At 72.0% G+C, this 230,686-nt stretch carries 194 protein-coding genes, 1 tRNA gene, 3 pseudogenes and 2 riboswitches; of the genes and pseudogenes, 127 read left to right on the top strand and 71 right to left on the bottom strand.

Annotation, left to right across the window (positions count from 1 at the left end; translation table 11 throughout):
• Nucleotides 1-392: 392 nt before the first annotated feature.
• Nucleotides 393-701: a hypothetical protein gene (locus IPT68_RS10285; RefSeq protein ID WP_189696955.1), complete on the top strand. Its 309-nt coding sequence runs from the start codon at nt 393-395 to the stop codon at nt 699-701.
• 97 nt (nt 702-798) lie between these two features.
• Here IPT68_RS10285 and sucB read toward each other — a convergent pair.
• The 3 genes and pseudogenes from sucB to IPT68_RS10270 form a co-directional block, all read right to left on the bottom strand.
• Nucleotides 799-2,597: pseudogene (gene sucB, locus IPT68_RS10280) on the bottom strand (2-oxoglutarate dehydrogenase, E2 component, dihydrolipoamide succinyltransferase).
• Between the two features lie 62 nt (nt 2,598-2,659).
• On the bottom strand, nt 2,660-4,048 hold the full coding sequence (gene lpdA / locus IPT68_RS10275) for a dihydrolipoyl dehydrogenase (protein WP_189696957.1): 1,389 nt from the start codon (nt 4,046-4,048) through the stop codon (nt 2,660-2,662).
• A 413-nt stretch (nt 4,049-4,461) separates the two neighbouring features.
• The gene (locus tag IPT68_RS10270; RefSeq protein WP_189696958.1) at nt 4,462-5,991 is read right to left on the bottom strand and encodes a leucyl aminopeptidase; all 1,530 of its coding nucleotides are present in this window, start codon (nt 5,989-5,991) and stop codon (nt 4,462-4,464) included.
• A 350-nt stretch (nt 5,992-6,341) separates the two neighbouring features.
• On the opposite strand from IPT68_RS10270, the gene IPT68_RS10265 reads away from it, so the two are divergent.
• The 5 genes from IPT68_RS10265 (at nt 6,342) to IPT68_RS10245 (ending at nt 13,014) form a co-directional block, all read left to right on the top strand.
• Nucleotides 6,342-8,375, top strand: coding sequence for a hypothetical protein (locus tag IPT68_RS10265; RefSeq protein WP_189696959.1), 2,034 nt, complete (start codon nt 6,342-6,344; stop codon nt 8,373-8,375).
• A gap of 154 nt (nt 8,376-8,529) precedes the next feature.
• A complete protein-coding gene (pelF, locus tag IPT68_RS10260) occupies nt 8,530-10,077 on the top strand; it encodes a GT4 family glycosyltransferase PelF (RefSeq protein ID WP_189696960.1) in 1,548 nt (515 codons plus the stop codon).
• Nucleotides 10,071-11,588, top strand: a complete 1,518-nt coding sequence (locus tag IPT68_RS10255) for a hypothetical protein (RefSeq protein WP_228040348.1) — start codon at nt 10,071-10,073, stop codon at nt 11,586-11,588. Before pelF ends, IPT68_RS10255 begins: the two co-directional genes overlap by 7 nt.
• Complete coding sequence (locus tag IPT68_RS10250; RefSeq protein WP_189696961.1) at nt 11,585-12,232, top strand: spherulation-specific family 4 protein; 648 nt, start codon at nt 11,585-11,587, stop codon at nt 12,230-12,232. Before IPT68_RS10255 ends, IPT68_RS10250 begins: the two co-directional genes overlap by 4 nt.
• Nucleotides 12,193-13,014 (top strand): endo alpha-1,4 polygalactosaminidase, encoded by an 822-nt coding sequence (locus tag IPT68_RS10245; protein WP_189696962.1) that lies wholly within the window; start codon nt 12,193-12,195, stop codon nt 13,012-13,014. The genes IPT68_RS10250 and IPT68_RS10245 overlap by 40 nt, the downstream gene beginning before the upstream one ends.
• 6 nt (nt 13,015-13,020) lie before the next feature.
• Here IPT68_RS10245 and IPT68_RS10240 read toward each other — a convergent pair whose 3' ends face one another.
• Entirely contained in the window at nt 13,021-13,803 is a 783-nt protein-coding gene (locus tag IPT68_RS10240) for an adenosylcobinamide-GDP ribazoletransferase (protein ID WP_194074073.1), read from the bottom strand.
• A gap of 62 nt (nt 13,804-13,865) precedes the next feature.
• Here IPT68_RS10240 and IPT68_RS10235 point away from each other — a divergent pair, with 62 nt between their 5' ends.
• Nucleotides 13,866-14,630 carry a hypothetical protein gene (locus IPT68_RS10235; protein WP_189696964.1) on the top strand — a complete coding sequence of 255 codons (765 nt, stop codon included), beginning with the start codon at nt 13,866-13,868 and terminating at the stop codon, nt 14,628-14,630.
• Nucleotides 14,631-15,143: 513 nt separating this feature from the next.
• On the opposite strand, the gene cobT is transcribed toward IPT68_RS10235, so the two are convergent.
• Nucleotides 15,144-16,226: a nicotinate-nucleotide--dimethylbenzimidazole phosphoribosyltransferase gene (gene cobT, locus IPT68_RS10230; RefSeq protein WP_189696965.1), complete on the bottom strand. Its 1,083-nt coding sequence runs from the start codon at nt 16,224-16,226 to the stop codon at nt 15,144-15,146.
• A gap of 161 nt (nt 16,227-16,387) precedes the next feature.
• On the opposite strand from cobT, the gene IPT68_RS10225 reads away from it, so the two are divergent.
• Complete coding sequence (locus IPT68_RS10225) at nt 16,388-17,476, top strand: class I SAM-dependent methyltransferase (protein ID WP_189696966.1); 1,089 nt, start codon at nt 16,388-16,390, stop codon at nt 17,474-17,476.
• A gap of 119 nt (nt 17,477-17,595) precedes the next feature.
• Here the strand turns inward: IPT68_RS10225 and IPT68_RS10220 are convergent, their stop codons facing one another.
• Nucleotides 17,596-18,804: a bifunctional adenosylcobinamide kinase/adenosylcobinamide-phosphate guanylyltransferase gene (locus tag IPT68_RS10220; protein WP_189696967.1), complete on the bottom strand. Its 1,209-nt coding sequence runs from the start codon at nt 18,802-18,804 to the stop codon at nt 17,596-17,598.
• A 286-nt stretch (nt 18,805-19,090) separates the two neighbouring features.
• Here IPT68_RS10220 and IPT68_RS10215 point away from each other — a divergent pair, with 286 nt between their 5' ends.
• Nucleotides 19,091-19,303: a hypothetical protein gene (locus IPT68_RS10215; protein ID WP_189697081.1), complete on the top strand. Its 213-nt coding sequence runs from the start codon at nt 19,091-19,093 to the stop codon at nt 19,301-19,303.
• 160 nt (nt 19,304-19,463) lie between these two features.
• Here IPT68_RS10215 and IPT68_RS10210 read toward each other — a convergent pair whose 3' ends face one another.
• From IPT68_RS10210 to IPT68_RS10200, 3 genes are all read right to left on the bottom strand, one after another.
• The gene (locus tag IPT68_RS10210; RefSeq protein ID WP_189696968.1) at nt 19,464-20,531 is read right to left on the bottom strand and encodes a S1C family serine protease; all 1,068 of its coding nucleotides are present in this window, start codon (nt 20,529-20,531) and stop codon (nt 19,464-19,466) included.
• Nucleotides 20,532-20,588: 57 nt separating this feature from the next.
• Complete coding sequence (locus IPT68_RS10205) at nt 20,589-21,290, bottom strand: class I SAM-dependent methyltransferase (protein ID WP_189697082.1); 702 nt, start codon at nt 21,288-21,290, stop codon at nt 20,589-20,591.
• Nucleotides 21,291-21,373: 83 nt separating this feature from the next.
• A complete protein-coding gene (locus tag IPT68_RS10200; protein ID WP_189697083.1) occupies nt 21,374-22,051 on the bottom strand; it encodes a DUF3043 domain-containing protein in 678 nt (225 codons plus the stop codon).
• Between the two features lie 242 nt (nt 22,052-22,293).
• Between IPT68_RS10200 and IPT68_RS10195 the strand changes: the two genes are divergently transcribed.
• The 5 genes from IPT68_RS10195 (at nt 22,294) to IPT68_RS10175 (ending at nt 28,606) form a co-directional block, all read left to right on the top strand.
• On the top strand, nt 22,294-23,067 hold the full coding sequence (locus IPT68_RS10195; protein ID WP_229818349.1) for a PspA/IM30 family protein: 774 nt from the start codon (nt 22,294-22,296) through the stop codon (nt 23,065-23,067).
• Between the two features lie 19 nt (nt 23,068-23,086).
• Entirely contained in the window at nt 23,087-23,368 is a 282-nt protein-coding gene (pspAA, locus tag IPT68_RS10190) for a PspA-associated protein PspAA (RefSeq protein WP_189696970.1), read from the top strand.
• 65 nt (nt 23,369-23,433) lie between these two features.
• Nucleotides 23,434-24,654: a sensor histidine kinase gene (locus IPT68_RS10185; RefSeq protein ID WP_189696971.1), complete on the top strand. Its 1,221-nt coding sequence runs from the start codon at nt 23,434-23,436 to the stop codon at nt 24,652-24,654.
• Complete coding sequence (locus IPT68_RS10180; RefSeq protein ID WP_189696972.1) at nt 24,651-25,337, top strand: response regulator; 687 nt, start codon at nt 24,651-24,653, stop codon at nt 25,335-25,337. The genes IPT68_RS10185 and IPT68_RS10180 overlap by 4 nt, the downstream gene beginning before the upstream one ends.
• A gap of 155 nt (nt 25,338-25,492) precedes the next feature.
• Entirely contained in the window at nt 25,493-28,606 is a 3,114-nt protein-coding gene (locus IPT68_RS10175; protein ID WP_189696973.1) for an efflux RND transporter permease subunit, read from the top strand.
• A 63-nt stretch (nt 28,607-28,669) separates the two neighbouring features.
• On the opposite strand, the gene nadA is transcribed toward IPT68_RS10175, so the two are convergent.
• Nucleotides 28,670-29,854: a quinolinate synthase NadA gene (nadA, locus tag IPT68_RS10170; RefSeq protein ID WP_189696974.1), complete on the bottom strand. Its 1,185-nt coding sequence runs from the start codon at nt 29,852-29,854 to the stop codon at nt 28,670-28,672.
• Between the two features lie 342 nt (nt 29,855-30,196).
• Between nadA and IPT68_RS10165 the strand changes: the two genes are divergently transcribed.
• Nucleotides 30,197-30,553 carry a HesB/IscA family protein gene (locus IPT68_RS10165; protein ID WP_189696975.1) on the top strand — a complete coding sequence of 119 codons (357 nt, stop codon included), beginning with the start codon at nt 30,197-30,199 and terminating at the stop codon, nt 30,551-30,553.
• 72 nt (nt 30,554-30,625) lie between these two features.
• On the opposite strand, the gene IPT68_RS10160 is transcribed toward IPT68_RS10165, so the two are convergent.
• Nucleotides 30,626-32,584: a hypothetical protein gene (locus tag IPT68_RS10160; RefSeq protein WP_228040344.1), complete on the bottom strand. Its 1,959-nt coding sequence runs from the start codon at nt 32,582-32,584 to the stop codon at nt 30,626-30,628.
• A 116-nt stretch (nt 32,585-32,700) separates the two neighbouring features.
• Nucleotides 32,701-32,910: a hypothetical protein gene (locus IPT68_RS10155; protein ID WP_189696976.1), complete on the bottom strand. Its 210-nt coding sequence runs from the start codon at nt 32,908-32,910 to the stop codon at nt 32,701-32,703.
• Between the two features lie 680 nt (nt 32,911-33,590).
• On the opposite strand from IPT68_RS10155, the gene IPT68_RS10150 reads away from it, so the two are divergent.
• Nucleotides 33,591-34,565 carry a carbohydrate kinase family protein gene (locus IPT68_RS10150; RefSeq protein ID WP_189696977.1) on the top strand — a complete coding sequence of 325 codons (975 nt, stop codon included), beginning with the start codon at nt 33,591-33,593 and terminating at the stop codon, nt 34,563-34,565.
• On the opposite strand, the gene IPT68_RS10145 is transcribed toward IPT68_RS10150, so the two are convergent.
• On the bottom strand, nt 34,566-35,942 hold the full coding sequence (locus IPT68_RS10145) for a cysteine desulfurase/sulfurtransferase TusA family protein (protein WP_189696978.1): 1,377 nt from the start codon (nt 35,940-35,942) through the stop codon (nt 34,566-34,568).
• 315 nt (nt 35,943-36,257) lie between these two features.
• On the opposite strand from IPT68_RS10145, the gene ctaC reads away from it, so the two are divergent.
• From ctaC to IPT68_RS10125, 4 genes are all read left to right on the top strand, one after another.
• A complete protein-coding gene (gene ctaC / locus IPT68_RS10140; RefSeq protein WP_189696979.1) occupies nt 36,258-37,217 on the top strand; it encodes an aa3-type cytochrome oxidase subunit II in 960 nt (319 codons plus the stop codon).
• A complete protein-coding gene (gene ctaD, locus IPT68_RS10135) occupies nt 37,214-38,947 on the top strand; it encodes an aa3-type cytochrome oxidase subunit I (RefSeq protein ID WP_189696980.1) in 1,734 nt (577 codons plus the stop codon). Before ctaC ends, ctaD begins: the two co-directional genes overlap by 4 nt.
• The gene (locus tag IPT68_RS10130; RefSeq protein ID WP_189696981.1) at nt 38,944-39,342 is read left to right on the top strand and encodes a cytochrome c oxidase subunit 4; all 399 of its coding nucleotides are present in this window, start codon (nt 38,944-38,946) and stop codon (nt 39,340-39,342) included. The genes ctaD and IPT68_RS10130 overlap by 4 nt, the downstream gene beginning before the upstream one ends.
• 169 nt (nt 39,343-39,511) lie before the next feature.
• The gene (locus IPT68_RS10125; protein WP_189696982.1) at nt 39,512-40,774 is read left to right on the top strand and encodes a L,D-transpeptidase; all 1,263 of its coding nucleotides are present in this window, start codon (nt 39,512-39,514) and stop codon (nt 40,772-40,774) included.
• Nucleotides 40,775-40,849: 75 nt separating this feature from the next.
• Here the strand turns inward: IPT68_RS10125 and IPT68_RS10120 are convergent, their stop codons facing one another.
• On the bottom strand, nt 40,850-41,251 hold the full coding sequence (locus tag IPT68_RS10120) for a response regulator transcription factor (RefSeq protein ID WP_189696983.1): 402 nt from the start codon (nt 41,249-41,251) through the stop codon (nt 40,850-40,852).
• 191 nt (nt 41,252-41,442) lie between these two features.
• Between IPT68_RS10120 and ctaE the strand changes: the two genes are divergently transcribed.
• From ctaE to IPT68_RS10085, 7 genes are all read left to right on the top strand, one after another.
• Nucleotides 41,443-42,063 (top strand): aa3-type cytochrome oxidase subunit III, encoded by a 621-nt coding sequence (ctaE, locus tag IPT68_RS10115; RefSeq protein ID WP_189696984.1) that lies wholly within the window; start codon nt 41,443-41,445, stop codon nt 42,061-42,063.
• 64 nt (nt 42,064-42,127) lie between these two features.
• Complete coding sequence (gene qcrC / locus IPT68_RS10110) at nt 42,128-42,940, top strand: cytochrome bc1 complex diheme cytochrome c subunit (RefSeq protein ID WP_189696985.1); 813 nt, start codon at nt 42,128-42,130, stop codon at nt 42,938-42,940.
• Nucleotides 42,937-43,995, top strand: a complete 1,059-nt coding sequence (qcrA, locus tag IPT68_RS10105) for a cytochrome bc1 complex Rieske iron-sulfur subunit (protein WP_189696986.1) — start codon at nt 42,937-42,939, stop codon at nt 43,993-43,995. Before qcrC ends, qcrA begins: the two co-directional genes overlap by 4 nt.
• The gene (gene qcrB / locus IPT68_RS10100; protein ID WP_189696987.1) at nt 43,992-45,629 is read left to right on the top strand and encodes a cytochrome bc1 complex cytochrome b subunit; all 1,638 of its coding nucleotides are present in this window, start codon (nt 43,992-43,994) and stop codon (nt 45,627-45,629) included. The genes qcrA and qcrB (IPT68_RS10100) overlap by 4 nt, the downstream gene beginning before the upstream one ends.
• A 137-nt stretch (nt 45,630-45,766) precedes the next feature.
• Nucleotides 45,767-46,831 (top strand): anthranilate phosphoribosyltransferase, encoded by a 1,065-nt coding sequence (trpD, locus tag IPT68_RS10095; RefSeq protein WP_189696988.1) that lies wholly within the window; start codon nt 45,767-45,769, stop codon nt 46,829-46,831.
• 84 nt (nt 46,832-46,915) lie between these two features.
• Nucleotides 46,916-47,032: riboswitch (SAM riboswitch) on the top strand.
• A 161-nt stretch (nt 47,033-47,193) separates the two neighbouring features.
• Nucleotides 47,194-48,555 carry an aminotransferase class V-fold PLP-dependent enzyme gene (locus IPT68_RS10090; RefSeq protein ID WP_189696989.1) on the top strand — a complete coding sequence of 454 codons (1,362 nt, stop codon included), beginning with the start codon at nt 47,194-47,196 and terminating at the stop codon, nt 48,553-48,555.
• A gap of 65 nt (nt 48,556-48,620) precedes the next feature.
• A complete protein-coding gene (locus IPT68_RS10085; protein ID WP_189696990.1) occupies nt 48,621-50,843 on the top strand; it encodes a serine/threonine-protein kinase in 2,223 nt (740 codons plus the stop codon).
• A gap of 293 nt (nt 50,844-51,136) precedes the next feature.
• Here the strand turns inward: IPT68_RS10085 and IPT68_RS10080 are convergent, their stop codons facing one another.
• Complete coding sequence (locus IPT68_RS10080) at nt 51,137-51,418, bottom strand: Lrp/AsnC family transcriptional regulator (RefSeq protein ID WP_189696991.1); 282 nt, start codon at nt 51,416-51,418, stop codon at nt 51,137-51,139.
• The gene (locus tag IPT68_RS10075) at nt 51,415-52,149 is read right to left on the bottom strand and encodes a rhomboid family intramembrane serine protease (RefSeq protein WP_189696992.1); all 735 of its coding nucleotides are present in this window, start codon (nt 52,147-52,149) and stop codon (nt 51,415-51,417) included. Before IPT68_RS10075 ends, IPT68_RS10080 begins: the two co-directional genes overlap by 4 nt.
• A 173-nt stretch (nt 52,150-52,322) precedes the next feature.
• Here IPT68_RS10075 and IPT68_RS10070 point away from each other — a divergent pair, with 173 nt between their 5' ends.
• From IPT68_RS10070 to IPT68_RS10035, 8 genes are all read left to right on the top strand, one after another.
• Entirely contained in the window at nt 52,323-52,562 is a 240-nt protein-coding gene (locus IPT68_RS10070) for a hypothetical protein (RefSeq protein WP_189696993.1), read from the top strand.
• 35 nt (nt 52,563-52,597) lie between these two features.
• The gene (locus IPT68_RS10065) at nt 52,598-53,947 is read left to right on the top strand and encodes an NYN domain-containing protein (RefSeq protein WP_189696994.1); all 1,350 of its coding nucleotides are present in this window, start codon (nt 52,598-52,600) and stop codon (nt 53,945-53,947) included.
• A gap of 240 nt (nt 53,948-54,187) precedes the next feature.
• Nucleotides 54,188-55,228 carry a C40 family peptidase gene (locus tag IPT68_RS10060; protein WP_189696995.1) on the top strand — a complete coding sequence of 347 codons (1,041 nt, stop codon included), beginning with the start codon at nt 54,188-54,190 and terminating at the stop codon, nt 55,226-55,228.
• Nucleotides 55,229-55,460: 232 nt separating this feature from the next.
• On the top strand, nt 55,461-56,483 hold the full coding sequence (locus tag IPT68_RS10055; RefSeq protein WP_194074072.1) for a C40 family peptidase: 1,023 nt from the start codon (nt 55,461-55,463) through the stop codon (nt 56,481-56,483).
• Nucleotides 56,484-56,514: 31 nt separating this feature from the next.
• The gene (locus tag IPT68_RS10050) at nt 56,515-57,687 is read left to right on the top strand and encodes a hypothetical protein (protein ID WP_189696997.1); all 1,173 of its coding nucleotides are present in this window, start codon (nt 56,515-56,517) and stop codon (nt 57,685-57,687) included.
• A gap of 329 nt (nt 57,688-58,016) precedes the next feature.
• Nucleotides 58,017-60,410 (top strand): ATP-binding cassette domain-containing protein, encoded by a 2,394-nt coding sequence (locus IPT68_RS10045; RefSeq protein WP_189696998.1) that lies wholly within the window; start codon nt 58,017-58,019, stop codon nt 60,408-60,410.
• Between the two features lie 56 nt (nt 60,411-60,466).
• Complete coding sequence (locus IPT68_RS10040) at nt 60,467-60,895, top strand: helix-turn-helix transcriptional regulator (RefSeq protein WP_189696999.1); 429 nt, start codon at nt 60,467-60,469, stop codon at nt 60,893-60,895.
• Between the two features lie 9 nt (nt 60,896-60,904).
• Complete coding sequence (locus tag IPT68_RS10035; RefSeq protein ID WP_189697000.1) at nt 60,905-61,330, top strand: VOC family protein; 426 nt, start codon at nt 60,905-60,907, stop codon at nt 61,328-61,330.
• Here the strand turns inward: IPT68_RS10035 and IPT68_RS10030 are convergent.
• Entirely contained in the window at nt 61,299-62,657 is a 1,359-nt protein-coding gene (locus IPT68_RS10030; protein ID WP_189697001.1) for a glycosyltransferase 87 family protein, read from the bottom strand. The two genes, IPT68_RS10035 and IPT68_RS10030, sit on opposite strands and share 32 nt — an antisense overlap.
• Nucleotides 62,658-62,781: 124 nt before the next feature.
• Between IPT68_RS10030 and IPT68_RS10025 the strand changes: the two genes are divergently transcribed.
• Nucleotides 62,782-63,924 carry a glycosyltransferase family 4 protein gene (locus IPT68_RS10025; RefSeq protein WP_189697002.1) on the top strand — a complete coding sequence of 381 codons (1,143 nt, stop codon included), beginning with the start codon at nt 62,782-62,784 and terminating at the stop codon, nt 63,922-63,924.
• A gap of 119 nt (nt 63,925-64,043) precedes the next feature.
• Here the strand turns inward: IPT68_RS10025 and IPT68_RS10020 are convergent, their stop codons facing one another.
• Nucleotides 64,044-65,840 carry an AMP-dependent synthetase/ligase gene (locus IPT68_RS10020; RefSeq protein ID WP_189697003.1) on the bottom strand — a complete coding sequence of 599 codons (1,797 nt, stop codon included), beginning with the start codon at nt 65,838-65,840 and terminating at the stop codon, nt 64,044-64,046.
• A 337-nt stretch (nt 65,841-66,177) separates the two neighbouring features.
• Between IPT68_RS10020 and IPT68_RS10015 the strand changes: the two genes are divergently transcribed.
• The 6 genes from IPT68_RS10015 to IPT68_RS09990 all read left to right on the top strand — a co-directional run bounded on the left by IPT68_RS10015 (nt 66,178) and on the right by IPT68_RS09990 (nt 71,224).
• Nucleotides 66,178-66,975, top strand: a complete 798-nt coding sequence (locus IPT68_RS10015; RefSeq protein WP_189697004.1) for a metallophosphoesterase family protein — start codon at nt 66,178-66,180, stop codon at nt 66,973-66,975.
• Nucleotides 66,976-67,098: 123 nt separating this feature from the next.
• Nucleotides 67,099-67,539 carry an SRPBCC family protein gene (locus IPT68_RS10010; RefSeq protein ID WP_189697005.1) on the top strand — a complete coding sequence of 147 codons (441 nt, stop codon included), beginning with the start codon at nt 67,099-67,101 and terminating at the stop codon, nt 67,537-67,539.
• Nucleotides 67,540-67,615: 76 nt separating this feature from the next.
• The gene (locus IPT68_RS10005) at nt 67,616-68,785 is read left to right on the top strand and encodes an ArsA family ATPase (RefSeq protein WP_189697006.1); all 1,170 of its coding nucleotides are present in this window, start codon (nt 67,616-67,618) and stop codon (nt 68,783-68,785) included.
• A gap of 57 nt (nt 68,786-68,842) precedes the next feature.
• Nucleotides 68,843-69,361 carry a DUF5304 domain-containing protein gene (locus IPT68_RS10000; protein ID WP_189697007.1) on the top strand — a complete coding sequence of 173 codons (519 nt, stop codon included), beginning with the start codon at nt 68,843-68,845 and terminating at the stop codon, nt 69,359-69,361.
• 55 nt (nt 69,362-69,416) lie between these two features.
• Nucleotides 69,417-70,370: an ROK family glucokinase gene (locus IPT68_RS09995; protein ID WP_189697008.1), complete on the top strand. Its 954-nt coding sequence runs from the start codon at nt 69,417-69,419 to the stop codon at nt 70,368-70,370.
• A 101-nt stretch (nt 70,371-70,471) separates the two neighbouring features.
• Nucleotides 70,472-71,224: an endonuclease/exonuclease/phosphatase family protein gene (locus IPT68_RS09990; RefSeq protein ID WP_189697009.1), complete on the top strand. Its 753-nt coding sequence runs from the start codon at nt 70,472-70,474 to the stop codon at nt 71,222-71,224.
• Nucleotides 71,225-71,230: 6 nt separating this feature from the next.
• On the opposite strand, the gene IPT68_RS09985 is transcribed toward IPT68_RS09990, so the two are convergent.
• Both IPT68_RS09985 and IPT68_RS09980 read right to left on the bottom strand, forming a co-directional pair.
• Nucleotides 71,231-71,872, bottom strand: a complete 642-nt coding sequence (locus IPT68_RS09985) for a hypothetical protein (protein WP_189697010.1) — start codon at nt 71,870-71,872, stop codon at nt 71,231-71,233.
• On the bottom strand, nt 71,865-72,644 hold the full coding sequence (locus IPT68_RS09980; protein WP_189697011.1) for an alpha/beta hydrolase: 780 nt from the start codon (nt 72,642-72,644) through the stop codon (nt 71,865-71,867). Before IPT68_RS09980 ends, IPT68_RS09985 begins: the two co-directional genes overlap by 8 nt.
• 151 nt (nt 72,645-72,795) lie before the next feature.
• On the opposite strand from IPT68_RS09980, the gene IPT68_RS09975 reads away from it, so the two are divergent.
• The 5 genes from IPT68_RS09975 to IPT68_RS09955 all read left to right on the top strand — a co-directional run bounded on the left by IPT68_RS09975 (nt 72,796) and on the right by IPT68_RS09955 (nt 77,833).
• Nucleotides 72,796-73,578, top strand: a complete 783-nt coding sequence (locus tag IPT68_RS09975; RefSeq protein ID WP_228040342.1) for a lysophospholipid acyltransferase family protein — start codon at nt 72,796-72,798, stop codon at nt 73,576-73,578.
• A 165-nt stretch (nt 73,579-73,743) separates the two neighbouring features.
• Complete coding sequence (gene macS / locus IPT68_RS09970) at nt 73,744-74,931, top strand: MacS family sensor histidine kinase (RefSeq protein ID WP_373300512.1); 1,188 nt, start codon at nt 73,744-73,746, stop codon at nt 74,929-74,931.
• Complete coding sequence (locus tag IPT68_RS09965) at nt 74,931-75,614, top strand: response regulator (protein WP_189697012.1); 684 nt, start codon at nt 74,931-74,933, stop codon at nt 75,612-75,614. The genes macS and IPT68_RS09965 overlap by 1 nt, the downstream gene beginning before the upstream one ends.
• 124 nt (nt 75,615-75,738) lie before the next feature.
• On the top strand, nt 75,739-76,767 hold the full coding sequence (locus IPT68_RS09960; protein WP_189697013.1) for a 6-phosphofructokinase: 1,029 nt from the start codon (nt 75,739-75,741) through the stop codon (nt 76,765-76,767).
• Nucleotides 76,768-76,837: 70 nt separating this feature from the next.
• Entirely contained in the window at nt 76,838-77,833 is a 996-nt protein-coding gene (locus IPT68_RS09955; RefSeq protein ID WP_189697014.1) for a 2-hydroxyacid dehydrogenase, read from the top strand.
• Here the strand turns inward: IPT68_RS09955 and IPT68_RS09950 are convergent.
• The gene (locus tag IPT68_RS09950) at nt 77,785-79,665 is read right to left on the bottom strand and encodes an anthranilate synthase family protein (protein ID WP_189697015.1); all 1,881 of its coding nucleotides are present in this window, start codon (nt 79,663-79,665) and stop codon (nt 77,785-77,787) included. The genes IPT68_RS09955 and IPT68_RS09950 overlap by 49 nt on opposite strands.
• A 98-nt stretch (nt 79,666-79,763) precedes the next feature.
• Entirely contained in the window at nt 79,764-79,820 is a 57-nt protein-coding gene (locus tag IPT68_RS34965) for a trp operon leader peptide (RefSeq protein ID WP_189697087.1), read from the bottom strand.
• A gap of 96 nt (nt 79,821-79,916) precedes the next feature.
• Between IPT68_RS34965 and IPT68_RS09940 the strand changes: the two genes are divergently transcribed.
• Together IPT68_RS09940 and IPT68_RS09935 are read left to right on the top strand one after the other, a co-directional pair.
• Nucleotides 79,917-81,269, top strand: coding sequence for a class II 3-deoxy-7-phosphoheptulonate synthase (locus tag IPT68_RS09940; RefSeq protein WP_189697016.1), 1,353 nt, complete (start codon nt 79,917-79,919; stop codon nt 81,267-81,269).
• A 157-nt stretch (nt 81,270-81,426) separates the two neighbouring features.
• Nucleotides 81,427-81,678 (top strand): (2Fe-2S)-binding protein, encoded by a 252-nt coding sequence (locus IPT68_RS09935; RefSeq protein WP_189697017.1) that lies wholly within the window; start codon nt 81,427-81,429, stop codon nt 81,676-81,678.
• A gap of 5 nt (nt 81,679-81,683) precedes the next feature.
• On the opposite strand, the gene bfr is transcribed toward IPT68_RS09935, so the two are convergent.
• A complete protein-coding gene (bfr, locus tag IPT68_RS09930) occupies nt 81,684-82,193 on the bottom strand; it encodes a bacterioferritin (RefSeq protein WP_189697018.1) in 510 nt (169 codons plus the stop codon).
• A gap of 180 nt (nt 82,194-82,373) precedes the next feature.
• Here bfr and IPT68_RS09925 point away from each other — a divergent pair, with 180 nt between their 5' ends.
• The gene (locus IPT68_RS09925) at nt 82,374-83,006 is read left to right on the top strand and encodes a sulfite oxidase-like oxidoreductase (protein ID WP_189697019.1); all 633 of its coding nucleotides are present in this window, start codon (nt 82,374-82,376) and stop codon (nt 83,004-83,006) included.
• A 42-nt stretch (nt 83,007-83,048) separates the two neighbouring features.
• Here the strand turns inward: IPT68_RS09925 and IPT68_RS09920 are convergent, their stop codons facing one another.
• The 5 genes from IPT68_RS09920 to thiO all read right to left on the bottom strand — a co-directional run bounded on the left by IPT68_RS09920 (nt 83,049) and on the right by thiO (nt 88,273).
• Complete coding sequence (locus IPT68_RS09920) at nt 83,049-83,924, bottom strand: deoxyribonuclease IV (RefSeq protein ID WP_189697020.1); 876 nt, start codon at nt 83,922-83,924, stop codon at nt 83,049-83,051.
• A 34-nt stretch (nt 83,925-83,958) separates the two neighbouring features.
• Nucleotides 83,959-85,884: a Stk1 family PASTA domain-containing Ser/Thr kinase gene (pknB, locus tag IPT68_RS09915; protein ID WP_189697021.1), complete on the bottom strand. Its 1,926-nt coding sequence runs from the start codon at nt 85,882-85,884 to the stop codon at nt 83,959-83,961.
• A 221-nt stretch (nt 85,885-86,105) separates the two neighbouring features.
• Nucleotides 86,106-86,906, bottom strand: a complete 801-nt coding sequence (locus tag IPT68_RS09910; protein WP_189697022.1) for a thiazole synthase — start codon at nt 86,904-86,906, stop codon at nt 86,106-86,108.
• Nucleotides 86,907-86,909: 3 nt separating this feature from the next.
• Nucleotides 86,910-87,110: a sulfur carrier protein ThiS gene (gene thiS / locus IPT68_RS09905; RefSeq protein ID WP_189697023.1), complete on the bottom strand. Its 201-nt coding sequence runs from the start codon at nt 87,108-87,110 to the stop codon at nt 86,910-86,912.
• A complete protein-coding gene (gene thiO / locus IPT68_RS09900; RefSeq protein WP_189697024.1) occupies nt 87,107-88,273 on the bottom strand; it encodes a glycine oxidase ThiO in 1,167 nt (388 codons plus the stop codon). Before thiO ends, thiS begins: the two co-directional genes overlap by 4 nt.
• A riboswitch (TPP riboswitch) is annotated at nt 88,271-88,382 on the bottom strand. (Overlaps the previous gene by 3 nt.)
• Before the next feature lie 52 nt (nt 88,383-88,434).
• Between thiO and IPT68_RS09895 the strand changes: the two genes are divergently transcribed.
• The 6 genes from IPT68_RS09895 (at nt 88,435) to IPT68_RS09870 (ending at nt 93,431) form a co-directional block, all read left to right on the top strand.
• Nucleotides 88,435-88,806, top strand: a complete 372-nt coding sequence (locus tag IPT68_RS09895) for a hypothetical protein (RefSeq protein ID WP_189697025.1) — start codon at nt 88,435-88,437, stop codon at nt 88,804-88,806.
• Nucleotides 88,807-88,838: 32 nt separating this feature from the next.
• Nucleotides 88,839-90,056 (top strand): NAD(P)/FAD-dependent oxidoreductase, encoded by a 1,218-nt coding sequence (locus IPT68_RS09890; RefSeq protein WP_189697026.1) that lies wholly within the window; start codon nt 88,839-88,841, stop codon nt 90,054-90,056.
• Nucleotides 90,057-90,133: 77 nt separating this feature from the next.
• Entirely contained in the window at nt 90,134-90,499 is a 366-nt protein-coding gene (locus tag IPT68_RS09885) for an Rv2175c family DNA-binding protein (RefSeq protein ID WP_004001914.1), read from the top strand.
• 141 nt (nt 90,500-90,640) lie between these two features.
• Nucleotides 90,641-91,297 (top strand): thiamine phosphate synthase, encoded by a 657-nt coding sequence (gene thiE, locus IPT68_RS09880; protein ID WP_189697027.1) that lies wholly within the window; start codon nt 90,641-90,643, stop codon nt 91,295-91,297.
• Between the two features lie 215 nt (nt 91,298-91,512).
• Nucleotides 91,513-92,436 (top strand): methylenetetrahydrofolate reductase [NAD(P)H], encoded by a 924-nt coding sequence (gene metF, locus IPT68_RS09875; RefSeq protein WP_189697028.1) that lies wholly within the window; start codon nt 91,513-91,515, stop codon nt 92,434-92,436.
• Nucleotides 92,437-92,492: 56 nt separating this feature from the next.
• Nucleotides 92,493-93,431, top strand: coding sequence for an SCO2102 family sporulation regulator (locus IPT68_RS09870; protein WP_189697029.1), 939 nt, complete (start codon nt 92,493-92,495; stop codon nt 93,429-93,431).
• A gap of 43 nt (nt 93,432-93,474) precedes the next feature.
• Here the strand turns inward: IPT68_RS09870 and IPT68_RS09865 are convergent, their stop codons facing one another.
• From IPT68_RS09865 to IPT68_RS09850, 5 genes and pseudogenes are all read right to left on the bottom strand, one after another.
• Nucleotides 93,475-94,968 carry a phytoene desaturase family protein gene (locus IPT68_RS09865; RefSeq protein ID WP_228040519.1) on the bottom strand — a complete coding sequence of 498 codons (1,494 nt, stop codon included), beginning with the start codon at nt 94,966-94,968 and terminating at the stop codon, nt 93,475-93,477.
• A 159-nt stretch (nt 94,969-95,127) separates the two neighbouring features.
• Nucleotides 95,128-95,352: pseudogene (locus tag IPT68_RS34960) on the bottom strand (DUF4126 domain-containing protein); the annotation flags it as partial.
• A 568-nt stretch (nt 95,353-95,920) separates the two neighbouring features.
• Complete coding sequence (locus tag IPT68_RS09860) at nt 95,921-96,550, bottom strand: TetR/AcrR family transcriptional regulator (RefSeq protein WP_189697031.1); 630 nt, start codon at nt 96,548-96,550, stop codon at nt 95,921-95,923.
• Between the two features lie 50 nt (nt 96,551-96,600).
• The gene (locus tag IPT68_RS09855) at nt 96,601-98,685 is read right to left on the bottom strand and encodes a YhgE/Pip family protein (RefSeq protein WP_189697032.1); all 2,085 of its coding nucleotides are present in this window, start codon (nt 98,683-98,685) and stop codon (nt 96,601-96,603) included.
• Entirely contained in the window at nt 98,657-99,706 is a 1,050-nt protein-coding gene (locus IPT68_RS09850) for an ABC transporter ATP-binding protein (RefSeq protein WP_189697033.1), read from the bottom strand. Before IPT68_RS09850 ends, IPT68_RS09855 begins: the two co-directional genes overlap by 29 nt.
• A 208-nt stretch (nt 99,707-99,914) precedes the next feature.
• Between IPT68_RS09850 and IPT68_RS09845 the strand changes: the two genes are divergently transcribed.
• The 3 genes from IPT68_RS09845 (at nt 99,915) to IPT68_RS09835 (ending at nt 102,136) form a co-directional block, all read left to right on the top strand.
• Nucleotides 99,915-100,433: an SAV_6107 family HEPN domain-containing protein gene (locus tag IPT68_RS09845; protein WP_189697034.1), complete on the top strand. Its 519-nt coding sequence runs from the start codon at nt 99,915-99,917 to the stop codon at nt 100,431-100,433.
• Nucleotides 100,434-100,637: 204 nt separating this feature from the next.
• Nucleotides 100,638-101,465 (top strand): class I SAM-dependent methyltransferase, encoded by an 828-nt coding sequence (locus IPT68_RS09840; RefSeq protein ID WP_189697035.1) that lies wholly within the window; start codon nt 100,638-100,640, stop codon nt 101,463-101,465.
• A gap of 275 nt (nt 101,466-101,740) precedes the next feature.
• Nucleotides 101,741-102,136 carry a DUF3040 domain-containing protein gene (locus IPT68_RS09835; protein WP_189697036.1) on the top strand — a complete coding sequence of 132 codons (396 nt, stop codon included), beginning with the start codon at nt 101,741-101,743 and terminating at the stop codon, nt 102,134-102,136.
• Nucleotides 102,137-102,345: 209 nt separating this feature from the next.
• Here IPT68_RS09835 and IPT68_RS09830 read toward each other — a convergent pair whose 3' ends face one another.
• From IPT68_RS09830 to IPT68_RS09815, 4 genes are all read right to left on the bottom strand, one after another.
• A complete protein-coding gene (locus IPT68_RS09830; protein WP_189697037.1) occupies nt 102,346-104,844 on the bottom strand; it encodes a transglutaminase TgpA family protein in 2,499 nt (832 codons plus the stop codon).
• The gene (locus tag IPT68_RS09825) at nt 104,841-106,217 is read right to left on the bottom strand and encodes a DUF58 domain-containing protein (protein ID WP_189697038.1); all 1,377 of its coding nucleotides are present in this window, start codon (nt 106,215-106,217) and stop codon (nt 104,841-104,843) included. Before IPT68_RS09825 ends, IPT68_RS09830 begins: the two co-directional genes overlap by 4 nt.
• Nucleotides 106,217-107,254, bottom strand: a complete 1,038-nt coding sequence (locus tag IPT68_RS09820; RefSeq protein WP_189697039.1) for an AAA family ATPase — start codon at nt 107,252-107,254, stop codon at nt 106,217-106,219. The genes IPT68_RS09825 and IPT68_RS09820 overlap by 1 nt, the downstream gene beginning before the upstream one ends.
• Nucleotides 107,255-107,495: 241 nt before the next feature.
• Nucleotides 107,496-108,044, bottom strand: a complete 549-nt coding sequence (locus tag IPT68_RS09815; protein ID WP_373300513.1) for a beta-class carbonic anhydrase — start codon at nt 108,042-108,044, stop codon at nt 107,496-107,498.
• Nucleotides 108,045-108,461: 417 nt separating this feature from the next.
• Here IPT68_RS09815 and rsmH point away from each other — a divergent pair, with 417 nt between their 5' ends.
• From rsmH to IPT68_RS09735, 16 genes are all read left to right on the top strand, one after another.
• A complete protein-coding gene (rsmH, locus tag IPT68_RS09810) occupies nt 108,462-109,418 on the top strand; it encodes a 16S rRNA (cytosine(1402)-N(4))-methyltransferase RsmH (protein WP_189697041.1) in 957 nt (318 codons plus the stop codon).
• Nucleotides 109,419-109,484: 66 nt separating this feature from the next.
• Nucleotides 109,485-110,090, top strand: coding sequence for an FtsB family cell division protein (locus tag IPT68_RS09805; protein WP_189697042.1), 606 nt, complete (start codon nt 109,485-109,487; stop codon nt 110,088-110,090).
• 5 nt (nt 110,091-110,095) lie between these two features.
• Nucleotides 110,096-112,054: a peptidoglycan D,D-transpeptidase FtsI family protein gene (locus IPT68_RS09800; protein ID WP_373300515.1), complete on the top strand. Its 1,959-nt coding sequence runs from the start codon at nt 110,096-110,098 to the stop codon at nt 112,052-112,054.
• A gap of 205 nt (nt 112,055-112,259) precedes the next feature.
• Nucleotides 112,260-113,780, top strand: a complete 1,521-nt coding sequence (locus IPT68_RS09795) for a UDP-N-acetylmuramoyl-L-alanyl-D-glutamate--2,6-diaminopimelate ligase (RefSeq protein ID WP_189697044.1) — start codon at nt 112,260-112,262, stop codon at nt 113,778-113,780.
• A 28-nt stretch (nt 113,781-113,808) separates the two neighbouring features.
• Complete coding sequence (locus tag IPT68_RS09790) at nt 113,809-115,224, top strand: UDP-N-acetylmuramoyl-tripeptide--D-alanyl-D-alanine ligase (protein WP_189697045.1); 1,416 nt, start codon at nt 113,809-113,811, stop codon at nt 115,222-115,224.
• The gene (gene mraY, locus IPT68_RS09785; protein ID WP_189697088.1) at nt 115,224-116,315 is read left to right on the top strand and encodes a phospho-N-acetylmuramoyl-pentapeptide-transferase; all 1,092 of its coding nucleotides are present in this window, start codon (nt 115,224-115,226) and stop codon (nt 116,313-116,315) included. The genes IPT68_RS09790 and mraY overlap by 1 nt, the downstream gene beginning before the upstream one ends.
• On the top strand, nt 116,297-117,727 hold the full coding sequence (gene murD / locus IPT68_RS09780; protein ID WP_189697046.1) for a UDP-N-acetylmuramoyl-L-alanine--D-glutamate ligase: 1,431 nt from the start codon (nt 116,297-116,299) through the stop codon (nt 117,725-117,727). The genes mraY and murD overlap by 19 nt, the downstream gene beginning before the upstream one ends.
• Nucleotides 117,728-117,830: 103 nt before the next feature.
• A complete protein-coding gene (ftsW, locus tag IPT68_RS09775) occupies nt 117,831-119,189 on the top strand; it encodes a putative lipid II flippase FtsW (protein WP_189697047.1) in 1,359 nt (452 codons plus the stop codon).
• A 6-nt stretch (nt 119,190-119,195) separates the two neighbouring features.
• Complete coding sequence (gene murG / locus IPT68_RS09770) at nt 119,196-120,293, top strand: undecaprenyldiphospho-muramoylpentapeptide beta-N-acetylglucosaminyltransferase (RefSeq protein ID WP_189697048.1); 1,098 nt, start codon at nt 119,196-119,198, stop codon at nt 120,291-120,293.
• A 26-nt stretch (nt 120,294-120,319) separates the two neighbouring features.
• A complete protein-coding gene (locus IPT68_RS09765) occupies nt 120,320-121,114 on the top strand; it encodes a cell division protein FtsQ/DivIB (protein ID WP_189697049.1) in 795 nt (264 codons plus the stop codon).
• 278 nt (nt 121,115-121,392) lie between these two features.
• Nucleotides 121,393-122,583 carry a cell division protein FtsZ gene (gene ftsZ, locus IPT68_RS09760; protein ID WP_189697050.1) on the top strand — a complete coding sequence of 397 codons (1,191 nt, stop codon included), beginning with the start codon at nt 121,393-121,395 and terminating at the stop codon, nt 122,581-122,583.
• A complete protein-coding gene (gene pgeF, locus IPT68_RS09755; protein WP_189697051.1) occupies nt 122,580-123,311 on the top strand; it encodes a peptidoglycan editing factor PgeF in 732 nt (243 codons plus the stop codon). The genes ftsZ and pgeF overlap by 4 nt, the downstream gene beginning before the upstream one ends.
• Nucleotides 123,312-123,317: 6 nt before the next feature.
• Nucleotides 123,318-124,037 carry a YggS family pyridoxal phosphate-dependent enzyme gene (locus IPT68_RS09750; protein ID WP_189697052.1) on the top strand — a complete coding sequence of 240 codons (720 nt, stop codon included), beginning with the start codon at nt 123,318-123,320 and terminating at the stop codon, nt 124,035-124,037.
• A 129-nt stretch (nt 124,038-124,166) separates the two neighbouring features.
• Nucleotides 124,167-124,808, top strand: a complete 642-nt coding sequence (locus tag IPT68_RS09745) for a cell division protein SepF (protein WP_189697053.1) — start codon at nt 124,167-124,169, stop codon at nt 124,806-124,808.
• An 80-nt stretch (nt 124,809-124,888) separates the two neighbouring features.
• On the top strand, nt 124,889-125,173 hold the full coding sequence (locus IPT68_RS09740) for a YggT family protein (RefSeq protein ID WP_033318070.1): 285 nt from the start codon (nt 124,889-124,891) through the stop codon (nt 125,171-125,173).
• A 53-nt stretch (nt 125,174-125,226) separates the two neighbouring features.
• Complete coding sequence (locus tag IPT68_RS09735; RefSeq protein WP_189697054.1) at nt 125,227-126,360, top strand: DivIVA domain-containing protein; 1,134 nt, start codon at nt 125,227-125,229, stop codon at nt 126,358-126,360.
• Nucleotides 126,361-126,560: 200 nt separating this feature from the next.
• Here the strand turns inward: IPT68_RS09735 and ileS are convergent, their stop codons facing one another.
• Nucleotides 126,561-129,698, bottom strand: a complete 3,138-nt coding sequence (ileS, locus tag IPT68_RS09730) for an isoleucine--tRNA ligase (protein ID WP_189697055.1) — start codon at nt 129,696-129,698, stop codon at nt 126,561-126,563.
• 627 nt (nt 129,699-130,325) lie between these two features.
• Here ileS and IPT68_RS34605 point away from each other — a divergent pair.
• The 5 genes and pseudogenes from IPT68_RS34605 to IPT68_RS09705 all read left to right on the top strand — a co-directional run.
• On the top strand, nt 130,326-132,332 hold the full coding sequence (locus IPT68_RS34605; RefSeq protein ID WP_265583936.1) for a TraR/DksA family transcriptional regulator: 2,007 nt from the start codon (nt 130,326-130,328) through the stop codon (nt 132,330-132,332).
• A 132-nt stretch (nt 132,333-132,464) separates the two neighbouring features.
• Nucleotides 132,465-133,169, top strand: coding sequence for a signal peptidase II (gene lspA, locus IPT68_RS09720; protein ID WP_189697056.1), 705 nt, complete (start codon nt 132,465-132,467; stop codon nt 133,167-133,169).
• A 67-nt stretch (nt 133,170-133,236) separates the two neighbouring features.
• Nucleotides 133,237-134,181, top strand: coding sequence for an RluA family pseudouridine synthase (locus IPT68_RS09715; protein WP_189697057.1), 945 nt, complete (start codon nt 133,237-133,239; stop codon nt 134,179-134,181).
• On the top strand, nt 134,178-134,645 hold the full coding sequence (locus IPT68_RS09710) for a GNAT family N-acetyltransferase (RefSeq protein WP_189697058.1): 468 nt from the start codon (nt 134,178-134,180) through the stop codon (nt 134,643-134,645). Before IPT68_RS09715 ends, IPT68_RS09710 begins: the two co-directional genes overlap by 4 nt.
• A gap of 312 nt (nt 134,646-134,957) precedes the next feature.
• Nucleotides 134,958-135,422: pseudogene (locus IPT68_RS09705) on the top strand (cation:proton antiporter domain-containing protein); the annotation flags it as partial.
• A 406-nt stretch (nt 135,423-135,828) separates the two neighbouring features.
• Here IPT68_RS09705 and IPT68_RS09700 read toward each other — a convergent pair.
• On the bottom strand, nt 135,829-136,950 hold the full coding sequence (locus IPT68_RS09700) for a mechanosensitive ion channel family protein (protein WP_189697059.1): 1,122 nt from the start codon (nt 136,948-136,950) through the stop codon (nt 135,829-135,831).
• A 107-nt stretch (nt 136,951-137,057) separates the two neighbouring features.
• On the opposite strand from IPT68_RS09700, the gene IPT68_RS09695 reads away from it, so the two are divergent.
• Together IPT68_RS09695 and IPT68_RS09690 are read left to right on the top strand one after the other, a co-directional pair.
• Nucleotides 137,058-137,627 (top strand): dienelactone hydrolase family protein, encoded by a 570-nt coding sequence (locus IPT68_RS09695; protein ID WP_189697060.1) that lies wholly within the window; start codon nt 137,058-137,060, stop codon nt 137,625-137,627.
• Nucleotides 137,628-137,711: 84 nt separating this feature from the next.
• On the top strand, nt 137,712-138,833 hold the full coding sequence (locus tag IPT68_RS09690) for an IS630 family transposase (RefSeq protein WP_308438856.1): 1,122 nt from the start codon (nt 137,712-137,714) through the stop codon (nt 138,831-138,833).
• Between the two features lie 29 nt (nt 138,834-138,862).
• On the opposite strand, the gene IPT68_RS09685 is transcribed toward IPT68_RS09690, so the two are convergent.
• The 6 genes from IPT68_RS09685 to IPT68_RS09660 form a co-directional block, all read right to left on the bottom strand.
• The gene (locus tag IPT68_RS09685; protein ID WP_189702450.1) at nt 138,863-139,504 is read right to left on the bottom strand and encodes a hypothetical protein; all 642 of its coding nucleotides are present in this window, start codon (nt 139,502-139,504) and stop codon (nt 138,863-138,865) included.
• Nucleotides 139,505-139,599: 95 nt separating this feature from the next.
• Nucleotides 139,600-140,586, bottom strand: coding sequence for a zinc metalloprotease (locus IPT68_RS09680; protein WP_189698973.1), 987 nt, complete (start codon nt 140,584-140,586; stop codon nt 139,600-139,602).
• A gap of 318 nt (nt 140,587-140,904) precedes the next feature.
• Nucleotides 140,905-142,566 (bottom strand): alkaline phosphatase D family protein, encoded by a 1,662-nt coding sequence (locus IPT68_RS09675; RefSeq protein ID WP_189698972.1) that lies wholly within the window; start codon nt 142,564-142,566, stop codon nt 140,905-140,907.
• Nucleotides 142,567-142,692: 126 nt separating this feature from the next.
• On the bottom strand, nt 142,693-143,493 hold the full coding sequence (locus tag IPT68_RS09670; protein WP_189698971.1) for a DsbA family protein: 801 nt from the start codon (nt 143,491-143,493) through the stop codon (nt 142,693-142,695).
• Nucleotides 143,494-143,640: 147 nt separating this feature from the next.
• Complete coding sequence (locus IPT68_RS09665; protein WP_189698970.1) at nt 143,641-144,336, bottom strand: hypothetical protein; 696 nt, start codon at nt 144,334-144,336, stop codon at nt 143,641-143,643.
• Between the two features lie 79 nt (nt 144,337-144,415).
• Nucleotides 144,416-145,744 carry a DUF2252 domain-containing protein gene (locus tag IPT68_RS09660; RefSeq protein ID WP_189698969.1) on the bottom strand — a complete coding sequence of 443 codons (1,329 nt, stop codon included), beginning with the start codon at nt 145,742-145,744 and terminating at the stop codon, nt 144,416-144,418.
• 322 nt (nt 145,745-146,066) lie between these two features.
• Between IPT68_RS09660 and dnaE the strand changes: the two genes are divergently transcribed.
• Nucleotides 146,067-149,606, top strand: a complete 3,540-nt coding sequence (gene dnaE / locus IPT68_RS09655; protein WP_189698968.1) for a DNA polymerase III subunit alpha — start codon at nt 146,067-146,069, stop codon at nt 149,604-149,606.
• A gap of 92 nt (nt 149,607-149,698) precedes the next feature.
• Here the strand turns inward: dnaE and IPT68_RS09650 are convergent, their stop codons facing one another.
• On the bottom strand, nt 149,699-149,863 hold the full coding sequence (locus tag IPT68_RS09650; RefSeq protein ID WP_189698967.1) for a hypothetical protein: 165 nt from the start codon (nt 149,861-149,863) through the stop codon (nt 149,699-149,701).
• Nucleotides 149,864-150,094: 231 nt separating this feature from the next.
• Here IPT68_RS09650 and IPT68_RS09645 point away from each other — a divergent pair, with 231 nt between their 5' ends.
• The 4 genes from IPT68_RS09645 to IPT68_RS09630 all read left to right on the top strand — a co-directional run bounded on the left by IPT68_RS09645 (nt 150,095) and on the right by IPT68_RS09630 (nt 154,056).
• Nucleotides 150,095-151,312: an NYN domain-containing protein gene (locus IPT68_RS09645; protein WP_189698966.1), complete on the top strand. Its 1,218-nt coding sequence runs from the start codon at nt 150,095-150,097 to the stop codon at nt 151,310-151,312.
• 141 nt (nt 151,313-151,453) lie between these two features.
• Nucleotides 151,454-152,428, top strand: coding sequence for an ABC transporter ATP-binding protein (locus IPT68_RS09640; RefSeq protein ID WP_189698988.1), 975 nt, complete (start codon nt 151,454-151,456; stop codon nt 152,426-152,428).
• Nucleotides 152,429-152,507: 79 nt separating this feature from the next.
• Nucleotides 152,508-153,329, top strand: coding sequence for an ABC transporter permease (locus IPT68_RS09635; protein ID WP_189698965.1), 822 nt, complete (start codon nt 152,508-152,510; stop codon nt 153,327-153,329).
• A gap of 34 nt (nt 153,330-153,363) precedes the next feature.
• Complete coding sequence (locus IPT68_RS09630; protein ID WP_189698964.1) at nt 153,364-154,056, top strand: AAA family ATPase; 693 nt, start codon at nt 153,364-153,366, stop codon at nt 154,054-154,056.
• A 252-nt stretch (nt 154,057-154,308) separates the two neighbouring features.
• Here the strand turns inward: IPT68_RS09630 and ybaK are convergent, their stop codons facing one another.
• From ybaK to IPT68_RS09615, 3 genes are all read right to left on the bottom strand, one after another.
• Entirely contained in the window at nt 154,309-154,812 is a 504-nt protein-coding gene (gene ybaK / locus IPT68_RS09625) for a Cys-tRNA(Pro) deacylase (RefSeq protein ID WP_189698963.1), read from the bottom strand.
• A gap of 28 nt (nt 154,813-154,840) precedes the next feature.
• Nucleotides 154,841-155,581 (bottom strand): LON peptidase substrate-binding domain-containing protein, encoded by a 741-nt coding sequence (locus IPT68_RS09620; RefSeq protein WP_189698962.1) that lies wholly within the window; start codon nt 155,579-155,581, stop codon nt 154,841-154,843.
• A gap of 70 nt (nt 155,582-155,651) precedes the next feature.
• On the bottom strand, nt 155,652-157,232 hold the full coding sequence (locus tag IPT68_RS09615; RefSeq protein WP_189698961.1) for an oxidoreductase: 1,581 nt from the start codon (nt 157,230-157,232) through the stop codon (nt 155,652-155,654).
• Between the two features lie 186 nt (nt 157,233-157,418).
• Here IPT68_RS09615 and hisD point away from each other — a divergent pair, with 186 nt between their 5' ends.
• From hisD to hisF, 8 genes are read left to right on the top strand one after another with little or no spacing between them, the layout of a single operon-like run.
• A complete protein-coding gene (gene hisD / locus IPT68_RS09610) occupies nt 157,419-158,744 on the top strand; it encodes a histidinol dehydrogenase (RefSeq protein ID WP_189698960.1) in 1,326 nt (441 codons plus the stop codon).
• Nucleotides 158,741-159,847 (top strand): histidinol-phosphate transaminase, encoded by a 1,107-nt coding sequence (locus IPT68_RS09605; RefSeq protein ID WP_229818426.1) that lies wholly within the window; start codon nt 158,741-158,743, stop codon nt 159,845-159,847. Before hisD ends, IPT68_RS09605 begins: the two co-directional genes overlap by 4 nt.
• Complete coding sequence (gene hisB / locus IPT68_RS09600) at nt 159,844-160,437, top strand: imidazoleglycerol-phosphate dehydratase HisB (protein WP_189698958.1); 594 nt, start codon at nt 159,844-159,846, stop codon at nt 160,435-160,437. Before IPT68_RS09605 ends, hisB begins: the two co-directional genes overlap by 4 nt.
• Nucleotides 160,434-160,598 (top strand): hypothetical protein, encoded by a 165-nt coding sequence (locus tag IPT68_RS09595; RefSeq protein ID WP_189698957.1) that lies wholly within the window; start codon nt 160,434-160,436, stop codon nt 160,596-160,598. The genes hisB and IPT68_RS09595 overlap by 4 nt, the downstream gene beginning before the upstream one ends.
• Nucleotides 160,595-161,236, top strand: coding sequence for an imidazole glycerol phosphate synthase subunit HisH (hisH, locus tag IPT68_RS09590; protein WP_189698956.1), 642 nt, complete (start codon nt 160,595-160,597; stop codon nt 161,234-161,236). The genes IPT68_RS09595 and hisH overlap by 4 nt, the downstream gene beginning before the upstream one ends.
• Before the next feature lie 4 nt (nt 161,237-161,240).
• The gene (gene priA, locus IPT68_RS09585) at nt 161,241-161,963 is read left to right on the top strand and encodes a bifunctional 1-(5-phosphoribosyl)-5-((5-phosphoribosylamino)methylideneamino)imidazole-4-carboxamide isomerase/phosphoribosylanthranilate isomerase PriA (RefSeq protein WP_189698955.1); all 723 of its coding nucleotides are present in this window, start codon (nt 161,241-161,243) and stop codon (nt 161,961-161,963) included.
• 16 nt (nt 161,964-161,979) lie between these two features.
• Nucleotides 161,980-162,384, top strand: a complete 405-nt coding sequence (locus tag IPT68_RS09580) for a RidA family protein (RefSeq protein ID WP_189698954.1) — start codon at nt 161,980-161,982, stop codon at nt 162,382-162,384.
• Complete coding sequence (hisF, locus tag IPT68_RS09575) at nt 162,381-163,136, top strand: imidazole glycerol phosphate synthase subunit HisF (RefSeq protein WP_189698953.1); 756 nt, start codon at nt 162,381-162,383, stop codon at nt 163,134-163,136. Before IPT68_RS09580 ends, hisF begins: the two co-directional genes overlap by 4 nt.
• 22 nt (nt 163,137-163,158) lie before the next feature.
• Here the strand turns inward: hisF and IPT68_RS09570 are convergent, their stop codons facing one another.
• The gene (locus IPT68_RS09570; RefSeq protein ID WP_189698952.1) at nt 163,159-163,794 is read right to left on the bottom strand and encodes a TIGR03085 family metal-binding protein; all 636 of its coding nucleotides are present in this window, start codon (nt 163,792-163,794) and stop codon (nt 163,159-163,161) included.
• A gap of 82 nt (nt 163,795-163,876) precedes the next feature.
• On the opposite strand from IPT68_RS09570, the gene hisI reads away from it, so the two are divergent.
• The 11 genes from hisI (at nt 163,877) to lgt (ending at nt 172,821) form a co-directional block, all read left to right on the top strand.
• Nucleotides 163,877-164,242 carry a phosphoribosyl-AMP cyclohydrolase gene (hisI, locus tag IPT68_RS09565; RefSeq protein WP_189698951.1) on the top strand — a complete coding sequence of 122 codons (366 nt, stop codon included), beginning with the start codon at nt 163,877-163,879 and terminating at the stop codon, nt 164,240-164,242.
• A gap of 11 nt (nt 164,243-164,253) precedes the next feature.
• Nucleotides 164,254-165,756: an anthranilate synthase component I gene (locus tag IPT68_RS09560; protein ID WP_189698950.1), complete on the top strand. Its 1,503-nt coding sequence runs from the start codon at nt 164,254-164,256 to the stop codon at nt 165,754-165,756.
• A 51-nt stretch (nt 165,757-165,807) separates the two neighbouring features.
• Nucleotides 165,808-166,458: a TIGR02234 family membrane protein gene (locus IPT68_RS09555; protein WP_189698949.1), complete on the top strand. Its 651-nt coding sequence runs from the start codon at nt 165,808-165,810 to the stop codon at nt 166,456-166,458.
• A 250-nt stretch (nt 166,459-166,708) separates the two neighbouring features.
• Nucleotides 166,709-166,990: an HGxxPAAW family protein gene (locus IPT68_RS09550; RefSeq protein ID WP_189698948.1), complete on the top strand. Its 282-nt coding sequence runs from the start codon at nt 166,709-166,711 to the stop codon at nt 166,988-166,990.
• A 97-nt stretch (nt 166,991-167,087) separates the two neighbouring features.
• Nucleotides 167,088-167,513: a DUF2752 domain-containing protein gene (locus tag IPT68_RS09545; RefSeq protein WP_189698947.1), complete on the top strand. Its 426-nt coding sequence runs from the start codon at nt 167,088-167,090 to the stop codon at nt 167,511-167,513.
• Nucleotides 167,514-167,700: 187 nt separating this feature from the next.
• Nucleotides 167,701-168,510, top strand: coding sequence for an indole-3-glycerol phosphate synthase TrpC (gene trpC, locus IPT68_RS09540; protein WP_189698946.1), 810 nt, complete (start codon nt 167,701-167,703; stop codon nt 168,508-168,510).
• 22 nt (nt 168,511-168,532) lie between these two features.
• Nucleotides 168,533-168,748, top strand: coding sequence for a tryptophan biosynthesis modulator TrpM (gene trpM, locus IPT68_RS09535; RefSeq protein ID WP_194074071.1), 216 nt, complete (start codon nt 168,533-168,535; stop codon nt 168,746-168,748).
• A 58-nt stretch (nt 168,749-168,806) separates the two neighbouring features.
• On the top strand, nt 168,807-170,090 hold the full coding sequence (gene trpB / locus IPT68_RS09530; RefSeq protein WP_189698945.1) for a tryptophan synthase subunit beta: 1,284 nt from the start codon (nt 168,807-168,809) through the stop codon (nt 170,088-170,090).
• The gene (gene trpA / locus IPT68_RS09525) at nt 170,087-170,905 is read left to right on the top strand and encodes a tryptophan synthase subunit alpha (protein ID WP_189698944.1); all 819 of its coding nucleotides are present in this window, start codon (nt 170,087-170,089) and stop codon (nt 170,903-170,905) included. The genes trpB and trpA overlap by 4 nt, the downstream gene beginning before the upstream one ends.
• A 110-nt stretch (nt 170,906-171,015) precedes the next feature.
• The gene (locus IPT68_RS09520; protein WP_189698943.1) at nt 171,016-171,789 is read left to right on the top strand and encodes a DsbA family protein; all 774 of its coding nucleotides are present in this window, start codon (nt 171,016-171,018) and stop codon (nt 171,787-171,789) included.
• Nucleotides 171,790-171,870: 81 nt separating this feature from the next.
• Nucleotides 171,871-172,821, top strand: coding sequence for a prolipoprotein diacylglyceryl transferase (gene lgt / locus IPT68_RS09515; protein ID WP_189698942.1), 951 nt, complete (start codon nt 171,871-171,873; stop codon nt 172,819-172,821).
• 114 nt (nt 172,822-172,935) lie between these two features.
• On the opposite strand, the gene IPT68_RS09510 is transcribed toward lgt, so the two are convergent.
• From IPT68_RS09510 to IPT68_RS09485, 6 genes are all read right to left on the bottom strand, one after another.
• A complete protein-coding gene (locus tag IPT68_RS09510; RefSeq protein ID WP_189698941.1) occupies nt 172,936-173,763 on the bottom strand; it encodes an HpcH/HpaI aldolase/citrate lyase family protein in 828 nt (275 codons plus the stop codon).
• On the bottom strand, nt 173,760-174,980 hold the full coding sequence (locus IPT68_RS09505) for a CaiB/BaiF CoA transferase family protein (protein ID WP_189698940.1): 1,221 nt from the start codon (nt 174,978-174,980) through the stop codon (nt 173,760-173,762). Before IPT68_RS09505 ends, IPT68_RS09510 begins: the two co-directional genes overlap by 4 nt.
• Before the next feature lie 85 nt (nt 174,981-175,065).
• Entirely contained in the window at nt 175,066-176,433 is a 1,368-nt protein-coding gene (locus IPT68_RS09500; protein ID WP_189698939.1) for an ADP-ribosylglycohydrolase family protein, read from the bottom strand.
• Nucleotides 176,421-177,596 (bottom strand): ADP-ribosylglycohydrolase family protein, encoded by a 1,176-nt coding sequence (locus IPT68_RS09495; protein ID WP_189698938.1) that lies wholly within the window; start codon nt 177,594-177,596, stop codon nt 176,421-176,423. The genes IPT68_RS09500 and IPT68_RS09495 overlap by 13 nt, the downstream gene beginning before the upstream one ends.
• Nucleotides 177,597-177,604: 8 nt before the next feature.
• Nucleotides 177,605-178,936, bottom strand: coding sequence for an ADP-ribosylglycohydrolase family protein (locus IPT68_RS09490; RefSeq protein WP_189698937.1), 1,332 nt, complete (start codon nt 178,934-178,936; stop codon nt 177,605-177,607).
• Nucleotides 178,933-179,979, bottom strand: a complete 1,047-nt coding sequence (locus tag IPT68_RS09485; RefSeq protein ID WP_194074069.1) for an ADP-ribosylglycohydrolase family protein — start codon at nt 179,977-179,979, stop codon at nt 178,933-178,935. The genes IPT68_RS09490 and IPT68_RS09485 overlap by 4 nt, the downstream gene beginning before the upstream one ends.
• 295 nt (nt 179,980-180,274) lie before the next feature.
• On the opposite strand from IPT68_RS09485, the gene IPT68_RS09480 reads away from it, so the two are divergent.
• From IPT68_RS09480 to qcrB (IPT68_RS09460), 5 genes are all read left to right on the top strand, one after another.
• The gene (locus IPT68_RS09480; RefSeq protein WP_189698935.1) at nt 180,275-181,006 is read left to right on the top strand and encodes a VIT1/CCC1 transporter family protein; all 732 of its coding nucleotides are present in this window, start codon (nt 180,275-180,277) and stop codon (nt 181,004-181,006) included.
• A 375-nt stretch (nt 181,007-181,381) separates the two neighbouring features.
• Nucleotides 181,382-185,986 carry a glutamate synthase large subunit gene (gene gltB / locus IPT68_RS09475; RefSeq protein ID WP_189698934.1) on the top strand — a complete coding sequence of 1,535 codons (4,605 nt, stop codon included), beginning with the start codon at nt 181,382-181,384 and terminating at the stop codon, nt 185,984-185,986.
• Entirely contained in the window at nt 185,979-187,442 is a 1,464-nt protein-coding gene (locus IPT68_RS09470; RefSeq protein ID WP_189698933.1) for a glutamate synthase subunit beta, read from the top strand. Before gltB ends, IPT68_RS09470 begins: the two co-directional genes overlap by 8 nt.
• 189 nt (nt 187,443-187,631) lie before the next feature.
• The gene (locus IPT68_RS09465; RefSeq protein WP_189698932.1) at nt 187,632-188,357 is read left to right on the top strand and encodes a vWA domain-containing protein; all 726 of its coding nucleotides are present in this window, start codon (nt 187,632-187,634) and stop codon (nt 188,355-188,357) included.
• 76 nt (nt 188,358-188,433) lie between these two features.
• Entirely contained in the window at nt 188,434-190,068 is a 1,635-nt protein-coding gene (gene qcrB, locus IPT68_RS09460; protein WP_189698931.1) for a cytochrome bc1 complex cytochrome b subunit, read from the top strand.
• Nucleotides 190,069-190,585: 517 nt separating this feature from the next.
• On the opposite strand, the gene IPT68_RS09455 is transcribed toward qcrB (IPT68_RS09460), so the two are convergent.
• The gene (locus tag IPT68_RS09455) at nt 190,586-191,482 is read right to left on the bottom strand and encodes a hypothetical protein (RefSeq protein WP_189698930.1); all 897 of its coding nucleotides are present in this window, start codon (nt 191,480-191,482) and stop codon (nt 190,586-190,588) included.
• 221 nt (nt 191,483-191,703) lie between these two features.
• Between IPT68_RS09455 and IPT68_RS09450 the strand changes: the two genes are divergently transcribed.
• The 6 genes from IPT68_RS09450 to IPT68_RS09425 all read left to right on the top strand — a co-directional run bounded on the left by IPT68_RS09450 (nt 191,704) and on the right by IPT68_RS09425 (nt 198,889).
• Nucleotides 191,704-192,147: a GNAT family N-acetyltransferase gene (locus IPT68_RS09450; protein ID WP_189698929.1), complete on the top strand. Its 444-nt coding sequence runs from the start codon at nt 191,704-191,706 to the stop codon at nt 192,145-192,147.
• A 64-nt stretch (nt 192,148-192,211) separates the two neighbouring features.
• Complete coding sequence (locus tag IPT68_RS09445; protein WP_189698928.1) at nt 192,212-192,562, top strand: chorismate mutase; 351 nt, start codon at nt 192,212-192,214, stop codon at nt 192,560-192,562.
• 137 nt (nt 192,563-192,699) lie between these two features.
• The gene (locus IPT68_RS09440) at nt 192,700-193,218 is read left to right on the top strand and encodes a response regulator (protein ID WP_189698927.1); all 519 of its coding nucleotides are present in this window, start codon (nt 192,700-192,702) and stop codon (nt 193,216-193,218) included.
• Between the two features lie 58 nt (nt 193,219-193,276).
• Nucleotides 193,277-195,802, top strand: a complete 2,526-nt coding sequence (pepN, locus tag IPT68_RS09435; protein ID WP_189698926.1) for an aminopeptidase N — start codon at nt 193,277-193,279, stop codon at nt 195,800-195,802.
• Between the two features lie 256 nt (nt 195,803-196,058).
• Entirely contained in the window at nt 196,059-197,417 is a 1,359-nt protein-coding gene (locus IPT68_RS09430; RefSeq protein WP_189698925.1) for a pyridoxal phosphate-dependent decarboxylase family protein, read from the top strand.
• Nucleotides 197,414-198,889: a lysine N(6)-hydroxylase/L-ornithine N(5)-oxygenase family protein gene (locus IPT68_RS09425; RefSeq protein WP_189698924.1), complete on the top strand. Its 1,476-nt coding sequence runs from the start codon at nt 197,414-197,416 to the stop codon at nt 198,887-198,889. The genes IPT68_RS09430 and IPT68_RS09425 overlap by 4 nt, the downstream gene beginning before the upstream one ends.
• 204 nt (nt 198,890-199,093) lie before the next feature.
• Here IPT68_RS09425 and IPT68_RS09420 read toward each other — a convergent pair whose 3' ends face one another.
• The gene (locus IPT68_RS09420; protein ID WP_189698923.1) at nt 199,094-200,926 is read right to left on the bottom strand and encodes a bifunctional metallophosphatase/5'-nucleotidase; all 1,833 of its coding nucleotides are present in this window, start codon (nt 200,924-200,926) and stop codon (nt 199,094-199,096) included.
• A 152-nt stretch (nt 200,927-201,078) separates the two neighbouring features.
• On the opposite strand from IPT68_RS09420, the gene IPT68_RS09415 reads away from it, so the two are divergent.
• On the top strand, nt 201,079-201,798 hold the full coding sequence (locus IPT68_RS09415) for an SIMPL domain-containing protein (RefSeq protein ID WP_189698922.1): 720 nt from the start codon (nt 201,079-201,081) through the stop codon (nt 201,796-201,798).
• Between the two features lie 193 nt (nt 201,799-201,991).
• A complete protein-coding gene (pyk, locus tag IPT68_RS09410) occupies nt 201,992-203,419 on the top strand; it encodes a pyruvate kinase (RefSeq protein ID WP_189698921.1) in 1,428 nt (475 codons plus the stop codon).
• A gap of 16 nt (nt 203,420-203,435) precedes the next feature.
• Here the strand turns inward: pyk and IPT68_RS09405 are convergent, their stop codons facing one another.
• Together IPT68_RS09405 and IPT68_RS09400 are read right to left on the bottom strand one after the other, a co-directional pair.
• Entirely contained in the window at nt 203,436-204,209 is a 774-nt protein-coding gene (locus IPT68_RS09405) for a helix-turn-helix domain-containing protein (protein WP_189698920.1), read from the bottom strand.
• Nucleotides 204,210-204,315: 106 nt separating this feature from the next.
• A tRNA-Leu gene (locus tag IPT68_RS09400) sits at nt 204,316-204,390 on the bottom strand.
• A 101-nt stretch (nt 204,391-204,491) separates the two neighbouring features.
• Between IPT68_RS09400 and IPT68_RS09395 the strand changes: the two genes are divergently transcribed.
• On the top strand, nt 204,492-205,148 hold the full coding sequence (locus IPT68_RS09395) for an ANTAR domain-containing response regulator (protein ID WP_189698919.1): 657 nt from the start codon (nt 204,492-204,494) through the stop codon (nt 205,146-205,148).
• Nucleotides 205,149-205,224: 76 nt separating this feature from the next.
• On the opposite strand, the gene IPT68_RS09390 is transcribed toward IPT68_RS09395, so the two are convergent.
• The 8 genes from IPT68_RS09390 to IPT68_RS09355 form a co-directional block, all read right to left on the bottom strand.
• Nucleotides 205,225-205,941 carry an ABC transporter ATP-binding protein gene (locus IPT68_RS09390; protein ID WP_189698918.1) on the bottom strand — a complete coding sequence of 239 codons (717 nt, stop codon included), beginning with the start codon at nt 205,939-205,941 and terminating at the stop codon, nt 205,225-205,227.
• On the bottom strand, nt 205,938-206,813 hold the full coding sequence (locus tag IPT68_RS09385) for an ABC transporter ATP-binding protein (RefSeq protein WP_189698917.1): 876 nt from the start codon (nt 206,811-206,813) through the stop codon (nt 205,938-205,940). Before IPT68_RS09385 ends, IPT68_RS09390 begins: the two co-directional genes overlap by 4 nt.
• Before the next feature lie 3 nt (nt 206,814-206,816).
• Nucleotides 206,817-208,643 (bottom strand): branched-chain amino acid ABC transporter permease, encoded by a 1,827-nt coding sequence (locus IPT68_RS09380; protein WP_189698916.1) that lies wholly within the window; start codon nt 208,641-208,643, stop codon nt 206,817-206,819.
• A 7-nt stretch (nt 208,644-208,650) separates the two neighbouring features.
• The gene (locus IPT68_RS09375; RefSeq protein ID WP_189698915.1) at nt 208,651-209,583 is read right to left on the bottom strand and encodes a branched-chain amino acid ABC transporter permease; all 933 of its coding nucleotides are present in this window, start codon (nt 209,581-209,583) and stop codon (nt 208,651-208,653) included.
• Between the two features lie 113 nt (nt 209,584-209,696).
• A complete protein-coding gene (locus IPT68_RS09370; protein ID WP_189698914.1) occupies nt 209,697-210,926 on the bottom strand; it encodes a branched-chain amino acid ABC transporter substrate-binding protein in 1,230 nt (409 codons plus the stop codon).
• Between the two features lie 891 nt (nt 210,927-211,817).
• Entirely contained in the window at nt 211,818-212,261 is a 444-nt protein-coding gene (locus IPT68_RS09365; RefSeq protein ID WP_189698913.1) for a hypothetical protein, read from the bottom strand.
• 55 nt (nt 212,262-212,316) lie between these two features.
• A complete protein-coding gene (locus IPT68_RS09360; protein ID WP_189698912.1) occupies nt 212,317-212,805 on the bottom strand; it encodes a PaaI family thioesterase in 489 nt (162 codons plus the stop codon).
• Nucleotides 212,806-212,879: 74 nt separating this feature from the next.
• Nucleotides 212,880-215,159, bottom strand: coding sequence for an FdhF/YdeP family oxidoreductase (locus IPT68_RS09355; protein ID WP_189698911.1), 2,280 nt, complete (start codon nt 215,157-215,159; stop codon nt 212,880-212,882).
• Between the two features lie 262 nt (nt 215,160-215,421).
• On the opposite strand from IPT68_RS09355, the gene polA reads away from it, so the two are divergent.
• Together polA and IPT68_RS09345 are read left to right on the top strand one after the other, a co-directional pair.
• Nucleotides 215,422-218,148 carry a DNA polymerase I gene (gene polA / locus IPT68_RS09350; RefSeq protein WP_189698910.1) on the top strand — a complete coding sequence of 909 codons (2,727 nt, stop codon included), beginning with the start codon at nt 215,422-215,424 and terminating at the stop codon, nt 218,146-218,148.
• A 1,120-nt stretch (nt 218,149-219,268) separates the two neighbouring features.
• Nucleotides 219,269-219,652 carry a hypothetical protein gene (locus IPT68_RS09345; protein ID WP_228040339.1) on the top strand — a complete coding sequence of 128 codons (384 nt, stop codon included), beginning with the start codon at nt 219,269-219,271 and terminating at the stop codon, nt 219,650-219,652.
• Between the two features lie 47 nt (nt 219,653-219,699).
• Here the strand turns inward: IPT68_RS09345 and IPT68_RS09340 are convergent, their stop codons facing one another.
• Nucleotides 219,700-220,548, bottom strand: a complete 849-nt coding sequence (locus IPT68_RS09340) for a DUF4184 family protein (protein ID WP_189698909.1) — start codon at nt 220,546-220,548, stop codon at nt 219,700-219,702.
• Nucleotides 220,549-220,832: 284 nt separating this feature from the next.
• Here IPT68_RS09340 and IPT68_RS09335 point away from each other — a divergent pair, with 284 nt between their 5' ends.
• Nucleotides 220,833-222,575, top strand: a complete 1,743-nt coding sequence (locus IPT68_RS09335) for a lytic transglycosylase domain-containing protein (protein ID WP_194074067.1) — start codon at nt 220,833-220,835, stop codon at nt 222,573-222,575.
• Nucleotides 222,576-222,776: 201 nt separating this feature from the next.
• Here IPT68_RS09335 and hrpB read toward each other — a convergent pair whose 3' ends face one another.
• Both hrpB and IPT68_RS09325 read right to left on the bottom strand, forming a co-directional pair.
• Nucleotides 222,777-225,347, bottom strand: a complete 2,571-nt coding sequence (hrpB, locus tag IPT68_RS09330) for an ATP-dependent helicase HrpB (RefSeq protein ID WP_189698907.1) — start codon at nt 225,345-225,347, stop codon at nt 222,777-222,779.
• 82 nt (nt 225,348-225,429) lie between these two features.
• Nucleotides 225,430-226,239: a class I SAM-dependent methyltransferase gene (locus tag IPT68_RS09325; protein WP_373300614.1), complete on the bottom strand. Its 810-nt coding sequence runs from the start codon at nt 226,237-226,239 to the stop codon at nt 225,430-225,432.
• A 371-nt stretch (nt 226,240-226,610) separates the two neighbouring features.
• On the opposite strand from IPT68_RS09325, the gene rpsA reads away from it, so the two are divergent.
• The 4 genes from rpsA to IPT68_RS09305 all read left to right on the top strand — a co-directional run bounded on the left by rpsA (nt 226,611) and on the right by IPT68_RS09305 (nt 230,570).
• Nucleotides 226,611-228,107, top strand: a complete 1,497-nt coding sequence (gene rpsA, locus IPT68_RS09320; RefSeq protein WP_093504378.1) for a 30S ribosomal protein S1 — start codon at nt 226,611-226,613, stop codon at nt 228,105-228,107.
• Nucleotides 228,108-228,261: 154 nt separating this feature from the next.
• Entirely contained in the window at nt 228,262-229,200 is a 939-nt protein-coding gene (locus IPT68_RS09315) for a PAC2 family protein (RefSeq protein WP_189698905.1), read from the top strand.
• A 108-nt stretch (nt 229,201-229,308) separates the two neighbouring features.
• Nucleotides 229,309-229,935, top strand: a complete 627-nt coding sequence (gene coaE / locus IPT68_RS09310) for a dephospho-CoA kinase (protein ID WP_189698904.1) — start codon at nt 229,309-229,311, stop codon at nt 229,933-229,935.
• Between the two features lie 254 nt (nt 229,936-230,189).
• Entirely contained in the window at nt 230,190-230,570 is a 381-nt protein-coding gene (locus tag IPT68_RS09305) for a tetratricopeptide repeat protein (RefSeq protein ID WP_189698903.1), read from the top strand.
• The last annotated feature ends 116 nt before the right edge of the window (nt 230,571-230,686 follow it).

Genomic DNA, 230,686 nt, shown 5'->3' with positions numbered 1-230,686 from the left:
CAGGTGGTTCCCCGTAACCGTCCGCTGCGGTGCGTGTGTCGCGCGCCGTCGATGAAACGCTCGTATCAAAAATGATCGCGCCATTTCCCTTCGATCAGACGGGACACGAAACGCGCATGATGCGACTCGAACAACCACCCCCGCGGCCCCGGGCGTCCGCCCGGCGACGTGGTTCTCGGCTGGCGGGCACGATGCTCCTGGCCGCCGCCCTGGTCGGCATCTCGCCGTCCGGGGTTGCGGCGGCCCACAGCCTGGACGGGGCCGACCCGGTCCCGGGCAAGTGTGAACAGGGCAACTACGACTACTGCCGGGGCGAGCAGGGCCCTCCTGGTCCGCCCGGACCCCCTGGACCTCCCGGACCCCCTGGACCTCCCGGGCCTCCCGGGCCGTGCGTGAGCATCGACAGCTACAACCGCGGATCGCAGCAGTACACCGGGGTCATCGACGACGAGGGCGACATCTCGGTCGGCATGCGCACTCTCCAGCCGGACCCCGGCTCGTACACGTGGTCGAACCTCTCGGACAACGCGAACGCCCCCGACAACGCCTGCGACATCACGGTGTCCGAGCAGGGCAACACGCTGAACGTCCAGGTGATCACCACCACCGGCACGGTGGTGGAGACCTTCTGCAACGTTCCGGGGAACGAGCTCGAGTGCACGGCCCCGTGGACCGCGGTCACCCCGCAGCCCCCCGCGTGATCCCGCGCTGACCCACTCGGGCCCTGAGCCCTTCACGCAGGTGCCCCCACCCGGAGATTCCGGGTGGGGGCACCGACGCGCGTGCGTCGAAGGACGCCTACAGGCCGAGTTCGACCTCGAACTCGCCGGCCTCCAGGATGGCCTTGACCGCCGTCAGGTAACGCGCGGCGTCGGCGCCGTCGACCAGGCGGTGGTCGTAGGACAGGGTCAGGTACGTCATGTCGCGGACGCCGATGACCGTGCCCTCCTCCGTCTCGATCACGGCGGGGCGCTTGACCGTGGCGCCGATGCCGAGGATCGCGACCTGGCCCGGCGGCACGATGATCGTGTCGAACAGTGCGCCGCGCGAACCGGTGTTGGAGATGGTGAAGGTCGCGCCCGCGAGCTCGTCCGGCGTGATCTTGTTGCCGCGGACCTTGCCCGCCAGGTCGGCCGTGGCCTTGGCGATGCCGGCGAGGTTGAGGTCGCCGGCGTTCTTGATGACCGGGGTCATCAGGCCCTTCTCGGAGTCCACCGCGATACCGATGTGCTCGGTGTCGAAGTAGGTGATGGTCCCCTCGGCCTCGTTGATCTTGGCGTTGACGGCCGGGTGGGCCTTCAGCGCCTGCGCGGCGGCCTTGACGAAGAACGGCATCGGGGAGAGCTTGACGCCCTCACGGGCCGCGAACGCGTCCTTGGCCCGGGCGCGCAGCTTCATCAGGCGGGTGACGTCGACCTCGACGACCGACGACAGCTGGGCCTGCTCGTGCAGCGCCTTGACCATGTTGTCGCCGATGACCTTGCGGATGCGCGGCATCTTGACGGTCTGGCCGCGCAGCGGGGAGGCCTCCAGGACCGGCGTCTTCTTGGCGGCGGCGGCAGCCGGGGCGGCGGCCGGAGCCGGAGCCGCGGCGGCGGCCTTCGCGGCCTCGGCGGCGGCCAGGACGTCCTGCTTGCGGATCCGGCCACCGACGCCGGTGCCCTTGACGGTGGCCAGGTCGACGCCGTTCTCTGCGGCGAGTTTGCGCACCAGCGGGGTGACGTAGGCGCCCTCGTCGGTCGGCTGCGCGGCGGCGGGAACCGGAGCGGCCGGGGCGGCGGCGGGGGCAGGGGCGGCCGGGGCGGCCGGCTGGGCCGGAGCCGAGGGCTGGGCCGGGACGGCGGGAGCCGCGGGGCCGGAGCCTGGGCGGCGGGCTCCGCCGGAGCAGCCGGGGCGGCCGGAGCCTGCGGGGCCGGGGCGGCGGGCGCGGGCGCCGGGGCCGCCGGAGCCGGGGCAGCGGCCGGAGCAGCGCCCGGGGTGCCGATGACGGCCAGCTTGGCGCCGACCTCGGCCGTCTCGTCCTCGCCGACCGTGATCTCCAGCAGCACGCCGGAGGCGGGGGCCGGGATCTCGGTGTCGACCTTGTCGGTGGAGACCTCGAGCAGCGGCTCGTCGGCCTCGACGCTGTCGCCGACCGACTTCAGCCAGCGGGTGACGGTGCCCTCGGTGACGCTCTCGCCGAGCGCGGGCAGGACCACGTCCGTGCCCTCGGCGGTGCCGCCGCCGGCCGCGGCCTCGGCGGTGGGCGCCGGGGCGGGGGCGGCCTGCTCGGTGGACGGCTGGGCCTGCGGGGCCGGCTCCGGGGCCGGCGGGGCGACCTGCTCGGCGGCCGGGGCCGGAGCGGCGGCCGGCGCACCGGTGCCGTCGTCGATGACGGCCAGCTCGGCGCCGACCTCGACGGTCTCGTCCTCGGCGACCTTGATGGAGGCCAGGACACCGGCGGCCGGGGCCGGGATCTCGGTGTCGACCTTGTCGGTGGAGACCTCGAGCAGCGGCTCGTCGGCCTCGACGCGCTCACCCTCGGCCTTCAGCCAGCGGGTGACAGTGCCCTCGGTGACGCTCTCGCCGAGCGCCGGAAGGGTTACGGAAACCGCCATGGTTTCGGTTGCTCCTAACGAATTGCGGAAGTCTGTGTCGTCGCGCCCGATGACCGAGGGCGTCAGTCGTGGGAGTGCAGCGGCTTGCCGGCCAGGGCCAGGTGAGCCTCGCCGAGCGCCTCGTTCTGCGTCGGGTGGGCGTGGATGAGCTGGGCCACCTCGGCCGGCAGCGCCTCCCAGTTGTAGATCAGCTGGGCCTCGCCGACCTGCTCGCCCATACGGTCGCCGACCATGTGCACGCCGACCACCGCACCGTCCTTGACCTGGACGAGCTTGATCTCGCCGGCGGTCTTCAGGATCTTGCTCTTGCCGTTGCCCGCCAGGTTGTACTTCAGGGCGACGACCTTGTCCGCGCCGTAGACCTCCTTGGCCTTGGCCTCGGTGATGCCGACGGAGGCGACCTCGGGGTGGCAGTACGTCACCCGGGGCACGCCGTCGTAGTCGATCGGGACGGTCTTCAGACCGGCCAGCCGCTCCGCCACCAGGATGCCCTCGGCGAAGCCGACGTGCGCGAGCTGGAGCGTCGGGACCAGGTCGCCGACCGCCGAGATCGTCGGGACGTTGGTCCGCATGTACTCGTCGACGAGGACGTAGCCGCGGTCCATGGCGACCCCGGCCTCCTCATAGCCCAGGCCCTGCGAGACCGGGCCGCGGCCGACCGCGACCAGCAGGACCTCGGCCTCGAACTCCTTGCCGTCGGCGAGGGTGACCTTGACACCGTCGGCCGTGTACTCGGCCTTCTGGAAGAAGGTGCCCAGGTTGAACTTGATGCCGCGCTTGCGGAAGGCGCGCTCAAGAAGCTTCGAGCTGTTCTCGTCCTCGACCGGGACGAGGTGCTTCAGACCCTCGATGATCGTGACGTCGGTGCCGAAGGACTTCCAGGCGGAGGCGAACTCGACGCCGATGACACCGCCGCCGAGCACGATCGCCGACTTCGGCACGCGGTCCAGGACGAGGGCGTGGTCCGAGGAGATGATCCGGTCGCCGTCGATCTCCAGACCGGGCAGCGACTTCGGCACGGAACCGGTCGCCAGCAGGACGTGGCGGCCCTGGATGCGCTGGCCGTTCACGTCGACCGAGGTCGGGGAGGACAGCCGTCCCGCGCCCTCGATGTAGGTCACCTTCCGGGAGGCGATGAGGCCCTGCAGACCCTTGTACAGGCCCGAGATCACCTCGTCCTTGTACTTGTGGACCCCGGCGACGTCGATGCCCTCGAGAGTGGCCTTCACGCCGAACTGCTCGCTCTCGCGGGCCTGGTCGGCGATCTCGCCCGCGTGCAGCAGGGCCTTGGTGGGGATGCAACCCCGGTGCAGGCAGGTGCCGCCGACCTTGTCCTTCTCGATCAGGGCGACGTCCAGGCCCAGCTGAGCCCCGCGCAGGGCCGCGGCGTAACCACCGCTGCCACCGCCGAGGATCACTAGGTCGAAAACGGTGCTGGCGTCGTTCGCCACGTCACGTCCTCCATGCATGTGCGCCGTACGCCGGTCGACGATGACCGGCTGGCGGCTGGTGTCCGGCCGCTCTACTTCGGCCCTTCGGTGGGGCCCTGTCCTGCCGTGGCCCATCTTCGCACTTGTCGGCACACAACGAGACGCGGGGCCGGGGTGTGATACGTCGCACGCTCATGTGTAACGAACGGGGCGGCGGCCGACGTGAAGGGGCGCGGGGCTGTGGCTGATGTGCGGCTCTGCCGCGCGGGCGCGACGAACCGCAGTCCACCCGCACCCGCGCGACAGTGAGAACCGAGCCGGCGCCGCGACAGGCAACGTTCACCCCGTCGCGACGCCCGGCACGCCCTCTCGTCGCACCGGACGCCGCTCCTTGCCGGACACACGTTGCCTGCCGCGGCACTAGCGGGCGGACGTCACCCGAGATCACCCGCGGCCGTCAGCTCCGCCAGCCGCACCAGGGTCCGCACCCCGGACCCGGTCCCGCCCTTCGGCGTGTATCCGAACGGCCCCTGCTCGTTGAAGGCGGGCCCGGCGATGTCCAGGTGCGCCCAGGTGATGCCCTCGCCCACGAACTCCCGCAGGAAGAGCCCGGCGACCAGGCCGCCGCCCATCCGCTCGCCCATGTTCGCGATGTCGGCGGTCGGCGAGTCCATGCCCTTGCGCAGGTGCTCCGGCAGCGGCATCGGCCACGCCGCCTCGCCCACCTCCTCCGCGGCCTCGTGCACCGCGGAGCGGAACGCGTCGTCGTTGGCCATCACGCCGAACGTCCGGTTGCCCAGCGCCAGCATCATCGCCCCGGTCAGCGTCGCCACGTCCACGATCGCGTCCGGCTTCTCCTGCGACGCCGCCCACAGCGCGTCCGCCAGCACCAGCCGGCCCTCGGCGTCGGTGTTCAGCACCTCGACGGTCTTGCCGCTGTACATCCGCAGCACGTCACCCGGCCGCGTGGCCGACCCGGACGGCATGTTCTCGGCCAGCGCCAGCCACCCCGTGACGTTGACCTCCAGCCCGAGCCGGGCGGCGGCGACCACGGCCGCGAAGACCGCCGCCGCGCCGCTCATGTCGCACTTCATCGTCTCGTTGTGACCGGCCGGCTTCAGCGAGATGCCGCCCGAGTCGTAGGTGATGCCCTTGCCGACGAAGGCGAGGTGCTTCTTCGCCTTCGAGGAGGTGTACGACAGCTTCACCAGCCGCGGCGCCGACGCGGACCCGGAGCCGACGCCCAGGATGCCGCCGTAGCCGCCCTTGGCCAGCGCCTTCTCGTCGAGCACCTGCACCTTGATGCCGTGCTCCTTGGCCGCGGCCTGCGCGACCGCGGCGAACGCCTCGGGGTTGAGGTCGTTCGGCGGGGTGTTGATCAGGTCGCGGGCACGGTTCAGCTCCTCGGACACGGCCGTGGCGCGCTCGATCGCCGCCTTGTGCGCCTTGTCGCGGGGCTTGGCGCCGAGCACGGTGACCTCGGCGAGCGGGGCCTTGCCGTTCTTCTTGTTCTTGGTGTCGCCGCCGTTGTTCTTGTACGTGTCGAAGGAGTACGCGCCGAGCAGCGCGCCCTCGGCGACGGCGCCGACCGAGGCCGCGTCCGCGGCCGGCAGCGCGAAGGCGGCCTTCTTGGCGCCGGCCAGCGCACGGGCCGCGGCCCCGGCGGCGCGGCGCAGCGCCTCCGCGCCGTACTCCGCGTCCTTCTGCGGCCGGGCTCCCAGGCCCACCGCCACCACGAGCGGCGTCTTGAAACCGGCCGGGGCGGGCAGCTTCGTCACCTCGCCCTCGGCGCCGGAGGCGCCCAGGGTCTCCAGGACGCCGGCGAGCCCGCCGTCGTACGCCTTGTCCACGGCCTCGGCGCCCGGTGCGACGACCGGGCCCTTGTCGCCCTTGGCGACACCGATCACGATCGCGTCGGCCCGCAGGCCGGGCGCCGCGGCGGTGCTGAGAGTGAGAGCAGTCACGGTGGTGAAATCTCGCTTCCGATGTGAAGTTCCTGTGGCCGAAGGATGGGTCGGCCGGGCCCGACAGCCGACCCTAGATCCCCCGTGCAGAGGAGTCTGTACCTGGACAGGTGTTGACCTGGCGCGAGCCTACGCCCGGAATTCGTTCGATCATTCCTGCGGACGTTCACCTGTCAGTGGCGTCGTCGTCATTTACCGATCCTCGCACTCCATGAGCTGAGTCACACTCGTCGGGTTCGGGTGAGCCGGTGCTCACCGTTTCGCATGATTTCCACTGATCCCCCGTGGACCCGTCACACGCGCACACGGGCCGTCCGGGTCGCGCGGGATCTTCTGGGGGGAGGACCACCATGGCGCCACGCGTGCGCATACGGAGATCCGCGGCCGCCGTCCTGGCGACCGCGGGACTGCTGACGCTGGGGCTCGCCGCACCCGGCGCGTCCGCCGCCACCGAGCCGCGGATCGATCTGAGGGTGCTGGTCGTGGACAACGGGGACAGCCCCGTCCGGGCCATCACCGCCCAACTCGCTGGCACGGGCATCCCGTACACCACGGTCGAGCTCACCGACCCGGACCGTCCGACGATCACCGAGGCGTTCCTGAGCGACACCGTCAACGGCAGGCCCCGGGCCAGGTTCCAGGGTGTCGTACTGCCCAACGAGGCTCCGTTCGGGGCGGGTTCGGCCGAGCAGACCGCGCTGGAGACGTACGAGCGGACCTACGGCATCCCGCAGGTCGACGCCTACACCTGGGCGCACCCGGGGGTCGGCCTCGACTACACCAGCGAGGGCGGCTGGGCCGGCGGCCTCGACGGCAGCGAGGCCGCCGTCACCGCCGCCGGGAAGGCCGGCCCGTTCGACTACCTCGACGGCGCCCTCACCTTCGAGGACAACTCGCCCGTCGTGCAGGAGAGCTACGGCTACGCGGCCCGGCCCCGCAGCGGCTACACCAGCTACGTCGACGTCCCGGTGCCCGCCGGGACCGGCCGGGGCAGCCTGGTCGGGGAGTACGCCCACGACGGCCGCCGAGAGCTCGTCGTCACCTTCGCCTACAACCAGCACCAGCGGCAGTTCCGGGCGCTGGCCCGCGGCATCGTCGAGTGGCTGACCCAGGGCGTGCACCTGGGCCGCGACCGCAACTACTTCGCCGTCCACGTCGACGACGTCTTCGCCCCCGACAGCCGCTGGGACACCGAACGCGACTGCACGCCCGGCGACCTCGACTGCGCGGGCGGGGACGGCGAGGGGACCACGCCGATCCGCATGACCGCGGCCGACGCGCAGTACGCCGCCCAGTGGCAGCGCGAGCGGGGCTTCACGCTGGACATGGTCTACAACGCCGGCTCGGGCGAGGAGTGGAAGGCGGAGAACGGCGGCACGGATGCCCTCGCCGCGCAGCTGCTGGCCGACCGGAACCAGTACCGCTGGATCAACCACACGTACACGCACCCCTACCTGGGCTGCGTCCAGGACACCTCCACCGTGCCGTGGACCTGCGCGAAGCACGCCGACGGTACGACGCGGTGGATGAGCCGCGCCGAGATCACCGCGCAGATCCGCGACAACCACAACTGGGCGGTGCGCCAGGGCCTCCCCGTGGACCGCACCGAACTGGTCACCGGCGAGCACTCCGGCCTCAGGACGCTCCCGCAGCAGCCCCAGGACAACCCCAACCTCGCGGGCGCCCTCGCCGACACCGGCGTCAAGTGGATCGCGTCCGACAACTCCCGCGAGCCCGAGCAGCGGGCCGTCGGCGGCGCGCTGACCGTGCCCCGGCACCCGATGAACGTGTACTACAACGTCGGGACGGCCGAGGAGATGGTCGACGAGTACAACTTCGTCTACACCTCCGCAGCCGACGGCGGCAGCGGCGTCTGCGAGAACAACCCCACCTCGACCTGCCTGGACGACCCGCTGGACCCGCAGACCGGCTACGCGTCGTACATCGTGCCGCAGGAGGCCCGGATCGCCCTCGGGCACGCCCTGAACAACGACCCCCGCCCGCACTACGTGCACCAGTCCAACCTCGCCGAGGACCGGCTGCTGTACCCGGTGCTGGACAAGGTGCTCGCCGACTACCGGGCGCTGTTCGCCGACAACACCCCGGTGGAGAACCTGAGTCAGAAGGCCATCGGCACCGAGCTCCAGCGCCGCGCCGCCTGGCAGAACGCCGTCGCGAACGGCCGGGTCAGCGCGTACCGGATCGGCAGCACGGTCACGGTCACCGCCCCCGGCGGGACGCAGATCCCGGTGACCGTCCCGGAGGGCACCAAGCAGCAACTCCTGCTGGGCACCACCACCTTCGGCACTCCCTACGCCGGCAACCGCTCGGCCTGGGCGACGCCCGCCCTGCTGCAGTCGGCGCTCACCTTGAAGCTGCCGTAGCGCGCAACGCCGCACAGGGGCGCGGGGCCGTGTGCGACATGCGGCTCCGCCGCGGGGCGCGACCAGCCACGACGACACCCGCAGCCGGGGTCAGGGCAGCAGTTCCCCGCACATCCCCGCACGTCATCCGCACACAGGGGGGATTCGCGCAGCCATGCGCACCGGCCGTCACGTCACCATGCTCACCGAAGGCACCTATCCACATGTCCACGGCGGCGTCAGCACCTGGTGCGACCAGCTGGTGAAGGGCATGCCGGAGGTCGACTTCCACGTCGTCTCGCTCACCGGCAGCGGCCGCGAACCCGTCACCTGGGAGCTGCCGCCCAACGTCCGCCGGCACACCACGGTGCCGACCTGGGGCCCACGCCCGGGCCACCGGCGGGCGCCGTACGGCAGGGCCCGGCGCCGCTTCATCGACGCCTACGAACGTTTCCTGCTGTCGTTCCTCGACCCCGAGGCGCGCTGCGACTTCGGCGAGGCGCTCCACGAGTTCGCGCGACTGGCCCGCGACGGACGGCTGTCGGCGGCGCTGCGCACGGAGTCGGCGCTGCGGTCGCTGATGTGGATCTGGACGATGCCGCATCTGCCGACGGCAGCGGCCGGGCCGACGGTCCACGACGCCCTGACCGCGACGGACCTGCTGGAGCACGCGCTGCGCCCGCTGGGGGTGCGGATCGCCGAGCACAGCGTCGCCCACGCGGTGAGCAGCGGTCTGGCCACGCTCCCCGCCCTCGCCGCGCGCCGGCTGGACGGTGTGCCCTTTCTCCTCACCGAGCACGGCATCTACCTGCGCGAACGCTATCTCGGCCACCGCCGCGACGCCCAGCGCTGGCCGGTGAAGGCCTTCATGCTCGGCTTCTACCGTGCCCTGAACTCGCACGGCTATCGCGCGGCCGACCTGATCACCCCGTGCAACCAGTACAACCGCCGCTGGGAGGAGCGCGGCGGCGCCGAGGCCGACAGGATCCGCACGGTCTACAACGGCGTCGACCCGGCCGCCTTCCCGCACGCCGGCCCGGAACCCGACGTCCCCACCCTCACCTGGTGCGGCCGCGTCGACCCCATCAAGGACCTGGAGACCCTTCTGCGCGCCTACGCGATGGTCCGCGCCGAGCTCCCCGAGACCCGGCTGCGCCTGTTCGGCCCCGTCCCGCCCGGCGGCGAGGCCTACCGCACCCGCCTGGAGAAGCTCGCCGCCGAGCTCGGCGTCACCGACGGCCTCACCTTCGAGGGCCGTGTCAGCGAGGTCTGGCGCGCCTACGCCGCCGGTCACCTCGTGATGCTGTCGTCCATCTCGGAGGGCTTCCCGTTCTCCCTCATCGAGGCCATGTCCTGCGGCCGTACGACGATCTCGACGGACGTCGGGGGAGTGCGCGAGGCCGTCGGCGACACCGGGCTGGTCGTCCCGCCGCGCGAACCGGAGAAGATGGCGGCGGCGGCGCTGACGCTGCTGAAGGACGACGAACGGCGGCTGCGGCTGGCCGAGTCGTCCCGTCAGCGGGTCATCGACCGCTTCACGCTCCGCCGCTGCGTGGACAACTTCCGCACCATCTACCAGGAACTCGCCGGTCAGGCCGAGGTCTACGAGCCCACGCTCGAGACCGTCACCGACTGGACCGCCGAACTGCGCGACCCCTGGTACGCGTCCACCGCGCTATGGGGGTCCCCCCGGACGACGTCTGAGGGAGGAACCGGATGGTGAGCGAAGGCATCCGGCTGCCTCCGGCCGCCCGCCCCGAGGCCCTGCCCGCGGCCCCGCGCCTGCCCGCGGCCCCCGGCTGGGCGCGGCCCGACCCGGTCGACGAACTCGCCGAGCGCCTCGATGACTTCGTGGCAGCCGCCGTCCACCCCGACGAGATAGCCGCGCTGCTGGAGTCCGACGGCCTGTCCGACGCCCGGATACGCGAGCGGTACGGCGTGCAGAACTCCTTCGCCCTCGCCGAGGAGCTCTACGAACGCGTCGGCCGCCGCTACCCCGAACCCGACGGCCCCGTCCACGACCCCTGGCAGGCCGGGCTCCTCGGCTGCCTGCTGCGCGGCGTGGTCTTCGCCCTCCCGGGCCTCGCCTACGTCCTCGGCGCCCCGCTGCTCGCGGGCCCGAGCGGCGACGTCGGCCTCCCGGCCGGCGCGATCCCGCTGCTCGGGTGTGCCCTGACCGGCTGGGCCTGGAACCAGGCGCTCGCCCACCGCGCGTACTCCTGGCTGGGCCTCGGCGACCTCTCCGCCGCCCGCCGCTGCCTGCTCGTCGGCGCCCCGCTCGGCGCCCTGCTCGGCACCCTCACCGCCCTGGCCGTCGCGGGCGGCGCCGAGCCGGCCGTCGTGGCCTTCGCCGCCGGACAGTCCTGCTACCTGGGCGCTTCCACCGCGCTGCTGGTCCTCGGCCGTGAACGCGCCCTGCTCGGCGCGCTGCTGCCGATGGCGGCGGGCGCGGTGGCGGCCGCGCCGACGGACGCACCGGAAGCGGCCCGCGTCACCCTGCTGCTGGGCTCACTGGCGGCGGTCGTGGCCGTCGCCCTGCGGGAAGTGGCGCCCGCGGCGAAGGAGTTGGGCGAGGGCAGCTGGACGGCGGGGCTGACGGCGCTGCTGCCGTTCGGGGCGCTGGGCGCCCCGCCGCGCCGCACGAGCGGTCCCCGCCTCGCCGCCTCCCTCCCGTACGCCCTCTTCGGGCTGGCGGGCGGTGTCCTGGTGCTGCACGCCGCGCTCGGCGACGTGCTCACCGGACAGGAGCGGAGCGCGTTCGCCGCGCCCGCCGCCGTCGCGCTCACGCTCAGCATGGGCCCCGCCGAATGGCTGCTGCACCGTTTCCGCAGCGGCAGCCTGGCCGGGCTGCGCTCCACCAGCACGCCCCGCGCCTTCCGGCGGGCCACCGCCCGCACCGTCGTGCGGTGCCTCACCGGCTACCTCGCCGCCCTGCTCGCCCTCGCGTCGGCCACCGCCGCGCTGTGGCCGCACACCCCGTTCCCCGGCGGCGTCCGCCTGGCGGGGCTGCTGCTGCTCGGCGTGGTGCTGTGGACGGGCCTGCTCCTGCAGTCGTTCGGCGCGGTGCTCGGCGCCGCGGCGATCTGCGGCGCCGCCGCCCTCGCGCAGACGCTGGCCCTCGTCACCCACACCGGTGCCCCGCACCTGGCCGGCCCGACGGTGTACGGCTGCGCGGCGGCCGCCCAGGCCGCCCTCGTCTGCGGCCTGCTGGGAAGGGCCACCGCCCACCGATGAGCAGCCTGCTGGTCCCCTACTACGAGCACCCGGCCGTGCGCCCCGCCGAATGGGAGGCGATCGTCGCCGCCGCGCCCCGCCTCCACGGCGTCGTCCTCAACCCCGCCAGCGGCCCCGGCGACCGCCCCGACGAGGCCTTCGCCCAGGTCGCCGCCCGCCTCCGCGCGGCCGGCGTCCGGGTGCTCGGCTACGTCGACACCGCCTACGGCCACCGCCCCCACGCCGACGTGGTCCAGGACCTGACCCGGCACCGCGAGTGGTACGGCACGGACGGCGCGTTCCTCGACCAGGCCGCCGCGGAACCGGAGCGGTTCGGCCACTACCGGCGGCTGGCCACCGCCGCCCGGGGCGCCGGCTGCGACACCCTCGTCCTCAACCACGGCACCCCGCCGCACCCCTCGTACGCCCGAGTCGCCGACGTGCTGGTCACCTTCGAGGGCGACTGGACGACGTACCGAGACCTGCCCCCGCGTCCCTGGCGCGGCGCCGGCGCGTATCTGTGCCACCTGGTGTACGGCGTCCCGAACGGCGTCGATCCGGCGGCGCTGGCCCGCGCGCGGGGAGCGGCCGTGCACTGCGCGGTGCCCGGAACGGGAGATCATCCATGGGGAACGTTGCCGCACACGCTGGAGCCCGCCCGGTGAGACGCCCGACCCTGCTTCTCGTCCTGCTGTTGCTGCTCGCCGGGTGCACGGCGCAACCGGACCCGGATCGGAGGCCGTCGGACGGCAAGTGGCAGCCGCGACCGGGCATCGCGTGGCAGTGGCAGCTGCGCGGCCGCGTCGACACCTCCGTCGACGCCCCCGTCTACGACGTCGACGGCTTCGACACCTCCGCGGCGACGGTCGCGGAACTGCACGACAAGGGCCGCAAGGTCATCTGCTACCTGTCCACCGGCGCCTTCGAGGACTGGCGGCCGGACGCGGCCGGGTTCCCGGAGTCGGTCCTCGGCGAGGGCAACGGCTGGGAGGGCGAGCGCTGGCTCGACATCCGCCGGACCGACGTCCTTCAGCCGTTGATGGCGGCCCGCATGGACATGTGCCGCGACAAGGGCTTCGACGCGGTCGAGCCGGACAACATGGACGGCTACCGGAACCGCACCGGCTTCCCCCTGACGGCCGCCGACCAGCTCCGCTACAACCGCCTGATCGCCGCGCTGGCACACGAACGCGGCATGGCCGTCGGCCTGAAGAACGACCTCGACCAGATCCCCGAGCTGGTCGCCGACTTCGACTTCGCGGTCAACGAGCAGTGCGCCCAGTACGGCGAGTGCGCCGCGCTCACCCCCTTCGTGGCGGCGGGCAAGGCGGTCTTCCACGCCGAGTACGAGCTGCCCACCGGCCGCTTCTGCGCCGAGTCGCGCCGGCTCGGGCTGAGCTCGCTGCTGAAGAAGTACGACCTGGGGGTCTGGCGCCGGACCTGCTGAGGCGTCTCACCCCAGGGCGAGCACCAGCAGCACCGTCGTCGCCGCCGTCTCGGCGAGGGCGCCGAACACATCGCCGGTGACCCCGCCGAACCGGCGCACGCAGTGCCGCAGCAGCACCTCGGCGACGACGGCGCAGGCGGCCACCGCGAGGGCGGTGCGCAGCACGTCGTACGGCCCGAGGAGCGCCCCGCCGGCCGCGGTGGCCGCCGTCACCACGACGACGGCGGCCGCCGCTGCGCGGACCGGGACGACCCCCGCGACGGCCGCCCCCAGGCCTTCCGGCCGGGCGGCCGGCACCCCGGCGCGGGCGGCCAGCGTCAGCGCCAGCCGGGCGGCACCGGCCGCGACGACGGCGGCGAGCGCCCCGCGGGTCCAGGAGCCGTCGTACAGCTGCGTCAGGGCGGCCACCTGGGTCAGCAGCACGAAGACCAGGGTGAGCACGCCGAACGGGCCGATGTCGGACTGCTTCATGATGCGCAGCGCGTCCTCGGCGGGCTTGCCGCTGCCCAGCCCGTCCGCCGTGTCGGCCAGGCCGTCCAGGTGCAGGCCGCGCGTGAGGACGGCGGGGACGGCGGCGGTGCCGACGGCGGCGAGCAGGGGGCTCGCGCCGAGGAGGAGCAGCAGCAGACCGGCGCCGGCCGCGCAGAGGCCGACGACGAGTCCGGCGAGGGGAGCGCAGAGCATCCCGGCGCGCGCGGTCTCCCGGTCCCAGCGGGTCACCCGTACCGGCAGGACGGTGAGGGTGCCGAAGGCGAAACGGAGGCCGTGGGCGGACGGGATCAGGGGCATCCCGGCAGGGTACGCGACCGCTCACGGAGCGCTTCACCGCGATCCTGGGCACACTGGGACGCATGGGGAACTGGCTGGAACGCAACATCGTCGAGCCCGGCAAGCTTCCCCTGCTGCTCGCCCTCACCGCCTTCGTGCTGACCTTCCTGATCACCCGGCTGATCACCCGCACGATCCGGGCGGGCAGGGGCCCCTTCCGCAACGTCGAGACGGGCGGCGTGCACGTCCACCACGTGGTGCCCGGCGTCGTCCTCACCCTGATCGGGGGTTTTGGTGCGGTGGCCGGCGGCCGGTACGGCTTCGGGTCCTGCATCGCGGCCGTGGTCTTCGGGATCGGCGCGGGCCTGGTGCTGGACGAGTTCGCCCTGATCCTGCATCTGGCCGACGTGTACTGGACCGAGGCGGGCCGCAAGAGCGTGGAGGCGGTGGTGCTCACCGCCGCGCTGGTCGGCCTGTGGGTGGCCGGTTTCTCGCCGTTCGGCGTCAACGACCTCGACCGGGACGAGTTGCAGGGCCGGGGTTCGGTCATCTCCACGGTCGCCGTGAACTTCGTCCTGTCGCTCGTCGCCCTCGCCAAGGGCAAGGCCCGCGTGGCGATCCTCGGCGTGATCGTCCCGTTCATCGCCCTGTTCGGCGCGATCCGGCTGGCCCGCCCCGGCTCGCCGTGGGCGAAACGCCTCTACCGCCGCCGCCCCCGCGCCCGCGCGAAGGCGCGGCTGCGCGCCTACCACCACGACCGCCGCTGGCTGGGTCCCACCCGCCGGTTCCACGACTGGCTCGGCGGTGCCCCCGACGCGAACCCGCCCCGTGCCCTGCAGAGCCACTGACCCGCCCCGCACGCCGGAGACCTCCGACGACAGCCGGCCCCGCCCTCCGCCGCAACGGCGCGGGGCCATGAGGGCGTGGTCCGGCGGTGTCGCGGGGGCGGACGCGCTTGCCACCGCGCCGGCGCTCGACGGCGAGGGCGCGATGCCGGACCGGCCGCCCGCCCCTGCGTGCCCTTGCCGCCGCGTCCGCGCCCGGCGGTGAGGGCGTGGTCGGGCGGTGCCGTGGGGGCGGGTGTCCTTGCCGCCGTGACGGCGCTCGGCGGCGAAGGGTGGTCCGGCGGTGCGGTCCGTCCGGCTGTCCCCTGACACGCTTCCTCGCCGCGTCCGCGCCCGGCGGTGAGGGCGTGGTCGGGCGGTGTCGTGGGGTCGGGTGTCCTTGCCGCCGTGACGGCGCTCGGCGGCGAAGGGTGGTCCGGCGGTGCGGTCCGTCCGGCTGTCCCCTGACACGCTTCCTCGCCGCGTCCGCGCCCGGCGGCGAGGGCGTGGTCCGGCGGTGCCGACCGGTCGGCTGCTCTACTCGGCGTCCGGTTCCTCGGTCGGGTTCTTCTTCTCCGGGCGCTCCGGCAGTTCCGCCGCCAGGGCCGCCGCGGCCTGTACCAGGGGCAGCGCCAACAGGCCTCCCGCGCCCTCCCCGGTCGACAGCCCGTGGTCGAGCAGCGGCTCCAGCGCCATCCGGTCCAGCGCCTTGGCCTGCCCCGGCTCGCCGCTGTTGTGCCCGGCCAGCCACCAGTCCGGCGCCCGGAACGCGATCCGCTGCGCCACCAGCGCGCACGCGGCGCCCACCACGCCGTCCAGGATCACCGGGGTCTTGCGCACGGCGCATTGGAGCAGGAACCCGGTCATCGCCGCGACATCGGCCCCGCCGACGGCCGCCAGCAGCTGCAACTGGTCCCCGAGCACCGGCCGCGCCCGCCGCAACGCGTCCCGGATCGCCGCGCACTTGCGCATCCACACCAGGTCGTCGATCGCGAGCCCGCCCCGCCCGGTCACCACGGAGGCGTCGGTCCCGCACAGCGCCGCGACCAGCACCCCGGCCACCGTGGTCCCGCCGACGCTCACATCGCCGAGCACCACCAGGTCCGTACCGGCGTCGGCCTCCTCGTCGGCCACCGCGACGCCGGCCCGGAACGCCGCCTCGGCCTCCTCGGCCGTCAGCGCGTCCTCGATGTCGATCCGCCCGCTGCCGCGCCGTACCCGGTACTTGGAGACGTCCTCGGGCAGCGTCCGCGGATCGCAGTCCAGCGCCATGTCCACGACCCGCACCGGCACGCCGAGCCGCCGGGCGAGCACGGACACCGGCCGGCCGCCCTCCAGCACCTCCCGCACCAGCTCCACGGCGCTCCCCGCGGGCCGCGCCGACACCCCCAGCTCCGCCACACCGTGGTCACCGGCGAACAGCACCACCCGCGGCCGATCCACCGGCCGCACCGGCACGGCACCCTGCGCCGCCGCCAGCCACTCACCCAGGTCGTCGAGCCGCCCCAGCGTACCGGGCGGCACGATCTGACGCTCCCGGCGGGCCTCCGCGTCGCGGCGCACCCCGCCGTCGGGGCGCTCGATCAGATCGGTGAAGTCGTCGAGATTAAGCGAGCTCATTCGCCGAACAGTACCGGCCCCGATCGAACAGAACCGCGCCACATGGCCACCCCGACCCCCTCACGTCGTTGCACCCAAGATCGCGATCCCATACGTTCCGTTTTGCAGCGGATTGTCGTACGTCCCTCCCCGCCCTGTCCGTCGCGCCCCGGGAGCCGCCCATGTCGTCGTCCGCCCCCCTCTCCGCACCGGCGATCGACCTGCGCCGCGCCACGTACCTCGCCGAACTCGCCCAGGGCACCGAGCGTCTCCAGGCGTCCCGCCGGGAGAGCTGCCCCTGGTGCGGCGGGCAGCGCCTGCGCGTCCGCCTCACGGCGCCCGACGTCATCCAGCGCAAGCCGGGCACGTTCACCCTCGAGGAGTGCGAGGACTGCGCCCACGTCTTCCAGAACCCCGGCCTGACGCCCGAGGGCGCGGCGTTCTACCACCGGGACCGGGACCTGTACGAGCGCCCGCCGTCCCGGCGCCGCCACCGGGAGCGGATCCGGGCGATGCTGCACATCCCGGAACCGGAGAGCTGGCTCGACGTGGGCACGGGCGACGCCGACTTCCCGGCCACCGCGCGGGAGTTCTTCCCGTACACCTCCTTCGACGGCACCGACCCCACCCCCCGCGTCCTGCGCGCCCGCGCGACGGAACGCGTGGAGGAGGCGTACGTCGGGCACCTCATCACGCCCGGGCTGCCGGCCCGCCTGCGCGGCCGCTACGACGTGGTGAGCGTCTTCCACCAGTTCGAACTGTCCCCGTCCCCCCGCGAGGAGCTCCGGGCGGCGATCGCGGCCCTGCGCCCCGGCGGCCACCTCGTCCTCGAACTGACCGATCCGCGCAGCGCCTTCGCCGCGCTCCTGGGCAAGTGGTGGCCCGGCCAGGCACAACCGCGCCAGATCCACCTGCTGCCGCTGCCCAACGTCCACCAGGCCCTGGAGTCCCACAACTGCACGATCCTCACCACGGACGCGTGCGCCCCGCACACCCCCACCGACCTCGCCACGGCGACGACCAGAGCCCTCTCCCACGTCATCCCCGCCCCCGACACCCCCTGGCGGACCACCCGGCCCACCGTCCTGCAGCACACCACGCGCGCCGTCCTGACGGCGGCGACGGCCCCGCTCCGCCTGGCGGCGACAGCCGCGGACCACACCCTGGCCCCCCTGATCCGCCGCAGCTCCTTCTCCAACGCCTACCGGGTGATCGCCCGCAAGAACCCCCTGCGGCAGACGGGGGAACCGGGGCCGGCGGCTGTCCGGTGACGCGCACGCCGCGCCGGACTGGCCGCCGCCTGGGAGGTGACGGCCGCCTCAGCGGTCGGTGGAGACGCAGGCGTGCATGACCCTCGTCCGCGGCACTCGGCGCCCGGCGGCGGCCCGCCTCACCCCCGCAGCACCAGGGCCTGGCCCGCCACGACCAGCAGCACGTGCTCGCACTCGGCCGCGAACGCCGCGTTCAGACGCCCGAGTTCGTCCCGGTACCGGCGCCCGGACGCCGTGGCCGGGACGATGCCCGAGCCCACCTCGTTCGACACGGCGACCACCACCCGCCGCGTGCCGCGCACGGCCTCCGCCAGCGAGCGCACCCGCTCGCGCAGCGCCTTCTCACCGCCGTCGGCCCACTCCGCGTCGTCCCACGCGTCGACGGAGTCCATCGCGTCCGTCAGCCACAGCGACAGACAGTCGATCAGCAGCGGCGGCCCGTCCTCCCCGAGCAGCGGCACCAGGTCGCACGTCTCCACCGTGCGCCACGACCCCGGCCGCCGCTCCCGGTGCGCGGCCACCCGCTCGGCCCACTCGCCGTCCCCGTTGCGGGTGCCGCCCGTCGCGACGTACAGCACGTCGGGGAACGCCTGCAGCCGCCGCTCCGCCTCCACCGACTTGCCCGACCGCGCACCCCCCAGCACCAGCGTCCGCCGCGGCACGTCGGGCACCTCCTCGTACGCCCCGACCGCCAGGGTCGTTCCGTCCGGCACCGCCCGCGCCCCCGCCGCGGCGAGCCGCCGCCGCAACTCCGGTCCCGGCGGCACGTCGTGGTCCAGGTGGACGGCGAGAACGTCCGTCGTGGGCCCGACCGCCCCCACCGACCGCAGCCGCGCCAGCGCGTCCGGCCGCCCCACGACGTCCGCGAGCACCATGTCGTACGGCCCCGCCGCCACGCCCCCCTCCTCCAGCCCGGCCGGCGCACACCCCGGCGGCAGGTACAGCAACCGCTGCCCGTCCGGCCCGGTCATGGCGTACCCCGTGCCCGGCGAGTCCATCGCCAGCGCCCGCACCCGATGCCCCGTCAGCAGCGCCAACTCCCGTCCGTCGGGCACCCGCCCCGGCTGCGGCAGCCCGGCCGGCACCTCCAGCGGCGGCCCGTTGTGGGGGTGCGACAGCAGCACCTGGCGCACCCCCGCCAGGGACCGTCCCGCCCGTGCCGCCGCGAACGCCGCCCCGGGCGTCAGGTCGAGCAGCAGCGCGCCGTCCACCAGCACGGCCGTGGCCGCCCGGGCGTCCGCGCCCAGCGCGGTCGCGCACGCCGCGCACGGACAGTCGGAGCGGGGGAGTCCCGCGGGGGCGCCGGTGCCGAGCAGAGTCAGTTCCACGATCCGATTTTCGCCGGTCACTGCCCGCCATGCGCGTCCGGGCCACCCCGACAGGCGTGGCGAACCGCTCGTCCCGCGCGTCCGCGACGCCCTCACGGGCAGGGGCCGTGGCCGTACCCGGCCCGCCACCGGCCTCCGGGCCCGCGGGGCGAAACGAGCGGCACTCGGGGTCCGACCGATCACCCGCGGTCTGATGACGGCTCACCCGGCGGACCGCATAGGCTCGGCACGGGAACCGGACCTGGATCCGGTCCGCTCTGCAGGTGCCGACAGCTGGGAGGCGTACATGGTGGCATGGACGTGGCGGTTCGAGACGGCCGACGGGACGGAGGTCCAGCCGGCGGTGCAGCCCGAGGAGTTCACCACGCAGGGGGACGCCGAGTCCTGGCTCGGGGAGCACTGGAAGGAACTGCTCGCCGGCGGCGCGGACCAGGTACGGCTGTTCGAGGACACCACCGAGATCTACGGGCCGATGAGCCTGCACGCGGACCAGGGCTGAGGGGCGGGGCGGCCACGCCGGCCGCCCTTCTCACCGCTCGTCCGGCGGCCGTTGACGGGGTCCGCGGTCGTCCGGCGCCCCGTGGACGGGTGCGCCATCGCCGGTCGGGCGCCCCGTGGACGGGTCCGCCGCGGCCGGCCCGGTGCCCCGTCGGCGGTCTCTACTGCTCGCCCAGCGTCACGTCCACGGTCCGCTCCTTGCCGTCGCGCGTGAACGTCACCGTCGTCCGGTCGCCCGGCCCCAGCGCGGCCAGCGCCTCGGCGAGCGAGGTGATGGAGGTGATGTCCGTGTCACCCAACCCGGTGATGACGTCGCCGGGCTCGATCCCGGCCTCGGCCGCCGCCCCGCCGGCGCGCACCTCGGCGACGGCCACCCCGGCGGGCCGGTAGTCGTCGTCGACGACGGTGCGGCCCGTGATGCCGAGCGCCGCCCGCCCCGAGTCGGTGACCCGGCCGTCCCGCACGATCTGGTCGGCGATGGTCCGCACCGTCGACGCCGGGATCGCGAACCCGATGCCGGGCGCCGCGCCCTCCCCGAGGCCGGGGTCGGTCGCGCCCAGCGTCGGGATGCCGACGACCTGCCCGTCCAGGTCGACCAGCGCGCCCCCGCTGTTGCCGGGGTTGATCGCCGCCGACGTCTGCACCATGTTGGCGATCGTCGCCCCCGTACCGCCGTCCTCGCTGTCGCCGGACGACGTGACGGTCCGCCCGGTCGCCGACACGATCCCCTGCGTCACGCTCGACGACAGCCCGAGGGGCGATCCCATTGCCAGCACGATCTGCCCCACCTCGACCTTCGAGGAGTCCCCGAACGTCGCCGGCCGCAGCCCCTCGGGGGGCCGATCCAGCTGCAGCACGGCCAGGTCCTGCTCGGGGTAGGAGAAGACGAGCCGGGCGTCGATCTCCTCCTCGCTGTTGGCCGTCGTCACCTGCAACCGTCGCTGTTCACCGACGACGTGCGCGTTCGTGACGATGTGGCCCTTGTCGTCGTACACGACCCCGGAGCCGAGGGCGTTGCGGGCCTGGACCTGGACGACCGACGGCAGCACGTCCTTGATCACGCGCTGGTAGTCGTTCTGCAGGTCGTTCGCCGCCACCGGCACCCCGGCCTGTTCCGTCGTCCGCTCGGTCCGCTGCGCCGATCCGCCGGAGGTGCAGCCGCAGACGAGGACGAGGCAGCACGACAGACCCGCGACGAGGCGCGGCGCCCGAAGAGGGTGAGCTTCCATGACCCGAGTCTGGCTTCCGGGTCGTGTCCCGGGCCCGCGCTGTACGCCCGAACGGGCTCAGCCGCGCACCCCGCACAGGTGCAGCATCGCCGCGACCCCCCGGTACGGGTCCGTCCGCCCGGCCCGCTCCTCCACCGCCAGCAGCGTCTCCACGTCGGCCGGCACCTCGGCGCCGTCCGCCGCCGTGTCCGTGAAGACCCGCACCCCGTACCAGACGTGCAGCGGCGCCCCGATCCCGGCGAGGGTGGCCGTCAGCGCGCCGAGCCGGTCGGCCCGGACGTCGAGACCGAGCCGGTTGCGGTACGCGGTGGTGTCGAAGGCGGCGAGCGCCGTGTCCCAGTCGCCGGACAGCCCCGGCCGGATCGCCAGCGCGTCACCGTTGCGCACCAGCAGCGACAGCAGCCCGCCCGGCGCCAGCATCCGTGCCAGCCCCGCGAGCAGCGGATCGGGGTCGTCGACGTACATGAGCACGCCATGACAGAGCACGACGTCGAAGCCGCCGGGCAGGAAGTGGACCCCCGTGTCCCGGCCGTCCCCCTCGATGAGCCGCACCCGCTCCCGGATGCCCTCCGGCTCCACCGCCAGCGCCGACCGTGCCGCGGCGAGCATGGTGGCGTCCTTCTCTATGCCGGTCACCTGGTGCCCGGCGCGGGCCAGCCGCAGCGCCTGCGTGCCCTGGCCCATCCCCACGTCGAGCACCCGCAGCCGCTGCCCGACGGGGAACCGCCCGGCTATCTGCTCGTCGAGCTGCCGGGCCACCAGCTCCTGCCGCACGACGTCACGCAGCCCGCCGAGCCCGCTCAGCCAGGCGTCCGCCGCGTCCCCGGAGAACGACGTCGCGCTCAGGGCCGCTCTCCGCGCTTGACCTGCGGCTTGGGCAGCCGGAGTCGGCGCATCTGGAGGGAGCGCATCAGCGCGTAGGCGACCGCGCCGCGCCTGTTCTCGTCGGGGAAGCGCTCGGCCAGCCGCTTCTTCAGCCGGAACCCGGTGACGAACGAGTCCAGGACGATGAGCACGATCACCACCAGCCACAGCAGCAGCGCGATGCTCTGCAGCTGCGGCACCCGCACCATGCTCAGCACGAGGATGACCACGGCCATCGGCAGGAAGTACTCCGCGATGTTGAACCGCGAGTCGACGAAGTCGCGGGCGAACCGGCGCACCGGACCCTTGTCGCGTGCCGGCAGGTACCGCTCGTCACCGCCGGCCAGCGCCTGGCGCTGCCGCTCCATTGCGGCACGGCGCTCCTCACGCTGCCGCTTGGCGGCCTCCTTGCGCGTCATCGACGTGTTGGCGACGCTGCGGCGCTGGGACTGGGCCGCACTGCGCTTGGGCGTCGGACGGCCCTTGGGGGCCTGGGGGTCACGGGGCTGCTTGGAGTCGGTCAGCGACGCCTTGCCGGCGACGGCGGCCTTCTCTTCCTTGGCACGGCTACGGAACACAAAACCCAAGGGTACGGGGTCCAGGGGTATGGACCCCAGTCCCGCGGGGAACGATCCCGCAACACCGGTCGTCTGTATGGGGACAGAGGGGACGATGTGTACGCCCTCGGATCCTAGGTGGTCCCCGGGGCATCCCCGGGGACCACCTACTCCCTACGCCGGAGCAGGAGCGCACGCAGTCGTCCTTGGGGATGAGCGCATCCGTCCCCGAACAGTGCGGTAATGGAAGCAGGGCCCGTACTGTGGGTTCTGTCGCAGAGCTGGAGCTGGAGTCCGTCAGAAGGGGGCGCGCGAAGCCCATGAGCGGTGTCATGAAGCGTATGGGGATGATCTTCCGCGCGAAGGCGAACAAGGCCCTTGACCGGGCCGAGGACCCGCGCGAGACCCTCGATTACTCGTACCAGAAGCAGCTGGAGCTGCTCCAGAAGGTCCGCCGCGGCGTCGCCGACGTGGCCACCTCGCGCAAGCGCCTGGAACTCCAGTTGAACCAGCTGCAGACCCAGTCGACCAAGCTGGAGGACCAGGGCCGCAAGGCGCTCGCGCTGGGCCGTGAGGACCTGGCCCGCGAGGCGCTCTCGCGCCGGGCCGCCCTCCAGCAGCAGGTGACGGACCTGGAGACCCAGCACGCGACACTCCAGGGCGAGGAGGAGAAGCTCACCCTGGCCGCCCAGCGCCTCCAGGCCAAGGTCGACGCCTTCCGCACCAAGAAGGAGACGATCAAGGCGACGTACACGGCGGCCCAGGCGCAGACCCGCATCGGCGAGGCCTTCACCGGCATCTCCGAGGAGATGGGCGACGTCGGGCTGGCCATCCAGCGGGCCGAGGACAAGACGGCCCAGCTCCAGGCCCGGGCCGGCGCGATCGACGAACTGCTCGCCTCCGGCGCCCTCGACGACCCCACCGGCATGGCCAAGGACGACATCCAGGCCGAGCTGGACCGCCTCTCCGGCGGCACGGACGTGGAGCTGGAGCTGCAGCGGATGAAGGCGGAGCTGGCCGGAGGCACGAGCGGCCAGCAGGCCATCGAGGGCGGCAAGGAGCAGTCCCGCTCCGAGCAGCAGCCGCAGGACACCCCGCGCTTCGACAAGCAGTAGTCACCCACCGGAGGGCGACATGATCGTACGGATCATGGGGGAGGGCCAGGTGAGGCTGTCCGACAGCCGCCTCACCGAGCTGGACAAGCTGGACGACGAGCTCCTGGCGGAGATGGAGAACGGCGACGGTCCCGGCTTTCGCCGTACCCTCCACGCCCTCCTCACCAGGGTCCGCGAACTGGGCGAGCCGCTCCCCGACGACTCCCTGGAGCCCTCGGACCTGATCCTCCCGTCCCCGGACGCGACCCTGGAAGAGGTGCAGGCGCTGCTGAGCGACGACGGACTGATCTCCGGGGGCTGACGAACACCGGGGCGGACGGTCGGCCCCGTTCCGAGCCCCCCGAGGTACCCGTACCGTAAACAGCCGTGAGCACCCTCGAAAGGGCCCGGCGGCAGCTGAAGGCCCACCCCACGGCGCTGGACGCGGCGCTGGCGGCCGGCGTACTGGCCTGCATGGTGGCGGGTTCCTTTGTGGACCCGCACGGCAAACACGGCGTCAACTGGGCGCTGCGCACCCCGGACGTCCTCAGCCTCGTCCTGATGGTGCTCGGCGCCGCCGCCCTGGTGTTCCGCCGCCGCGCCCCCATGAGGGTCCTGGGCCTCACCGGCACCCTTTCCGTCGTCGAGTTCGTCACCGGCGACCCCAGGGCGCCGGTCGCCATGGCGGCCGTGGTCGCCCTCTACACCGTGGCCGCCACCACCGACCGCTCCACCACCTGGCGCGTCGGCCTGCTCACCATGACGCTGCTGACCGGCGCCGCCATGCTCGCCGGCCCACTGCCCTGGTACGCCCAGGAGAACCTCGCGGTCTTCGCCTGGAGCGGCATGGCCGCGGCCGGCGGCGACGCGGTCCGCAGCCGCCGGGACTTCGTGCAGGCCATCCGCGAACGCGCCGAGAAGGCCGAGCGGACCCGCGAGGAGGAGGCCCGCCGCCGGGTCGCCGAGGAACGCCTGCGCATCGCCCGCGACCTGCACGACGTGGTCGCCCACCACATCGCCCTGGTGAACGTGCAGGCCGGGGTGGCCGCGCACGTCATGGACAAGCGGCCCGACCAGGCCAAGGAGGCCCTCGCCCACGTGCGCGAGGCCAGCCGCTCCGCGCTCAACGAGCTGCGCGCCACCGTCGGGCTGCTGCGCCAGTCCGACGACCCCGAGGCCCCGACCGAACCCGCTCCGGGGCTGGAGCGCCTGGACGAACTCGTCGGCACCTTCCGCAACGCCGGCCTGCACGTCGAGGTCGCCCGCGCCGACCACGGCACCGTCCTCCCCGCCGCCGTCGACCTGGCCGGGTACCGGGTCATCCAGGAAGCCCTCACCAACGTCCAGAAGCACGCCGGTACGGCGGCGAAGGCCGAGGTCAGCGTCGTACGCGTGGGCCCGAACATCGAGATCACCGTCCTCGACAACGGCTCCGGCGAGGACGACGGCCCCTTCACCGGCGGCGGTCACGGACTGCTCGGCATGCGCGAACGCGTCACCGCCCTGCGCGGCACCCTCACCACCGGTCCCCGCTACGGCGGCGGCTTCCGCGTACATGCGATCCTGCCGGTCAAAACCCGCACCGCCCCAGCGAAGGACCCCGTATGACGATCCGTGTCCTGCTCGCCGACGACCAGGCGCTGCTGCGCAGCGCCTTCCGGGTGCTCGTCGACTCCGAGCCCGACATGGAGGTGGTGGGGGAGGCGTCCGACGGTGCGGAGGCGGTCCGGCTGGCGAAGGAGCAGCGCGCCGACGTGGTCCTCATGGACATCCGGATGCCCGGCACCGACGGCCTCGCCGCCACCCGCATGATCAGCTCCGACCCGGGCCTCGCCCACGTCCGGATCGTCATCCTGACCACCTTCGAGGTCGACGACTACGTGGTGCGGTCGCTGCGCGCGGGCGCCTCCGGTTTCCTCGGCAAGGGCTCCGAGCCGGAGGAGCTGCTCGCCGCCATCCGGGTCGCGGCCGGCGGCGAGGCACTGCTCTCCCCGGCCGCCACCAAGGGGCTGATCGCCCGCTTTCTCGCGCAGGGCGGCGACGTCCGCGACAGCGAGCACGACGCCGCCCGCTCCGAACGCCTGGACGCGCTCACCGGGCGGGAGCGCGAGGTGCTGGTGCAGGTGGCGGGCGGGCACTCCAACGACGAGATCGCCGAGCGTCTCGAGGTCAGTCCGCTGACGGTGAAGACGCACGTCAACCGGGCCATGGCCAAGCTGGGGGCGCGCGACCGGGCGCAACTGGTCGTGATCGCGTACGAGTCGGGGCTGGTACGTCCGAGGGTGGACTGACCCCGTCCCGCCGTACTGCGGCCGGAGTATGCGCCGGATAAGGAAATGGACCCAGGGGCGACGGATCGCCGGGCGGCGATGGCTCAGGGTGGAGGCAGGGGCGCTCACATGTGCCCCCCGCTCCTGCTCAGGCCACAGAAGAGAGACGCTGACCCATGTCCTGGCTGTCGAGATTCAGCCTCGCGCAACGGGCCCTGATAGGGCTGATGTCGATCGTCGCGCTCGCCTTCGGTGCGATCGCGATCCCACAGCTCAAGCAGCAACTGCTGCCCACCATCGAACTGCCCGTGGTGTCGGTGCTCGCGCCGTACCAGGGTGCGTCCCCGGACGTGGTCGAGAAGCAGGTCGTCGAGCCCCTCGAGGACAGCCTCGCAGCCGTCGACGGCATCACCGGCGTCACCTCCACGGCGAGCGAGGGCAACGCCGTGATCATGGCGTCCTTCGACTACGGCAACAACACCGACCAGCTCGTCGCCGACGTCCAGCAGGCCGTCAACCGGGCCCGCGTGCAGCTCCCGGACGACGTCGACCCGCAGGTCATCGCCGGCTCCACGGACGACATCCCGACCGTCGTGCTCGCCGTCACCTCCGACGAGGACCAGCAGGCGCTGGCCGACCGGCTGGACCGCACCGTGGTACCGGCCCTGGAGGACATCGACGGCGTCGGCCAGGTGACGGTCGACGGCGTGCGCGACCTCCAGGTCGCCGTCACCCCGGACGACCGCAGGATGGCCCGGGCCGGCCTCACCGTCCAGAGCCTCGTCCAGGCGCTCCAGGCGGGCGGTGCCACCGTCCCGGCCGGTTCCTTCGACGAGGACGGCAGCAACCGCACCGTGCAGGTCGGCGGCGCCCTCACCTCGCTGCAGCAGATCGAGGACCTGATGGTCACCGGCGAGGGCGCCGACAGGCCCGTGCGCCTGGGCACCGTCGCCGAGGTGACCGAGGCACAGGCCAAGACCGACTCCCTCACCCGCACCAACGGCAGGCCCAGCCTCGCCGTCGCCGTCACCATGGACCGTGACGGCAGCGCGGTCGCGATCTCCAAGGAGGTCGAGGACAAACTGCCCGGCATGCGCGCCGACCTCGGCTCCGGCGCCACCGTCACGGTCGTCAGCGACCAGGGCCCGGCGGTGTCCAAGTCCATCGACGGCCTGACCATGGAGGGCGCGCTGGGCCTGGTCTTCGCGGTCCTGGTGATCCTCGTCTTCCTCGCGTCGATCCGCTCCACGCTGGTCACCGCCGTGAGCATTCCGCTCTCCGTCGTGCTCGCCCTGATCGTGCTGTGGACGCGGGACCTGTCGCTGAACATGCTCACGCTGGGCGCCCTGACCATCGCCATCGGCCGCGTCGTCGACGACTCGATCGTGGTGCTCGAGAACATCAAGCGGCACCTCGGCTACGGCGAGGAGCGCCAACCGGCGATCCTCGACGCCGTCCGCGAGGTGGCCGGCGCGGTGACCTCCTCGACGCTCACCACGGTCGCGGTGTTCCTGCCGATCGGCCTGGTGGGCGGCATGGTGGGCGAGCTGTTCGGCGCGTTCTCGCTGACCGTCACCGCCGCCCTGCTGGCCTCGCTGCTCGTCTCGCTGACCGTCGTGCCGGTGCTGTCGTACTGGTTCCTGCGCGCCCCCAAGGGCACCCCCGAGGACGCCGAGGAGGCGCGCCGGCTGGCAGAGGAGAAGGAGGCCAGGAGCCGGCTCCAGCGGTTCTACGTGCCGGTCCTGCGCTTCGCCACCCGGCGCCGCCTGACGAGCGTGGCCATCGCGGTCGTCGTCCTGATCGGCACCTTCGGCATGGCGCCGCTGCTGAAGACCAACTTCTTCGACCCGGGCGAGCAGACCGTCCTCACCGTCAAGCAGGAGCTGAAGCCAGGAACGAGCCTCGCCGCGACCGACGTCCAGGCGAAGAAGGTCGAGAAGCTGCTCGCCGGCACCGAGGGCGTCAAGGACTACCAGGTGACGGTCGGCTCGTCCGGCTTCATGGCCGCCTTCGGCGGCGGCACCGACACCAACCAGGCCTCGTACTCGGTGATGCTGGAGGACTCGGCGTCGTCCGCGGACGTCCAGGACCGCATCGACGCGGGTCTGAAGAAGCTCGACGGCATCGGCACCACCACCGTCTCGGTCGGTGACGGCTTCGGCAGCCAGGACCTCAGCGTGGTCGTGAAGGCGGCCGACGCGGACGTGCTGCGCCGGTCCGCCGAGCAGGTCCGCAAGACGGTGGCGGGTCTGGACGACGTCACGGACGTCACCAGCGACCTGTCGCAGAGCGTCCCGCGGATCTCCGTGACGGCCAAGCCCTCGGCGGCCGCCGCCGGTTTCGACGAGCAGACGCTCGGCGCGGCCGTGGCCCAGGCGGTGCGCGGCACCACGGCGGGCAAGGCGACGCTGGACGACACCGAGCGCGACATCGTCATCACGTCCGCGGAGCCGGCCGACACCATCGCCGAGCTGCGCAGGCTCCCGCTGGGCCCGGTGCGGCTCGGTGACATCGCGACCGTGAAGGAGGTGGCCGGGCCGGTTTCCATGACCCGGATCGACGGTCAGCGCGCGGCGACCATCACCGCGAGGCCCACCGGCGACAACACGGGCGCCGTCAGCACCGAGCTCCAGTCGAAGATCGACGCCCTGGACCTCCCGGAGGGCGCCACCGCCCGGATCGGCGGCGTCTCCGAGGACCAGGACGAGGCCTTCGCCAACCTGGGCCTGGCGATGCTGGCGGCCATCGCGATCGTCTTCATGCTGCTGGTCGCGACCTTCCGCTCGCTGGTCCAGCCGCTGATCCTGCTGGTATCCATCCCGTTCGCCGCGACGGGCGCGATCGGCCTGCTGATCGCGACCGGCACCCCGATGGGCGTGCCCGCGATGATCGGCATGCTGATGCTGATCGGCATCGTGGTGACCAACGCGATCGTGCTGATCGACCTCATCAACCAGTACCGCAAGCAGGGTTACGGCGTCGTGGAGGCCGTGGTCGAGGGCGGCCGTCTCCGGCTCCGTCCGATCCTGATGACCGCCCTGGCGACCATCTTCGCCCTGCTGCCGATGGCGCTGGGCATCACCGGCGAGGGCGGCTTCATCGCCCAGCCGCTGGCGGTGGTCGTGATCGGCGGTCTGATCACCTCGACGCTGCTGACCCTGCTCCTGGTCCCGACGCTCTACGCCATGGTGGAGCTCCGCAAGGAGCGCCGGGCGACGAAGCGGGCGGCGAAGCGGCAGGCGAAGGCGGACACCCCGGCGGAGCCGAAGCCGGAGCCGGCGCAGGTCTGACCGCATGACGAAGGGGGCCGCACCTGTGAGGTGCGGCCCCCTTCACGCGTGTGCGCGCGGCGGCTACGGCAGCGCCAGCATCCGCTCCAGCGCCAGCTTCGCGAACGCCTCCGTCTCCTGGTCGACCTCGATGCGGTTGACCAGATTGCCCTCGGCCAGGGACTCCAGGGCCCAGACCAGGTGGGGGAGGTCGATGCGGTTCATGGTCGAGCAGAAGCAGACCGTGCGGTCCAGGAAGACGATCTCCTTGCCCTCGGGCGCGAAACGATTCGCCAGACGGCGGACCAGGTTCAGCTCCGTGCCGATGGCCCACTTGGAGCCGGCGGGGGCGGCCTCCAGGGTCTTGATGATGTACTCCGTCGAGCCGACATAGTCCGCGGCCGACACCACCTCGTGCTTGCACTCGGGGTGGACCAGCACATTGACGCCGGGGATGCGCTCGCGCACCTCGTTGACCGAGTCGAGGGTGAAACGGCCGTGCACCGAGCAGTGGCCGCGCCACAGGATCATCTTGGCGGCCCGCAGCTGGTCGGCGGTCAGGCCGCCGTTCGGTTTGTGCGGGTTGTAGACGACGCAGTCGTCCAGGGACATGCCCATGTCCCGCACCGCGGTGTTGCGGCCGAGGTGCTGGTCGGGCAGGAACAGCACCTTCTCGCCCTGCTCGAACGCCCACTCCAGGGCCCGCTTGGCGTTGGACGAGGTGCAGATGGTGCCGCCGTGCTTGCCGGTGAAGGCCTTGATGTCGGCGGAGGAGTTCATGTACGAGACGGGCACGACCTGCTCGGCGATCCCGGCCTCGGTCAGCACGTCCCAGCACTCGGCGACCTGCTCGGCGGTCGCCATGTCGGCCATCGAGCAGCCGGCGGCGAGGTCCGGCAGCACGACCTTCTGGTCGTCGGACGTCAGGATGTCCGCGGACTCCGCCATGAAGTGCACGCCGCAGAAGACGATGTACTCGGCCTCGGGCCGCGCGGCGGCGTCCCTGGCCAGTTTGAAGGAGTCGCCCGTGACGTCCGCGAACTGGATGACCTCGTCGCGCTGGTAGTGGTGGCCGAGCACGAACACCTTGTCGCCCAGCTTCTCCTTGGCCGCGCGGGCGCGCTCGACCAGGTCCGGGTCGGACGGCGAGGGCAGGTCGCCGGGACACTCGACGCCGCGCTCGCTCTTCGGGTCGGCCTCACGGCCGAGCAGCAGCAGGGCGAGGGGCGTCGGCTGTACGTCGAGCTCCTGGGTCTGGGCGGTGGTCACGACACGCACCCTTTCTGTTCTGCGGCTCGCCGACCCGGGGGACCGGATCGGCGGGACATGCGGGACACCTTTGCGACTTCTCGTCTAAATGACGCTATCTATCATAACCGCTTCACGTCAGTTTGACGATGGCCATAGTGTCGATGTGACGTGAATTCCGACACCTTCCCGTCCCATGGCGATGTCGGCTTGTCCACAGGCCGCTGTGCGCTCGCCGGGGCATGTGCGAGCATGAAGAGGACGCCAAGGAGAAAACAAACGGGCCCGCCCCGGAATGAATCCGCGGCCCCGCCGGTTGCAACCGTCGGCAAGCAGTCTCCGTACAACCCGGGAGAGATGTAGATGTCCGTATCGGACGAGACCACCACCGTCACCGACGGCATCATCCTGACCGACGCCGCCGCGTCCAAGGTCAAGGCGCTGCTCGACCAGGAAGGCCGTGACGACCTCGCGCTGCGCGTCGCCGTCCAGCCCGGCGGCTGCTCCGGCCTGCGCTACCAGCTGTTCTTCGACGAGCGCTCCCTCGACGGCGACGTGCAGAAGGACTTCGGCGGTGTCAAGGTCGTCACCGACCGGATGAGCGCCCCGTACCTGGGCGGCGCCACCATCGACTTCGTGGACACCATCGAGAAGCAGGGCTTCACGATCGACAACCCGAACGCGACGGGTTCCTGCGCCTGCGGCGACTCCTTCAACTGAGCGGCCCCACACGGCGAAGTGAAGGCGGCGGCCCCCTTTTGGGGGTCGCCGCCTTCGTGCTGTGCGCGACGGCTACCGGGGCAGCCGCGCCCCCGGCTTCTCCAGGGGAACGGCCTTGCCGTCCGAGCCGATCACCTTCCGGTCGCCGAGCGGCTCGTCCAGGTGCACGGTCCGGTGGTGGACCTTGGCGATCAGGATGCAGACCTTGTCCTCCCACGGCCGCTCGGTCACCGTCACGGTCACCGTGCCCGGGCCCTCGACCGCCTCGGCCTCGTAGTCGGCGCACACCCCGCCGGTGAAGCTCACCGTCAGCTCCCGCCCCTCGGCGGTGTAGCCCTCCACCCGGACGTCCCGGGTGCGCGGCGCGTCCCCCGGAACGGACGGACGCGGACTGGGCTGCCCGGACGGGGCCGGGCTCAGGTACTCCGGGTCGATCGCCGGATACGGCACCGTGTGACTGTCCCGCGCACCCGGCGCCCGCACCTCGAACAGCCACGACGGCACCAACGCCGGCCGGGCTTCCACCGAGTGCGCGGCCAGCCCGAACACCGCGTCCTCGACGGCGATCCGCTGCCGCTCGTGAGTGGCCGGCGTGTCCGCGCAGGGCGCCGCGGGCCGGTCGTTTTCGAGCGGCACGGGGTCGGCGCAGCCGCCGATGCCGGGGCGCGGGGCGGGTCCCTGCGCCGCGTTCATCAGCTCCAGCGTCCGCTCCGCGCTCAGCACGGGGTAGGTCGCCCCCTTCACCGGCGTCGTCAACTGGCCACTCGCGGCGACCACCTCGCCCTGGGCGCCGACCGTGACGCCGGTCGGCCGGCCGTACGTCGGCAGCCCGCCGACCACGGGATCGGCGTTCACCACCCGCTGGGCGCCCATGACCTGGCCGGCGTCCACCTTGGCGGAGTCCTGGCCGACCGCTTTCAGGATCGGCGCGGCCGCCTTCCTCGCCGTCTCCTCGCCGACCGGGTCGTCCGAACCGGCGGAGGGGGTCTTGGAGCACACGGTGACGCTCTGGCAGTTGTCGGTGCCGGGGGCGTACCGGTGGAAGGTCCAGGTGCCGGGCGGCTGCCGGTTCACCGTCAGGGCGGGGCCCTGACCGTCCCGGTCCCCGATCCGCCAGGCCTGCCCCGCGGCGACCGGCGTGCCCGTGAGGCCGAGCGCCTGCGCGAGCCTCACCACGTCCTGCTCGGTGACCTCGCCCTTCGGCCAGTGCACGGCCGCCGAGCGCGGGCCGTCCGGGAGGGCGCCGTCGGCCTGGTAGGTGACGCCGTTGGGGTCGGGTTCGCCGGGGGCGATGCCGTTCGGGGCGCCGGAGGAGTAGCCGTCCAGGGTGAGCGGAGGGGGTGTGCCGTTCCCGGCCGGGGCTCCGGAGCCCGTACCGCCGCCGGAGCCCCCGGCCGAGGCCGCGAGCCAGGCTCCGCCGCCTCCGACCAGCAGAACGGCGGCGGCGACGGAGGCGACGATGACGGGGGTGCGGCGGCGGGAGGAACGGGGGACGTCGCGATCCTCGCCCCGCCCTGCACGGCTGACGTCCTGACCGACACCGTGCGGCTCGGCTCCGTCCGGCTCACGGGCGCCCTGCGCCGCGGGCCCGGCGCCGTGCCGGCCGGAGGTGACGTTCGGCTCCACGGCACCGGCACTGTGCTCGTCAGGGGCGGCACCCCGCTCGGCGGATTCGGCAGCCTGCTCGTCCCGTGCGGCGCCGGCCTCTCCGGGGGCCGCAGCCTGCTCGTCCCGGGCGGCGCCGGCCTCTCCGGGGGCCGCAGCCTGCTCGTCCCGGGCGGCGCCGGCCTCTCCGGGGGCCGCAGCCTGCTCGTCCCGGGCGGCGCCGGCCTCTCCGGGAGCCGCAGCCTGCTCGTCCCGGGCGGCGCCGGCCTCTCCGGGAGCCGCAGCCTGCTCGGCACCAGCCGCACCCTGCGCGTCCGTCGAGTCCTGCGGGGAGGTCCGCGTGCCGTCCCGCGTCTCGTCGTCCGGCTCGGCGGCGCCGGTCCCGCCCGCGACTCCGTCGTCGTTGTCGGGTCGCTCGGTGTTCACCGCATCGCTCCTTCGGCTGCACAGCTCACGCTGGTGGGTCGTATCCCGTATCCCCCTCGCGGGGGACAGCGATGGGACGCAGCGGGGGAGCGCGCGGTTCCCTTCGGCCGCCCGGCTCAGTCGCCGTAGTCGGACATCGCGTCCAGCAGCCGGGCCGACCTCGGTGGCACGGTCACGCCGTGGATCAGCGACGGCGGGACCGGGCGGGCGGCGTCCCGGTCGGGGGCCGACCAGTGCGGGGCCATCCGTGCGCAGTCACCGCGCAGCGAGGCCAGGTCGCCCTCCAGGTCGGCGGGGGTGGGGGCAGGGTGGTCGAGTTTCGTCATAGCGGCACCGTAGACACGCCGGGGCAGGCGAAGAAAGATCTACTATCGGGTAGTTTTGGCGGCTTCGCGGCCGTCCGCCCGCCTCCCACCGGTACTTCGCCCATTTCCCGGCCGCCCCGGCCCGTCTCCAACCCGCCTCCCGGCCGGAGTCCTGGCCTGCCCTCCGTCCGACGTCCCGGCCGGAGTCCCGGCCTGCCCTCCGTCCGACGTCCCGGCCGGAGTCCCGGCCTGCCCTCCGTCCGACGTCCCGGCCGGAGTCCCGGCCTGCCCTCCGTCCGACGTCCCGGCCGGAGTCCCGGCCTGCCCTCCGTCCGACGTCCCGGCCGGAGTCCCGGCCTGCCCTCCGTCCGACGTCCCGGCCGGAGTTCCGGCCCGCCCTCCAACCCGCCTCCCGGCCGGAGTCCCGGCCCGCCCTCCAACCCGCCTCCCGGCCGGAGTCCCGGCCCGCCCTCCAACCCGCCTCCCGGCCGGAGTCCTGGCCTGCCCTCCGTCCGACGTCCCGGCCGGAGTCCCGGCCTGCCCTCCGTCCGACGTCCCGGCCGGAGTCCCGGTCGGAGATCCGGCCGCCCCCGCATCCTTCCCGGCCGTCTCTCCGCACCATCCGGCCGTCCGCTACAGCGGCACCCCCCTCACCGGGTAGCGTGAATCGTCAACCCCCTCCACCCGGGAGATTCCACGCCGTGCGCATCGCAGTCACCGGCTCCATTGCCACCGACCACCTCATGACCTTCCCCGGCCGCTTCGCCGACCAGTTCGTCGCGGACCAGCTGCACACGGTCTCGCTGTCGTTCCTGGTCGACAAGCTCGATGTCCGCAGGGGTGGCGTGGGCGCCAACATCGCCTTCGGGATGGGCCAGCTCGGCACCCGGCCGGTCCTGGTCGGAGCCGCCGGCGCCGACTTCGACGAGTACCGGGCCTGGCTGGACCGGCACGGCGTCGACACCACCTCCGTGCGCATCTCCGAGACCCTGCACACGGCCCGCTTCGTGTGCACCACGGACGCCGACCACAACCAGATCGGCTCCTTCTACACCGGCGCCATGAGCGAGGCCCGCCTCATCGAGCTCAAGACCGTCGCCGACCGCGTCGGCGGCCTCGACCTGGTGCTGATCGGCGCCGACGACCCGGAGGCGATGCTCCGGCACACCGAGGAGTGCCGCTCCCGCAACATTCCGTTCGCCGCCGACTTCTCCCAGCAGATCGCCCGCATGGACGGCGAGGAGATCCGCATCCTGCTGGACGGGGCGACGTACCTCTTCTCCAACGAGTACGAGAAGGGCCTCATCGAGACGAAGACGGGCTGGAGCGACGAGGAGATCCTCGGCAAGGTCGGCCACCGCGTCACCACCCTCGGCGCCCGGGGCGTCCGCATCGAGCGGGCCGGCGAGGATCCGGTCGAGGTGGGCTGCCCGGAGGAGGAGCGCAAGGCCGACCCCACCGGCGTCGGCGACGCCTTCCGCGCCGGCTTCCTGTCCGGCCTGGCCTGGGGCGTCGGCCTGGAGCGTGCCGCGCAGGTCGGCTGCATGCTGGCCACGCTCGTCATCGAGACGGTGGGCACCCAGGAGTACGCCCTGCGCCGCGCCCACTTCATGGACCGCTTCACCAAGGCGTACGGCCACGACGCCGCCGCCGAGGTCCGCGCGCACCTGGGCTGACTACACCCGCCGGCGGACCACGTAGGCGCTGCCCTGGTCCGCCGGCTCCTCACCCACGTACTCCTGGCCGCGCATCGCGCACCACGCCGGGATGTCCAGCCGCGCCGCCTCGTCGTCCGCGAGCACCCGCACCGTCCCACCCACCGGCACGTCCCCGATGACCTTGGCCAGCTCGATCACCGGGAGGGGGCAGAGCTTGCCGACGGCGTCCACGACGAGCGCGTCCTCGCGCACGACCGTGCTGGGCTCCGGCGCCCCGAGCTTCTCCCGGACCGCCGTGACCGCGCCCGGCAGCACCCGAAGGAACCGGTCGACGTCCTCCTGCGCCGCCCCGAGCGGCAGCGACACCCGCACGTTGCCCTCGCTCAGCACCCCCATCGCCTTGAGCACATGGCTCGGCGTCAGCGTGCTGCTGGTGCAGGACGAACCGGACGAGACGGAGAAACCCGAGCGGTCCAGCTCGTGCAGCAGGGCCTCCCCGTCGACATACAGGCACGAGAACGTGACGATCCCCGGCAGCCGCCGCTGCGGATCGCCCACCACCTCCACGTCCCCCACCAGTTCGGGCACCCGCTCCCGGATCCGGTCCGTCAGCTCCCGCAGCCGCACCGCCTCCTCGGCCGCCTCGGCCCGTACGGCCCGCAGCGAGGCCGCCGCCGCGACGATCGCCGGGATGTTCTCGAACCCGGCGGCCCGCCCCGACTCCCGCTCGTCCGCGGGCCCTTGTGCCGCGAACCGCACCCCCTTGCGGACCACCAGCAACCCCACGCCCGACGGTCCGCCCCACTTGTGCGCACTCGCCGTCAGCAGCGACCAGTCACCCTCCACCGGTCCCCATCCCAGCGACTGCGCCGCGTCCACCAGCAACGGCACCCCGGCCTCCCGGCACACCGACGCCACCTCGGCCACCGGCTGCACGGTCCCCACCTCGTGGTTGGCCGACTGCAGACACGCCAGCGCGGTGTCGGGCCGCAGCGCCTCGGCGTACGACTGCGCGCGCACGGCGCCCCCGCGGCCCACCGGCACCCGCGTCGCCGTACCGCCGTCCGCCTCGTGTGCCTCCGCCGCATGGAGCACCGAGGAGTGTTCGACCGCCGACACGATCAGGTGACGCCCGGCGCGTCGCCGCCCGGCCAGGGCGCCCGCGATCCCCGTGTGCACGGAGCGGGTCCCGGACGAGGTGAACGCCAGCTCGTCCGGCCGGCACCCGACGGCCTCCGCGGCGGCCTCCCGGGCCGCGTCGAGCAGCAGCCGCGCCCGCCGTCCCTCGCGGTACAACCGGGCGGGATCGGCCCACCCTTCGTCGAGGGAGGCCTGCAGGGCCTGCCGTGCGACGGGGTGGAGGGGGGCCGCGGAGGCGGCGTCGAAGTAGGCCACACGCCCACGCTAACGCCCCCGGGGGCGAGGGGAACCGCGCGACCAGCCACAACGGGTCCGCAGCCGTCGTACCAGCCGCACTCACGCCCCATCAGGTGCCCGGAACCGCCCCCGCCCGGCGGCCCGTCGCGGGGCGACCGACCCCTTCGGCTGACCCGGCGGCGCGTACGGCACCCCTCCCCGCGAACCCCCGGAGGGCGTCGGCTAGGGTTTGGTCCGCATAAACATCCAAACCCCTGCCCGACGCAGGGCGGCGACCGACCAGCGAGAAGGCCGCAGCCGACCGCGCGGGCGAGACTCTCGGGAAGGCGCTACGTGAGTCCCAACGGCTCCGACCGCTCGCCGCGGCGCCCGATGCGGCGGAAGCTGCTGCAGGCACTGACCGCGGGCCTGGTCCTGGCGACCGCCACCGGTTGCACATGGGAGGACTTCCCCCGCCTTGGTATGCCCACCCCCACCACGGAAGAGGCGCCGATCGTCCTCTCCCTCTGGCAGGGCTCCTGGGCTGCCGCGCTCGCCGTCGGCGTGCTGGTGTGGGGCCTCATCCTGTGGAGTGCATTCTTCCACCGGCGCAGCCGCACCAAGGTGGAGATCCCTCCGCAGACCCGCTACAACGTGCCCATCGAGGCGCTGTACACGGTCGTACCGATCATCATCGTCTCGGTCCTGTTCTACTTCACGGCCCGCGACGAGTCGAAGCTCCTCGACATGTCCAAGAAGCCCGACGTCACGGTGAACGTGGTCGGCTTCCAGTGGAGCTGGTGCTTCAACTACATCGAGGACGTCGAGGGTTCCACCGGCGATGCCAAGACCGCCAAGGAACTCGACTCGGTCCCCGAACGCTACAAGAAGGACTTCCCGGACAACGCCGGCGGTGTCTACACCTGCGGCACGCCGGGTGAGCGCAACCCGCAGACCGGCAACCCCGGCCCCACGCTGTGGCTTCCCGAGGGCAAGACGGTCCGCTTCGTGCTGACCTCGCGGGACGTCATCCACTCCTTCTGGGTGGTGCCGTTCCTGATGAAGCAGGACGTCATCCCGGGCCACCCCAACGCCTTCCAGGTGACCCCGAACAGGCAGGGCACGTTCCTCGGCAAGTGCGCCGAGCTCTGCGGCGTCGACCACTCCCGGATGCTGTTCAACGTGAAGGTCGTCTCCGAGGAGCGCTACGAGCAGCACCTGAAGGAGCTCGCCGAGAAGGGCCAGACCGGCTACGTGCCGTCCGGCATCGAGCAGACGGACCACGAGAGGAACCGGGAGGCGAACATCCTGTGAGTATCGTCAACGAACCCGCGGGTGCCGCCGAGGCCGGCACCTACCAGAACGAACAACCGGTGCGCAAGAAGCAGCCCGGCAACGTCCTCGTCAAGTGGCTGACCACCACGGACCACAAGACGATCGGCACGCTCTACCTGGTCACGTCGTTCGCGTTCTTCTGCATCGGTGGCGTGCTGGCGCTCTTCATGCGCGCCGAACTCGCCCGCCCGGGCACGCAGATCATGTCGAACGAGCAGTTCAACCAGGCGTTCACGATGCACGGCACGATCATGCTGCTGATGTTCGCGACGCCGCTGTTCGCCGGTTTCGCGAACTGGATCATGCCGCTGCAGATCGGCGCGCCGGACGTGGCGTTCCCGCGGCTGAACATGTTCGCCTACTGGCTCTACCTGTTCGGCTCGCTCATCGCGGTGGCCGGCTTCCTCACCCCGCAGGGTGCCGCCGACTTCGGCTGGTTCGCCTACTCCCCGCTGTCGGACGCGGTCCGCTCGCCGGGCATCGGCGCCGACATGTGGATCATGGGTCTGGCCTTCTCCGGCTTCGGCACCATCCTCGGCTCGGTCAACTTCATCACCACGATCATCTGCATGCGCGCTCCCGGCATGACGATGTTCCGCATGCCGATCTTCACCTGGAACGTGCTGCTGACCGGTGTCCTGGTCCTGCTCGCCTTCCCGGTCCTGGCGGCGGCGCTGTTCGCCCTGGAGGCGGACCGCAAGTTCGGTTCGCACATCTTCGACTCGGCCAACGGTGGAGCGCTGCTCTGGCAGCACCTCTTCTGGTTCTTCGGCCACCCGGAGGTGTACATCATCGCGCTGCCGTTCTTCGGCATCATCAGTGAGGTCATCCCGGTCTTCTCCCGCAAGCCGATGTTCGGCTACTCGGGTCTGATCGCGGCGACCATCGCGATCGCGGGTCTGTCCGTGACGGTGTGGGCCCACCACATGTACGTCACCGGTGGTGTGCTGCTGCCGTTCTTCGCCTTCATGACGTTCCTCATCGCCGTCCCGACCGGTGTGAAGTTCTTCAACTGGATCGGCACGATGTGGAAGGGCTCGCTGTCCTTCGAGACGCCGATGCTCTGGGCGACCGGCTTCCTGATCACCTTCACCTTCGGTGGTCTGACCGGTGTCATCCTGGCCTCGCCGCCGCTGGACTTCCACGTCTCCGACTCGTACTTCGTGGTGGCGCACTTCCACTACGTCGTCTTCGGCACCGTCGTCTTCGCGATGTTCTCCGGCTTCCACTTCTGGTGGCCGAAGTGGACCGGCAAGATGCTCGACGAGCGGCTCGGCAAGATCACCTTCTGGACGCTGTTCATCGGCTTCCACGGCACCTTCCTGGTCCAGCACTGGCTGGGCGCCGAGGGCATGCCGCGCCGGTACGCCGACTACCTGGCGGCCGACGGCTTCACCGCCCTGAACACGATCTCGACGATCAGCTCCTTCGTGCTCGGCCTGTCGATCCTGCCGTTCTTCTACAACGTGTGGAAGACGGCCAAGTACGGCAAGCCGGTCGGCGTCGACGACCCGTGGGGCTACGGCCGGTCGCTGGAGTGGGCCACCTCCTGCCCGCCGCCGCGGCACAACTTCCTCACCCTGCCGCGGATCCGCAGCGAATCCCCGGCGTTCGACCTGCACCACCCCGACATCGCCGCGCTCGAGGAGCTCGGCCACGGCGGGCACGGTGCCAGCGCCCTGGCGGGTAGCAAGGAGGCCGGGAAGTGAGAATCCAGGGCAAGATGTTCATGTGGCTGAGCGTCTTCATCCTCGCCATGGCGATCGTCTATGGCTTGTGGTCGAAGGAGCCGGCCGGCACCACCGCCCTCTTCCTGGCCTTCGGCCTGGCCATCATGATCGGCTTCTACCTCGGCTTCACGGCCAAGCGGGTCGACGTGGGCGCCCAGGACAACAAGGAGGCCGACGTCGCGGACGACGCGGGCGAGCTGGGCTTCTTCAGCCCGCACAGCTGGCAGCCGCTGTCCCTGGGCATCGGTGGCGCGTTCGCCTTCCTCGCTGTCGCGGTCGGCTGGTGGCTGCTGTTCTTCTCGCTGCCGCTCATCATGATCGGCCTGTGGGGCTGGGTCTTCGAGTACTACCGCGGTGAGAACCGCACCCAGTAGCACGCACGCGCCCGGCAGGGAGCCCGGACACTCCGTCAGGAGGTCCGGGCTCCTTCGTTCTGCCGCGGGCCGGCCCGCCGTGCCGCGTTCCGCGCCCGTCACACGCATGGGGTCACCCGACCGGATGACCCACCGCGCCGATCTTGACGAACCTTCCTAGCGTGAAGGCATGAGCCACTTCTCGCGCACCAGCAGAATCGCCGGTTGCACGCTGGTGGTGATCGCCCTCGGCGCGGGCGTCACCGCCTGCAGCAGCGACGGGAACCCGTTGTCCGCCGAGCCGTACGACGCGGCCGGGCAGATCTCCTTCAACGGCCCCACCAAGGCCGGCAAGAAGGCGGACCCGGACAAGCCCCTGGAGATCACCGCCGAGGGCTCCGAGGGGCGGATCACGGACGTCACGGCCACGGACGCCGCTGGGCGCCATCTCTCGGGCGAACTCTCCGCCGACGGAAGCCGCTGGCACAGCACCTCACCGCTGGCCGCCGACGCCCACTACACGGTCCGGGTGAGCACCGAGGACGAGGACGGTGCGCCCGGCCGCCGGGTCGTCGCCTTCGACACCGGCAAGCCGCGCACCCAGAAGCGGCTGAGCGTCACCTTCGGCCCCGAGGCGGGCACGTACGGCGTGGGCCAGCCCATCACCGCCGACCTCAGCCAGCCCGTCAAGGACAAGGCGCAGCGCGCGATCGTGGAACGCGGCCTGAAGGTGGCCTCCAGCCCCGTCGTGGAGGGCTCCTGGCACTGGGTCGACGACAAGAAGCTCCACTACCGGCCCAAGGAGTACTGGCCCGCCAACGCCGCCGTCCAGGTGCGCAGCAACCTCGACGGCATCAAGATCAGCGATCGTCTGTGGGGCGGCACGGCCAAGTCCCTGAAGCTCACCACGGGCGACAAGCTCGTCGCCGTCGCGGACGCGGCCAGCCACTACATGACGGTCTACAAGAACGACAAGGAGATCAACTCGATCCCGATCACCATGGGCAAGCCGGGCTTCGAGACCCGCAACGGCGTCAAGGTCGTCATCGGCAAGGAGTACTTCGTCCGTATGCGGGGCACCACCGTCGGCATCGCCGAGGGCACCTCGGAGTCGTACGACCTGCCCGTCTACTACGCCACCCGGGTCACCTGGAGCGGCGAGTACGTGCACGCCGCCCCCTGGTCCGTCGGCGACCAGGGATCCGCCAACGTCAGCCACGGCTGCACGGGCATGAGCACCAGCAACGCCGCCTGGTTCTACGAGAACGTACGCCCCGGCGACGTCGTCAAGGTCGTGAACTCCTACGGCCACACCATGGAGCCGTTCGGCAACGGCTTCGGCGACTGGAACGTCGACTGGGCGAAGTGGCGCAAGGGCAGCGCCCTGTTCACCGGCGACCCGGAGGGGCCCACCGAGTCCGACCCGGCCCGGCTGAGCCCGCAGAGCACCTGAACGTCCCCGAGGGGCGCTGGGAGCCGCGCGCGACCGTCCGCGACCCGCGCGCCGCTCCCCCGGTGAAACCGTCCCTCAGGCGCTCATGAGCTTCCTGGACCGCAGCAGCGCGGCGAGGGCCGCGGCGAACTCCACCGGCTCCACGGGCGACGTCACCGCCGCCTCGGCCCGGCTCCACGTGGCCAGCCAGGCGTCCTGGGGCCGTGCGATGAGCAGCAGGACCGGAGGGCAGTCGAACACCTCGTCCTTGATCTGCCGGCAGACCCCCATGCCGCCCATGGGCACCGCCTCGCCGTCCAGGACGCAGACGTCGATCCCGCCCTTGTCCAGTTCCCTCAGGACGGCCTCCGGGGTGGCGCACTCCACGTACTCCACCACCGGGACGTCCGGAGCGGGCCGGCGCCCGGCGGCCAGCCGCACCTGGGCGCGGGTGTTGGAGTCGTCGCTGTAGACCAGCACCGTGGCGGTCGGCTGCATGCTTCCTCCGAGACGTCGGCGTCGTACGGAAAGGCCGGGCGTCAAGGCCCGATGCGGCGGATGCTACTCCCTTGAACGCTTCGTCAGCACCGGTTCGCACACGCCCGGCCTGGGCCATACGGGCACTCCGCACGCTGCGGACACTCCGAACAGCACCCCCCGGAGTGAGGGCGGGATAAGCGACCGACATAATGTCGGTCGTGGCGACAGCAACGACAGTAGATACCGGGCACGCGCACCCGTCGGTCAATCGGCCGAACCTCACCAGCGTCGGAACCATCATCTGGCTGAGTTCCGAGCTGATGTTCTTCGCGGCCCTCTTCGCGATGTACTTCACCCTGCGATCGGTGACCGGGCCCGACTTCTGGTCGGAGAAGGCCGCCGCCCTGAACTTCCCGTTCTCGGCGACGAACACCACGATCCTGGTGCTCTCCTCCCTCACCTGCCAGCTCGGCGTGTTCGCCGCCGAGCGCGGTGACGTGAAGAAGCTCCGGATGTGGTTCATCGTCACCTTCATCATGGGTGCGATCTTCATCGGCGGTCAGGTGTTCGAGTACACCGAGCTGGTCAAGCACGAGGGCCTGTCGCTCTCGTCCGACCCGTACGGCTCGGTCTTCTACCTGACCACCGGCTTCCACGGCCTGCACGTGACGGGCGGACTCATCGCCTTCCTGCTGGTCCTCGGCCGCACCTACGCGGCTCGGAGATTCACCCACGAGCAGGCGACCGCCGCCATCGTCGTGTCCTACTACTGGCACTTCGTCGACGTCGTCTGGATCGGCCTCTTCGCCACGATCTACATGATCAAGTAGGCGGGACCCGCTCCCGCGCATTCCAGAAGACTCGACGCAGAAGATCCTGACACCGGGGTAATCCGTGAAAAAGCTCTCCGCACGACGACGCCATCCGCTGGCGGCGCTCGTCGTCCTACTCCTCGCGCTGGCGGCCACTGGGGGGCTGTACGCCGCGCTCGCACCCGCGGGCACGGCGCAGGCCGATGACACCGCCCAGTCCCTCGCCATCGACGAGGGCAAGAAGCTCTACGCCGTCGGCTGCGCCAGCTGCCACGGCACCGGCGGTCAGGGCACCACCGACGGCCCCAGCCTGGTCGGCGTGGGCGCCGCGGCCGTCGACTTCCAGGTCGGCACCGGCCGCATGCCGGCGGCGACCTCCCAGGGCGCCCAGGTGCCGAAGAAGAAGGTCATCTACACGCAGGCCGAGATCGACCAGCTCGCGGCCTACGTCGCCTCGCTCGGCGCCGGTCCGAACATCCCGACCAAGGAGCAGTACGGCACGGAGGGCGCGGACATCGCCGAGGGCGGCGAGCTGTTCCGCACCAACTGCGCGCAGTGCCACAACTTCACCGGCAAGGGCGGTGCCCTCACCAAGGGCAAGTACGCGCCGTCGCTGGAGGACGTCTCCGCGAAGCACATCTACGAGGCCATGCAGACCGGCCCGCAGAACATGCCCAGCTTCCCCGACACGACGCTGTCCGAGCAGAACAAGAAGGACATCATCGCGTACCTGAACGAGGTCAACGGTGAGGACACCGAGAGCTACGGTGGCCTCGAACTGGGCGGTATCGGCCCGGTCGCCGAGGGCCTGTTCGGCTGGATCGCCGGTCTCGGCGGCCTGATCGCCGTCGCCGTGTGGGTCGCCGCCCGGACCGCAAAGGCCAAGAAGTCATGAGTAGCCAAGACACCCCAGAAGAGAACCTGCCCGCCGAGCGGGACGCCGCGCCCCGCACGGTCGCCGTCGCCGACGAGAAGCACCCGTTCGCAGACCCGGGTCTGCCGCCGCACGAGCACCGGATCCAGGACATCGACGAGCGGGCCGCCAAGCGGTCCGAGCGCACGGTGGCCCTGCTGTTCACGGTGTCGATGCTGGCCACGATCGCCTTCATCGCCTCGTTCGTGACGCTGTCGGTCGACAAGATCGTCTACGTCTGGCCGCTCGGGCACGTCAGCGCGCTGAACCTCGCCCTCGGTCTGACCCTCGGTATCGCGCTGTTCTGCATCGGCGCGGGCGCGGTCCACTGGGCCCGCACCCTGATGTCCGACGTGGAGATCGCCGACGAGCGCCACCCGATCGCGGCCTCCCCCGAGGTCCGCGCGAAGGTCCACGCGGACTTCAAGCAGGGCGCCAAGGAGTCCGCGCTCGGCCGTCGCAAGCTGATCCGCAACACGATGTTCGGCGCGCTCACCCTGGTGCCGCTGTCCGGCATCGTCCTGCTGCGCGACCTGGGTCCGCTGCCCGAGACGAAGCTCCGCCACACCCTGTGGAAGAAGGGCAAGCTGCTCGTCAACATGAACACGAACGAGCCGCTGCGTCCTTCGGACGTCGCCGTCGGCTCGCTCACGTTCGCCAAGCCCGAGGGCCTGGAGGAGCACGACCACGACTTCCAGAACGAGATCGCCAAGGCGGCCCTGATGATCGTGCGGCTGCAGCCGGGCGACATCAAGGACAAGCGCGAGCTCGAGTGGTCGCACGAGGGCATCGTGGCGTACTCGAAGATCTGCACCCACGTCGGTTGCCCGATCTCGCTGTACGAGCAGCAGACGCACCATGTGCTGTGCCCCTGCCACCAGTCCACCTTCGACCTCTCCGACGGTGCCCGGGTCATCTTCGGCCCCGCCGGCCACGCCCTGCCGCAGCTGCGGATCGGCGTGAACGACGAGGGTTACCTCGAGGCGCTCGGCGACTTCGAAGAGCCCGTCGGTCCTGCATTCTGGGAGCGCGGATGAGTACTACGACCACCTCCGATTCCCGCTCTCGCGGGAAGGCGCCGGCCGGCGAGCGCGTCGCCGACTGGGCCGACGGCCGGCTCGGGATCTACTCCCTGGCCAAGGCCAACATGCGCAAGATCTTCCCGGACCACTGGTCCTTCATGCTGGGCGAGATCTGCCTGTACAGCTTCATCATCATCATCCTCACGGGTGTGTACCTGACGCTGTTCTTCCACCCGTCGATGAACGAGGTGGAGTACCACGGCAGCTACGTCCCGCTGCAGGGTCAGCTGATGTCGGAGGCGTTCGCCTCCACGCTGGACATCAGCTTCGACGTGCGCGGCGGTCTGCTCATCCGGCAGATCCACCACTGGGCGGCGATCATCTTCCTCGCCGGCATGTTCGTGCACATGATGCGCGTGTTCTTCACGGGCGCGTTCCGCAAGCCGCGTGAGGTCAACTGGCTGTTCGGCTTCCTGCTGTTCGTCCTCGGCATGTTCACCGGTTTCACCGGTTACTCGCTCCCGGACGACCTGCTCTCCGGCACCGGTGTCCGCTTCACGCAGGGTGCGATCCTGTCCACGCCGATCGTCGGCACATACATCTCGTTCTTCCTGTTCGGCGGAGAGTTCCCGGGCACCGACTTCGTGGCCCGCTTCTACTCGATCCACATCCTGCTGCTGCCGGGCATCATGCTCGGCCTGGTGGTGGGCCACCTGATCCTGGTCGTCTACCACAAGCACACGCAGTACGCGGGTCCCGGAAAGTCCAACAAGAACGTCGTCGGCATGCCGCTGCTGCCGGTCTACACCGCCAAGGCCGGAGGCTTCTTCTTCCTGGTCTTCGGTCTGATCGCGGCCCTGGCCGGCATCGCGACCGTCAACCCGATCTGGGTGCTCGGCCCGTACCGCCCGGACCTGGTGTCCACGGGCGCCCAGCCCGACTGGTACATGGGCTTCGCCGAAGGCCTCGTCCGGGCCATGCCCGGCTGGGAGATCAACTTCTGGGGCCACACGCTGGTCCTGGGCGTGTTCATCCCGCTGGTGCTGTTCGGCCTGTTCCTCGCCGTGATCGCGTTGTACCCGTTCATCGAGTCGTGGATCACCGGGGACAAGCGCGAACACCACATCCTGGACCGGCCGCGCAACGCCCCGACCCGCACGGCCTTCGGCGTCGCCTGGGTCACCGCCTACATGATCATGCTGGTCGGTGGTGGCAACGACATCATCGCCACCCACTTCCATCTGTCGATCAACGCGGTCACCTGGTTCGTCCGGATCGGGTTCTTCGTCGGACCGGTCGTCGCGTTCGTCGTCACCAAGCGGATCTGCCTCGGCCTGCAGCGCCGGGACAAGGACAAGGTGCTGCACGGCCGGGAGACCGGCACCATCAAGCGCCTGCCGCACGGTGAGTTCATCGAGGTCCACGAGCCGCTCAGCCAGGAGGCCCTGTACACGCTCACGGCACACGAGCAGTACAAGCCGGCCGAGATCGGCCCGACGGTCGACGAGAACGGTGTCGAGCGCAAGGTGACGGGCTCCGAGAAGCTGCGCGCCAAGCTCAGCAACGCCTACTACGGCGAGGACTCCCAGGTCGCCAAGCCCACCGTCGAGGAGTACAAGGAGATCACGAGCGGCCACGGCCACCACTGATCGCTGCACTCGCCACGCCACGGCGCAGGGCCCCGTCCGGTGTTCGGACGGGGCCCTGCGCCGTACCCGGGGCTGGATAGGGTGGAGGCAGTTCGAGAGACCTGTCCCGTACGACGGGACCGACCCAGGAGCGGCTGATGAGCGCTGTGACCCCCGCTGGAGGCGACACCGCGGCGGGCCGCTCCTGGCCCGCCCTGCTGAACGGCCTGCTGGACGGCCGTGACCTGAGCACGGACGAGACCGCCTGGGCGATGGACCTGATCATGCGGGGCGAGGCGACGGACGCGCAGATCGCCGGTTTCGCCGTCGCGCTGCGGGCCAAGGGCGAGACCGTCGAGGAGATCACCGGGCTCGTGCGGACGATGTACGAGCACGCCAACGTGATCGAGGTGCCGGGGGAGACGGTCGACATCGTCGGGACCGGCGGCGACGGCGCGAGGACGGTGAACATCTCCACCATGTCGGCGATCGTCGTCGCCGGTACGGGCGCGAAGGTCGTCAAGCACGGCAACCGGGCCGCGTCGTCCGCCTCCGGGGCGTCCGACGTGCTGGAGAAGCTGGGCGTCAATCTTGAGCTGACGCCGCGGCGGGTGGCGGAGGTCGCCGAGGAGGCGGGGATCACCTTCTGCTTCGCGGTGAAGTTCCATCCGGCACTGCGGCACGTGGCGGCGGCGCGCGGCCAGTTGGGCATCCGGACGACGTTCAACTTCCTGGGCCCGCTGACGAACCCGGCGAAGGTCAAGGCTCAGGCGGTGGGCGTCGCGGACCCGCGGATGGCCCCGATCGTGGCCGGGGTGTTCGCCGAGCGCGGCAACTCCTCGCTGGTCTTCCGCGGCGACGACGGCCTCGACGAGCTGACGACCACGTCGACCTCCCGGGTGTGGGTGGTCCGCGACGGCAAGGTGAGCGAGGAGACCTTCGACCCGCGCGAGGTCGGCATCGAGCTGGTGCCGGTGGAGGCGCTGCGGGGCGCGGACGCCTCGTACAACGCGGAGGTCGCCCGGCGGCTGCTGGACGGCGAGCCGGGCCCCGTACGGGACGCGGTCCTGCTGAACGCGGCGGCGGCCCTGGTGGCGCTGGAGCCGGGTGGGGCACCGCTGACCGAGCGGATCCGTGCCGGCATCGAGAAGGCGGCCGAGTCGATCGATTCCGGGGCCGCCAAGCGGGTGCTGGACCGGTGGGTGGCGGCGAGCCACGCCTGACACCGCGTGAGGTGACGCGGGGCGCGGTCCGGATTCTGGACCGCGCCTTGCGAGCCGAAGATCATGTGGCAGGATGCTGTACCAGGTCATGAGCGACAGCTGAAAGGCCCCGGCCGGCTGTCCGGCAACCCTCCGTCCGTGGCGGGGTGCCCCGGGTGAGGACCAGGCCGTAGGCAGCGAGGTCTGCGGCAAGCGCGGACCCCTCGTGCCACCAGGGGTCCTGGTCGTCGAGGAGCCTTCCGTGAGCAAGCGAATGCGCTAGGGGCGTCGAGCCCCGCATCCGCATCCCCTTCACTTCTCCGCCCCGCGCTCGAGCGTGCCGCTCGCGTGGTGGGTTCCGTCTGCCTCACGGGAGTACACCCATGTCCGTCTCCACCGCTGCCGCCGACCAGTCCGTTCGTGCCCCGCTGCCCGTTCTGGGCCGGGATGTCACCGTCCCGCTCGTCACGGGTGGCGAAGTCACCTACGCCGCGCTCGACCACGCGGCCAGCGCCCCCGCCCTCCAGCGCGTCTGGGACGACGTCGCGGCGTACGCGCCGTACTACGGCAGCGTCCACCGCGGCGCCGGTTATCTCTCCCAGCTGTCCACCGACCTGTTCGAGAACGCCCGCCGGACCGTCGCCGAGTTCCTCGGCTGCCGCGGTGACGACCAGGTGGTGTTCACCCGGTCCACCACCGACTCGCTCAACCTCCTCGCCACCGTTCTCCCGGCCGGCTGTCAGGTCTTCGTCTTCGAGACCGAGCACCACGCCTCCCTGCTGCCCTGGCGCGACGCCCGCGTCACCTACCTGGACGCGCCGCGCACCCCGCGGCGGGCCGTCGAGACCCTGGAGCGCGCGCTGGCCGACCGCGATCCGCACGGCCCGGCCCTGGTCTGCGTCACCGGCGCATCCAACGTCACCGGCGAGCTGTGGCCGGTTCGCGAACTGGCCGCCGCGGCGCACGCCCACGGCGCCCGGATCGTGCTCGACGCCGCCCAGCTGGCCCCGCACCACCCGGTCTCGGTCGAGGACCTGGACGTCGACTGGGTCGCCTTCTCCGGGCACAAGCTGTACGCCCCCTTCGGCTCCGGCGTCCTCGCCGGCCGCGCCGACTGGCTGCGCGAGGCCGAGCCGTACCTCGCGGGCGGCGGCGCCAGCCGCACGGTCGCCCGGCGCGCGGACGGCGGCGTGGACGTGGAGTGGCACGAGAGCGCCGCCCGGCACGAGGCGGGCTCCCCGAACGTCATCGGCGCCTACGCGATCGCGTCGGCCTGCAAGGCGCTGACGGAGGCCGGGTTCGACAGCCTGGTCGCCCGCGAGCGGTACCTGATCGAGAAGGTCCGCGCGGGGCTCGCCGAGGTGCCCGAGGTCCGGGTGCTGTCCCTCTTCGGCGACGACGCCCCGCGCGTCGGTGTGCTCTCCTTCGTCGTCGACGGCTGGAACAGCTCGCACTTCGCCGCCGCGCTCTCGGCGGAGTACGGCATCGGCGTCCGCGACGGCCTCTTCTGCGCCCACCCCCTCGTGCGCACCCTGCTGGGCAGCGATCCGCAGGCCCAGGGCGAGTGCGGCGCACCCGAGGCGGCACCCGGCGAGCGGTCGCTGAACGCCATCCGGGTCAGCTTCGGCGCGGGCACGCCGGACGAGCACGTCGAGCGGTTCGTCGGGGCGGTGCGGGAACTGGTCCGCGACGGCGCGCGGTGGAACTACCGCACGCGGGACGGGCGTTGCGTCCCCGCCGGGTGATCCGCCGACGGGCCTCGGCGTATACGCTCCCCACGGCGGCCGTACGCAGGACGGGGGGAGCGCGGGTGCAGGCGCTGCGGGAGGCGGATCCTCGGCGGATCGGACCGTACGACGTCCGGGGCAGACTCGGTGCCGGCGGCATGGGCGAGGTGTATCTCGCCGAGGCCCGGGGCGGGTTGCGGCTCGCCGTGAAAGTGGTGCGGGCCGAACATGCCGAGGACCGCACCTTCCGGGCCCGGTTCCGGCAGGAGGTGCGGGCCGCGCAGACCGTCGGCGGGGCGGGCACGTACACCGCGCGGGTCGTCGACGCCGACACCGAGGCCGAACGCCCCTGGATGGCCACGGAGTTCGTGGACGGGCCGAACCTGCGGGACGCGGTGCTGGACCACGGGCCGCTCCCCGAGGACGCGGTGCTGCTGCTGGCGGCGGCGCTCGGCGAGGCGCTCGCCGCGATCCACGGCAAGGGCATGGTGCACCGGGACCTGAAACCGTCCAACATCCTGCTGGCGCCGGGCGGTCCGCGGGTCATCGACTTCGGGATCGTGCGAGCGCTGGAGGCGACCGCGCTGACCCGGACCGGGACGATCGTCGGGTCCGTCGGGTACGTCTCGCCGGAGCAGGTGCGCAACGGCGGCCGGGTGACCGTGGCGAGCGACGTCTTCTCGCTGGGCGCGGTGCTGGCGTACGCCTCGGCGGGCCGGGAGCCGTTCGGCGAGGGGCAGGACTCGGTCGTCCTGCTGCGGATCCTGACCGGGGACGTCGACCTGTCCGGCGTTCCGAAGGGCGTTCGGCCCCTCGTCGAGGCCTGCCTGTCCGAGGACCCGGCCGCCCGGCCCAGCCCTGCCCAGGTGGTCGCGGCGACGGGCCACACCGGGCCGTCGCTGCGTGCGGCGCTGCGACACGACTGGTACACCGGCGCGGCCCCGGCCGACGGGGCCGACGGGGCCGAACGCTGGCTCCCGGACCGCGACTCGGGCGAGCGGCCGAGCGGGGTGGAGTACGCGGCGCCGGTGACCGTCGCGGACGGTTCGGCGCCTGTGGCTGTGCCGGCGCCCGTGCGCCCGGTGCCGGTCGCGGACGGACCGGTGGACCGTCCGCCGGCTCCGGGCGCCACGGACGGTCCGGCCCCCGTGCCGCCCTCGCGGCGGCTGCTGCTGCGTGGTCTCGTGGGAGGAGCGGGGGTGGCGGCCGGGGGCGTCGGCGGGTGGCTGTGGCTGCGGGACTCGGACGACGACAGCGGCGGCGGCCGTGCGGGCGGCTCCGGTCCGTCGGCGGGTTCGACCCCCCGAGCGGGCTGGCAGTACCGGGTCCAGGGGCTCGGCGGCCGGCGTGGGCCCTGTGCCGCGGTGTCGCCCGGCGGTGACCGGCTGTATCTCGGGGGCGCGGACGGCGCGCTGCACGCCGTCGGACTGAACGGCCTGAGCGTCTGGGACACCGCCCTGGACCACGTGGTGATGTCCCCGATGGTCACCCCGGACGGCGTGTACTGCCTGCTGTCCGCCGACGACACCGGAGAGGTCGGTGCGCTCTGCGCGGTCGGCCACGACGGGAAGGTGCGCTGGACCGAGGGCGTCGAGGGCGGCAACGGCCAGTTCCCCGTGGGCGCGGGCGACCTGCTCGTCGTGGCCCACGGCGGCTCGGCGGAGGCCGGCGGGGTGCGCGCGTACGCGCCCGACGGCAGCGTCCGCTGGAGCAGGGCCACCGGGGCCGCGCCGACCAGCGAGCCGACGGTGCTGGACGGTGTGGTGTACGTCGGCACCTTCGCGGACGAGGTGGAGGCCCTGGACGCCCGCAGCGGACGTCGGCTGTGGGCCGTGGCGGCCGGTTCCGACACCGGGCGGCCCACGGTGGTCGGCGACATCCTGCTGGTCGGGTCCGGTGGGGAGCAGTCGCTGCACGGCTTCAGCCTGACCGGCGAGCCGCTGTGGCACGTGGACAGCGACGACGTGCCGGGCAGCCGTGACTTCACGTGCGTGCCGTTCGGCGAGGTCGCCGTCACGTCGACCAGCTACGAGCTGTCCGCCCTGGATCCGGCGGACGGCTCCCGGGTCTGGACCTTTCCGCTCACCGGCACCGCCAATCTGTACAGCGACCCCGCGGTGGCGGGCGGCACCGCCCTCGTGCGTCAGGGCTCGGTCCTGTACGGCGTGGACCGCCGGGGCCGGCAGCGGTGGGCGAAGCGGGTGGAGGGCGGGCCGTCCGAGAGCACCCACAGCCCGGTCGTCGTCGGCGACCGCGCCTACGTGGCGACCGCCGACGGCATCACCGCCGTACGGCTCGGCGCCTGAGGACCGAGCGGCGCACCGCCCAGGACCTGATCCGACCGACAGGCCCGAGGCGCGATCCGAACGACGGGCCCCGGGGCCCGTCGTTCGGATCGGGTCGCAGGGAGCCGAGGGTACTGATCGGTGCCGGTGAGCGGGGTCTGGTGCGTGCAGCCGCAAGGCGGAGGCGGGAGTCGACGCGATGGGGGCACCGCCCGGGCGGGCGAAGCTGAGCCTGGGGGAGTCGGCGACCGACGACAACGCGGCAGACGCGCGTGCCGGACCCCGCGTCTGCGGCGCGATCCGAACGACGGGCCCTAGCTGTCCAGCCCGATCGCGAAGGCCGCCTCCAGGTCGTGCTGGGAGTACGTCCGGAACGCCACGTGCGTGTCCGTGGCCTCCACGCCGGGGATCCTGCTGATGCTGCCCGGGATGACGTCGGCGAGGTTCTCGTGCTGCTTGACCCGGACCATGGCGATCAGGTCGTACGTCCCGGTGACGGAGAAGACCTCGCTGACCGAGTCCAGCGCGGCGATCTGCTCGGCGATCTCGGGAATCCGGTCCACGCTGGTCTTGATCAGGACGATCGCGGTGATCACGGCTGGTTCTCTCCCTCGGTGGCCGGAGCTGGGGCGGCCTTCACTCTAGTCGCACGGCCGAACCGCGCCCACGCGTAGCAGAAGCCCAGGCCGAAGCCCACCAGGTGGGCCAGATAGGCCACCCCCGGACCGCTGGACGCCTGGCGGGCCGCGACCCACTGCAGGGCCACCCAGAAGGGCAGCACCACCCACGCCGGGAAGCGCAGCGGCAGGAAGAACAGGAACGGCAGGAGGCTGGTCACCCGCGCCCGGGGGAAGAGGAACAGAAAGGCGCCGAGCACGGCCGAGATCGCGCCCGACGCGCCGACCAGGGACTGCTCGGAGCGGGCGTGGGCCGCGGCGTACCCGAGCAGCGCGAGGTAGCCGCAGCCGAGGTAGAAGAGGGTGAACTCGACGCGGCCCATCCGTTCCTCGGTCATCACCCCGAAGACGTAGAGGAAGAGCATGTTGCCGAGCAGGTGGACCCAGCTGCCGTGCACGAAGAGGGCCGTCGCCGGCGTGAGGGCGGACCCGGGCGAGTCCTCGAACAATTCCGCGGGGACCACTCCCCAGTGGCGGAAGTACGCCCGCTGCGCGGCGAGCAGCGCGTCGCCGGAGCCGTACGCCGGACTGAGGCCCGAGGCCGGGCCGATCAGGAAGATCAGGCAGCACAGGGCGATCAGTCCGTACATCACCGGCGCCTGCGGTCGGCGGGCCGTCCGGCGTCCCACCGTGCTCCAGAGGCTGATCATGAACACAGAGCATGACGTAAGCGGACGCAACCGCACAGACCGCCTCGCCGCTCGCGACGGACGGGCGTGGGGGACCCGCCAGGCCGTAGGGTTACGAGCCACACGCTCCAGGGAAACTGGCGCATCACGGAAACGACGCATCACCGAAACTAGAAGGAAAGCGAACAGCCACGATGACGGTTCCCCTGCCGACGGACACCACGCGGTGGCGCTGCACCCTGTGCGGCAATCTCACGCGCTTCGACGTGACGCGCTCCTCGAAGGTCGTCGAGTACGTCCACCTCGACCTGGCCGGTGAGCCGAAGATCGAGGAGCGGGAGGTGGTCAGTGAGACCATCGAGTCGGTGCGGTGCCGGTGGTGCAACGCCGTGGATCAGGTGGAACTCGTGGACAGGCCGGGCACCGGCTCCTGACAGGGGCCGGTCCCGCAGGGGCATTGGGGTGACGGATGGTGGAGACCGCAGGCGGGGGGCCGGGCGACGGCGCCGCTGAGGTGCTCGACCGTCCGCTGCCCGAAGGGGTGCGCCGGAAGGTCGTACAGATCGTCTCGGACGGGTTCGGCGGGCTGACGATGGCCGAACTGCCCGCCCAGTTGAGGCAGTACGCCCGCTTCGCCCCGAATCGCCGTGCCAAGTTCGCCGGCAACGCGATGGCCGCAGCGGTGGAGACCGACCCGCTGTTCCGGCAGCGCATCGGCGAGAAGTTCCGTGAGGCGCAGCCCGAGCTGGCCGGCGCCCTCGACACCGGTTCGCCGCCGCCGGCCGCGGACCCGCTGGACGTGGCGGCCGCCGCCTACGTGCTGCGCCCGGTCGGCTGGGTCAAGCTGGTCGCCGCCGCCGGCGAGGAGGCCCAGCGGGCCGACGCAGAGCGGGCCGACGAGGAGAACCGCGCCGAACTGGAGCGGCTGCGCGCCGAACTCGCCGCCGCCCGCGACCACACCCGCGCCGAGACCGAGCGGCTGCGCGCCGAGCTGGACGGCGCCCGCAAGGAAGCCGAATCTCTGCACCGCAAGCTGCGTTCCGCGCTCAGCGACGTCAAGCGCGGCGAGGCGGCGCTGCGCAAGATGCAGGGCGAGATGGAGACCGTACGCGCCGAGGGCCAGGCCCAGGTGTCCGCCGCCGAGAGCGAGACCCGGCGGCTGAAGGCGCGGCTGGGGGAGGCGGAGGCCGCCCTGGAGGCCACCCGGCGGGCCGCGCGCGAGGGGCGCAGCGTCGAGGACATGCGGGTGCGGTTGCTGCTCGACACCGTGCTGGACGCGGCGCAGGGGCTGCGCCGGGAGCTGGCGCTGCCGCCGGTGTCCGTCCGCCCCGCCGAGACCGTGGACGCGGTCGAACCGGGACGAATGACCCCGAAGGACATCGCGGCACGGGCGTTGTCCGAGAACGACCCCGCGATCCTGGACCAGCTCCTCGCGCTGCCGCAGGCGCACCTGGTCGTCGACGGCTACAACGTCACCAAGACCGGCTATCCCCAAATGCCCCTGGAGAAGCAGCGGTTGAGGCTGCTGGGGCAGCTCTCGCAGCTCGCCGCGCAGTCCGGCGCCGAGGTCACCTGTGTCTTCGACGGGGCCGAACTGGCCGCGCCGGTGCTGCTGGCGCCACCGCGCGGTGTGCGGGTGCTGTTCTCGAAACCGGGCGTCACCGCCGACGAGTTGATCCGTCAGCTGGTGCGCGCCGAGCCGCCGGGGCGTCCGGTCGTCGTCGTCTCGACCGACCGCGAGGTGGCCGACGGGGTGGCCCGGGCCGGGGCGCGTCCGGTGGCTTCGGCGGTACTGCTGAAGCGCCTGTCGCGCAGCTGACATACGCCCCTTGCGCAACCTACGCCCCAACCGAGCAATATGCCCACGGAATGCCTGAATTGACGGAACCGTCACGCAACGTAGCGTCAACACGCATCACTGCACGTGAGTTGTGGGTAAAGGATGCGCTCGGTCACCGAGATTTTTCACGAGAGGATTTGATCTGATCACAGCTGGGTCACTAGGGTCGGGCCTCGAACCTCCGATCGGGTGATCACTCACAAGAAGGAGATTGCCCCCGTGGCGTCCCACCGTCGACCCAAGCAGCCCAGTCGCGCACGCGTGACCGTGCTGACCACCGCAGCCGCCGCTGCCGTCGCCCTGAGCTCGCAGGCCGCCAACGCCGCGCCGAACGAGAAGCCGAGCAAGGACGAGGTCAAGGCCAAGGTCGACAAGCTCTACGAAGAGGCGGAGCACGCCACCGAGAAGTACAACGGGGCCAAGGAGAAGCAGGAGAAGCTCCAGAAGGAGATCTCCACCATCCAGGACAACGTCGCCCGCGGCCAGGAAGAGGTCAACGAGCTGCGCGACGGCCTCGGTTTGATGGCCAGCGCCCAGTACCGCAGTGGGGGCATAGACCCCTCCCTGCAGCTCTTCCTCTCCGCCGACCCGGACGACTACCTCGACAAGGCGTCCACCCTCGACCAGTTGAGCACCCAGCAGGTCGACGCGCTGAAGAAGATCCAGGAGAAGCAGCGCGAACTCGCCCAGCAGCGCTCCGAGGCGTCCGAGAAGCTCGAGGACCTCGCCTCCACCCGCACCGAGCTGGGCAAGAAGAAGAAGGAAGTCCAGAGCAAGCTCTCCGCCGCGCAGAAGCTGCTCAACAGCCTCACCGCCGAGGAGAAGGCCCAGCTCGCCGAGGAGGAGAACCGCGCCACCCGGGCCAGCGAGCGCGACGTCCTCTCGGCCAACGTCCCGGCCGGCTCCGGACGCGCCGCCGCGGCCTTCGCCGCCGCCCAGAGCAAGATCGGCACCCCCTACGTCTACGGCGCCACCGGCCCGTCCTCCTTCGACTGCTCCGGCCTGACCCAGTGGGCCTACGCGCAGGCCGGAGTCGGCCTGCCGCGCACCTCCGAGGCCCAGACCGGCGCCGGCACCAGGATCTACTCGACGAGCCAGCTCAAGGTCGGCGACCTGGTCTTCTTCTTCAACGACCTGCACCACGTGGGCCTCTACGCGGGCAACGGCCAGATTCTCCACGCCCCGCGCACCGGCACCGTCGTGCGCTACGAGTCGATGAACACCATCGGCGGCCCGTTCATGTTCGGCGTCCGCGTCTAGCGCCTCATCGGCGTCCGGTGCGCCCGTTCGGGGGAATCGCACCGGCGCCGGACGGTCCCACGCCCCGCCTCCGACGCAGGTCACAGGCGGGGCGTCACCGTGTGTGCCCGCTCCGGCCGTTGGTCCGCCCGCCGCCGCCGACGCTACTGTCTGCCGCGTTTCCCCCACCGCCGGGCCGTCGCCCGGCGCCGGGGGATTTTCCTGTCCGCCAGTGGAAGGAGCGCGGCTTCTCGTGGGGTCCCATCGCCGCCTTGCACCGTCCGGGTTCGACCGGGGCGCCTGCGTGGCGCGTCTAGCCGTCGGCGTACTGTCGGCCGCCGCGGCCGCGGCGGCCGTCGTACCGGCGCAGGCCGCGCCGCACGACGACACCCGCGCAGAGGTGGACCGCCTCTACGCGCAGGCCGAGAAGGCCACCGAGGCCTACAACGAGGCCGACGAGCGCGCCGACGCGCTGCGCGGTCAGGTGAGCCGGGCGCAGGACCGGATCGCCCGCCAGCAGGACCGCATCAACTCCCTGCGAGAGGCGCTGGGTTCGCTGGCCGGCGCCCAGTACCGCTCCGGCGGTCTCGATCCCTCCCTGGCCCTGCTGTTCTCCGAGGACCCGGACGACTACCTCGACAAGGCCACCGCCCTGGACCGGATCGGCGTCCACCAGGCCGGGCAGCTGAGGACCCTCCAGGAGGCCATGCGCCAACTCGGCCAGGAGCGCGCCGAGGCCGCCGAGAAACTCGGCGAACTGGAGAAGAGCCGCAGGGCCGTCGCCTCCCACAAACGCACCGTGGAGAAGAAGCTCGCCGAGGCCCGCGCCCTGCTCAACACCCTCCCGGACGACGAACGCGCCGCCTACGACCGGGCCTCCCGCTCCGGCCGCTCCGGCATGTCCGACCTCCGGGGCGCCGTCCCCGCCTCCGGCCGGGCCGCCGCCGCGGTCGCCGCGGTCCGCTCCGCGCTCGGCAGGCCCTACGTCTGGGGGGCGGCCGGCCCGAGCGGCTTCGACTGCTCCGGCCTGATGCAGTGGTCGTACGCCCAGGCCGGGATCTCGCTGCCGCGCACCTCGCAGGGCCAGCGCGCGGCCGGCCGCCAGGTCCCGCTCTCCGAGGCCCGGCCCGGCGACCTGATCACCTACCGGTCCGACGCCAGCCATGTCGCGATGTACATGGGCAACGGCCAGGTCGTCCACGCCCCCTACCCGGGCGCGCCGGTGCGCTACGACCCGGTCGGCATGATGCCGGTCTCGGGGGTCACCAGGGTCTGACCGCGCGGCCGGGCCCCGTACGATCGGGAAGGTGGCAGGTCGAAGGCGGGCGTCGGGTTCCTCGGTCGTGGCGCTGTGTCTGCTGCTCGTCTCCCTGGTCGCCTGCGGGGGCCGGGCGGCGACCGACAGCGCCCGGGACGACGTCCAGCGGCTGCTCGACCGGCGGGCGGCCGCGGTCCTCGCCCACGACGCGAGCGGGTACCGGCACACCGGGTCGGCGGGCGGCTTCGCCGAGGTGCGCGCGCTGCCGCTGGCCGACTGGTCCTACCGGCTGACGGGGCTGCACCGCACCGGGGACCGGGCCACCGCCGAGGCCGAACTGCGCTACCGGATCGACGGTTTCGACCAGGCGCCCATGACGGCCGACCGCACCCTGGGCCTCTCCCGGGACGCGGACGGCCGGTGGTCCGTCACCTCGGACCGGCCCGCGCCGCGGTCCGCCGAGCAGTTGTGGGACCGGGGCGCGGTGACCGTCGTCCGGGGCGAGCACAGCCTGGTGCTCGGCGTCGGGCAGACCCGCCGGACGCTGGAGGGCTACGCGGACCTCGGGGACCGGGCCGTGCCCGCGGTGTCACGGGCGTGGGGCACCGACTGGAGCGGGCGCGTCGTGGTGCTCGTACCGGAGTCGCTGCAGGGCATGGCCGGGCTGCTCGGGTCGCCCGCCTCCTCCTACCGGGGCATCGCCGCGGTGACCACCGGCGAGACGGGGGCCGCGCGGTCGCCCGCCGACCGGATCGTCGTCAATCCCGAGGCGTACGGGGTCCTGGGCGCCGTCGGCAAGCAGGTCGTCCTCACTCACGAGGTCACTCATGTCGCCACCCGGGCCCAGACCGCCACCAGGACCCCGCTGTGGCTGTCCGAGGGGTACGCCGACTGGGTCGGCTACCGCGACGGCGGCCGCACCCCGGCGCAGGCCGCACCCGAGCTGGCGCGCTCGGTGGCCGCGGGGGACGTGCCGGCGGCGCTGCCGGACAACGGCGACTTCGCTTTCACCGGCGACTCGACCGCGCTGGCGAAGGCCTACGAGGGCGGCTGGACGGCCTGCCGGCTGATCGCGCAACGGTGGGGCGAGCGACGGCTGGGCGAGTTCTACCGGGCGGTCGCGGCGGACGGACCGGAGACCGCCCTGGCGGACGTGCTGGGGACCTCGCCCGAGCAGTTCACCGGGTGGTGGCGGGATTACCTGCGGGCCGAGTTCGGCTGAGCGGGCCGGCCCGGGTCGGCGAGGGCGTCGGACGGGGGTGAGGCCGGAGGGGCAGGGTCCCGAGGGGCTGGGCTGGGGCTGGGGGCGGCGGCCCTGGTGCCGGGGCGGAGGCCGCGGGCGCTCCGGCGCTGCCGCGGGCGACCGTCGGCGGCGGCGCTGTTCCACGGGTGCCGGGAACCGGTCAGTAATCGAGAAGCCCAGGGGGCAGGGCGGCGCCTAGGGTGGCGGTCCTGGAGTCCGTCACGCGGACCGCCCGAAGCTGGTTGGATCGGACCAGGCGACGCCGGCGAGGCCGGGACGACGGCCCCGCCCCGGAGACGGATGGAGACATGAGCATGGCCACGAGAACGAACACGCAGTCGCCTGCGCCGCACGCTGCCGACAGCCACGACATGATCCGCGTGCACGGCGCGCGCGAGAACAACCTCAAGGACGTCAGCATCGAGATCCCCAAGCGCAGGCTGACGGTGTTCACCGGCGTGTCCGGCTCGGGCAAGAGTTCCCTGGTCTTCGACACCATCGCCGCGGAGTCGCAGCGGCTGATCAACGAGACCTACAGCGCCTTCGTGCAGGGGTTCATGCCGACGCTCGCGCGGCCCGAGGTCGACGTGCTCGACGGACTGACGACCGTGATCAGCGTCGACCAGCAGCGGATGGGCGCCGACCCCCGCTCCACCGTCGGCACCGCCACCGACGCCAACGCGATGCTGCGCATCCTCTTCAGCCGGCTCGGCACGCCCCACATCGGCCCGCCCAGCGCGTACTCCTTCAACACCGCCTCGGTCCGCGCGAGCGGCGCGATCACCGTCGAGCGCGGCACCAGGACCAAGGCGGAGAAGGCGACGTTCCAGCGCACCGGCGGCATGTGCGTGCGCTGCGAGGGCCGCGGCACGGTCTCCGACATCGACCTCGGCCAGCTCTACGACGACTCCAAGTCCATCGCCGAGGGCGCGTTCACCATCCCCGGCTGGAAGTCCGACAACGTCTGGACCGTGGGGCTGTACGCGCAGTCCGGCTTCCTCGACCCGAACAAGCCGATCCGCGACTTCACCGAGAAGGAGATGCGGGACTTCCTGTACCACGAGCCCACCAAGGTCAAGGTCAACGGCGTCAACCTCACCTACGAGGGCCTGATCCCCAAGATCCAGAAGTCGTTCCTGTCCAAGGACAAGGAGGCGATGCAGCCGCACATCCGGGCGTTCGTGGAGCGGGCCGTCACCTTCACCACCTGCCCCGAGTGCGACGGCACCCGGCTCAGCGAGGGAGCCCGGTCGTCGAAGATCAAGGACATCAGCATCGCCGACGCCTGCGCGATGGAGATCCGCGACCTGGCCGAATGGGTCCGCGCGCTGACGGAGCCCTCGGTGGCCCCGCTGCTCACGGCGTTGCAGCAGACCCTCGACTCGTTCGTGGAGATCGGCCTCGGCTATCTCTCGCTGGACCGGCCGGCCGGCACGCTGTCGGGCGGCGAGGCCCAGCGCGTGAAGATGATCCGCCACCTCGGCTCCTCGCTCACCGACGTCACCTACGTCTTCGACGAGCCCACCATCGGCCTGCACCCCCACGACATCCAGCGGATGAACGACCTGCTGCTGCGACTGCGGGACAAGGGCAACACGGTCCTCGTCGTGGAGCACAAGCCGGAGGCGATCGCGATCGCCGACCACGTCGTCGACCTCGGGCCCGGCGCCGGCACGGCCGGCGGCACCGTCTGCTTCGAGGGCACCGTCGAGGGACTGCGGGCCAGTGGCACCGTCACCGGCCGCCACCTCGACGACCGGGCGGCCCTCAAGGAGAGCGTGCGGACACCGAAGGGCACCCTGGAGATCCGCGGCGCGACGGCGAACAACCTCCTCGACGTCGACGTGGACATCCCGCTCGGGGTGCTGTGCGTCGTGACCGGCGTGGCCGGGTCCGGCAAGAGCTCGCTCGTCCACGGCTCGATCCCGGCCCGCGAGGGCGTGGTCTCGGTCGACCAGAGCCCGATCCGCGGCTCCCGGCGCAGCAACCCGGCGACGTACACCGGGCTGCTCGACCCGATCCGCAAGGCGTTCGCCAAGGCCAACGGCGTCAAGCCGGCGCTGTTCAGCGCCAACTCCGAGGGCGCCTGCCCCACCTGCAACGGCGCCGGCGTCATCTACACCGACCTGGCGATGATGGCCGGCGTGGCCACCCCCTGCGAGGACTGCGACGGCAAGCGGTTCCAGGCCGAGGTGCTGGAGTACCGCCTCGGCGGCCGGGACATCAGCGAGGTGCTGGCGATGTCGGTGACCGAGGCGGAGGAGTTCTTCGGCTCGGGGGAGGCGGCGACACCCGCCGCGCACAAGATCCTCGACCGGCTCGCCGACGTCGGGCTCGGCTACCTCACCCTCGGCCAGCCGCTCACCACCCTGTCCGGCGGCGAGCGGCAGCGGCTGAAGCTGGCCACGCACATGGCCGACAAGGGCGGCGTCTACGTCCTCGACGAGCCGACGACGGGCCTGCACCTCGCCGACGTCGAGCAGCTGCTCGGCCTGCTCGACCGGCTCGTGGAGTCCGGGAAGTCGGTCATCGTCATCGAGCACCACCAGGCGGTCATGGCGCACGCCGACTGGATCATCGACCTCGGCCCCGGGGCCGGCCACGACGGCGGCCGGATCGTCTTCGAGGGCACGCCGGCCGACCTCGTCGCCGCCCGCTCCACCCTCACCGGAGAGCACCTCGCGGCGTACGTCGGCGGCTGACCGCCCGTCGCGGCGGCCCGGCCCGACGGGCCGGGCCGCCGTGCGACACTCGTCGGGTGAAGCGGCAGGACCTCGACGACCTCGTGCGGCTGCGGCGGGCCCGCGACCGGATGGACCGCGACTACGCCGAGCCGCTCGACGTCCCGGCGCTGGCACGCGAGGCCCTGATGTCCCCGGGGCACTTCTCCCGCAGCTTCCGCGCGGCCTACGGCGAGACGCCCTACGGCTACCTGATGACCCGCCGCATCGAGCGCGCCAAGGCGCTGCTGCGGCGGGGCGACCTGACGGTGACCGAGGTCTGCTTCGCGGTCGGCTGTACGTCGCTGGGGTCGTTCAGCTCGCGTTTCACCCAGCTCGTCGGCGAGACCCCGAGCGCCTACCGGGCCCGCGCCCACGACGACGGCGCCGCCATCCCGCCGTGCATCGCCAAGATCCACACGCGCCCGTTCAGGAACGGGGCGGCGGGCCGGGGCGTCCGGCCGTAGCGTGACGGCATGGACATCACGCTTTCCCAGTGCTTCATCGCCGTCGACGACCCCGACGCGGCCATCGCGTTCTACCGCGATGTGCTCGGCCTCGAAGTGCGCGCCGACGTCGGTTTCGAGGGGATGCGCTGGGTGACCGTCGGGTCGCCCACGCAACCGGACGTGAACATCGTGCTGGAACCGCCCCTCGCCGACCCGAACGCCTCACCGGCCGACCAGCGGACCATGGCGGAACTGATGGCCAAGGGCCTGCTGCGCGGTGTCATCTTCGCGACGGACGACTGCGACGCCACCTTCGAGCGCATCACCGCCGCGGGCGGCGAGCCGCTCCAGGAGCCGATGGACCAGCCCTACGGCGTCCGCGACTGCGCGTTCCGTGATCCCGCCGGCAACCTGCTGCGCTTCACCCAGCCCCTCGGGAAGCCCGGGACGTGAGCCCGCGGCGGGCCCCGCTGAGGGGCCCGCCCCGCGGGTCCGCGTCGGGAAGGCCCGGAGGGTCCGCCGCGTCGGGAAGGCCCTGCGGGTCCGCGTCCGCGTGGCTCGCCCCCTCCCGTTCGCCGGCGGACCCGCGCGGCGTGCCGGGCCGCGGCCGGGCCACCGTCGTCCGCCACAGGCGACGGGCCGCGACCAGGGTGGCCAGCACCAGCAGCCCGTTGCGCACGAACAGCAGGGTGACGCCGAGCGGGTCGCTCGCGACGACGTGGGAGAACCACAGCGGGAACTCCAGCATGGTCACGCAGGACGCCGACAGGACCAGGGCGGCCGGCACCCGCATGCCGGTGCGCCGGAAGCAGAGGCAGACCGCCGCGAGCCCGACCAGCCACACCATGTACTGCGGGCTGATCACCCGGCTGGTGGTCGTGAACATCAGCACCGCCACGAAGGCGGCGTCCGCGAGCGTGTGCGGCAGGAACCGCGTCGCCGTCATCCGCCACAGCAACAGCCAGCCGAAGGCGATCCCGGTCAGCGCCAGGGCGCCGGTGCTCACCGCGTCGACGTACGGGCCCAGGAACTCCACCGAGCCGTAGTTCAGCAGCACCTGCCCGTCCCAGCCGAAGTGCCGGGCCACGTGGAAGACCAGCGCGCCCAGCGACTCCACCTCGGTGCCCCGGTCCCGCTGGAAGGTCAGGAACGCGAAGGCGCCCGGCATGGCCAGCGCGAACAGCGTCGTCAGCACCCCCGCCGTCACCGCCGCCGCGGCCCACGCCCGGCGCCGCACGGCACCGATCAGCAGCAGCGCCGGCCACACCTTCAGCAGCGCCCCGAAGCCCGCGAGCGCTCCCATGAGCCGGGGACGGCGGGTGCCCGCGATGAGCGCGGCCACCGCGACGGCCGTGACCATCACGTCGTAGCGCGCGTACACCGTCGGCCCCAGCAGCGGCACGCCCGCCACCCACACCCGGGCGCCGCGCACCGTCCGGCCGGGGCGCGTGCCCGTCCCGAGCAGCAGCGCCAGCACGGCCAGGTCGGCGACGAGGGCGAGGACGAAGAAGGCGTGCGCGTAGTCGAGGAAGGACAGCAGCGCCGGGGAGAGGATCGGCAGGGCCGCCGCGGGCGGGTACTGCCAGGTGACGTCGTCCAGCGGGAACGTCCCGGTGCGCAGCACCTCGTACCAGCCCTGGTAGATCACGAGGACGTCGCTGGTGACGTCCGGGCCGGGGAAGACGTACACCTTGAAGACGGCCAGCAGCAGCACCAGCCGGGTCGCGCCCCACAGCGCGAGAAGTCCGGCCAGGGATCGCGTTCCGTCCGTCCTGTGCACCTGCGCCCCTGTTCGTCCGCTGCCTCTCGTGGTGAGGGGGCCATGATCCCCCGGCCGCCTGCGCGGGAGCGATGCAGCGCGGCCGTGCCGAGCCGTGAGTGTACGTTCGGTAGGGTCGGCGCTGATGCGCAAGACCCTGATCGTGACGAACGACTTCCCGCCCAGACCCGGTGGCATCCAGGCGTTTCTGCACAACATGGCGCTCCGGCTGGATCCCGACCGGCTCGTCGTCTACGCCTCCACCTGGAAGCGGAGCCGCGAGGGCCTGGAGGCCACCGCCGCCTTCGACGCCGAGCAGCCCTTCACCGTCGTACGCGACCGGACGACCATGCTGCTGCCGACACCCGCCGCGACCCGGCAGGCCGTCGCGCTGCTGCGCGCCCACGAGTGCACGTCGGTGTGGTTCGGCGCGGCGGCGCCGCTCGGGCTGATGGCGCCGGCGCTGCGCCGGGCCGGCGCCGAGCGACTGGTGGCCACCACTCACGGGCACGAGGCCGGCTGGGCTCAACTGCCCGCCGCGCGGCAGCTGTTGCGCCGGATCGGCGACTCCACCGACACCCTTACCCACCTCGGCGAGTACACGCGCTCCCGGATCGCGGGGGCATTGACGCCGGACGCCGCCGCGCGGATGACGCAACTGCCGCCCGGCGTCGACGAGAAGACCTTCCACCCCGGATCCGGCGGGGACAAGGTGCGGGCCCGGCTCGGGCTCACCGACCGGCCGGTCGTGGTGTGCGTCTCCCGGCTGGTGCCGCGCAAGGGGCAGGACACGCTGATCCTCGCCATGCCGCGCATCCTGGCCAAGGAGCCGGACGCCGTGCTGCTGATCGTCGGCGGCGGGCCGTACGAGGGGGAGCTGCGCAAGCTCGCGCGGGAGACCCGGGTCGAGGACTCCGTGGTCTTCACCGGGTCCGTGCCCTGGTCGGACCTGCCCGCGCACTACGGCGCCGGGGACGTGTTCGCCATGCCGTGCCGCACCCGGCGCGGCGGGCTCGACGTCGAGGGGCTCGGCATCGTCTACCTGGAGGCGTCGGCGACCGGACTGCCGGTCGTCGCCGGGGACTCCGGGGGCGCGCCCGACGCCGTGCTCGACGGGGAGACCGGGTGGGTCGTGCGCGGCGGTTCCGCGGAGGACGCCGCCGACCGGATCGTCACGCTCCTCGGGGACGCCGAGCTGCGCCGCCGGATGGGGGAGCGGGGGCGCGCCTGGGTCGAGGAGAAGTGGCGGTGGGACCTGCTCGCGGAGCGGCTGAAGGCCCTGTTGTGAATGCACGGCACGGGCCCGTTGTCGCGGGCCCGTGCCGGGGTGGCGCTCCGGACGACCTGTGACGGTGCGTCAGGCGCCCTGCTGCTTCCCATTGATCTGACGGGGCGTCAGGTACTCGGTCACTTCTGGTAAATGGCCTCGATCTCGGTCGCGAAGTCCTTCGCCACCACGTTCCGCTTCAGCTTCAGCGACGGGGTGAGGTGGCCGGAGTCCTCGGTGAACTGCGAGTCGAGGATGCGGAACCTGCGGACCGACTCCGCCTTGGACACCGCCGCGTTGCCGTCGTCGACGGCGGACTGGATCGCGGCCAGCAGGTCGGGGTCGTCGCGCAGGGACGCGGCCGTGGAGCCGGCCGGCTTGCCGTGCTCGGCCGCCCAGCGGCCCAGGAACTCCTCGTCGAGGGTGATCAGCGCGCCCACGAACGGCCGCGCGTCGCCCACCACCATGCACTCCGCGATCAGCGCGTGCGCCCGGATGCGATCCTCGATCACGGCCGGCGCCACGTTCTTGCCGCCCGCGGTGACGATGATCTCCTTCTTGCGGCCGGTGATGCGCAGGTACCCGTCCTCGTCCAGGGTGCCGATGTCGCCGGTGTGGAACCAGCCGTCGGCGAGGGCGTCCTCGGTGGCGCCGGGGTTGTTCCAGTACTCCTTGAACAGGTGCTCGCCGTGCAGCAGCACCTCGCCGTCGTCCGCGATCCGCACCACCGAGCCCGGCAGCGGCTGGCCGACCGTGCCGATCTTCTGCCGGTCCCAGGGGTTGAAGGCGGTGGCGGCACAGGACTCGGTCAGGCCGTAGCCCTCCAGGACCGTGAAGCCGATGCCGCGGAAGAAGTGGCCGAGCCGCGCGCCGAGCGGGGCGCCGCCGCTGATGGCGTACTCGCCGCGGCCGCCGAGGACCGCGCGCAGCTTGCCGTAGACGAGCTTGTCGAAGACCTTGTGCTTGATCCGCAGGCCCATCGACGGACCCGAGGGGGTGTCCAGGGCCTTGCTGTAGGCGATGGCCGTGTCGGCGGCCCTGTCGAAGATCCTGCCCTTGCCGTCCGCCTGGGCCTTGGCGCGGGCCGAGTTGTAGACCTTCTCGAAGACGCGCGGCACGCCGAGGATCAACGTCGGCCGGAAGGCGGCCAGTTCGTCGGTGAGGTTCTTGATGTCCGGGACGCAGCCCAGCTTGATCGGCGCCATCATCGGCGCGACCTGGACCAGCCGGCCGAAGACGTGGGCGAGCGGCAGGAAGAGCAGCACGCTGCACTCGCCGGTGCGGAACAGCGGGCGCAGGCGCTCCACGACGTTGCCGCACTCCGCGAAGAAGCTGCGGTGGGTGAGCACGCAGCCCTTGGGGCGGCCGGTGGTGCCGGAGGTGTAGACGATCGTCGCCGGGTCGTCCGCCTTCGCCAGCGAGCTGCGCTCCTCGACGGCCGCGTCGCTGACGTCCCGGCCCAGGCGGCCCAGTTCGTCGACGCCGCCGCCCTCGATCTGCCAGACGTGCTTCAGCCCGGGCAGCCGGTCGCGCACCGACTCGACGGCGGCCCTGTGGCCTGCCGTCTCCACGACGCAGGCGGTGGCGCCCGAGTCGCTGAGGATCCACTGCACCTGCTCCGGCGAACTCGTCTCGTAGACCGGCACGGTGACCGCGCCCGCGCTCCAGATCGCGAAGTCCAGGAGCGTCCACTCGTAGCGGGTGCGCGACATCAGGCCGACCCGGTCGCCCGGCTGCACGCCGGAGGCGATCAGGCCCTTGGCGGCGGCCCGGACCTCGTCGAGGAAGGCGACGGCCGTCACGTCCTGCCAGGTGGCGCCTACCTTGCGGGCGATCACGGCGACGTCCGGATGCTGCGCGGCGTTTCTGCGGACGATGTCCGTCAGATTGCCGTCCGAGGGGACCTCGTACAAAGCCGGAAGGCTGAACTCGCGCAAGACTGCTGCTCCTCATAGGGCGCCGGCGCCACGACGTTGTGTGATGCGACGGTCCGGTCCAAGGCTCGGGCAGGGTGCTCAGGGCCGGCGGGAGCCGACGGATCCCACTGGTTGAAAACCTGAGCACGATTGGACTGCCCGGACGTTACCCGCCGGTATGGCGTCTACGACAGGGGGGCCCGGCGAGATGTTCGCTGCGTCACACGGATGGTGCTTCGTTGAAGTTGCTGTTGGTGCTCCTGTGCGCACAGTAGTCGACGCCTTTCCCGACTGGCGAGTAATCGCAGGTCCGGCCGCCACTGTTCACGTCAGTCGCACACGCTTACCCTTGATCGCCATGGCACCCACACCAGCCGCCAACCGCAGGACGCGCATCCATGTGGTCAGCGACGTGCACGGCAACGCCCGTGACCTCGCTCGGGCCGGGGACGGCGCGGACGCGCTCGTCTGCCTGGGGGACCTCGTCCTCTTCCTCGACTACGCCGACCACTCGCGTGGCATCTTCCCCGACCTGTTCGGCGTCGAGAACGCCGACCGCATCGTCGAACTGCGCACGGCCCGACGCTTCGAGGAGGCGCGTGAGCTGGGCACGCGGCTGTGGGCAGGGGTCGGCGAGGACCGCGCGGCGGTGATCGAGCGGGCGGTGCGCAAACAGTACGCCGAGCTGTTCGCGGCCTTCCCGACACCGACGTATGCGACCTACGGCAATGTCGACATGCCGCCCCTGTGGCGGGAGTACGCCGGGCCGGGCACGACGGTGCTGGACGGCGAGCGGGCGGAGATCGGCGGCTGGGTCTTCGGCTTCGTGGGCGGCGGCCTGCGCACGCCCATGCGCACGCCGTACGAGATCAGCGACGAGGAGTACGCGGCGAAGATCGAGGCGGTGGGCGAGGTGGACGTGCTGTGCACGCACATTCCGCCGGAGGTGCCGGAGCTGGTGTACGACACGGTGGCGCGGCGCTTCGAGCGGGGCAGCCGGGCGCTGCTCGACGCGATCCGCCGCACGCGGCCCCGTTACTCCCTCTTCGGCCACGTCCACCAGCCCCTCGTCAGCCGGATGCGGATCGGGGCGACCGAATGCGTGAACGTGGGGCACTTCGCGGGGACGGGCCGGCCGTGGGCGCTGGAGTGGTGAGGCCGGGAGCCGGTTCGCGCAGGTAGCCGTGGCGGCGGGAGGGTCGCCGCGCGGTAGCCTTCACGCGGCACACACGTGCGCACGACGACCTCTTGCCGGACCGCATCTGGAGGAGCCACGGCGATGGCGGAACACACCAGCTCGAGCATCGAGATCGAGGCGGCCCCGGCCGACGTCATGGCGGTGATCGCCGACTTCGCCCGCTACCCGGACTGGACCGGTGAGGTGAAGGAGGCCGAGGTCCTCGAGACCGACGGCCTGGGCCGCGCCGAGCAGGTGCGGCTCGTCATGGACGCCGGCGCCATCAAGGACGACCAGACGCTGGCGTACACGTGGACGGGGGAGCACGAGGTCTCCTGGACGCTGGTGAAGTCCCAGATGCTGCGGTCCCTGGACGGCTCCTACCTGCTGAAGCCGGCGGGCGCGGGTGCCACCGAGGTCACCTACCGGCTGACCGTGGACGTCAAGATCCCGATGCTCGGGATGATCAAGCGCAAGGCGGAGAAGGTGATCATCGACCGCGCGCTGGCGGGCCTGAAGAAGCGTGTGGAGTCGGGCCGGTAGGCAGCCAGGAGGTTTCCCCACCACGCCGTCGGCCGCGCACGGCCGTGCCGACCACCCCCGGGTACGGTTCACCCTCATGCGCACCATCCTGATCACCGGGCCCGGCGGCAGCGGCCGTACCACCGTCGCCGCGGCCACCGCGCTCGCCGCCGCCCGCGAGGGCGTCCGTACGCTCGTCCTCGGCACCGACCGGAACGACAGCCTCGGGGCCGCGCTGGGGACCGCGACCGGCCCGGACCCCGTGGAAGCCGCGCCCGGCCTCAGCGCGTGGCGTCCCGACCCCGCCGCCGGTTTCCGGGACGACCTCGCCCGGCTGCAGGAGCGTGCGTCCACCGTTCTGGACCTGCTCGGCGCGGGCCCGCTCGACTCCGAGGAACTCACCCCGCTGCCCGGCGCCGAGGAGATCGCGGTCCTGCGCGCCCTGCGCGACGCCGCCCTGGCCGAGGCGCACGACCTGCTCGTCGTCGACCTGCCGCCCACCCCGCACGCCCTCGCCCTCCTCGCCCTGCCCGAGGAACTCCGGCGCTACCTGCGCCGTCTGCTCCCGCCCGAGCGGCAGGCCGCCCGCGCCCTGCGCCCGGTACTCGGCCGGCTCGCCGGAGTGCCCATGCCCGCGGACTGGCTGTACGAGACCGCCGGCCGCTGGGACCTCGAACTCGCCGCCCTGGAAGCCGTTTTGGCCGACCGGGCCACGACCGTACGGCTCGTCGCCGAGCCCTCCCCGGCCGGCGCCGACGCCGTCCACACCGCCACCCTCGGCCTCGCCCTGCGCGGGCTGCGCCCCGACGCGCTGATCGCCAACCGGGTGCTCCCGGAGGACGCGGGCGACGGCTGGCTCGCCGGGCCGCTCGCCCAGCAGCGCAAGGCCGTCGACGAGTGGCGGGCCGCGTACGACGTGCGCCGCGTCCGCCACCTCGGGCACGACCCGCGCGGCGCCGACGACCTCGCCGCGCTCGCCGTACCCGTGGTGGGGACGGCCCCGGCTCCCGTCGAGTGGCCCGTCGAGGACCGGCTCGCCGAGGACGGCGTGCTCGTCTGGCACATCCCGCTCCCCGGCGCCGTGCGCGACGACCTCGACCTCGTCCGGCGCGGCGACGAGATCGTCATCACGGCCGCGCAGTACCGCCGCGTCGTCCCGCTGCCGTCCGCCCTGCGCCGCTGCACCGTCGCCGGGGCGGGCCTGCGCGAGGGTGAGCTGCGCATCCGGTTCGCGCCGGACCCCGAGCTGTGGCCGAGGACGCCGTGAAACCCCTGCCCCCGTTCGGGTAACGTCGTAGGGACGACACGTAGTCAGGAGCCCGCCATGAGCGAAGAGCGCCCCTTCACCGACGCCGCTCAGGAGCAGCCGGACGGCGAGCCGCGGCCCACGGGTGACGCCGACGCGTGGGCGACCGCGTGCGCCGAGGACCTGGAGGCGGAGAAGGCCCGTCGCCGGGACCGGCAGGGGCCGCCGCCCGGTTCGGCCGCCGAGGAACTGCGCCGGCTCGTCGACACCGTCGCGGACAAGCTGTCCGGTCTGCCGTCGCCGCTGCTGGGCGCGGTCGCGGGGCCGGCCGCCCAGCAGATGGTGCAGCAGGTCGTGCAGCAGGCCAAGGCCGCCGTGGAACCCGTGATCGAGCGCAACCCCGACGTCTTCGACCACCTCGCCGCCGCCGGCCACGAACTCCTCGCCGCCTACCGCTCCGCCGTCCAGGCCCAGGAACGTCGCTGGACGGCCGGGCCGGACGCGGACGACGCCTCGGACGAACTGAAGAAGCTCGACGAGTCCCGCCACGACCCCGGCGAGGGCACCGGGCCGGGCCAGCGCATCGACTTGGACTGACCCTCTGCTCGGGTACGGTTGGCCGTAGCGGGGCTCGACCGAAACTGAGGGATTCATGGGACTCACCATCGGCGTCGACATCGGCGGCACGAAGATCGCGGCCGGCGTGGTCGACGAGGAAGGCAACATCCTCTCGACCCACAAGGTGCCGACCCCGGGCACGCCCGAGGGCATCGTGGACGCCATCGCCTCCGCGGTGGAGGGTGCGCGGGCGGGGCACGACATCGTCGGCGTGGGCATCGGTGCCGCCGGATACGTCAACCGGCAACGCTCCACGGTCTACTTCGCGCCCAACATCGACTGGCGCAACGAGCCGCTCAAGGAGAAGGTCGAGGCGCGCACCGGTCTGCCCGTCGTCGTGGAGAACGACGCCAACGCCGCAGCGTGGGGCGAGTACAAGTTCGGCGCGGGCAAGGGTCACCGCAACGTCATCTGCATCACGCTCGGCACCGGCCTCGGCGGCGGCATCATCATCGGCAACAAGCTGCGCCGCGGACACTTCGGCGTGGCCGCCGAGTTCGGTCACATCCGGATGGTGCCGGACGGGCTGCTGTGCGGCTGCGGTTCGCAGGGCTGCTGGGAGCAGTACGCCTCCGGCCGCGCCCTCGTGCGGTACGCCAAGCAGCGCGCCAACGCCACCCCCGAGAACGCCGAGCTGCTGCTCGGCCTCGGTGACGGCACCCCCGACGGCATCGAGGGCAAGCACATCTCCATGGCCGCCCGCCAGGGCGACCCGGTCGCCGTCGACTCCTACCGCGAACTCGCGCGCTGGGCCGGTGCGGGCCTGGCCGACCTCGCCTCCCTCTTCGACCCCTCCGCGTTCATCGTCGGCGGCGGACTGTCCGACGAGGGCGAGTTGGTCCTGGACCCGATCCGCAAGTCGTACAAGCGCTGGCTCGTCGGCGGCAACTGGCGTCCGGTCGCCGACGTGATCGCCGCGCAGCTCGGCAACAAGGCGGGGCTCGTGGGCGCCGCCGACCTGGCCCGGGAGCCCGACCCGATCATGTGACGTTCGCCGTGGGTTCCGCGCGATCCGGGCTGCGACATCGTCGTGGCCGGTCGCGCGGTTCCCCGCGCCCCCGGGCCGGTGCGGTCCCGTATCTTGACCGCATGGCGACCTCGTTGCTGCCCGACTCCCGTACCGAGGCCGACGGTTCCGCCGTCGTCCGCGTGCTCAGTTACAACATCCGGTCGATGCGCGACGACACCGCCGCGCTCGCCCGCGTGATCAGCGCCTGCGCCCCCGACCTGGTCCTGGTCCAGGAGGCCCCCCGCTTCTTCCGCTGGCGCAAGAAGCTGGCCCGGCTCGCGGCCGCCTCCGGGCAGATGCTCCTCTCGGGCGGCGCCACGGCCGCGGGGCCCGCGCTGCTGTGCTCGCTGCGGGCCACCGTCGAGCGGACCGAGGACGTGCTGCTGCCGCTCACGCCGGGACTGCACCGGCGTGGCTTCGCGACCGCGGTGGCCCGCTTCGGTGGCGCTCGCCTCGGGGTGCTGAGCTGCCATCTCTCGCTCCAGAAGGACGAGCGCCACGAGCAGGCCGGCATGCTCCTCGACCGGGTCGCCGGCCTCGGCACGGAGCACGTGATCGCGGGCGGCGACCTCAACGAGCGGCCCGGCGGACCCACCTTCCAGCGCCTGGCCGACGGACTCCAGGACTGCTGGGCGACCGCTCCCTGGGGCGGCGAGTACACCTCGACCCCGCACGACCCGCACCAGCGGATCGACGCGATCTTCGCGACCAAGGGGATCGAGGTCCTCGGCTGCGGAGTGCCGCTCGGTCACCCGGGTGTGACGGAGGAGGACCTGAGGGCGGCCACGGACCACCTGCCGGTCCTGGCCGCCCTCAGGGTCCCGTCCGCGTGAGCCGGGTCAGACCACCGCGCCCCGCCCCGGATCCTCGTCGTCCTCCTCCTCCGTCCGCATCCGCATCACCAGCGTCGCGAAACCGCCCAGGAAGCCGCCGATGCCGAGCGTGGTGAGCCACCACGTCATGTCCCAGCCGAACAGCACCGCCAGCAGGAGCAGCACCGGCCCGCCCAGCACGCCGAGCCACGCGAACTTGGCCGTGGCGTCGGCGGCGGGCAGCGGCGGTGGCTCCGGCGGTACGAAGTGGCCCTCGTCGTCCTCGCCCAGGTCGTCGTCGGACGGCTCGGGCGTGGTGTAGTCCCGGGGCCCGCCGCCCACGCCGGGCGCGAAGGTCACCGAGCCGCCGAGCGGCTTCGGCGTCTCCTTCTCGGGCTCGGGCTCGGGCTTCCGCCCGCCCGCCTCGCCCGCGGCGTCGTTCGTCTCGGACTCCAGCAGCGCCAGATCCTCGACCGACTTGAACGGCTTGGCCCCCGGCGGGTCCGGCGGCTCCTCGCCGAACCCGGCGACGATCGCCGCCCAGGCGGCCTCCTCGTCGAACGGCACCTGCTGCTCACCGGGCTCGGACCGCTCCCCGGCACGAGCCTGCGGTTCCTCCCGTTCTTCCCGCTCCTCGCGGTCCTCGCGGTCGGAGTCGTGCTCAGCCACCTGCGGCCGTCCCTTCCTTGCCGAGACTGGGTGCGAGCCGGCCGACGAACGTGAGGCTCTCCTCGCAGATCCGGTCCGCGTCGTGGTCCAACGTCGCGACGTGGTAGCTCTGTTCCAGCAGGACCTCCCGGACGTCCGTCGAGGACACGCGGCTGAGGATCCGCGCCGAGTCGGCAGCCGGCACCACATGGTCCTGCGGGCTGCGCAGAACCAGCAGCGGCTGCGTGACCTGCGGCAACTCGCCGTCGACGAGCCGGAAGAAGTTCCGCAGTGAGTGCGCGGCGTGCAGCGGGACCCGGTCGTAGCCGATCTCCACCACACCGGGCCTGGCGATGTCGCTCGTGATCCCCTTCGTCGTCCGCACGACGTGCCGGGCGACCGGCAGGGCGTACGCCGACAGTCCGTGCACCTTGTTCGCCGGGTTGACGACCACCACACCGCTGACCGCGTCCCCGTGCCGGGCCGCGAGGCGCAGTGCGAGGGCGCCGCCCATGGACAGGCCGAACACGAACACCTGTGCGCACCGGCGGCTGAGCGCGCGCAGCTCGCGGTCCACCTCGGCGTACCAGTCCTGCCAGCCCGTGAGCTCCATGTCCTCCCATCGCGTGCCGTGCCCGGGCAGCAGCGGCAGCGTGACGGTGAGGTTGTGCTCGGCGAGGTACTCCGCCCAGGGGCGCAGCGACTGCGGGGAACCGGTGAAGCCGTGGCAGAGCAGGACGCCGACTTCCCCGCCGTCATGGCGGTACGGCTCGGCTCCAGGAAGGACCGGCACCTTCGGTCTCCTGTTCATGTGAGAGGGGCGTGAGAAGAGTCCAGGTGTGCTTCACCGTACGCGACCGCACTGACACCGACCAGGGCCGTCGGCAGCATTGCCCGGCTGCCGGGTTATGGTCTGATCTACAGATACAGGAGGCACTCGGTTGTTGTACGGCGCGATAAAGGTTTCCGTCGGGGGGCCGCTGAAGCTCGTCTTCCGGCCCTGGGTGGAGGGCCTGGAGAACGTTCCCGCCGAGGGCCCCGCGATCCTGGCGAGCAACCACCTGTCCTTCTCCGATTCGTTCTTCCTGCCCGCGGTGCTCGACCGGAAGGTCACCTTCATCGCGAAGGCCGAGTACTTCACCACCCCCGGCATCAAGGGCCGTCTGACCGCCGCGTTCTTCAAGGGCGTCGGCCAGCTGCCGGTGGACCGCTCCGGCGCCCGGGGTGCGGGCGAGGCCGCGATCAAGAGCGGTATAGAGGTCGTCGAGCGCGGTGAGCTGTTCGGGATCTACCCGGAGGGCACCCGCTCGCCGGACGGCCGCCTCTACCGCGGCAAGCCCGGTGGCCTCGCGCGCGTGGCGCTCGCCACCGGCGCGCCGGTCATCCCCGTCGCGATGATCGACACGGAGAAGATCCAGCCGCCCGGCAAGGTGGTGCCGAAGCTGATGCGGCCCGGCATCCGGATCGGCCGGCCGCTGGACTTCACCCGCTACCAGGGCATGGAACACGACCGTTTCGTGCTGCGCGCGGTGACCGACGAGGTCATGTACGAAATCATGAAGCTCTCCGGCCAGGAGTACGTCGACGTCTACGCGACCGCCGCCAAACGGCAGATCGCCGAGGCGGCCAAGGCGGAGAAGGAAGCGGCCAGGGCGGCCAGGGCCGCGCTCGCGCAGGCCGAGAGGGAGCAGGCGCAGAAGGAAAAGGAACAGCAGGCCGACCAGTAGCGGCCGGCGGGGGCGGGGGGCATGGCGAGGGGCGAGGAAGCGAGCCGTGGGGCGCGCGGGTGGCGCGGCACCGCACGAGCGAAGACCCGGAAGGCCGGGCACGGTCGGGCTCCCGCCACCGGCCGGAGCGTCCCGGAGGCCAAAGAGCCCAGGAACCTGCGCGTCATGAGGATGTCGGTCGAGCAGCCGCTGTGGCGTGCGCTCGCCGGCTACCGCGTACTGACCATGGTCTACGCGATCGCCGTGTTCGCCACCTCGTACGAGGAGTTCGCCCGCCCCTGGGTCGCCGTCGCCTACTTCGCCGTTCTGTGCGTGTGGACCCTGGCCACCCTGCCCCTGGTCGCGAACGCCGCCCAGTGCACCAAGCGGTTCCTCGCCGCCGACATCACGGTCGCCCTCGCGGGCATCCTGCTCACCCTGGTCGCCGACACCCCGGAGCGGATCGCCGACGGCCGCCCGACCCTGCCGACGATATGGACCGCCGGCTCCGTGCTGGCATTCGCGATCAAGGGCGGCTGGCGCTGGGCCGCCGTCGCCTCCAGCCTGGTCGCCGCGGCCAACCTGGTGGAGCGCGGCGGCCCGACCCGCGACACCGTGCACAACGTGCTCCTGGTCTGGGTCGCCGCCATCGCCATCGGCTACGTCGTCGAGGTCGCCCGCGCCTCCGAGCGCACCCTCGCCCGGGCGTTGGAGATCGAGGCCGCCACCAGGGAGCGGGAGCGGCTCGCCCGGGACATCCACGACAGCGTGCTCCAGGTGCTGGCGATGGTGCAGCGGCGCGGCGCGGTCATCGGCGGGGAGGCGGCCGAGCTGGGGCGCCTCGCCGGTGAGCAGGAGGTGGCCCTGCGCACGCTGGTGTCCGGCGGGCTGGTGCCCGTCTCCCGGGTGTCGGAGGACGCCGCCGAGGGGGCGGTCGTACGGGCCGTCGAGGAGCCGGACGACGACAGCGGCCCGCTCGACCTGCGGGCGCTGCTCGCGCCGCACGCCGGCGCCCGGGTCAGCCTCGCCGAGCCCGGCGCGCCGGTGCTGCTGCCGTCGCCCGCCGCGCGGGAGCTGGCCGCCGCCGTGTCGGCGGCCCTGGACAACGTCCGCAGGCACGCCGGGGAGAACGCACGGGCCTGGATCCTCGTCGAAGACGAACCCGACGCGGTGATCGTGACCGTCCGCGACGACGGCCCCGGCATCCCCGAGGGCCGCCTCGCGCAGGCCGAGGGCGAGGGACGGCTGGGCGTGGCGCTGTCGATCCGGGGGCGGCTGCGCGACCTGGGCGGCACGGCCGAGCTGGTGTCGACGCCCGGACAGGGCACGGAAGTCGAGCTGAAGGTACCGAAGCAGAGGACACGGGGGCAGTGATGAGCGAACAGCAGGGTCCGATCAGGGTGATGGTGGTCGACGACCACCCCATGTGGCGTGACGCGGTCGCCCGCGACCTGGCCGAGTCCGGTTTCGAGGTGGTCGCCACCGCGGGCGACGGCGACCAGGCGGTACGCCGTGCCAAGGCGGCCGCGCCCGACGTCCTCGTCCTGGACCTCAACCTGCCCGCCAAGCCCGGCGTCCAGGTCTGCAAGGAACTGGTCGCCCACAATCCGGCGCTGCGCGTCCTGGTGCTGTCGGCCAGCGGGGAGCACGCCGACGTGCTGGAGGCCGTGAAGTCGGGCGCGACCGGCTATCTGCTCAAGTCGGCGTCCACCGGGGAACTGCTGGACGCCGTGCGCCGTACGGCCGTCGGCGACCCGGTCTTCACCCCGGGCCTGGCCGGGCTGGTGCTCGGCGAGTACCGGCGCCTCGCCTCCGACCCCGCGCCCGGCGCCGCGGCCGACGCGGACGAGCCCAAGGCGCCCCGGCTGACCGACCGCGAGACCGAGGTGCTGCGGCTGGTCGCCAAGGGCCTGAGCTACAAGCAGATCGCCGAACGGCTGGTCATCTCCCACCGCACGGTGCAGAACCACGTGCAGAACACCCTCGGCAAGCTCCAGTTGCACAACCGGGTGGAACTGGTGCGGTACGCGATCGAGCGCGGCCTCGACGAGGAGTAGGCGTGGCCCGGACCAACCGCTCTGCGACTCACCGGAATTGCCCTTACGGGCCATGCCGCAGTGACCTGAGTCACCATTAGCGTGCTCGTACGGCACACGGCAACCGCGGCGAAGGGACATTTCCATGCGGGTCGGAGTACTGACCGGAGGCGGCGACTGCCCCGGGCTCAACGCCGTCATCCGGGGCATCGTCCGCAAGGGCGTGCAGGAGTACGGCTACGACTTCGTCGGCTTCCGGGACGGCTGGCGCGGTCCGCTCGACGGTGACGTCACGCGCCTGGACATCCCGGCCGTGCGCGGCATCCTGCCCCGCGGCGGCACCATCCTGGGCTCCTCGCGCACCAACCCGTTCCAGCACGAGGGCGGCATCACCCGGATCAAGGAGAACCTCGCCAAGCAGGAGGTCGAGGCGCTCGTCGTGATCGGCGGCGAGGACACCCTGGGCGTCGCGGCACGCCTGTCCGACGACTACGGCGTGCCCTGCGTCGGCGTCCCGAAGACCATAGACAACGACCTGTCGGCCACCGACTACACCTTCGGCTTCGACACCGCCGTCGGCATCGCGACCGAGGCGATCGACCGTCTGCACACCACCGCCGAGTCCCACATGCGGGTGCTGGTCGTCGAGGTGATGGGCCGTCACACCGGCTGGATCGCCCTCCACTCCGGCCTGGCCGGCGGCGCCAACGTCATCCTCATCCCCGAGCAGCGCTTCGACGTCGACCAGGTGTGCGCCTGGGTGACGTCCCGGTTCAAGGCGTCGTACGCGCCGATCGTCGTCGTCGCGGAGGGGGCCGTGCCGAAGGACGGCGACATGGTCCTCAAGGACGAGACCCTCGACTCCTACGGGCACGTTCGGCTGTCCGGGGTCGGCGAATGGCTGGCCAAGGAGATCGAGAGGCGGACCGGCAAGGAGGCCCGCACCACCGTCCTCGGGCACGTCCAGCGCGGCGGCACGCCCAGCGCCTTCGACCGCTGGCTCGCCACCCGCTTCGGCCTGCACGCCGTCGACTGCGTCCGCGACGGCGATTTCGGCACGATGGTCGCCCTGCGCGGCACCCACATCGTCCGCGTCCCGATCGCCGAGGCCACGGCCCGCCTGAAGACGGTCGACCCCGCGCTGTACGAGGAGGTCGAGGTCTTCTTCGGCTGAACCGGCGTCCCACGGGTACGGGCCGTATATTCGGCGCATACGGCCCGTACCCCTGCGAACAGGAGACACTGTGGAGATCCTGGCCTTCGGTGTGCAGGCCGACGAGAAGCCCCTGATCGAGCGGGCCTTCCAGGGCCACCACGCCATCCGCTGCCTGGGCGTCTTCCTCACCGAGGACACCGCCCCCATCGCCGCCGGCCACGAGATCGTCTCCACCAGCGTCAACGCCGACCTCGGCGCTCCGGTCCTGTCCACCCTCGCGTCCGGCGGGACCCGGATGATCGCCCAGCGCTCGACCGGCTTCAACAACATCGACCTCGACGTCGCCGAACGGCTCGGCATCACGGTCGCCCGGGTGTCGTACTACTCGCCGTACGCGGTCGCCGAGTTCGCCTGGGCCCTCGCCATGGCCGTCAACCGCCGTATCGTGCGCGCCTCCAACCGCACCCGTGACTTCGACTTCCGCCTCGACGGCCTGATGGGCCGCGACATGCACGGCCGCACCGCAGGCGTCCTCGGCACCGGCAAGATCGGCGAGGCGTTCGCCCGGATCGCGCACGGCTTCGGCATGCGGCTGCTCGGCTGGGACATCGCCGAGAACCCCGCGTGCATGCAGCTCGGCATGGCCTACGTGACCAAGGAGCAGCTGCTCGCCGAGTCCGACCTGGTCACCCTGCACGTGCCGCTGATGCCGGAGACCCGGCACCTGATCGACGCGGACGCCCTGAAGACGATGCGGGACGACGCGATCCTGATCAACTCCAGCCGCGGGGGCCTCGTCGACACCGCCGCCCTCGTCCACGAGCTGCGCGCGGGCCGCTTCACGGGCGTCGGCCTCGACGTGTACGAGGCGGAGGCCGGGCTGTTCTTCCTCGACAGGTCCCTCGAGCCCGTCGAGGACGACACCCTGGCCCGCCTCGTCACCTTCCCCAACGTCCTGGTCACGTCCCACCAGGCGTACTACACCGAGGACGCGGTCGGCCAGATCGTCGACACCACGGTGCGCAACGTCCTCGACTACACCGCCGGCCGCCGCTCGGAGAACGTGCTGGTACCGCGCAGCTGACCGACCAGCTCCCGCACGACACCGGCCCCGTTCAGCGTCAGCACCGACTCCGGGTGGAACTGGACGCCGGCGAACCCCGGTCCGCGCAGGGCGTGCACCTCGGCGCCGGCGCTCCGGCTGACCTCGATCCCGTGCGCGGCGAGCTCGGCCGCCGTCTCGTCGTCGCAGCGCGCCACGAAGCTGTTGTAGAAGCCGACGGTCTCCGCCCGCCCGAACAGGTCGATCGTCGTCTGCGCCCCCTGGTACGGCACCTCCTTGCGCACGATGTCCAGCCCCAGCTCCGCCGCGATCAGCTCGTGCCCCAGGCAGACGCCGAGCACCCCGTGCCGGTGCCCCCGGATCGCCTCGGCGGTCAGCTCCCGCAGCAGACGCATCTTCGGATCGCCCGGGTCGGACGGGTCGCCGGGGCCGGGCCCGACGACGAGCGGCCCCTCGTGCGCGCGCACGGCCTGCCGCAGGCCGGGTTCGTCGTAGCGGCGGACGGTGACGGTGAGGCCCGAGGAGCGCAGCACGTGCGCCAGCATCACCGTGAAGGTGTCCTCGCCGTCGACCACCAGGGCGTGCCCGCTGAGGCCCTGGGTCCGCTCCTGCATCCGCAGCCAGAAGGGCGCCAGCGACGCCCGGCGCCCGTCCAGCGCGGCCCGCACCCGCGGGTCGTCGGCCAGCCCCGGCCGTACGGCCTCCTCGCGCGGCCGCTGCTCGCCCACCCCCAGCGCCGCCAGCACGCCCGCCGCCTTCGCGTGCGTCTCCGCGACCTCGCCCGCCGGGTCCGAGCCGCGCACGAGCGTCGCGCCCACCGGCACCCGCAGCCGCCCGGCGGCGTCGATGTCGGCGGTGCGGATGAGGATGGGGGAGTCCAGGGTCTGCGCCCCGCCGGAGTCCCGGCCGAGCAGGGCGAGGGCCCCGCCGTAGTAGCCGCGCCCGCCGGCCTCGTACCGCTCGATGACCCGGCAGGCGTTCTGCACCGGCGAGCCGGTGACGGTCGCCGCGAACATGGTCTCCTTCAGCACCTCGCGCACATCCAGCGAGGACCGGCCGCGCAGCTCGTACTCGGTGTGCGCCAGGTGCGCCATCTCCTTCAGCCGCGGCCCGACGACCACCCCGCCCATGTCGCCCACCGCGCACATCATCTTGAGCTCCTCGTCGACGACCATCGACAGCTCCTCGATCTCCTTGCCGTCGGCGAGGAAGCCGAGCAGGTGCTCCGGGGTGGGCCCCTCGGCGGGATAGCGGTACGTCCCGCTGATCGGGTTCATCACGACCGTGCCGCCGGACATCCGCACGTGCACCTCCGGGCTGGCGCCGACCAGCGTCCGCTCACCGGTGTGCACCACGAACGTCCAGTACGCGCCGCGCTCCCCGACGAGCAGCCGCCGGAACAGCGCCAGCGCGTCGGCCCGCCCGAACCCGGGGATCCCGCCCTCGAACGTCCGCCGGACGACGAAGTTGGCGCCCTCGCCCCGGCCGATCTCCTCCCGCAGCACGCGACCCACGATCCCGGCGTACTCCTCGTCGCCGACGTCGAAGCCGCCGCCCTCGACGCGCACCTCGTGCGCCGGGAGCCGCCGCAGCGCCTCGGCGAGCGGGACGGCGTACGACTCCTCGGGGGTCAGCGCCAGCAGCGGGGTGCCGTCGTCGTGGACGTCGAAGCCGCGCTCGCGGATCTGGCGGTGCGGGACGAGCGCGAGGCCCTCGTCGGGGAGGTCGGCGAGTCGGTCGTGGGCCGTCACCGGGCCGAGCAGCACCTCCACGGTGTTCTGGTCGTGGCCGGGGGTGCGGCGGCGGAGCAGGGCGAAGGGTCGGTCGTCGTGCGCGAGCTGTGCCAGGTCCATGGTTCCTCTTCCGTCGTCGTGATCGGTTCGAGGAACGGCTCCGGAAACGCCGAAGGCCGCCCCTCGGGCGGCCTTCGCGAAGTTTTTCGTACGCGCAGTCAGCGGGCCGCCGGAGAAGCGGTCCACCACCAGTTCTGGATCGAGTGCGCGAACATGCTGGGCACCTTACCCCATGTCCGCGGAGCGTAACGGGCGTCTCACTTCCTGGGCACGGGCGGGAAGGCCGGACTTCACGCCGTAATGTGGAGCTTGTGACCGTGAACGCTGAGACCAGCTCCCACACTGGCAACACCTGGCGAGACCTGCCCGCGGCGCAGCAGCCCGAGTACCCCGACCCCGAGGCTCTGCGCGCAGTGATCGCGGACCTCGAGTCGTATCCGCCGCTCGTCTTCGCGGGCGAGTGCGACCAGCTGCGCGCCCGGATGGCGGCCGTCGCCAAGGGAGAGGCGTTCCTCCTCCAGGGCGGCGACTGCGCCGAGGCGTTCGACGCGGTGTCCGCGGACCAGATCCGCAACAAGCTCAAGACCCTGCTCCAGATGGGCGCCGTGCTGACGTACGCGGCGTCCGTGCCCGTGGTGAAGGTGGGCCGGATCGCCGGCCAGTACTCCAAGCCGCGCTCCAAGCCCACCGAGACCCGCGACGGCGTGACCCTGCCGGTCTACCGCGGCGACTCGGTCAACGGCTTCGACTTCACCGAGGCCTCCCGCATCCCGGACCCGGAGCGGCTGAAGCGGATGTACCACGCGTCCGCCTCCACGCTGAACCTGGTGCGTGCCTTCACCACCGGCGGTTACGCCGACCTGCGCCAGGTGCACGCCTGGAACCAGGACTTCGTGAGGTCGTCGCCGTCCGGCCAGCGCTACGAGCAGCTCGCCCGCGAGATCGACAACGCGCTGAACTTCATGCACGCCTGCGGGGCCGACCCGGAGGAGTTCAAGACCGTCGAGTTCTACTCCTCGCACGAGGCGCTGCTGCTCGACTACGAGTCCGCGCTCACCCGCGTCGACTCGCGGACCGGCCGGCTGTACGACGTCTCCGCGCACATGGTGTGGATCGGTGAGCGCACCCGGCAGATGGACCACGCGCACATCGAGTTCGCCTCGCGGATCCGCAACCCGATCGGCATCAAGCTCGGCCCGACGACCACGCCCGAGGAGGCGCTGCAGTACATCGAGCGCCTCGACCCCGAGCGTGAGCCCGGCCGGCTGACCTTCGTCGTCCGGATGGGCGCGGACAAGATCCGCGACCGGCTTCCCGACCTGGTCGAGAAGGTCACCGCCTCCGGCGCCGCGGTGGCCTGGGTGACCGACCCGATGCACGGCAACACCTTCGAGGCGGCCTCCGGCCACAAGACCCGCCGCTTCGACGACGTGCTCGACGAGGTCAAGGGCTTCTTCGAGGTGCACAAGGCCCTCGGCACGCACCCGGGCGGCATCCACGTGGAGCTGACCGGCGACGACGTCACCGAGTGCGTGGGCGGCGGCGACGAGATCTTCGTCGACGACCTGCACCAGCGCTACGAGACGGCCTGCGACCCGCGGTTGAACCGCAGCCAGTCGCTGGACCTGGCGTTCCTGGTCGCGGAGATGTACAGGGACCAGTAGCCGTTTCACCTGTTACCGAAGCAAAGATTGGGGCGCGGATCACATCTCTGATCCGCGCCCTTCCACTTTTGTGCCACGGGTGCGCCGGGTAAGGTTAGGTTTGCCTCACCGATCAACGGGGACGGCACCATCAATCGACCCGGCGGGAGGTGACCGCGTGTACGTCTGCAGTTGCTTCGGCATCACCGAGCAGCAGGTCAAGCAGCACGCGGAGAACGGCGCCTGCACCCCTCGCCAGATAGCCTCGGCCTGCAAGGCGGGCACGGACTGCGGCAGCTGTGTGCGCCGCATCCAGGCGCTCCTCGGCCGCGGCGCCTGCCCCCGCCGGGAGCTGGCCGATCAGGGCGGTTCACCCCTGGCCGACGTCGCGCGGTCGCCCGCCGCGCAGGTCACCGCCGAAGCCGCCTGACCGGCTCAGCCGCCGTACTTGCCCGATTCCTTCGAGTCCGGCTGGCTCTGCTCGATCACCGTCGACAGGTACAGCGACTCGCCCAGCTTCTCGATCAGTTCGAGCTGTGTGTCCAGGTAGTCGATGTGGTGCTCCTCGTCGGCGAGGATCGCCTCGAAGATGTTCGCGGATGTGATGTCGGCCTTGGCGCGCATGATCTCCACGCCGCGCCGCAACCGGTCGATGGCCTCCACCTCGATCTGCCGGTCCGCCTGGAACATCTCGGTCACGGTCTGGCCCACGCTGACGTGGAACAGACGCTGGTAGTTGGGCAGACCGTCCAGCAGCAGGATGCGCTCCGTGAGCACCTCTGCGTGCCGCATCTCGTCGAACGACTCGTCCCGGGTGTACTTGGCGAGTTTCGTCCACCCCTTGTGGTCCTGCAGCTTGCTGTGCAGGAAGTACTGGTTGATCGCGGTGAGCTCGGCGGTCAGTTGCTCGTTGAGCAGTTCGAGCACCTCGGGGTCGCCCTGCATGAGTGGGCTCCTTCCACGTCGGGAGGTCGAAACATGAGGTTGCCGCCGCATGATTGCACCGGGTGCCGAAGATGGTCCAGTAAGTGCCTACTTAGTAAGTAAGGGCATGCTTGGCGTTACTTGCCCGATTCCGTACGAGGCTGGTCCGGTGCACCGTCCACCGTCTGTCAGGATGGAGTCATGGGTCACCCGGTGGAGCGCGAATCTGGAGCAGCGGCATCGTTCGAGCTTCCGCCGGGGCAGCGAGTGCAGCGCGGATGGCCGGTCACGCACTACGGACCGGTACCCAAGTTCCGACCCGAGCGCTGGGAGTTCAGGGTCTTCGGTGCCACCGCCGACGGGGAGAAGCACTGCTGGACCCACGAGGAGTTCACGGCCCTGCCGTACACCACCGTGATGGCCGATCTGCACTGCGTGACGAAGTTCAGCATGCTCGGCGCGGAGTGGGGCGGCATCCCGGCCCGGACCATCCTGGACCTCGCGCCGCCCGACCCGAACGTCACCCATGTGATGGTGTGGGCCGAGTACGGCTTCAGCTCCAACCTCCGGCTGGCGGACTTCGCCTCCGACCGCACGATCTTCGCCACCCACAAGGACGGCGAACTGCTCACCGCCGAGCACGGCTTCCCGCTCCGTCTGATCGTCCCGCACCTGTACGCCTGGAAGGGCCCGAAGTGGGTGCGCGGTGTGGAGTACATGACCGCCGACCGCCGGGGCTTCTGGGAGGAGCGCGGCTACCACAACATCGGCGACCCGTGGAAGGAACAGCGCTACTCGTACCAGGAGGCGCCCGGGGAGGGCCCCGAGCTCTGACGCTGCAGGTCTCTACCCCCGGTTCGTTCCGGTCGGCTCGCCTCAGCGGTCCCGGAGTGCCTTCAGTCGCTCCACGTCCGCCGCATGGCCCTCCTTGCCGCCGGGGGTCTCGATGATCAGCGGTACGCCCTCGGTGGCGGGGTGGGTCATCAGGGCGCGGAACGGGTCCTCGCCGATGTGGCCTGCGCCGATGTTCTCGTGCCGGTCCTTGTGGGCGCCGACCACGTCCTTGGAGTCGTTGGCGTGGATCAGCCTCAGCCGGCCCTCGCCGACCGTGTCGACCAGCAGGTCCAGCGTCTGGTGCATGCCGTTCGGCCCGGTCAGGTCGTGCCCGGCGGCGAAGACGTGGCAGGTGTCGAGACAGACGCCCAGCTTCGGATGGGCGTCCAGGGCCTCGAAGTACGGCCCGAAGTCCCAGGTGCGTGAGCAGAGCGAGGCGCCCTGGCCCGCCGTCGACTCCAGCAGGACGTACGGGTCGTCGTCGGTGAGTTCGTCGAGCAACGGCAGCAAGGACTCCCGTACCTGCTTGAGCGCCACCGACCGGTCCCGGCCGCCGGTCGCGCTGCCGGTGTGCACGACCACGCCGAGCGCGCCGATGGCGCGCCCGCGCCGCACCGAGTGCCGCAGCGACTCCACCGACCGCTCGACGGTGGCCTCCGTGTGCGAGCCGAAGTTGATCAGGTACGGGGCGTGCACGTAGGCCGGGATCGACTGCTCCGCGCACGCCGCGCGGAACGCCTCGTCCTGCCGCGGGTCACCGGCCGGCGTGGCCCAGCCACGCGGGTTGGCGACAAAGACCTGCACGGTCTCGGCCTTGAGGTCGCGGGCGTAGCCGAGGCCCACGGAGTGCAGGCCGCCGGCGACGGGGACATGACCGCCGACGGGGTTGCGGGAGGGACCGGGGTGCTGACTCTTCACCCGTTCAGGGTGTCATGCGCGCCGGTGCGGCCGGTCAGCGGATCTCCAGGGTGATCGTCGAACCCTTGGGGGCCGTCTCCCCGGCCTCCACGGACTGGTTCCGCACGGTGTCGCCGAACAGGCCGAGCAGTCCGCGGTCCTCCTCGACCGCGAAACCGGCGTCCTCCAGTTTCTGCCTGGCCTCGTCCACGCTGTCCCCGACGACGTCCGGCACCTCGATCATCTCCGGTCCCTTGGACAGCGTCAGCGTCACCGTGTCGCCCTCGGCGGCCTGGGCTTCGGGGCCCGGTTTCTGCCGGGCGACCTCGCCCGCCTCGTGCTCCGAGTTGATCCGCTGCGAGGCGATCCGCACCTTCAGGCCGGCGTCCTGGAGCCGCTCCCTGGCCTCGTCCGCGTCGCGCCCCGTGACGTCCGGGACGTCCACCGGGGCGCCCTTGCTGACGGTGAGCGCGATCGCCGCGCCCGCGCGCGTGGTGGTGCCCGTCGCCGGGTCCGTGCCGATCACCGAGCCCCGGGTGATGTCCTCGCTGAACTGCCGGGTCACCATGCCCGGCTCCAGCCCGCTGTCCTTGAGCACCTCGCGCGCCTTGTCCAGCCGGTAACCCGCGAGGTCCGGCACCTCCACCGTCTCGGGGCCGTCGGAGACGGTGAGCGACACGGAGTCGTTGTGCCGGATCCGGGCGCCCGGCGCCGGGTCGGTGCTGATGATCGTGCCGCGCTTCACCGTGTCGCTGTGGGCGTGCTTGACCTGCCCGACCTCCAGACCGGCGTCCGCGAGCCGCTCCTCGGCCTGCGCCTCGGTCTTGGCCAGCAGCGGCGGGACCTCGGTGAACTGGCCCGAGTTGATGTACCAGACGCCCACGCCGAGGCCCAGTGCCAGCAGCACGGCGGCGACGATCGTGACGACGGTGCGCGGGGGCCGGGAGCGGCGGTGCGGGGTGTCCGGGGGCGGCGACTGAAGCCGGCTCGTCCGGTCGTACCGGGACTCGTCGGCGTCCCCGTCGACGGGCAGCTGCCGCAGTGCGGTCAGCGCGCGCGGGATGACGCTCGTACGGTCGTCGGCTTTGTCGTGCTCGGCCGTGATCGCCTGCGGGGGCAGGGCGTCGAGCTGGTCCGCGCCGAGCGCGGCGCGCGCCTTTCGGACCCGCGCGAGCAGGGCCACGGCGTCGTACGGGCGGAGGTCCGGGGTGCGGGCCGTGGCCGCGGCGACCACGTCGTCCAGCTCGTACGGCAGGCCGGGCACGGCTGCCGAGGGCGGCGGCACGTCCTCGTGGACGTGTCGGTAGAGCACCTGGGCGGGCGAGTCCCCGGTGTGCGGTTTGGCGCCGGTCAGCATCTCGTACAGCACGACACCGCACGCGTACACGTCGACGCGGGGGTCGGCGCTGCCGTGTTCTATCTGCTCCGGCGCGAGGTAGGAGACGGTGCCGAGGACGGAACCGGTGGTGTGGGTGACCGTGTCCACGGCCCGGACCAGCCCGAAGTCGGCGACCTTGACCCGGCCGTCGTCCCCTATGAGGACGTTCTCCGGCTTCATGTCCCGGTGCACGAACCCGGCGCGGTGGGCGCCGCCCAGCGCGGCCAGCACCGGCTCCAGGATGTCCAGCGCGGCCCGCGGCTGGAGCGCCCCACGCTCGCGCAGCACGTCCCGCAGGGTGCAGCCGGCGACGTACTCCATGGCCAGGTAGACGTACGACCCGTCCGCTCCCTGGTCGAACACCTGAACGACGTTGGGGTGGGCGAGCCGGGCCACCGACTTGGCCTCGCGGATGAAGCGCTCCACGAAGGAGGCGTCGGCGGCCAGGGTCGGATGCATCACCTTGAGCGCGAGCACGCGGTCGAGGCGGGTGTCCACGGCCCGGTAGACCGTGGCCATCCCGCCGACCGCGATCCGCGCGTCGACGCGGTAACGGCCGTCGAGCAACTGCCCGATCAGAGGGTCCTGAAGGGTCGTGTCCACGCAGGTGAGTCTACGAGCCGTCGCCGACACTCCTGGCCGGTTCCGGCGGCATCGGGGCGGGACTGCAGCCGACCTGTGACGAGTCTTACCCGGCTGTGCCACCGGACCGCTCCCACCCGGCTGTGCCACGGGGCCGTGCGTGCGGACGCACCGCCCGCACGGCCCCGCGCCGGTCACTGGAAGGCGGACAGCCGGGTCACCGGGAAAGGCCGGCGGTCGGGTCACTGGTGGAAGGCGGGCCGCTCCGGGTCCAGCGCGGCCATCCCCTCCACCGGCGACGACGCCTCCGCGAAGTGCCGCCGCGGGATGCGCCCGGCCCGTCGCGCCAGCCGTCCCGCCTCCACCGCGTTGCGCATGGCGGCGGCCATCAGCACCGGCTCCTGCGCCCGGGTCACGGCCGAGGCGAGCATCACACCCGCGCACCCGAGCTCCATCGCGAACGCCGCGTCCGACGCCGTACCGGCTCCCGCGTCCAGGATCACCGGCACACGCGCGTGCTCGACGATCAGCTGGAAGTTGTGCGGATTGCGGATGCCGAGCCCGGAACCGATCGGCGACCCGAGCGGCATGATCGCGGCGCAGCCCACGTCCTGGAGCCTGCGCGCCAGCACGGGGTCGTCATTGGTGTACGGCAGCACGGTGAATCCGTCGTCCACCAGCGTCTCCGCCGCCTCGAGCAGCTCGATCGGGTCGGGCAGCAAGGTGCGTTCGTCGGCGATGACCTCCAGCTTGATCAGGTCGGTGCCGAGTGCCTCTCGCGCGAGGCGGGCGGTCAGCACCGCCTCACCGGCCGTGAAGCAGCCGGCCGTGTTGGGCAGCACCCGGATGCCCAGTCTGTCCAGCACCGACAGCACCGAGCCGTGCACGTCGGGGTTCACACGCCGCATCGCGACCGTCGTCAGCTCGGTTCCCGACGCGACGAGCGCCCGCTCCAGCACGTCGAGGCTGGGCGCGCCACCGGTGCCCATGATCAGCCGGGAGGTGAAGCTCGTACCCCCGAGGACGAAGGGATCGTCGGCCATGGGTCAGCCTCCTTGGACGGCGGTGAGGACTTCGACGCGGTCGCCCTCGGACAGGGGCGTCCTGGGCCACTGCGCGCGCGGGACGACGGTTTCGTTGAGGGCGGCGGCGACTCCGGAGGACGCCGGGGTGAGGGTGCGGACGAGGGCGTCGAGAGCCGTGCCGTCGGCGATCCGGCGGGGCTCACCGTTGACGGAGATGATCATGCGGGCTGCTCCGTGAGTGCGGCGCTGAAGCGCTTCGGCGTGAAGGGGCGGGCCTCGTCGGGGAGTTCACCGGTGGTCAGGACGTGGGCCATGACGTCGCCGGTGACCGGGGTGAGCAGGACTCCGTTGCGGTAGTGGCCGGTGGCCAGCAGCAGGCCTTCCAGTCCGGTCGGGCCGAGCAACGGCGCGTTGTCGGGCGAGCCGGGACGCAGGCCCGCCCGGGTCTCCGTCAGGGGCAGCTCGGTCAGGCCGGGGACCAGCTCGTGCGCGTCGCGCAGCAGCTCGTACACGCCCCCGGCGGTGACCGTGGTGTCCCACCCCAGTTCCTCGCTGGTGGCGCCGACGACCAGCTCCCCGCTCTCGCGCGGCACCAGGTAGACGTGGCTGCCGCGCACCACCGCGCGGACCGTGCGGCTCAGGAACGGCGCCAGGGGCGGCGGCACGGTCAGCCGCAGCACCTGTCCCTTCACGGGCCGCACGGGCGGCAGCACGGCCTCCGGGACGCCCGCGAGTCGCCCGCTGAGACTCCCGGCGGCCAGCACCACCTGCCCGACGGCCAGCTCGGCGCCCGCGCGCGTGACGACCCCCGTCGCCCGCTCCCGGTCGACCAGCAGGCGCTCGGCCCACTCCCGGTGGAAGACCACGCCCGTCCGCTCGCAGGCGGCGACGAGCGCGGCCGCGAGCCGCCGCGGGTCGATCTGGTGGTCGCCGTCGACCCGCAGCCCGCCACGCACGCCCGGCGCCAGCATCGGCTCCAGGCGGCGGCAGTCCCGGCCCGACAGCCACTCGGACTCGAGTCCCGACCGCCGTTGCAGGGCGTGCAGTTCGCGCAGGTGGGCGCGGTCGTCGGCGTCCAGCGCGACGGCGAGCGTGCCGCACCGCCGGTAGCCGAGGTCGTGGCCGGTGAGGTCGGTGAGCTCGGCCGCGAAGTCCGGATAGCGGCGGGCCGAGGCGAGATTCAGACCCAGCAGGGTCTCCTCGCCGTAGTGCAGCTCCGTGACGGCGGCCAGCATGCCGGCCGCCACCTGGGCGGCCCCGCCCCCGGGTTCGGGGTCCACGACGGCGGTGGCGAGTCCGCGCTGCGCGGCCCGCCAGGCCGTGACCAGTCCGATGATTCCGCCCCCGATGACGAGGACGTCTGACGTACGTGCGGAAGACGACACGGGCGTCCAGCCCCTCCCTTCGCCGGCATGACCCGGATCAGGTTCGTACGGTCGGAGGCCGCCAGCCTCCCTCTCAGCCCGGTGCGTCCGGGCTCCCGCGAGTGCTTTACGGTGGCCACCCTAGCTCTTGCCGCCGTGCCTCTGTAAGGGAGCCCGCTGTCATGCCCCGCTCATTGGACGGCCTCGTCCTCGCGCCCGTCGCCGACCAGGCGCCGGGACAGGTCGGGACCCGCACCCGCTTCACGTACCACGAGAAGGACGGCGAGATCTGGGCCGAGTACGCGGGTGGGGACGTCGCGCGCGGGTACCTGGTGGGCACCCGGGAGGGCGACCGGCTGGACTTCCGCTACGTGCAGCTCAAGCAGGACGGGACGACGTCCTCGGGCCACTGTGCGTCCACGGTCGTGGAACTGCCGGACGGGCGGGTGCGGCTGGAGGAGCGCTGGGAGTGGGAGTCGCAGGCGGGCGGCGGCACCAGTGTGGTGGAGCAGGTCGGCCGTGGTGTGGACCAGGTCACGGACTCCGCCCCCTGACTGACAGTCCGTCAGTTGTCTAAGGTGATCAGGTGAGCGAGCAGACGAGGGCACAGGCGCGGCGCGTGGTCGTCGTGGGCGCGGGCATGGCCGGGGTGCAGACCGCCGTCGCCCTGCGGGAGCAGGGCTTCACCGGCACCGTGACGCTGATCGGCGCCGAACCCCACCAGCCCTACGATCGTCCGCCGCTGTCCAAGGCCGTCCTGCTCGGCAAGGCCGAGGACTCCGCCTTCGACGTCGACTTCGAGGCGCTCGGCATCGACCTCCACCTCGGGCGCGAGGTGACCGGCGTCCGCGTCGGCGACCACGAGCTGGACACCGAGGCCGGCCCGGTGCCGTACGACGTGCTGGTGCTCGCCACCGGCGCCGAGCCCGTCACCCTGCCCGGCGCGGAAGGCGTCCCCGGGGTGCATCTGCTGCGCACCCTGGACGACGCCGAGCGGCTGCGGCCGGTGCTCGCCCGGCAGCACGACATCGTGGTCGTCGGCGCCGGCTGGATCGGCGCGGAGTTCGCCACGGCCGCCCGCGAGGCGGGCTGCGCCGTGACCGTGGTGGAGGCTGCGGACCGGCCCCTCGCCGGGGCGCTGCCCGCCGAGGTGGCCGCGCCGATGGCCGGGTGGTACGCCGACAGCGGGGCCGTACTGCGCACTCACGCGCGCGTGGAGCGCGTCGAGCCCGGCGCCGTCGTCCTGGACGACGGCTCGCGGGTGCCCGCCGACGCCGTCGTGGTCGGCATCGGCGCCCGGCCCGCCACACGCTGGCTCACCGGCTCCGGCATCCGGCTCGGCGCGCACGGCGAGGTCGTCGCCGACGACCACCTGCGCACCTCGGCGCCGGACGTCTACGCGGTCGGCGACTGCGCGTCCTTCCCCTCGGGACGGTACGGCGAACGGCTGATGGTCCACCACTGGGACAACGCCCTGCAGGGCCCCCGCACGGTCGCGGCGAACATCGTCGACGAGACGCCGGCGGTCTACGACCCGGTGCCGTACTTCTGGTCCGAGCAGTTCGGCCGGTTCGTCCAGTACGCCGGGCACCACACGTCCGCCGACGCCACCGTCCGGCGCGGCGACCCGGCCGGGCCCGCCTGGTCGGTGTGCTGGCTGCGCGAGGGCCGGCTGGTGGCCCTGCTGGCCGTGGGGCGCCCCCGGGACATGGCGCAGGGACGGCGGCTGATCGAGGCCGGGACGGTGCTGGACCCGGTGCTGCTCGGCGACCCCGCGCGCCCTCTGAAGGCAGCCATGGCGTAATGCGTTTTCGCAGGTGAGCGGGGTGGTCGGGCGGGCCTGACTTCCGACTGTCGGTGGGGGATGGCAGGCTTGTTCCCGTGACCGAGATTGACGCAAAGATCGATGCTCTCGTCCCCGCCTGGCTCACGCTCCCCGACATCGCCGAAATGCTCGGCGTCGAGGTGACGCGCGTGCGGCAGCTGGTCAAGGAGGGCCAGCTCATCGCCGTACGCCGCGGTGAGAACCGCGCGCTGCACGTCCCCGCCGCCTTCATCGACGGCGACAAGGTCGTCAAGGGCCTGTCTGGGACCCTGACGCTCCTGCGGGACGACGGCTTCACGGACGAAGAGATGCTGGAATGGCTCTTCACCCCCGACCCCAGCCTGCCCGGCACGCCCGCGCAGGCGCTGAGCGAGAATCGCGGCACGGAGGTGAAGCGGCGGGCCCAGGCCCTCGCCGTCTGACACCGGCCCGACCCGAGCAGCCGACCGGCGTACGGGCCGTGGTCCCCGGGCCACGGCCCCCGGCCGACCGCGCCCCGCCCGGCCCGTACGCCGGCCACCGACCGCACACCCAGAGCCACCGACCCACGGGGGGACCCGCGCATGCCCGACACCGCCGCCACCGCTCGCGCCCGGCTCGCCGACGCCCGTGTCTACCTGTGCACGGACGCCCGTGTACGCCACGGCGACCTGCCCGACTTCCTGGACGCGGTCCTGGCCGGCGGGGTCGACATCGTGCAACTGCGGGACAAGGGCATGGAGGCCGCCGAGGAACTGGAGCACCTCAGGGTGTTCGCCGACGCCTGCGCCCGGCACGGCAAGCTCCTCGCCGTCAACGACCGCGCGGACGTCGCCCACGCCGCCGGAGCAGGCGTGCTCCACCTCGGCCAGGGCGACCTCCCGGTCCCGGCGGCCCGGGCGATCCTCGGCGACGACATCCTCATAGGCCGCTCCACGCACGCGGAGTCCGAGGCCGAGGCAGCGGCCGTCCAGGAGGGCGTCGACTACTTCTGCACCGGCCCCTGCTGGCCGACCCCCACCAAGCCCGGCCGGCACGCCCCCGGCCTCGACCTGGTCCGGCACACCGCCGCGCTGGGCACCGACCGCCCGTGGTTCGCGATCGGCGGCATCGACCTCGGCAACCTCGACCAGGTCCTGGACGCGGGCGCGCGCCGGGTCGTCGTGGTCCGGGCGATCACGGAGGCGGCCGATCCGGGCGCGGCGGCGGCGGAGTTCGCGAAGCGGCTGCGGGCGGCTTGAGGCGGCGCCCGGCGGGTCTGCGGCGGGGCGCCGGCGGGCGTACCGCGGGACATCGGCGGGCGTGAGGCCTCGCGTCCGCGGGGGTGACGCCGGTCGTTCGTCTCGGTGCGGCACCATGAGGCCGGGGTGTCCAAGGGGTGGACAACAGGCGGACAATCCGGGCAAATTTCCTGCGTCCGGTTGGGGGACCGGCAGCCCCTGGCTAACCTGCCGGTATGGCCCTCGGAACCGCATCCACCAGGACTGATCGCGCCCGGACCGTGCGCGACATGCTCGCCACCGGCAAGACGACGTACTCGTTCGAGTTCTACGCGCCGAAGACCGCCAAGGGTGAGCGCAGCCTGTGGAACGCCCTGCGCAGGGTCGAGGCGGTCGCCCCCGACTTCGTCTCCGTGACCTACGGTGCCGGCGGCTCCACCCGTGCGAGCACGGTCAAGGAGACGCAGCAAATCGTCGTCGACACCACGCTCACCCCGGTCGCCCACCTCACCGCCGTGGACCACTCGATCGGTGAGCTGCGCAACGTGATCGGCCAGTTCGCCGACGCGGGCATCCGCAACATGCTCGCCCTGCGCGGCGACCCGCCCGGCGACCCCATGGGTGAGTGGGTGCCGCACCCCAAGGGGCTGACCTACGCCGCCGAACTCGTCCGCCTCATCAAGGAGTCGGGCGACTTCTGCGTGGGCGTCGCGGCCTTCCCGGAGATGCACCCGCGGTCCGCCGACTGGGACACGGACGTCGAGCGCTTCGTCGACAAGTGCCGGGCCGGCGCGGACTACGCGATCACACAGATGTTCTTCCAGCCGGAGTCCTATCTTCGACTGCGTGACCGAGTCGCCGCCGCGGGCTGCGGGACGCCGGTCATCCCCGAGGTCATGCCCGTGACCAGCGTCCGGATGCTGGAGCGGCTGCCGCAGCTCAGCAATGCTCACATTCCGTCCACCTTGAAAGAGCGGATCCTCACAGCGAAAGACAATCCGTCCGCTGTACGCTCCATGGGGATCGAGTTCGCCACGGAGTTCTGCGCACGGCTGCTGGCCGAGGGAGTGCCGGGTCTGCACTTCATCACGCTCAACAACTCCACGGCGACCCTGGAAATCTACGAGAACCTGGGCCTGCACCACCCACCGCGGGCCTAGACCGGTCGCACGCTCATACGACACACTGCGTAGCGGCCACTGGGAGAGGGGCGTACATGGGCTGGACGGTCCTCTACATCGCGTTCGGCATCGTCGCGCTGTGGTTGCTCGGTGAGGTCCTGCTGCAGTACAAGGCGCGGCTCCGCTGGCGGTTGCTGGCGTTCGCCGGCTTCCTCGGTGTCGTCGTCGGTGTACTGATCCCGTCGGTCGTCGTGATCGGGCTGGGCGCTGCGGCCTTCGCGGTCGGGCAGACCTACGTCACGCTGTCGTTCCGCCGCGGCTTCGCCGCCGGCTGGGCGGTCACCGGCCGTCCGGGCCTGGGCGGCAGCAAGCGCCGCCGCGGTGAGCCGGACCACCAGGACCCGACGCTCGAGGTCTCCGACCTCGAAGCGGCCGAGCACGGCGACGGCACCTACGAGCAGGGCGGCGGCGCCTACGGGCAGGACGAGCACGACCGCGACGACGTGTTCACGCCCGCCCGCTCCGGCGCGCACTCGGCCGCCGAGACGACCGCCGTGTACGAGCCGCAGCCGATGCCCGACGACACCGGGTCGTACGGCGTGTACGGCGACACCGGCTCCTACGCCGCCCAGGGCCAGACCCACGACCAGTACGCCGCGGCCGCCCAGTCCGCCGACCAGGCCTACGCCTACGACGGCTACTCCGGCTACGGCCAGCAGCAGTACGGCTACGACACCACCGGTCAGCAGCAGTACGCCGCCTACTCCGACCCGTACATCGGCACCCAGACCTACAGCGGCGGGTCGTACGACACCGGCTACGAGCAGCAGTACGGCCAGCAGGCCTACGGTCAGGACCAGTACGCCACCGGCGGCTACGGCGGCGAGACCCCGGCCGGCGGCGTGTGGGTGCCGCAGCAGCGCAGCACCGACGACCCGTACGGCGGCGAGCTGCCGCAGGAGCAGCCGTACCCCTACCAGGGGGACGGTCAGGCGCAGCAGGGGAACGGGTACGACGAGCAGTACCGGTTCTGAGCGGCCGCTCCCACCGAGCGGCCGTACTCCGCGGTGTCCGCTCTCACTGAGAGCCCCGGAAGTCCGGGCCCTCCACGATCAGCCCCGCGACCAGCGCGCCCGACATCCCGGCGTGCGGCAGGCCGCCGCCCGGGTGTGACCAGCCGCCGACCGTGAACAGACCGGTGAGAGCGGTGGTGTTGGCCGGGTGCAGCAGCCTGCCACCGGCCGCCGCGAGCGCCGGGGCGGGAACCGCCCCGCCCTCCGCCCCGGTCGCCTCGGCGATGTCGGCCGGGGTGCGCAGCTCTCGCCACAGGAGGCGGGCGCGCAGGTCCGGCACGGCGCGCTCGGCGGCGGTGATCATCGCCTCGGCGCGGCGGGCCGAGGCCTCCGACGAGGTCGAGGCCGGCACGGTGGCCGTCAGGGTGACCGCCTCGTGGCCGGCGTCCGGAATCAGTGCCGGGTCGTCGGGGCGCAGGACCGTCACGGTCGGGTGCGGTGCCGTCGCCGCACCGCTCGCGGTGCCGAAGAGGGACGCCAACTCGCCGTCCCGGTCCGCGCTGTGCACCACCGTCCGATGCGCAGTGCCCTCCGGTCGGGGCCCGCGCAGCGCCAGCAGCACCGTGAGGCGGCTGGGCAGCCCGTGCTGCGGCTGGATGTCGCCGCCGGCCCGTGGCGGCACGTCCGGCAGCGCGCCGGGCGCGACGCCGCGGACCACGAAGTCGGCCTCCGCCACCGTCCCGTCGGCGAGTTCCACGCCCGCCGCCCGGCCGTCCTTCTCCAGCACCCGGGCGACCTCGGCGCCGAACAAGAACTCGACCCGGCGGGCCAGGCACCGCTCGTACACCGCGCGTGCCAGCTCCCGGATGCCGCCGCGCACGTACCAGGCGCCGAAGGCGTGCTCCATGTACGGCAGCACGGCCGCGCTCGCCGGGGCGAGGCGCGGATCGAGGCCGTAGGCCAGCGCGTGGCTCTCCAGCAGGGCGACGAGCCGGGGATCGCGCAGCTCCCAGGCGCCGACCTCGGCGAGCGTGCCGGCCCGGCGGGTGCGCAGCAGCCGCTTGTGCGGGACGGACGGGTAGGGCTCGCGGTCGGCCAGCACCGGCCAGTTGGGCCACAGGGGCTCCTCCAGGAGCGGCCGGCGCGTCCGGTCCCAGGCCTCACGGGCCCGCACCAGGAAGTCGCCCCAGCGGCCGCCCGTACCCGCGCCGAGTGCCTCGTCCAGGGCGGCGACCACGCCAGCGCGTGAGGCGTTCGGCAGGGACACCCCGGTGCCGTCCGCGAAGACGTGCCGGACCGACGGGTCGACCTGGGTCAGCTCGACGCACGCCTCCAGCGGCTCCTTGCCGGTCTTGAGGAACAGGTCCCGCCAGACCGCGGGCAACGGCAGCACGCCGGGACCGGTGTCGAAGGCGAACCCGTCCCGCTCCAGCCGCCGCACCGCCCCGCCGTACGTCTCCGTACGCTCGTACACCGCCACCCGGTGGCCCGCCACGGCCAGCCGCGCCGCAGCCGCCATGGCGCCCATCCCGGCGCCGATCACCGCAATCCGTGCCATGCCCGCGACTTTATCGGCCGCCACCGACAGCCGGCCGCCGGGCCTGGACCTGCGCTGTCGCGGAGCCGGACGGCGGTGGGGTCGGTACGGTCCTGCCCTCACCAGCCCCGCGACGGCCAGATTCTCGGGCACGCTGATGATCACGTTGCTGAAGGGCTCCGGCGAGGCGTTCACCGCCATCCGCGTCCCGGCCTCGACCGCATGGCCGGCCGGCGCCGTCGAGCCGCCGATCGCGCCCGACGCCGGATCGGACAGCGAACCGCTCTGCCCGGCGAGCAGCGCCCCGGCCCAGGCATCGGCCGCGGGCCGGATCACCGTGTGCACGGAGTCCCCCACCGAGTCGACGTACGGGATCTTGTCGGCGACCGCGCACAGGAACAGCACGCCCGCCACGACGAGCACCTCGGGGCGTTGCAGCGCCTGGGGGACCTCGTCGCCCTGGGGTCGAACACGGGCTGCTGAGTACGCGTACCTAGGCCGGGGATTGAGTACGCGCGCGGATGGGGCTCGAACTGCGTGAACGAGAGAGTGAAGGCACGGAAAGGGGCCGAGCGCCGGCACCGCCGACACGGGGCGGCGGAACGGCGCGGCCCTGGACCGCTCCTTCCGCCGGCTCAGGTCGGCGGGAGCGAGGCACGGGGCAACCCGTGGGAGGGACGACCGAACGGGGCCCGACGGGGGACGGGGGGAACGGGAAACACGGGGGTACGGGGGGACACGGGGGAGCACAAGGAGCGCCGGTCGGGCGTGGCCCGCGGGGGACGCGGCCACGATCCGGACCGGCGCTTCCCGTTTCGTCCGTCGCGGTGCACCACCGGGTCCGCCGGACCTGCCGGGCCGACCGGAGCCGCCCGGTCACCGAACCCGCTGGACCCGCGACTCGCAGAGCCCACCGGCTTCTGCGACCCGCTGCCTCTCGACGGCGGCCGTCCCGTCGGCGAGGGCGGCGTGCTCAGGGCCGCCCGCTCACCCGCCCCTGCAGCAGCCGTGACAACGCGGCGTGCACGTCGTCCAGGGAGCGCTCCGGCTGGAACGCCTGCCAGTCCAGGGCGGCCACCAGCACCATGCCGACCAGCGCCGCCGCCGTCAGCGGCACGTCGATCTCCTCGCTGAACTCACCGTTGTCGATTCCCGCGCGCAGCACGTCCTCGACCACCGCCACCGCCTCCTTCCGGACCACCAGCAGCGTGGACTGCCAGGCCCGGTTGGTGCGCCACAGCTCGGCCACGTACAGCTGCGTGAACGCCGGATAGCGGTCGATGAAGACGAGCCCGGCCCGGATCATCGCGTCCAGCGCGGCCACCTTGGTGCCGCCGTCCTTCGCCGTTCGCTCGGCGGCCTCCCTCAGGGAGGCGGTGAGCAGGCCCACGCCGTGCCGCAACAGCTCCTCGAAGAGGACCGACTTGCTCGCGAAGTTGTAGTACACGGTGCCCTTGGCGACCCCGGCCCGCTCGGCGATCTCGTCCACCGTGGTGGCGGAGAAGCCCTGCTCCGCGATGAGCGTGACGGCCGCCTCGTACAGCTTCTGCCGGGTCGCCTCGCGGCGCGTACTCGCCCCCGGTGTGGCGCTGGTGCTGTCCATGGCCCTGATTGTCACAGGAACGGCATCCCGGCAGGACGTCGAAGGGGAGGTCACAGGCTCAGCTCCGGGTGCAGCCGGTCCAGCGTCCACACCTGGCGGCGGCGGGCCGACAGCGCGGTCAGCGCGAGGGCGCCCACGGTGAACGCGGCCAGCACCGCGCACGCCTGCCACACGGGACCGAGCCCACCGCCCGTGATGAGCCTCCTGAGCGCCTCGACGACGTAGCTCATCGGCAGGAACGGATGCAGCGCGTTGAAGAAGCCCGGACTGGTCTGCACGGGGTACGTGCCGCCCGCGGACGTCAGCTGCAGCATCAGCAGGGCGAGCACCAGGATGCGGCCGGCGGCGCCGAAGCGCGCGTTCAGCCACTGGACGATCGCCGCGAAGCACGCCGTCACCAGGAACAGGAAGCCCACCGTCCCGGCCGCCCGTGCCATCTCCAGGCCGACCGCCCAGTGCAGCACCGACATCAGGGCCACCGTCTGGAGCACGCCGATCGCCAGCACCGGCAGCCAGCCCGCCGACGCGATGCGCCAGGCCGACGCGCCGGTGGCCAGCGCCCGCCGGTTGAGCGGCGGGATCAGCATGTACGCCACCATCGCGCCCACCCACAGGGACAGCGGGATGAAGTACGGGGCGAAGCCGGTGCCGTAGTTGGGCGCCTCGTGCAGGGACCTGGAGGCCAGCTGGACCGGGTCCGCCATGACCTCGGTGCGTGCGTCGCGCTGCTGCTGGTCGTAGTCGGGGATCTGCTCGGCGCCGTCGTGCAGCCCGTCCGCGAGCTTCACGGAGCCGTCGACGAGCTTGTACATGCCCCCGCTCAGGTCGTCCGCGCCCGTCTTGAGCTCGCCGACGCCCTTGTCGAGGTCCTCGGCGCCGGTCCGTGCGGTGCCCAGCCCCGCGTGCAGGGTCCTGGCGCCCGTGGCGACCTTCCCGGCCCCCGCGTTCAGCTTGTTGATCTTCGCGACGGCCTCGTCGAGGTCCTCCGAGAGGTGCGGCGCGTCCTTGGCGAGCGCCCGGGCCTGCTCCTCCAGGGTGGCGAGATGCCCGTCGAGCTCGTTCAGGTCGCCGTCGTAGTCGACGATCAGGGTGTTGAGGTCGTCCGCGATCGTCGCGACGTCGGCGGCCGAGTCCGCGGCCTTCTTCAGGTCGGGGCAGGCCGGATCGGGCAGTACGCCGGTTCCGCAGCGCCGCTCGTGGACGTCGCTCAGCGTGTCGGAGGCCAGGTGGGCGCCCTGCGCGGCGGCCGGGGCCCGCCGCACCAGCGTGTCCAGGTTGTCGCGGATCGCGGCGGCCGAGTCGGCGACCAGCAGCGCCGTGTCACCGATGGTCTTCTCGTTGGCCTCCAGGAAGGGTCCGAGCTTGTCCGCGATCCCGTTGACCTGGTCGGCGAGCGCCTGCGTACCCTCCGCGACCCGCGCCGAACCGTTCTCCAGGTCGCCCGCGCCCTTGGTGAGTTTCGTCAGTCCCGTGGAGAGGTCCCCGCTGCCGTCCTTGGCGTCCTTCAGGCCGTCGGCGAGGTCCTTGGAGCCCTGCTCGGCCGTACCGATGCCGCTCTTGAGCTTGTCGGCCCCGCCGGCCGCCTTCATGGTCTCGCCGTGGATGTCGGAGAACGAGATGAAGATCCGGTCCAGGAAGGACCGCGACGCCTTTGTGGACGCCGCCGTGCGCACTTCGCTGAACACCGTCCGTGAGATCTGCCCGACGATGTAGTTGTTCGCGTCGTTCGTACGGACCTGGAGCGCGCCCGTCTCGGGGGAGTCGCCCGAGCTGGAGGCGATGCGTTCGCTGAAGTCGGCCGGCAGGGTCAGCGACAGGTAGTACGTGCCCTCCTCGACGCCCGCGCGCGCCTCCTCGGCGCTCACCTCGTGCCAGTCGAAGACCTCGCTGTCCCGCAGCCCGGCCACGATGTCGTCGCCCGCCTCGACCTTCCTGCCGTCGGCGGTCGCGCCCCTGTCGTCGTTCACCAGCGCCACGGGGAGCCGGTCGAGACGGCCGTACGGGTCCCAGAAGGACCACAGGTACAGCGCGCCGTACAGCAGCGGCAGCAGCAGGAGCGCCACCAGGGCGGCCCGGGGCAGCTTCCCCCGTCCGAACCGCCGCAGCTCAAGCGCGGCCAGTCTCGGCGAACGCATCCGCCGCCTCCATCTCGTCGTCGTGTGCCACCTGGCCGTCACGGCGGTTCCGACTGTCCCGGCCGTCCTCGTGGTCCCCGCCGTCCCCGTGGTCCCCGTCGTCCTGGCGGTTCGGTCGGTCCTGGCGGTCCCGGCCGTGACGGTGGTCCCGGTCGCCGGGTACGCCCCCGCTGTCGGCCCCCTCGGTGTCTTCGTTCACGCCACCGGCCGCTCCCTCGGACTCGGCCGCTGCGCCGCCGCCACCCGGCTCGGGTACGTCCTGGGTCCCGTCACCGCCCGGTCCGCACGCGTCGCGTCCCGTTTCCTCGGGCACGTCCCCGCGGGCCCGCTCCGGGGACACCGCCACGGCGTCCCCTGGAGCCTCGCTGCACACCGCCAGTACCGTCGTCCCGGCCTCGGCGAGCGACCTCAGCAGCGCCCAGATCTCGGCCCGCCCGGCGTCGGACAGCTTCAGGTCGGTGTCGTCGACGCCGAGCAGCCGCGGGCGCCCGACGAGCGCCAGCGCGACGGACAGCCGCAGCGCCTCCACGCGCTCCAGGTCCCGTACGGCGGTCCGGGAGCCCTTGGGCAGGGCCTCCCGGTCGAGTCCGGCGGCGGTCAGGGCGGCGTCGATCCGCAGCCGTGCCTCGCGCACGCGTTCAGCGCGCGGTCGCAGCAGTCCCCGCGGCGAGCCGCCGAAACGGCGCTCAAGCAGCGCCCGTTCGCGCAGGTGCTCCCCGACGGTCAGGGCCGGGTCGAGGTCGGTGACGCCGGGGACATGGGCGAGCGCGCTGACCCGTCTCAGGGCCGCCATCTGCTTCGGCAGCCGGACGTCTCCGACCACCGCCGTCCCCTCGGTCGCCTTCATCCGTCCGGTGAGCGCGAGCAGCAGGCTCGTGCGGCCCGAACCGGACGGGCCCTCGATCGCGATCAGCGAGCCGGGCTCCGCGCTGAAGGAGACGCGGCGGAAGGCCCAGCCGCGGGGTCCCTTCAGCCCGAAGTCGCGGGCGGAGACGGCGAGTCCCGCCGCGGTTGCCCCCACAAGTGCCCCCAGGTGTTTCCGAGTGGTGCCGGGCCGGACTGTTGCCGGCCGAACTACTTGAACTGACTGGTCAGTGCAAAACTAGCCCGAACCTTCGATCGAAGCAAAAGCCCAGGTCAGAACGGATTGTCAGTGCCATACCTCACGATGGGCACATACGGCACCCCGTGTGAGGGGCTGCCGTCACACAGACGACAGGAGGTTCGTCATGGCCAACTCGTCCGCAGCCGCCGCCCGTCGGCGCCGCGCCACCGGCCCTGCCCCCTCACTGACCGGCCCGGCGAGCGACGTGCACCCCGTGCTCCGCCGGGCCACGGCCCCGCCGGCCGCCCTCGACCTGCTCGCCCAGGCCCGCGCCGGGCTCGACGAGGCAGCAGTCCTCGAGACACCGAACGAGCGCTACGCCACCGCCCATCTCGCCGCCCTGCGCACGGCCGCGGCCGTGCTGGCCGCGCGGGGCCGCCCGGAGTCCAGTCCCCGGCGCCGGGCCCGCATCAGGAGCGCCTGGGAAGTGCTCCCCGAAATAGCGCCCGAGCTCACCGAATGGAGCGCCCTGTTCGCCTCGGGCGCCCGGCGCCGCGCCCTGGCCGAGGCGGGCGTTCAGGGCGCGGCGAGCCGCCGGGACGCCGACGACCTGATACGCGACGTGGCGATGTTCATCCGCCTCGTCGAGCGGATGCTGGTGCTGCAACCGGTCCTCCCGCAGTCCCGGTCCGACGCGGGATGACGGGGCCGGTGCGCCCGACGCGTCCGGCGCCGAACCCACTCGTGGACAGGAGGAACGTGCCGTCAGCGCCGTGACCGGCAGGCGCGCCGGAGGCAATAGGGTGGAAGGCGCCTGAAGCCTTTCCACCCGTGTCCCGGGACCGGGGAGGCAGCCCGTTCGCTCCGCCCCGCACGAGGGCGGTGCCGCGCCGAGGAGTCAACTGCCGTGTCGGACCCGATGCGCCCGCCCGCCTCCCACCACCACTCCCAAGCGGCGTCGCTGCGCTCCGACCCCCCTCGTCCGCGCGCCGCTCTGCGTACCGCCGTGGTCTGGGAGGTGCTCCAGGACGCCCTGGACCGCCGGGTCAAGGCCACGGGCCGGGAGTCGCTGGACGTCCTCGACACCGGGGGCGGCAGCGGCAAGTTCGCCGTGCCCGTCGCCCGGCTCGGCCACCGGGTCACCGTCGTCGACCCCAGTCCGAACGCGCTGTTCGCCCTGGAGCGCCGCACCGCCGAGGCCGGGGTCGCCGACCGCGTGACGGGCGTGCAGGGCGACGCCCACGGCCTGTTCGACGTGGTCGAGCGCGGCGGGTACGACGCGGTGCTGTGCCACGGCGTCCTCGAGTACGTGGACGACCCGGCCGAGGGTGTCCGCAACGCGGTGGCCGCCCTGCGCCCCGGGGGCCTCGTCAGCCTGCTCGCCGCCGGGCTGGGCGGTGCCGTGCTCGCCCGCGCCCTGGCGGGTCACTTCACGGAGGCCAAGCAGGCCCTCGACGACCCGAACGGGCGCTGGGGCTCGGGTGACCCGATGCCACGCCGTTTCACCGCCGAGCAGCTCACCGGCCTGGTCGAGGGCGCGGGCCTCGCAGTCGGCGCCGTGCACGGCGTCCGGGTCTTCGCCGACCTCGTGCCCGGCGTCCTGGTGGACACCGAGCCCGGCGCGATGGACGCGCTGCTCAGGCTGGAGGCCGCCGCGGCCGAGCTTCCCGCGTTTCACGCGGTGGCCACGCAGCTTCACGTGCTCGGTGAGACCAAGGGGTCCGTCGAGGCCTGAGTGACTGGTGCGGCGCGCCGCTGATCAGCGCGTTGGTTGCGGATGGAGTGCGCCACAGGCCCCCCGATCGGGCGCTTCCCGCCGTATGATCGAGGGAGACCGCCCGGCATGACGGGTCGGCCGCCGGGGAATGTGAACCTCAGCGGGCCGGTCCGGCCATGGCGGGTTCCGGTTGGCCAATTGGCGCAGAGGGGCGGGTTTCACGGGGGCGATTCCCTGCCTATCCTGAAGGGACCCCCGGGTCGCCCCGGCGACTGCACGATGAGGAGGACTCCGTGCCGCTCTCAGAGCACGAGCAGCGCATGCTCGAGCAGATGGAGCGAGCGCTGTACGCCGAAGATCCCAAGTTCGCGACAGCGCTTGAGGGAAGCGGGCTGCGTACGTACACCCGGCGACGGGTCTACCAGGCGGTCGCGGGCTTCCTCGTAGGTATCGCGCTCCTCATGGCCGGAATGGTCGCCAAGCAGGTCTGGCTCAGCGTGGTGGGCTTCCTGGTCATGCTGGGTTGCGCTGTACTCGCCGTGACCGGTTGGCGCAAGGCCCCCAAGCCGGGCGAGCAGCCCGCCGCGGGTGGTTCCCACGCCGGCCGTCAAGGACGGCAGCGGCGCTCGATGATGGACCGCATCGAGGAGCGCTGGCAGCGACGCCGTGACGAGCAACAGGGCCACTGATTCCCGACCACAGCTCCCCATGACGCAGTGAGGGTTGCCGCCCACCGGGCGGCAACCCCTCACGCATGCCGTGACCAGCGCACAAGCCGTCGGAACGGCGGACCGGAGACGGCACGGAGCACGGAGCACGGACAACGGAGCAGAGAGCACGAGCAGGGGGCCGGTGCCCGGGCACCGGCCCCCTTGCTTCTGTCCGTCCGTCGCCGGCCTCAGCCGCCGCTCTGCTGACCGGACGGTCGGCGCAGCAGCGCCGCCCTGCCGGCCGCCAGGCGGGCCTTCGCGGCCGCCCACCGGTCGCTGAGGTCCCACAGCGCGCGGACGGCCGAGCGCGGCGCGATCACCGCCCGCAGCCGGGTCCGCCGATCGGCCCGGGAGCGCAGTGCCCCGCGCAGCCGGCGCACGTCGTCGGCCAGCCCGGCCTCCGCACGCGGGTGCGGGGCGAACAGCACCTGTTCCACGGCGCCGGCCACCCGGTGCACCGACCGGGCCGCCGGTTCCCCCAGTTCCCCCAGCCGCACGATCCGCTCGGCCGCCTTGCGCGGGGTCAGCGCGTCGTCCGGCACGATGCCGTAGTCCCAGGCGGTGTCGGTGAGTTCGCGCCAGACCGCCAGCACATGCCCGGCGGCCACCTTGGCGGCGTGCCGCTCGTCCGGCTCCACGGCGAGGGCGTTCACCTCGACGCCGTCGCCGCTGCCCTCACCGCCGCGTTCCCGGCCGAGCACGCCCGGTGACGCCGAGCCGGTGTGCCGGGCCGAGGCCAGCCGCACCGACCGCCGTCTGACCCGCCACAGCATGGGCAGCAGCGGCAGGACGATCACCGCGACCACCAGGAGCGTCCAGCTCGCCGTCTGGTACCAGGGCCGGCCCCCGTCGCCCGTGGAGCCGGGGTCCAGCGGCAGCGCCGCGCCGCACGCCTGGAGCCGGATCTCCTGCGCCGAGCAGCTCGCGCTCGTGGACGGCTCGGCCGAGGTGGCCTCGTCCGCCGGACGCGAGGTCTCCGGCAGGTCGGGGATGTTGTTGCCCGGCACCTCGGGCTGGGTGTAGGGCGGCGTCGATCCCCGGGTCGGCGTCGGCTCGAACCGCGTCCAGCCCACGCCCTCGAAGTACAGCTCGGGCCACGCGTGCGCGTCCCGCAGCCCCACCGCCACGGAGCCGTCGCCCTGCGCCGTACCGGGGGCGAAGCCCACCGCGACCCGGGCCGGTATGCCGAGCGTGCGGGCCATCGACGCCATCGCGAAGGAGAAGTGCACGCAAAAGCCCCGCTTGTCCCGCAGGAAACGGGCGATCGCCTGGGAGCCGCTGCCGACCTCCACCTCGGTGTCGTACTGGAACCCGCCCGTCAGGGCGAAGTACTCCTGGAGCTCGACCGCCTGCTCGTACGGGTTCTTCGCGTCGGCCGTGATGTCCCGGGCCGTGCGCGCCACGACGCCCGGCAGCGAGTCCGGCACCTGGGTGAACTCGCGCAGCAGGGCGGAGGGCGGCTGCGGCGCCGACGCGAGCTGGTCCGCCGTCGGCTGCACGTCGAGGCTGGTCACCTCGTAGGTGGCACCGCGGGTGGTCTGGCCGTGGTCGCCGACGAGCGTCATCCCGACCGGTTCGTACCGCCAGTTGCCGTCGACGTCCACGCCGCTCGGCGGGTACGGCATGGGCAGCCAGTCCTGCGCGTACCAGTCGGCCGCGGCGATGCGGGTGCGTATCTCGGCGCGACGGACGTCCGGGCCCAGGCCGACGGGGGTGGGCAGCTCGTCCGGCACCGCGACGATGTTGCGCCGGGAGGGCTTCCAGGTGGTGCCGTCGAAGTCGTCCAGGGACACGATCCGCAGATACATGGCGGAGAGGTCGTCGGTGCTGGTCCGCAGGGTCATGACCGTGCGGTCCTCGTCGATGTTCAGGCTGTCGCGCAGCGACACGAGCGGGTTCACCGCGGAGATCGTGCCGCCGCCCCCGCCGCCCGTGCCGACGCCCGTCCCGGCGCCGTCCAGCAGGCCGCCGTTCATCGCGGGCAGGGCCAGCGGCACGACCAGGGCCGTGCCCAGCGCGACCACGCCGATCCGCCGTCCCGTGCGCACCGGGGTCACCGGACCGCCCGGCTCCCCGCCCGGCCCGCGCGGCGCCCCGCCGAACACCCGGCCCCACTGCGACAACCGGTTCCGTCCCTCGGCCAGCAGCAGCATCAGATAGCCGACCGCGGCTATCAGGAACCACACCCAGCCGCCGGTGCCGTCGGACAGCCCCGCGGCGACCGAGTACAGCGCGAGCAGCGGCAGGCCGGCCGGGGCCGCGCTGCGGAAGGTCACCGCGAGGACGTCCACCGCCAGCCCGATCACCAGGACACCGCCGACGAGCATCAGCTCGATGCCGGCGGACAGCGGCGCCGGGATCGCGTACCGCCCGACGTCCTGGGTGCCCTGCCGGAGCAGGTCGGCGAAGTGGACGAAGGCGTCGGGGCCGGGGATCAGCCCGATGAGCGCGTAGTCGGAGGCGAAGAGCAGGGTCAGCAGCATCAGCGTGACCAGGGCCTGCACGGCCACCGTCAGCGGGCGGGCCAGCGGCACCCGCCGGGCCGCCGCGCCCACCGCCGTCTGGATCATCAGCAGGACGGCGGCCTGAAGCAACCAGAAGACCTGGTCGACCAGCGGCAGCAGCGCGCACGCGGCCATCAGCGTCGCCGCCGTGGCACACAGCGCCATCCGCGCCTGCCCGCTCATGACCGCCCCTCCCCGTCGCTCCTGCCGCTCGCCGTCACGACGCCCGTGCGCTCGCTCTCCGCCTGGCGCCACAGGTCGTGCAGCGAGGCGTCCCGCGGCACGCGCACGGCCGTCCAGCCGGCCTCGCGCAGCATCCGCAGCCGCTCCTCCTTCTCGTCCAACGGCCCGGGTGCGTCGGCCGGTTCCCGCACCCAGTCCGCGCGGTCCAGGACGAAGGCGAGCGCGCCGCCGGTGCGCTGGCGCATCCTCGCGGCCACCGCGGCCTGCTCCTCGTCGAGATCGCCGAAGAAGGCCACCAGCAGCCCCTCCTGCCCGCCGCGCAGCACGTCGTACGCCCGGGACAGGCCCGTACCGTCGGAATGGTCGATCACCGCGAGGGTGTCCATCATCAGCCCGGCCGCGTCCGCCGACTCCTGGCTCGCGCCCGCGAAACCGTCCGCGCCCTCGCCGGGCACCGAGCTGCCGGTGTCCGTCAACAGCCGTACCGAGAAGCCCCGCTCGAGCATGTGCACCAGCACGGACGCGGTGCCCGCCACCGCCCACTCGAAGGCCGAGTCGGGGCCCGCGCCCTCGAAGGCGACGCCCCGGGTGTCGAGCAGCACCGTGCAGCGGGAGCGCTGCGGCTGCTCCTCGCGGCGCACCATCAGCTCGCCGTAGCGGGCGGTGGAGCGCCAGTGCACGCGGCGCAGGTCGTCGCCGTAGCGGTACCCGCGCGGGATCACGTCGTCCTCGCCGGCCAGCGCCAGCGAGCGCAGCCGTCCGTCGCCGTACCCCTTCGCCTCACCGGTCAGCCGCACCGGCGGCAGCGGCTCCACGCGCGGGATCACCGTCAGGGTGTCGTACGTCGAGAAGGACCGGGTCAGCTCGCACATGCCGAACGGGTCGGTCAGGCGCAGCTGGAGCGGGCCCAGCGGATAGCGGCCGCGCAGATCGGAGCGGACGCGGTAGGACACCTCGCGGCGGCCGCCCGGCTCGACGCGGTCGAGCACGAAACGGGGGCGGGGGCCGAGCACGTACGGCACCCGGTCCTGGAGCATCAGCAGGCCGGTGGGCAGCCGCGAGACGTTGTCCATCCGCAGGTGCACCCGGGTCTCGGCACCGGCGGGCACGCGCCCGGGGGAGAGCCTGCGGCTGGCGGCCACCCGGTAGCGCGTGCGGTACAGCACCGTCGCGCACACCAGGGGCAGCACCGCCAGCAGCAGGCCGACCCGGAGCAGGTCGCTCTGGCCGAGGACGTAGGCGCAGACGGCTGCGGCGACCCCCGCGGCCAGGAAGGAGCGGCCGCGGGTGGTCAGGCCGGCCAGGGCCGTGCGCACGCCCCCCTTGTCACCGCGGTCGGCCTCGGCGGGCGCGGATCCCGCCGCGGTGGTCATCACAGCCTCCGGGGCGGCTGCTGGCCATAGGCCCGGGTGCCGGGTCCGAGGCCGCCGAAAGCGTTCTGCCGGGGCGTCGCCGGGACCGGTGTCCGCTGCAGGATCTCCTGCACCACCTGCTCCGCGGTACGGCGGTTGAGCTGGGCCTGGGCGGTGGGCAGCAGGCGGTGCGCCAGCACGGCCACCGCGAGGGCCTGCACGTCGTCCGGCAGGGCGTACTCCCGGCCGCTGAGGGCCGCCGAAGCCTTCGCCGCGCGCAGCAGGTGCAGCGTCGCGCGCGGGGAGGCGCCGAGTCTGAGGTCGGGGTGGGTGCGGGTGGCGGCGACCAGGTCCACCGCGTAGCGCCGGACGGTGTCGGCGACGTGCACGCCGCGCACCGCCTCGATCAGCTTGACGATGTCGTGCGCGTGCGCGACCGGCTGGAGGTCGTCCAGCGGGTTGACCCCGCCGTGCACGTCGAGCATCTGCAGCTCGGCCTCCGCGCTCGGGTAGCCGATGGAGACGCGGGCCATGAAGCGGTCGCGCTGGGCCTCGGGGAGCGGGTAGGTGCCCTCCATCTCGACCGGGTTCTGCGTGGCGACCACCATGAAGGGGCTGGGCAGCTCGTAGGTCTGTCCGTCGATGGTGACCTGGCGCTCCTCCATCGACTCCAGCAGCGCGGACTGGGTCTTGGGGGAGGCGCGGTTGATCTCGTCGCCGATCACGATCTGGGCGAAGATCGCGCCCGGTTTGAACTCGAAGTCCCGGCGCTGCTGGTCCCAGATGGACACACCGGTGATGTCCGAGGGCAGCAGGTCGGGCGTGAACTGGATGCGCCGCACCGAACAGTCGATGGACCGCGCCAGCGTCTTGGCGAGCATCGTCTTGCCCACTCCGGGGACGTCCTCGATCAGGAGATGCCCCTCGGCCAGCAACACGGTCAGCGAAAGCCGCACGACCTCGGGCTTGCCCTCGATCACTTCCTCCACCGCATCGCGGACCCGATCCACGGTGGCAGTCAGATCAGTGAGGCTCGCTCGATCGTCATAGGTCGTCACCCGGCCCTCCTCGGCCCGTTCTTTCTCACGGGCCGACGCTCTGCGATGCGTATCCGGCCCACCCCGAAACACGGACACCACGCGTGCAAAGTTCCGCGCGACGCCACCACCCGCATTCTTGCCGCCGTTACCGATTCGTGTCACTCGACTGTGGACAACTGGCCGCGATATGTCGGGTCTTACGGCAATTTGTTCTGCCCTGGCCCGGGAATCCCGCAGAACGGGATCCCCGGGTGGCGGATCACGCGGGGTCGATCTCGCGCAGCGAACCCGTCCGGACGTCGAAGACGAAGCCGCGCACGTCGTCGGTGTGCAGCAGGAACGGCGAGGTGCGCACGCGCCGCATGGACTGCCGCACGTCCTGGTCGACGTCCTTGAAGGACTCCACCGCCCATGCCGGGCGCTGGCCGATCTCCACCTCCAGTTCGGTGCGGAAGTCCTCGGTGAGGCTCTCCAGACCGCAGCCGGTGTGGTGAATGAGGACCACGCTGCGGGTGCCGAGCTTGCGCTGGCTGATGGTGAGCGAGCGGATCACGTCGTCGGTGACGACGCCGCCCGCGTTGCGGATGGTGTGGCAGTCGCCGAGGGACAGACCGAGCGCGGCGTGCAGGTCGAGTCGGGCGTCCATGCAGGCCACGACGGCGACCTGGAGGACCGGGCGGGCGTCCATGCCGGGATCCGTGAAGGCGGCCGCGTACCGCTCGTTCGCCTCGACAAGGCGGTCCGTGACGGTGCCGACGCGGGCTATGGCGTCCTCGGGGCCGGCGGGAACCGATGCAGAAGTCGTCATGGTGATGACGGTACTGGTCACCGGCCGTCGGGTCCTGTTGTGAGAGAGGACAAAGAACGTCATCGGCTCATGGTGTGAGGTAACCCACACGCATGGCGCGTATGCGCCCTTGCGAGTGATCCGCACCGGTTCGCGAGGAGCCCGCCGTCGCCGCCGCGACGCGCAGGCCGGTTGATTGACCGCGACAGAGGGTGGACTAAAGTGACGCGAAGCGGGAGGCGAGACTTACCCGCTGCATCGAATTCCCGCAGGATCCCGGCGTGGCCGCCGGGGATCCCCCACGTGCGCGGCGCGTACGTACGGCTCGGCCTCCACCCGCTCCCGGCCGGCTGACGCTTCCGGCGCCGGCAGGCCTCCCCTTCACGAGCGGGCGGGGACCCGGCGGTGCGTACGACCCGCCGGAGCTGAGAGGGCCCCTTGAGCCAGAGTCGACACGTCCCGGTGATGCTCCAGCGGTGCCTGGACCTGTTGGCACCCGCGCTGGAGCGGCCCGGAGCCGTGGCCGTCGACTGCACGCTCGGCCTCGGGGGCCACAGCGAGGCGCTGCTCGCGCGCTTCCCCCAGGTCCGCCTCGTCGCGCTGGACCGGGACAAGGAGGCGCTGCGGCTGTCCGGTGAGCGGCTGGCGCCGTACGGGGAGCGGGCCACTCTGGTGCACGCCGTGTACGACGAGCTGCCCGAGGTGCTGGACCGGCTCGGCATCGCGCGCGTGCAGGGCGTGCTGTTCGACCTCGGGGTCTCCTCCATGCAACTGGACGAGGCCGACCGCGGCTTCGCCTACGCCCAGGACGCCCCGCTCGACATGCGCATGGACCAGACGACCGGCGTCAGCGCCGCCGAGGTCCTCAACACCTACCCGGCCGGTGAGCTGGTGCGAATCCTGCGCGCGTACGGCGAGGAGAAGCAGGCCAAGCGGATCGTGGCCGCCGTGGTGCGCGAGCGCGAGAAGGAGCCGTTCAGCAACAGCGCGCGGCTCGTGGAGCTGATCCGGGACGCGCTGCCGCAGGCCGCCAAGCGCACCGGCGGCAACCCGGCCAAGCGCACCTTCCAGGCCCTGCGCATCGAGGTCAACGGCGAGCTGTCCGTGCTGGAGCGGGCGATCCCGGCGGCGGTGAAGGCGCTGGACGTGGGCGGGCGCATCGCGGTGCTGTCGTACCACTCGCTGGAGGACCGGCTGGTGAAGCAGGTGTTCGCGGCGGGGGCGGCCGGCACCGCGCCGCCCGGGCTGCCGGTGGTGCCCGAGCAGTACCAGCCCCGGCTCAAGCTGCTCACCCGGGGTGCCGAACTTCCCACCGAGGAAGAGGTCGCCGAGAACCGCCGTGCGGCCCCGGCCCGACTGCGCGGGGCCCAGCGGATCAGGGAGGACGTCGAGTGAGGCAGCCGACGGGGCGGGGGACTCGCAGCGCACGCGGGTCCGACATCCGGACGCGGGGGAGGGCGAGTGGGTAGGAAACCCGAACTGAGGGGCAGGGCCGCACGGCTCGCGCAGCTCCTGCCGACCGGGCGGGCCCAGGCCGCCCGGACGCCGTTCGTCCTCCTCGTCGTCCTGCTCCTCGGCGGCGGCCTCATCGGTCTGCTCGTGCTGAACTCCGCGCTCAGCGAAGGGTCGTTCCAACTCGACGACCTGCAGAAGGAGACCAAGAACCTCACCGACGAGGAACAGGCGCTCCAGCGCGACATCGATGCCTACTCCGCCCCCGACGCGCTGCAGCGCCGGGCCCGTGAACTCGGCATGGTCCCCGGCTCCGACCCCGCCTTCCTCGACCCCGACGGCACCGTCAGGGGCGTCCCCTCCCCGGCCGCCGCCGAACCGGCCTCCGCACGCCGCCCCCTCGTCCTCGCGCCCGAGGCGATGCCCACCGGCCTCGCGTCCATCCCGCCCGAGGCCGTCCCCGCCGTCCCGAGCGCCCCCGGCACGGCCCCGGCCACCCCCGGCTCACCCGCGGCCACTCCCACGTCACGCCCGGCCGCCACCTCCGCCACGCCCGACCCCCGCCCGCTCGCCAGCACGCCCGCCCCTCTCCCGACCACACCCTCCGGCAGGTGACGGAAGTGACCGACAGGGAACCGCCGCGTCGCCGCGTGCCCGGACCCGCACGGCCCGATCGCTCCGACGGCCGGCGGCGCCCCGGCCCGGGCGCCCGCCCGGTGCGCCGCCCCGTCCAGCCCCGCTCGGCGCCCCCGCGCGCGATCCGGCTCGGCAGCCCCCGCCCCCGGCTGCGCCTGATCGGCTTCGCGCTGACCCTCGTCCTGCTGGTCTTCGTCGTACGGCTGCTCCAGGTGCAGGCCGTCGACGCCAGCGCCTACGCCGCCAAGGCGCAGGCGAACCGCTACGTCGTGCACACCCTGGCCGCGCAGCGCGGTGAGATCACCGACCGCACCGGCGTGGCCCTGGCGACCAGCGTCGACGCGTACGACATCACCGCCGACCCCACGCTGTTCACCCGCGAGCAGCTGAAGATCGACGACGGGCCCGAGCAGGCGGCGGCGCTGCTCGCGCCGATCCTCGGCCAGGACCAGGCCGACATCACCGACAAGCTCCGCCCCGAGGACGACGAGCTGCGGTACGTCAAGCTCGCCGGACGGCAGACCCCGCAGGTCTGGAAGCAGATCAAGGACCTGCGGACCGCGCTCGCCACCAAGGCGGAGACCGACCCGGGCACCGTCAACGTCCTCGCCGGGGTCCTCGCCGAACCCAGCAGCAAGCGCGTGTACCCCAACGGCGACCTGGCCGCCGGGATACTGGGCTGGGTCAACGCCGACGGCAAGGGCGGCGGCGGTGTCGAGCAGCAACTGAACGAGCAGCTGGCCGGCGAGGACGGCAAGATCCGCTACGCCCAGTCCGGCGGCCTGCAGGTGCCGACCGTCGGCTCCACCGAGACCCCCGCGGTCCCCGGCTCGGACATCGAGCTGACCATCGACCGCGACATCCAGTGGGCCGCGCAGAACGCCATCGCCGAGCAGGTGGAGAAGTCCGACGCCGACCGCGGCTACGTGATCGTGCAGGACACGCGCACCGGAGAGATCCTCGCCATGGCCAACTCGCCCGGCTTCGACCCCAACGACCTCTCCACGGCCGATCCGACCGCCCTGGGCAACGCGGCCCTGCAGGACGCGTACGAACCCGGCTCCACCGCCAAGGTCGTGTCGATGGCCGCCGTCCTGGAGGAGAACGTGGCCACGCCGCAGACGCACGTGGTGGTGCCCAACCGGCTGCACCGGGGCGACCGGCTGTTCAAGGACGACGTCGACCACCCGACCTGGTACCTGACGCTCAACGGCGTGCTCGCCAAGTCCAGCAACATCGGCACCATCCTGGCCACCGGTCAGCTCGGCAGGAACCAGGCCGAGGCCAACCGGGTGCTCCACTCGTACCTGCGCAAGTTCGGCATCGGCGGCTCCACCGGGCTGGACTTCCCCGGCGAGACCAAGGGCATCCTCGCGCCGCCCGACCAGTGGTCGACGTCGCAGCAGTACACGATTCCTTTCGGCCAGGGCGTGTCCATCAACGCCATGCAGGCGGCCTCCGTGTATTCGACCATCGCCAACGGCGGCGTTCGCGTCGAACCCACGCTCGTGCGCGGCGCGAAGGGACCGGACGGACGCTTCACACCCGCCCCGGAGCCCGAGAAGAAGCGGGTGGTGAGCGAGAAGACCGCCACGACGCTGGCCCGGATGCTGGAGTCGGTCGTCGACGACCGGGAGGGCACCGGCACCAAGGCGCGCATCCCCGGCTACCGGGTCGCGGGCAAGACGGGCACCGCCAACCGAGTGGATCCGGCCACCGGCAAGTACCGTGGCTACACCTCGTCGTTCGCCGGATTCGCCCCCGCGGACCAGCCGCGCGTCACCGTCTACTGCGCCATCCAGAACGCCACCAACGGCAGCTACTTCGGCGGCCAGATCTGCGGACCCGTCTACAAGCAGGTGATGGAGTTCGCCCTGAAGACCCTCCAGGTCCCGCCGACCGGGGCCAGGCCCGCGAACCTCCCGGTCACCTTCAAACCCTGATCAGCACCGAGCCGACCGAGCCCCCACGTCCCGAGCAACCGATCAGCACCGAGCACCCCAGGAACCAGCCGTGACAACGACCACCCCCGATCCCGGGAACCAGAGCGCCCCCCGCCCCTCACTTCGCTCCGGAGCGGGTGCGCCCGGTACGCTCACCGCCGTGCCACACGCTGATCAGTCCCAAACCACCCAGAAGGACGTTCCCGTGACGTACCCGGGACCGCCCAGGCCGGAACGGGTCTTCGCCACACCCCTCGCGGAGCTCGCCGACCAGTTGGGTGTCACCGCCCCGCAGGGAACCGCCGAGGTCACGGGCATCACCCACGACTCGCGCGCCGTCCGCCCCGGCGACCTGTACGCCGCCCTGCCCGGCGCCCGCGTGCACGGTGCCGACTTCGTCACCCAGGCCCTCGGCCTCGGCGCCGCCGCCGTGCTGACCGACCCGGCCGGCGTCGAACGCGCCGCCGCGACGGGCCTTCCGGTGCTCACCGTCGACGACCCGCGCGCGCGGATGGGCGAGCTGGCGGCGACGATCTACGGCCACCCCGGCCGCGACCTGCTTCAGATCGGCATCACCGGCACCTCCGGCAAGACCACCACCGCCTATCTCGTCGAGGGCGGCCTGAGCACGGGCCGTTCCGCCGGACTCATCGGCACGGTCGAGACCCGGATCGGCGACGAGCGCATCAAGTCCGAGCGGACCACGCCCGAAGCCACCGACCTGCAGGCCCTGTTCGCCGTGATGCGCGAGCGCGGCGTCGAGGCGGTCGCCATGGAGGTCTCCAGCCACGCGCTGGTCCTCGGCCGCGTCGACGGCTGCGTCTTCGACGTCGCCGTGTTCACCAACCTCAGCCCGGAACACATGGAGTTCCACTCCGACATGGAGGACTACTTCCGGGCCAAGGCGCAGTTGTTCACGCCGGAACGCAGCAGACTCGGCGTGGTCAACGTCGACGACGAGTACGGCCGCAGGCTCGCCCGCGAGGCCGGCGTCCCGGTCGTCACCTACTCCGCCGAGGGCCACCCGGACGCCGACTGGCGCGCCGCGGACGTCGAGGTCGGCCCGCTGGACTCGCCGTTCACCGTGCACGGCCCGGGCGGCGAGCGGATCAGTGCCAGGTCGCCGCTGCCGGGCCCGTTCAACGTGGCGAACACCCTCGCCGCGATCGCCGCCCTCGCCGCCGCCGGCCTCGACCCGCAGACCGCGGCCGACGGCATCGCCGCCGTGCCGGGCGTGCCGGGCCGCCTGGAGCGCGTGGACGCCGGCCAGGACTACCTCGCGGTCGTCGACTACGCCCACAAGACGGACGCCGTCGAGTCCGTCCTCAAGGCGCTCCGCAAGGTCACCAAGGGCCGGCTGCACGTCGTGCTCGGCTGCGGCGGCGACCGGGACACCACCAAGCGCGGCCCCATGGGCGCCGCCGCGGCCCGGCTCTCCGACACGGCCGTGCTGACCTCCGACAACCCCCGTTCCGAGGACCCCCTCGCGATCCTCGCCACCATGCTGGAGGGCGCGGCGACGGTGCCCGCGCACGAACGCGGCGAGGTGCTGCTCTTCGAGGACCGGGCCGCCGCCATCGCCGCCGCCGTCGGCCGGGCGCGGCCCGGGGACACCGTGCTGGTCGCGGGCAAGGGCCACGAGCAGGGCCAGGACATCGCCGGCGTGGTCCGTCCGTTCGACGACCGCCAGGTGCTGCGCGAAGCAATCCAGAAAACCCAGGGATGAAAATCCAGAAGATCCAGGGGATGAACTTGTGATCGCCCTCTCTCTCGCCGAGATCGCAGAAGTCGTCGGCGGGCAGACGCACGACATACCGGATCCGTCGGCCCAGGTGACCGGACCGGTCGTCCGGGACTCCCGGGAGGTCGCGCCCGGCAGCCTGTTCGCCGCCTTCGTCGGTGAACGCGTGGACGGCCACGACTTCGCGGCACAGGTCGTCGAGGCGGGCGCGGTCGCGGTACTCGCGTCGCGCCCCGTCGGCGTGCCCGCGATCGTCGTGGACGACGTCCAGACGGCCCTCGGCGCCCTCGCCCGGCACGTCGTGCGCACGCTCGGCACCACCCTCGTGGCGCTCACCGGCTCCGCGGGCAAGACCAGCACCAAGGACCTGATCGCGCAGGTGCTCCAGCGCAAGGGGCCGACGGTGTGGACGCCCGGATCGTTCAACAACGAGATCGGGCTGCCGCTGACCGCGCTCAGCGCCACCGAGGAAACCCGGTTCCTGGTGCTGGAGATGGGCGCGCGCGGCATCGGCCACATCCGGTACCTCACCGGCCTGACACCCCCGAGGATCGGCCTGGTGCTCAACGTCGGGACCGCGCACATCGGCGAGTTCGGCGGCCGCGAGCAGATCGCGCAGGCCAAGGGCGAACTCGTCGAGGCGCTTCCGTCGGCGGAGGACGGCGGCGCGGCGATCCTCAACGCCGACGACCCCCTCGTACGGGCCATGGCGTCGCGTACCAAGGCGAAGGTGCTCCTCTTCGGAGAGGCCGACGAAGCGGACGTACGGGCCGAGAACGTGCGCATGACGGACTCCGGACGCCCCTCTTTCACCCTTCACACACCCTCCGGGTGCAGTGATGTGACCATGCGCCTGTACGGTGAGCACCACGTGTCGAACGCGCTCGCCGCGGCCGCCGTCGCCCATGAGCTGGGCATGTCCGCGGAAGAGATCGCCACCGCGCTCTCCGAGGCAGGCTCCCTCTCCCGCTGGCGCATGGAGGTCACCGAGCGCCCGGACGGCGTGACGGTCGTCAACGACGCCTACAACGCGAACCCCGAGTCCATGCGGGCCGCTCTGCGCGCCCTGGTGGCCATGGGCAAGGGGCGGCGGACGTGGGCGGTGCTCGGCAAGATGGCCGAGCTCGGGGACGAGGCGCTCGCCGAGCACGACGCGGTCGGACGGCTCGCCGTCCGGCTCAACGTCAGCAAGCTCGTCGCGGTCGGGGGCAGGGAAGCCGCCTGGCTGCAACTGGGCGCATATAACGAGGGTTCGTGGGGTGAGGAGTCGGTGCACGTGTCCGACGCACAGGCGGCGGTCGACCTGTTGCGCAGCGAGTTGCGTCCGGGGGACGTCGTCCTCGTGAAGGCGTCCCGTTCGGTCGGCCTGGAGAGCGTCGCAGAGGCGCTGCTCGCCACGGGTGCCGAGGGTGAGGTTGCCGCCCGATGATGAAGCAGATCCTGTTCGCAGGAGTCATTGGCCTCTTCCTGACGCTGATCGGCACCCCGCTGCTGATCAAACTCCTGGCGCGCAAGGGCTACGGTCAGTACATCCGCGACGACGGTCCCCGGGAGCACGCCAGCAAGCGCGGTACGCCCACCATGGGTGGCATCGCCTTCATCCTGGCGACGATCGCCGCGTACTTCCTGGCGAAGATGATCACCGGCTACCTCGACCCGGAGGCGGACGCGGCGCCGACCTTCTCCGGGCTGCTGGTGCTCGGCCTGATGGCCGGCATGGGCCTGGTCGGCTTCCTGGACGACTACATCAAGATCGTCAAGCGGCGTTCGCTGGGTCTGCGGGCCAAGGCGAAGATGGCCGGCCAGCTCATCGTCGGTATCGCCTTCGCGGTGCTGTCACTTCAGTTCGCGGACAACCGCGGCAACACCCCGGCCTCCACCAAGCTGTCGTTCATCACCGACTTCGGCTGGTCGATCGGCCCGGTGCTGTTCGTGATCTGGGCGCTGTTCATGATCCTCGCGATGTCGAACGGCGTGAACCTCACCGACGGTCTCGACGGCCTCGCCACCGGCGCCTCCGTGCTGGTCTTCGGCGCCTACACCTTCATCGGCGTCTGGCAGTTCCAGGAGTCCTGCGCCAACGCGCAGACCCTGACCAACCCGGGCGCCTGTTACGAGGTCCGCGATCCGCTCGACCTCGCGGTGGTCGCCTCCGCGCTGATGGGCGCCTGCCTCGGCTTCCTGTGGTGGAACACCTCACCGGCCAAGATCTTCATGGGTGACACCGGTTCGCTGGCGCTCGGCGGTGTCCTCGCCGGTCTGGCCATCTGCTCCCGCACGGAGCTGCTGCTGGCCATCCTCGGCGGCCTGTTCGTGCTCATCACCATGTCGGTGGTCATCCAGGTCGGCTCCTTCCGCCTCACCGGCAAGCGGGTCTTCCGGATGGCGCCACTGCAGCACCACTTCGAACTCAAGGGCTGGTCCGAAGTCCTCGTCGTGGTCCGCTTCTGGATCATTCAGGGCATCTGTGTCATCGTCGGACTGGGCCTCTTCTACGCGGGATGGGCAGCGGAAAAGTGACCTCCTCGGAGCTCAAGGGCAAGCACGTCACCGTCGCCGGGCTCGGCGTCTCCGGCGTCCCGGCGGCCAAGGTCCTGCACGGCCTCGGCGCGCACGTCACCGTCGTCAACGACGGCGCCGACGAGCGCGCCCGGGCCCAGGCCGCCGAGCTGGAGGCGCTCGGTGTCACCGTCCGCCTCGGCGACGGGGAGACGCTGCCCGAGGGCACCGAGCTGATCGTCACCGCGCCCGGCTGGAAGCCGGACAAGCCGCTGTTCACGGCGGCGGCCGAGGCGGGCGTCCCCGTCTGGGGCGACGTCGAACTGGCCTGGCGGCTGCGCGGCCCCGACGCGGCCCCCTGGCTCGCCGTCACCGGCACCAACGGCAAGACGACGACCGTGCAGATGCTGGCCTCGATCCTGCGGGCGGCCGGGCTGCGCACCGCCGCCGTCGGCAACATCGGCGTCTCGCTGCTGGACGCGGTGCTGGGCGAGGAGCCGTACGACGTCCTCGCCGTCGAGCTGTCCAGCTACCAACTGCACTGGGCGCCCTCGCTGCGCGCCCACTCCGCCGCCGTGCTCAACCTCGCGCCCGACCACCTCGACTGGCACGGCTCCATGGAGGCGTACGCCGCCGACAAGGGCCGTGTCTACGAAGGGAATCGGGTCGCCTGCGTCTACAACGCGGCGGACAAGGCCACCGAGGACCTGGTGCGCGCGGCAGACGTCGAGGAGGGCTGCCGGGCCGTCGGCTTCACGCTCGGCACGCCGGCGCCGTCCCAACTCGGCGTCGTGGACGGCATCCTGGTCGACCGTGCCTTCGTCGAGGACCGGCACAGGAACGCCCAGGAGCTCGCCGAGGTCGGCGACGTCAACCCGCCGGCTCCGCACAACATCGCCAACGCCCTTGCGGCGGCGGCCCTCGCGCGCGCGTACGGCGTGCCCGCCCAGGCCGTCCGGGACGGGCTGCGCGCCTTCACCCCCGACGCCCACCGCATCGCGCACGTCGCCGAGGTGGACGGGGTGGCGTACGTCGACGACTCCAAGGCCACCAACACCCATGCCGCCGAGGCCTCGTTGGCGGCGTACGACTCGATCGTGTGGATCGCGGGCGGGCTGGCCAAGGGCGCGACCTTCGACGAGCTGGTCGCCAAGTCGGCGAAGCGGCTTCGCGGGGCGGTCCTCATCGGCGCCGATCGCGCCCTGATCCGTGAAGCCCTGGCGCGACACGCCCCGGAAGTACCCGTCGTCGACCTCGACCGGACCGACACTGGGGCGATGCTCGCGGCTGTCCGGGAGGCATGGCGCCTCGCCGTCACCGGCGACACGGTGCTTCTGGCACCTGCCTGTGCCTCCATGGACATGTTCGCCAACTACAACAAGCGAGGAGACGCGTTCGCGGAGGCGGTCCGCGAACTCGGCGCGGGCGCCTGACGGCGGTCTCGGCCACGGCGGGTGCTTTGGGACCCTTGAAGGGACGGGTGACTCGGATGTGGCTCGGGTGTGACCGGCGGCCGGCCGCCGGAGGGAGCCGGTGATGTCCGGCAGCCGTACGGGACGTCCGCCGGTTCCGCGGACCGTCCGCGCGCCCGCCGCTCCCCGGCCGCCGCGCGAGAACCCCTTCGTACGGTTCTCCACGCGCGCACGAAGGGCCTGGGACCGGCCCCTGACGGCGTACTACCTCATCCTCGGCGGCAGCCTGCTGATCACCGTGCTGGGCCTGGTGATGGTCTACTCGGCCTCCCAGATCACCGCCCTGCAGATGTCCCTGCCGGGGTCGTACTTCTTCCGCAAGCAGATGCTGGCCGCCGTCATCGGCGGGGTGCTGCTGTACGTCGCCTGCCGGATGCCGGTGAAGCTGCACCGCGCGCTGGCCTATCCGATCCTGGCGGGTGCCGTCTTCCTGATGGCGCTGGTGCAGGTGCCGGGGATAGGGATGGCCGTCAACGGCAACCAGAACTGGATCGCCCTCGGGGGCTCGTTCCAGATCCAGCCCAGCGAGTTCGGCAAGCTCGCCCTGGTGCTGTGGGGTGCCGATCTGCTCGCCCGCAAGCAGGACCGCAACCTGCTCGCGCAGTGGAAGCACATGCTGGTGCCGCTGGTGCCGGTCGCTTTCCTGCTGCTCGGCCTGATCATGCTCGGCGGCGACATGGGCACCGCGATCATCCTGACGGCCGTCCTGTTCGGTCTGTTGTGGCTGGCGGGCGCCCCGACCCGGCTGTTCGTCGGCGTGCTGGGGGTCGCCGCGCTGCTCGGCACGATCCTCATCCAGAGCAGTTCCAACCGGCTGGACCGGTTCCGCTGCATCGGTGCCACCGAGATGGGCCCCGACGGCTCCTGCTGGCAGGCGGTGCACGGCATCTACGCCCTCGCCTCCGGCGGGCTCTTCGGTTCCGGGCTCGGCGCAAGTGTGGAAAAATGGGGTCAACTACCCGAAGCGCACACGGACTTCATCTTCGCGGTCACCGGTGAGGAACTGGGCCTGGCGGGGACGCTGTCGGTGCTCGCCCTCTTCGCCGCTCTAGGCTATGCGGGCATCCGCGTGGCCGGACGCACGGAGGACCCCTTCGTCAGGTATGCCGCGGGAGGCGTGACCACCTGGATCACGGCCCAGGCCGTGATCAACATCGGTGCGGTGCTCGGCCTGCTGCCGATCGCCGGTGTCCCGCTCCCGCTGTTCTCCTACGGAGGATCCGCCCTGCTGCCGACCATGTTCGCCATCGGGCTCATGATCGCCTTCGCGCGCGACGAGCCCGCTGCGCGGGCGGCGCTTGCGATGCGGCAACCCCGCTTTGGTAGAAAGCGGGGGACTGGGGGTACTGCGTCGAACCGTAGTCCCCGGAGTTGGAACACGATGCGACGGCGCGCCACGGCGCGCTCGTCCGGAGAGCGGTGAATTTCGGTGCATGTCGTACTCGCTGGTGGGGGGACCGCCGGCCACATCGAGCCCGCGCTCGCCCTCGCGGACGCCCTGCGCAGGCAGGACCCGACGGTGGGGATCACGGCCCTGGGCACGGAGCGCGGCCTGGAGACCCGGCTCGTCCCGGAGCGCGGCTATGAGCTGGCGCTGATTCCCGCCGTGCCGCTGCCGCGCAAGCCCACTCCCGAGCTGATCACCGTTCCGGGCCGGCTGCGCGGCACGATCAAGGCGGCGGAGCAGATCCTGGAGCGCACCAAGGCGGACGCCGTGGTCGGCTTCGGCGGCTATGTGGCGCTGCCCGCGTACCTGGCCGCCAAGCGGCTCGGTGTGCCGATCGTGATCCACGAGGCGAACGCCCGCCCCGGCCTCGCCAACAAGATCGGCTCGCGGTACGCCTCCCAGGTCGCCGTCTCCACCCCGGACAGCAAGCTGCGCGGCGCCCGCTACATCGGCATCCCGCTGCGCCGCTCCGTCGCCACCCTCGACCGGGCCGCCGCCCGTCCCGAGGCCCGCGCGATGTTCGGCCTCGACCCCAACCTGCCCACGCTGCTCGTCTCCGGCGGCTCGCAGGGCGCCCGCCGCCTCAACGAGGTCGTGCAGCAGGTGGCGCCCTGGCTCCAGCAGGCGGGCATCCAGATCCTGCACGCGGTCGGCCCGAAGAACGAACTGCCGCAGGTACACCAGATGCCGGGGATGCCCCCGTACATCCCGGTAAGTTACCTGGACCGGATGGATCTCGCGTACGCCGCTGCCGACATGATGCTCTGCCGCGCGGGCGCGATGACCGTCGCCGAACTCTCCGCCGTCGGGCTTCCGGCCGCCTACGTCCCGCTGCCCATCGGCAACGGCGAACAGCGGCTGAACGCCCAGCCGGTGGTCAAGGCCGGCGGCGGACTGCTGGTCGACGACGCGGAACTCACCCCGGAGTGGGTGCAGCACAACGTCCTGCCCGTGCTGGCCGACCCGCACCGGCTGTACGAGATGTCCCGCGCCGCCGGTGAGTTCGGCCGCCGGGACGCCGACGAACTCCTCGTCGGCATGGTGTACGAGGCGATCGCCGCCCACCGTGCCCACCCTTAGGCACGTTTGAACGGAAGGCAGGGAGCGTGGCCGGACCGACCACCGCCGAGCGCGGTGCACGCCAGCAGGAGCCGTCCGGCCCGCCCCGCGTCCGGGGGTTGAGGCCGCCCCGGCTCCGTACGATCATCATTCTTGCGCTTGTCCTCATTCTTCTCGGGGCCGGTGCCGGCTGGCTGTTGTACGGCTCGCAGTGGACGCGCGTGGAGCGCGTGACCGTATCCGGCACCCGTGTCCTGACGCCCGCGCAGGTGCGCGAGGCCGCCGACGTGCCGGTCGGGGCGCCGCTGATTTCCGTCGACACCGACCGGATCGAGGCACGGCTGCGCCAGAAATTGCCCCGAATTGACGTGGTTGAGGTGGTCCGTTCCTGGCCGCATGGAATCGGCTTGAAAGTGACCGAGCGGACCCCGGTCCTGCTCGTCGAAAAAGGCGCCGAGTTCGTGGAAGTGGACGACGAAGGTGTCCGGTTCGCCACGGTTTCTGAGGCCCCGAAGGGCGTTCCGCTCCTGGAAATGTCGGTCTCCCGCACGGGTTCGGCCGCGCCCAGTCACCGCCGTTTCGGAGAGAGCCGCCTGGTGCGTGAGGCGGTCCGGGTCGCCGGCGCCGTTCCGGCCGCCGTCGCCCGTGAGACCCGGGCCGTCAAGGTCCGTTCCTACGACGACATCTCACTGGAGTTGAGCGGTGGACGCACCGTCGCGTGGGGGAGCGGCGAGAAGGGGCGCGCGAAGGCCCGTACGCTCACCGCCCTCATGAAAGCGGCCCCCGGCGCCCGGCACTTCGACGTCAGCGTTCCCACCGCCCCCGCGTCATCGGGGAGTTGACGCACATCCGCGCAGGCCAGCACCCTGGTTGGGCAGCGCTACGCCTGATCACATAGGGTGAAAAGAAAAACGGGAGGTTCGGCGTGTTCGTTGAACGTGCGCCACTTGTCGACTTAGTGTCCTGTTCAGAAGACTCCAGGAAACAGACACACTGGTAACCCTAAACTTCAGCGTTAGGGTTCGGGTCGGCACTACGGACCGTCCCATTCGGCATCAGTCGTCGGACCGCGGGGCACCGCGAGACGACGGCACGTAATTCGAGGCGAGAGGCCTTCGACGTGGCAGCACCGCAGAACTACCTCGCAGTCATCAAGGTCATCGGTGTCGGCGGCGGTGGTGTCAATGCCATCAACCGGATGATCGAGGTCGGTCTCAAGGGCGTCGAGTTCATCGCCATCAACACTGACGCACAAGCGCTGTTGATGAGCGACGCCGACGTGAAGCTCGACGTCGGCCGCGAACTCACCCGCGGACTCGGCGCCGGAGCCAACCCGGCCGTCGGCCGCAAGGCCGCCGAGGACCACCGCGAGGAGATCGAGGAGGTCCTCAAGGGGGCCGACATGGTCTTCGTGACGGCCGGTGAAGGCGGCGGCACCGGCACCGGCGGCGCGCCCGTCGTGGCCAACATCGCCCGCTCGCTGGGCGCCCTCACCATCGGCGTGGTCACGCGCCCGTTCACCTTCGAGGGACGGCGCCGCGCCAACCAGGCCGAGGACGGCATCGCCGAACTCCGCGAAGAGGTCGACACGCTCATCGTCATCCCGAACGACCGGCTGCTGTCCATCTCGGACCGCCAGGTCTCGGTCCTCGACGCCTTCAAGTCGGCCGACCAGGTCCTGCTCTCCGGTGTCCAGGGCATCACCGACCTCATCACCACCCCGGGCCTGATCAACCTCGACTTCGCTGACGTCAAGTCGGTCATGTCCGAGGCCGGTTCGGCGCTCATGGGCATCGGCTCGGCCCGCGGCGACGACCGCGCGGTGGCCGCGGCCGAGATGGCCATCTCCTCGCCGCTCCTCGAGGCGTCCATCGACGGCGCCCGGGGCGTGCTGCTCTCCATCTCCGGCGGCTCCGACCTCGGCCTGTTCGAGATCAACGAGGCGGCCCAACTGGTCAGCGAGGCCGCCCACCCCGAGGCCAACATCATCTTCGGCGCGGTCATCGACGACGCCCTCGGCGACGAGGTCCGGGTGACCGTGATCGCCGCCGGTTTCGACGGGGGCCAGCCCCCGGCCCGCCGGGACAACGTCCTCGGCTCGTCCACCCCCAAGCGCGAGGAGCCGGCTCCGGTACGGCAGCCCGAGAGCCGCCCGTCCTTCGGCTCCCTCGGCAGCGTCAAGCCGAAGGAGGAGCCGGAGCCCGTGCCCGAGCCGGTCAGCGAGATCCAGGCTCCGCCGCCGGTCCCGCCGTCGCGGGCCTACACGGACAGCGCGGCCGAGGAACTGGACGTACCGGACTTCCTGAAGTGATAGGACAGCGCGACACCGTGGACGGCGCGCACTTCGCCTTCACCGACCGGTGGGGCGGGGTGAGCGCCGTTCCGTACGAGGAGCTCAACCTCGGCGGGGCGGTCGGCGACGACCCCGAGGCGGTACGGACCAATCGGGAGCTGGCCGCGAAGTCCCTGGGCCTCGACGCCGGCCGGGTGGTCTGGATGAACCAGGTGCACGGGGACGACGTGGCCGTCGTCGACGGACCCTGGGACTCCGCCGCGCCGATCCCGTCGGTCGACGCGATCGTGACCCGTCGGCGCGGCCTCGCCCTCGCCGTCCTCACCGCCGACTGCGTGCCGGTCCTGCTGGCCGACCCCGTCGCCGGGGTCGCCGCCGCGGCCCACGCCGGCCGGCCCGGCATGGTCGCCGGGGTCGTGCCCGCCGCGCTACGCGCGATGATGGAGTTGGGTGCCGAACCGGACAGGATCGTGGCCCGCACCGGACCCGCCGTGTGCGGCCGGTGCTACGAGGTGCCGGAGGCGATGCGCGCCGAGGTGGCCGCCGTCGAGCCGGAGGCGTACGCCGAGACCAGTTGGGGTACGCCCGCGGTCGACGTGGCCGCCGGCGTGCACGCCCAGCTCACCCGGCTCGGGGTGCGCGACCGGGAGCAGTCGCCGGTGTGCACGCTGGAGTCGGGCGACCACTTCTCGTACCGCCGCGACCGCACCACCGGTCGGCTCGCGGGCTATGTATGGCTGGACTGATCGGACATGACGGACCGTAAGGACGAACTCGGCAGGAATCTGGCGAAAGTCGAGGAGCGGATCGCCGCCGCGTGCGCGGCCGCCGGGCGGCGGCGCGAGGAGGTGACCCTGATCGTGGTCACCAAGACCTATCCCGCGGCCGATGTGCGGATGCTGTCGGAGCTCGGTGTGCGCCATGTCGCCGAGAACCGCGACCAGGATGCCGCCCCCAAGGCGGCGGAATGCGCGGATCTGCCCCTTACTTGGCATTTCGTCGGCCAGTTGCAGACCAACAAGGTGCGCTCCGTGGTCGGTTACGCGGATTTTGTGCAGTCCGTCGATCGTTCCAAGCTCGTCACGGCCCTGTCGAAGGAGGCCGTGCGCGCCGGGCGCGAGGTGGGGTGCCTGATCCAGGTCGCGCTCGACGCGGGCGAGAGCGCGCGAGGGGAGCGGGGCGGCGTGGCGCCGGGTGGCATCGGAGAGTTGGCGGACCTCGTGGCCGGGGCCCCGGGGCTGCGGCTGGAGGGGTTGATGACGGTCGCGCCGCTCACCGGCGAGTTCGCGGGACGCGAACTGGCGGCCTTCGAGCGGATGATGGATTTGTCGACTGACCTGCGCCGGACCCATCCGGCTGCCACCATGGTCTCGGCAGGGATGAGCGCGGACCTCGAACAGGCCGTGGCGGCCGGAGCGACACATGTGCGCGTCGGCACCGCGGTACTCGGAGTCCGCCCCGGGCTCGGGTAACGTCGCCAAGAAGTCGGACCACAGCAGAAAATATGGTCAATGCCGTCGAAGGGCGGGCGTAACGACCTCGTGGATGGCGGGCACTTGGCAGTCGTCAGCCGATCCACCACAGAGCGGAGGACTCAGAGCATGGCCGGCGCGATGCGCAAGATGGCGGTCTACCTCGGCCTCGTGGAGGACGATGGGTACGACGGCCGGGGATTCGACCCCGACGACGACTTCGAACCCGAACTCGACCCGGAGCCCGAACGGGACCACCGGCGGCACGAGTCGTCGCACCAGCCCCACAGTGCACATCAGTCCCAAAGGGACGAACCGGTGCGAGTGGTGCAGCCTCCCGCGCCCCGCGATCCGGTCGCTCACGCCGCTTCGCTCCCCGCGGAATCCGGACGCCCGGCGCGCATCGCGCCCGTGGCATCCATCACACAAGAACGCGCAAGCCTGGAGAAGAACGCACCGGTGATCATGCCCAAGGTCGTGTCGGAACGAGAGCCGTACCGGATCACCACGCTTCACCCGCGGACCTACAACGAAGCCCGTACCATCGGGGAACACTTCCGTGAGGGTACCCCGGTGATCATGAACTTGACTGAGATGGATGACACAGATGCCAAGCGACTTGTCGACTTTGCGGCGGGTTTGGTGTTTGGTCTTCACGGCAGTATCGAGCGGGTGACGCAGAAGGTGTTCCTGTTGTCTCCTGCTAACGTCGATGTCACGGCGGAGGACAAGGCCCGCATCGCAGAGGGCGGGTTCTTCAACCAGAGCTGAGACGTACGACCGGAAACATCAGTACAAGCATCACCGAGCAGTACCCAGAGCACGGATCAGGGGAGAGGGAAGCAAGGGTCATGAGCGTGGTCCTGGATGTCGTCTACATCGCGCTGATGTGCTTCCTCATCGTGCTCATCTTCCGGTTGGTCATGGACTACGTCTTCCAGTTCGCCCGCTCATGGCAACCCGGCAAGGCGATGGTGGTCGTTCTGGAGGCCACCTACACTGTCACTGATCCACCGCTCAAGCTTCTGCGGCGGTTCATTCCGCCGCTGCGTCTCGGGGGCGTGGCGCTCGACCTGTCCTTCTTCGTACTGATGATCATCGTCTACATCCTGATCTCTGTCGTGAGCCGGCTGTGAGCGATGTGAACTACGGTCTTGCCGAATGCCGACGACTACGTTGAGGTGAAGAGATGCCGTTGACCCCCGAGGACGTGCGGAACAAGCAGTTCACGACCGTCCGCCTCCGAGAAGGCTATGACGAGGACGAGGTCGATGCCTTCCTCGACGAGGTCGAAGCCGAGCTGACCCGCCTGCTCCGCGAGAACGAGGACCTGCGCGCCAAGCTGGCCGCGGCCACCCGCGCCGCCGCCCAGAACCAGCAGAACATGCGCAAGCCTCCGGAGGGGCAGGACCAGCCGCAGGGCATGCCGCCGCAGGGCATGCCGCAGCAGGGCATGCCGCAGCAGGGCATGCGGGGTCCCGGCGCTCCGGTGCCCGCCGGCATATCGGGCCCGCCGCAGCAGCAGATGGGTGGCCCCATGGGTGGCCCGCCCCAGCTGCCGAGCGGTGCGCCGCAGCTGCCCGCCGGTCCCGGCGGTCAGGGTCCGCAGGGTCCGGGCCCGATGGGTCAGGGTCCGATGGGCCAGGGGCCGATGCAGGGCCAGATGGGCCCGGGCCCCATGGGCGGTCCGATGGGTGGTCCCGGTATGCCCGGTCAGGGCCCCGGTGGCGACAGCGCGGCGCGTGTTCTGTCGCTGGCCCAGCAGACCGCCGACCAGGCGATCGCGGAGGCCCGTTCCGAGGCCAACAAGATCGTCGGCGAGGCCCGTTCGCGTGCCGAGGGCCTGGAGCGGGACGCCCGCGCCAAGGCCGACGCGCTGGAGCGGGACGCCCAGGAGAAGCACCGCGTCGCGATGGGCTCGCTGGAGTCCGCCCGCGCCACGCTGGAGCGCAAGGTCGAGGACCTGCGCGGCTTCGAGCGGGAGTACCGCACGCGCCTGAAGTCCTACCTGGAGTCGCAGCTGCGTCAGCTGGAGACCCAGGCGGACGACTCGCTCGCCCCGCCGCGCACCCCGCCGACCGCGTCCCTCCCGCCGTCCCCGGCGCCCTCCATGGCCCCGGCCGGCGCGAGCGCCCCGTCGTACGGCGGCGGCCAGACGATGGGCGGCGCCCCCTCGCCGGCCGCTCCGTCCTACGGCGGTCAGCAGCAGATGTCCCCGGCGATGACCCAGCCGATGGCCCCGGTGCGACCCCAGGGCCCGTCCCCGATGGGTCAGGCTCCCTCGCCGATGCGTGGGTTCCTCATCGACGAGGACGACAACTGACGGTTCGTAGTACGGCGTAGACGTCGGCAGCGTCATAGGGCGGGGCCCCGGATCCGATCCGGGGCCCCGCCCTTGTGCTACGCGTGTTCACGGTGTTTGCCGCTTGTGTTCGGATGTGGGCGCACTTGTGTGGGCGTACGCAACGCCGAAGGCCCGGGCCCACCAGAAGTCTTGGGTGGGTCCGGGCCTTCCGGTGGGTGCTACGCCTTGCGCAGGCGGAACGCCAGCGTCAGGGCCTCGTCCGTGAAGGGGGCGCCGTAGCTGTCGTCCGCCTCGCCCTGGGCGAAGTCCGTCGCCAGGACCTCGTCGGCGATCAGCGCGGCGTGGTCGCCGAGCGCGGCGATCGTCGCCGGGTCGGTCGCGGTCCAGCGCAGCGCGATGCGGTCGGCGACGTCGAGGCCGCTGTTCTTGCGGGCCTCCTGGATCAGGCGGATCGCGTCCCGGGCGAGGCCCGCCCGGCGCAGCTCCTCCGTGATCTCCAGGTCCAGGGCGACCGTGGCACCGGAGTCGGACGCCACCGACCAGCCCTCGCGCGGGGTCTCCGTGATGATGACCTCGTCCGGGGCCAGGGTGATCGTCTCGCCGTCGACCTCCACGGATGCCGTGCCCTCGCGCAGGGCGAGGGACAGCTCGGCCGCGTCCGCGTGGGCGACGGCCTTGGCGACGTCCTGGACGCGCTTGCCGAACCGCTTGCCCAGCGCGCGGAAGTTCGCCTTGGCCGTCGTGTCGACCAGGGAGCCGCCGACCTCGCTCAGGGACGCGAGCGACTCGACGTTCAGCTCCTCCGTGATCTGCGTGTGCAGCTCGGGGGAGAGGGCGTCGAAGCCGGCCGCGGCGATCAGCGCGCGCTGCAGCGGCTGACGCGTCTTGACGCCGGACTCCGCGCGGGTGGCCCGGCCCAGCTCCACCAGGCGGCGCACCAGCACCATCTGCTTCGACAGCTCCGGGTCGATGGCGCCCAGGTCGGTCTCCGGCCAGGAGGACAGGTGCACCGACTCCGGCGCGCCGGGCGTGACCGGCACGATCAGGTCCTGCCAGACCCGCTCGGTGATGAACGGGGTCAGCGGGGCCATCAGCTTCGTGACCGTCTCGACGACCTCGTGCAGGGTGCGCAGCGCCGCCTTGTCGCCCTGCCAGAACCGGCGCCGGGAGCGGCGCACGTACCAGTTCGACAGGTCGTCGACGAACGCCGACAGCAGCTTGCCGGCGCGCTGGGTGTCGTACGCCTCCAGGGACTGCGTCACCTGGTCGGTCAGCGCGTGCAGTTCGGACAGCAGCCAGCGGTCGAGCAGCGGGCGGTCGGCCGGGGCCGGGTCGGCCTCGGACGGGGCCCAGCTCGACGTCCGCGCGTACAGGGCCTGGAAGGCGACCGTGTTCCAGTAGGTGAGGAGCGTCTTGCGGACGACCTCCTGGATGGTGCCGTGGCCGACGCGGCGGGCCGCCCACGGGGAGCCGCCGGCCGCCATGAACCAGCGGACCGCGTCGGCGCCGTGCTGGTCCATGAGCGGGATCGGCTGGAGGATGTTGCCCAGGTGCTTGGACATCTTGCGGCCGTCCTCGGCGAGGATGTGGCCGAGGCAGACGACGTTCTCGTACGACGACTTGTCGAAGACCAGGGTGCCGACGGCCATCAGCGTGTAGAACCAGCCGCGCGTCTGGTCGATGGCCTCGCTGATGAACTGTGCCGGGTAGCGGGACTCGAAGAGTTCCTTGTTCTTGTACGGGTAGCCCCACTGCGCGAACGGCATCGAACCCGAGTCGTACCAGGCGTCGATGACCTCCGGCACGCGTGTGGCCGTCTTCTCGCACTGCGGGCAGGCGAAGGTGACCTCGTCGATGTACGGGCGGTGCGGGTCGAGGCCGGACTGGTCGGTGCCGGTCAGCTCGGTGAGCTCGGCGCGGGAGCCGACGACCGTGAGGTGGTCGTCCTCGCAGCGCCAGATCGGCAGTGGGGTGCCCCAGTAGCGGTTGCGGGACAGCGCCCAGTCGATGTTGTTGTTGAGCCAGTCCCCGTAGCGGCCGTGCTTGACCGTGTCCGGGTACCAGTTGGTCCGCTCGTTCTCCTCCAGCAGGCGGTCCTTGATGGCCGTCGTGCGGATGTACCAGGACGGCTGCGCGTAGTACAGCAGCGCGGTGTGGCAGCGCCAGCAGTGCGGGTAGCTGTGCTCGTACGGCAGGTGCTTGAAGAGCAGGCCGCGCTCGCCGAGGTCCTCGGTGAGCTTCTCGTCGGCCTTCTTGAAGAAGGCGCCGCCGACGAGGGGGAGGTCCTCCTCGAAGGTGCCGTCCGGGCGGACCGGGTTCACCACGGGCAGGCCGTAGGAGCGGCAGACCTTGAGGTCGTCCTCACCGAAGGCGGGGGACTGGTGGACGAGGCCGGTGCCGTCCTCGGTGGTGACGTACTCGGCGTTGACCACGAAGTGGGCCTGCGTGCCCTCGGGGAACTCGACCAGCTCGAAGGGGCGCTGGTACGTCCAGCGCTCCATCTCCGCGCCGGTGAAGGTCCGGCCGGTGGTCTCCCAGCCCTCGCCGAGGGCCTTCTCGACCAGCGGCTGTGCGACGACCAGCTTCTCCTCGCCGTTCGTCGCGACGACGTAGGTGACCTCGGGGTGGGCGGCGACGGCGGTGTTGGAGACGAGGGTCCACGGGGTCGTCGTCCACACCAGGAGCGCGGCCTCGCCGGCGAGGGGGCCGGAGGTCAGGGGGAAGCGGACGTAGACGGAGGGGTCGACGACCGTCTCGTAGCCCTGGGCCAGCTCGTGGTCGGACAGGCCGGTGCCGCAGCGGGGGCACCAGGGGGCGACGCGGTGGTCCTGGACGAGGAGTCCCTTGTTGAAGATCTCCTTCAGCGACCACCAGACCGACTCGATGTACTCGGGCTCCATGGTCACGTACGCCTCGTCGAGGTCGACCCAGTAGCCCATGCGGGTCGTCAGCTCGGAGAAGGCGTCGGTGTGGCGGAGCACGGACTCGCGGCACTTGGCGTTGAACTCGGCGATGCCGTACGCCTCGATGTCCTTCTTGCCGGAGAAGCCCAGCTCCTTCTCCACCGCCAGTTCCACGGGGAGGCCGTGGCAGTCCCAGCCGGCCTTGCGGGCCACGTGGTAGCCGCGCATGGTGCGGAAGCGGGGGAAGACGTCCTTGAAGACGCGGGCCTCGATGTGGTGGGCGCCCGGCATGCCGTTCGCGGTGGGGGGGCCTTCGTAGAACACCCACTCGGGGCGGCCCTCGGACTGCTCCAGGCTCTTGGCAAAGATCTTCTGCTCGCGCCAGAAGTCGAGCACGGCGTGCTCAAGGGCGGGCAGGTCGACCTGGGCGGGCACCTGGCGGTACGTCGTCATCGATCTTCCTCCGGCGGACTTGCTGCCTTCCGACCGGAGGGACGAGAGCCGTCTTTCCTACGCCGCTGCGGCGCGCTCCCGCGGTACCACCCTCCTTGGCTCGCCGGGGCGGGGTGTGCCTCGGTGAGCCCTCTCATTGGGGTCGCGATGCCGGTTCTACCGACCTGGCCTATCGGCCGGGCTTTCTTCCGGCGGCTCCGGGGTGATCTTCACGTCGCGCTCGCCCCCGGGCTTTCACCGTCCCCGGGTCGCTCTGGGCTGCGTACGCCGCTACTCGTCCCCATCCACGCTTTTCGCTCCGCCCAGTGTACGGCGCCGGGCCGACCGGGGCCGACCGGATTTTCGGGTGCGGTGGCGGGCGGGGGCGGGGCGTGTGCGGGGGTGAGGTCGACGTGGGGTGGACCTGTGCGGTATGACCTGATTGGTCAAATATGTGAATTCGGATCCTGTGATGTCCGGCTCGGCGGAATACCTGGCGGGGAGCTGGGCACAACGCATGCATGCCGACCGCGGGGCGGCCGTGGGGCGTGCGATTCGGGCGGCGTGCCCCGTTGCCGCGGGACCCGAGTCGATTTATCGTCCCAGCACGATTCGCGTGCAAAATCACAATATGTGAAGGGGCCGGCCATGGTGGCGAAGAAGTCCGCCGTACAGCAGTCGGCGTCCGGCAGGTCCACGAGTGCCTCCGGCGGGACGGCGAGTGCGTCCGGCGGGGCCAAGGGGGCTGGTGGGAAGAAGAGCACGCAGGGGGTCGCGTCGGCCGCGAGGCGCGCGGTGGGCAAGGCCGTGAAGACGGTGCGGGGGGCGGCTTCGGCGGGGGTGGGCGGGAAGAAGGGCACCGGCGGGAGGGGGAAGGCGGCTGCGGAGCGGGCGACGGCCCAGGGGGCGAGTCCGGAGGGGACGGCCGGGGCTCGGGCGGCGCCTGAGGAGAAGGCGGCTGAGGAGAAGGCGGCTGAGGAGAAGGCGGCTGCGAAGAAGGTGCCTGCGAAGAAGGTGTCGGCGAAGAAGGCGTCCGCGAAGAAGCCGGCGGCCAAGAAGGCGGCTGCCGAGACGGCGGCTGCCGCGGGTGGGCCGGCCAGGAAGGCGGCTGCCGAGACGGCGGCTGCCGCGGGTGGGCCGGCCAAGAAGGCGTCTGCCGGGAAGACCTCCGCCGCCCAGGCAGCGGCTGCCGGGACGCGGGCGGCCAAGAGCGCGCCGGGCAAGAAGGCCGTGGCCGGAGAGGTGGCGGGGGAGAAGGGCGCGGCGAAGAAGGCGCCGGCGAAGAAGGCCGGGGCGGGGGAGGCGGCGGGCGGGGAGCGCGCTGCGAAGAAGGCTGTGGCCAAGAAGGCCGGGGCCGGGAGGACGGCTGCCAGGAAGACGGTGGCGGACCAGGCGGAGGTGGCGCGGAAGGCGGCGGCCTCCGCGGGAATACCGGCCGAGAAGGCGGTGGTCCCTGAGGGCGCGGTGGCCGAGCAGGCCGTCGGCGAGAAGGTCGTGGCCGAGAAGACGGCTGCGAAGAAGACGGTTGCGAAGAAGACGGCTGTGAAGAAGACGGCTGTGAAGAAGGCCGCCGCCAAGAAGACCGTGGCACCGAAGGACGCCGTGGCGAAGAAGGCGGCGCCCGGGAAGGACGCCGTGGCGAAGAAGGCGGCGCCCGGGAAGGACGCCGCGGCCAAGAAGGCGGAGCCGGAGAAGGACGCCGTGGCGGTGGCACCGGCGCCGGAGAAGGATGCCGGGGCGGTGGCACCGGCGCCGGGAAAGGACGCCGTGGCGAAGAAGAAGGTGGCCGGGAAGGCGGCCGCGGGTAAGGAGAGCCCGACCGAGTCGGCCGCGGCGGGTGCCGGAGCCATGGCCCGAGAAGCCGCCTCGAGCGGGGAGGGCGTGGCGGCGAAGGCTGCGTCGGGTAAGGAAGCCGTGGGCGGGAGGGCCGCGACGGGTGAGGGCGCCGTAGCCGCGAGGGCTGTGGCCGGTGAGGACGCCGCGGCCGGGAGCGCTGCGTCTGGTGACGAGGCCGTGGCCCCGAGGGCTGTGGCTGGTGAGGCGGTGGAGGGCCGTGCCGTTGGTGGTGCGGCCGTCGTCGGTGGAGGTCGGGAGCGCGCCTCGCAGCGGGCGGGCGGGCGGAGTACGGGCAAGAAGGCGGGCGCGGCGCGGGCCGCGAAGCAGACGGGAGCCACGACGGTGGTTGCGAAGAAGACCCCTGGTCAGGCCACGGCGGCGAAGACCGCCGTCCCCAAGGCGCGGGGCGGCGCGGTGGAGCCGGGCGATCTGGCGGTGCGCCCCGGCGAGGACCCCTGGACCCCGGAAGAGGTCGCGGAGGCCCGCGGGGAACTGACGTCCGAGATGGAGCGACTGAGCGCCGAGATCGCCAACGCCGAGTCGTCCCTCGTCGGCCTGATGCGGGACTCCGGGGACGGCGCAGGCGACGACCAGGCCGACACCGGCGCGAAGAACATCACGCGCGAGCACGAGCTGGCCCTCGCCGCCAACGCGCGCGAGATGCTCACCCAGATCGAGCACGCCCTGCAACGCCTCGACGCCGGCACCTACGGTCTCTGCGAGAACTGCGGCAACCCCATCGGCAAGGCCCGTATGCAGGCCTTCCCCCGGGCCACCCTGTGCGTCGAGTGCAAGCAGAAGCAGGAGCGCCGGTACTGATCCGTCCGCGTCGAGAAACCCCGTGGGCCGCCGGACCTCTTCGCATGCCGCCGTATGCCTCCTGAGCACGTGTGCCGTCTTCGGCGTGCCGTACCCTCGTGCTCAGTCAGGCACCTAGGTTGAGGGACTCACGTGGCAGAGGCGGAGCGCATCATCGGTACGCCGGGCACCCCGGAGGCGGCGCGGGCCGGGCAGGAGCGGCCCGGCGACGACGCCGTGTCGCAGGAACGGTCCGGCGCCGAGGCGGCACAGACCCCGGCCGGCGGGTCCGGCGGCGACGAGCCGGCCGGCGAGGCGGCGGCCGGCTCGTCCGGCACCGACGGGCGGGACGCCGAGGTCGGACGGCCCCGGGGCAGGCGCCGGATCGCTGTACTGTTCGCGGTCGCCGGTGTCGCGTACGCCCTCGACCTGATCAGCAAGATGATCGTGGTGGCCAAGCTGGAGCACCACGAGCCGATCGAGGTCATCGGGGACTGGCTGCGCTTCGAGGCGATCCGCAACGCGGGCGCGGCCTTCGGCTTCGGCGAGGCCTTCACCGTGATCTTCACCGTGATCGCGGCGGTGGTGATCGTGGTGATCGCTCGGCTCGCCCGCAAGCTGTACAGCCTGCCGTGGGCGATCGCCCTCGGCCTGCTGCTCGGCGGTGCGCTCGGCAACCTCACCGACCGCGTCTTCCGCTCGCCCGGCGTCTTCAAGGGCGCGGTCGTCGACTTCATCGCGCCCAAGCACTTCGCGGTCTTCAACCTCGCCGACTCGGCCATCGTGTGCGGCGGCATCCTGATCGTGCTGCTGTCCTTCAAGGGTCTCGACCCCGACGGCACCGTGCACAAGGACTGAGAGCCCGTAACGGCCGACCGACAGGCTGGCGTACGGCGCTGTCGGAGCCGTCCGGCATACTCGACGGGTGAGCACGATTCCCGAGATCCGTACCCTGCCCGTGCCGGACGGCCTGGAGGGCGAGCGCGTCGACGCCGCCATCTCCCGCATGTTCGGCTTCTCCCGTACCAAGGCCGCGGAGCTCGCCGCGGCGGGCAAGGTGCTGGTCGACGGCACGACGGTCGGCAAGTCCGAGCGGGTGCGCGGCGGCGCCTGGCTGGAGGTCGAGATGCCGCAGGCGGCACCGCCGGTGCAGGTGGTGGCCGAGCCGGTCGAGGGCATGGAGATCGTGCACGACGACGAGGACGTGGTCGTCATCGTCAAGCCGGTCGGCGTGGCCGCGCACCCGAGTCCGGGATGGACCGGGCCGACGGTCATCGGCGGCCTGGCGGCGGCCGGGTACCGGATCTCCACCTCCGGCGCGGCCGAGCGGCAGGGCATCGTGCACCGCCTCGACGTCGGCACGTCGGGGCTGATGGTGGTCGCCAAGTCCGAGCGCGCGTACACCTCGCTCAAGCGGCAGTTCAAGCAGCGCACGGTCGACAAGCGCTACCACACCCTCGTCCAGGGCCACCCCGATCCCACCAGCGGCACCATCGACGCGCCCATCGGCCGCCACCCCAACCACGACTACAAGTGGGCGGTCACGGCCGACGGCAAGCCGTCCGTCACGCACTACGACCTGATCGAGGCCTTCCGCGCGGCCTCGCTGCTCGACGTGAAGCTGGAGACGGGCCGCACCCACCAGATCCGCGTCCACATGGCCGCCCACCGCCATCCCTGCGTCGGCGACCTGACATACGGCGCCGACCCCACGCTCGCCAAGCGGCTCCGGCTGACCCGGCAGTGGCTGCACGCGGTGCGGCTGGGCTTCGAGCATCCCGGGGACGGCGAGTGGGTGGAGTTCGCCTGTGACTACCCGGACGATCTGCAGGACGCGTTGGACAAGGTGCGTGAGGAGACCTACGGATGAGTGCTGGTTACGTCGTGCGGGTCGCCGAGGACGAGGCCGACCGCGAGGCGTGTTTCGCCGTGCGCAAGGAGGTCTTCGTCGCCGAACAGGGCGTGCCGGAGGACGTGGAGTACGACGGGTACGACGCCGGCGCGCTGCACGTGCTGGCCGTGCGGGAGGACGGTGTGCCGCTCGGGACCGGGCGGCTGCTGTACGGCGCCGAGGTGGCCGGCAAGACCGGGGGCGATCCGTCGGTCGGGTCGCTCGGGCGGCTCGCGGTGACGCGGGAGGCCCGCGGGCTCGGCGTCGGGGGCGCGCTGGTACGGGCCATCGAGGACGCGGCACGCGCGCGTGGGCTGGCGGCCGTCGACCTGCACGCGCAGACGCATGCGCTGGGGTTCTACGAGCGGCTGGGGTACGCGGCGTACGGGCCGGAGTTCCCCGACGCGGGGATACCGCACCAGGCGATGCGTCGCCCGCTCTGAGGTGCGGCGGCCCGGCGCCCGTGACGGTGCGACGCGGGGGTCGGCCGTTCGGCGGGGGCGTGAACGGTCGGCCACGGGCCTGAGCGGTCGGCCACGGGCTTGAGCGTTCCTGGGGCCTGAGCGTTCGGGGGGCTTGAGCGGTCGGCCACGGGCCTGAGCGGTCGGCCACGGGCTTGAGCGTTCCTGGGGCCTGAGCGTTCGGGGGGCTTGAGCAGTCGGCCGCGGGCCTGAGCGTTCGGGGCGCTTGAGCGGTCGGCCGACGGGTCCGGCCGTTCGCGGGGGTTCGACCGTCCAGACCTCGGAGTGCTGACCGTGGATCAGTTGGCCCTGCGCTTCGTGCTGTTGCTCGGGGCTGTGGTGAGTGTCCCGCTCGGGGACCGGCTGCGGTTGCCGGCGCCGGTGCTGATGACCTTGCTGGGCATCGTGCTCGCGCTGCTCGACTTCGTGCCGAACGTCGACATTCCGCCGGACCTGATCCTGCCGCTGCTGCTGCCCCCGTTGCTCTACGCCGCCGTACGGCGCACCTCCTGGCGGCAGTTCACGGCCAACGTCCGGCCGATCTTCCTGCTGGCCGTGGCGCTGGTCTTCGTCACGATGGTCTGTGTGGCCGCCGTCGCCCACGCGATCGTCCCGGGGCTGCCGCTCGCCGCGGCCCTGGCGCTCGGCGCGCTGGTCGCGCCGCCCGACCCGGTCGCGGCGACCGCCGTCGCCGGGCAGTTGGGGCTGCCGCGGCGGCTGGTGTCGATCCTGGAGGGCGAAGGGCTCTTCAACGACGTGGGCGAGCGGCGGGAGGGGCATGAGCAACGGGTGCGGAGGGTGCGGAGGCTGCGGCGGATCGAGGGGGAGATGCTGAGTGCGGCGCGGCACGAGGTTGGCCGCGCGGAGTGAGGCGGGGGCCGATCCGGAGGTGGTGGATCGGGTGTTGCGGCAGCTGGACGTACGGAGTCTGCGGTGAGTGGAGGGGGGTTCTCCCACCCGCGCACCCCGCGTTTCCAGTCGGACAAGAGGTGAGCGCCCGCGGGGGCTGAGCGCCGTCGGCGGCTGCCCGCCGTCGTGGGTACGCGGGAGCCCGGCGTCGTGACGATGGCGCGTCTCGTGCGCCGGGCCCCGGCGGCGGCGTCGTGACGGTGGTGCGTGTCGACCTCGGCTGTGCTTCGTCTGGTGTGCGGGTGGTGGGAGGGGGTCAGCCTCGGTCCGGCCTCGGGGTTTCGACTGCTCGGCGGGGGGCCGTGCCGTCGGGGGAGCGGCGGTGGCCGTTGGAGCCGGGGGGAGGGGTCGCGTCCGCCGTGTTGACCCGGGGGAGCGCGTACGGGTGTTCCTTGATCAGCCAGGCGATCATCCGCTCGCGGACCGTGACTCGTACCGTCCAGACGTCGTCCGCGTCCTTCGCCGTCAGCAGGGCCCGCACCTCCATGGTGTTGGGCGTGGTGTCCGTCACGTCCAGACCGTAGGCCCGGCCGTCCCAGGCGGGGCACTCGCGCAGGATGTCGCGGAGCTTCTCGCGCATCGCGGCCACGGGGGCCGTGTGGTCGAGGTGCCAGTACACGACGCCGGTCATCTGCGGTGTGCCGCGCGACCAGTTCTCGAAGGGCTTGGACGTGAAGTACGACACCGGCATCGTGACCCGGCGCTCGTCCCACGTGCGGACCGTGAGGTACGTCAGCGTGATCTCGTCGACGGTGCCCCATTCGCCGTCGACCACGACCGTGTCCCCTATGCGCACCATGTCGCCGAACGCGATCTGCAGCCCCGCGAACATGTTGCTCAGCGTCGACTGCGCCGCCACACCGGCGACGATGCCGAGGATGCCGGCCGAGGCCAGCAGTGAGGCGCCCGCCGCGCGCATCGCCGGGAACGTCAGCAGCATCGCCGCGATGGCCACCACGCCGACGACCGCCGCGACCACCCGTGTGATGAGCGTCACCTGGGTGCGGACCCGGCGGACCCGGGCCGGGTCGCGCCGGGCGCGGGAGTTGGCGTACCGCGAGTACGACGTCTCGACGACCGCCGCCGCGATCCGGATCACCAGCCAGGCCGCCGACCCGATCAGGACAAGCGTGAGCGTCTGCCCGACGCCGACCCGGTGGTCCTGGAGCAGTTGTGCCTCGTCGTACGAGCCTCTCAGCGTGGCCGCGGACAGCACGAGCTGGTAGGGGATGCGGCCCCGGCGCAGCAGACCCCACAGCGGGGTCTCCGGGTGCCGTTCGTCGGCCTTGCGCAGCAGCCGGTCGGTCGCCCAGCCGATGAAGATGCCGAGCAGGACCGAGCCGCCGATGACTATCAAGGGGCGGAGCAGGTTCTCCATGCCCTCGAACGTAACCAGTCACGGGGGGCAGTGAACATGTGACTTCGCGGCGGATCGGGGTAGGGTCCCGGACCTGCGACGTCGTATCCGGCTGGCACCATGGCCCCATGAACATCATGCTCTTTCACTCGACCTACGGCCTCACGCCGGCGGTGCGCGCCGCGGCGGACCGGCTGCGCGCGGCCGGTCACGAGGTGTGGACGCCGGACCTCTTCGAGGGGCGCACCTTCGAAACGGCCGAGGAGGGCATGGCGTTCAAGGAGGAGGTCGGCAAGGACGAGCTGCTGAAGCGGGCCGTGCTCGCCGCCGCGCCCTACTCGGAGCGCGGGCTGGTGTACGCCGGATTCTCGCTCGGCGCCTCGGTGGCGCAGACCCTCGCGCTGGGCGACGAGAGGGCGCGTGGGCTGCTGCTCCTGCACGGCACGTCGGACCTCGCGCCGAACGTCTCGGTGGACGAGCTGCCGGTGCAGCTGCACGTCGCCGAGCCGGACCCGTTCGAGACGGACGACTGGCTGAGCGCCTGGTATCTGCAGATGCGCCGGGCGGGCGCGGACGTGGAGGTCTACCGGTACGCCGGGGCCGGGCACCTGTACACCGACCCCGAGCTGCCGGACTACGACGAGGAGGCCGCCGAGGCCACCTGGCGGGTGGCGCTCGGCTTCCTGGAGACCCTCTAGTGCTCTGACCACATTGGTTCGCCGGGTTGGTGGTCGGGGCGGTTGGATGTTGCGTGACGTCCGATCCGAGTGCTGGGGGGTGCGGTGGCTGAGCCTGTCCGCGTGCGCAGGTTGACCGACCAGGAGGGGCAGAAGCTGCAGCAGATCGTGCGCCGGGGCAGCACCAGTTCGGTCCGCTTCCGACGCGCGATGATGCTGCTGGCGTCGGCCGGTGGGAACCGGGTCCCGGTGATCGCCCAGCTGGTGCAGGCCGATGAGGACACCGTCCGGGATGTGATCCACCGGTTCAACGAGATCGGCCTGGCCTGTCTGGACCCTCGGTGGGCGGGAGGCCGTCCCCGCCTGCTCAGTCCTGACGACGAGGACTTCGTCGTCCAGACGGCCACCACCCGCCCGACCAAGCTCGGCCAGCCCTTCACTCGCTGGTCCATCCGCAAACTGCTGGCCCACTTGCGGAAAGTTCATGGGCGGGTCATCCGCATCGGCCGCGAGGCGTTACGCCGTCTGCTCGCCCGCCGCGGCATCACCTTCCAGCGCACCAAGACGTGGAAGGAGTCCCCGGACCCCGACCGCGAGGCAAAGCTGGACCGGATCGAGGAGGTCCTGGACCGCTTCCCGGACCGGGTCTTCGCGTTCGACGAGTTCGGCCCGCTCGGCATCCGCCCCACCGGCGGTGCGGGCTGGGCCCCCGCCAGTCACCCCGAGCGGCACCCGGCGACCTACCACCGCACGCATGGCGTCAGGTACTTCCACGGCTGCTATTCGGTCGGTGACGACACGCTCTGGGGCGTCAACCGCCGGAAGAAGGGCGCCGCGAACACGCTGGCCGCGCTCAGATCGGTCCGGGCCGCCCGACCGGACGGCGCCGCCATCTACGTCATCCTGGACAACCTGTCCGCCCACAAGGGCGAGACGATCCGCCGCTGGGCGAAGAAGAACCGTGTCGAGCTGTGCTTCACGCCGACATACGCGTCCTGGGCCAACCCCATCGAGGCGCACTTCGGGCCGCTGCGGCAGTTCACCATCGCCAACTCCAACCACCGCAACCACACCGTGCAGACCCGGACCCTGCACGCCTATCTGCGCTGGCGCAACGCGAATGCCCGTCACCCCGACGTGCTGGCAGCCCAGCGCCGCGAGCGCGCTCGCATCCGCAGCGAGAAGGGCATCCGTTGGGGCGGACGTCCCCTCGCCAATGCCGCTTGACAAGTCCGGCGACCTTGCCCGGCCGGGTCCTAGCAGTAGCCGTCCACCCTGGCGCCGGCTGGAGCGAGGTTGGGCCAGGAACGTCCCGCCCTGTCGGAGGCAGCGGACCGTAGGAGGTCAAGAATCGTGCACCCCGGGTAGCCCCGAAAACTCGCGTAGGTGCCCCGGTAGTAGCAGCTCCAGTAGCTCACGACCCGCCGTTGAGTGCGCGCGAAGAAAGCAGGATTGTCCACGATGAACTGCCCGTAAGCGAGGTGGCCGCAGGTGCCGGGCGTGGCGAGATCACGGAGCTCATCGCAGATGACGACCAGGATCTCCACGACGTACTCGCCAACCAGCTGCACGACGAAGGGGACGACCCATGGGTCCGTGGAACCAACGACCTTCTCCAGGTGGCGCTGCCTGACCATGCCGTCGCAGTGCCTTGAGTACAGGCAGTGCAGAAGCTGTTGTTGGCGCGACGAAAGCGACGCCACCCTGTCAGTTGGCGGCTCGTCGTTGTAGAGGCGCCCGGGGATCAAAACCGGCTGGCCCTCAACAGCGACCGAGAACGAGGCATGCGGCTGGAGCCGAGAATCAGGCATCACCGCCAGGACTGCCTCGGCATCGCTTGCAAGCTCGGCTGGGAACGCCGTGATCAACGGATTGCTGCGGTCGGAAAGCGGCTGCACGAGCCGAGCATAGGCGGATGCCTCGGCCAGGTAGCTGGCATTAATGGCCCCACACCAGCCCAACCCGGCGAAGGTATGCGGTCAGAGCACTAGGCTCAGCCGGCCGCGCGGTACGCGGCCCAGTTCTGCTGCATGCGCGTCACCTGGCCGGAGGTGAACTGGTACATGCAGGAGTCGTAGGTGTAGTCCATGAAGTTGTGGATCGGGTCGACGCCCGCCTTGCGGGTGCAGGTGTCGCGGCCCTCGGGGCACTGGTAGGCGGCGCTCTTCTCGGCCGGGGTGTCCTCGACGTAGTCGCCGTTGCCGTTACAGCCGCCCTGGAAGGTGTGGTAGAGGCCCATCCAGTGGCCGACCTCGTGGGTGGCGGTGTCGCCCTCGTTGTAGTTCGCCGCGGAGCCGCCCGGCAGGGAGGCGTCCAGGAGCACCACGCCGTCCATGGACGGGCTGGACCGGTAGGAGCTGGGGAAGGTGGCCCAGCCGAGCAGGTTGTCGCCGAGGTTGGCGGTGTAGACGTTGAGCGCGTTCGCGCCGCCCTTGCGCAGGGCGGACTTCATCGCCTTCTCCTCCGCCGAGCCGTAGCCGACGTCGTACCAGGCGGCGTTGTCGGTGTAGTCGGTGCCGGCCAGCGTGAACTGGAAGCCGGAGTCGGTGTTCCCGGTGCCCTGGCCGGCGAAGGCCGAGTTGAGCACGTTCATCTGGGCGGTGATGTCGGCGGAGTCGAGCTGTCCGGTGGCGCCGTCGTGGATGACGTGGAAGTACACCGGGATGGTGGTGCTCGCGGCGGCCGCCGTGCCCCGGCCGTCCGCGCGCAGCCCGTCGAGCTTCTTGCGCAGGTCGGCGTCCATCGCCTCGGCCTTGGCGGCGCTGATCTCGTTGGGCTCGGCGATGTGTTCGCCGCTGCCGGGACGGACCTCGCGGGCCGCGGAGTGGCCGGCCTCCCCGTGGCACTCGGCGGCCGGAGCCTGGGCCGCCGCGATTCCGGTGGGCGCGGAGAGAGGGGTGAGCATCAGTGTTCCGGCCACGACGGTGGTGGCGAGAAGGCGTCTGCGCGTGGAGGGCGATATCCGGGCAAGCGCACGCATGCTGGCTCCTGATGGATGCGGTGGGGAGAGGCGGACAGGGGTCTTCCTGGCCGCCGCCCGGAGATTACGTGGGCATGCTCATGGCAGAAGAGGAGCGATCAGGCCCAAACAAAGACCTGGCAAACGGGGGCAATTGGTGAGATGAATTGTTTCTGCGTCTGGAGGGCGAGATGCCGCCGTAACGAGTTCGGTGACGGGGCGGGTGATGTGTCCGGATTCGCCGTGCGGCTCGCACCACCCGCCGTAGCGAGGTCATCCGGCCTTAACAGCTCTCGATCGAGCCCTCATTGGCCGGAAATGGTTCCCCGCGTCCCGCTGTCACACCGGGTCGTACGTCCGCTCGACCTTCTGCGTGCCGCTGCGCGTGCGGTAGGAGCGGCTCCAGGAGGCCGTCGCGCCGGCCTGGGTGCGGTCGGACAGGACGTAGTAGTCCATCTGCGCGCGCTCGCCGGTGATGTCCAGGACGCCGTAGCCGTGGCGGTCGGTGTCGACCCAGTGGACGTGCCGGTTGGCCGCGCGGATGACCGGCGAGGCGACGGCGGAGACGGTGCCCTCGGGGACCTTCACGAGGTCGTCGAGGTTGTCGGAGGTGACCGAGGTGACCACGAACTCCGTGGCGGCGGACGCCGACAGCGGATACGTGCCGGCGTTCACCGGGACGTCGTTGGCCCAGGCCATGTGGATGTCGCCGGTGAGGAAGACCGTGTTGCGGATCGCGTTCGACCGCAAATGGGCGAGGAGTTCGCGGCGGTCGTCGGTGTAGCCGTCCCACTGGTCGGTGTTGACGGCCAGGCCCTCCTGGGGCAGGCCGAGCAGCTTGGCCAGCGGCTTCAGCAGCTCGGCGGAGAGCGAGCCGATGGCGAAGGGCGCGATCATCACCGAGTTGCCGACCAGCCGCCAGGTGGTGTCGGAGGACTTCAGGCCCGCCTTGAGCCAGTCGAGCTGGGCGCGCCCGGTGAGCGTGCGGTCCGGGTCGTCGACGTCGCCGTCGCCGAGGGAGACCTGCTGCGAGCGGAAGGACCGCAGGTCGAGCAGGGAGAGGTCGGCGAGCTTGCCGAAGCGCAGCCGTCGGTAGGTGGTGCCGGCGATGGCGGGGCGGACCGGCATCCACTCGAAGTAGGCCTGCTTGGCGGCGGCCTGGCGGGCGGCCCAGGCGCCCTCGGCGCCCTCGGTGTGGTTCTGGGCGCCGCCGGACCAGGTGTCGTTGGCTATCTCGTGGTCGTCCCAGATCGCCACGACCGGGGCGGTGGCGTGCAGCGCCTGGAGGTCGGGGTCCGTCTTGTACCGGCCGTGCCGGATGCGGTAGTCGGCGAGGGTGAGGATCTCGTGCGCGGGGGCGTGCGAGCGGACGGAGGTGCCCCGGGTGCCGTACTCGCCGGCGCCGTACTCGTAGATGTAGTCGCCGAGGTGCAGCCAGGCGTCCAGGTCGCCGCGGGCGGCGAGGTGGCGGTAGGCGGCGAAGTAGCCGGCCTCCCAGTTGGCGCAGGAGACGACGCCGAAGCGGAGGCCCGCGACCGCCGCGTCGGCGGCGGGAGCCGTGCGGGCGCGGCCGGCCGGGGAGTCGGTGCCACCGGCGGAGAAGCGGAACCAGTAGTCGGTGGCGGGCGCGAGGCCGCGGATGTCGGCCTTGACCGTGTGGTCGGAGGCGGCGGTCGCGGTGGTGGAGCCCTTGGCGACGACGTTCGTGAACGCCTTGTCCGTGGCCACCGTCCAGCCGACCTCGATGTCCGGGCCGAGTCCGGAGCCGGGCGTCGCCTCGGCGGTGGGGGTCACCCGGGTCCACAGCAGGATGCCGTCCGGGAGCGGGTCCCCGGAGGCGACGCCGTGCAGGAAGGCGGGGGTTGTGGTGGTGGCGCGGGCGGGCAGGGCGCCGGCGAGCGGGGCGGAGAGGACGGCTCCGGCGGCGGCCGCCTTGACGACCGTACGGCGGCGCGGAGCGGGGGAGTTGAGGCCTGTGTGGGATCTGTGTCGACTGGTCACGGGCGATCAGATTACTGACCGGTAGCGCTTTCGGTAAGGGACGCGTACGCGAAGAGCGGGCGAACCGGTGAGAGTTCGCCCGCTCGTTCTGCGCGCTTCCGTACCGCGTTACCGCCTGACGCCGTGTTACTTGGTGACGCCCGCGTCCTTGAGCGCCGTCTCCCACTCGGCGACGGTGCTCGGGTTCTCGATCACCTTGTCGTTGATCTTGATGGTCGGGGTCGACGTGACGTCCTTCGTGTTGTCGAAGGAGTCGCTCATCTTCATCGCCCAGGCGTCGTACGTGCCCTTCTCGACGGCGTCCTGGAACTTCTTGTTGTTCTTCAGCGCGTCCACCGTGTTCGCCACCTCGATCAGGTAGCTGTCCTTGGCGAACTCGTCGCTGGACTCCTCCGGGTGGTACTTCGCCGAGTACAGCGCGGTCTTGTAGTCCAGGAACGCCTCGGGGCCGACGTTCAGCGCGGCGCCCAGCGCGCTGAGGGCGTTCTTGGAGCCCTCGCCGCCGAGGTTGCCGTCGAGGAAGGTGCCGAGGGTGAAGGAGAGCTTGTAGTCGCCGTCCTCCATGCCCTTGTTGACGGTCTCGCCGACGGTCTGTTCGAAGGAGGCGCAGGCCGGGCAGCGCGGGTCCTCGTACAGGTGGACCACGTTGTCGGTCTTGGAGTCGCCGACGAGGACCGTGGTGCCGTTCTTGCCGGAGGTGTTGGCCGGGGCGACGACCTTGGCGTCGGCGGCCGCCTCCCAGGCGCTCGGCTGGCTGGTCCGGACGACGGCGTAACCGATGCCGCCGGCCACCGCGAGGACGCCGACGACCGAGCAGGCGACGATGACCTGCCGCCTGACCTTGGCCCGCTTGGCCTCGCGCTCGCGCTCGGCCCGCAGCCGCTCGCGGGCCGCCATCTTCGCCGCCTGGCTGTTCCGCTTGCTCATGATGATGATCTCCGTGTGGGACGCGCACATGTCGTACGCGGGATACGTGTGAGGGGTGTGGGTCGTGCTCGGGGCGCCGCGCTCGGGCGGCGGCCCGGGTGTCGCTCGAGTCCGGCGCCGCTCGGCGGGCGGTCGGCGGTGGGCCGGTCAGACGGCCGGAGCGAGGGAGCACGGCGGGCCACGCCGTCCCAGGGAGTGGGTGAGGAGCAGGTCGCGCGCGGGGGTCGTACGGCGCGTGGGGCGGGGCAGCCGGGGGGCCGGCGCCGCGGGGCGTACCGTCCGTGCGGCGACCGCCAGCAGCAGCGGTCGGAACGTGGTCGCGGCCATCGCGCTCAGCAGCTGGGCCAGGGCCCGCTCGCCGCGGCGCAGCCAGGCCGCCGCGAGCAGGCCGACGCCGACGTGGGCGCCGAGCAGCAGCCAGGCGGTCTCCGGGTGCGCGTGGGCGAGGACGGCGGCGACCCGGTCCGTGCCGCCGGTGGTGCCGGCCATCCGCGCCAGGGACGACCCCACCTCGCCGCCGCACAGCACGTCCAGGCCGACCGAGCGCAGCGGACCGGCGACCGGGCCGCCCGCCCGGCCGTAACAGGCGTGCTGACCCGCGGTGAACACGGTGTCGGCGGCCAGCTCCAGCGGGATCAGCAGCACGGCGATCCGGCCGAAGCCGCGCTCCCGGCCGGCCAGGGCATAGGCGAGGAGGAACACGGCGGCGGCGATCGCCGCCACCGTGCCCAGCGGCAGCGGGGCCCGGGACAGCAGCACGTGCGACGCGGTGCTGAGCGTCACGACGATCGCCGTGAACAGCGCCGCGCGTACGGCTCTGAGATGTGTCCCGGATATGTCCATAGCGGGGAGAGTGTGTCACGGACTGCGGTAAGGGACTCCTAAAGGGTCCCTGTGAAGTCCTGGGGCGGTCGGGGTGCGGTCACAGGCCGGGGATCCGGCCGTTGCGGAAGAGGTCGACGAAGATCTGGTGGTCGGCGCGCGCACGGGCGCCGTAGGTGTGGGCGAAGTCGACCAGGAGCGGCGCGAGGCCCTCCTCGTCGCCCGCGAGGGCCGCGTCGATGGCCCGCTCCGTGGAGAACGGCACCAGGTCGGAGTGGCCGGAGTCGTCGTCGGCGGCCGAGTGCATGGTGGCCGTGGCCCGGCCCAGGTCGGCGACGACCGCGGCGATCTCCTCCGGGTCGTCGATGTCGCCCCAGTCCAGGTCGACGGCGTACGGCGACACCTCGGCGACCAGCTGGCCCGCGCCGTCCAGCTCCGTCCAGCCGAGCCACGGGTCGGCGTGCGCCTGGAGGGCGCGCTGGGAGATCACCGTGCGGTGGCCCTCGTGCCGGAAGTACTCGCGGATCGCCGGGTCCGTGACGTGCCGGGAGACGGCCGGGGTCTGCGCCTGCTTGACGTAGATCACCACGTCGTTCTCCAGGGCGTCGCTGTTGCCCTCCAGCAGGATGTTGTACGACGGCAGGCCGGCCGAGCCGATGCCGATGCCGCGGCGGCCGACGACGTCCTTCACCCGGTACGAGTCCGGGCGGGCCAGCGAGGACTCCGGGAGTGTCTCCAGGTAGCCGTCGAAGGCGGCGAGGACCTTGTAGCGCGTGGCCGCGTCCAGCTCGATGGAGCCGCCGCCCGGGGCGAACCGGCGTTCGAAGTCGCGGATCTCGGTCATCGAGTCCAGCAGCCCGAACCGGGTCAGCGAGCGGGCGTCGCGCAGCGCGTCCAGCAGCGGGCCCTGCGCGGTGTCCAGGGTGAAGGGCGGCACCTCGTCGCTCTTGGCGCCGGTGGCCAGCGCGCGCACGCGCTCGCGGTAGGCGACGGCGTAGATCGTGACCAGCTCGGTGATCTGCTCGTCGCTGAGCGCCTTCGCGTACCCGATGAGGGCGATGGAGGCGGCGAAGCGCTTGAGGTCCCAGGTGAAGGGGCCGACGTACGCCTCGTCGAAGTCGTTGACGTTGAAGATCAGCCGGCCGTTCGAGTCCATGTACGTGCCGAAGTTCTCCGCGTGCAGATCGCCGTGGATCCACACGCGCGAGGTGCGCTCGTCCAGGAACGGTCCGCCGCGCCTCTCCGCGTCCAGGTCGTGGTAGAAGAGGCACGCCGTGCCCCGGTAGAAGGCGAAGGCGGAGGCCGCCATCTTGCGGAACTTGACGCGGAACGCGGCCGGGTCGGCGGTGAGCAGCTCGCCGAAGGCGGTGTCGAAGACGGCGAGGATCTCCTCGCCGCGTGGCTCGTCGTCGAGCAGCGGGAACGACATCGCTGAGTGCCTCCTGGTGCGGGGTCGTGCGTGACCTGTGGGACGGATGGCGCGTGCCCGTGGCACGGGGCGTCCGACATCTTCCAACGCGCGAAGGTACGCGGGAGTGCCCGCCCGCCGTCACCCGTCCGCCACCCCTCGTCGGGGCGCTTCGCGGCACAGTATCCATCCGGGTGTCAGTCCCGAGGCATAGACTTCGACGCTGTCCCCCGGACTGTCCGCAGCCCGACGGACCCCCGTCGACGTACGCCCACCCGTCACCCGACCACCACCCCTCAACGAGGCGCTCCGCGCCGTACCTTTTCTTTTGGAGGCCGAAACCGTGTCGAAGCCGCCGTTCACGCACCTGCACGTCCACACCCAGTACTCGCTGCTGGACGGTGCCGCGCGGCTGAAGGACATGTTCAACGCCTGCAACGAGATGGGCATGACGCACATCGCCATGTCCGACCACGGCAACCTGCACGGGGCGTACGACTTCTTCCACTCCGCGAAGAAGGCCGGGGTCACCCCGATCATCGGCATCGAGGCGTACGTCGCCCCCGAGTCCCGGCGCAACAAGCGCAAGGTCCTGTGGGGCCAGCCGCACCAGAAGCGGGACGACGTCTCCGGTTCCGGTGGTTACACCCACAAGACGATGTGGGCGGTGAACAGCACCGGCCTGCACAACCTCTTCCGGCTCTCCTCCGACGCCTACGCGGAGGGCTGGCTGCAGAAGTGGCCCCGGATGGACAAGGAGACCATCGCCCGCTGGTCCGAGGGCATCGTCGCGTCCACCGGCTGCCCCTCCGGCGAGGTGCAGACCCGGCTGCGCCTCGGTCACTTCGACGAGGCCCTGAAGGCCGCCGCCGAGTACCAGGACATCTTCGGCAAGGACAAGTACTTCCTGGAGCTGATGGACCACGGCATCGAGATCGAGCGCCGGGTCCGCGACGGACTGCTGGAGATCGGCCGGAAGCTCGGCATCCCCCCGCTGGTCACCAACGACTCGCACTACACGTACGCGCACGAGGCGGGCGCCCACGACGCGCTGCTGTGCATCCAGACCGGCAAGAACCTCTCCGACCCGGACCGCTTCAAGTTCGACGGCACCGGCTACTACCTGAAGTCCACGGACGAGATGTACGCCATCGACTCCTCGGACGCCTGGCAGGAGGGCTGCGCCAACACCCTGCTGATCGCCGAGATGGTCGACACCACGGGCATGTTCGAGAAGCGCGACCTGATGCCCAAGTTCGACATCCCGGAGGGGTACACCGAGGTCAGCTGGTTCCGCGAGGAGACCATGCGCGGCATGCAGCGCCGCTTCCCGGACGGCATCCCGGACGACCGCATGAAGCAGGTCGAGTACGAGATGGACACGATCATCTCGATGGGCTTCCCCGGCTACTTCCTCGTGGTCGCCGACTTCATCATGTGGGCCAAGAAGCAGGGCATCGCGGTCGGCCCCGGCCGAGGCTCCGCGGCCGGCTCGATCGTCGCCTACGCCCTCGGCATCACCGACCTCGACCCGATCCCGCACGGCCTGATCTTCGAGCGGTTCCTCAACCCCGAGCGCATCTCCATGCCCGACGTCGACATCGACTTCGACGAGCGCAGGCGCGCCGAGGTGATCAGGTACGTGACCGAGAAGTACGGCGCCGACAAGGTCGCCCAGATCGGCACCTACGGCACCATCAAGGCCAAGAACGCCATCAAGGACTCCGCGCGCGTCCTGGGCTACCCGTACGCGATGGGCGACCGCCTCACCAAGGCCATGCCGCCGGACGTCCTCGGCAAGGGCATCCCGCTCTCCGGCATCACCGACCCGCAGCACCCCCGCTACTCGGAGGCGGGCGAGATCCGGGCGATGTACGAGAACGAGCCGGACGTCAAGAAGGTCATCGACACCGCGAAGGGCGTCGAGGGCCTGGTGCGGCAGATGGGCGTGCACGCGGCCGGCGTGATCATGTCCAGCGAGACCATCACGGACCACGTCCCCGTCTGGGTCAGGCACACCGACGGCGTGACCATCACGCAGTGGGACTACCCGAGCTGTGAGTCGCTCGGCCTGCTGAAGATGGACTTCCTGGGCCTGCGCAACCTCACGATCATGGACGACGCGGTCAAGATGGTGAAGGCCAACAAGGGCCTCGACATCGACCTGCTGTCCCTGCCGCTGGACGACCCCACGACCTTCGACCTGCTCCAGCGCGGCGACACCCTGGGCGTCTTCCAGTTCGACGGCGGCCCCATGCGCTCGCTGCTGCGGCTGATGAAGCCCGACAACTTCGAGGACATCTCCGCCGTGTCGGCCCTCTACCGGCCGGGCCCGATGGGCATGAACTCCCACACCAACTACGCCCTGCGCAAGAACGGGCAGCAGGAGATCACGCCGATCCACCCCGAGCTGGAGGAGCCGCTCAAGGAGGTCCTGGACGTCACCTACGGCCTGATCGTCTATCAGGAGCAGGTGCAGAAGGCCGCCCAGATCATCGCGGGCTACTCGCTCGGCGAGGCCGACATCCTCCGCCGCGTGATGGGCAAGAAGAAGCCCGAGGAGCTGGAGAAGAACTTCGTCATCTTCCAGGCCGGCGCCCGCAACAACGGCTACAGCGACGAAGCCATCCAGGCCCTGTGGGACGTGCTGGTGCCGTTCGCCGGCTACGCGTTCAACAAGGCGCACTCGGCGGCGTACGGACTGGTCTCGTACTGGACCGCGTACCTGAAGGCGAACCACCCCGCCGAGTACATGGCCGCGCTGCTCACCTCGGTCAAGGACGACAAGGACAAGTCGGCGGTCTACCTCAACGAGTGCCGCCGCATGGGCATCCGGGTGCTCCCGCCGAACGTCAACGAGTCCGAGTCGAACTTCGCCGCGCAGGGCGACGACGTGATCCTCTTCGGCCTCTCCGCCGTGCGCAACGTCGGCACGAACGTCGTCGAGTCGATCATCAAGTGCCGCAAGTCGAAGGGGAAGTACTCCTCCTTCCCCGACTACCTCGACAAGGTTGACGCGGTCGTCTGCAACAAGCGCACCACGGAGTCGCTGATCAAGGCGGGCGCGTTCGACACCATGGGCCACACCCGCAAGGGCCTGACGGCGCAGTACGAGCCGATGATCGACAACGTGGTCGCGGTCAAGCGCAAGGAGGCGGAGGGGCAGTTCGACCTCTTCGGCGGCATGGGCGAGGAGACGAGCAGCGAACCGGGCTTCGGTCTGGACGTGGAGTTCTCCACGGAGGAGTGGGACAAGACCTACCTGCTCGCCCAGGAGCGGGAGATGCTCGGTCTGTACGTCTCCGACCACCCGCTGTTCGGCCTGGAGCACGTGCTGTCCGACAAGGCCGACGCGGGCATCGCCCAGCTCACCGGCGGGGACTTCGGGGACGGCGCGGTCGTCACCATCGGCGGCATCATCTCGGGTCTGCAGCGCAAGATGACCAAGCAGGGCAACGCCTGGGCGATCGCCACGGTGGAGGACCTCGCCGGTTCCATCGAGTGCATGTTCTTCCCGGCGACGTACCAGCTGGTGTCGACCCAACTCGTCGAGGACGCCGTGGTGTTCGTCAAGGGCCGCCTGGACAAGCGGGAGGACGTACCGCGGCTGGTCGCGATGGAGCTGATGGTCCCCGACCTGTCCAACGCGGGCACCAACGCGCCCGTGGTGCTCACCATCCCGGCGGTGAAGGTCACTCCGCCCATGATCAGCAGGCTCGGTGAGATCCTCACCCACCACAAGGGCGACAGTGAGGTGCGGATCAAGCTCCAGGGGCCGACGAAGACGACCGTCCTGCGGCTGGACCGGCACCGGGTGAAGCCCGACCCGGCGCTGTTCGGCGACCTGAAGGTGCTGCTGGGACCGTCCTGCCTGGCGGGCTGAGGCCCGGCTCCCCGACGTGCGCGAGGGGCGCATCCGATGCCGGATGCGCCCCTCGTTCCGTACCTGGACCGCAACGGCCCGCTGTGCGGATGTCAGTTGTGGCCGAAGCGCTTCTGCCGGCCCTTGCGGGCCCCGTCTATGGGCGACGGCTGAGCGGCGTGCTGTTCGGACATCGGCTCCGCCGCCGACTGCTCCGACTGCTGCTGCGCGCGGCCGGTGTGCTGCTGCTTACGGTCACGGTTCTTGTTCTTGGCCATGGTGGTGCCTCCTGGGGAATCTAGGGGCCAGGGCCGGGACCAGATTCACATAGGCTGACAACGAACGCATGTCGGACAATTACCGTGTGTGACAGGGCTCGTCGGAGCGAGAGGGGCGCGCGAATCCCCGAAACGCCACGCCGAAGATCGAGTTCCGGCCGTTAACCCCCGCGTGGTCGGGCAGACTCGAAGGAAGCCCGAAGCAAACCTCCCGGAAAGAGGGTGAGTCGCGTGGACCGCTGCGTCGTCCTGGTGGACGCCGGGTATCTGCTGGGGGCCGCCGCCAGCCTCCTCGCCGGGGAGCCTTCACGGTCCCGCATCACCGTCGATCACGCCGCCCTCATCCAGGGGTTGCGCGAACGCGCCGAGTCCGACACCGAACGGCCGCTGCTGCGCATCTACTGGTTCGACGGCGCCCCCGACCGCGTCCCGCAGCCCGAGCACCGCAGACTGCGCGTGATGCCCCGCGTCACGGTACGGCTCGGCGCGCTCACGCGCAGTGACGGCCGGTGGAATCAGAAGGGCGTCGACGCAGCGATGCACGCCGAGCTCACCGAGCTGGCCCGCAACCGCGCCTGCTCCGACATCGTCCTGGTGACCGGCGACGGCGACCTGCTGCCGGGCATGATGGCCGCCAAGGAGCACGGGGTCGCCGTGCACCTGTGGGCCGTTCAGGCCGCCGACGGGGACTACAACCAGTCCGAGGACCTGGTCGCCGAGGCCGACGAGCGGCGCGTGCTCGACCGGACCTGGATCACCAAGGCGGTCCGGGCCAAGGAACTCGGCGGGATCTGCGCGCCGCCGCCCGCGCCGCGCCCGGAGATCGCCGCGATCCTGTCCGCGCCGCTGCCGGACTCCGCGCTCGCACCGGCGGCCGAGCGGCCCGCCGAGGAGCCGCCGCGCACCGCGCCGGCCGCCGCGCAGAACGGCGCCGGGGAGCGGGTGCCGGCACCGAAGGGCGTGCCGACGCCCAAGGACCTGGCGGTGCTGCGGGCACACGGGCCGCAGCCCCCGCAGCCCGCCACCGCGACCCTGCGCTGGTCCTCCGACAAGGGGTGGGTGGACCGCCCCGGAACCGCCGCGGAGCCGCCCGAGGTCGCTTCGATGCCGACGCTGGCGCAGCTCACCACGGCGGAGCAGCGCTGGGCCGACCGCGAGGAGGACATCACGACCGTCGGCGGGGACCCCTACGAGGTCGGACAGGTGTTCGCGCGGCGGTGGATGTCCCGGCTCGGCGACCAGGGCCACCTGCAGAAGCTGTCCGGAATGTACCCCCGCATCCCCCACCGGATCGACGGGGAGCTGCTGCGCTACGCCGCCCGGTTCGGGCTGCTCGCCCACAAGGACGATCAGATCGACGAGCACGACCGGTACGCGATCCGGGCCGGTTTCTGGCGGGAGATCGACGTCCGGACGGCGGCGGAACCGGCGCCCGCCGTGGAGCAGTAAGGGCGCGCGCACGTCCGGTCCGCACCGACCGGTTCGACCCCGGACACGGGCCCCCGAGGGCGAACCGCGGCGGCCGACCCCGTAGTCTCGTTCCTTGTGAGTACGCGCGCGGCACCGACCTACCGGGACAGTGGTGAGGTCGTGTGTGCGGTGCGCGGGCTGACGAAGACCTATCCGGCGGTGCGGGGCCGGCGCGGGGCGCCGGGAACGCCCGAGGTCAGGGCCACCGACGACGTGCGGCTGGAGGTGCGCCGCGGTGAGATCTTCGGACTGCTCGGACCGAACGGCGCGGGCAAGTCCACCCTCGTGCGCCAGCTGACCGGACTGATGCGGCCCGACAGCGGCAGCGTGGAGATCCTCGGGCACGACATCGTGCGCCACCCGGAGCGGGCCTCGCGGATCCTGGCCTACCTGGGTCAGGAGTCCACCGCCCTGGACGAGCTGACCGTGTCCCTCGCCGCCGAGACCACCGGGCGGCTGCGCGGCCTGGACGTGCGGCGGGCGCGGGACGAGCGGGACGCCGTGCTGGAGGAGCTGGGGCTCACCGGGATCGCCGGGCGGCCGCTGCGCAAGCTGTCCGGCGGGCAGCGGCGGCTGGCCTGTGTCGCCGCGGCGCTGGTGGGGGAGCGGCCGCTGCTGGTGCTGGACGAGCCGACCGCGGCGATGGACCCCGAGGCGAGGCGGGCGGTGTGGTCCGCCGTGGACCGGCGGCGCGCCGAGCGCGGCACGACCGTCGTGCTGGTCACCCACAACGTCATCGAGGCCGAGACCGTCCTCGACCGGGTCGCCGTCCTGGACCAGGGGCGGGTGATCGCCTGCGACACGCCCTCGGGTCTGAAGGAGCGGGTCGCCGGTGAGGTGCGGGTCGACCTCGTGTGGCGGGAGCGGGCCCCGCTGGACGTGCCGGAGGTGGCCGCGCTGCGGAACCGGGTCGTGCAGTCCGGGCGGCGCTGGACGCTGCGGCTGGCGCCGGAGGAGGCCCGCGCGGTCGTCTCGACGGTCACCGGCGGGGCCGCCTTCGCCGCGCTGGACGACTTCACCCTGACCACGCCGAGCCTGGAGGACGTGTACATGGCGCTCGGCGGGGCCGCGCGGCAAGGGCTGGTCAGGGCATGAGCGTGAGACGCCGGGCCGTCGCATCCGTACGCAACGGCAGGAAGGCCGCAGTGGAAGCGGGGAAGGGGAGCAGCGCGAGGTGAGTGTCGTACCCGCAGAGGTGCTGCCGGGCAGTGTCCTGGCCGCCGAGGAGACGGCCCGGGGCGCGGCCGAGCTCGCGCCGCCCGCGCGGCTGTGGCCGTCGCTGGCGGCCGTCTACCGGGCGCAGCTGTCCCGGGCGCGGGTGGCGCGCATTCCGCTGCTGTTCGTGGCGACCTTCCAGTCCGTCGGCATCATGATCATGATGCGGGGCGTGGTGGACGGCGGCAGCGAGGCGCAGGCCGTGGTCGCCGGGTCGTCGGTCGTGGTCGTCGCCTTCGTGGCGTTGAACCTGCTGGCCCAGTACTTCGGGCAGCTGCGCGCCACCGGCGGACTCGACCACTACGCCACCCTCCCGGTACCGCCGGCCGCGGTGGTCCTCGGAGCCGCCGCGGCCTACGCCTCCTTCACCGTGCCGGGAACGCTGGTGACCGCCGTCGTCGGCTGCGTGCTGTTCGGCCTGCCGCTGGCCAACCTGTGGATCCTGCTGGCGGTCATCCCGCTGGCCGGGGCCGCGCTGTCCGGGCTCGGCGCGGCCTTCGGGCTGCTCGCGCCGCGCCCGGAGCTGGCCACCCTGCTGGGACAGCTCGGCATGTCGGCGGCGCTGCTGCTGGGCGTGCTGCCGCCGGAGCGCATGCCGCAGATCGTGCGTTTCGCCCGGGACCTGCTGCCCTCGACCTACGGCGTCGAGGCCTACGCGCGGACCTTCTCCGCGCACCCCGACTGGACCCGGGTCGCCGCGGACCTCGCCGTGTGCGCCGGGGTCGGAGTGATCTCACTGGCCGCCGCCACCTGGGCGTACCGCCGGGCCGCCGTCCGGTGACGCGCCTCACGGACGGGCCTGGCACGATGTCAGGGTGACCGCACCGTTGACGCCGCCTCCGCCGCCGCACGAACAGTCCTCGCACAACGCGTGGCCCCCGGCCGGGGCCGGGCACGCAGTGGGCGCGCACGATCGTGCCGGCGCTCAGGGAGGCGCTCACGCCGGCAAGGGTGAGGACGGGGACGGGCCCGGGACGAGGACCGAGGTGCGTCAGGCCGCCGTGGTCACGGTGGTCCTGGCGCTGTGCGGGGTGCTGCTCGGGCTGCTGTGGAACTGGCTCGCGCCCCGGGTGCCGCTGGTCGGCGACGTGGCGAACGGCGTCTGGGTCGTCTACCTCGGGGACACCGAGGGGGAGCAGTCGGTCGGAGTCGACGGAACGTTCACTCTGCTCGCCCTGGCGTTCGGCGTGGTGAGCGCCGTCCTGGTGTTCCTGATACGGCGGCGTGGCAGTGTGCCGCACGTGGTCGCGCTGGGGGTCGGCGGCCTGCTCGGGTCGCTGCTCGCCTGGCGGGTGGGCGTGTGGCTCGGGCCCGCGCAGGACGTCCTGGCGCACGCGAAGGCGGTGGGCAAGGGCGTCACGTTCTCTGCGCCGCTGAAGCTGGCGGCGAAGGGCGCGCTGCTGGCCTGGCCGTTCGCCGGGTTGCTGATGCATCTGGGGCTCATGGCGTTGTTCGGGCCCCGAGATCCCGAGCCGGTGGGGTACGGGCCGCACGGGGAGACCCGGTAGCTGTCCCCCTTCCGTGACGCCCGGCGCCGGCTCGACGCCGGTGCCCGCAGCCGGCCGGATCGGCTGCGGGCGGCTGACCGGCGCCGGTGCCTACGACGGACGCCGTCCGTGGTTGGCCCGGCGTTTGCGTACGCGCCATTTCCGTTTCCGGGTTCTCTTCGACATGCCCTTTCTCCTTAACCGAGGAAGGGCCTGCCGTCGAGGGGTCGGGAAGGACGGGGCGGGAACCCGGACCGGGGCTGCCGCCGAGGGTCAGGCGCGGCCGATCGGGGCCAGGGTCGCGGCCGTGAGGCCGGCCAGGTCTCCCGGCGACAGCTCCACCTCCATGCCCCGGCGGCCCGCCGAGACGCAGATCGTGGTGTGGGCGGAGGCCGAGGCGTCCAGGACGGTGGGGAGCTTCTTGCGCTGGCCCAGGGGGGAGATGCCGCCGCGGACGTAGCCCGTGGTGCGCTCGGCCAGGGCCGGGTCCGCCATCGTCGCCTTCTTGCCGCCCACCGCCGCGGCGAGGGCCTTCAGGTCCAGCGTGCCCGACACCGGGACCACCGCCACCGTCAGGGCGCCGTCGACGTCCGCCACCAGGGTCTTGAAGACGCGGTCCGGTGAGACGCCCATCGCCTCCGCCGCCTCCTCGCCGTAGGAGGGGTGGGACGGGTCGTGGTCGTAGGAGTGGACCGTGAAGTCCACGCCCGCCGCCGTCAGTGCCACCGTCGCGGGCGTGCCGCCGGACTGCTGGTTCTTCTTCGGCTTCTTGGCCATCCGGGCTGTTCCCCAGGTCGTTCGAAGGTCAGTTCAGGCTGGTCGGCGACCGCGTCAGGTCCGCCGCCGGCAGTGACGGCAGCGTACGGAGGATGGCCGTCTCGGAGCGAAGGAGTTTCAGCTCGTCCCGCAGGCGGGACGCCGTGTCGGGCGCCTGGAGCAGGCGCTGCTTCGCCGGGGTGTCCAGCGTCATCGCGGCGGCCACCAGGTACGACACCACCGACGGCTCGTCCGGCAGCTCCCCGCCGGTCGACAATGACCGCTCCCGCGCCCCCGCCAGCCGCTTCTGGTACTGCCGGAACGCCCGCAGCACCCCCTCGGCCAGTGCCCCCGCCTCGTCGCCGGGCTCCTCGGTCAGCTCCTCCAGCTCGGCCGTGAGGTACGGCCCCGACGCGTCCACCGACAACAGCCGCACCCGGGTCGTCCCGGTCGCCAGCACCTCGAACGTGCCGTCGGCCCGCTCCCGGATCGTCGCCGCGTCGGCCACGCAGCCCACGCCGTGGAACGCCTTGGCCGGATCGGCGCCGAACCCGGCCGCCGGCCCCCGCTCGGGCGCCGCCGTCGGGTCGGGCATGCCGGGCGCGCTCGGCGCGACCTCGTGGCCGTCGCGGATCGCCACGACGGCGAAGCGGCGCGGTTCGTCCTCGGGGGTCTTCGCGAGCGTGCGCATCATGGCGCGGTAGCGCTCCTCGAAGACGTTCAAGGGGAGCACGAGCCCCGGGAACAGCACCGTGTTCAGGGGGAAGAGCGGCAGCCGGACGGTGGTCACGACCCAAGAGCCTAGTGGTCGCCGCGCCGTGCGCGTCCGCCCCGCCCACTCCCCGGGCACCGCGCGGCCCTCAGTCGCGCCGCAGCAGCCGTGTCGCCCCCGCCGCCACCGTCGTGGCGAGGACCCAGCCGAGCAGGACCAGCGCGGCCGCCAGCCACTGCCAGCCGCCGTCCAGGCGCCACACACCCACCTGACCCAGGTCGATCACCGGCAGCAGCAGATCGAGGGCGAACAGGGCCGGGTTCCACGGCGGCTGAACCGGGCCGCCGCCGGTGCGGGGCGGTCCGGCGTACGCGAACGCCAGCGAGCCGGCCGCCCACAGCACCGCCATCCACACCGCGGCCCGCCCCGGCCGGTACCCGTAGGCCACGGTCAGGTCCTGGGCGTACCCCCAGAGCTTGGCGGCCGGCGGCAGCGTCTCCCGGCGGCGGCGCTGCTTGGCGAGCAGCACCTCGCGCGCGTCCTCGTCCTCCCCGCTCGCCCGCAGCACGGCGGCCAGACGCTCGTACGGCTCCGGGTGGTACTCGGCGGTCGCGGCGGCCACCCACTCCAGCCGCTCGGTCAGCGGGAACGGTCCCCGCGGCACCAGGTTCTCGTAGGCGAAGCCCGGCATGTGCAGATTGCCGGGGCCCGGCCAGCTGCTCGCCCGGTCGACCAGGTTGACGACCCGCGCGCCGGACAGCACCACCTTGCCGCGCTGCGGCCGCTCCCCGAGGAAGCGCAGCTCGGGCGCCTGCACCCGGCGCAGCGACAGCTCCTGCTCGTCGGTGAGGACGAACCGGGCGCGTTCCAGGTCGACGGCGTCCCCGAACCGGCCGTCGTCGAGGCGCACCCCGCCGTGGCACTCGAAGTGCTGCATCCGCGTCCCGCGCGGCGGTGTGCGCCCGGCGAGCTGCGGGCCGCCGACGCCCGCCGGGGAGAGGTACAGCGTGCGCTCGACGGTCAGCTGCGGGGCGTTCAGCGCGAGCCGGGTGTACGGGTTGCGCAGCCGGGCCCCGCGCAGACTGAGCGAGACGCCCACGTTCGCGCTGCGCAGGCTCAGCTCGCCGTGCGACTCCAGCATCTCGGCCTGGAGGTCCTGGCCGACGGTCATGCCGTCCGCGGAGATCGAGCGGCCGGTGCGGTCCCGGTACACCACCGCCTGGTTGAGCAGCAGGTCGGTGCCGATCTGCGCGTCGGTCAGCCGGACGCCGCCCAGGAACCGGCAGCGCGGCAGGTGCAGATCGCCCTCGGTCTGCACGCGCGCCGCCTCCAGCCGCGGCACCGAGCAGTTCACCAGCCGCACGGTCGTGAACCGGGCCTCCGGCAGCAGGATCTCCCGCTCGAAGCGGCAGCTCCGCAGCTCGACGTACGGCGTGACCGTGCCGCCCGCGAGGTCCAGGCTGCCGCTGACCTGGATGCCGGTGAGCTTCAGTGAGGCCACCCGGCCCGCGAGGGCGGGCGGCCCGTCCAGCAGCAGCCAGCACACGGTGCGGGCCCGCACGGTCCGCTCCGGCCCCCACGGATGGCCGCCGTGCGGATCGTCGACGGCCGTGTCGCCGCTGCTCAGGTCGTACACGCTGCCGTTGCGGAAGGCCTGCCACATGCCCGCCTCGGCGGCGGTCAGGTCGTCCGGCAGGTCCCCGTCCCGGATGCCGGCCCCCTCGGTCACGGTGGTCCCTTCCCCCCCCCGGCTACTCATCGGTTTCGTACTGCCGTTCATGCCCGCTGAGTGACGCGCCGAACGCGCAACGTGAGGACGGTGTTCCGGCCGGTGGCGCACGGCGTGAGCGGAGTCTCGTATCAGCCACTGATACGCGCGGACGGCGCCGCGTCCGGGTCTGCGAGAATTGGGTGTGTGATCTCCCGAATCGATCTGCGCGGCGACGCCCTCCCGGAGGGTCCCGCCCTGCGCGACCTGCTGCCCCGAGCCGAATTCGACGTTCAGGCCGCCCTGGAGAAGGTGCGTCCGATCTGCGAGGCCGTGCATCATCGGGGCGACGCGGCGCTGATCGACTTCGCCGAGAAGTTCGACGGTGTCAAGCTCGACCAGGTCCGGGTCCCGCCGGCGGCGCTGACCCGTGCGCTTCAGGAGCTCGACCCGGCCGTGCGCGCGGCCCTGGAGGAGTCGATCCGGCGGGCCCGGCTCGTCCACCGCGAGCAGCGCCGCTCCACCCACACCACCCAGGTCGTGCCCGGCGGCTCGGTCACCGAGAAGTGGGTGCCGGTCGAGCGCGTCGGGCTGTACGCGCCGGGCGGCCGCTCGGTCTACCCGTCGTCCGTGGTCATGAACGTCGTGCCCGCACAGGAGGCCGGCGTCGAGTCGATCGCGCTCGCCTCCCCGGCCCAGGCCGACTTCGGCGGGCTGCCGCACCCGACGATCCTCGCCGCGTGCGCCCTGCTCGGCGTCGACGAGGTGTACGCCGCCGGTGGCGCCACGGCCGTGGCGATGTTCGCCTACGGCACCGAGTCCTGCCCGCCCGCCAACATGGTCACCGGCCCCGGCAACATCTGGGTCGCCGCCGCCAAGCGCTACTTCACCGGCAAGATCGGCATCGACGCCGAGGCCGGCCCGACCGAGATCGCGATCCTCGCCGACGCCGGTGCCGACCCGGTGCACGTCGCCTCCGACCTGATCAGCCAGGCCGAGCACGACCCGCTGGCGGCGGCCGTCCTGGTCACCGACTCCACCGAGCTCGCGGACGCGGTGGAGAAGGAACTCGAGCCGCAGGTCGCGGCCACCAGGCACATCGACGACCGGATCGTGCCGGCCCTCAAGGGCAAGCAGTCGGCGATCGTCCTGGTCGACGGCATCGACGAGGGACTGCGGGTGGTCGACGCGTACGGCGCCGAGCACCTGGAGATCCAGACGGCCGACGCCGCCGCGGTCGCCGACCGGGTGCGCAACGCCGGCGCCGTCTTCGTCGGCCCCTGGGCGCCGGTCTCGCTCGGCGACTACGCGGCCGGGTCCAACCACGTCCTGCCCACCGGCGGCTGCGCCTGCCACTCCTCGGGCCTGTCCGTGCAGTCCTTCCTGCGCGGCATCCACATCGTCGACTACACGAAGGACGCGCTGGCCGAGGTCGCGCACCACGTCGTGACGCTGGCGGAGGCGGAGGACCTGCCCGCGCACGGCGCGGCGATCAAGGCGCGGTTCGGATGGAAGGTTCCCGAGAGCAAGTGACCGGTATCGACGACCTCCCCGTACGGGACGAGCTGCGCGGCAAGTCCCCCTACGGCGCGCCCCAGCTGGACGTCCCCGTACGGCTGAACACCAACGAGAACCCCTACCCGCTGCCCGAACCGCTGGTCGAACGGATCGCCGAGCGGGTGCGTGCGGCGGCCCGCAACCTCAACCGCTACCCGGACCGCGACGCCGTCGAGCTGCGCACCAGGCTCGCCGAGTACCTGACGAAGACGTCCGGGTACGAGGTCGGCCCGGCCCACGTCTGGGCGGCCAACGGCTCCAACGAGGTCATCCAGCAGCTGCTCCAGACGTTCGGCGGACCGGGCCGTACGGCCATCGGCTTCGAGCCGTCGTACTCGATGCACGGCCTGATCGCGCGCGGGACGGGCACCGGCTGGGTCTCCGGTCCCCGCAACGAGGACTTCACCATCGATCCCGCCGCGGCCGAGCGCGCGATCGCCGAGCACCGGCCCGACGTCGTCTTCATCACCACCCCCAACAACCCCACCGGCAACGCGGTCTCCCGCGAGACGGTGGTGGCCCTGTACGACGCCGCGCAGGCGGCGAAGCCGTCGATGGTGGTCGTGGACGAGGCGTACGTCGAGTTCAGCCACGGCGACTCGCTGCTGCCGCTGCTGGCGGGCCGTCCGCACCTGGTGATCTCCCGGACCATGTCCAAGGCCTTCGGCGCGGCCGGCCTGCGCCTCGGCTATCTCGCGGCGGACCCGGCCGTCGTCGACGCCGTCCAGCTCGTACGGCTGCCGTACCACCTGTCGGCCGTCACCCAGGCGACCGCCCTGGCCGCCCTGGAGCACACCGACACGCTGCTCGGATACGTCGAGCAGCTGAAGACCGAACGGGACCGGCTGGTCGCCGAACTGCGCGCGATCGGCTACGACGTCACCGAGTCGGACGCGAACTTCGTGCAGTTCGGGCGGTTCGCCGACGCCCACGACGCCTGGCGGAAGATCCTCGACCGGGGCGTCCTGGTCCGGGACAACGGGGTACCGGGGTGGCTGCGGGTCACCGCCGGGACGCCCCAGGAGAACGACGCGTTCCTCGACGCGGTCCGTGAGTTGAAGAAGGAGCAGAGTTCATGAGCCGCGTGGGACGCGTGCAGCGCACGACCAAGGAGACGTCGGTCCTCGTCGAGATCGACCTCGACGGCACCGGCAAGGTCGATGTGTCGACCGGGGTCGGCTTCTACGACCACATGCTCGACCAGCTCGGCCGGCACGGTCTGTTCGACCTGACCGTGAAGACCGAGGGCGACCTGCACATCGACTCGCACCACACCATCGAGGACACCGCCCTCGCCCTGGGCGCCGCCTTCAAGCAGGCGCTCGGCGACAAGGTGGGCATCTACCGCTTCGGCAACTGCACGGTCCCGCTGGACGAGTCCCTCGCCCAGGTCACCGTCGACCTGTCCGGCCGCCCCTACCTGGTGCACACCGAGCCGGAGAACATGGCGCCGATGATCGGCGAGTACGACACGACGATGACCCGGCACATCCTGGAGTCCTTCGTCGCCCAGGCGCAGATCGCGCTGCACGTGCACGTGCCGTACGGACGCAACGCGCACCACATCGTGGAGTGCCAGTTCAAGGCGCTGGCGCGGGCACTGCGCTACGCCGCCGAGCGCGACCCGCGCGCGGCCGGCATCCTGCCCTCCACGAAGGGCGCGCTGTGAACGGCATCTCCACCCTGCTGATCGTCGTCGGTCTCTTCCTGGTCGGCGGCATCATCTCCTTCGCCAAGCAGCAGATGCCGAAGGGCCTCATCGTGCTGCTGTCCATCGGTGCCGCGATGTGTCTGGTCGCGGGCGTCCTGCGTCTGGAGGTGTGGAATTGAGCACCGCCAAGAGCGTCGTGGTCTTCGACTACGGCTTCGGCAACGTGAGGTCGGCCGAACGCGCCCTCGCGCGCGTGGGCGCCGACGTCGAGATAACCCGCGACTTCGACAGGGCCATGAACGCGGACGGCCTGCTGGTGCCCGGTGTGGGCGCCTTCGCCGCCTGCATGACGGGTCTGAAGGAGGCGCGCGGCGACTGGATCGTCGACCGGCGGCTGGCCGGCGGGCGCCCCGTCATGGGCATCTGCGTCGGCATGCAGATCCTCTTCGCCCGGGGCATCGAGCACGGCGTCGAGACCGACGGCCTCGACGAGTGGCCCGGGGCCGTCGAGCCGCTGCAGGCCGACATCGTGCCCCACATGGGCTGGAACACCGTCGAGGCACCGGCCGACTCCGAGCTGTTCGCCGGCCTGGACGCCGACGCGCGGTTCTACTTCGTGCACTCCTACGCCGTCCACGACTGGAGGCTCGAGACGCACAACCCGGCGATGACCGCCCCCAAGGTGACCTGGTCCACGCACGGCAAGCCGTTCGTGGCCGCCGTGGAGAACGGCGCCCTGTGGGCGACGCAGTTCCACCCCGAGAAGTCCGGCGACGCCGGCGCGCAGCTGCTCACCAACTGGATCGGAACCCTCTAGAGACATGGCCAAGCTCGAACTCCTCCCCGCCGTCGACGTCCGCGACGGCCAGGCCGTCCGCCTCGTGCACGGCGAGTCCGGCACGGAGACCTCCTACGGCTCCCCCCTGGAGGCCGCCCTCACCTGGCAGCGGGCGGGCGCCGAGTGGCTGCACCTGGTCGACCTGGACGCCGCCTTCGGCACCGGCGACAACCGCGCGCTGATCGCCGAGGTCGCGAGGGCGATGGACATCAAGGTGGAGCTGTCCGGCGGCATCCGCGACGACGACACCCTCGCCGCCGCCCTCGCCACCGGCTGCACCCGCGTGAACCTCGGCACCGCGGCCCTGGAGACCCCCGAGTGGGTCGCCCAGGTCATCGCCGAGCACGGCGACAAGATCGCCGTCGGTCTCGACGTCCGCGGCACGACCCTGCGCGGACGCGGCTGGACCCGGGACGGCGGTGACCTCTACGAGACGCTGGAGCGCCTCGACAAGGAGGGCTGCGCCCGGTACGTCGTCACCGACATCGCCAAGGACGGCACCCTGCAGGGCCCCAACCTGGAGCTGCTGAGGAACGTGTGCGCGGCGACCGACCGCCCGGTCGTGGCCTCCGGCGGGGTCTCCTCGCTGGACGACCTGCGGGCCATCGCCGAGCTCGCGCCGCTCGGTGTCGAGGGCGCGATCGTCGGGAAGGCGCTGTACGCGAAGGCGTTCACCCTGGAAGAGGCCCTGGAGGCCACCTCTTGACGAAGGACACAGTGTCATGACGTCCGATGCCGTACGGCGGGTGCAGAGCGAAAGTCCCTGGGAGGAGTCCTTCGGTTTCTCACGCGCCGTAGCGGCGGGCGACCGGATCCTGGTGGGAGGCACGACGGCCTTCAAGGGCAGCGTGCTGTACGGGGAGGGCGACCCGTACGAGCAGGCCAAGGTGGCCTTCACCAGCGCCATCGAGGCGATCGCCGAGTTCGGGCTCGGTGTGGGGTCCGTGATCCGCACCCGGATGTACCTGACGCATCAACGGGACGTGGACGAGGTGGGCCGGGCCCACCAGGAACTCTTCGGCACGGTGCGCCCGGTGTCCACCCTCCTCGTGGTGGAGGGCTTCGTGGACCCGCGCATCCTGGTCGAAGTCGAAGTAGAGGCATGCAGAGGAGCCGAGCAGTCATGACCCTGGCGGTCCGAGTCATCCCCTGCCTGGACGTGGACAACGGCCGGGTCGTCAAGGGCGTCAATTTCCAGAACCTGCGCGACGCGGGCGACCCCGTCGAGATGGCCAAGGTGTACGACGCCGAGGGCGCCGACGAGCTGACGTTCCTGGACATCACCGCGTCCTCCGGCAACCGGGAGACCACCTACGACGTGGTGCGCCGCACCGCCGAGCAGGTGTTCATCCCGCTGACGGTCGGCGGCGGCGTGCGCACGGCCGAGGACGTGGACCGGCTGCTGCGCGCGGGCGCCGACAAGGTGGGCGTCAACACGGCGGCCATCGCCCGCCCCGACCTGATCCGGGAGATCGCCGAGCGGTTCGGCCGGCAGGTGCTGGTGCTGTCGGTGGACGCCCGCCGCACCGACTCGGGCTCCTTCGAGGTGACGACCCACGGCGGTCGCCGGGGCACCGGCATCGACGCCGTCGAGTGGGCGCACCGGGCCGCCGAGCTGGGCGCCGGCGAGATCCTGCTCAACTCGATGGACGCGGACGGCACCAAGGACGGCTACGACCTCGAGATGATCTCCGCCGTCCGCAAGCACGTCACCGTGCCGGTGATCGCCTCCGGCGGCGCGGGCCGGCTGGCCGACTTCCCGCCGGCCGTCGCGGCGGGCGCGGACGCCGTCCTCGCGGCCTCGGTGTTCCACTTCGGCGACCTGCGGATCGGCGAGGTGAAGGCGACGCTGCGCGCGGCGGGCCACCCCGTACGCTGACCCGGCTGCCCCGCCACCGCCCTCAGATGTCGAGCTGCCTGCCCTCGTCCAGTTTGGCGATGGCGTCCGCGTCGCCGTCCACGTCCACCTTGGCGGCGTCGCGCCGGCCGTAGACGTACAGCAGCAGCTCGGACGGCTCACCCGTCACCGTGACCACCGGGGTGCCGCGGTGGGCGACCGCCGTCTGGCCGTCGGGGCGGCGCAGCACCAGGCCCGTGGGCACGCCGCGGCCCATCAGCCGGGCGGTGCGCTCCAGCCGGGACCACAGGGCGTCCTGGAAGACCGGGTCGAGCTCGCGGCGCGTCCAGTCGGACTGGGCGCGGCGCACGTCCTCGGTGTGGACGTAGAACTCGATCGTGTTCGACACTTCGTCGATCTGCTTGAGCTGGAAGGGTGAGAACCGGGGCGGTCCGGTGCGGATGAGCTGGATCAGCTCCTCGTACGGCTTCGCCGCGTACTCCTCCATCACCTTCTCCAGGCGGGGCGCGAGCTGCTTGATCAGCACGCCGCCGGCGGCGTCCGGACGGCGCTCGCGCACGACCACGTGCGCGGCCAGGTCACGGGTCAGCCAGCCCTCGCACAGGGTCGGCGCCTCCGGACCGGCGGTCTCCAAGAGGTCGGCGAGAAGAAGCCGTTCACGCTTGGCAAAGGTCGACATGCAGAAAGCCTACGACCGGGTGTTCGTACCGCACAGTGGACGGCGCCCGGGACCGTCGGTGCGGCGCGGCACAATGGCACCCATGACCAGTAGCCCGCCCCCCAGCAGCCTCGCCCCCGACATCGCCGCGCGCTTGAAGCGCAGCGCCGACGGGCTCCTGCCCGCCATCGCCCAGCAGTACGACACCGGTGAGGTGCTGATGCTGGGCTGGATGGACGACGAGGCCCTGCACCGCACGCTGACGACGGGCCGCTGCACGTACTGGTCGCGCAGCCGCCAGGAGTACTGGGTCAAGGGCGACACCTCGGGACACGTCCAGTACGTGAAGTCCGTCGCCCTGGACTGTGACGCCGACACCGTGCTCGTCAAGGTCGACCAGGTGGGCGCCGCCTGCCACACGGGCGCCCGCACCTGCTTCGATTCCGACGTCCTGCCCCTGGGTCAGTAAGGTCGGCCGCCATGGACCTCGAGACGTTCCGCAAGCTGGCCACCGACCGCCGCGTCATCCCCGTGACCCGCAAGCTCCTGGCCGACGGCGACACCCCGGTCGGGCTGTACCGCAAGCTCGCCGCCGAACGCCCCGGCACCTTCCTGCTGGAGTCCGCGGAGAACGGCCGCTCCTGGTCCCGCTACTCGTTCGTGGGCGTCCGCAGCGCCGCCACGCTCACCGAGCGGGACGGCCGGGCGCACTGGCTGGGCGAGCCCCCCGTGGGCGTGCCCGTCGACGGCGACCCGCTGGCCGCCCTGCGCGCCACCATCGAGGCCCTGCACACGCCCCATCAGGACGGCATGCCGCCCTTCACCGGCGGCATGGTCGGCTACCTCGGCTACGACATCGTCCGCCGCCTGGAGAAGATCGGGCCCGGCGAGCGGGACGACCTGCGGCTGCCCGAGCTGACCATGCTGCTGACCAGCGACCTCGCGGTGATGGACCACTGGGAGGGCTCCGTCCTGCTGATCGCCAACGCGATCAACCACAACGACCTCGACACCGGCGTCGACGAGGCTTACGCGGACGCCGTGGCCCGCCTCGACGCCATGGAGGCCGACCTCACGCGCGCGGTGGCCCAGCCGCCCGCCGTGCTGCCACCCTCCGAGCTGCCGGAGTACAGCGCGCTGTGGGGCGGCGCCGACTTCCAGGCGGCCGTCGAGGACATCAAGGAGCGCATCCGGGCCGGCGAGGCCTTCCAGGTCGTACCGTCGCAGCGGTTCGAGACGCCCTGCACGGCGAGCGCGCTCGACGTCTACCGGGTGCTCCGGGCGACCAACCCCTCGCCGTACATGTACCTGCTCCGCTTCGACGGCTTCGACGTCGTCGGCTCCTCGCCCGAGGCGCTGGTCAAGGTCGAGGACGGGCAGGCGATGGTGCATCCCATCGCCGGCACCCGGCCCCGGGGCGCCACCCCGCAGGAGGACCAGACGCTGGCCGAGGAGCTGCTCGCCGACCCCAAGGAGCGCGCCGAGCACCTCATGCTGGTCGACCTCGGCCGCAACGACCTCGGACGGGTCTGCGAGCCCGGCTCGGTGGAGGTCGTCGACTTCATGTCCGTCGAGCGGTACTCGCACGTGATGCACATCGTCTCCACGGTCACCGGCCGGGTCGCGGCCGGCCGCACCGCGTTCGACGTGCTGACGGCCTGCTTCCCCGCGGGCACCCTCTCCGGCGCGCCGAAGCCGCGCGCCATGCAGATCATCGACGAACTGGAGCCGTCCCGGCGCGGGTTGTACGGCGGCTGCGTCGGCTACCTCGACTTCGCCGGCGACTCCGACACCGCCATCGCCATCCGCACCGCCCTGCTGCGCGACGGCACCGCGTACGTGCAGGCGGGCGCCGGCATCGTCGCCGACTCCGACCCGGTCGCCGAGGACACGGAGTGCCGCAACAAGGCGGCGGCGGTCCTGCGCGCGGTGCACACGGCGAACCGGCTGGAACCGCAGGAGACGAACGATCCGGCGCAATAGGGCGCTTCTCACGTGAACCCGGGTGACTGTTGACTCCGACGGCAGGCGATAGTGGAGTACGTGACTGCTGCTCCTCACCCCCGTCCCGAAGCCTCCGGACCCGCGCGCGCCGGACGCCTGAGTCTCGCCCTGGCCCTGCTCAGCGGTGCGCTCGGCGCGGCCCTGGCGTTGCTGGCCACCCGTCAGCAGTGGTCGGAGGGCACCGCGACGGTGGCCGGCGGCTCCTTCCCGCTGACCGCCATGGGCAGTGACGTCACCGGCGTCCCCGCCGCCCTCGCCATAGTGGGTTTGGCCGCGCTCGTCGCCGTCTTCGCCGTGCGCCGGGCCGGCCGGCTCATCGTGGCCGGGCTGCTCACGCTGTGCGGTGCCGGCACCGTCGCCGCGGCCCTGGCCGGCGCCTCCGACAGCTCCGCGCTCGACGAGAAGGCCGCGCAGGCCTCCGGCGACACCTCCGCCACCGTGGCCGCCCTCACCCACACCCCGTGGCCGTACGCCGCGGCCGTGGGCGGCGCCCTCATCCTGCTGGCCGGGCTGCTCGCCCTGCGCTACGGCCACCTGTGGCCCGCGATGTCCGGCCGCTACGAGCGCGGCGGCGCCCCCCGCGCCCGCCGCAGCGCCGCGGCCGTGGACCCCGACCGGCCCGAGGACCTCTGGAAGGCCCTGGACCGCGGCGAGGACCCGACCGGGACCGGCCCGGCGTAGGGGCCCGCCCGGTGTCGGCGGCCCGCTGAGGTGCCGCCACGGGCGACTGGTCGTCCGGGGCGCCGTCACGGCTGGTCGCGCGGTCACCCGTCCCCCAAGGGGCGTCATCGGACCCGCACGCCACCCGCCCCGATGTGGCGAAACAGACGCACCTGGAATCGGCCCCAGGCGCACGGCACGCGCACGCGTACGGGACAATGAACGACGAGCGTCAGGCTCACCCACTGCATACGGCAACGAGGAGCAAGCAATGGCGGACAGCAGCCACGGGCACGGTCACACCCCCGCCGCCTGGACCGGTGTCATCGTCACCTTCATCGGTTTCTGCGTCGCGGGCGCCTTCATGGTGATGGACAACCCGCTCGGCTTCTGGGGCGGCATGGTGATCGTGCTCCTGGGCGGTGTCATCGGCCTGATCATGCGCGCGATGGGCCTGGGCGCCCCCAAGGCGCAGCCCCTTCGGATGTCGTCCTCCGCGAAGCAGCCCGCGCGGAAAGTGACCACGCGCGAGCCGGTCGCCGCCGAGAGCTGATCCGTTCCGCACGGCAGACCGCCACGACCCGGTCGAGGGGCGGCCCGGCACGACGCCGGGCCGCCCCTCGCGTGCGTCCACACCCGGGCCGGGCACAATGCGGGACATGAACGCCGACAGCCGCGGCACCGCCGCGAGACGGCTGGCCGCCCCCGCCGGCGTCCTCGCGGCCGTCGCCACCGCCTTCGCCTACGTGGGCGCCGTCGACCCCAACGAACCCGGCCACTACCCCGTCTGCCCGCTGCTGCGGTTCACCGGCCTGTACTGCCCCGGCTGCGGAGGCCTGCGCAGCGCGCACGCCGTCGTGCACGGCGACCTCCCGGCGGCGCTGCACGCCAACGCGATCGCCGTCGCCGGCTGGCTGCTCCTCGCCGTCCTGTGGACCGTCTGGGTGGTCCGCGCGGCCCGCGGCCGCCCGGTGCGCCTCGACCCGCGGCCGGCGCACCTGTGGACCGCGGGCGCGTTGCTGCTGCTCTTCACGGTTGTCCGGAACCTGCCCATCGGTGGCTGGCTCCGCCCTTGATCAACTGGCCCATGTCCAGGTAGTGGGACCGGCGTCAACCGGATGCGAGGCCTACGCCCCGCTCCGGATACCATCGCAGTGACCACAGGTTTCGCCCCCGGTCACCCTCCGGCCCCGGCCCGAGGAACGGGCCGCGGACCGGGACCGAGCGCTGTAGCAGTCAACCGTCTGGAAGGGGGCCACTCGCGTGAGTGTGCTCGACGAGATCATCGACGGAGTCCGTGCCGACCTCGCGGAGCGGCAGGCGCGCGTGAGCCTCGACGAGCTCAAGGAGCGCGCGGCGAAGGCCCCCGCGGCCAAGGACGGACTGGCCGCCCTGCGCGGCGAGGGCGTCAAGGTGATCTGCGAGGTCAAGCGGTCCAGCCCCTCCAAGGGCGCGCTGGCCGCGATCGCCGACCCGGCCGGTCTCGCCGCGGACTACGAGGCGGGCGGCGCGGCCGTCATCTCCGTCCTCACCGAGCAGCGCCGCTTCGGCGGCTCCCTCGCCGACCTGGAGGCGGTCCGCGCGCGCGTGGACATCCCCGTGCTGCGCAAGGACTTCATCGTCACCTCGTACCAGCTGTGGGAGGCCCGGGCGTACGGCGCCGACCTCGCGCTGCTGATCGTCGCGGCCCTGGACCAGCCCGCCCTGGAGTCCCTGATCGAGCGGGCGGTGTCCATCGGGCTCACCCCGCTCGTCGAGGTGCACGACGAGGACGAGGTCGACCGCGCGGTCGACGCGGGCGCCAAGCTCATCGGCGTCAACGCGCGCAACCTGAAGACGCTGGAGGTCGACCGCGGCACCTTCGAGCGCGTCGCGCCGGAGATCCCGGAGGGCGTCGTCAAGGTCGCCGAGTCCGGCATCCGCGGCCCGCACGACCTGATCGCCTACGCCAACGCGGGCGCCGACGCCGTTCTGGTCGGCGAGTCCCTCGTCACCGGCAAGGACCCCAGGACGGCGGTGTCCGACCTGGTGGCCGCGGGCGCCCACCCCGCACTGCGGCACGGCCGGGGCTGACCCGCCGGTAGGCTTGGCCACGATGACGACCACGACGACGACCCCGGACCGGCATGCCCGCCTCGCGCGCGGCTGCCGCCCGCGCGGCTGCCGCGCCCCCGCCCGCCGGGTGCACGGCCGCCGGGTCCGTTACGTCATCGGTGACGAACCGGGCCAGGTGAACGGACGTCGATGGCAGCGCCTCCTCGGGGGCGCCGGGAACCGTGCGACGAGCCGCACACGGCCCGCAGCCGACTGACATCCCTGCCCCCCACGGCGAACAGTGTCGTTCCACACACTCACCGTGAGGTTTCCGCATGCCCAGCGAGTTCTTCGTTCCCGACCCCGAGGGCCGGGTCCCCAGCGCCGACGGCTACTTCGGCGCGTTCGGCGGCAAGTTCATCCCGGAGGCGCTCGTCGCCGCCGTGGACGAGGTCGCCGTCGAGTACGACAAGGCCAAGGCAGACCCCGAGTTCGCCCGCGAGCTCGACGAGCTGCTCGTCCACTACACCGGCCGCCCGAGCGCCCTCACCGAGGTGCCCCGGTTCGCCCGGCACGCCGGTGGCGCCCGCGTCTTCCTCAAGCGGGAGGACCTCAACCACACCGGTTCCCACAAGATCAACAACGTGCTCGGCCAGGCCCTGCTCACCCAGCGCATGGGCAAGACCCGCGTCATCGCCGAGACCGGCGCCGGCCAGCACGGTGTCGCCACGGCCACCGCCTGCGCGCTCTTCGGCCTCGAGTGCACCATCTACATGGGCGAGATCGACACCCGGCGCCAGGCCCTCAACGTGGCCCGGATGCGCATGCTCGGCGCCGAGGTCGTCGCCGTGAAGTCCGGCAGCCGCACGCTGAAGGACGCCATCAACGAGGCCTTCCGCGACTGGGTCGCCAACGTCGACCACACCCACTACCTGTTCGGCACCGTCGCCGGCCCGCACCCCTTCCCCGCCATGGTCCGCGACTTCCACCGCGTGATCGGCGTCGAGGCGCGCCGCCAGCTCCTGGAGCGCGCCGGCCGCCTCCCGGACGCCGCCATCGCCTGCGTCGGCGGCGGATCCAACGCCATCGGCCTGTTCCACGCCTTCATCCCGGACACGGACGTCCGCCTGATCGGCTGCGAGCCCGCCGGGCACGGCGTGGAGACCGGCGAGCACGCGGCCACCCTGACCGCGGGCGAGCCCGGCATCCTGCACGGTTCGCGGTCGTACGTCCTCCAGGACGAGGAAGGCCAGATCACCGAGCCGTACTCGATCTCGGCCGGACTCGACTATCCCGGCATCGGCCCCGAGCACTCCTACCTCAAGGACACCGGCCGCGGCGAGTACCGCGCCGTCACCGACGACGCCGCGATGCAGGCCCTGCGGCTGCTGTCGCGGACCGAGGGGATCATCCCGGCCATCGAGAGCGCCCACGCGCTCGCCGGCGCCCTGGAGGTCGGGCGCGAGCTGGGTCCGGACGGACTGATCGTGGTCAACCTGTCGGGCCGCGGCGACAAGGACATGGACACCGCCGCCCGCTACTTCGGCCTGTACGACACCGACGCCGAGGTCGCCGCGGACGCGGCCGACACCGCCGAGATCGAGGGGGACGCCAAGTGAGCGGGAACATCCGGCTGCTGAGCGACACCCTGGCCGCGGCCAGGTCCGAGGGGCGCTCCGCCCTCATCGCCTACCTGCCGGCCGGGTTCCCGACCGTGGACGGGGGCATCGAGGCGATCAAGGCCGTCCTCGACGGCGGCGCCGACGTCGTGGAGGTCGGGCTGCCGCACAGCGACCCCGTGCTCGACGGCCCGGTCATCCAGACCGCCGACGACATCGCCCTGCGCGGCGGCGTCAGGATCGCGGACGTCATGCGCACGGTCCGCGAGGCGTACGAGGCCACCGGCAAGCCGATCCTCGTCATGACCTACTGGAACCCCATCGACCGCTACGGCGTCGAGCGCTTCACCGCCGAGCTCGCCGAGGCGGGCGGCGCCGGCTGCATCCTGCCCGACCTGCCCGTGCAGGAGTCGGCGCTGTGGCGCGAGCACGCCGAGAAGCACGGCCTGGCGACGGTCTTCGTCGTGGCTCCGAGCAGCAAGGACGAGCGGCTCGCGCAGATCACCACGGCGGGCAGCGGCTTCGTGTACGCCGCCTCGTTGATGGGCGTCACGGGCACCCGCGAGTCCGTCGGCGCGCAGGCCCGGGGCCTGGTCGAGCGCACCCGCGCCACCGGCACGGACCTGCCGGTCTGCGTCGGGCTCGGCGTCTCCGACGCGGCGCAGGCCGCCGAGGTGGCCGGCTTCGCCGACGGCGTGATCGTCGGCTCGGCGTTCGTCAGGCGGATGCTGGACGCGCCGGACGACGCGGCCGGTGTCGAGGCGGTCCGCGCGCTCGCGGGTGACCTGGCGAAGGGCGTGCGCGGACAGGCGTAGCGAGCCGGAAACCCCCACGGGTACCCATCGGGAAGTCATACGGGTCCCTCGTCCGGGTGGACTCGCGACCGGGGAGGCGCGGTGCGCCTCCCCGGTTCGTTCTGCGGGGTGTGAGCGAGAACAACCGTGACGGAAAGCGCACCGCCCGGGAGCGGCTGGCGGTCGAGCGTGAGAAGCAGAAGGCCGCGGAGAAGCGCCGACGGGCACTGATCGTGGGCGCGGCGGTGGTGGGCGTCCTCGGCCTGGCGGCGGTGATCGGGGTGGTCGCCGCGAACGCCGGCAAGGACGACCAGGGCAGCGCGGGCCCGGTCGTGGCGCCCTCGGGGGCCAACGGCGAGGAGAACCTCGCCATCCCGGTCGGCAAGGACACCGCCAAGTCGACGCTCACGGTCTGGGAGGACTTCCGCTGCCCGGCCTGTCAGTCCTTCGAGAAGACCTACCGCTCGACGATCCACGAGCTGACCGACGCCGGCCAGCTGCGAGTGGAGTACCGGCTGGCCACGATCATCGACGGCAACATGGGCGGCAGCGGCTCGCGCAACGCGGCGAACGCCGCCGCCTGCGCGCAGGACCTGGGCCGGTTCACGCCGTACCACGACGTGCTCTACGACAACCAGCCGCCGGAGACCGACGACGCCTTCTCGGACGACGCGAAGCTGATCGAGCTGGCCGGGAAGGTCGACGGCCTGAACACCCCCGCGTTCCGCACGTGCGTCGAGGACGGCACGCACGACGGCTGGGTCGACAAGTCCAACGAGGCCTTCGGCAAGGGCGGCTTCACCGGCACGCCGACCGTGCTGCTCAACGGCAAGAACATCTTCCAGGACCAGACGATGACGCCCGACAAGCTCAAGCAGCAGGTGCAGGAGACCGCGCGGGGATGAGGCGCGGGCCCGGCCCGTTATGGAGCCGTAGCCGGGCTGCCCGGCACCGGGCCCGCCCGGCACGGTAGCGTCGACCTTGCCATGGAACTTGCCTACATCCCCAGCCCGTCGCGCGGAGTGCTGTACCTCGGCCCCATCCCGCTGCGCGGCTACGCGTTCTGCATCATCCTCGGCGTCTTCGTAGCCGTGTGGTACGGCAACAAGCGCTGGATCGCCCGCGGCGGCCGGTCCGGCACTGTGGCCGACATCGCGGTCTGGGCGGTGCCGTTCGGCCTGGTCGGCGGCCGGCTCTACCACGTGATCACGGACTACGAGCTGTACTTCAGCGAGGGCCGTGACTGGGTGGACGCCTTCAAGATCTGGGAAGGCGGCCTCGGCATCTGGGGCGCGATCGCCCTCGGTGCGGTCGGCGCGTGGATCGGCTGCCGGCGGCGGGGCATCCCGCTGCCCGCGTACGCCGACGCCGTCGCGCCCGGTATCGCCCTCGCGCAGGCCATCGGACGCTGGGGCAACTGGTTCAACCAGGAGCTGTACGGGCGGGAGACCGACCTTCCCTGGGCGCTGCACATCACGTCCACCGCGGACGGGCGGGTGCCGGGGTACTACCACCCGACGTTCCTGTACGAGTCGCTGTGGTGCGTCGGTGTCGCGGTGCTGGTGATCTGGGCCGACCGCCGGTTCAACCTCGGTCACGGCCGGGCGTTCGCGCTGTACGTCGCCTCGTACTGCGCGGGCCGGTTCTGGATCGAGTACATGCGGGTCGACGACGCCCACCACATCCTGGGGCTGCGGCTGAACAACTGGACCGCGCTGTTCGTCTTCCTGCTGGCGGTGACCTACATCGTGCTGTCCGCCAGGAAGCGGCCGGGGCGCGAGGCCGTGGTGGAGCCGGGCGCCCCCGGCGATGAGGCCGAGGCCGACGCTGCTGCCGGGGACGACGCGGCCGACGAAGCCGACGTCGCCGACGGTGAGGCCGCGGAAAAGACGTCCGAGGCCGCCGACGACGCCGGGGCGGCGACGAAGAAGACGTGACGGCCGGTCGTACGTCGGCGAGGGCGCCCGGAGTTCTCCGGGCGCCCTCGCCGTCTGCCGGCCAGTGGTTCCGGTGATCCGGCGCCGTGGGGCCGCGCCGTGACGGTGGGGCGGTCAGGGGCGGTGGGCGAGGGTCATGGTGCGGGTCGCTTCGGTGACCACCGCCGCGTCGATGAACGTGCCGTCCGGGAGGGCCTGGGCCGACCTGTTCGTGGCCGCCGCCTCCAGGATGGCCTCGGCCTTGTCGATCTCCTCCTGGGTGGGGAGGTAGGCCCGTTCGATGACCGGGAGTTGCCGGGGGTGGATGGCGGCCCGGCCCAGGAAGCCCAGCGCGCGGCCGTGGGCGCAGGTCGCCGCCAGGCCGTTCAGGTCGCGGACGTCCGGGTGTACCGACTGCGGCGGCGGGGCGAGGGCCGCCGCCCTGGCCGCGTTGACGACGCGGGAGCGAGGCCAGTCCAGGCCGCTGTCCGACCGCAGGCCCAGGTCGGCCCGCAGGTCGGCCTCGCCCAGGGAGATGCCGTGCAGGGCGGGGTGGGCGGAGGCGATGGCGTAGGCGTGCTCGACGGCGAGCGCCGATTCCAGCAGGGCGTACAGGGGTGGACGTCTGCCGTCGGCGCCCGTCCGCTCCGCCGTGTCCGTGACGTCGCGGGGACACGTCACCTTCGGCAGGCGCAGGCCCGAGACGCCGGGCAGGGCGGCCAGCGTCTTCAGGTCCGTGTCGGCCCACGGGGTGGACAGGGCGTTCACCCGCACGTGGACCGGGGTGGGGTGGTGCGGCTCGGACAGGAGTTCCGCGGTGGCGGCACGGGCGTAGTCCTTGCGGTCGGGGGCGACCGCGTCCTCGAGGTCGACCACGACGACGTCGGCGCCCGCGGCGAGCGCCTTGAGGACCACGTCGGGGCGGTCACCGGGGGCGTACAGCCAGGTCAGGGCAGTGGTCACAGGGCGCCCTCCGCGCGGAGGGCGGTCAGTTCGGCGGGGGTCAGGCCCAGTTCGGCGAGGACCTCTTCGGTGTCCGCGCCGTGCGGGCGGCCCGCCCAGCGGATCGAGCCGGGCGTGGCGGACAGGCGGAAGAGGACGTTCTGCATGCGCAGGGCGCCGAGGTCGGGGTCGTCGACGGTGGTGATGGTGTCCAGGGCCGCGTACTGGGGGTCGGTCATCACGTCGCGCACGTCCTGGACCGGGGCCACCGCGGCCTCCGCCTTCTCGAAGGCCGCCAGCACCTCGTCGCGGGTGCGTTCGGCGATCCAGCCGCCGACCGCCTCGTCGAGGACGTCAGCGTGGCGGGCGCGGTCGACGCCGGTGGCGAACCAGGGCTCGTCGATCAGGTCGGGACGGCCGACCAGGCGCATCACGCGTTCGGCGACGGACTGGGCCGAGGTCGAGACGGCGACCCAGCTGCCGTCGGCCGTGCGGTAGGTGTTGCGCGGGGCGTTGTTCTGGGAGCGGTTGCCGGTGCGGGGCTGGACGTGGCCGAGCTGGTCGTACCAGAGGGGGTGCGGGCCCAGCACGGTGAGGATCGGTTCGATGATCGCCATGTCGACGACCTGGCCGTCGCCGGTGGTGTCGCGGGCGGCGAGGGCGGTCATCACGGCGTACGCCGTGGCCAGTCCGGCGATGGAGTCGGCGAGGCCGAAGGGCGGGAGGGTCGGCGGGGCGTCGGGTTCGCCGGTGATCGCGGCGAAGCCGCTCATCGCCTCGGCGAGGGTGCCGAAGCCGGGACGGTGGGCGTAGGGGCCGAACTGGCCGAAGGCGGTGACGCGGGTCAGGATCAGGCGGGGGTTCGCGGCGGACAGTTCCGGCCAGCCGAGGTCCCACTTCTCCAGGGTGCCGGGGCGGAAGTTCTCGATGACGACGTCCGCGGTGGCGGCCAGGCGCAGCAGGGTGGACCGCCCGCCGGGCTTGGACAGGTCGAGAGTGATCGTGCGCTTGTTGCGGCCGAGGTGCTTCCACCACAGGCCGATGCCGTCCTTGGCGGGGCCGTGGCCGCGGGAGGGGTCGGGCCGCGTGGGGTGCTCGATCTTGACGACCTCCGCGCCGAAGTCGCCGAGGTGGGTGGCGGCGAGGGGGCCGGCGAAGAGGGTGGCCATGTCCAGCACGCGGAGGCCGGCGAGGGGGGCGGGCCGTGTGGGGGCGGCGGTGGGGGACGGCGTGGTCATCGCGTGCACGGGGCCTCGATTCCTGAGCGGTACGGCATGGCGGCGGAGGCGGCTTCGCGGTGGACGGAGGGGACGGCGACACGGGTCATGGCCGGATCGCCTCCCGGTGGGTGAGCCGGGCCGGTGTGTCGAAGCCGGTGCCGTCGAAGTCCGCGACGGAGGTGGCCAGACGGTTCTTGAGAGGGGTCGTCCAGCGCTCGGGGAGGGCGGTGGGGGCACCGGCGAGGAGTGCGGCGACGCTGCCGGCCGTGGCCCCGTTGGAGTCGGTGTCCCAGCCGCCGGACACCGCGCGGCAGATGGAGCCGTTGAAGTCGCCGTCGGCGTGGGTGAGCGCGGCGGCGATCAGGGCGGTGTTGGGGACGGCGTGCACCCAGTGGTAGCCGGCGTGGCGGGCGTGGAGCTCGTCCACGACCGTGTCGAAGTCCTCGTGCGTCTCGGCCAGTCGGACGGCGTGGCGGACGGCCTCGGCCAGACGGGAGTGCGGCGGGACGACGGTGAGACCGGTGCGCAGACTGGTGTGGACGTCGGCGGTGCCGGTGGCCGCGGCCGCAATGGTGGCGGCGGTGAACATCGCGGCGTAGACGCCGTTCGCGGTGTGCGTGAAGGTGGCGTCCCGGTGGGCCTGTTCGGCCGCGGCGGCGGGGTCGCCGGGGTTGGTCCAGCCGTGGACGTCGGCGCGGATCAGGGCGCCGATCCACTCGCGGAAGGGGTTGCGGTGGCGGGCGGTGTGCGGGGGCTCGATGCCGGTGAGCAGGTTGCGGTAGGCGACGCGTTCGGCGGTGAAGGTGCGGCCCGCGGGGAGTTCGTCGAGCCAGACGGTGGCCACGTCCGCGGTGGTGAAGCTCCGGGTGTGGCGTTGCAGCAGGAGGAGGTTGAGCAGGGGGTAGTTGAGGTCGTCGTCCTCGGGCATGCCGTCGATGTTCTCGGCGAGCGAGGTGCCGGCCGAGCGGCGGTTCCAGGGGTGGGCGTCGAGGAGCGGCTGGGGGACTCCCCGGGCGGTGAAGTAGGCGTTCAGCGGCCAGTTGCCGGTGGCCCGGGCGAGCCGGCGGATGCCGGTGAGGGGGAGTTTCTCGACCGGCTTGCCGAGCAGACAGCCGACGGCCCGGCCCAGCCAGGCGGCGTGCAGGCGCGACTGAAGATCGGCCGGGGGGCCGGGAACACGGTCCGGCGCCGGCCAGTGCGGGCACAGGGACCTGATCCGCGCCAGGGCCGTCGGCTCCCGGTCCGCCAGCCCGCTCGGCAGGTCCGCCAGTTCGTCCAGCAGGTCCTCCGCCAGCTGGCGCAGATAGCGGGAGGCCGGTTGCGGTGAGGCGCCCGCGCGGGCCGGGGCCTCGGGGCCGCCCGCCGCCTGCCAGCGCTTCTCGACGGCGGTCGGACGGCGGCCGTCCTGGTGCGCCTGGCGCAGTTCGTGGCCGATCAGGTCCTCGGGCTGGACCCAGGTCAGGCGGAGCATGCGGTGCCTCCCAACGCGGTGAACAGCTGCTCGTGGGCACGGCGCCGGCGTACGTCCCGCCGGAAGATCTCCGTCGTGACCTCGCCGAGCGTGCGCGCCGGCTCCCACAGGTCCAGCCGGCTGGCCTCCGCCACCGCCTTCGACCACTCCTCGGGGACCGGTGAGCCGAGGGCCCCGGCCAGCGCGCCCGCCATCGTGGCGATCGAGTCGCAGTCGCGTCCGTAGTTCACCGAGCCGAGGACGGCGTGGCGGTAGTCGCCGCCCGCGACCAGCAACATGCCCAGCGCGACGGGGAGTTCCTCGATCGAGTGCAGCCGGGACGGGCGGCGGGCACCGAGCGAGGGGGACCGGTAGTCGGGGCCGACCGTGTCGAAGGGGGCCACCGCCTCCCGCAGCGGCGCCAGGGCCGACTCGAAGTCCGTGTGACGGGAGGCCACTTCGCACACCGCCTCGATCGCGGCCCGCGTGCCGTCCTTGGCCGACTCCAGGCTCGCCGTCACCACCGACTCCGGTGTCGCCGCGGGGGTGCACGCCGCGGCCACCGCCGCCGCGAAGACGCCCGCCGCCTCACGGCCGTACGACGACTGGTGCGCGCCCGCCACGTCCAGCGCCTCGGCGTACGCGCCCGCCGGATTGGCCGCGTTGACCAGGCCGACCGGGGCCATGTACATCGCGGCACCGCAGTTGACGATGTTGCCGACGCCGGCCTCCCGGGGGTCGACATGGCCGTAGTGGAGCCGGGCCACCAGCCACTTCTCCGCCAGGAAGATCCGGTGCAGGGGCAGGGCCTCCGACTCCAGCTCCGGGATCCAGCGCGGCGCGCCGATCAGGTCCGGGACCAGGTGCTCGGCGACGGCGTAGGCGTCGAGGTGGTCGCGGACCTGGGCGTAGACCCGCACCAGCGCGTGCGTCATCAACGTGTCGTCGGTGACGTGGCCGTCGCCCTTGTGGTACGGGGCGATGGGGCGGGCGGTGCGCCACGCGTCGCCGTTCCAGGGGCCGACGATGCCGTGGACGCGGCCACCGTGGCGTTCGGCGATCTGGTCGGGGGAGTAGCCCTCGACAGGACCGCCGAGCGCGTCGCCGACGGCCGCGCCGACGAGGGCGCCGGTGATCCGGTCGTGGAGGGAGTCTGCTCGGCTTTCTTCTCCTTTGGGGGTCATGAGCCGAATCATCCCCCTGGCGGGGCCGGTTGTGCGGCTTCCAGGAGTTCGGCGAGTTCCACGAGGTCGGTGCCGGTGAGGCGGGGCAGTGCGCAGCCGGAGAGGTGGCGGCAGGTGTCGCGCCAGGACGCCGGGATCGACGCGCCGCCGCCGAGCGCGCCGGTGAGGGCGCCCACGAGGGCCGGGGCCGAGTCCGCGACGCGGGAGAGGCAGGCCGCCGCGGGGACCGCCTCCGCGATCCTGCCGTGGGAGGCGAGGGTCAGGGCGAGGGCCACCGGGACCGTCTCGGCGGCGGCGATGCCGTAGCTGTAGACGTGGTCCACGATCTGGTGTTCCAGGAGGGGGATCAGCGCGAAGGCGCTGACGGCGTCCGCCGCGAGCGTCAGGGCGTGCCGCGCGTTGCGGCCGATCTCCGTCTCCTCGGGCAGTTCGGCGAGCGCCGCCGTCACGCAGGCGTGCGGATCCGCGCCGGCGAGGGCGAGACAGACGGCGGCGGCCATCGCGCGGGCGCCGTGCACGCCGTCGCCGTCCTGGGTGTAGCGGGCGTCGAACTCGGCGAGCGACGCGGCGAGCGCGGGGTCGCCGGGGTGGGCCACGGCCAGCACGCACGCCCGGACGCAGGCCGCGTCGTCGAAGTAGTGCGGGTTGTCGTGGCCGGTGGCGGGCGGGCGCAGGCCGGCGGCGAGGTTGCCGAGGCCGGCCCGGACGGAGATGCGGGCGCGCAGGGGGAGTACGGCGGACTCGACCTCGGGGGCGCGTTCGGCTGCCGCCGCGACCTCGCCGGCGACGGCGTTCCAGGTGAGGTCGATGGCGGCGCGTACCCGGCGTTCCCGGCTGAGATCGCCGAGGGCGGTGTCGTCGCCGGCGCGCAGGAGCGCCTCCGCGGCGAACGCCGCCCACTCGGCGTCGTCGGAGGGGCCGAGGCGGAGGGGCTCTGGGGGCTGGTTGAGGGCGATGGGGACGGGGAGGGTGGTCGTCGCGTTGTGCTCGGCGAAGGTGTCGAGTTCGCGGGTGAGGCGGCGGGTCCACTCGGGCATGCGGGCGGCCCGGTGGCGGGCGGCGGGCCAGCCGGCGGCGTCGCCTGCGGCGAGGCCCAGGAGGAGGCCTTCGACGGGGCGGGTGCGGGGGCGGGTGCCGGTGCGCTGTTCGGTGGCCTCGGCTTCGCCTTCGGCCGTGTGGGTCCCGCCCGCACCACCCGTGCGGCTTTCGTGTGGCCCCTGTGGGGGGTGCCCGCCGTCGGCGGCCGCGGGTGTGGTGTGTGGGGGGTCGGACCGGAGGGGGGTCGGGGTGACGTCCAGGGTCATGGGGCTCGTCTCGTCCCACGGGGCGGGGGGCGTCATCGGATCGCCTCGCCCGGTGCCACGGCCCCGGCGCGCCGCGGCCGGTCGTCCTCCGGTGTCAGCAGGTCCGCCACCTCCAGGACGTGGTGGCCGGCCATCGACGGCAGACAGCTGCCCCGTGCCGGGCCGATCGCCGCCGCCCACTCCTGCGGAATCGCGGACTCGCCCTGCGTCGCGCCCGCCAGGGCGCCCGCGACGGCGGCGGTCGTGTCGGCGTCGCGGCCCATGTTGACGGCCGTGAGCACCGCGTCCTTGAAGTCGCCGTCGGCCGCGGCGTACGCGCCGAAGGCCAGGGCGACCGCCTCGGGCGCCAGGTCGGTCCACGGGTAGCCGCCGATGACCACGGCGGAGCGCACCGCGCGTTCGCCGCGGTGGGCGACGGCGACGGCGCGGCGCAGGGAACGGGCGGTCCAGGAGTCGTCCGGCACGACGGCCAGGGCGGAGGCGACCACGGCGGTGGCCGGGGCGCCCGCCATGGCCGCCGCCACCCCGGCCGCGACCGCCTGGCCGCCGTAGATGCCTTCGCCGTCGTGGCTGACCGAGCCGTCGATCGCGACCAGGCGCGCCGCCTCGGCGGGGCGGCCCGCGGCGAACACCCCGAAGGGCGCGGCGCGCATGGCGAGGCCGTCGCTCCAGGCGTGGCGGTGCTGGGCGGAGATCGGGGCGGCGAGGCCGCGGCGGAGGTTCTCCAGGGTGCCCCGCTCGCTGAAGCCCGCGCCCCGGAACTGACCCTCGGCACGGTCCGCGATCCAGGTGTGCCAGGCGGCCTCCACACGGGCGGGAGTGAGGGCGGAGCCGTGCCGGGCGAGCAGCAGACCCGAGAAGATCGCGTACTCGGTGTCGTCCGTGCCCGAGGGGCGGTCGGTGACGTAACCGGTGACGCGGCCCCAGCGGGCGCGGATCTCGGACGGCTTCATGTTCTCGGCGGGGGCGCCCAGGGCGTCGCCGACGGCGAGGCCGAGCAGGGCGCCGCGGGCCCGGGCGCGGAGGTCGGCGGCGTCACCGGGGGCCGGGACCGAGGGAACGCGGGCGATCGATGGCATCGCGGCCTCTCCTTACGGGGCTCTCGCAGAAGCGCCTCGGTGCCTTGCGCTCAAGGAACCTCTCAAGGCGCGGAACCCTTTGCGGAACTGTCCCCGGTGCGGTGCGCGGCGCAGCCTCGGGAGCCTCAGCGTCACCCGGTCGACATATGAGCGGTCTCGTATGCGGATGAGCGAAAAACGGTAAAACCGCAGGTTAGCCCAGCCTTTCCTTGCTGGCGGGGGAGGAATGCGCGACGTAGTCTGGTCGCTGTCGAAAAGTAGACCTCATCCAAATAAGCCTCATGGGGGGACAGGTATGGCCATCATCGAGACCGAGGCGGCGCTGCACGAGGCGCACCGCGACAACCACACGCACCGGGATGTGAACGGCGGCTGGCTGCGCCCGGCCGTCTTCGGCGCGATGGACGGGCTGGTCTCGAACCTCGCACTGATGACCGGTGTCGCGGGTGGCGCGGTCAGTCAGCAGACCATCGTCCTGACCGGGCTCGCGGGCCTCGCCGCCGGTGCCTTCTCCATGGCCGCCGGTGAGTACACCTCGGTGGCCTCGCAGCGCGAGCTGGTCGAGGCCGAGCTGGACGTCGAGCGGCGCGAGCTGCGCAAGCATCCCCAGGACGAGGAGGCCGAGCTCGCCCGGCTCTACGAGAGCCGAGGTGTCGAGCCGGGCCTGGCCCGTGAAGTGGCCCGGCAGCTGTCCAGCGATCCCGAGCAGGCGCTGGAGATCCACGCCCGCGAGGAACTGGGCGTCGACCCCCGGGACCTGCCGTCACCGCTGGTCGCCGCGGTGTCGAGCTTCGGCTCCTTCGCGCTGGGCGCCCTGCTTCCCGTACTGCCGTATCTGCTCGGCGCGACCGCGCTGTGGCCGGCGGTGCTGCTCGCGCTGCTCGGACTGTTCGGATGCGGTGCCGTGGTGGCCAGGGTGACCGCGCGGACCTGGTGGTACAGCGGGCTCAGGCAGCTGGCGCTCGGCGGCGCGGCGGCCGGTGTGACGTACGCCCTGGGCAGCCTGTTCGGAACGGCCGTAGGATAGGTGCGCCCGGACTTATGCGTTGGGCCGCATAAGTAGCCGTTACGTGCTGGTTTCGAGACCGCGACCGCCGGGCATGAGCCGTAAGCGCTGTGGGCAATGAGGCCTCCGGCGCACTCGCGGGGCGAGCGACGCTGCTCGCCTCTACCGGGCCGCCGGACATCGATCTGTCCGCCCCGGCCCCCACAGATCCTTGCCGCCGAGTCGCGGTGCCTTCGCTGCGTCACCCCGCGCGAAGTCCGCATGTTGGAACGGACTATCCGGTTCCCGAGAACCGCTCCATCATGTAACCTGCACGAAATTTTGAGCTCACGCAGAGGGCCAGCGTCGTCCCTCGGCACATGCACATGCACATGCCACTTGACGACGGGAGAGCCGATGCGTACTCCGCGCCAGCCGTCCCAGCAGCCCACGAATGGCCAGAACTGGTCGTTCATGGATGCTCGCCCTGCTGCGCAGGGTATGTACGACCCCCGCAACGAGCACGACGCCTGCGGCGTCGGCTTCGTGGCCACCCTCACCGGCGAGGCGAGCCATGCGCTGGTCGAGCAGGCGCTCACGGTGCTGCGGAACCTGGAGCACCGCGGGGCCACCGGCTCCGAGCCGGACTCCGGAGACGGCGCGGGCATCCTCGCCCAGGTGCCGGACGCCTTCTTCCGTGAGGTGGCCGGATTCGCTCTACCGCAGGCCGCTGGTTACGCCGTCGGCATCGCCTTCCTGCCGCTGGACGGCACCGACGAGGCCGTCTCGCAGATCGAGGCGATCGCGGCCGAGGAGGGCCTCACCGTCCTGGGCTGGCGCGAGGTGCCCGTCGCCCCCGAGCTGCTCGGCGCCACCGCGCGCTCCACGATGCCCGCCTTCCGGCAGATCTTCGTCGCCGACGGCGGCGAGACGCCCGCGACGGGCATCGCCCTCGACCGCAAGGCCTTCCTGCTGCGCAAGCGCGCCGAGCGCGAGGCCGGTGTCTACTTCCCGTCGCTGTCCGCGCGGACGATCGTCTACAAGGGCATGCTGACCACGGGCCAGCTGGAGCCGTTCTTCCCGGACCTGTCCGACCGCCGGTTCGCCTCCGCGATCGCGCTCGTGCACTCCCGGTTCTCCACCAACACGTTCCCGTCGTGGCCGCTGGCGCACCCGTACCGCTTCGTCGCGCACAACGGTGAGATCAACACCGTCAAGGGCAACCGCAACTGGATGCGCGCCCGTGAGTCGCAGCTCCACAGCGAGCTGTTCGGCTCCCAGGAGAAGCTGGAGCGGATCTTCCCGGTCTGCACCCCGGACGCCTCCGACTCGGCGTCCTTCGACGAGGTGCTCGAACTGCTGCACCTCGGCGGCCGTTCGCTCCCGCACTCCGTGCTGATGATGATCCCGGAGGCGTGGGAGAACCACGACTCCATGGACCCGGCCCGGCGCGCCTTCTACCAGTTCCACTCCACGATGATGGAGCCTTGGGACGGTCCCGCCTGCGTCACCTTCACCGACGGCACCCAGGTCGGCGCCGTCCTCGACCGCAACGGCCTGCGCCCCGGCCGGTACTGGGTCACCGACGACGGCCTCGTCGTCCTCGGCTCCGAGGTCGGCGTCCTCGACATCGACCCCGCGAAGGTCGTCCGCAAGGGCCGCCTCCAGCCCGGCCGCATGTTCCTCGTCGACACCGCCGAGCACCGGATCATCGAGGACGACGAGATCAAGGCGACCCTCGCCGCCGAGCACCCCTACGCCGAGTGGCTGGACGCCGGTGAGATCGAGCTGGGCGACCTGCCCGAGCGCGAGCACATCGTGCACACGCACGCCTCGGTCACCCGCCGCCAGCAGACCTTCGGCTACACCGAGGAGGAGCTGCGCGTCATCCTGGCGCCGATGGCCAAGGCCGGCGCCGAGCCGATCGGCTCCATGGGCACCGACTCGCCGATCGCGGCCCTCTCCGAGCGCCCGCGGCTGCTCTTCGACTACTTCACCCAGCTGTTCGCGCAGGTCACCAACCCGCCGCTGGACGCGATCCGCGAGGAGCTGGTCACGTCGCTGCGCAGCTCGCTGGGCCCGCAGGGCAACCTGCTGGAGCCCACGGCCGCGTCCTGCCGGAGCGTCGTGCTGCCCTTCCCGGTGATCGACAACGACGAACTGGCCAAGCTCATCCACATCAACGCCGACGGCGACATGCCCGGCATGAAGGCCGCCACGCTGTCCGGCCTCTACCGGGTCGGCGGCGGCGGCGACGCCCTCGCCGCGCGTATCGAGGAGATCTGCGCCGAGGCCGACGCCGCGATCGACAACGGCGCCCGGCTGATCGTGCTCTCCGACCGGCACTCGGACGCCGAGCACGCGCCGATCCCGTCGCTGCTGCTCACCGCGGCCGTCCACCACCACCTCATCCGCACCAAGCAGCGCACCCACGTGGGCCTGCTGGTCGAGGCCGGTGACGTCCGCGAGGTCCACCACGTCGCCCTGCTCATCGGCTACGGCGCCGCCGCCGTCAACCCGTACCTGGCGATGGAGTCCGTCGAGGACCTGGTCCGCGCGGGCACCTTCCTGCCCGGCATCGAGCCCGAGAAGGCCATCCGCAACCTGATCTACGCGCTCGGCAAGGGCGTGCTGAAGGTCATGTCCAAGATGGGCATCTCCACCGTCGCCTCCTACCGCGGCGCCCAGGTCTTCGAGGCCGTCGGTCTCGACGAGGCCTTCGTGGAGAAGTACTTCAACGGCACCGCCACCAAGATCGGCGGCGTCGGCATCGACGTCATCGCCCAGGAGGTCGCCGCCCGCCACGCCAAGGCCTACCCGGCCTCCGGCATCGCCCCGGCGCACCGCGCGCTGGACATCGGCGGCGAGTACCAGTGGCGCCGCGAGGGCGAGCCGCACCTGTTCGACCCGGAGACGGTCTTCCGCCTCCAGCACTCCACGCGCTCCGGCCGCTACGACATCTTCAAGAAGTACACCGAGCGCGTGAACGAGCAGTCCGAGCGCCTGATGACGCTGCGCGGCCTGTTCGGCTTCAAGTCCGACCGGCAGCCGATCCCCGTCGAGGAGGTCGAGCCGGTCTCCGAGATCGTCAAGCGCTTCTCCACGGGCGCCATGTCGTACGGCTCCATCTCCAAGGAGGCGCACGAGACCCTCGCCATCGCCATGAACCAGCTGGGCGGCAAGTCCAACACCGGTGAGGGCGGCGAGGACCCGGAGCGCCTGTACGACCCGGTGCGCCGCTCGTCCATCAAGCAGGTCGCCTCCGGCCGCTTCGGTGTGACCAGCGAGTACCTGGTCAACTCCGACGACATCCAGATCAAGATGGCCCAGGGCGCCAAGCCCGGCGAGGGCGGCCAGCTGCCCGGCCACAAGGTCTACCCGTGGGTCGCCAAGACGCGTCACTCGACGCCCGGCGTGGGCCTGATCTCCCCGCCGCCGCACCACGACATCTACTCCATCGAGGACCTGGCCCAGCTGATCCACGACCTGAAGAACGCCAACCCCCAGGCGCGCATCCACGTCAAGCTGGTCTCCGAGGTCGGCGTCGGCACGGTCGCCGCGGGGGTGTCCAAGGCGCACGCGGACGTGGTGCTGATCTCCGGCCACGACGGCGGCACCGGCGCCTCCCCGCTCACCTCGCTGAAGCACGCGGGCGGCCCCTGGGAGCTGGGCCTCGCCGAGACCCAGCAGACCCTGCTGCTCAACGGCCTGCGCGACCGGATCGTCGTGCAGACCGACGGCCAGCTGAAGACCGGCCGTGACGTCGTCATCGCCGCGCTGCTCGGGGCCGAGGAGTTCGGCTTCGCGACCGCGCCGCTCGTCGTCTCCGGCTGCGTCATGATGCGCGTCTGCCACCTGGACACCTGCCCGGTCGGCATCGCCACCCAGAACCCGACCCTGCGGGACCGGTTCACCGGCAAGGCCGAGTACGTGGTGAACTTCTTCCGGTTCATCGCCGAGGAGGTCCGCGAGCTGCTGGCCGAGCTGGGCTTCCGCTCCATCGAGGAGGCCGTCGGCCACGCCGAGGCCCTCGACGTCACGCGGGCCGTCGACCACTGGAAGGCGCAGGGCCTGGACCTGGAGCCGCTGTTCCACGTGCCCGACCTGCCCGAGGGCGCCGTGCGACACCAGCTCGTCGCCCAGGACCACGGCCTGGAGAAGGCGCTCGACAACGAGCTGATCCGCCTCGCCTCCGACGCGCTGGCCGCGAATTCCGCCACCGACGCCCAGCCGGTGCGCGCCCAGGTCGCGATCCGCAACATCAACCGCACGGTCGGCACCATGCTCGGCCACGAGGTGACGAAGAAGTTCGGCGGCGCGGGCCTGCCCGACGACACCATCGACATCACCTTCACCGGCTCCGCCGGCCAGTCCTTCGGCGCCTTCGTCCCGCGCGGCGTCACGCTGCGCCTGGAGGGCGACGCCAACGACTACGTCGGCAAGGGACTGTCGGGCGGCCGTGTGATCGTCCGTCCGGACCGGGGTGCGGACCACCTCGCCGAGTACAGCGTCATCGCGGGCAACACCCTCGCGTACGGCGCGACCGGCGGCGAGATGTTCCTGCGCGGCAAGGTCGGCGAGCGCTTCTGCGTCCGCAACTCCGGCGCGCTGGTCGTCTCCGAGGGCGTGGGCGACCACGGCTGCGAGTACATGACCGGCGGCCAGGCGGTGGTGCTCGGCGAGACGGGCCGCAACTTCGCGGCCGGCATGTCCGGCGGTGTCGCCTACGTCATCGACCTCGACCGCGACAACGTCAACGTCGGCAACCTGGACTCCGTCGAGGCGCTCGACGACACCGACAAGCAGTGGCTGCACGACGTGGTGCGCCGCCACCAGGAGGAGACCGGCTCCACCGTCGCCGGGAAGCTCCTGGCCGAGTGGGACACGGCGGTCGACCGCTTCAGCAAGATCATCCCCAGCACGTACAAGGCAGTGCTCGCCGCCAAGGACGCCGCCGAGCGAGCCGGTCTCTCCGAGTCCGAGATCACCGAGAAGATGATGGAGGCGGCGATCAATGGCTGACCCGAAGGGCTTTTTGAACCACGGCCGCGAGGTCGCCAGGTCCCGTCCGGTCGACGAGCGCGTCAGGGACTGGAACGAGGTCTACGTTCCCGGCTCCCTGCTGCCGATCATCAGCAAGCAGGCCGGCCGGTGCATGGACTGCGGCATCCCGTTCTGCCACAACGGCTGTCCGCTGGGGAACCTGATCCCCGAGTGGAACGACTACGCCTACCGCGAGGACTGGGCCGCCGCGTCCGAGCGCCTGCACGCCACGAACAACTTCCCGGAGTTCACGGGCCGCCTGTGCCCCGCCCCGTGCGAGTCGGCGTGTGTGCTCGGCATCAACCAGCCGCCGGTCACCATCAAGAACGTCGAGGTCTCGATCATCGACAAGGCGTGGGAGACCGGGGACGTCGCCCCGCAGGTCCCCGAGCGACTGTCCGGCAAGACGGTCGCGGTGATCGGCTCGGGCCCGGCGGGCCTGGCGGCCGCCCAGCAGCTGACCCGCGCCGGCCACACCGTCGCCGTCTACGAGCGCGCGGACCGTGTCGGAGGCCTCCTCCGTTACGGCATCCCCGAGTTCAAGATGGAGAAGCGGCACATCAACCGCCGTATCGAGCAGATGCGCGCGGAGGGCACCCGCTTCCGCACGGGCATCGAGATCGGCCGCGACCTGAAGGCCACGGACCTGAAGAAGCGGTACGACGCGGTCGTCATCGCCGCGGGTGCCACGACCGCCCGTGACCTCCCGGTCCCCGGCCGTGAACTCAAGGGCGTCTACCAGGCGATGGAGTACCTGCCGCTGGCCAACAAGGTCCAGGAGGGCGACTACGTCACCGCCCCGATCTCCGCCGAGGGCAAGCACGTCGTCGTCATCGGCGGCGGCGACACCGGCGCCGACTGCGTGGGCACCGCCCACCGCCAGGGCGCGGCCTCGGTCACCCAGCTGGAGATCATGCCCCGCCCGGACGACGAGCGGGACGCGGTGCGCCAGCCCTGGCCGACCTTCCCGATGCTCTACAAGGTCACGTCCGCGCACGAGGAGGGCGGCGAGCGGGTCTACTCCGTGTCCACCACCCACTTCGAGGGCGACGAGGACGGCAACGTCCAGTGGCTGCACCTGACCGAGGTCGAGTTCGTCGACGGCAGGCTGACCCCGAAGCCGGGCACCGAGCGGAAGATCCCCGCCCAGCTGGTCACGCTGGCGATGGGCTTCACCGGCACCGACCGCGACAACGGCCTGGTCGAGCAGTTCGGCCTGGACCTCGACGAGCGGGGCAACATCGCCCGCGACGCCGACTTCCAGACCAACGTGCCGGGCGTGTTCGTCGCCGGCGACGCCGGCCGCGGCCAGTCCCTCATCGTGTGGGCGATCGCGGAGGGCCGCTCGGCCGCCCGCGGGGTCGACCGCTTCCTCACGGGCGTCAGCGACCTGCCGGCCCCGATCCGCCCGACGGACCGCGCGCTGGCGGTCTGATCGACTCGACAGACGTCCCGTACAAAGGCGTACGGAACGCTGACGGCGCCTGCCCGACAGTCCCCGACCGGACCGACTGGGCAGGCGCCGTCGCTCGTGCCGGCCCACCGGTGGGGTCGGCGGCGTGGGACATGGGCGAGGCCGGTCGACGGGGATCACGCCGGACCGCCGGTGCCGTACTCTCGCCGCGTGGCAGCCATCAGTCTCACCAAGGTCCAGCAGACCGCGCCCGCGCTCGTCAACCTGTACAAGAGCGCCGGGGTCTCGCTCGCCAAGCACGGGCTGGACGGGCACCGGGCCGCCGTGTACCTCGTCGTCGACCACTCCGGGTCGATGAAGCCGTACTACAAGGACGGCAGTGTGCAGGCGCTCGCCGACCGGGTACTGGGGCTGTCCGCGCACCTCGACGACGACGGCAGGGTGCCGGTGGTGTTCTTCTCCACGGACATCGACGCCGTCACCGACATCGCGCTCGCCGACCACCAGGGGCGGATCGAGCGGATCGTGGCCGGCCTCGGGCACATGGGCAGGACCAGTTACCACCTGGCCATGGACGCCGTGATCGACCACTACCTCGACAGCGGCTCCCGGGAGCCGGCCCTCGTCGTCTTCCAGACCGACGGCGGGCCCATCAACAAGCTCGCCGCCGAGAAGTACCTCTGCAAGGCGTCGAAACTGCCGCTGTTCTGGCAGTTCATCGGCTTCGGCGATCCGGGCAGCCGGCAGTTCGACTTCCTGCGCAGACTCGACGACTTGCCGGTGCCGGACCGGCGGGCGGTCGACAACGCCGGGTTCTTCCACGCCGGTGAGGACCCGCGGCGGGTGTCCGACGCCGAGCTGTACGACCGTCTCGTGGGCGAGTTCCCCCAGTGGCTGGCGGCCGCGCGGGAGCGGGGGATCGTACGGCCCGACTGAGATCGTGCCGACACCTTTGGCATGAGCGCTCCGCCGTGTCACCCTGAGGATGATCCGACGGGGAAGGCGGCGACGTATGGACGGCGCGGGATCGGTGAACACGGCCGCGGGGAGAAGGAGTTCCCCCGGGCGGGGCGAGCGGCTGGCCGACTGGGCGGACGGCCGGCTCGGGCTCTACTCGCTCGCCAAGGCCAACATGCGCAAGGTCTTTCCGGACCACTGGTCCTTCATGCTGGGCGAGGTCTGCCTGTACAGCTTCGCCGTCCTGATCCTCACCGGCGTCTACCTCACGCTGTTCTTCGAGCCCAGCAGCGTCGAGGTCGTCTACGAGGGGTCGTACACACCGCTCAACGGCATCGTGATGACCAGGGCGTTCGAGTCCACCCTGGAGATCAGCTTCGACGTGCGCGGGGGACTGCTCATCCGGCAGATCCACCACTGGGCGGCGCTGGTCTTCGTCGCCGGCATGCTCGTGCACATGATGCGGGTGTTCTTCACCGGCGCCTACCGCAAGCCCCGCGAGCTGAACTGGGTGTTCGGCTGGACCCTGCTGATGCTCGGCATCATCACCGGCCTCACCGGCTACTCGCTCCCCGACGACCTGCTCTCCGGCACCGGCCTCCGCTTCGCCCAGGGCGCCATCCTGTCCATCCCCGTCGTGGGCACGTACGTGGCGTTCTTCCTGTTCGGCGGGGAGTTCCCGGGCGACGACATCATCTCCCGGCTGTTCCCGATCCATGTCCTGCTGCTGCCCGGGATCATGCTGGGCCTCGTGGTGGCCCATCTGATCCTGGTCTTCTACCACAAGCACACCCAGTACCCCGGCCCCGGCCGCGACGAGAAGTCCGTGGTCGGCATGCCCTTCCTGCCGGTCTACATGGCCAAGGCCGGCGGCTTCTTCTTCCTGGTCTTCGGCGTGCTCGCGATCATCGGCGGCCTCGCGCAGATCAACCCCGTATGGGCCTTCGGGCCGTACCGCGCCGACCTCGTCACCACCGGCGCCCAGCCGGACTGGTACCTCGGCTTCTCCGAGGGCCTGATCCGGGTGATGCCGGGATGGGAGATCGACCTGGGGGGCCACACCCTCGTCCTGGGCGTCTTCATCCCCTTCGCGCTGTTCCCGCTGATCCTGGCGGCCATCGGCGTCTATCCGTTCGTCGAGGCCTGGATCACCGGCGACCGGCGCGAGCACCACATCCTGGAGCGGCCGCGCAACGCCCCCGTCCGCACCGGCCTCGGCGTCGCCTGGCTCACGCTCTACGTGGTCTGCCTGATCGGCGGCGGCAACGACATCGTCGCCACCTATCTGCATCTGTCGATCAACACCATCACCTGGTTCGTGCGGATCGCGTTCTTCCTCGGGCCCGTGCTGGCGTTCGTCGTCACCAAGCGGATCTGTCTGGGCCTGCAACGCCGTGACCGGGACAAGGTGCTGCACGGCCGGGAGACCGGCACCATCAAACGGCTGCCGCACGGCGAGTACATCGAGGTCCACGCACCCCTCACGCAGGCCCAGCGGCACACCCTCACCCAGCACGACCAGCCACCGCCGTACGAGATCGGGCCGCGCGTCGACGCGGGCGGCGTCCGGCGCCCCGTCACCGTCTCCCAGCGGGTGCGCGAGCGGCTGGCGCGGGCCATGTTCGGGCCCGGCAGCCACATCCCGAAGCCGACCCCGGAGGAGTACCGGGAGATCACGCGCGGGCACTGACGACGACGTCCCGGCACGCGCCCGGGCCGCCCCGGGCGCCGCACGGGGCACGCGCCTCGGTTCAGCCACAGGGACGGATCGTCCTCCGCCGTGCGACCGATCGCCCCGTGCGACTGCGGCGCCGCGCGGGCCGTGGGGAACGCGCCGTCCGGGCCGTGGCGTACGCGCCGTCCGGGCCGTGGCGTGCGCCGCCTCGCACGCCGCGACCTCGGCGGCGGCCACGTCGGCGGGGCTCCTGGTCGGCGCGGCGCCGTGCAGCAGTGGGCGCGCGCACCGCGGGGCGATCCTCGCGTCACACGGCGGCCCTGGTGCCGCGACAGGCACGTTCACCCCGTCGCGATGCCCGGCACGCCCTCTCGCCGCACCGGCCGGAAGCCCACGTACATCCAGTACGAGGGCTTCCGGCCGGCACTCCCCCCAGGCTCCGGCCGGCACTCCCCCCAGCCTCCGGCCGGGGGGACCCCCAGAGCACGCACCGGGCGCCGCTCCTTGCCGGGCAGACGTTGTTGCCGCGGCACTAGGTGTCGCACTCCAGCACCGTCCGGCACAGCGCGCACCGCGCCCGCATCCGTCCCCGCACCGGCACCCTGATCCGCTGATGACAGGTGGGGCAGGGGAACGACACCCGCAGCGGGCCGCGGACATCGGGGGAGAAGGCGTAGGGCGCACCCGGCGCGCTCACCGGGACGTGGTCGCTCTGGGCGTGCCGGCGGTCGCGGGCGTAGCGGCGGCGGCCCGCCCAGCCCGCAGCGGTGAGCGGCGGCTGCTGCTCGTCGTGGCGGGCCAGCGACATGCCCTTCACGTACGCCGTGTACGCCTGCGGGCTGGTGAACCACGTCGAGGGGTCCTCGCCGAACACCAGGGCGCGCTTGGCGAGGACGTACCCGAACTCCTCGGGAGTCAGATAGCCGAGCTTCTGGCTGGACGCCGCGTCCTCCCGGTAGGCGTCGAGCAGCAGCCAGCCGGCGCCCAGATACGTCGTCGCCGTGTCGGTGAGGATCTCGTTGTCGCGCGTACCGGGGAACGACAGGTCCAGGCGGTGCAGATAGACGTGCATGATCTCGTGCGCGAGCGCCGCGCCGATGTCCCGGCGGTGGGTGCGGAAACGGTCGTTCAGCTCCACGAAGTACTCGGGCCCGGCGGTGAGTTCGACGTTCGCCGCGTGGTGCATCTCGCGGAAGCCGACGATCAGGCGGGCGTCCGGCAGCCGGTAGTGCCGGACCAGTTCCCTCGCCACGCGCTGGGCGCCCAGATGGAGGTCGTCGGTGTCGCAGAACGCCACGTCGGCCGGGAGCACGCTGGTCGCGAACGTCTGGATCGTGTCGTACGACAGCCGCTTGTACAGCGCGGTGATGGCGGCCCGCACCGTCTCCAGGTGCGGGTAGCCGTGCTCGACCGGTCCGTCGTTCGCCACGCCCGTACCCCCAAGACGCCGTGAACCCGATTCCACTGTACGAGGGGGAGAGCGGATTTTCGCTCGGCTTGGCCGGCCGCCCAACCCCCGTGAAGGCCAAGAGAGCCGTGGCGGCCGGTGCCGTCGCTCTCGCCGGTCTCCGGCCACCTCCTGCCGGGGGCACCCCCGGTCGCCGGGGAATCCGGTCGTCGGCGGGGCCGGTCACCGGCAGAATCCCGGACGTGAGCACCGAACAGCACCCCGGCGCCGCGTCCCTCCAGGTCGGCGGCAAGGACGACGACCTGGAGCAGCGCCTCGACGACGAACTGACCGCGTTCAACACGGCGGCGACCGGCGCCGGCGAACCCGACGACTTCAGCGTCCGGGTCACCGCCGCCGACGGCGAACTGCTCGGCGGACTGACCGGCTGGGTGTGGGGCGGCCTGTGCGGGGTGGAGATGCTGTGGGTACGGGCGGACCATCGGCACGCCGGATGGGGCAGCAGGCTGATGCGGGCCGCCGAGGACGAGGCCGTCCGGCGCGGCTGCACCGACATGATCGTCTCCTCGTACACCTTCCAGGCCCCCGACCTCTACCGCCGGCTCGGCTTCCGCGAGGCCGGGCGCCTGCCGGGAGTTCCCGGCGGGCACGAGGACGTGTACCTGCACAAGGCGATCGGCTCCTGAGACAGGGGGGCACCGGATCCGCGGGCATCGGACACCCTGCGCCCGCCGCGTAGGGTGGGCGCCCATGACCACCAGCAACACCACCCCCGGTGACGTCGACCCGGCCGTCCGCGAGGAGCTCTCCCGGCTGCGCGACAGCATCGACAACATCGACGCGGCCGTCGTCCACATGCTCGCCGAGCGGTTCAAGTGCACCCAGCAGGTCGGCCGGCTCAAGGCCCTGCACCGGCTGCCGCCCGCCGACCCGGCCCGCGAGGCACGGCAGATCGACCGGCTGCGCGCCCTCGCCGAGAGCGCCAAGCTCGATCCGGGATTCGCTGAAAAGTTTCTCAATTTCATCATCGGCGAAGTGATCAGGCACCACGAGCGGATCGCCGAGGACACCGTGAACGGCACCGCGCCGACAGCCGACTGACCTCGGCGAACAGGCTCCGGCACGCGCCCGCGGCGCCCGGCGGCGCACAGCCGGCCGCGTGCACTGATCGTCAACCTGCGGCCACTCCCCGTCAGTGCCTCGCATACCCTGGTTTCCACGCCGGAGGGAGTTCGGGCATGGGGTCGGAAGCCAAGATCCTCATCGTCGACGACCACGAGGACACGCTGTACGCGCTGGAGAGCGCCCTGGCCCCCCTCGGCCACGACCTGTGCCGCGCCACCAGCGGTGACGAGGCCCTGAAACAGGTGCTCCGCGGCCAGATCGGCCTGCTGCTGCTCGATGTGCGCATGCCCGGCGTCAGCGGCCTGGACGTGGTGCGCTACCTCCGCCGCCTGGAGCAGACCCAGCACATCCCGGTCGTCCTGCTCACCGGCTACGGCCCGGACCACGAACTGACCTCCGCCGCCTTCGGACTGGGCGTCGCCGACCTGCTCATGAAGCCCGTAGACCCCTGGGCGCTGCGCACCAAGGTCCGCTACCTGTACGACGCCCACCGGCGCCACCAGGCACTGGAACGCGAGGTCCGCGAACTGCGCGCCCTCACCGAGTCGCGGGCGCGGCCGGAGGAACCGGGCGCGCGCCTGCCGGTGCAGCGCGACCGGCGCGGACCGGCGCCGGCGCAGGACCGCACATAGCAGCACGAAGCCACCCGCCCCTGTCCCGCCGCCGGTGGCATCAGGCAGCATGTGATCCATGTCCGTACTGACGCGCGACGAAGCGCAGACCCGTGCCCAGCTCATCGACGTCCGGCACTACACGATCGAGCTCGACCTGACCACCGGTGACGAGACCTTCGACTCCCTCACGGTGATCGCGTTCACCGCGCGCACGGACGCGGACACCTTCGTCGAGCTGAAGCCCGCCGACCTGCGTTCGGTCACCCTCGACGGACAGCCTCTCGACCCCGAGACCCTGGACGGCAACCGCCTGCCGCTGAAGAACCTCACCGCGGGCGACCACGAGCTGCGCGTCGAGGCCGCCATGCGCTACTCCCGCACCGGCGAGGGCATGCACCGCTTCACCGACCCCACCGACGGCGAGACGTACGTCTACACCCAGCTGTTCCTCGACGACGTCCAGCGCGTCTTCGCCGCGTTCGACCAGCCCGACCTTAAGGCCGTGTTCGAGGTGTCGGTCAGGGCGCCCGAGGGCTGGACGGTCCTCGCCAACGGCGTCACCACGCAGACCGACGGCGTGTGGAGGGCCGCGCCGACCCCGCCGATCTCCACCTACCTCGTCGCCGTCGCCGCCGGGCCCTGGCACTCCGTGCGGACCGAACACCGCGGCCTGCCCTTCGGCATCCACTGCCGGCGCAGCCTCGCGGCGCACCTGGACGCGGACGCCGACGAGATCCTCGACGTCACCCGCGCGTGCTTCGACCGCTACCACGAGAAGTTCGACGAGCCGTACCCGTTCGACTCCTACGACCAGGCGTTCGTGCCGGAGTTCAACGCCGGCGCCATGGAGAACCCCGGACTGGTCACCTTCCGCGACGAGTTCGTCTACCGGTCCGCCGTCACCGACACCGAGCGGCAGACCCGGGCGATGGTCGTCGCCCACGAGATGGCCCACATGTGGTTCGGCGACCTCGTCACCCTCAAGTGGTGGGACGACATCTGGCTGAACGAGTCCTTCGCCGAGTACATGGGCTACCAGACCCTCACCGAGGCCACCCGCTTCCGCGGCACCTGGACCGAGTTCGGCGTCGCCCGCAAGGGCTGGGGCTACGACGCCGACCAGCGGCCCTCCACCCACCCCGTCGCCCCCGACGCCGTCCTCGACACCGCCGCCGCCCTGCTCAACTTCGACGGCATCTCCTACGCCAAGGGCGCCTCCGCCCTGCGCCAGCTCGTCACCTGGCTCGGTGAGAAGGACTTCCTCGCCGGCATCAACACGCACTTCACCCGGCATCGGTTCGGCAACGCCACCCTCGCCGACTTCATCGACTCCCTCGCCTCCGCCACCGAACGCGACGTGCACGCCTGGGCCGAGGCCTGGCTGCGCACCACCGGCGTCGACACCCTCACCCCACGCGTCACCCCCGGCGACAACGGTGTGTGCACCCTCACCGTCGAGCACACCGGCAGCCGCCCGCACCGCATCGCCGTCGGCCTCTACGACCAGGACCTCGGCGACGAGGGCCGCCTCACCCTGCGCGAACGCCTCGACCTCGACGTCCCGCACCCCGACGGACACCCCATCGGCAAGCGCCCCGCCCTGCTCCTGCTCAACGACGGCGACCTCACCTACGCCAAGATCCGCTTCGATGCCCGGTCCTTCCGGACGGTGCGCGAGGCACTGTCGGGCCTGCCCGACCCCCTCACCCGCGCCGTGGTGTGGAACGCCCTCAGGGACACCGTCCGCGACGCCGAACTGCCCCCCACCGCCTACCTGGAGACCGCCCGCGCCCACCTCCCGCACGAGACCGACCTCGCCCTCGTCCAGGGCGTCCTCGGCTTCGCCACCCGCCAGATCGCCGACCGCTACCTCACCCCCGAGGAGCGGCCCGCCGCCCTGAGTACCCTCTCCGCCCTCTGCCGCGACCTGCTGCGCCGCACCGAGGACGGCGACAACCCCGGCCTGCGCCTGCTCGCCGTACGCCACTTCATCGACGTCGCCGCCCACCCCCACACCATCGCCGCCTGGCTCGCCGACGGCACCGTCCCCGGCGGACCCGAACTCGATCCCGAGCTGCGCTGGCGCATCCTCGGCCGCCTCGCCGTCCTCGGCGCCACCGACGAGGCCGCCATCGCCGCCGAACTCGAACGCGATCCGAGCGCCACCGGCCAGGAGGGCGCCGCCCGCTGCCGCGCCGCCCTGCCCGACCCGCAGGCCAAGCAGACGGCCTGGGAGGCGATGTTCGCCCACGACGAGCTGTCCAACTACCTGTTCAAGGCCACCGCCCAGGGCTTCTGGCAGCCCGAACAGGCCGAACTGGTAGGACAGTACGTCCCGCGCTACTACGACGACGCCGTCGCCGTGGCGGCGCGCCGGGGCCCCGCCCTGGCCGAGGCCACCGGCACTTGGGCCTTCCCCTTCCACGCCGTCGACACCGACACCCTGCTCCTGGGCGAGGAGTGCCTGCGCGACGCCGAACCGACCCCGGCGCTGCGCCGCAAGCTGGCCGACCAACTCGACGACCTGGCACGGGCGTTGCGGGTGAGGGAGGCCTGGCGTCCCGACGCCGGGGCGGCGCCCGCCGGCACGTCCGGCGGCTGAGGACGAGGCCCGTCCGGGGCCGAGGTAGCGGCCTGGGGGCGGCGGCCTGGGGCGGCGGCATGGGGCGGCGGCCTGAGGGCGGCGGCATGGGGCAGCGGCCTGGGGCAGCGGCCTGGGGCGGCGGCCTGGGGCGGCAGCCCTCAGCGACGCCCGTACCCCGCAAGGCACGGGGTGAACGCGCGGACGGTTACCCCCTTCGGGTCGTTCTGCCCGCACGTTTCGGGCGCGTCGCCCCAACCGCGTACAAGCTGGGAACATGCCCACGCCGCCCCTCGCCTCAGGCCCCGACGGCCCCGGCGCCCTGCGGCCGCTGCTCGACACCGTCCTCGACGCGCTGGACGCCGGCGGCCGGGCCCGCGGCGGCCCGCTCCCGGCCGGCGGCCCGCAGGCGGTCACCGCCCGCATGCGTCACGCGCTGGGCGACGCACTGCCCGACGAAGGCGACCCGGACGCCCTGCGGACCCTCGTCCACGCGCTCGCCGAGGGCGCCGCCGACCCGGCCGACCCGCTGTGCGCCGGCCATCTGCACGGCCCGCCCCTCGCCCTCGCCGCCGCGGCCGACCTCGCCGCCACCGTCCTCAACCCCTCCCTCGACTCCTGGGACCAGGCCCCGGCCGCCTCCGCGCTGGAAACCCTCGTCACCCGCGCCCTCGCCGAGGCGGCCGGCGCCGCCGACTGCCTCGTCACCACCGGCGGCACCGAGTCCAACCACCTCGCCCTGCTGCTCGCCCGCGAGGCACACGGCGCAGGCGTCCGGCTGATCACCGCCGCCGGCGCCCACCACTCGCTCACCCGCGCCGCCTGGCTGCTCGGCCTGCCCGAACCCGTCACCGTCCCCGCCCCGGCCGGCACCCTCGACCCGGCCACCCTTCGCACGGCACTGGGCGACCTTCCCGGCCCCCTGCTCGTCGCCGCCACCGCCGGCACCACCGACGCCGGGCTCATCGACCCGCTGCCCGAGATCGCCGCCCTGTGCCGCGCACACGGCGCCCGGCTGCACATCGACGCCGCCTACGGGGGCGGGCTGCTGTTCAGCGCGCGGCACCGCCACCGGCTCACCGGGCTCGACGCCGCCGACACCGTCACCCTCGACCTGCACAAACTCGGCTGGCAGCCCGTCGCCGCCGGTCTGCTCACCGTCCGCGACGCCCACGACCTCGCCGCCCTGCACCAGCGCGCCGACTACCTCAACGCCGACGACGACACCGAGGCAGGCCTCCCCGACCTGCTCGGCCGCTCCCTGCACACGACCCGCCGCCCGGACATCCTCAAGATCGCCGTCACGTTGCGGAGCCTCGGCCGCAGCGGCCTCGGAGCACTCGTCGACCAGGTGTGCGAACGCGCCGACGAGCTGGCCCGGCTGATCGCCGCGCACCCGGGCTTCGACCTGTACGACCGACCCACCATCAGCACGGTCCTGTTCCGCCCGGCCGGGGCCACGGACGACACCGTCGCCGCCGTACGCCGGGCACTGCTGCGCGACGGCCGCGCGGTCCTCGGCCGCGCCCGGCTCGGCGGCCGGCTCTGGCTCAAGACCACCCTCCTCACCCCCCACACCCGGCCGGACGACCTGGCCACCCTCCTGAAACTGGTGGAAGGACACACCCCCCGATGACCCGCCCGACGAACCCGCCGACCACGCCACCGGCCACCGCGCACGCGAACCCGGCCGCCACCCCCCACCCGGCCCCCCACGAACCGCAGGCCACCCGCGACCTGGTCGGCATCGGCATCGGCCCGTTCAACCTCTCCCTCGCCGCACTCGCCCACCCCCTCGCCGAGCTCGACGCCGTCTTCTACGAACAGCGGCCCGCCTTCGACTGGCACGCCGGCCTGCTCATCGAGGACGCCACCGTCCAGGTGCCGTTCCTCGCCGACCTGGTGACCCTCGTCGACCCCGCCAGCCCCTGGTCCTTCCTCAACTACCTCAAGAACCGCGAGCGGCTCTTCCCGTTCTACTTCGCCGAGCGCTTCCACATCCGGCGCACCGAGTACGACGCCTACTGCCGCTGGGTGGCCGACAACCTCCCCGGCCTGCGCTATCGCCACCAGGTCGACGGCGTCCGCTGGAACCCCGAACGCGACGTCTTCGAAGTCGACTTCACCCAGCTGGACGCCAACGGACAAGCCGAGTCCCTCGGCCGGACGTACACGAGGAACATCGCCCTCGGCATCGGCACCGAGCCCCACGTCCCCGAGCCGCTCCGCCCCCTCGTCGACACACCCGGCGTCCCCGTGATCCACGCCGCCGACTACCTCGACCAGCGCGCCACCCTTCTCGCCGCCGAACACATCACCGTCGTCGGCTCCGGACAATCAGGCGCCGAGGTCTTCCTCGACCTGCTGCGCCACCGCCCGCCCGGCCGCGAGAAGCTCCACTGGATCGGCCGCAGCGAGGCCTTCGCCCCCATGGAGTACTCCAAGCTCGGCCTGGAGCACTTCACCCCCGACTACACCCGCTACTTCCACGCCCTGCCCGAACCGGTCCGCGAGCAGCTCGTCACCTCCCAGTGGCAGCTCCACAAGGGCATCGACGCGGGCACCATCGCCGCCATCCACGACGAGCTCTACCGGCGCAACCTCGGCGGCGGCTGGCCCGACGCCGTCCTCACCCCCGGCGTCCGCGTCCGCACCGCCGGCCGCATCGCCACCACCCAGATCGAACTCCACCTGGAACACGTCGAGCAGGGCACCCGCTCACGCCTCACCACCGACGCCGTCGTCCTCGCCACCGGCTACCGCGAGCGCCCCCTCACCCGCCTCCTCGCCGGCCTCGATCCCTACCTGCGCCGCGACAGCCGCGAACGCCCACGCGTCGACGAGGAGTACCGCCTGGTCCTGGACCCCTCGGTCACCGGAGCGGTCTTCGTGCAGAACACCTCGCCGCACACCCACGGCGTCGGCACCCCCGACCTCGGCCTGGCGGCCTGGCGCGGCGCCACCATCCTCAACGCGCTGACCGGCAAGGAGCCGTACCCGCTGCCGCACCGCACCGCGTTCACCACCTTCGGCCTCGACCAGCAGCGCTCCCCGGTCCCGCCCGCCCGGCACCCCGGGGCGCTCACCCCCCTGCGGGACGGGACCTGAGCCGACCCGCAGGGACTAGGTGCCGCGACAGGCAACGTTCACCCCGTCGCGACGCCCGGCACGCCCTCTCGCCGCACCGGTCGGAAGCCCAAGTGCGTCCATGACGAGGGCTTCCGGTCGGCACTCCCCCAGCCTCCGGCCGGGGGACCCCGAAGCACGCCCCGGACGCCGCTCCTTGCCGGGCACACGTTGCCTGCCGCGGCACTAGAACACCGGCGTGCCGTCCCGCGTGAGCCTCCAGTCCACCGACGCGAAGTCCTTCGGATCCAGCACACCCTTCGCGGTCACCCACTCCGCGATCCGCGTGCGAATCTCCGTCGACTCCGACCACAGCTCCTGCGCCGACGCCACATGCGGGAACGCGCCGCCGCCGTTGGCGCGGTAGTTGTTCACCGCCAGCACGAACCGCTGGGCGTCGTCCAGCGGGGCACCGCCGAACGACAGGTTCCTGATCCGCGACCCGGCCGGCCGGGCGATGTCGATCTCGTACGACAGCCCCGACACGTAGTCGTAGTTGTAGTCCGGGCGGCCGCCCGCATTGGTCAGCTTCTCCACGTCGACCGGCGCGCCGGCCGCCGTCTGCACGAAGTACTCCGCCGAGTACTCCAGGTACGCCCGCACCTGCGCGCCCGTCATCAGCTTGGCGACCAGCGTGTTGTCGTACACGTACAGGCTCGACAGGTCCCGGATCGTCACCTCGCCCGCCGGGATCTCGCTCGTCCGCGAGAACGGCGACGCCTGCGCGAGCACCGGCAGCGACGCGTGCTCCGTACCCGCCAGGGCCGCCCTGACCACGTCCTCCTGCACCTTGGTGATCAGGTCGATGATCGGGGCGTCCGTGTAGCGGGCCTCGACCGTCGTCAGGGTCTCGGTCGCGGTGCCGACGACCTGGTTGACGTACTCCACGACCTTCGCGTGCTCGTCCGCCAGCAGCTTGGTGATGGCCGGGTCGTCCTCGACCGTGTTCGAGTTCCGCAGCGACGCCCTGACCGACTCGACCTGCCAGCGCCCTCTGTCGAGGACCAGCTCGAAGTCGAACAGCGTCAGCCGTTCGGCGTAGCACAGCGGTTCGGACAGCACGACCGTCCGGCCCGTCCGCTCGTTCGTGACCAGCAGTTCCTCGATCTCCACATGCGCGTGACCGACCAGGATCGCGTCGATGCCCGGCACCTGCCGGGCCACGTCGGCGGCGGCATTCTCGACGTGCGGCAACTGGTCGCCGTACGACGACGTGCCCGAGGAGCCGCTGTGCGCGGAGACCACGACCACGTCCGCGCCCATCGACCGCAGCTTCGGCACCCACTTCGCCGCCTGCTCCACCAGACCCGGGAAGACCAGCCTGCCCTGCACGTACGCCTTGTCCCAGATCGCGATGCCCGGGTTCGTCAGCCCCAGCACGGCGACCTTCACCGGCGGGGCGCCGGGCACCCGGAACGTCTTCATGAAGTACGGCGGGAAGGCCGGCCGCAGCGTCTTGGCGTCGACGGCGTTGGCGCCCAGCAGCGGGAAGCGGCACTGCTCCTCGAACCTGCGCAGCGTCTCGATGCCGTAGTTGAACTCGTGGTTGCCGAGCGCCACCGCGTCGTACCCGATGGCGTTCATCGCCTGCGCCATCGGGTGCACCGGGCCGCCCTCGGCGGTGATCGGGTCGACCTTCGCGTAGTAGTACGTCAGCGGCGTGCCCTGGATCGTGTCGCCCGCGTCCAGCAGCAGCGTGTTGCGACGGCCCTTCTCCTCGCGCACCTGGTTCACCAGCGTCGAGATCCGGGCCAGGCCCTGGACGTTGCCCTTGGCGTCGGAGTACTCCGCGTCCTTGAAGTAGTCCCAGTTGAAGACGTGTCCGTGCAGGTCGGTGGTGCCCATCACGGTGAGGGAGTACCGCCGGGGACGCTTGTGGTGAGCCTGCGCCTGATGAGCCTGTGCCTGATGAGCCTGAGCCTGCGCCGCCTCCGCCGGTGCCCCCGCCGTGCCGGCGATCGCCACCCCCGCCCCGGTCACGGCGGACTTCGTCAGGAACTTCCGGCGGTTCAACGGCATCTGCGGCACCCCTCGGTCGACCCGGTCACCCGGAACAAGAACAACGCGCGTAGATTCTGACCCGGACATGACCGTCAGCAACAGGTCCCCGACATGGCGATCCGGTGACCGGCCCGGGTCAAACCCCCTCGGGCGGTGCCAGAGTGGGGCGCATGACCGCACCCACCGAGGAATCCCAGCCACCCGCCGTCCCCTACGGCACCCCCGACGCCCCCCGCATCGCCGTCCGCGGTGAGGCGCACCTCGAGGTCGACCCCGAGATCGCGCGCATCGGCGTCACCGTCACCGCCCGCGGCCGCGACCGGCGTTCCGCCCTCGACGACCTCACCCGCCGCAACACCACCGCCCTCGACCTGGTCAAGTCCTACGGCGACGCCGTCGAACGCGTCGAGACCGGCGCCTTCACCGTCACCCCGGAACTCACCAAACACGGCCGCGGCGAACGCGTCCGCACCTACCACGGCATCGTCCACCTCACCGCCGAACTCACCGACTTCACCGCCCTCGGTGAACTCACCTCCCGCCTCGCCGACCTCGACCTCACCCGAGTCGACGGCCCCTGGTGGGCGCTGCGCCCCGACTCGCCCGCCCACCGCGAAGCCCGCCGGCAGGCCGTCCATGAGGCGGTGCAGCGCGCGCGGGAATACGCCGAGGCACTCGGCACGACGCTTTCGGCCCTGGTGGAACTCGCCGACATCGGCGCCGAGGGCCCGCACCCGTATCCGACGGCAGCCGGCGGCCGAATGCGTTCCGTGGCCTACTCGGCCGCCGCCGAGGACGCGGCCACGGCCCCCCTCGACCTCGAACCCCAGCGGCAGCACGTCCACGCCCAGGTCAACGCCCGCTTCACGATGGTGCCGCCCCGGCTCTGACCGACCAGTTCTGACGAGAATCGGGAAATCGACCTGCGGGAATGCATGACATCAAGGCGAAAGGGGTGCTCGAATGCTCATCGGAGCACCCCGCCGCACAATTCAACACTTGACAACATCCCTTCACGCAGCGGTTGTTGCGTAGTCATTCCCGACCAATTCTCTACCGACCGGTAAGGCCTAGGCTCGACCCATGCGCCGAGCAAAGATCGTCTGCACTCTGGGCCCCGCCACCGACTCGTACGACCAGATCAAGGACCTGGTCGACGCCGGAATGGACGTAGCCCGCTTCAACTTCAGCCACGGCGGCTACACCGAGCACGAGGAGCGCTACCAGCGCGTACGCAAGGCCTCCGACGAGACCGGCCGCAGCGTGGGGCTCCTCGCCGACCTTCAGGGCCCGAAGATCCGGCTCGGCCGCTTCACCGAAGGGCCTGTACTCCTTGAACGCGGCGACTCCTTCACCATCACCGCCGAAGAAGGCGCCAAGGGCGACCGGCACTCGTGCGGCACCACCTACCACGGCCTCGCCGGCGACGTCACCCCCGGCGAACGCATCCTCGTCGACGACGGCAAGGTGTGCCTGCAGGTCACCGAGGTCGACGGACCTCGCGTCCACACCACCGTCGTCGAAGGCGGCATGGTCTCCGACAACAAGGGCCTGAACCTGCCTGGCGTCGCGGTCTCCGTCCCCGCCCTCTCCGAGAAGGACGAGGCCGACCTGCGTTGGGCCCTGCGCACCGGCTTCGACGTCATCGCCCTCTCCTTCGTCCGCAGCGGCCGGGACATCGAGCCCGTCCACCGGATCATGGACGAGGAGGGACGCCGCCTCCCGGTGATCGCCAAGGTGGAGAAGCCGCAGGCGGTGGACGCCATCGAGGACATCGTCGCGGCCTTCGACGGCATCATGGTGGCGCGCGGCGACCTGGGCGTGGAGATGCCGCTCGAACAGGTCCCGATCGTCCAGAAACGCGCCGTCAAGCTGGCCAAGCGCAACGCCAAGCCGGTGATCGTGGCGACGCAGATGCTCGACTCGATGATCGAGAACGCCCGGCCGACGCGCGCCGAGGCCAGCGACGTCGCCAACGCCGTCATCGACGGCACCGACGCGGTGATGCTGTCCGGCGAGACCAGCGTCGGCACGTACGCGGTCGAGACGGTCCGGACGATGGCGAAGATCGTCGAGGCGGCGGAGGAGGACCTCCTCGCCAAGGGGCTCTCACCCCTGACCGAACTCAACAAGCCCCGCACACAGGGCGGCGCGGTCGCCCGGGCGGCGGCGGAGATGGGCGACTTCCTCGGCGCGAAGTTCCTGGTGGCCTTCACCCAGTCCGGCGACACGGCCCGCCGCCTGTCCCGCTACCGCTCCCCGATCCCGCTCCTCGCCTTCACCCCCGAGCCCGCGACGCGCTCCCAGCTGAGCCTGACCTGGGGCGTGGAAACCTTCCTCGGCCCCCACGTGAACTCCACGGACGCGATGGTGGCGCAGGTCGACGAACACCTGACGCAGTACGGCCGCTGCGAGCCCGGCGACACCGTGATCATCACCGCGGGCTCGCCTCCGGGGATGCCGGGGACGACGAACATGGTGCGGGTCCACCACATCGGGGAGAGGGCGTAGGCGCGGCTCCCGGCTGTCAGTGCTTGGGGCCTACGTGGGCGTCCATGAGGGCTACGGAGGTTTTGCGGGCGACGGAGATGTTGTAGGGGGTCCCGTCGCGGGTGCAGATCGTCCACGCGACGCCGAGCTTGTCGAGGGTGTCGGTGTAGAGGCGGCGGATGTCGGCGGAGACGTTGGTGAAGAAGTACCGCGGGTATTCGTAGCGCTTGCGTTCGCCGCCGACCATGCGGGTCGTCCAGTTGGTGACACGGCAGCCGTCCGAGTGGATGAGACCGCGGATGAATTCCCAGGGGTGGCCGTCGACGATCTCCTGCTGCCAGGGCTGAAGGACGATGGCGCGCTCGTGCTTCTTGCCGGGGCCGTGCTGCGGGAAGAGGCAGGGCCAGTGTTGGCTGTAGGCGACGATCGAGGTGTAGCCCACCGCTTGGACGCGGTAGGACTTCCCGTTGGGGTTGATGACTTCGACGGCGGCGGCGCAGGCGGCGATGAGGCCGGGCCAGGAGTCGGCGCACGCGATCCGGAGGAAGTAGCCGCTTTTCCTTCCGGGGCTGATACAGCCGTCGCCGGGATAGAGACCGAGCAGGTAGCTGTAGGCCGCTCGGTCAGCGGGCGGTTCGGCCGTCGGGCCGCATATCGAGCACTGGTGTCGCGTCCGTGGGAGCGGGGTGATGCGCTTCAGCCAGGATCGGATTGCCGCGCATGAAATCCCGGTCTCCTTGCTGACGGAATTGACGCTGCGTCCTTGTGCCACCAGCTCCAGGGCTCGCTCGCGTGTGCCGATGTCGTACATGCGTCCACTGTGCGAGAGAGGACGCGACGACATGCGACGAAAAGCGGATGTTCACGAGAACGTGGACATCCGCTTTTGGAGAGTGACCTTGGATTCCAAGGAAAAGTGCCCCGGGTCGGATTCGAACCGACACTGTATGGGTTTTGAATCCATTGCCTGCTGCCAGTTGGGCTACCGGGGCTCGCAGAATCTAAGGTTTCCCTCGACCCTCAGCGCGTCCACCTTACCGCAGCTAGGTAGGCTCTTGTCAGCAGTACCCCTCCCCCTGAACGAGGAGCCCGAGTGACCGCCCCCGAGTCGCCCCAGCCCGTTGACGTGCCCGACGACGACAAGTCGCACGTGCCTCCGATGACCACCCGTGTCGTCATCGCCGAGGACGAGGCCCTGATCCGGCTCGATCTCAAGGAGATGCTGGAGGAGGAGGGCTACACGGTCGTCGGCGAGGCCGGTGACGGTGAGCAGGCCGTGGAGCTGGCCCGGGAGCACCGGCCCGATCTGGTGATCCTCGATGTGAAGATGCCGAAGCTCGACGGCATCTCCGCCGCGGAGAGGATCACGGAGGAGTCCATCGCGCCGGTCCTCATGCTCACCGCCTTCTCGCAGCGCGACCTGGTCGAGCGCGCCCGTGACGCGGGTGCGATGGCGTATCTGGTGAAGCCGTTCAGCAAGAGTGACGTGGTGCCGGCGATCGAGATGGCGGTGTCGCGGTACACGCAGCTGAAGGAGCTGGAGAAGGAGGTCGCCGACCTCTCGCAGCGGCTGGAGACGCGCAAGCTGGTGGACCGGGCGAAGTCGGTCCTCCAGACGGAGTACGGGCTGACCGAGCCGGCGGCGTTCCGGTGGATTCAGAAGACGTCGATGGACCGGCGGATGTCCATGCAGCAGGTCGCGGAGGCGGTCATCCAGGACGCCGCGGAGAAGAGGGCGGCCAAGGGCTGAGTTGTCCGAAGCGGCGCGAGGCCCGCGTCCCCTGGCGGTCAGGGGGCGCGGGCCTCGTCGTTGGCGCCGGTGGGGCTCAGTCCTCGCCGAGGTAGGCCTTGCGGACCGACTCGTCGTGCAGGAGGTCCTGGCCGCTGCCGGACAGGACGATGCTGCCGACCTCCATCACATGGCCGTGGTCGGCCAGGGACAGCGCGGCCTGGGCGTTCTGCTCGACCAGGAGGATGGTCGTGCCCTGGGACTTCAGCTCGGCGATGGTCGCCATGATCTTCTGCATCATGATCGGGGACAGGCCCATCGACGGCTCGTCCAGCATGAGCAGCTTGGGCTGGGACATCAGGGCGCGGCCCATCGCCAGCATCTGCTGCTCACCGCCCGAGAGGGTGCCGGCGGCCTGCTTGCGCCGTTCCCCGAGGATGGGGAAGAGGTCGTAGGCGCGCTGGATGTCCTTCTCGATGCCGGGCTTGTCGTTGCGCAGGAACGCGCCGAGGCGCAGGTTGTCCTCGATCGTCATGCGCGGGAAGATGTGCCGGCCCTCGGGGGAGTGGGCGAGTCCGAGGGAGACGATCTGGTGGGCGGGGGTCTTCTTCAGCGACTTGCCGTTGAAGCGGATCTGGCCGCCGACGGGCTTGAGCAGGCCCGACAGGGTGCGCAGGGTGGTGGTCTTGCCGGCGCCGTTGGTGCCGATGAGGGTGACGACCTCGCCGGCGTCGACCTTGAACGAGATGCCCTTGACGGCCTCGATCTTGCCGTACGCGACCCGGAGGTCCTCGACTTCGAGCAGTGCGGTCATCGGTCGTTCTCCTTGCCGGACGACGTGGTGTCGGCCTGTGCCTCGGCGGCCTCGACCTCCGCCGCCTCGGTGGCGCCGGGGTCGCCTTCGAACGGCTCGCCCAGGTACGCGGCGACGACGCGTTCGTCGCCCTGGACGGTGGCGCTGTCGCCCTCGACGAGTTTCTCGCCCTGGACGAGGACGGCGACGCGGTCGCAGAGGTTGAAGATGAAGCGCATGTCGTGCTCGATGACGAGGACGGCGATGCCCTTGTCGCGGATGGCGAAGACCAGTTCCTCGGTGGCCCGTGTCTCCTGCGGGTTCATGCCCGCGGTGGGCTCGTCGAGGAGCAGCAGGCCGGGCTCGCTCGCCAGTGCTCGCGCGATCTCCAGCTTGCGCTGTTCGCCGTAGGGCAGGTTGCGCGCGAGGTGTTCGGCCTTGGCCGCGAGGCCGACGAACTCCAGGAGTTCCATGGCGCGTTCGCGGGAGGCGGCCTCCGCCTTGTGGAAGCCGGGGCCGCGCAGGAGTGCGGACCAGAGGCCTTCCTTGGTGCGGGTGTGGCGGCCGACGAGCACGTTTTCCAGGACCGTCATGTTGGCGAACAGACGGATGTTCTGGAAGGTGCGGGCGATGCCCGCCGCCGTGACCTTGAAGGACTTGGGCGGCAGGACGGTGCCCTTGTAGCGGACCTCGCCCTCGGTGGGGATGTAGAGGCCGGTCAGGCAGTTGAAGAAGGTGGTCTTGCCGGCGCCGTTGGGGCCGATGAGACCGACGATCTCGCCGCTGTTGACCTGGAGGTCGACGTTGCGGACCGCGGTCAGACCGCCGAACCGCATGGTGACGCCGCGGGCGTCGAGGACGGTCTCCCCGGTGGTGATGGTGTCGGTTGTCATGGGTCAGGCCCCTGCCTTGCTGAGGACTGTGGGTGCTTCCGTCTCTTCGTGGAACTCCAACTGGCGGCGCCGGTTGGGGATGAGCCCTTCCGGACGGAAGCGCATCAGCAGGACCAGTGCGAGACCGAAGGCGAAGAGTTGGTAGTCGCCGAGGAACTGGAGCTTGGCGGGGATGAGGTAGAGCAGCGCGGCGCCGACGAGGGGGCCGCTGATGGTGCCCATGCCGCCGAGGACCACCGCGGCCAGCAGGAACGCCGAGTTGGGCGGGACGACGTGGGCGAACTGGTACTGCTCGGGCGTGACCGTGTAGGTCACGTGTGCCTGCACCGTGCCCGCGAGGCCGGCGAGCGCGGCGCCGAGGGCGAAGGCGATGAGCTTGACCCGGAAGCCGTTGATGCCCATGGCGAGGGCGGCGGTCTCGTCCTCGCGGATGGCGATCCAGGCGCGGCCGATGCGGGAGTCGCTGCTGCGGCGGAAGACGATCACGACGACCAGCGTGATGAGGAGCATCAGCAGGAAGTAGTTGGCGAACCGCGCGATGGTGAAGCCGGCGATGGTGTGTTCCTGGCCGAAGTCGAAGCCCAGGATGTTGAGGTTGGGGATGGAGGAGATGCCGTTGGAGCCGTTGGTGATGTCGGGGCCGGAGGTGCCGTCCATGTTGAGGACGGTGATCCGGAAGATCTCACCGAAGCCGAGCGTCACGATGGCGAGGTAGTCGCCGCGCAGGCGCAGGGTGGGGGCGCCGATGATGACGCCGAAGACCATGGCGACGGCGGCGCCGAGCAGGGCGGAGGCCCAGAACGGCAGTTGGATGTCGAAGGGGGAGGACGGCGATCCGGAGACCATGGCGGCGGTGTACGCGCCGACGCCGAGGAAGGCGACGTATCCGAGGTCGAGGAGCCCGGCGAGGCCGACGACGATGTTCAGGCCGAGGGCGACGGTGGCGAAGATCAGGATGTAGACGCCGATCGTCGCGTACTGGTCGTCGGACTGGGTGAAGGGGAAGGCGGCGGCCGCGACGAACGCGCCGATCATCGTCACGTTGCGGTGCTTGGCCGTGAGGGCCGAGACGCGGCCCACGAGGCCGGCCTTGGCGGCGGCGGCGAAGCCGAAGCCGGCGGTGATGAGGAAGCCGACGAAGAGTTCGTCGTACTCGGTGCCGATGCCGTAGGTGAAGACGGTCAGGCCGAGGGCGAGCGCGGCGACGATGACGAGGATCTCGGCGTACGCCGGCAGTTTGCGCGCGGGCGCGGCGGTGCCGGTGGCGAAGGCGGCCTTGACGACGGCGAGGATCTGCCGCCACTGGTGCAGCAGGCGCTCCTTGAGCGTGTCCTCGGGGTCGGCGGGCTCCGCGGCCGGCCAGTCGAACGGCAGGGCGATTGCGCCGAGCAGGGCCACGAGGGTGGCGATCGCCACGACCCAGCCGCCCGGTTCGAGGTTGACCAGGCCGCCGAGCTGGACCGTCATCGCGATGATCGTGTACCAGGCGGTGGCGAAGGCGCCGAGCGCGGACAGCTTCAGGGCGCTGTCGGCGCCGGCGGGGGTGAGCCAGCCGAGGCCCTTGACGCCGTAGGAGGCGACACCGAACAGCGTGGTGAGGAGGCCGCCGATGAGGACGAGGACCTGCAGGCCGCCGGGGTAGCCGTAGACGGTGAGGTCACCGGGGAACTCGGACGTCCAGGTCCAGGCGAGGAAGGTCGAGGCGATCGTCAGGACACCACCGGCGGTGGCGAGGGCGCGACCGGTCTGCGGGGGGATTCCGATGAGTCCGGCGTGCTGGCCGGCGTCGACCTGGCGAGGGGTCCCCGGTGCTGTGGTCTGTGTGGTCATCGGTGGATCACGCCCTGTCCGCGACGCGCTCGCCGAGCAGACCCTGGGGCCTGAACAGGAGTACGAGGATGAGGAGTACGAACGCCCAGACGTTGGCCCAGGACTGGCTGCCGAACTGGTCCATGCCGGGGATGTCGGAGATGTAGGCGGTCGACAGGGCTTCGGCCACGCCGAGGACCAGACCGCCGAGCATGGCGCCGTAGATGTTGCCGATGCCGCCGAGGACCGCGGCGGTGAAGGCCTTGAGGCCGAGGATGAAGCCCATGCGGAACTGGACCTCGCCGTACTTGAGGCCGTAGGCGACGGCTCCGACGGCGGCGAACGCGGCGCCGAGGGCGAAGGCGACCACGATGATGCGGTCGGTGTTGATGCCCATGAGCTTGGCGGTGTCCGGGTCCTGCGCGGTGGCCTGCATGCCGCGGCCGGTGCGGGTCTTCATCACGAAGTAGGCGAGGATCGCCATGCTGATCGGGGCCGCGACCAGCAGGAAGACGTCACCCGTCTGGATCGTGACGCTGCCGATCTCGAAGGGGCCGCCGTCGATCTGCGGGAACGTGATGGCGGAGCGGGCGTCGGGGTACCAGGCCCACACCGCCTGCTGCAGCGCGAGGGAGAGACCGATGGCGGTGATGAGGGGCGCGAGGCGTGGGGCCGTGCGCAGGGGGCGGTAGGCGAACCGTTCCGCTCCCACGGCGACAAGGACGGCGACGATGATGCCTCCGATGAGCATCAGCGGGAGCGCCACCCACAGGGACGTGCCGTCGGGCAGCACGTACAGGTAGACGGTGAGGGCGCCGAAGCCACCCATCATGAAGATCTCGCCGTGGGCGAAGTTGATGAGCTGGACGATGCCATAGACCATCGTGTAGCCGATGGCGACCAGCCCGTACATGGATCCTAGTAGCAGGCCGTTGACCAGCTGCTGCGGCAGTTCGTTCACCGCATGTCCTCCGAGACTTCGGATGATTCGTCGACAGGGGGCCGGATGCGAGTCCGCGCGGGGCGCCAGTGGTGCAGCGCCCGCGCGGCTCGGTGGAGTGGTGCGGGTGGGGATCAGCCCTCGTAGGTGCCGGACTTGGCGGCCTTCCAGGCGCCGTTCTCCACGGAGTACACGGTGAGCTGCTTGTTGGTGGCGTCACCGAACTCGTCGAAGGAGACCTTGCCGGTCACACCGTCGAAGGTGACACCCTGCATGGCCTCGGTGACCTTGGCGCGGGCGTCGTCCGGCAGTTCGCCGTTGTTGCCCTCGACGACCTGCTTGACGGCCTCGATGATGGCCCAGGCCGAGTCGTAGGAGTAACCGCCGTAGGCCTCGTAGGCCTCCTTGTAGCCCGCGGCCTCGTAGTTGGCGACGAACTCCTTGGCGGAGGGGAGGTCTTCGACCGGGGCGCCGACGGAGGTGGCGAGGTCGCCGGTGCCGCTGGCGCCGGCCAGCTTGATGAAGTCGGCGCTGTAGATGCCGTCACCGCCGACCAGCGGGATCTTGGCGCCGGCGGCCTTGATCTGCTTGCTGAGCGGGCCGGCCTGCGGGTACTCGCCGCCGTAGTAGACGACGTCGGCGCCGGAGCTCTTGACCTTGGTCGCGACCGCGGAGAAGTCCTTGGTCTCGGGGTCGATGTGTTCGGTGCCGACGACCTTGCCGCCGAGCTTCTCGAACTCCTCGGAGAAGGTGGCGGCGAGGCCCGCGCCGTAGGTCTTCTTGTCGTCGATGACGAAGACCTTCTTCTTCTTGGCGTCGTTGTAGACGTACTGCGCGGCGAACGGGCCCTGGATGGCGTCCGTGGTCGCGGTGCGGAAGTACGACTTGTACGGACGCGCCTTCGAGGTCTGCCAGTCCGGGCCCTGGGTCAGGGCCGGGTTGGTGTTGGCCGGCGAGACCTGCACGAGCTTGGCGTCGTCGAAGACCTTCTGCATGGACTCGGCCACGGAGGAGTTCAGCGGGCCGACCACACCGAGGACGTCCTTGTTGGCGACGAACTTGGTGGCGTTCTGCTGACCCGCGGAGGGCTGCGCCTGGTCGTCGAGGGCCTCGACCTTGAAGGTGACGCCCTCGACGTACTTCTCCTTGTTGGCCGTCTTGGCGGCCAGGTCCACGGAGTTCTTGATGCCCAGACCGAGAGCGGACAGGTCGCCGGTCAGCGGGGCGTCGATACCGATGACGACGGTGGTGCCGCCGCCGTTGGAGTCCGAGCCGCCGTCCCCGTCACGCGAACCGCAGGCGGTGAGAGTGAGCGCTCCCGCCGCCAGAGCGGCGGTCATGGCGATGAGCGAACGTTGACGCACGATCAGTCCTTTCCCTGGCGCGGCGCTTCCCCGTGGAAGACGCCGAGTCGAGCGCTCGGGCCGAAGAGAGGCCCAGTGACGTCGATTCCGACGGCGCGGTGACTGGCCGTGACTCTAAGCGTGTGCAGGGAACATGGAGGAGAGTCTGGCGAAGGCTGTGACGCTCTTGTTATGACACGACGTAATGCAGAGCGGTACTGAGCGGGTGGAAGCGCGGAATTCCGGCCGATTCGCCCTGTCCGCATTATGAGACTCGCAGGCCCCTTCGGATGTCATCAGTAGCGTTTGTGTGTTTTGGTGATGGCAAGGACTCGTTGCCGCAGGCTACTTGGAGGGCGTCCGAGAGATCGTGGGCATAGCGCTCACCCAGGATGAAACTGTGTGCCTCTATTGCGTGCGTATTACGCAGCGTTACATCCAGGAAAGGGAGTCCGGCGTTCCGTGGCACTTTTCCGCAATCCGTGACCTTCATGATGATCTTGACTGTGTGGGCCATTTCGGTCCGGACGCGGAATGGCGGGCGGGGAATCGCGGTCAGGGAAAGACCTTCGTACGGCTGGCTGATCCGGGTCACCGTGACCGGTGGGCCGGAGTGCGCGGTCACCGCCACCGTGAAGCGGAAGCCCCCCGTCGCGTGCCCGACGGTGAGAGGGGCGAGGTAGGTGACGCCGACCGTCTGGGACGGAGGCGGCGGATCCGGTGGGGGAGCGGCCTCGGGGCGGGTGGCGTGGAGGAAGGCGCCGGCGGCCGCGAGGGCGGTGGCCGAGGTGGCCGCGAGGAGGGCTCGGCGGCGTCGGGCGGGCAGCCGTGCGGCCGGCCCGCGCGGGGGCGGAGCGGGCGGGGGCTCCCACGCACGTGTGCCCTCGCCCGGTTCGATGGGGCCGACGCCGCTCAACTCCACGGCCCCCCGGTGGGCCCGCCGTCGCGGTACCGCCCGGCGCAGCGCACACGGGCCTGACGGTCGATCAACTGCTCGGCAGCAGCGCGGCCTTGGCGCTCGCGCTCCGTGCGGGCGGCGTCGACGACGTTCCTCAGGATGTCGTACTGCCCGTTGGACAGGCCCATCGACTGGTAGTCGCCGTAGGAGCCGTCGTCCAGGACCTCCCGGGACCAGTACGCGACGATCCGGGCGCACACCTCGGCGGGCGTGGTGGCGCGGGGGGAGGGCGAGGCGGGGGCGACGCGGGAGGTCTGGGCGGAGGCCGCGTCGGAGGTGTGGCCGGCGGTCGTGTCCGAGGTCCGACCGGAGGCCGGTCCGGCGCATCCGGTGACGAGAGCGCCGGTCAGCAGCAACAGCCCGAGGGCTGCCGATCGGGTGGGTCCTCCCGTTGCCATGTGCCGACGCTACGACGCGGGGCGTTCGCGGGCAATGGCAAGGGAGTTGGCCGGATCAGCCCGCCGTGCGTATGTGCTCGCCGTCGCCCGGCCGCACGTCCCGCAGCAGGCAGGTCAGGCGGGCCGTGCACACGCGGCGGCCGTCCTCGTCGCTGATCACGATCTCGTACGTCGCCGTGGAGCGCCCCTGGTGCACGGGCGTGGCCACGCCGGTCACCAGGCCGGAGCGGACGCCCCGGTGGTGGGTGCAGTTCAGGTCGACGCCGACGGCGATCTTGGAGCTGCCCCCGTGCAGCATGGAGCCGACCGAGCCGAGGGTCTCGGCGAGCACCGCGGACGCGCCGCCGTGCAGCAGGCCGTACGGTTGGGTGTTGCCCTCCACCGGCATCGTGCCGACGACGCGGTCCGCCGAGGCCTCCACGATCTGCACGCCCATGCGCGTGCCCAGGTGCCCGGCGGAGAACAGGGCGGGCAGGTCGACGCCGAGTGTCGCGTACTCGTCGATGACCTCTTGCGGGAACTTCACCTGGTGCTGCTCGCCCATGGGGACTGGCTCCGTTTCGTCGTCTTCGTCGTCGGACCGGGTCGAGGCCGGTTGCGCTCTGGCTGAGCAAACGCTCAGTCGGTCGCCGATTGTTCCAGACGGACGACGACGGACTTGCTGGCCGGGGTGTTGCTGACGTCGGCGGTGGCGTCCAGCGGGACGAGGACGTTCGTCTCGGGGTAGTAGGCGGCGGCGCAGCCCCGCGCGGTCGGGTAGTGCACGACCCGGAAACCGGGCGCCCGGCGCTCCACGCCGTCCGTCCACTCGCTGACGAGGTCGACGTACGAGCCGTCGGCGATCCCCAGCTCGCGCGCGTCCTCGGGGTTCACGAGGACGATCCGGCGGCCGTTCCTGATGCCCCGGTAGCGGTCGTCGAGGCCGTAGATCGTGGTGTTGTACTGGTCGTGCGAGCGCAGGGTCTGCAGCAGCAGCCGGCCCTCGGGCAGCCTCGGGTACTCGACGGGCGCCGCGGTGAAGTTGGCCTTGCCGGTGGCCGTCGGGAAGCGGCGCTCGTCGCGCGGGGCGTGCGGCAGGGCGAAGCCGCCGGGGCGGGCCACACGCGCGTTGAAGTCCTCGAAACCGGGGACCACGCGGGCGATGCGGTCGCGGACCGTGGCGTAGTCCTTCTCGAACTCCTCCCACGGGGTGAGGCTGCGCTCGCCCAGCACGCGGCGTGCCATGCGGCAGACGATGGCCGGTTCGGACAGCAGATGCGCGCTCGCGGGCTCCAGACGGCCGCGGGACGCGTGCACCATGCCCATGGAGTCCTCGACCGTCACGAACTGCTCACCGCTGCCCTGGAGGTCGCGCTCGGTGCGGCCCAGGGTGGGCAGGATCAGCGCCCGCGCGCCCGTGACGACGTGGCTGCGGTTGAGCTTCGTCGACACGTGCACCGTGAGGCGGGCACGCCGCATCGCGGCCTCGGTGACCTCGGTGTCGGGGGAGGCGGAGACGAAATTGCCGCCCATGGCGAAGAAGACCTTCGCCTCGCCGTCGCGCAGGGCGCGGATGGCGCGTACGACGTCGTAGCCGTGCTCGCGCGGCGGAGCGAACCCGAACTCGCGCTCCAGGGCGTCCAGGAAGGCGGGTGCCGGGCGTTCGAAGATGCCCATGGTGCGGTCGCCCTGGACGTTGGAGTGGCCGCGCACCGGGCACACGCCCGCGCCGGGACGGCCGATGTTGCCGCGCAGCAGGAGGAAGTTGACCACCTCGCGGATGGTCGGCACCGCGTGCTTGTGCTGGGTGAGGCCCATCGCCCAGCAGACGATGGTGCGCTCGGAGGCGAGGACCATCTCCAGGGCCTCGTGGATCTGCCGGGGTGCGAGGCCGGTCGCCGTGAGCGTCTCGTCCCAGTCGGCGGCGCGGGCGGCGGCGGCGAACTCCTCGTACCCGTGGGTGTGTTCGCGGACGAACTCCTCGTCGACGGCGCCCTCGGTCTCCACGATCAGCTTGTTGAGGAGGCGGAACAGGGCCTGGTCGCCGCCGATGCGGATCTGCAGGAACAGGTCCGTGAGCGAGGACCCGCTGGTCAGGCCCTTGGGCGTCTGCGGGTTCTTGAACCGCTCCAGGCCCGCCTCGGGCAGCGGATTGACGCTGATGATCCGCGCGCCGTTCGCCTTGGCCTTCTCCAGGGCGGAGAGCATGCGCGGATGGTTGGTGCCGGGGTTCTGCCCGGCCACGACGATCAGGTCCGCCCGGTACAGGTCCTCCAGCAGGACGCTGCCCTTGCCGATGCCGATGGTCTCCGACAGCGCCGAGCCGGACGACTCGTGGCACATGTTCGAGCAGTCGGGCAGGTTGTTCGTGCCGAGCTCGCGCGCGAACAGCTGGTACAGGAACGCGGCCTCGTTGCTGGTCCGTCCCGAGGTGTAGAAGACGGCCTCGTCGGGGGAGGAGAGCGCGGCGATCTCCTCGGCGACGATGTCGAAGGCGCGCTCCCACGTGACCGGCTCGTAGTGCTCCGCCCCCTCGGGCAGGTACATGGGGTGCGTGAGCCGGCCCTGCTGCCCGAGCCAGTAGCCACTGCGGGTCGCGAGGTCGGCGACCGGGTGGGCGGCGAAGAACTCCGGGGTGACCCGGCGCAGGGTGGCCTCCTCGGCGACCGCCTTCGCCCCGTTCTCACAGAACTCCGCCTTGTGCCGGTGGTCCGGCTCCGGCCAGGCGCAGCCGGGGCAGTCGAAGCCGTCCTTCTGGTTGACGCTGAGGAGCGTCAGCGCGGTGCGCCGGACGCCCATCTGCTGCTGGGCGATGCGCAGGGTGTGCCCGATGGCGGGCAGCCCGGCCGCCGCGTGCTGCGGCTCGGCGACCTGCGGCGCGTCCTGAACCGGATCGGCCTTGGGCGGCTTCGTTGCCATCGCGCGCTCTCCTTTGCGGACACGTGTGAGCTACGTCTCCGATCCTCGCACGCGGCAGTGACAGCGATGGAGGCCGGGCCGGACGGAGGACGTCGGCAAAGCCGGCGCCGGCGCAGGCTCCGGCGCCGTTCGCGACCACGACGGCGGACACCGCGCGGCCCGCAGGCCCCAGCCTTCGACACCCGTCGCCACCGGTACGCGATCATCTCGCGGCAGGGCGGCCCGGGGCGGGCTGTCAGTGCGGCGTGGCAGGATCGGGGGCGTGGCAGAGACAGCATCGAAGAAGACCGAGAACACCCCCGGCGGTACCCGTCCGCGCCTGATGCTCATGGACGGGCACTCGCTGGCCTACCGCGCGTTCTTCGCGCTGCCCGCGGAGAACTTCACGACCGTGACGGGCCAGCCGACGAACGCGATCTACGGCTTCGCGTCGATGCTGGCGAACACGCTGCGCGACGAGGAGCCCACGCACTTCGCGGTGGCCTTCGACGTCTCCCGCAAGACCTGGCGCTCCGAGGAGTTCACGGAGTACAAGGCGAACCGCTCCAAGGCTCCGGACGAGTTCAAGGGCCAGGTCGAGCTGATCGGCGAGCTGCTCGACGCGATGCACGCCCCGCGCTTCGCGATCGAGGGGTACGAGGCGGACGACGTCATCGCCACGCTCACCACGCAGGCCGAGGCCGAGGGCTTCGAGGTGCTGATCGTCACCGGCGACCGCGACTCCTTCCAGCTCGTCTCCGAGCACACGACGGTGCTCTACCCGACGAAGGGCGTCTCGGAGCTGACCCGGTTCACCCCGGAGAAGGTCCTCGAGAAGTACGGGTTGACGCCCGCGCAGTACCCCGACTTCGCGGCGCTGCGCGGCGACCCGTCGGACAACCTGCCCGGCATCCCCGGCGTCGGCGAGAAGACGGCCGCCAAGTGGATCAACCAGTTCGGTTCGTTCGCGGAGCTGGTCGAGCGCGTCGACGAGGTCAAGGGCAAGGCCGGGCAGAACCTGCGCGACCACCTGGAGGCGGTGAAGCTCAACCGCCGGCTCACCGAGCTGGAGCGGCAGGTCGAGCTGCCCGGGACGGTCGCCGACCTCGCGCGCGTGCCGTACGACCGCAAGGCCGTCGCGATGGTGCTGGACACCCTGGAGATCAGGAACCCCTCGCTGCGCGAGCGGCTGTTCGGCGTCGACCCGGGCGCCGAGGAGGCCGAGACGACGCCGGTCGTGACGGACGGCGTCGAGCTGGACGGCACGGTCCTGGGCACGGGCGAGCTGGCGCCCTGGCTCGCCGAGCACGGCACGGGCCCGCTCGGTGTGGCCACCGTCGACACCTGGGCGCTCGGCACGGGCTCGGTCGCCGAGGTCGCGCTCGCCGCTCCCGAGGGTGCGGCCGCCTGGCTTGACCCGGCCGAGCTGGACGAGGCCGACGAGAAGGCGTTCGCGGCCTGGCTGGCCGACGCCGGCCGGCCCAAGGTCTTCCACGACGCCAAGGGCGCCATGCGGGTCTTCGCCGAGCACGGCTGGACCATCGCGGGCGTCACCATGGACACGGCGCTCGCCGCCTACCTGGTCAAGCCGGGCCGCCGCTCCTTCGACCTGGACGCGCTGTCCCTGGAGTACCTGCACCGCGAGTTGGCGCCCGCCGCCTCCGCCGACGGCCAGCTCGCCTTCGGCGCGGACGACGGGGCCGAGGCCGAGGCGCTGATGGTGCAGGCCCGCGCGATCCTCGACCTGGGCCAGGCCTTCGAGGGCCGGCTGGAAGAGGTCGGCGCGGCGGACCTGCTGCGCGACATGGAGCTGCCGACGTCGGCGCTGCTGGCCCGGATGGAGCGCAACGGCATCGCGGCCGACCGCTCCCACCTGGAGGCCATGGAACAGACGTTCGCCGGTGCCGTGCAGCAGGCCGTGAAGGAGGCGCACGCGGCGGCCGGGCACGAGTTCAACCTGGGCTCGCCCAAGCAGCTCCAGGAGGTCCTCTTCGGCGAGCTGGCCCTGCCCAAGACGAAGAAGACGAAGACCGGCTACACCACGGACGCCGACGCGCTGGCCTGGCTGGCGACCCAGACCGACAACGAACTGCCGGTGATCATGCTCCGGCACCGTGAGCAGGCGAAGCTGCGCGTCACGGTCGAGGGCCTGATCAAGACGATCGCGACCGACGGCCGCATCCACACCACGTTCAACCAGACGGTCGCCGCGACCGGCCGTCTGTCGTCGACGGACCCGAACCTGCAGAACATCCCGGTGCGCACGGACGAGGGCCGGGCGATCCGCCGCGGTTTCGTCGTCGGCGAGGGCTACGAGTCGCTGATGACGGCCGACTACAGCCAGATCGAGTTGCGCGTGATGGCCCACCTGTCCGAGGACGCAGGCCTGATCGAGGCGTTCACCTCCGGCGAGGACCTGCACACCACGGCCGCCTCGCAGGTGTTCGCGGTCGAGCCCACGGCGGTGGACGCGGAGATGCGCCGCAAGATCAAGGCGATGTCGTACGGCCTGGCCTACGGGCTGTCGGCGTTCGGTCTCTCCCAGCAGCTGAACATCGAGGCGGCCGAGGCCCGTGCCCTGATGGACGCGTACTTCGAGCGCTTCGGCGGTGTACGGGACTATCTGCGCCGGGCGGTCGACGAGGCGCGGGCGACGGGATACACGGCGACGATCTTCGGCCGCCGGCGCTATCTCCCCGACCTCAACAGCGACAACCGCCAGCGTCGCGAGGCGGCCGAGCGCATGGCCCTCAACGCGCCCATCCAGGGCACGGCGGCCGACATCGTCAAGATCGCCATGCTCAAGGTGGACGACGCGCTGCGCGCGGCGGACCTCAGGTCCCGGCTGCTCCTCCAGGTCCATGACGAAATCGTCCTGGAGATCGCTCCCGGTGAGCGGGAGGCGGCGGAGGAACTGGTCCGCCGCGAGATGTCCCACGCCGTCGACCTCAGGGCGCCGCTCGACGTCTCGGTGGGCGTGGGACCCGACTGGGAGTCGGCCGCGCACTAGCCTGCGGCGGACGGTCACTCGGCGCCGGTGGCCTCCCGGGGGCGGTCACTGCTCGACGGTGGCCTCCCACGGGACGGCCAAGGTCCGCCGGTGGCTTCTGGGGGAGCCCAGTGGTGGCCGCAGGTGGCCTCCCGGGGGGACGGCCGAAGTCCGCCGGTGGTTTCCGGAGGGCGGCCAGTGTCCGCCGGTGGCCTACGGGGCGACGGCTACTGGTTCGCCCGGAGGCCTCTGAAGGGACGGCTACGGTTCGCCGGTGGCCTCTGGGGGAACGGTCCCAGTCCGCCTCCGGCGCGCACAGGGCCCTCGGCGGGGGTGCCGGGGGCCTCGATCGCGATGCCGGGAGCCTACGGCTGCGTGGGTGCGCCCGCCGCCGCGGCGACGCGGTGCCCTCGCCGCCGCGTCGGTGACCGGCCGGTGGCGCGCCCCGGCGATGCCCAGCTCTCCGAGACCCCGCAGCGGACCCCCTGGTGCCCGCCTCGCCCTGAGGCCACCGCTGACCCACCTCGCCGCAATGCCCACCGTGCCGTGAGGCTGCAACGGAGTCCTCGCCGGGTTGTCCGTCGTGCCGTGAGGCCGCAGCGGACCTCCTCGTCACGGTGACCGTCCCCCCACGAGCCAGGGCTGACCCCTGTGCCTGGGCTCGCTGAGCGGGCGGTGAGGACGTCCCCCCACGAGACAGGGCTGACAGCCCTCACCGCGGTGCCTGTCGTGCCGTGAGGCCGCAGCGGACCTCCTCGTCACGGTGACCGTCCCCCCACGAGCCAGGGCTGACCCCTGTGCCTGGGCTCGCTGAGCGGGCGGTGAGGACGTCCCCCCACGAGACAGGGCTGACAGCCCTCACCGCGGTGCCTGTCGTGCCGTGAGGCCGCAGCGGACCTCCTCGTCACGGTGACCGTCCCCGAGCGAGGCCAGGGCCGACCCCCTGACCACGGCGCCCGATGCTGCGGGGACCACGGCTGATCGCATCCGGGACCACCCCCGACCTTCCCCATCCCCCGCAACCCCGCAGCTCACCGCCCCCTCGGACCAGCCGCCGCCCCCGCCCCACCCCGGAGGGCCCTTCACTCGCGTGGCCCCCGCGGAAGCGCCGCCCGCCGTCCGGGCCGGTCAAGATGCCGCCATGGGTATACGCATGCTCAGCCGCCGAACGGCACCGGCTCAGGCACCGCCTCCGGCCCACGCGGTCGGCGCAAGCACCGCCCGCGTCCCCGGCGGCCCGGCGGCCGTCCTGTCCCACGCCGCGGCGGATCTCCGCCGCCGCGTCACCGCCCACTGGAACAGCCGCAGACCCCTCGCTCCCCGCGCCCGCGACACCGCGGCATGGCGCCTGTGGGCCGACCTGGCCCGCGGCTACCTGGCGCTCTGCCTGACCCTGCTGCCCCGCGCCGCCCGCCCGGCAAGCACCCTCACCGTGTTCGTCGCGCCGCTTCCCGTCGTGGCCGGAGCGATCAGGCCCCCTGACGGCTCCGGTCCCGCTCCCTGCCGACCCCTCCCGAACCGCTAGGGCCGGTCGTACGGTTCACGCCGCGGACGCGCGAGGCCTGGCGCCGGTCAGCGCTGTCGGCTCGCTGTGACCTGATCCGAACGACGGGCCCGGGGGACGACAACCGGTCGCCGCAGCCGCACCGCCACGGCGTACGCCAGAACCCCCAGCACCAGCCCCGCCCCCGCGCCGAAGCACAGGGTCGGGATCAGTTCCCAGGGCTTCGCCGAGGATCCCCAGTAGGCCCACCAGCGCGCCGCCCGATGCGCCGCCGCCACCGCCGCGCAGCCGCCGATCGCGAGGAACGCCAGCCACCGGTCCCGCACCGGCAACGCGGGAACCCCCACCGGCTCGGCCGGCGGCGTCCGCCGCAGCGCGACCGCCACGAACAGGGCGATGACGACCGCGGCCACCGCCGAACCGCCGTACTGCAGGTACCAGTACAGCGGCGAGCCCGCGATCTCCCGGCCCAGCACCGGGAACAGCCGCATCCCCCACCGGTCGAGGTGCGTGAACGCGTCCCAGACGACGTGCGTGAGCGCGCCGAGCACGGCGGAGACGTACCACCGCGCCACCAGGGAGGGCCGTACGCGCGCGCGTGCCGCCCCGCAGCGCAGCAGGGAGGCCACCCGTGGCTGCCACCCGCGCGGCAGCAGGGCCACCAGCGGTTCGCGCAGCAGCAGCCACAGCCCCACCAGAAGCCAGGCGATGAGCACGTCGACGGTGAAGACCCCCGCGAAGGAGTGCGTCACGTCGCCGAACTTCATCGCGCCGGACAGCACACTCGCCACGTAATAGGGCATGTCGGGCGCGAACGATCCCGCGACGAGCACGGCCGGCACCAGCGGGCCGCGGCCGGTTCCATCGGGACGGACGGCGGGCAGCACGGCTGCCGCATGACTGAGCGTGAACGGCAACAGTGCTCCCCTGGGCGGACGTTGACGTCCAGTATGAGCGACGGCAGGCGGCGAGTGCGCGGACCTCAAGGGCGGCCGGCGTCACAACACCGCATGGCCAAGCGGTGAAGAACGGCCGCGAACGGGTGCCCGGGCGAATGAAGTTGTCGTAGGGTCGCCTGGGTTGACGAGCAGGGGAGTGCGTGCGACTCCCAGCAGGGCAGGATCAACGGAACAGCGTCAACAGAGCAGTGGCAACAGGGCATATGCGGGCGACTCGGACGCCCACGGGAGGGGTTCTCTTCATGGCGGCGCATTTCGGCAGGAGGCTGCGCAAGGGCGCGACGAACACCGCCGTGGCCGCGGCGGTGGCGGCGGCACTGGTCGCCTCCCAGGCCCCGGGAGTCGAGACCGACGACGCCGGCAGGCAGAGCACCACCGGCGCCCAGCCCTCGGCCGACACACCTGCCGGGGACGGCGCGACCGGCAACTCGCCGTACTACACCGACCTGCCGCCGCTGGAAAGCCCCAGCCCCGCGCCCACCGTCGGCCCCGTCGCCGACCCGACCGCCACGGGCGACGCCGCCGCGGGGATACCCGCGACCGTCCTCGACGCCTACAAGAAGGCGGCGGCCGAGCTGCGCGAGGCCAAGCCCGGCTGCAATCTGCCCTGGGAGCTCCTCGCCGCCATCGGCAAGGTCGAGTCGGGCCAGGCGGGCGGCGGCAACGTCGACGCCGACGGCAACACGATCACCCCGATCCTCGGCCCCGCGCTCAATGGCAACGGCTTCGCGCACATCAGCGACAGCGACAACGGCGCGTACGACGGGGACAGCACGTACGACCGGGCCGTGGGGCCGATGCAGTTCATCCCCACCACCTGGGCGTGGGCGGGCCGCGACGGCAACGGCGACGGGGTCAAGAACCCGAACAACATCTACGACGCCGCCCTCGCCGCCGGCCACTACCTGTGCCGCTTCGGCTGGGACCTGTCCGTCGAGGACGACCTGCACAGCGCGATCCTCAGCTACAACCACTCGACGGACTACCTGAACACGGTCCTGTCCTGGCTGGAGTACTACCGCAAGGGCACGCACGAGATCCCCGACGGCACCGGCGCGCTGCCCGCCAACCGCAGCGACGACCCGGACCGGTCGAAGCCGGCGACGCAGAAGCCGTCGCCGAAGCCGCGAACCGACCCGCCCAGCCCGAAGCCGCCCACCCCGCCGTCGGGCGGCGACGCCGGCAGCCCGACGCCCCAGCCGCCGACCGCCCCGCAGACCCCCACCGACACGGTGGACCACCTGGAGGACGGCGGCACCGCGCAGCTCACCACGATGGCGGGCGACGCGTTCGCCGAGCGGGTCAGCACCCGCGCCGAGGGCAAGGACGGCAAGGGCGTCGCCAAGGTGCGCGTCCGCTTCACGATCGTGGGCGACACCGACGCGACCTTCGCCGGAGGCGAGAAGGTCGCCACAATCGTCACCGGCACCGCGGGCGTGGCCGTCGCGCCGGCGCTGCAGGCGGGCGAGAAGACCGGCGCGTTCACCGTGCGGGCCACCGTGGTCGGCCGCTCGATCCCCGGCGTCGACTACACCGCGACCGTCACCGCCCGCGCCGCCGACGCTCTCGCCCGCACCAGCGACACCGTGCTGAGCTGCACGGCGGGCGGCGAGTTCGCCGAGCAGGTCGGGGTGAGGGCGACGTACCAGGGCGCCGCGGCGGACGGGGTGGCGGTCACCGCCACCTTGATCAAGTCGGTGCTCGACCCGACCGAGAACGACAAGGGCCCGTACTTCAAGGACGCGAACGGCCAGCCGGTGCGCACCCTGTCGGGCCTGACGACGGACGCGAACGGCCTGCTCACGCTGCCTGAGCTGTACGCGGACGGCACTGCCGGCACGTACATGCTCCGCCTCACCACCGAGGGCGGCGCCACGCTCAACGTCCCGCTGAACGTGACGGCGGCCGAGACACCGTCGCCCACCCCGTCCGAGACCACCGACGCCTCGGCGAGTCCCAGCGCTTCGGCCAGCCCCAGCGCGTGACCGCGCGGACGGCACCCGGCACCTGACACGACAGCGGCGGCGCCCCCTCTCCGCAGGGGCGCCGCCGCTGTCGTGTGCGAGCCGTTCTCCTCTCGCCCGCCCGTTGGCACGATGCCGGACCTGACGACGTATCAATTCTTGTACGTCCGTCCGGAGGCCGGAGGCAGGCATAAGCGCCCTGATCGCCGCCGTGGCAGCCGGTCACCGCCTGAGCCGCGCTTTGGTGTGCCGGGTGGGCTCCGCGGCGGCGGGGTCCTCGGGCCACGGATGCCTGGGGTAGCGGCCCCGCAGCTCCGCCCGTACGTCCCTGTAGCCGCCCCGCCAGAACGAGGCGAGGTCGGCAGTGACGGCGGCGGGCCGGCCGGCGGGGGAGAGCAGATGCACCAGCACGGGGACGCCCGCGAGGGCCGGCGACTCCTGCGCCCCGAACATCTCCTGCAGCTTCACGGCCAGGACGGGCCGTTCCGGGTCCGCGTAGTCCACCCGGATCCTGGACCCACTCGGCACGGTGATCCGCTCCGGGGCCAGTTCGTCGAGCCGCGCGGCCTCCCCCGACGCCCACGGCAGCAGACGGGCGAGCGCCTCCCCGGCATCGATCCGCGCCAGGTCGCCCCGCCGCCGCGCCCGGCTCAGCTCCGGCTCCAGCCACTCCTCCACGCGCGCGTGCAGCGCCTCGTCGGACACGTCCGGCCAGGGCTCGCCGAGGTGCGACCGCAGAAAGGCCAGCCGCTGCCGCAGCACCTCGGCATCCCGCGACCACCGCAGCAGGCCGAACCCTTCCCGGCGCAGCCCGTCCAGCAGCGCGTCGCGCACCAGGCCCGGCGTGGCGTCCGACAGCGGCCGCACCGCCAGCTCGACGGCCCCGAGCCGCTCGACCCGCCGTGCGACGACGTCACCACCGGCCCAGTGCACCTCCTGGCCCTCGCTCCGGAAGGCGCCCGCGGCGAGCCGGGCCACCTCCTCGTCCACCTCGGCGGCCAGCAGCACACGCGCGTGCCCCCTGCCGAGGGGGCGATCGGCCACGGCCACGGCGATCCAGGGCGCGCCCCGCAGCGGTGAGGCGTCCCCGAGCTCCGCCCGGGTCCCGGAGACCATGAGGTACGACCCGCCGTCGGCCTTGGCGACCCGCTCGGGGAAGGCGAGCGCGGCGACGATCCCGGCGGCGTCGTCGGCCCCGCCGGAGGCGGGCGGACGGCCACGTCCGGCCACGACTGCGGCCTCGGTGTCCACCTCCACCGACCGGGGGTGACTCGTGGGCGGGTGGGAGAACTCCGTGACGACGGCCCGCAGCCGCCGGACCTCCGTACGCCACCGCCCGGCATAGGCGTCGCCGCCGCGCCGCGCGGCCCGCAGGGCCGATGCGAGATCGTCCCCGTACTCCCGAGGCGCCTCCTCGCTCAGCAGGGCGACCACCTCGGCAGCCCTCTCGGCCCCCACCCACGGAGCCGCGTCGAGCAACGCCCGCCCCAGCCGGGGATGCAGCCCCAGCCGAGCCAGCCGCGCGCCCCGCTCCGTCGCCCGCCCACCGGAGTCGACCGCCCCCACCGCCCGCAGCACGTCCCGCGCCGCCGCCATGGCCCCACCCGGCGGGGAATCGAGCAACGCCAGCCCGGACGCCTCCGGATCGCCCCAGCAGGCCGCCTGCAGCGCGAACGCCGTCAGGTCGGCCACCTGGATCTCCGGCGCCGGAAACAGCGGCAGACGCGCGTCCTCGGCCTCCGCCCAGCACCGGTACACGGCCCCCGGCGCCTCACGCCCGGCCCGCCCAGCCCGCTGCCGCCCGGCCGCCTGCGAGGCCCGTACCGTCGTCAGCGCGCTCAGCCCGCGCGCGTGGTCCACCCGCGGCTCGCGGGCCAGCCCCGAGTCGACGACCACCCGCACCCCGGGCACCGTCAGCGACGACTCGGCCACAGACGTCGCCAGCACCACCCGGCGCCGGGTCCCCGGCGACAGCACCGCGTCCTGCACGGCCGCCGGTGCCCGCCCGTGCACCTGGAGCACCTCCACGTCCCCGGCGTCCCCGAGCTGTCCGGCGACCCGCGCGATCTCCCCGACCCCCGGCAGGAAACACAGCACGTCCCCCGCCCGCTCCGCCAGCGACCGCCGTACCACCGACGCCACGTGGGTCAGCAGCGCGGGATCGACCCGCATGCCGTGCGGCGGCCGTACGGGACGCGCCGGCGGCGCCCACACCACCTCGACCGGGTACGACGCGCCCTCCGCGGCGACCACCGGAGCCCCGCCGAGCAGCCGGGCCCAGCCCTCCGCGTCGGTCGTCGCCGACGCCGCCACCAGCCGCAGCTCCGGCCGCAGCGCCTCCCGTACGTCCCACAGAAATGCCGCCACCGTGTCCGCGTCCAGATGCCGCTCGTGGCACTCGTCGAGCACCACCGCGTCGACGCCGCTCAGCTCCTGGTCCCGCTGGAGCCGCTGCAGCAGCACACCGGTCGTGACGACCTCCACGCGCGCGTGCCGCCCGACGACCCGCTCCCCGCGCACCGTGTAGCCGACGCTCTCGCCGACCCGCTCGCCCAGCAGCCACGCCATCCGGCGCGCCGCCGCCCGCGCCGCGATCCGCCGCGGCTCGGCCACGACCACCCGCCGGGCCGGCCCCTCGCCGAGCAGTCCCGCCAGCGCGAGCGGCACCAGCGTCGTCTTGCCCGTGCCCGGGGGTGCCACGAGGACGGCCGTGCCGTGTCCGTCCAGGGCCTCGCGCAGGGCGGGCAGCGCGGTGCGTACCGGAAGGGCGTCCAGGGCGTCGTAACGGATCACGCACCCAGTGTCGTACGGCCGCGGGACCGCCCACTCACGCATGCGTGCGTGAGCGGACCGGTCGGTCGGGGACGGAGGGGCGTCAGTCCCGCTCGCAGACGAAGATCGCCGTGCCGGGGATCAGGTTCCCGCGCAGGGGTGACCAGCCGCCCCATTCGGAGGTGTTCCAGGCGGGCCACTCGGGCTCCACCAGGTCCACGAGCCGGAAGCCGGACGCCACGATGTCCCGGACCCGGTCGCCGAGCGTCCTGTGGTGCTCGACGTACACCGCCCGGCCGTGGTCGTCCTGCTCGACGTACGGCGTGCGATCGAAGTACGAATTCGACACGCTCAAGCCCTCAGGGCCGGGCTCGTCCGGGAACGCCCAGCGGATCGGATGGGTCACCGAGAACACGAACCGGCCGCCCGGCCGCAGGACCCGCCGCACCTCCCGGAGCACCATCGCGGGGTCCGCCACGAAGGGCAGCGCCCCGTACGCCGAGCACGCCAGGTCGAAGGAGGCGTCCGCGAAGGGCAGGGCGGCCGCGTCGGCGCACACCAAGGGAAACGATCCGCCGATGCGCAGCGCGTGCTGGAGCTGGCGGTGGGAGAGGTCCAGGGCGACCGGACGCGCGCCCTGCGCGGCCAGCCAGCGTGCGCACTGGGCCGCGCCGGCGCCGATCTCCAGGACGTCCTTGCCTTTCAGCTCCTCCGGCGGGCCGAGCAGCTCCGCCTCGACCTCGTCCAGGCCCTCGGGGCCCCACACGAACCGGTCGTCGCCGAGGAACGTGCCGTGTTCGATCTGGTACTCGTCCGCGTTGCGGTCCCACCATCCCCGGTTGGCCCGGGCACTCTCCGTGACGTCCGCGGCACGTCGGGTGGCTTCCGGCTCGAACGCTTCGGGCTCTTGGATGATCGGCTCCCTCGTCGTAATCTTCCGTCCAACCCGTCCGGCGGCGTCACTGGAGGGACGTCCCAGGGCCCGCGTGGCCTCAGAGGACAGGTTTTGTGCCGGGAATGGGGTGATCCGCCCCGGGTGTGCGCCTTCGCGCATTGACCCTGCCCGGCTGCCCCCGTATGCTACAAGTTGCGCTGCGGGCCTGCGCACCTCAGACGTAGCAGGCTGCGCTCGCATCTGTTGTATGTCCCCTCGGTTGTCGAGGCGCATCACCGGTTTTCGCTGGTGGGACGCTTCCTTGGCTGTCCGGCTTCTGCAGAGCGAAACGGGCTCCCGGCGTAAGCAGTGCCTACGACTTCAATGTCCGTACCGGAGCCCTTTCCCACATGACGAGCAGCACCGAGACCACCGCCACCACCCCGCAGGTAGCGGTCAACGACATCGGTAACGAGGAAGCCTTCCTCGCAGCGATCGACGAGACGATCAAGTACTTCAACGACGGCGACATCGTCGACGGCGTCATCGTGAAGGTCGACCGGGACGAGGTCCTGCTCGACATCGGTTACAAGACCGAAGGTGTCATCCCGAGCCGCGAGCTCTCGATCAAGCACGACGTCGACCCGAACGAGGTCGTCGCCGTCGGCGACGAGATCGAGGCCCTGGTCCTCCAGAAGGAGGACAAGGAAGGCCGCCTGATCCTCTCGAAGAAGCGCGCCCAGTACGAGCGTGCCTGGGGCACCATCGAGAAGATCAAGGAAGAGGACGGCATCGTCACCGGTACCGTCATCGAGGTCGTCAAGGGTGGTCTCATCCTCGACATCGGCCTCCGTGGCTTCCTTCCGGCCTCCCTGGTCGAGATGCGCCGCGTCCGCGACCTCCAGCCGTACGTCGGCAAGGAGCTCGAGGCCAAGATCATCGAGCTGGACAAGAACCGCAACAACGTGGTCCTGTCCCGCCGTGCCTGGCTGGAGCAGACCCAGTCCGAGGTCCGCCAGACGTTCCTCACGACCCTCCAGAAGGGTCAGGTCCGTTCCGGTGTCGTCTCCTCGATCGTCAACTTCGGTGCCTTCGTGGACCTGGGTGGCGTCGACGGTCTGGTCCACGTCTCCGAGCTGTCCTGGAAGCACATCGACCACCCGTCCGAGGTCGTCGAGGTGGGCCAGGAGGTCACCGTCGAGGTCCTCGACGTCGACATGGACCGCGAGCGCGTCTCCCTGTCGCTGAAGGCGACCCAGGAAGACCCGTGGCAGCAGTTCGCCCGCACCCACCAGATCGGCCAGGTCGTGCCCGGCAAGGTCACGAAGCTGGTTCCGTTCGGTGCGTTCGTCCGCGTGGACGAGGGCATCGAGGGTCTGGTCCACATCTCCGAGCTGGCCGAGCGCCACGTGGAGATCCCGGAGCAGGTCGTCCAGGTCAACGACGAGATCTTCGTCAAGGTCATCGACATCGACCTCGAGCGCCGTCGCATCAGCCTCTCGCTGAAGCAGGCCAACGAGTCCTTCGGCGCCGACCCGGCCTCGGTCGAGTTCGACCCGACCCTGTACGGCATGGCCGCGTCGTACGACGACCAGGGCAACTACATCTACCCCGAGGGCTTCGACCCCGAGACCAACGACTGGCTCGAGGGCTACGAGAAGCAGCGCGAGGAGTGGGAGCGCCAGTACGCCGAGGCGCAGCAGCGCTTCGAGCAGCACCAGCAGCAGGTCATCAAGAGCCGCGAGGCCGACGCTGCCGCTGCCGCCGAGGGCGGCGACGCCGCGGGTGCGGCTCCGGCCGCGGGTGGCGGTTCGTACTCCTCCGAGGGCGCCGACACCTCCGGCGCGCTGGCCTCGGACGAGGCGCTGGCCGCGCTGCGCGAGAAGCTCGCCGGTGGCCAGAGCTGAGCTGACGCTCGCTGAGCAATAGCTCCTTACTGAGGGGCCGCACCTTTCGAGGTGCGGCCCCTCAGCCGTTTTCTTCAGATCATGGACTCCTCCTTGGGAATGGCCCCGTGCGTGAGGGCGTTGTCACGTACGGACACAAGGAGGAGCGGTCACTGTGCTTGATCCGCAGGGTTTGTACACGTGGGAGCCGAAGGGGCTGGCCGTCGTAGACATGGCGCTCGCCCAGGAGTCGGCCGGCCTTGTCATGCTCTATCACTTCGACGGATACATCGACGCGGGCGAGACCGGCGACCAGATCGTCGACCGGCTCCTCGACTCGCTGCCGCACCAGGTCGTCGCCCGTTTCGACCACGACCGGCTCGTCGACTACCGCGCCCGCCGCCCGCTGCTGACCTTCAAGCGCGACCGCTGGACCGACTACGAGGAGCCCACCCTCGCCGTTCGGCTCGTCCAGGACGCCACCGGGGCGCCCTTCCTGCTGCTGTCCGGCCCCGAGCCGGACGTGGAGTGGGAGCGTTTCGCGGCGGCCGTGGACCAGATCGCGGAGCGCCTCGGCGTACGCCTCGCCGTCAACTTCAACGGCATCCCCATGGGCGTCCCGCACACCCGCCCGGTGGGCCTCACCCCGCACGGCAACCGCACCGATCTCGTCCCCGGCTACCGCAGCCCCTTCGACGAGGCCCAGGTGCCCGGCAGCGCCGAGGCCCTGGTCGAGTACCGCCTCATGCAGGCCGGGCACGACGTCCTGGGTGTCGCCGCGCACGTCCCGCACTACATCGCCCGCTCCCCGTACCCGGACGCGGCGCTGACCGTCCTGGAGGCCATCACGGCCGCCACGGGACTGGTCCTGCCCGGCATCGCGCACTCCCTGCGCACGGAGGCCCACCGCACCCAGACGGAGATCGACCGGCAGATCCAGGAAGGCGACGAGGAACTCACCGCCCTCGTCGCGGGCCTCGAGCACCAGTACGACGCCGTCGCGGGCGCCGAGACCCGCGGCAACATGCTCGCCGAGCCGGTGGACATTCCGTCGGCCGACGAGATCGGGCGGGAGTTCGAGCGGTTCCTCGCGGAGCGTGAAGGGGAGAGCTGAGGAGCGGGTCGAGGGGCGTGGGCGCAGGTCCCGATGGTCGTACGGGGCTCGCATGGCCGTACGGTCCCCAGGGGCGAGGTGTCACCGGCAGGGCCTAAGCTTCCCTTCATGCTGAAGGTGGGCCTGACCGGTGGGATCGGTGCCGGCAAGAGCGAGGTGTCGCGGCTGCTCGTGAAGTGCGGGGCCGTCCTGATCGACGCGGACCGCATCGCGCGGGAGGTCGTCGCACCCGGCACGCCCGGTCTCGCCGCGGTCGTCGAGGCTTTCGGCGAGGAGGTGCTCGCCGAGGACGATGGTCTCGATCGGTCCCGGCTCGGCTCGATCGTCTTCGCCGACCCGGAGAAGCTGGCCGTCCTCAACTCGATCGTCCATCCCTTGGTGGGCGCCCGCTCCCGCGAGCTCGAGGCCGCGGCCGCCGGGGACGCCGTCGTCGTCCACGACGTACCGCTCCTCGCCGAGAACGGCCTGGCGCCGCTCTACGACCTCGTGATCGTCGTGGACGCCGACCCCGAGACCCAGCTCGACCGGCTCGTGCGGCTGCGGGGCATGACAGAGGAAGACGCCCGCGCGCGTATGGCCGCCCAGGCGACGCGCGAGAAGCGGCTGCAGATCGCGGACATCGTGATCGACAACGACGTACCGCTGCCCGAGCTGCAACGGCGTGTGAAGGATGTGTGGGCGGAGCTGGTGCGCCGGGCGCGTGAGGGCGAGGGGCGTCCGGGAAGCGGGGACTAGTCCTGGTCCGAGGGGTGTCGGCCGGGGGTGTCGGCGTGGGTGGGCATGGTTCACCGTCGGCCGGGAGGTGCGCAGGGTCGACCGTCGGCCGGGAGTTGCGCTGGTTGCGGCGGCTCGGGGAGTGGTGGCGGCCACGTAAGCTCCTGCTGCGGCGGCCATGCGGCCTGCGTGTTGTCGCAACGGCCACGAGTCGTCCGGGAATAGTGGCCCCGCCGAGGGGCGTTGAATCGGGCCAGCAAGGGAAGGATTCTGCCGTGCCCGAGGCCAGCGGTTCGACCGGACGTTCGCCGGAGACGCATGTCATCGACTTCCGCGCCGCTGAGCAACTGCTCGCCGCGCGCGATCCGCGGGGCGCGGTGAAGCTGCTCGACACAGTGATCGCCGCGCACCCCGAGAACACCGCGGCCCGGCTCCTGCGAGCGCGGGCGTTCTTCGCCGCCGCGCAACTGCGTCCCGCCGAGTTGGAGTTCACGGTCGTGCTGGAGCGCGAGCCGGACAACGCGTTCGCGCACTTCGCGCTCGGGCGCACCTATGAGCGGCAGGGGCGGCCGGAACAGGCCAAGCGGCATTTCCGGCTGGCGGCCGCGCTGGATCCGAACCCGGAGTATCTGAAGGCGGCGCGTTTCGACGCATGAGCCGACGACGGGGCCGGGAGAGCGGGGAGTCTGAGCGCGGGGCCCGGGAGCCGGGGAGCCAGGGACGGGAACCCGAGGGTCGGGGAGCAGGGAAAACACCGGCGGGCCGGGGAACA

It is taken from the genome of Streptomyces chromofuscus (genome assembly GCF_015160875.1).
Classification (GTDB): domain Bacteria; phylum Actinomycetota; class Actinomycetes; order Streptomycetales; family Streptomycetaceae; genus Streptomyces; species Streptomyces chromofuscus.
This window is presented reverse-complemented; position numbering and strand designations above follow the sequence as displayed.

Bases quoted from the DNA above. Each gene is read 5' to 3' on its own strand.
- IPT68_RS10265 (WP_189696959.1), top strand. From the start codon at position 6,342: ATGGCGCCACGCGTGCGCATACGGAGATCCGCGGCCGCCGTCCTGGCG.
- pelF (WP_189696960.1), top strand. From the start codon at position 8,530: ATGCGCACCGGCCGTCACGTCACCATGCTCACCGAAGGCACCTATCCA.
- IPT68_RS10255 (WP_228040348.1), top strand. From the start codon at position 10,071: ATGGTGAGCGAAGGCATCCGGCTGCCTCCGGCCGCCCGCCCCGAGGCC.
- IPT68_RS10250 (WP_189696961.1), top strand. From the start codon at position 11,585: ATGAGCAGCCTGCTGGTCCCCTACTACGAGCACCCGGCCGTGCGCCCC.
- IPT68_RS10245 (WP_189696962.1), top strand. From the start codon at position 12,193: ATGGGGAACGTTGCCGCACACGCTGGAGCCCGCCCGGTGAGACGCCCG.
- IPT68_RS10240 (WP_194074073.1), bottom strand. From the start codon at position 13,803: ATGCCCCTGATCCCGTCCGCCCACGGCCTCCGTTTCGCCTTCGGCACC.
- IPT68_RS10235 (WP_189696964.1), top strand. From the start codon at position 13,866: ATGGGGAACTGGCTGGAACGCAACATCGTCGAGCCCGGCAAGCTTCCC.
- cobT (WP_189696965.1), bottom strand. From the start codon at position 16,226: ATGAGCTCGCTTAATCTCGACGACTTCACCGATCTGATCGAGCGCCCC.
- IPT68_RS10225 (WP_189696966.1), top strand. From the start codon at position 16,388: ATGTCGTCGTCCGCCCCCCTCTCCGCACCGGCGATCGACCTGCGCCGC.
- IPT68_RS10215 (WP_189697081.1), top strand. From the start codon at position 19,091: ATGGTGGCATGGACGTGGCGGTTCGAGACGGCCGACGGGACGGAGGTC.
- IPT68_RS10210 (WP_189696968.1), bottom strand. From the start codon at position 20,531: ATGGAAGCTCACCCTCTTCGGGCGCCGCGCCTCGTCGCGGGTCTGTCG.
- IPT68_RS10195 (WP_229818349.1), top strand. From the start codon at position 22,294: ATGGGGATGATCTTCCGCGCGAAGGCGAACAAGGCCCTTGACCGGGCC.
- pspAA (WP_189696970.1), top strand. From the start codon at position 23,087: ATGATCGTACGGATCATGGGGGAGGGCCAGGTGAGGCTGTCCGACAGC.
- IPT68_RS10180 (WP_189696972.1), top strand. From the start codon at position 24,651: ATGACGATCCGTGTCCTGCTCGCCGACGACCAGGCGCTGCTGCGCAGC.
- IPT68_RS10175 (WP_189696973.1), top strand. From the start codon at position 25,493: ATGTCCTGGCTGTCGAGATTCAGCCTCGCGCAACGGGCCCTGATAGGG.
- IPT68_RS10165 (WP_189696975.1), top strand. From the start codon at position 30,197: ATGTCCGTATCGGACGAGACCACCACCGTCACCGACGGCATCATCCTG.
- IPT68_RS10155 (WP_189696976.1), bottom strand. From the start codon at position 32,910: ATGACGAAACTCGACCACCCTGCCCCCACCCCCGCCGACCTGGAGGGC.
- IPT68_RS10125 (WP_189696982.1), top strand. From the start codon at position 39,512: ATGAGCCACTTCTCGCGCACCAGCAGAATCGCCGGTTGCACGCTGGTG.
- IPT68_RS10120 (WP_189696983.1), bottom strand. From the start codon at position 41,251: ATGCAGCCGACCGCCACGGTGCTGGTCTACAGCGACGACTCCAACACC.
- ctaE (WP_189696984.1), top strand. From the start codon at position 41,443: ATGTCGGTCGTGGCGACAGCAACGACAGTAGATACCGGGCACGCGCAC.
- qcrA (WP_189696986.1), top strand. From the start codon at position 42,937: ATGAGTAGCCAAGACACCCCAGAAGAGAACCTGCCCGCCGAGCGGGAC.
- qcrB (WP_189696987.1), top strand. From the start codon at position 43,992: ATGAGTACTACGACCACCTCCGATTCCCGCTCTCGCGGGAAGGCGCCG.
- trpD (WP_189696988.1), top strand. From the start codon at position 45,767: ATGAGCGCTGTGACCCCCGCTGGAGGCGACACCGCGGCGGGCCGCTCC.
- IPT68_RS10090 (WP_189696989.1), top strand. From the start codon at position 47,194: ATGTCCGTCTCCACCGCTGCCGCCGACCAGTCCGTTCGTGCCCCGCTG.
- IPT68_RS10075 (WP_189696992.1), bottom strand. From the start codon at position 52,149: ATGATCAGCCTCTGGAGCACGGTGGGACGCCGGACGGCCCGCCGACCG.
- IPT68_RS10070 (WP_189696993.1), top strand. From the start codon at position 52,323: ATGACGGTTCCCCTGCCGACGGACACCACGCGGTGGCGCTGCACCCTG.
- IPT68_RS10065 (WP_189696994.1), top strand. From the start codon at position 52,598: ATGGTGGAGACCGCAGGCGGGGGGCCGGGCGACGGCGCCGCTGAGGTG.
- IPT68_RS10045 (WP_189696998.1), top strand. From the start codon at position 58,017: ATGAGCATGGCCACGAGAACGAACACGCAGTCGCCTGCGCCGCACGCT.
- IPT68_RS10035 (WP_189697000.1), top strand. From the start codon at position 60,905: ATGGACATCACGCTTTCCCAGTGCTTCATCGCCGTCGACGACCCCGAC.
- IPT68_RS10025 (WP_189697002.1), top strand. From the start codon at position 62,782: ATGCGCAAGACCCTGATCGTGACGAACGACTTCCCGCCCAGACCCGGT.
- IPT68_RS10015 (WP_189697004.1), top strand. From the start codon at position 66,178: ATGGCACCCACACCAGCCGCCAACCGCAGGACGCGCATCCATGTGGTC.
- IPT68_RS10010 (WP_189697005.1), top strand. From the start codon at position 67,099: ATGGCGGAACACACCAGCTCGAGCATCGAGATCGAGGCGGCCCCGGCC.
- IPT68_RS10005 (WP_189697006.1), top strand. From the start codon at position 67,616: ATGCGCACCATCCTGATCACCGGGCCCGGCGGCAGCGGCCGTACCACC.
- IPT68_RS10000 (WP_189697007.1), top strand. From the start codon at position 68,843: ATGAGCGAAGAGCGCCCCTTCACCGACGCCGCTCAGGAGCAGCCGGAC.
- IPT68_RS09995 (WP_189697008.1), top strand. From the start codon at position 69,417: ATGGGACTCACCATCGGCGTCGACATCGGCGGCACGAAGATCGCGGCC.
- IPT68_RS09990 (WP_189697009.1), top strand. From the start codon at position 70,472: ATGGCGACCTCGTTGCTGCCCGACTCCCGTACCGAGGCCGACGGTTCC.
- macS (WP_373300512.1), top strand. From the start codon at position 73,744: ATGAGGATGTCGGTCGAGCAGCCGCTGTGGCGTGCGCTCGCCGGCTAC.
- IPT68_RS09965 (WP_189697012.1), top strand. From the start codon at position 74,931: ATGAGCGAACAGCAGGGTCCGATCAGGGTGATGGTGGTCGACGACCAC.
- IPT68_RS09960 (WP_189697013.1), top strand. From the start codon at position 75,739: ATGCGGGTCGGAGTACTGACCGGAGGCGGCGACTGCCCCGGGCTCAAC.
- IPT68_RS09950 (WP_189697015.1), bottom strand. From the start codon at position 79,665: ATGGACCTGGCACAGCTCGCGCACGACGACCGACCCTTCGCCCTGCTC.
- bfr (WP_189697018.1), bottom strand. From the start codon at position 82,193: ATGCAGGGCGACCCCGAGGTGCTCGAACTGCTCAACGAGCAACTGACC.
- IPT68_RS09925 (WP_189697019.1), top strand. From the start codon at position 82,374: ATGGGTCACCCGGTGGAGCGCGAATCTGGAGCAGCGGCATCGTTCGAG.
- IPT68_RS09910 (WP_189697022.1), bottom strand. From the start codon at position 86,906: ATGGCCGACGATCCCTTCGTCCTCGGGGGTACGAGCTTCACCTCCCGG.
- thiS (WP_189697023.1), bottom strand. From the start codon at position 87,110: ATGATCATCTCCGTCAACGGTGAGCCCCGCCGGATCGCCGACGGCACG.
- IPT68_RS09895 (WP_189697025.1), top strand. From the start codon at position 88,435: ATGCCCCGCTCATTGGACGGCCTCGTCCTCGCGCCCGTCGCCGACCAG.
- thiE (WP_189697027.1), top strand. From the start codon at position 90,641: ATGCCCGACACCGCCGCCACCGCTCGCGCCCGGCTCGCCGACGCCCGT.
- metF (WP_189697028.1), top strand. From the start codon at position 91,513: ATGGCCCTCGGAACCGCATCCACCAGGACTGATCGCGCCCGGACCGTG.
- IPT68_RS09870 (WP_189697029.1), top strand. From the start codon at position 92,493: ATGGGCTGGACGGTCCTCTACATCGCGTTCGGCATCGTCGCGCTGTGG.
- IPT68_RS09865 (WP_228040519.1), bottom strand. From the start codon at position 94,968: ATGGCACGGATTGCGGTGATCGGCGCCGGGATGGGCGCCATGGCGGCT.
- IPT68_RS09860 (WP_189697031.1), bottom strand. From the start codon at position 96,550: ATGGACAGCACCAGCGCCACACCGGGGGCGAGTACGCGCCGCGAGGCG.
- IPT68_RS09855 (WP_189697032.1), bottom strand. From the start codon at position 98,685: ATGCGTTCGCCGAGACTGGCCGCGCTTGAGCTGCGGCGGTTCGGACGG.
- IPT68_RS09845 (WP_189697034.1), top strand. From the start codon at position 99,915: ATGGCCAACTCGTCCGCAGCCGCCGCCCGTCGGCGCCGCGCCACCGGC.
- IPT68_RS09830 (WP_189697037.1), bottom strand. From the start codon at position 104,844: ATGAGCGGGCAGGCGCGGATGGCGCTGTGTGCCACGGCGGCGACGCTG.
- IPT68_RS09825 (WP_189697038.1), bottom strand. From the start codon at position 106,217: ATGACCACCGCGGCGGGATCCGCGCCCGCCGAGGCCGACCGCGGTGAC.
- IPT68_RS09815 (WP_373300513.1), bottom strand. From the start codon at position 108,044: ATGACGACTTCTGCATCGGTTCCCGCCGGCCCCGAGGACGCCATAGCC.
- mraY (WP_189697088.1), top strand. From the start codon at position 115,224: ATGAAGCAGATCCTGTTCGCAGGAGTCATTGGCCTCTTCCTGACGCTG.
- murD (WP_189697046.1), top strand. From the start codon at position 116,297: ATGGGCAGCGGAAAAGTGACCTCCTCGGAGCTCAAGGGCAAGCACGTC.
- ftsW (WP_189697047.1), top strand. From the start codon at position 117,831: ATGTCCGGCAGCCGTACGGGACGTCCGCCGGTTCCGCGGACCGTCCGC.
- IPT68_RS09750 (WP_189697052.1), top strand. From the start codon at position 123,318: ATGACGGACCGTAAGGACGAACTCGGCAGGAATCTGGCGAAAGTCGAG.
- IPT68_RS09745 (WP_189697053.1), top strand. From the start codon at position 124,167: ATGGCCGGCGCGATGCGCAAGATGGCGGTCTACCTCGGCCTCGTGGAG.
- IPT68_RS09740 (WP_033318070.1), top strand. From the start codon at position 124,889: ATGAGCGTGGTCCTGGATGTCGTCTACATCGCGCTGATGTGCTTCCTC.
- IPT68_RS09735 (WP_189697054.1), top strand. From the start codon at position 125,227: ATGCCGTTGACCCCCGAGGACGTGCGGAACAAGCAGTTCACGACCGTC.
- ileS (WP_189697055.1), bottom strand. From the start codon at position 129,698: ATGACGACGTACCGCCAGGTGCCCGCCCAGGTCGACCTGCCCGCCCTT.
- IPT68_RS34605 (WP_265583936.1), top strand. From the start codon at position 130,326: ATGGTGGCGAAGAAGTCCGCCGTACAGCAGTCGGCGTCCGGCAGGTCC.
- IPT68_RS09710 (WP_189697058.1), top strand. From the start codon at position 134,178: ATGAGTGCTGGTTACGTCGTGCGGGTCGCCGAGGACGAGGCCGACCGC.
- IPT68_RS09700 (WP_189697059.1), bottom strand. From the start codon at position 136,950: ATGGAGAACCTGCTCCGCCCCTTGATAGTCATCGGCGGCTCGGTCCTG.
- IPT68_RS09695 (WP_189697060.1), top strand. From the start codon at position 137,058: ATGAACATCATGCTCTTTCACTCGACCTACGGCCTCACGCCGGCGGTG.
- IPT68_RS09680 (WP_189698973.1), bottom strand. From the start codon at position 140,586: ATGCGTGCGCTTGCCCGGATATCGCCCTCCACGCGCAGACGCCTTCTC.
- IPT68_RS09670 (WP_189698971.1), bottom strand. From the start codon at position 143,493: ATGAGCAAGCGGAACAGCCAGGCGGCGAAGATGGCGGCCCGCGAGCGG.
- IPT68_RS09665 (WP_189698970.1), bottom strand. From the start codon at position 144,336: ATGGACATATCCGGGACACATCTCAGAGCCGTACGCGCGGCGCTGTTC.
- IPT68_RS09660 (WP_189698969.1), bottom strand. From the start codon at position 145,744: ATGTCGTTCCCGCTGCTCGACGACGAGCCACGCGGCGAGGAGATCCTC.
- IPT68_RS09650 (WP_189698967.1), bottom strand. From the start codon at position 149,863: ATGGCCAAGAACAAGAACCGTGACCGTAAGCAGCAGCACACCGGCCGC.
- ybaK (WP_189698963.1), bottom strand. From the start codon at position 154,812: ATGGCCAAGAAGCCGAAGAAGAACCAGCAGTCCGGCGGCACGCCCGCG.
- hisB (WP_189698958.1), top strand. From the start codon at position 159,844: ATGAGCCGCGTGGGACGCGTGCAGCGCACGACCAAGGAGACGTCGGTC.
- priA (WP_189698955.1), top strand. From the start codon at position 161,241: ATGGCCAAGCTCGAACTCCTCCCCGCCGTCGACGTCCGCGACGGCCAG.
- IPT68_RS09580 (WP_189698954.1), top strand. From the start codon at position 161,980: ATGACGTCCGATGCCGTACGGCGGGTGCAGAGCGAAAGTCCCTGGGAG.
- hisF (WP_189698953.1), top strand. From the start codon at position 162,381: ATGACCCTGGCGGTCCGAGTCATCCCCTGCCTGGACGTGGACAACGGC.
- IPT68_RS09570 (WP_189698952.1), bottom strand. From the start codon at position 163,794: ATGTCGACCTTTGCCAAGCGTGAACGGCTTCTTCTCGCCGACCTCTTG.
- hisI (WP_189698951.1), top strand. From the start codon at position 163,877: ATGACCAGTAGCCCGCCCCCCAGCAGCCTCGCCCCCGACATCGCCGCG.
- IPT68_RS09560 (WP_189698950.1), top strand. From the start codon at position 164,254: ATGGACCTCGAGACGTTCCGCAAGCTGGCCACCGACCGCCGCGTCATC.
- IPT68_RS09550 (WP_189698948.1), top strand. From the start codon at position 166,709: ATGGCGGACAGCAGCCACGGGCACGGTCACACCCCCGCCGCCTGGACC.
- IPT68_RS09545 (WP_189698947.1), top strand. From the start codon at position 167,088: ATGCGGGACATGAACGCCGACAGCCGCGGCACCGCCGCGAGACGGCTG.
- trpM (WP_194074071.1), top strand. From the start codon at position 168,533: ATGACGACCACGACGACGACCCCGGACCGGCATGCCCGCCTCGCGCGC.
- trpB (WP_189698945.1), top strand. From the start codon at position 168,807: ATGCCCAGCGAGTTCTTCGTTCCCGACCCCGAGGGCCGGGTCCCCAGC.
- lgt (WP_189698942.1), top strand. From the start codon at position 171,871: ATGGAACTTGCCTACATCCCCAGCCCGTCGCGCGGAGTGCTGTACCTC.
- IPT68_RS09505 (WP_189698940.1), bottom strand. From the start codon at position 174,980: ATGACCACGCCGTCCCCCACCGCCGCCCCCACACGGCCCGCCCCCCTC.
- IPT68_RS09500 (WP_189698939.1), bottom strand. From the start codon at position 176,433: ATGCTCCGCCTGACCTGGGTCCAGCCCGAGGACCTGATCGGCCACGAA.
- IPT68_RS09495 (WP_189698938.1), bottom strand. From the start codon at position 177,596: ATGACCCCCAAAGGAGAAGAAAGCCGAGCAGACTCCCTCCACGACCGG.
- IPT68_RS09490 (WP_189698937.1), bottom strand. From the start codon at position 178,936: ATGACGCCCCCCGCCCCGTGGGACGAGACGAGCCCCATGACCCTGGAC.
- IPT68_RS09485 (WP_194074069.1), bottom strand. From the start codon at position 179,979: ATGCCATCGATCGCCCGCGTTCCCTCGGTCCCGGCCCCCGGTGACGCC.
- IPT68_RS09480 (WP_189698935.1), top strand. From the start codon at position 180,275: ATGGCCATCATCGAGACCGAGGCGGCGCTGCACGAGGCGCACCGCGAC.
- gltB (WP_189698934.1), top strand. From the start codon at position 181,382: ATGCGTACTCCGCGCCAGCCGTCCCAGCAGCCCACGAATGGCCAGAAC.
- IPT68_RS09470 (WP_189698933.1), top strand. From the start codon at position 185,979: ATGGCTGACCCGAAGGGCTTTTTGAACCACGGCCGCGAGGTCGCCAGG.
- qcrB (WP_189698931.1), top strand. From the start codon at position 188,434: ATGGACGGCGCGGGATCGGTGAACACGGCCGCGGGGAGAAGGAGTTCC.
- IPT68_RS09445 (WP_189698928.1), top strand. From the start codon at position 192,212: ATGACCACCAGCAACACCACCCCCGGTGACGTCGACCCGGCCGTCCGC.
- IPT68_RS09440 (WP_189698927.1), top strand. From the start codon at position 192,700: ATGGGGTCGGAAGCCAAGATCCTCATCGTCGACGACCACGAGGACACG.
- pepN (WP_189698926.1), top strand. From the start codon at position 193,277: ATGTCCGTACTGACGCGCGACGAAGCGCAGACCCGTGCCCAGCTCATC.
- IPT68_RS09430 (WP_189698925.1), top strand. From the start codon at position 196,059: ATGCCCACGCCGCCCCTCGCCTCAGGCCCCGACGGCCCCGGCGCCCTG.
- IPT68_RS09425 (WP_189698924.1), top strand. From the start codon at position 197,414: ATGACCCGCCCGACGAACCCGCCGACCACGCCACCGGCCACCGCGCAC.
- IPT68_RS09420 (WP_189698923.1), bottom strand. From the start codon at position 200,926: ATGCCGTTGAACCGCCGGAAGTTCCTGACGAAGTCCGCCGTGACCGGG.
- IPT68_RS09415 (WP_189698922.1), top strand. From the start codon at position 201,079: ATGACCGCACCCACCGAGGAATCCCAGCCACCCGCCGTCCCCTACGGC.
- pyk (WP_189698921.1), top strand. From the start codon at position 201,992: ATGCGCCGAGCAAAGATCGTCTGCACTCTGGGCCCCGCCACCGACTCG.
- IPT68_RS09405 (WP_189698920.1), bottom strand. From the start codon at position 204,209: ATGTACGACATCGGCACACGCGAGCGAGCCCTGGAGCTGGTGGCACAA.
- IPT68_RS09390 (WP_189698918.1), bottom strand. From the start codon at position 205,941: ATGACCGCACTGCTCGAAGTCGAGGACCTCCGGGTCGCGTACGGCAAG.
- IPT68_RS09385 (WP_189698917.1), bottom strand. From the start codon at position 206,813: ATGACAACCGACACCATCACCACCGGGGAGACCGTCCTCGACGCCCGC.
- IPT68_RS09380 (WP_189698916.1), bottom strand. From the start codon at position 208,643: ATGACCACACAGACCACAGCACCGGGGACCCCTCGCCAGGTCGACGCC.
- IPT68_RS09365 (WP_189698913.1), bottom strand. From the start codon at position 212,261: ATGGCAACGGGAGGACCCACCCGATCGGCAGCCCTCGGGCTGTTGCTG.
- IPT68_RS09360 (WP_189698912.1), bottom strand. From the start codon at position 212,805: ATGGGCGAGCAGCACCAGGTGAAGTTCCCGCAAGAGGTCATCGACGAG.
- IPT68_RS09355 (WP_189698911.1), bottom strand. From the start codon at position 215,159: ATGGCAACGAAGCCGCCCAAGGCCGATCCGGTTCAGGACGCGCCGCAG.
- IPT68_RS09345 (WP_228040339.1), top strand. From the start codon at position 219,269: ATGGGTATACGCATGCTCAGCCGCCGAACGGCACCGGCTCAGGCACCG.
- IPT68_RS09335 (WP_194074067.1), top strand. From the start codon at position 220,833: ATGGCGGCGCATTTCGGCAGGAGGCTGCGCAAGGGCGCGACGAACACC.
- rpsA (WP_093504378.1), top strand. From the start codon at position 226,611: ATGACGAGCAGCACCGAGACCACCGCCACCACCCCGCAGGTAGCGGTC.
- coaE (WP_189698904.1), top strand. From the start codon at position 229,309: ATGCTGAAGGTGGGCCTGACCGGTGGGATCGGTGCCGGCAAGAGCGAG.